General features: G+C 64.1%; 158 protein-coding genes, 5 tRNA genes and 2 rRNA genes (2 of these 165 running past the window's edge). 105 read left to right on the plus strand and 60 right to left on the minus strand.

What is annotated here, in order from left to right; genetic code table 11:
• Both HA399_RS02065 and HA399_RS02070 read left to right on the plus strand, forming a co-directional pair.
• Positions 1 to 1,152 carry the 3' portion of a CmpA/NrtA family ABC transporter substrate-binding protein gene (locus tag HA399_RS02065; protein WP_404325885.1) on the plus strand. 57 nt of this gene lie to the left of the window's left edge, so only the last 1,152 of its 1,209 coding nucleotides appear in the window; its start codon lies off the left edge, out of view; the stop codon is at positions 1,150 to 1,152.
• 167 nt (positions 1,153 to 1,319) lie between these two features.
• A complete protein-coding gene (locus tag HA399_RS02070) occupies positions 1,320 to 1,940 on the plus strand; it encodes a TetR family transcriptional regulator C-terminal domain-containing protein (RefSeq protein WP_404325886.1) in 621 nt (206 codons plus the stop codon).
• A 160-nt stretch (positions 1,941 to 2,100) separates the two neighbouring features.
• Here HA399_RS02070 and preA read toward each other — a convergent pair whose 3' ends face one another.
• From preA to HA399_RS02090, 4 genes are all read right to left on the minus strand, one after another.
• Positions 2,101 to 3,453 carry an NAD-dependent dihydropyrimidine dehydrogenase subunit PreA gene (gene preA / locus HA399_RS02075; protein WP_404325888.1) on the minus strand — a complete coding sequence of 451 codons (1,353 nt, stop codon included), beginning with the start codon at positions 3,451 to 3,453 and terminating at the stop codon, positions 2,101 to 2,103.
• On the minus strand, positions 3,453 to 4,853 hold the full coding sequence (locus HA399_RS02080) for an NAD(P)-dependent oxidoreductase (protein WP_404325890.1): 1,401 nt from the start codon (positions 4,851 to 4,853) through the stop codon (positions 3,453 to 3,455). Before HA399_RS02080 ends, preA begins: the two co-directional genes overlap by 1 nt.
• A 206-nt stretch (positions 4,854 to 5,059) precedes the next feature.
• On the minus strand, positions 5,060 to 6,502 hold the full coding sequence (gene hydA / locus HA399_RS02085) for a dihydropyrimidinase (protein ID WP_043333732.1): 1,443 nt from the start codon (positions 6,500 to 6,502) through the stop codon (positions 5,060 to 5,062).
• Positions 6,503 to 6,586: 84 nt separating this feature from the next.
• On the minus strand, positions 6,587 to 7,423 hold the full coding sequence (locus tag HA399_RS02090; protein ID WP_043333765.1) for a nitrilase-related carbon-nitrogen hydrolase: 837 nt from the start codon (positions 7,421 to 7,423) through the stop codon (positions 6,587 to 6,589).
• 553 nt (positions 7,424 to 7,976) lie between these two features.
• On the opposite strand from HA399_RS02090, the gene HA399_RS02095 reads away from it, so the two are divergent.
• Positions 7,977 to 8,372, plus strand: a complete 396-nt coding sequence (locus HA399_RS02095) for a hypothetical protein (RefSeq protein WP_404325891.1) — start codon at positions 7,977 to 7,979, stop codon at positions 8,370 to 8,372.
• Positions 8,329 to 9,855: an NCS1 family nucleobase:cation symporter-1 gene (locus HA399_RS02100; protein ID WP_043333733.1), complete on the plus strand. Its 1,527-nt coding sequence runs from the start codon at positions 8,329 to 8,331 to the stop codon at positions 9,853 to 9,855. The genes HA399_RS02095 and HA399_RS02100 overlap by 44 nt, the downstream gene beginning before the upstream one ends.
• A 153-nt stretch (positions 9,856 to 10,008) precedes the next feature.
• Here the strand turns inward: HA399_RS02100 and HA399_RS02105 are convergent, their stop codons facing one another.
• A complete protein-coding gene (locus HA399_RS02105) occupies positions 10,009 to 10,902 on the minus strand; it encodes a LysR family transcriptional regulator (RefSeq protein ID WP_404325892.1) in 894 nt (297 codons plus the stop codon).
• 285 nt (positions 10,903 to 11,187) lie between these two features.
• On the opposite strand from HA399_RS02105, the gene HA399_RS02110 reads away from it, so the two are divergent.
• The 10 genes from HA399_RS02110 (at position 11,188) to HA399_RS02155 (ending at position 25,164) form a co-directional block, all read left to right on the plus strand.
• The gene (locus tag HA399_RS02110) at positions 11,188 to 12,297 is read left to right on the plus strand and encodes an S-(hydroxymethyl)glutathione dehydrogenase/class III alcohol dehydrogenase (protein ID WP_248379962.1); all 1,110 of its coding nucleotides are present in this window, start codon (positions 11,188 to 11,190) and stop codon (positions 12,295 to 12,297) included.
• Between the two features lie 121 nt (positions 12,298 to 12,418).
• The gene (gene fghA, locus HA399_RS02115; protein ID WP_404325894.1) at positions 12,419 to 13,282 is read left to right on the plus strand and encodes an S-formylglutathione hydrolase; all 864 of its coding nucleotides are present in this window, start codon (positions 12,419 to 12,421) and stop codon (positions 13,280 to 13,282) included.
• Positions 13,283 to 13,970: 688 nt separating this feature from the next.
• Positions 13,971 to 15,152: a GlxA family transcriptional regulator gene (locus HA399_RS02120; protein WP_043333766.1), complete on the plus strand. Its 1,182-nt coding sequence runs from the start codon at positions 13,971 to 13,973 to the stop codon at positions 15,150 to 15,152.
• Positions 15,153 to 15,437: 285 nt separating this feature from the next.
• Entirely contained in the window at positions 15,438 to 16,199 is a 762-nt protein-coding gene (gene mtgA / locus HA399_RS02125; protein WP_286174019.1) for a monofunctional biosynthetic peptidoglycan transglycosylase, read from the plus strand.
• Between the two features lie 248 nt (positions 16,200 to 16,447).
• On the plus strand, positions 16,448 to 17,458 hold the full coding sequence (locus HA399_RS02130; protein ID WP_404325896.1) for a dipeptidase: 1,011 nt from the start codon (positions 16,448 to 16,450) through the stop codon (positions 17,456 to 17,458).
• A gap of 99 nt (positions 17,459 to 17,557) precedes the next feature.
• The gene (locus HA399_RS02135; RefSeq protein WP_107335564.1) at positions 17,558 to 18,094 is read left to right on the plus strand and encodes a DUF5943 domain-containing protein; all 537 of its coding nucleotides are present in this window, start codon (positions 17,558 to 17,560) and stop codon (positions 18,092 to 18,094) included.
• 272 nt (positions 18,095 to 18,366) lie between these two features.
• Positions 18,367 to 20,445: a dimethylglycine demethylation protein DgcA gene (gene dgcA / locus HA399_RS02140; protein WP_043333738.1), complete on the plus strand. Its 2,079-nt coding sequence runs from the start codon at positions 18,367 to 18,369 to the stop codon at positions 20,443 to 20,445.
• A gap of 89 nt (positions 20,446 to 20,534) precedes the next feature.
• Positions 20,535 to 22,736 carry a (Fe-S)-binding protein gene (locus HA399_RS02145; RefSeq protein ID WP_404325897.1) on the plus strand — a complete coding sequence of 734 codons (2,202 nt, stop codon included), beginning with the start codon at positions 20,535 to 20,537 and terminating at the stop codon, positions 22,734 to 22,736.
• Positions 22,733 to 24,187, plus strand: coding sequence for an electron transfer flavoprotein subunit alpha/FixB family protein (locus HA399_RS02150; RefSeq protein ID WP_404325898.1), 1,455 nt, complete (start codon positions 22,733 to 22,735; stop codon positions 24,185 to 24,187). Before HA399_RS02145 ends, HA399_RS02150 begins: the two co-directional genes overlap by 4 nt.
• 32 nt (positions 24,188 to 24,219) lie before the next feature.
• Entirely contained in the window at positions 24,220 to 25,164 is a 945-nt protein-coding gene (locus HA399_RS02155) for an electron transfer flavoprotein subunit beta (protein ID WP_404325900.1), read from the plus strand.
• A gap of 120 nt (positions 25,165 to 25,284) precedes the next feature.
• Here the strand turns inward: HA399_RS02155 and HA399_RS02160 are convergent, their stop codons facing one another.
• Positions 25,285 to 25,920 (minus strand): DUF4174 domain-containing protein, encoded by a 636-nt coding sequence (locus HA399_RS02160; protein ID WP_404325902.1) that lies wholly within the window; start codon positions 25,918 to 25,920, stop codon positions 25,285 to 25,287.
• 653 nt (positions 25,921 to 26,573) lie between these two features.
• On the opposite strand from HA399_RS02160, the gene HA399_RS02165 reads away from it, so the two are divergent.
• Positions 26,574 to 26,966 carry a DUF4168 domain-containing protein gene (locus tag HA399_RS02165; RefSeq protein ID WP_043333741.1) on the plus strand — a complete coding sequence of 131 codons (393 nt, stop codon included), beginning with the start codon at positions 26,574 to 26,576 and terminating at the stop codon, positions 26,964 to 26,966.
• Between the two features lie 167 nt (positions 26,967 to 27,133).
• Here HA399_RS02165 and HA399_RS02170 read toward each other — a convergent pair whose 3' ends face one another.
• Entirely contained in the window at positions 27,134 to 28,723 is a 1,590-nt protein-coding gene (locus HA399_RS02170; RefSeq protein WP_043333742.1) for a BCCT family transporter, read from the minus strand.
• A 421-nt stretch (positions 28,724 to 29,144) separates the two neighbouring features.
• Between HA399_RS02170 and HA399_RS02175 the strand changes: the two genes are divergently transcribed.
• From HA399_RS02175 to HA399_RS02185, 3 genes are all read left to right on the plus strand, one after another.
• Positions 29,145 to 30,908 (plus strand): NADH-ubiquinone oxidoreductase-F iron-sulfur binding region domain-containing protein, encoded by a 1,764-nt coding sequence (locus tag HA399_RS02175; RefSeq protein WP_404325904.1) that lies wholly within the window; start codon positions 29,145 to 29,147, stop codon positions 30,906 to 30,908.
• Positions 30,905 to 33,931: a molybdopterin-dependent oxidoreductase gene (locus HA399_RS02180; RefSeq protein ID WP_404325905.1), complete on the plus strand. Its 3,027-nt coding sequence runs from the start codon at positions 30,905 to 30,907 to the stop codon at positions 33,929 to 33,931. Before HA399_RS02175 ends, HA399_RS02180 begins: the two co-directional genes overlap by 4 nt.
• A 261-nt stretch (positions 33,932 to 34,192) precedes the next feature.
• Positions 34,193 to 34,432, plus strand: coding sequence for a hypothetical protein (locus HA399_RS02185; RefSeq protein WP_043333148.1), 240 nt, complete (start codon positions 34,193 to 34,195; stop codon positions 34,430 to 34,432).
• Positions 34,433 to 34,559: 127 nt separating this feature from the next.
• Here the strand turns inward: HA399_RS02185 and HA399_RS02190 are convergent, their stop codons facing one another.
• Both HA399_RS02190 and HA399_RS02195 read right to left on the minus strand, forming a co-directional pair.
• Positions 34,560 to 36,140, minus strand: a complete 1,581-nt coding sequence (locus HA399_RS02190; protein ID WP_404325906.1) for a BCCT family transporter — start codon at positions 36,138 to 36,140, stop codon at positions 34,560 to 34,562.
• 232 nt (positions 36,141 to 36,372) lie between these two features.
• A complete protein-coding gene (locus HA399_RS02195) occupies positions 36,373 to 37,002 on the minus strand; it encodes a flavin reductase family protein (protein WP_404325907.1) in 630 nt (209 codons plus the stop codon).
• A 1,479-nt stretch (positions 37,003 to 38,481) separates the two neighbouring features.
• Between HA399_RS02195 and cyoA the strand changes: the two genes are divergently transcribed.
• From cyoA to cyoE, 5 genes are read left to right on the plus strand one after another with little or no spacing between them, the layout of a single operon-like run.
• Entirely contained in the window at positions 38,482 to 39,450 is a 969-nt protein-coding gene (gene cyoA, locus HA399_RS02200; RefSeq protein ID WP_082388205.1) for a ubiquinol oxidase subunit II, read from the plus strand.
• Between the two features lie 3 nt (positions 39,451 to 39,453).
• Complete coding sequence (gene cyoB / locus HA399_RS02205) at positions 39,454 to 41,463, plus strand: cytochrome o ubiquinol oxidase subunit I (protein WP_248379986.1); 2,010 nt, start codon at positions 39,454 to 39,456, stop codon at positions 41,461 to 41,463.
• Between the two features lie 2 nt (positions 41,464 to 41,465).
• Positions 41,466 to 42,092, plus strand: a complete 627-nt coding sequence (gene cyoC / locus HA399_RS02210; RefSeq protein WP_054555336.1) for a cytochrome o ubiquinol oxidase subunit III — start codon at positions 41,466 to 41,468, stop codon at positions 42,090 to 42,092.
• Positions 42,089 to 42,418 carry a cytochrome o ubiquinol oxidase subunit IV gene (cyoD, locus tag HA399_RS02215; protein WP_248379988.1) on the plus strand — a complete coding sequence of 110 codons (330 nt, stop codon included), beginning with the start codon at positions 42,089 to 42,091 and terminating at the stop codon, positions 42,416 to 42,418. Before cyoC ends, cyoD begins: the two co-directional genes overlap by 4 nt.
• A gap of 13 nt (positions 42,419 to 42,431) precedes the next feature.
• Positions 42,432 to 43,286, plus strand: a complete 855-nt coding sequence (cyoE, locus tag HA399_RS02220; protein ID WP_043333143.1) for a heme o synthase — start codon at positions 42,432 to 42,434, stop codon at positions 43,284 to 43,286.
• Between the two features lie 139 nt (positions 43,287 to 43,425).
• Here cyoE and HA399_RS02225 read toward each other — a convergent pair whose 3' ends face one another.
• On the minus strand, positions 43,426 to 44,709 hold the full coding sequence (locus HA399_RS02225; protein WP_404325908.1) for an aromatic ring-hydroxylating dioxygenase subunit alpha: 1,284 nt from the start codon (positions 44,707 to 44,709) through the stop codon (positions 43,426 to 43,428).
• A 619-nt stretch (positions 44,710 to 45,328) separates the two neighbouring features.
• On the opposite strand from HA399_RS02225, the gene HA399_RS02230 reads away from it, so the two are divergent.
• Both HA399_RS02230 and nhaC read left to right on the plus strand, forming a co-directional pair.
• Positions 45,329 to 46,438, plus strand: coding sequence for a hybrid-cluster NAD(P)-dependent oxidoreductase (locus HA399_RS02230; RefSeq protein ID WP_213113475.1), 1,110 nt, complete (start codon positions 45,329 to 45,331; stop codon positions 46,436 to 46,438).
• A 198-nt stretch (positions 46,439 to 46,636) separates the two neighbouring features.
• The gene (gene nhaC / locus HA399_RS02235; RefSeq protein ID WP_404325909.1) at positions 46,637 to 48,169 is read left to right on the plus strand and encodes a Na+/H+ antiporter NhaC; all 1,533 of its coding nucleotides are present in this window, start codon (positions 46,637 to 46,639) and stop codon (positions 48,167 to 48,169) included.
• A 559-nt stretch (positions 48,170 to 48,728) separates the two neighbouring features.
• Here the strand turns inward: nhaC and HA399_RS02240 are convergent.
• Positions 48,729 to 49,619 (minus strand): AEC family transporter, encoded by an 891-nt coding sequence (locus tag HA399_RS02240; protein ID WP_054555340.1) that lies wholly within the window; start codon positions 49,617 to 49,619, stop codon positions 48,729 to 48,731.
• A 372-nt stretch (positions 49,620 to 49,991) separates the two neighbouring features.
• Here HA399_RS02240 and glyA point away from each other — a divergent pair, with 372 nt between their 5' ends.
• From glyA to purU, 6 genes are all read left to right on the plus strand, one after another.
• On the plus strand, positions 49,992 to 51,302 hold the full coding sequence (gene glyA / locus HA399_RS02245; protein ID WP_404325910.1) for a serine hydroxymethyltransferase: 1,311 nt from the start codon (positions 49,992 to 49,994) through the stop codon (positions 51,300 to 51,302).
• Positions 51,303 to 51,443: 141 nt separating this feature from the next.
• Positions 51,444 to 52,694 carry a sarcosine oxidase subunit beta family protein gene (locus HA399_RS02250; RefSeq protein ID WP_279835334.1) on the plus strand — a complete coding sequence of 417 codons (1,251 nt, stop codon included), beginning with the start codon at positions 51,444 to 51,446 and terminating at the stop codon, positions 52,692 to 52,694.
• A 25-nt stretch (positions 52,695 to 52,719) separates the two neighbouring features.
• Entirely contained in the window at positions 52,720 to 53,046 is a 327-nt protein-coding gene (locus tag HA399_RS02255; RefSeq protein WP_043333138.1) for a sarcosine oxidase subunit delta, read from the plus strand.
• A complete protein-coding gene (locus HA399_RS02260) occupies positions 53,043 to 56,150 on the plus strand; it encodes a sarcosine oxidase subunit alpha family protein (protein WP_404325911.1) in 3,108 nt (1,035 codons plus the stop codon). Before HA399_RS02255 ends, HA399_RS02260 begins: the two co-directional genes overlap by 4 nt.
• Positions 56,143 to 56,844, plus strand: a complete 702-nt coding sequence (locus HA399_RS02265; protein ID WP_235506931.1) for a sarcosine oxidase subunit gamma — start codon at positions 56,143 to 56,145, stop codon at positions 56,842 to 56,844. Before HA399_RS02260 ends, HA399_RS02265 begins: the two co-directional genes overlap by 8 nt.
• 249 nt (positions 56,845 to 57,093) lie before the next feature.
• A complete protein-coding gene (gene purU, locus HA399_RS02270; protein WP_107335546.1) occupies positions 57,094 to 57,969 on the plus strand; it encodes a formyltetrahydrofolate deformylase in 876 nt (291 codons plus the stop codon).
• Between the two features lie 115 nt (positions 57,970 to 58,084).
• Here purU and fhuB read toward each other — a convergent pair whose 3' ends face one another.
• The 9 genes from fhuB to HA399_RS02315 all read right to left on the minus strand — a co-directional run bounded on the left by fhuB (position 58,085) and on the right by HA399_RS02315 (position 72,609).
• A complete protein-coding gene (gene fhuB, locus HA399_RS02275; RefSeq protein ID WP_404325913.1) occupies positions 58,085 to 60,205 on the minus strand; it encodes a Fe(3+)-hydroxamate ABC transporter permease FhuB in 2,121 nt (706 codons plus the stop codon).
• On the minus strand, positions 60,192 to 61,181 hold the full coding sequence (locus HA399_RS02280) for an ABC transporter substrate-binding protein (RefSeq protein WP_404325915.1): 990 nt from the start codon (positions 61,179 to 61,181) through the stop codon (positions 60,192 to 60,194). The genes fhuB and HA399_RS02280 overlap by 14 nt, the downstream gene beginning before the upstream one ends.
• Before the next feature lie 8 nt (positions 61,182 to 61,189).
• Complete coding sequence (locus HA399_RS02285) at positions 61,190 to 61,957, minus strand: ABC transporter ATP-binding protein (protein WP_404325916.1); 768 nt, start codon at positions 61,955 to 61,957, stop codon at positions 61,190 to 61,192.
• A gap of 99 nt (positions 61,958 to 62,056) precedes the next feature.
• Positions 62,057 to 62,824 carry an RNA polymerase sigma factor gene (locus HA399_RS02290; RefSeq protein WP_324691466.1) on the minus strand — a complete coding sequence of 256 codons (768 nt, stop codon included), beginning with the start codon at positions 62,822 to 62,824 and terminating at the stop codon, positions 62,057 to 62,059.
• A gap of 243 nt (positions 62,825 to 63,067) precedes the next feature.
• On the minus strand, positions 63,068 to 65,785 hold the full coding sequence (locus HA399_RS02295) for a GNAT family N-acetyltransferase (RefSeq protein ID WP_404325919.1): 2,718 nt from the start codon (positions 65,783 to 65,785) through the stop codon (positions 63,068 to 63,070).
• Positions 65,782 to 67,383 (minus strand): lysine N(6)-hydroxylase/L-ornithine N(5)-oxygenase family protein, encoded by a 1,602-nt coding sequence (locus HA399_RS02300; protein WP_404325920.1) that lies wholly within the window; start codon positions 67,381 to 67,383, stop codon positions 65,782 to 65,784. Before HA399_RS02300 ends, HA399_RS02295 begins: the two co-directional genes overlap by 4 nt.
• Positions 67,376 to 69,064 carry a pyridoxal phosphate-dependent decarboxylase family protein gene (locus HA399_RS02305; RefSeq protein ID WP_404325921.1) on the minus strand — a complete coding sequence of 563 codons (1,689 nt, stop codon included), beginning with the start codon at positions 69,062 to 69,064 and terminating at the stop codon, positions 67,376 to 67,378. Before HA399_RS02305 ends, HA399_RS02300 begins: the two co-directional genes overlap by 8 nt.
• 398 nt (positions 69,065 to 69,462) lie before the next feature.
• Entirely contained in the window at positions 69,463 to 71,595 is a 2,133-nt protein-coding gene (locus HA399_RS02310) for a TonB-dependent siderophore receptor (RefSeq protein ID WP_279839519.1), read from the minus strand.
• A gap of 309 nt (positions 71,596 to 71,904) precedes the next feature.
• Positions 71,905 to 72,609, minus strand: a complete 705-nt coding sequence (locus HA399_RS02315; protein WP_404325922.1) for a hypothetical protein — start codon at positions 72,607 to 72,609, stop codon at positions 71,905 to 71,907.
• A gap of 251 nt (positions 72,610 to 72,860) precedes the next feature.
• Between HA399_RS02315 and HA399_RS02320 the strand changes: the two genes are divergently transcribed.
• Positions 72,861 to 72,937: transfer RNA gene (locus HA399_RS02320), tRNA-Ile, on the plus strand.
• Positions 72,938 to 73,195: 258 nt separating this feature from the next.
• Here the strand turns inward: HA399_RS02320 and HA399_RS02325 are convergent.
• Positions 73,196 to 73,753 carry a PRC-barrel domain-containing protein gene (locus HA399_RS02325; RefSeq protein WP_052384472.1) on the minus strand — a complete coding sequence of 186 codons (558 nt, stop codon included), beginning with the start codon at positions 73,751 to 73,753 and terminating at the stop codon, positions 73,196 to 73,198.
• A 723-nt stretch (positions 73,754 to 74,476) separates the two neighbouring features.
• Here HA399_RS02325 and HA399_RS02330 point away from each other — a divergent pair.
• From HA399_RS02330 to HA399_RS02340, 3 genes are all read left to right on the plus strand, one after another.
• Positions 74,477 to 74,836 (plus strand): hypothetical protein, encoded by a 360-nt coding sequence (locus HA399_RS02330; RefSeq protein WP_107335540.1) that lies wholly within the window; start codon positions 74,477 to 74,479, stop codon positions 74,834 to 74,836.
• A gap of 642 nt (positions 74,837 to 75,478) precedes the next feature.
• Positions 75,479 to 75,793 carry a hypothetical protein gene (locus HA399_RS02335; protein WP_043333132.1) on the plus strand — a complete coding sequence of 105 codons (315 nt, stop codon included), beginning with the start codon at positions 75,479 to 75,481 and terminating at the stop codon, positions 75,791 to 75,793.
• A 236-nt stretch (positions 75,794 to 76,029) separates the two neighbouring features.
• Positions 76,030 to 76,257: a hypothetical protein gene (locus HA399_RS02340; RefSeq protein WP_054555349.1), complete on the plus strand. Its 228-nt coding sequence runs from the start codon at positions 76,030 to 76,032 to the stop codon at positions 76,255 to 76,257.
• A gap of 130 nt (positions 76,258 to 76,387) precedes the next feature.
• Here the strand turns inward: HA399_RS02340 and HA399_RS02345 are convergent, their stop codons facing one another.
• Positions 76,388 to 78,001: a peptidoglycan DD-metalloendopeptidase family protein gene (locus HA399_RS02345; RefSeq protein WP_248380012.1), complete on the minus strand. Its 1,614-nt coding sequence runs from the start codon at positions 77,999 to 78,001 to the stop codon at positions 76,388 to 76,390.
• Between the two features lie 509 nt (positions 78,002 to 78,510).
• Here HA399_RS02345 and HA399_RS02350 point away from each other — a divergent pair.
• Together HA399_RS02350 and HA399_RS02355 are read left to right on the plus strand one after the other, a co-directional pair.
• A complete protein-coding gene (locus tag HA399_RS02350) occupies positions 78,511 to 79,416 on the plus strand; it encodes a LysR family transcriptional regulator (protein WP_404325925.1) in 906 nt (301 codons plus the stop codon).
• A gap of 148 nt (positions 79,417 to 79,564) precedes the next feature.
• Positions 79,565 to 80,575: a glutathione S-transferase family protein gene (locus tag HA399_RS02355; RefSeq protein WP_404325926.1), complete on the plus strand. Its 1,011-nt coding sequence runs from the start codon at positions 79,565 to 79,567 to the stop codon at positions 80,573 to 80,575.
• A 71-nt stretch (positions 80,576 to 80,646) separates the two neighbouring features.
• Here HA399_RS02355 and HA399_RS02360 read toward each other — a convergent pair whose 3' ends face one another.
• Positions 80,647 to 81,168 (minus strand): YaiI/YqxD family protein, encoded by a 522-nt coding sequence (locus tag HA399_RS02360; protein WP_084589335.1) that lies wholly within the window; start codon positions 81,166 to 81,168, stop codon positions 80,647 to 80,649.
• A gap of 591 nt (positions 81,169 to 81,759) precedes the next feature.
• Here HA399_RS02360 and HA399_RS02365 point away from each other — a divergent pair.
• From HA399_RS02365 to HA399_RS02375, 3 genes are all read left to right on the plus strand, one after another.
• On the plus strand, positions 81,760 to 83,466 hold the full coding sequence (locus tag HA399_RS02365; protein WP_043333127.1) for a DEAD/DEAH box helicase: 1,707 nt from the start codon (positions 81,760 to 81,762) through the stop codon (positions 83,464 to 83,466).
• A gap of 187 nt (positions 83,467 to 83,653) precedes the next feature.
• Positions 83,654 to 84,226 carry a hypothetical protein gene (locus tag HA399_RS02370; protein ID WP_404325927.1) on the plus strand — a complete coding sequence of 191 codons (573 nt, stop codon included), beginning with the start codon at positions 83,654 to 83,656 and terminating at the stop codon, positions 84,224 to 84,226.
• A 53-nt stretch (positions 84,227 to 84,279) separates the two neighbouring features.
• A complete protein-coding gene (locus HA399_RS02375) occupies positions 84,280 to 85,029 on the plus strand; it encodes an endonuclease V (protein WP_404325928.1) in 750 nt (249 codons plus the stop codon).
• 27 nt (positions 85,030 to 85,056) lie between these two features.
• On the opposite strand, the gene HA399_RS02380 is transcribed toward HA399_RS02375, so the two are convergent.
• On the minus strand, positions 85,057 to 88,614 hold the full coding sequence (locus HA399_RS02380) for an AAA family ATPase (protein ID WP_404325929.1): 3,558 nt from the start codon (positions 88,612 to 88,614) through the stop codon (positions 85,057 to 85,059).
• Positions 88,611 to 90,029 carry an exonuclease SbcCD subunit D C-terminal domain-containing protein gene (locus HA399_RS02385; protein ID WP_404325931.1) on the minus strand — a complete coding sequence of 473 codons (1,419 nt, stop codon included), beginning with the start codon at positions 90,027 to 90,029 and terminating at the stop codon, positions 88,611 to 88,613. The genes HA399_RS02380 and HA399_RS02385 overlap by 4 nt, the downstream gene beginning before the upstream one ends.
• A 409-nt stretch (positions 90,030 to 90,438) precedes the next feature.
• Between HA399_RS02385 and HA399_RS02390 the strand changes: the two genes are divergently transcribed.
• The 8 genes from HA399_RS02390 to HA399_RS02425 all read left to right on the plus strand — a co-directional run bounded on the left by HA399_RS02390 (position 90,439) and on the right by HA399_RS02425 (position 107,871).
• A complete protein-coding gene (locus tag HA399_RS02390) occupies positions 90,439 to 90,858 on the plus strand; it encodes a DUF1499 domain-containing protein (protein ID WP_043333122.1) in 420 nt (139 codons plus the stop codon).
• Between the two features lie 615 nt (positions 90,859 to 91,473).
• The gene (locus HA399_RS02395) at positions 91,474 to 92,811 is read left to right on the plus strand and encodes an MFS transporter (RefSeq protein WP_404325933.1); all 1,338 of its coding nucleotides are present in this window, start codon (positions 91,474 to 91,476) and stop codon (positions 92,809 to 92,811) included.
• 205 nt (positions 92,812 to 93,016) lie between these two features.
• Entirely contained in the window at positions 93,017 to 97,084 is a 4,068-nt protein-coding gene (locus tag HA399_RS02400; protein ID WP_404325934.1) for an exodeoxyribonuclease V subunit gamma, read from the plus strand.
• The gene (recB, locus tag HA399_RS02405) at positions 97,081 to 101,328 is read left to right on the plus strand and encodes an exodeoxyribonuclease V subunit beta (protein ID WP_404325936.1); all 4,248 of its coding nucleotides are present in this window, start codon (positions 97,081 to 97,083) and stop codon (positions 101,326 to 101,328) included. The genes HA399_RS02400 and recB overlap by 4 nt, the downstream gene beginning before the upstream one ends.
• A gap of 4 nt (positions 101,329 to 101,332) precedes the next feature.
• Positions 101,333 to 103,465, plus strand: coding sequence for an exodeoxyribonuclease V subunit alpha (gene recD / locus HA399_RS02410; RefSeq protein ID WP_404325938.1), 2,133 nt, complete (start codon positions 101,333 to 101,335; stop codon positions 103,463 to 103,465).
• A gap of 112 nt (positions 103,466 to 103,577) precedes the next feature.
• Entirely contained in the window at positions 103,578 to 104,768 is a 1,191-nt protein-coding gene (nosP, locus tag HA399_RS02415; RefSeq protein ID WP_404326887.1) for a nitric oxide-sensing protein NosP, read from the plus strand.
• Positions 104,758 to 106,266, plus strand: a complete 1,509-nt coding sequence (locus tag HA399_RS02420) for a hybrid sensor histidine kinase/response regulator (protein ID WP_404325939.1) — start codon at positions 104,758 to 104,760, stop codon at positions 106,264 to 106,266. The genes nosP and HA399_RS02420 overlap by 11 nt, the downstream gene beginning before the upstream one ends.
• A gap of 288 nt (positions 106,267 to 106,554) precedes the next feature.
• A complete protein-coding gene (locus HA399_RS02425) occupies positions 106,555 to 107,871 on the plus strand; it encodes an Nramp family divalent metal transporter (protein ID WP_404325940.1) in 1,317 nt (438 codons plus the stop codon).
• Between the two features lie 97 nt (positions 107,872 to 107,968).
• Here HA399_RS02425 and HA399_RS02430 read toward each other — a convergent pair whose 3' ends face one another.
• Positions 107,969 to 108,772: a response regulator gene (locus HA399_RS02430; protein WP_404325941.1), complete on the minus strand. Its 804-nt coding sequence runs from the start codon at positions 108,770 to 108,772 to the stop codon at positions 107,969 to 107,971.
• A gap of 414 nt (positions 108,773 to 109,186) precedes the next feature.
• On the opposite strand from HA399_RS02430, the gene HA399_RS02435 reads away from it, so the two are divergent.
• Together HA399_RS02435 and adhP are read left to right on the plus strand one after the other, a co-directional pair.
• Positions 109,187 to 110,707: an aldehyde dehydrogenase family protein gene (locus tag HA399_RS02435; protein WP_054555359.1), complete on the plus strand. Its 1,521-nt coding sequence runs from the start codon at positions 109,187 to 109,189 to the stop codon at positions 110,705 to 110,707.
• 360 nt (positions 110,708 to 111,067) lie between these two features.
• Entirely contained in the window at positions 111,068 to 112,096 is a 1,029-nt protein-coding gene (gene adhP / locus HA399_RS02440; protein ID WP_172978611.1) for an alcohol dehydrogenase AdhP, read from the plus strand.
• Positions 112,097 to 112,270: 174 nt separating this feature from the next.
• Here adhP and HA399_RS02445 read toward each other — a convergent pair whose 3' ends face one another.
• From HA399_RS02445 to HA399_RS02460, 4 genes are all read right to left on the minus strand, one after another.
• Positions 112,271 to 112,762, minus strand: a complete 492-nt coding sequence (locus HA399_RS02445; protein ID WP_404325944.1) for a pyridoxamine 5'-phosphate oxidase family protein — start codon at positions 112,760 to 112,762, stop codon at positions 112,271 to 112,273.
• A 191-nt stretch (positions 112,763 to 112,953) separates the two neighbouring features.
• Positions 112,954 to 113,445, minus strand: a complete 492-nt coding sequence (locus HA399_RS02450) for a CreA family protein (RefSeq protein ID WP_043333118.1) — start codon at positions 113,443 to 113,445, stop codon at positions 112,954 to 112,956.
• Between the two features lie 114 nt (positions 113,446 to 113,559).
• A complete protein-coding gene (locus HA399_RS02455) occupies positions 113,560 to 113,901 on the minus strand; it encodes a DOPA 4,5-dioxygenase family protein (RefSeq protein ID WP_404325946.1) in 342 nt (113 codons plus the stop codon).
• 115 nt (positions 113,902 to 114,016) lie between these two features.
• Complete coding sequence (locus tag HA399_RS02460; RefSeq protein ID WP_234368262.1) at positions 114,017 to 114,787, minus strand: sulfite exporter TauE/SafE family protein; 771 nt, start codon at positions 114,785 to 114,787, stop codon at positions 114,017 to 114,019.
• 233 nt (positions 114,788 to 115,020) lie between these two features.
• On the opposite strand from HA399_RS02460, the gene HA399_RS02465 reads away from it, so the two are divergent.
• Positions 115,021 to 116,046, plus strand: coding sequence for a succinylglutamate desuccinylase/aspartoacylase family protein (locus HA399_RS02465; protein WP_054555362.1), 1,026 nt, complete (start codon positions 115,021 to 115,023; stop codon positions 116,044 to 116,046).
• Between the two features lie 128 nt (positions 116,047 to 116,174).
• On the opposite strand, the gene HA399_RS02470 is transcribed toward HA399_RS02465, so the two are convergent.
• The 3 genes from HA399_RS02470 to HA399_RS02480 form a co-directional block, all read right to left on the minus strand.
• Positions 116,175 to 117,572 carry a peptide MFS transporter gene (locus HA399_RS02470; RefSeq protein ID WP_216060073.1) on the minus strand — a complete coding sequence of 466 codons (1,398 nt, stop codon included), beginning with the start codon at positions 117,570 to 117,572 and terminating at the stop codon, positions 116,175 to 116,177.
• Positions 117,573 to 118,029: 457 nt separating this feature from the next.
• A complete protein-coding gene (gene dusA, locus HA399_RS02475; RefSeq protein WP_052384479.1) occupies positions 118,030 to 119,037 on the minus strand; it encodes a tRNA dihydrouridine(20/20a) synthase DusA in 1,008 nt (335 codons plus the stop codon).
• A 148-nt stretch (positions 119,038 to 119,185) separates the two neighbouring features.
• Positions 119,186 to 119,803, minus strand: a complete 618-nt coding sequence (locus HA399_RS02480) for a TetR/AcrR family transcriptional regulator (RefSeq protein WP_404325947.1) — start codon at positions 119,801 to 119,803, stop codon at positions 119,186 to 119,188.
• Positions 119,804 to 120,100: 297 nt separating this feature from the next.
• Between HA399_RS02480 and HA399_RS02485 the strand changes: the two genes are divergently transcribed.
• From HA399_RS02485 to HA399_RS02495, 3 genes are all read left to right on the plus strand, one after another.
• The gene (locus tag HA399_RS02485) at positions 120,101 to 120,655 is read left to right on the plus strand and encodes a carboxymuconolactone decarboxylase family protein (RefSeq protein ID WP_043333113.1); all 555 of its coding nucleotides are present in this window, start codon (positions 120,101 to 120,103) and stop codon (positions 120,653 to 120,655) included.
• Between the two features lie 964 nt (positions 120,656 to 121,619).
• Positions 121,620 to 122,681, plus strand: coding sequence for a magnesium/cobalt transporter CorA (gene corA, locus HA399_RS02490; protein WP_084589333.1), 1,062 nt, complete (start codon positions 121,620 to 121,622; stop codon positions 122,679 to 122,681).
• Between the two features lie 441 nt (positions 122,682 to 123,122).
• On the plus strand, positions 123,123 to 124,022 hold the full coding sequence (locus HA399_RS02495) for a LysR family transcriptional regulator (RefSeq protein WP_043333112.1): 900 nt from the start codon (positions 123,123 to 123,125) through the stop codon (positions 124,020 to 124,022).
• Between the two features lie 20 nt (positions 124,023 to 124,042).
• Here HA399_RS02495 and HA399_RS02500 read toward each other — a convergent pair whose 3' ends face one another.
• The 3 genes from HA399_RS02500 to cydD are packed head-to-tail and all read right to left on the minus strand — an operon-like array spanning position 124,043 to position 128,593.
• A complete protein-coding gene (locus tag HA399_RS02500; protein ID WP_404325948.1) occupies positions 124,043 to 124,855 on the minus strand; it encodes an SDR family NAD(P)-dependent oxidoreductase in 813 nt (270 codons plus the stop codon).
• Positions 124,856 to 124,892: 37 nt separating this feature from the next.
• Positions 124,893 to 126,758, minus strand: coding sequence for a thiol reductant ABC exporter subunit CydC (gene cydC, locus HA399_RS02505; RefSeq protein ID WP_404325949.1), 1,866 nt, complete (start codon positions 126,756 to 126,758; stop codon positions 124,893 to 124,895).
• On the minus strand, positions 126,755 to 128,593 hold the full coding sequence (gene cydD, locus HA399_RS02510; RefSeq protein ID WP_404325951.1) for a thiol reductant ABC exporter subunit CydD: 1,839 nt from the start codon (positions 128,591 to 128,593) through the stop codon (positions 126,755 to 126,757). Before cydD ends, cydC begins: the two co-directional genes overlap by 4 nt.
• Before the next feature lie 257 nt (positions 128,594 to 128,850).
• On the opposite strand from cydD, the gene gltX reads away from it, so the two are divergent.
• From gltX to HA399_RS02525, 3 genes are all read left to right on the plus strand, one after another.
• On the plus strand, positions 128,851 to 130,326 hold the full coding sequence (gltX, locus tag HA399_RS02515) for a glutamate--tRNA ligase (protein ID WP_043333111.1): 1,476 nt from the start codon (positions 128,851 to 128,853) through the stop codon (positions 130,324 to 130,326).
• A 215-nt stretch (positions 130,327 to 130,541) separates the two neighbouring features.
• A tRNA-Ala gene (locus HA399_RS02520) sits at positions 130,542 to 130,617 on the plus strand.
• Between the two features lie 18 nt (positions 130,618 to 130,635).
• A tRNA-Glu gene (locus HA399_RS02525) sits at positions 130,636 to 130,711 on the plus strand.
• A gap of 526 nt (positions 130,712 to 131,237) precedes the next feature.
• Here the strand turns inward: HA399_RS02525 and HA399_RS02530 are convergent.
• Complete coding sequence (locus HA399_RS02530; RefSeq protein ID WP_404325953.1) at positions 131,238 to 132,125, minus strand: NAD(P)-dependent oxidoreductase; 888 nt, start codon at positions 132,123 to 132,125, stop codon at positions 131,238 to 131,240.
• A gap of 254 nt (positions 132,126 to 132,379) precedes the next feature.
• A complete protein-coding gene (gltA, locus tag HA399_RS02535; RefSeq protein WP_043333109.1) occupies positions 132,380 to 133,666 on the minus strand; it encodes a citrate synthase in 1,287 nt (428 codons plus the stop codon).
• A gap of 391 nt (positions 133,667 to 134,057) precedes the next feature.
• On the opposite strand from gltA, the gene sdhC reads away from it, so the two are divergent.
• The 10 genes from sdhC (at position 134,058) to HA399_RS02585 (ending at position 146,651) form a co-directional block, all read left to right on the plus strand.
• Complete coding sequence (sdhC, locus tag HA399_RS02540) at positions 134,058 to 134,435, plus strand: succinate dehydrogenase, cytochrome b556 subunit (protein ID WP_043333108.1); 378 nt, start codon at positions 134,058 to 134,060, stop codon at positions 134,433 to 134,435.
• A complete protein-coding gene (sdhD, locus tag HA399_RS02545) occupies positions 134,429 to 134,776 on the plus strand; it encodes a succinate dehydrogenase, hydrophobic membrane anchor protein (RefSeq protein WP_043333107.1) in 348 nt (115 codons plus the stop codon). The genes sdhC and sdhD overlap by 7 nt, the downstream gene beginning before the upstream one ends.
• Positions 134,777 to 134,779: 3 nt before the next feature.
• Entirely contained in the window at positions 134,780 to 136,552 is a 1,773-nt protein-coding gene (gene sdhA, locus HA399_RS02550; RefSeq protein WP_404325955.1) for a succinate dehydrogenase flavoprotein subunit, read from the plus strand.
• Positions 136,553 to 136,711: 159 nt separating this feature from the next.
• The gene (locus HA399_RS02555) at positions 136,712 to 137,416 is read left to right on the plus strand and encodes a succinate dehydrogenase iron-sulfur subunit (protein WP_043333105.1); all 705 of its coding nucleotides are present in this window, start codon (positions 136,712 to 136,714) and stop codon (positions 137,414 to 137,416) included.
• A gap of 227 nt (positions 137,417 to 137,643) precedes the next feature.
• On the plus strand, positions 137,644 to 140,478 hold the full coding sequence (locus tag HA399_RS02560; RefSeq protein ID WP_215823838.1) for a 2-oxoglutarate dehydrogenase E1 component: 2,835 nt from the start codon (positions 137,644 to 137,646) through the stop codon (positions 140,476 to 140,478).
• A 51-nt stretch (positions 140,479 to 140,529) separates the two neighbouring features.
• Complete coding sequence (gene odhB / locus HA399_RS02565) at positions 140,530 to 142,110, plus strand: 2-oxoglutarate dehydrogenase complex dihydrolipoyllysine-residue succinyltransferase (RefSeq protein ID WP_192838556.1); 1,581 nt, start codon at positions 140,530 to 140,532, stop codon at positions 142,108 to 142,110.
• A gap of 113 nt (positions 142,111 to 142,223) precedes the next feature.
• On the plus strand, positions 142,224 to 143,663 hold the full coding sequence (lpdA, locus tag HA399_RS02570) for a dihydrolipoyl dehydrogenase (protein ID WP_043334000.1): 1,440 nt from the start codon (positions 142,224 to 142,226) through the stop codon (positions 143,661 to 143,663).
• A 108-nt stretch (positions 143,664 to 143,771) separates the two neighbouring features.
• Positions 143,772 to 144,938 carry an ADP-forming succinate--CoA ligase subunit beta gene (sucC, locus tag HA399_RS02575; protein ID WP_279835391.1) on the plus strand — a complete coding sequence of 389 codons (1,167 nt, stop codon included), beginning with the start codon at positions 143,772 to 143,774 and terminating at the stop codon, positions 144,936 to 144,938.
• A complete protein-coding gene (gene sucD, locus HA399_RS02580; protein WP_043333998.1) occupies positions 144,938 to 145,810 on the plus strand; it encodes a succinate--CoA ligase subunit alpha in 873 nt (290 codons plus the stop codon). Before sucC ends, sucD begins: the two co-directional genes overlap by 1 nt.
• Positions 145,811 to 146,108: 298 nt before the next feature.
• Positions 146,109 to 146,651, plus strand: a complete 543-nt coding sequence (locus HA399_RS02585) for a DUF302 domain-containing protein (protein ID WP_404325957.1) — start codon at positions 146,109 to 146,111, stop codon at positions 146,649 to 146,651.
• Between the two features lie 158 nt (positions 146,652 to 146,809).
• On the opposite strand, the gene glpQ is transcribed toward HA399_RS02585, so the two are convergent.
• The 7 genes from glpQ to HA399_RS02620 form a co-directional block, all read right to left on the minus strand.
• Positions 146,810 to 147,970, minus strand: a complete 1,161-nt coding sequence (gene glpQ / locus HA399_RS02590) for a glycerophosphodiester phosphodiesterase (protein ID WP_404325958.1) — start codon at positions 147,968 to 147,970, stop codon at positions 146,810 to 146,812.
• 134 nt (positions 147,971 to 148,104) lie between these two features.
• Entirely contained in the window at positions 148,105 to 149,109 is a 1,005-nt protein-coding gene (locus tag HA399_RS02595; protein ID WP_054555375.1) for a lysylphosphatidylglycerol synthase transmembrane domain-containing protein, read from the minus strand.
• Between the two features lie 63 nt (positions 149,110 to 149,172).
• Positions 149,173 to 150,015, minus strand: a complete 843-nt coding sequence (locus HA399_RS02600; protein WP_404325959.1) for a DUF2334 domain-containing protein — start codon at positions 150,013 to 150,015, stop codon at positions 149,173 to 149,175.
• On the minus strand, positions 150,008 to 151,132 hold the full coding sequence (locus HA399_RS02605; RefSeq protein WP_043333996.1) for a glycosyltransferase family 1 protein: 1,125 nt from the start codon (positions 151,130 to 151,132) through the stop codon (positions 150,008 to 150,010). The genes HA399_RS02600 and HA399_RS02605 overlap by 8 nt, the downstream gene beginning before the upstream one ends.
• Positions 151,133 to 151,854: 722 nt before the next feature.
• On the minus strand, positions 151,855 to 152,232 hold the full coding sequence (locus HA399_RS02610) for a hypothetical protein (RefSeq protein WP_043333995.1): 378 nt from the start codon (positions 152,230 to 152,232) through the stop codon (positions 151,855 to 151,857).
• 291 nt (positions 152,233 to 152,523) lie between these two features.
• Entirely contained in the window at positions 152,524 to 154,470 is a 1,947-nt protein-coding gene (locus HA399_RS02615; protein ID WP_153635098.1) for an exoribonuclease II, read from the minus strand.
• A gap of 184 nt (positions 154,471 to 154,654) precedes the next feature.
• Positions 154,655 to 155,320, minus strand: coding sequence for an NAD(P)-binding oxidoreductase (locus HA399_RS02620; RefSeq protein WP_404325960.1), 666 nt, complete (start codon positions 155,318 to 155,320; stop codon positions 154,655 to 154,657).
• Between the two features lie 283 nt (positions 155,321 to 155,603).
• On the opposite strand from HA399_RS02620, the gene HA399_RS02625 reads away from it, so the two are divergent.
• Positions 155,604 to 156,755 (plus strand): oxidoreductase, encoded by a 1,152-nt coding sequence (locus HA399_RS02625; protein WP_404325961.1) that lies wholly within the window; start codon positions 155,604 to 155,606, stop codon positions 156,753 to 156,755.
• Between the two features lie 115 nt (positions 156,756 to 156,870).
• On the opposite strand, the gene HA399_RS02630 is transcribed toward HA399_RS02625, so the two are convergent.
• From HA399_RS02630 to HA399_RS02660, 7 genes are all read right to left on the minus strand, one after another.
• Positions 156,871 to 158,070, minus strand: coding sequence for a TIGR01620 family protein (locus HA399_RS02630; protein WP_404325962.1), 1,200 nt, complete (start codon positions 158,068 to 158,070; stop codon positions 156,871 to 156,873).
• Positions 158,067 to 159,554, minus strand: coding sequence for a YcjX family protein (locus tag HA399_RS02635; RefSeq protein WP_404325964.1), 1,488 nt, complete (start codon positions 159,552 to 159,554; stop codon positions 158,067 to 158,069). Before HA399_RS02635 ends, HA399_RS02630 begins: the two co-directional genes overlap by 4 nt.
• A 151-nt stretch (positions 159,555 to 159,705) precedes the next feature.
• Entirely contained in the window at positions 159,706 to 160,911 is a 1,206-nt protein-coding gene (locus tag HA399_RS02640; RefSeq protein ID WP_404326889.1) for an MFS transporter, read from the minus strand.
• 144 nt (positions 160,912 to 161,055) lie between these two features.
• Entirely contained in the window at positions 161,056 to 161,943 is an 888-nt protein-coding gene (locus HA399_RS02645) for a DUF2927 domain-containing protein (protein ID WP_404325965.1), read from the minus strand.
• A gap of 132 nt (positions 161,944 to 162,075) precedes the next feature.
• Entirely contained in the window at positions 162,076 to 163,668 is a 1,593-nt protein-coding gene (locus HA399_RS02650; RefSeq protein ID WP_404325967.1) for a solute:sodium symporter family transporter, read from the minus strand.
• Between the two features lie 515 nt (positions 163,669 to 164,183).
• On the minus strand, positions 164,184 to 165,779 hold the full coding sequence (locus tag HA399_RS02655) for a solute:sodium symporter family transporter (protein ID WP_054555382.1): 1,596 nt from the start codon (positions 165,777 to 165,779) through the stop codon (positions 164,184 to 164,186).
• 402 nt (positions 165,780 to 166,181) lie between these two features.
• On the minus strand, positions 166,182 to 167,918 hold the full coding sequence (locus tag HA399_RS02660; protein ID WP_404325968.1) for an alkaline phosphatase D family protein: 1,737 nt from the start codon (positions 167,916 to 167,918) through the stop codon (positions 166,182 to 166,184).
• A 266-nt stretch (positions 167,919 to 168,184) separates the two neighbouring features.
• Here HA399_RS02660 and HA399_RS02665 point away from each other — a divergent pair, with 266 nt between their 5' ends.
• From HA399_RS02665 to HA399_RS02680, 4 genes are all read left to right on the plus strand, one after another.
• Entirely contained in the window at positions 168,185 to 168,790 is a 606-nt protein-coding gene (locus tag HA399_RS02665; protein WP_404325969.1) for a DUF924 family protein, read from the plus strand.
• Positions 168,791 to 168,888: 98 nt separating this feature from the next.
• The gene (locus tag HA399_RS02670) at positions 168,889 to 169,134 is read left to right on the plus strand and encodes a GlsB/YeaQ/YmgE family stress response membrane protein (RefSeq protein WP_043333988.1); all 246 of its coding nucleotides are present in this window, start codon (positions 168,889 to 168,891) and stop codon (positions 169,132 to 169,134) included.
• Between the two features lie 374 nt (positions 169,135 to 169,508).
• Complete coding sequence (katE, locus tag HA399_RS02675) at positions 169,509 to 171,755, plus strand: catalase HPII (protein WP_131431298.1); 2,247 nt, start codon at positions 169,509 to 169,511, stop codon at positions 171,753 to 171,755.
• Between the two features lie 450 nt (positions 171,756 to 172,205).
• Entirely contained in the window at positions 172,206 to 173,732 is a 1,527-nt protein-coding gene (locus tag HA399_RS02680) for a catalase (protein WP_404325970.1), read from the plus strand.
• A gap of 163 nt (positions 173,733 to 173,895) precedes the next feature.
• Here the strand turns inward: HA399_RS02680 and HA399_RS02685 are convergent, their stop codons facing one another.
• On the minus strand, positions 173,896 to 176,016 hold the full coding sequence (locus HA399_RS02685; RefSeq protein WP_404325971.1) for a S9 family peptidase: 2,121 nt from the start codon (positions 176,014 to 176,016) through the stop codon (positions 173,896 to 173,898).
• Positions 176,017 to 176,283: 267 nt separating this feature from the next.
• Between HA399_RS02685 and HA399_RS02690 the strand changes: the two genes are divergently transcribed.
• From HA399_RS02690 to HA399_RS02700, 3 genes are read left to right on the plus strand one after another with little or no spacing between them, the layout of a single operon-like run.
• A complete protein-coding gene (locus HA399_RS02690; RefSeq protein WP_052384613.1) occupies positions 176,284 to 176,808 on the plus strand; it encodes a hypothetical protein in 525 nt (174 codons plus the stop codon).
• A 60-nt stretch (positions 176,809 to 176,868) separates the two neighbouring features.
• Entirely contained in the window at positions 176,869 to 179,016 is a 2,148-nt protein-coding gene (locus tag HA399_RS02695) for a VWA domain-containing protein (RefSeq protein WP_404325972.1), read from the plus strand.
• Entirely contained in the window at positions 179,009 to 179,902 is an 894-nt protein-coding gene (locus HA399_RS02700) for a class II glutamine amidotransferase (protein WP_107335499.1), read from the plus strand. Before HA399_RS02695 ends, HA399_RS02700 begins: the two co-directional genes overlap by 8 nt.
• 135 nt (positions 179,903 to 180,037) lie before the next feature.
• On the opposite strand, the gene cysK is transcribed toward HA399_RS02700, so the two are convergent.
• Entirely contained in the window at positions 180,038 to 181,003 is a 966-nt protein-coding gene (gene cysK / locus HA399_RS02705; protein ID WP_404325973.1) for a cysteine synthase A, read from the minus strand.
• Positions 181,004 to 181,523: 520 nt separating this feature from the next.
• Here cysK and HA399_RS02710 point away from each other — a divergent pair.
• From HA399_RS02710 to HA399_RS02735, 6 genes are all read left to right on the plus strand, one after another.
• Positions 181,524 to 183,284 carry an AMP-binding protein gene (locus HA399_RS02710; protein ID WP_404325974.1) on the plus strand — a complete coding sequence of 587 codons (1,761 nt, stop codon included), beginning with the start codon at positions 181,524 to 181,526 and terminating at the stop codon, positions 183,282 to 183,284.
• Positions 183,285 to 183,516: 232 nt separating this feature from the next.
• Complete coding sequence (gene hrpA / locus HA399_RS02715) at positions 183,517 to 187,683, plus strand: ATP-dependent RNA helicase HrpA (RefSeq protein WP_404325976.1); 4,167 nt, start codon at positions 183,517 to 183,519, stop codon at positions 187,681 to 187,683.
• 398 nt (positions 187,684 to 188,081) lie between these two features.
• Positions 188,082 to 189,266 (plus strand): beta-ketoacyl-ACP synthase III, encoded by a 1,185-nt coding sequence (locus HA399_RS02720; protein ID WP_404326891.1) that lies wholly within the window; start codon positions 188,082 to 188,084, stop codon positions 189,264 to 189,266.
• 135 nt (positions 189,267 to 189,401) lie between these two features.
• Complete coding sequence (locus HA399_RS02725) at positions 189,402 to 190,163, plus strand: VacJ family lipoprotein (RefSeq protein WP_043333983.1); 762 nt, start codon at positions 189,402 to 189,404, stop codon at positions 190,161 to 190,163.
• A 115-nt stretch (positions 190,164 to 190,278) separates the two neighbouring features.
• Entirely contained in the window at positions 190,279 to 191,430 is a 1,152-nt protein-coding gene (locus HA399_RS02730; protein WP_043333982.1) for a PP2C family protein-serine/threonine phosphatase, read from the plus strand.
• A complete protein-coding gene (locus HA399_RS02735) occupies positions 191,423 to 191,977 on the plus strand; it encodes an STAS domain-containing protein (RefSeq protein ID WP_043333981.1) in 555 nt (184 codons plus the stop codon). The genes HA399_RS02730 and HA399_RS02735 overlap by 8 nt, the downstream gene beginning before the upstream one ends.
• Before the next feature lie 176 nt (positions 191,978 to 192,153).
• Here the strand turns inward: HA399_RS02735 and tal are convergent, their stop codons facing one another.
• Entirely contained in the window at positions 192,154 to 193,092 is a 939-nt protein-coding gene (tal, locus tag HA399_RS02740; protein WP_043333980.1) for a transaldolase, read from the minus strand.
• A 324-nt stretch (positions 193,093 to 193,416) separates the two neighbouring features.
• Between tal and HA399_RS02745 the strand changes: the two genes are divergently transcribed.
• The 5 genes from HA399_RS02745 to pstB all read left to right on the plus strand — a co-directional run bounded on the left by HA399_RS02745 (position 193,417) and on the right by pstB (position 199,253).
• Complete coding sequence (locus HA399_RS02745; protein WP_404325978.1) at positions 193,417 to 194,634, plus strand: Bcr/CflA family multidrug efflux MFS transporter; 1,218 nt, start codon at positions 193,417 to 193,419, stop codon at positions 194,632 to 194,634.
• A 112-nt stretch (positions 194,635 to 194,746) separates the two neighbouring features.
• Positions 194,747 to 195,763 carry a substrate-binding domain-containing protein gene (locus tag HA399_RS02750; protein WP_043333978.1) on the plus strand — a complete coding sequence of 339 codons (1,017 nt, stop codon included), beginning with the start codon at positions 194,747 to 194,749 and terminating at the stop codon, positions 195,761 to 195,763.
• 128 nt (positions 195,764 to 195,891) lie between these two features.
• Entirely contained in the window at positions 195,892 to 197,148 is a 1,257-nt protein-coding gene (gene pstC / locus HA399_RS02755) for a phosphate ABC transporter permease subunit PstC (RefSeq protein WP_043333977.1), read from the plus strand.
• Between the two features lie 14 nt (positions 197,149 to 197,162).
• Complete coding sequence (pstA, locus tag HA399_RS02760; RefSeq protein ID WP_043333976.1) at positions 197,163 to 198,329, plus strand: phosphate ABC transporter permease PstA; 1,167 nt, start codon at positions 197,163 to 197,165, stop codon at positions 198,327 to 198,329.
• 81 nt (positions 198,330 to 198,410) lie between these two features.
• Entirely contained in the window at positions 198,411 to 199,253 is an 843-nt protein-coding gene (gene pstB / locus HA399_RS02765; RefSeq protein WP_084589459.1) for a phosphate ABC transporter ATP-binding protein PstB, read from the plus strand.
• Between the two features lie 146 nt (positions 199,254 to 199,399).
• Here the strand turns inward: pstB and HA399_RS02770 are convergent, their stop codons facing one another.
• Positions 199,400 to 200,620, minus strand: coding sequence for an acetyl-CoA C-acyltransferase (locus HA399_RS02770; RefSeq protein WP_404325981.1), 1,221 nt, complete (start codon positions 200,618 to 200,620; stop codon positions 199,400 to 199,402).
• A 117-nt stretch (positions 200,621 to 200,737) separates the two neighbouring features.
• Here HA399_RS02770 and HA399_RS02775 point away from each other — a divergent pair, with 117 nt between their 5' ends.
• The 5 genes from HA399_RS02775 to HA399_RS02795 all read left to right on the plus strand — a co-directional run bounded on the left by HA399_RS02775 (position 200,738) and on the right by HA399_RS02795 (position 208,037).
• Entirely contained in the window at positions 200,738 to 201,355 is a 618-nt protein-coding gene (locus HA399_RS02775; RefSeq protein WP_248380128.1) for a TetR/AcrR family transcriptional regulator, read from the plus strand.
• A 278-nt stretch (positions 201,356 to 201,633) separates the two neighbouring features.
• Positions 201,634 to 203,304, plus strand: coding sequence for an AMP-binding protein (locus tag HA399_RS02780; protein WP_404325982.1), 1,671 nt, complete (start codon positions 201,634 to 201,636; stop codon positions 203,302 to 203,304).
• A 113-nt stretch (positions 203,305 to 203,417) separates the two neighbouring features.
• The gene (locus HA399_RS02785) at positions 203,418 to 204,182 is read left to right on the plus strand and encodes an SDR family NAD(P)-dependent oxidoreductase (protein ID WP_404325983.1); all 765 of its coding nucleotides are present in this window, start codon (positions 203,418 to 203,420) and stop codon (positions 204,180 to 204,182) included.
• Between the two features lie 440 nt (positions 204,183 to 204,622).
• Complete coding sequence (locus tag HA399_RS02790; protein WP_404325985.1) at positions 204,623 to 206,434, plus strand: acyl-CoA dehydrogenase C-terminal domain-containing protein; 1,812 nt, start codon at positions 204,623 to 204,625, stop codon at positions 206,432 to 206,434.
• A 382-nt stretch (positions 206,435 to 206,816) separates the two neighbouring features.
• Positions 206,817 to 208,037 carry an AI-2E family transporter gene (locus HA399_RS02795; RefSeq protein WP_225347551.1) on the plus strand — a complete coding sequence of 407 codons (1,221 nt, stop codon included), beginning with the start codon at positions 206,817 to 206,819 and terminating at the stop codon, positions 208,035 to 208,037.
• Between the two features lie 134 nt (positions 208,038 to 208,171).
• On the opposite strand, the gene trxA is transcribed toward HA399_RS02795, so the two are convergent.
• Positions 208,172 to 208,495, minus strand: coding sequence for a thioredoxin (trxA, locus tag HA399_RS02800; RefSeq protein WP_043333971.1), 324 nt, complete (start codon positions 208,493 to 208,495; stop codon positions 208,172 to 208,174).
• Between the two features lie 250 nt (positions 208,496 to 208,745).
• Positions 208,746 to 209,522, minus strand: coding sequence for a sulfite exporter TauE/SafE family protein (locus tag HA399_RS02805; RefSeq protein ID WP_043333970.1), 777 nt, complete (start codon positions 209,520 to 209,522; stop codon positions 208,746 to 208,748).
• Between the two features lie 176 nt (positions 209,523 to 209,698).
• Here HA399_RS02805 and cysB point away from each other — a divergent pair, with 176 nt between their 5' ends.
• Entirely contained in the window at positions 209,699 to 210,670 is a 972-nt protein-coding gene (cysB, locus tag HA399_RS02810; RefSeq protein ID WP_043333969.1) for an HTH-type transcriptional regulator CysB, read from the plus strand.
• Positions 210,671 to 210,791: 121 nt separating this feature from the next.
• Here the strand turns inward: cysB and HA399_RS02815 are convergent, their stop codons facing one another.
• A complete protein-coding gene (locus HA399_RS02815) occupies positions 210,792 to 211,418 on the minus strand; it encodes a phosphoadenosine phosphosulfate reductase family protein (protein WP_054555396.1) in 627 nt (208 codons plus the stop codon).
• A 215-nt stretch (positions 211,419 to 211,633) separates the two neighbouring features.
• A complete protein-coding gene (gene pabB, locus HA399_RS02820; RefSeq protein ID WP_404325987.1) occupies positions 211,634 to 213,085 on the minus strand; it encodes an aminodeoxychorismate synthase component I in 1,452 nt (483 codons plus the stop codon).
• A gap of 243 nt (positions 213,086 to 213,328) precedes the next feature.
• Here pabB and HA399_RS02825 point away from each other — a divergent pair, with 243 nt between their 5' ends.
• The 13 genes from HA399_RS02825 to HA399_RS02885 form a co-directional block, all read left to right on the plus strand.
• Positions 213,329 to 214,201, plus strand: a complete 873-nt coding sequence (locus HA399_RS02825) for an alpha/beta fold hydrolase (RefSeq protein WP_404325988.1) — start codon at positions 213,329 to 213,331, stop codon at positions 214,199 to 214,201.
• A 370-nt stretch (positions 214,202 to 214,571) separates the two neighbouring features.
• Positions 214,572 to 215,351, plus strand: a complete 780-nt coding sequence (locus tag HA399_RS02830) for a GntR family transcriptional regulator (protein WP_107335487.1) — start codon at positions 214,572 to 214,574, stop codon at positions 215,349 to 215,351.
• A gap of 73 nt (positions 215,352 to 215,424) precedes the next feature.
• Positions 215,425 to 216,336, plus strand: coding sequence for a methylisocitrate lyase (gene prpB / locus HA399_RS02835; protein WP_404325989.1), 912 nt, complete (start codon positions 215,425 to 215,427; stop codon positions 216,334 to 216,336).
• 182 nt (positions 216,337 to 216,518) lie between these two features.
• Entirely contained in the window at positions 216,519 to 217,661 is a 1,143-nt protein-coding gene (gene prpC, locus HA399_RS02840; RefSeq protein WP_404325991.1) for a 2-methylcitrate synthase, read from the plus strand.
• Positions 217,662 to 217,728: 67 nt separating this feature from the next.
• Complete coding sequence (acnD, locus tag HA399_RS02845; protein ID WP_404326893.1) at positions 217,729 to 220,431, plus strand: Fe/S-dependent 2-methylisocitrate dehydratase AcnD; 2,703 nt, start codon at positions 217,729 to 217,731, stop codon at positions 220,429 to 220,431.
• Positions 220,428 to 221,696 (plus strand): 2-methylaconitate cis-trans isomerase PrpF, encoded by a 1,269-nt coding sequence (gene prpF / locus HA399_RS02850; RefSeq protein WP_404325993.1) that lies wholly within the window; start codon positions 220,428 to 220,430, stop codon positions 221,694 to 221,696. Before acnD ends, prpF begins: the two co-directional genes overlap by 4 nt.
• A gap of 205 nt (positions 221,697 to 221,901) precedes the next feature.
• Entirely contained in the window at positions 221,902 to 223,596 is a 1,695-nt protein-coding gene (locus tag HA399_RS02855; protein ID WP_404325995.1) for a bifunctional 2-methylcitrate dehydratase/aconitate hydratase, read from the plus strand.
• 187 nt (positions 223,597 to 223,783) lie between these two features.
• Entirely contained in the window at positions 223,784 to 224,377 is a 594-nt protein-coding gene (locus HA399_RS02860; protein WP_054555402.1) for a LemA family protein, read from the plus strand.
• Between the two features lie 70 nt (positions 224,378 to 224,447).
• On the plus strand, positions 224,448 to 226,352 hold the full coding sequence (locus HA399_RS02865) for a M48 family metallopeptidase (RefSeq protein WP_404325996.1): 1,905 nt from the start codon (positions 224,448 to 224,450) through the stop codon (positions 226,350 to 226,352).
• 481 nt (positions 226,353 to 226,833) lie between these two features.
• Positions 226,834 to 228,374 (plus strand): 16S ribosomal RNA (locus tag HA399_RS02870).
• Positions 228,375 to 228,450: 76 nt separating this feature from the next.
• Positions 228,451 to 228,527 (plus strand) — tRNA-Ile (locus HA399_RS02875).
• A 39-nt stretch (positions 228,528 to 228,566) separates the two neighbouring features.
• Positions 228,567 to 228,642: transfer RNA gene (locus HA399_RS02880), tRNA-Ala, on the plus strand.
• A 232-nt stretch (positions 228,643 to 228,874) separates the two neighbouring features.
• Positions 228,875 to 230,686, plus strand: a 23S ribosomal RNA gene (locus tag HA399_RS02885) (it continues 1,074 nt past the right edge of the window).
• Together the 16S and 23S rRNA genes with 2 tRNA genes alongside form the textbook arrangement of a ribosomal RNA operon.

Genomic DNA, 230,686 nt, shown 5'->3' on the forward strand with positions numbered 1-230,686 from the left:
AATGATGCCGCGCCCTTCGTGGTCGCTGAGCAGTTGGGGCTTTTCCGCGAGGAGGGGCTGGCGGTGACACTCAAGTGGCAACCCTCGTGGGCGGCGTTGCGTGATGACCTGCAGACCGGTGTGCTGCAGGGGGCGCAGATGCTGGCGCTGATGCCGCTGACCTCGACCCTGGGCCTGGATGGCCGCGCCACGCCGGTGATCAGTGCCATGACGCTCAACCTGGGCGGCAACTCCATCACGCTGTCGCGCGCGCTGATGGCCACCCTCGGCGAGGACGGCCACGACCTCTCCAGTCCGTTGCAGGTCGCGAAGGCGCTGGCGGCGCATGTGCACGAGCGCAAGCAGCGTGGCGAGCCACTGCTCAAGCTGGCCAGCGTGCATCCGTTCTCTTCGCATCGTTATCTGTTGCGCTACTGGCTGGCGGCTGGCGGCATCAATCCGGATCGCGACGTCGAGATGCGCGCCGTGGCGCCGCCGCTGATGGCGGCACAGTTGGCTAGCGGTGCGCTGGATGGCTTCTGTGTCGGTGAACCCTGGAACAGTCTGGCGGCGGCGCAGGGCATGGGGCAGGTGGTGGCGGGCAGTCACGATATCTGGCGCTTCGGGCAGGAAAAGGTGCTGGGCGTGCGCGAGGACTGGGCGGAGCAGCATCCGCTGGCGCATCAGGCGCTGATTCGCGCGCTGCTCAATGCCTGCGCCTGGCTGGACCGCCCCGGCAATCGGGACAGGGCCGCCGAGTGGCTGCACGAAGAGGGCATGCCGGAGGTGCCGATGAGCGTGGTGACACGCGGGCTGGAAGACGTCGATGTCGAGCAGTCGGTGGACGACTTCCAGCAGCACAATCCCGGCTGGACCATCTTCCATCGCTATGCGGCCAACTTCCCGTGGCGTTCCCAGACGCGCTGGTACATCGCCCAGATGCAGCGCTGGGGGCATCTGCAGGGCTTCAATGACGAGGATCTCGAGGCGACGCTGACACGTTGTGTGCGCCCGGATCTCTACCGCACGGCGGCCCGCAGGCTGGGCATGGTGGTACCGGTGGCGGATGAGCGCAGTGAAGGCACGCATCCGGCGCCCTGGTGGCTGAGCGGTGAGGCGGGCCAGGTGCCGATGCCGGCGGATGGCTTCATCGACGGCGCGGTCTTCGAGTGATGTCACGGGCGCGGTTCTTGCCGATCCGCGCTGGCGCGGGATTGCACAGCACTTGCAGAGAAGTCGTCGCCCTTGCCGGATGACAGGGCAAACCTGACGGCTCAGACATGTTGGCAGTGCGGTTGTGATATTCTCATCGCACTGCCAGCACCGCGTCAGGGGATCGCATGACCACTCGCAAGTCTCAGATTCGCAAGGATAATGTCGGCCGCATCCTGCTCGCCGCCGAAAAGATCTTCGCTCTCAAGGGCTATGTCGGCGCCAGCATGGTCGATATTGCCGCCGAGGTAGAGCTGCCCAAGTCCAATCTGCATTACTACTTCAGCACCAAGGAAGCGCTGTATCGCGCGGTGCTCGATGGCCTGCTGGCGCTGTGGAAGGAAGATGCGCTGTGCTTCGAGGCCTACGACGACCCGCAGCTGGTGCTCTCCACCTACATACGCGCCAAGATGATGCACTCGCGCCAGCGCCCCTATGGCTCCAAGGTGTGGGCCAGCGAGATCATGCAGGGTGCGCCGGTGCTGGGCGAAGAGCTGACGGTGTGGCTCGAGGAGTGGGCCGAGATGAAGAAGTCACGTCTGCGCCAGTGGATCGGCGAGGGCCGCATCGACAACGTCGATGCCTCTGCCTACCTGTACATGATCTGGGCCAGCACCCAGCATTACGCCGACTTCGATCATCAGATCGCGGTGCTCAATCAGGGCAAGGCGCTGAGTGATCGGGAATTCGAGCAGGCGGTGCAGAACGTGACGCGGGTGCTGCTGAAGGGTGTCGGATTGTCCGCCTGAGATGGCGGGTAACTTCATGGTTATATTATCATGAAGCTAATCACGATCATCATTGCTGGATCATCAAGCCAATCAAGAAGGGGCTGCCATTGCTGGCAGCCCCTTTTTTGGTTCCCATCTATTGCTAGCTGCGCCCCGCGATCAGAGGAGCATCAGGCGATCAGGCCGCGCGATGCGGATTGCGCGGGTCCTCCATCCAGTTCATGTACGGCTTGCCGGTGTCCTGCACTTCCATGCTGATGCAGTCCTCGACCGGGCAGGTGATCTCGCACAGGTTGCAGCCCACGCAGTCGGCGTCCTTCACCTCATAGCGGGCGGTGCCGTTGTCCTTGGCCAGATGCATGATGGCCTGGTGCGAGGTGTCCTCGCAGGCGATGTAGCAGCGTCCGCAGCCGATGCACTTGTCCTGGTCGATGCGGGCGATCACCTGATAGTTCATGTCCAGCTGCTTCCAGTCGGTGGTGTTGGGCACCGCCGCGCGGGAGAACTCGTCGATACGCTGATAGCCCTTGCTGTCCATCCAGCGCCCCAGGCCGTCCTTCATCTCCTCGACGATACGGAAGCCGTGCAGCATTGCCGCCGTGCACACCTGCACGCTGCCCGCGCCGAGGGCGATGAATTCCGCGGCATCCTCCCAGTTGGAGATGCCGCCGATGCCGGAGATCGGCAGGTTGGCGGTTTCCGGCGTGCGCGCTATCTCGGCCACCATGTTCAGTGCGATGGGCTTCACGGCGCTGCCGCAATAGCCGCCGTGGGTGCTGCGGTCACCGACGATGGGATGCGCGACCATGCGGTCGAGATCCAGATGGGTGATGGAGTTGATGGTGTTGATCAGCGAGACGGCATCGGCGCCGCCACGCCAGGCGGCCTTGGCCGGTTCACGCACGTCGGTGATGTTGGGGGTCAGTTTGACGATTACCGGCAGCGAGCTGTAGGTCTTGCACCAGCGCGTGACCTGCTCGACATACTCCGGCACCTGGCCCACCGCCGCGCCCATGCCGCGTTCCGGCATGCCATGGGGGCAGCCGAAGTTGAGTTCGATGCCGTCACAGCCGGTGGCCTCGACCTGCGGCAGGATGGTCTTCCAGGCCTCTTCCTCGCACGGCACCATCAGCGAGACGATCAGCGCGCGGTCCGGCCAGTCCTTCTTGACCTGGGTGATCTCGCGCAGGTTGATCTCCAGCGAGCGGTCGGTGATCAGCTCGATGTTGTTGAAGCCGCTGACCTCGCCATTCGGGCCATAGTGCGCCGAGTAGCGGGAGGAGACATTCACCGCGGCCGGGTCTTCACCCAGCGTCTTCCAGACCACGCCACCCCAGCCGGCCTCGAAGGCGCGTACCACGTTGTAGGCCTTGTCGGTGGGCGGGGCGCTGGCCAGCCAGAAGGGGTTGGGGGCGCGGATGCCGGCGAAGTTGACCGACAGATCGGCCTTGTAGCTGGCGACGTGATCGCCGCTTGATCCAGCACCTGCCGGGCGGGCGTTGTCGTCATTGAGCGGGGTATGAATGGTCATCAGGCGGCCTCCACCTTGAGCATCAGATCGTGATGGATGGCCTCGGCGGCCAGCTTGCCGTGGGCGACGGCTTGAACGGTCAGGTCCTGCCCGCGGGCGATGCAGTCACCGCCGGCATAGACGCCGGGCAGACTGGTGCGCAGCATCTCGTCCACCTCTATCCTGGCCCCCTCGCGGGCCAGCCCTGCGGCATGGGCGTCGCTCAGGCTCGCGTCATCGAAGCCCTGACCGATGGCGGTGAAGGCCCCATCGCAGGCCAGCGTGAAGGTCTCGCCGGTATCGACGAGGCGACCATCCTCGACCCGCGTGCGCGCGAACTGCATCGCGCTGAGCGCGGCGTCATCACCTTCTTCGCTTCTACCACTATCGTCTGCCACATCGATCGCCAGCGGGCGCGCCCAGGTGTGGATCATCACGCCATTGGCGCGCGCGATTTCCTGCTCGTGATGGGTGGCGGACATCTGCTCCTCGCCACGCCGATAGACCAGGTCCACTGTCTGCGCGCCGAGGCGCCTGGCCTGCACCGCGATATCGATGGCGGTGTTGCCGGCGCCGATCACCACGGCGTGTCTGGGCACCGCCAGGGCGTTCAGTTCGCCACTCTGACGCAGCACCTTGATGAAGTCGGTGGCCGCCATCAGGCCGCTGGCATCCTCGCCGGTCAGGCCGAGGGCATGGCTGGTGCCAAGGCCGAGGCCCAGGAAGACGCTGTCGAATTCGCGTGTCAGGGAGGCCAGCGCCAGGTTGTCGCCGAGGCGCTGGCCGTGGCGGATCTCGATGCCGCCGATCTCGAGCAGGAACTCGACCTCGCGGGCGGCGAAGTCATCGGTCAGCTTGTAGCGGGCGATGCCGTATTCGTTGAGGCCGCCGGCCTTTTCCTCGGCCTCGAAGATCACCACGTCGTGGCCGAAACGCGCCAGGCGATGGGCGCAGGAAAGCCCGGCTGGCCCGGCGCCGACCACCGCGATACGCCGACCGGTGCTGGCGCCACGCGTGAACGGATGGGCTTCGAACTGGGCGTTGTCCAGCGCATGTCGCTGCAGCAGGCCGATCAGCACCGGCTGGCACTCATCGCCCTGATTGCGCACGCAGGACTGCTCGCAAAGGATCTCGGTGGGGCAGACGCGGGCGCAGCTGCCACCGAGGATATTGGCATCGAGAATCTCGCTGGCGGCGCCTTCGAGATTGTCATCGTGGATACGGCGAATGAAGGTCGGGATGTCGATGCTGGTCGGGCAGGCCTTGATGCAGGGGGCATCGTAGCAGTACAGACAGCGCGAGCTCTCGATGAAGGCCTGGCGCTTGCTGAGCGCTGGATGCAGGTCTGTGAAACGCGCACTCAGCGCCTCTTCCGCGAGCCCGCTCGGGGCCCAGTGGGAAGGAGTGGAGGATGTGGTCACGGTGTGGCTCCTGCCCGCGCTCAGGCGCGGGGTCGTTGTTGTTGGTCTTGCAGGCGAGTCGGGTTGCGCGCCTTGGTTGGCAGCGGCTTGTTTGGAAGTGCTAAGGGACTGGCAGCGCGTCAGGTGCGCCGCCAGGCCGTCGTTCAGTCGTGTCGTGCTTGTCTCAGCCGTTTCGTACTGGCCTCAGGTGGGTCGTTCGCCGACCGTCAGCTGCGATCCACGGCGCTGACGACGTTGCTCTCGGCGCGGGCCTTGAGCTGGTCGAACACGCTGGGGTAGGCCGGACGCTCGACATACTGGCCGTGGCCGCGCTTGGCATGCAGTTCGCCATCGCGCCATGCCCAGTCGCCGCGGCTGATGGTGTGGCGTGGAATGCCCTTGACGGTGCGGCCTTCGAAGATGTTGAAGTCGATGTTCTGGTGGTGGGTCTTGGCCGAGATGGTGCGCTCGGCGTTGGGGTCCCAGACCACGATGTCGGCGTCGCTGCCGACGCGGATCGCGCCCTTGCGCGGATACAGATTGAAGATCTTGGCGGCATTGGTGGAGGTCAGGCCGACGAAGTCCTCGGCGGAGAAGCGTCCGGTGTTGACGCCTTCGTGCCACAGCATCGCCATGCGGTCCTCGACCCCGGCGGTGCCGTTGGGAATCTTCGAGAAGTCGTCCTTGCCCATCTCCTTCTGCTCGGCGCAGAAGCAGCAGTGATCGGTGGCGGTGGTCTGCAGGTCTCCGGACTGGATGCCGCCCCACAGTGCCTGACGGTGCTCCAGCGAGCGGAACGGTGGGCTCATCACGTGGCCGGCCGCGAATTCCCAGCTCTTGTTCTGATAGACCTCTTCATCGATCAGCAGATGGCCTGCCAGCACCTCGCCGTAGACCGGCTGACCGTGCTCGCGGGCGTAGCGGATCTCCTCCAGCGCATCGGCGGTGGAGACGTGGACCAGATACACCGGCGTGCCCAGGGTGCCGGCGATGCGGATGGCGCGGCTGGCGGCTTCGCCCTCGACCTGCGGTGGGCGCGACAGCGGATGCGCCTCCGGGCCGGTGATGCCGTCGGCCAGCAGCTTCTGCTGCAGGTGGTAGACCAGCTCGCCGTTCTCGGCATGCACGGTGGGAATCGCGCCCAGCTCCAGACAGCGCGCGAAGCTAGAGACGAGGGTGTCGTCCGGCGCCATGATGGCGTTCTTGTAGGCCATGAAGTGCTTGAAGCTGTTGACGCCGTAATCGGCGACCAGCGTCGCCATGTCCTGGCTGACGCTCTCGTCCCACCAGGTGACGGCGACGTGGAAGCTGTAGTCGCAGCACGACTTCTCGGCCCATTCGCGCCAGGTGTGATAGGCCTCCATCAGCGGCTGCTGCGGGGAGGGGATCACGAAATCGATGATCATGGTGGTGCCACCGGCCAGCGCCGCGGCGGTGCCGGTCTGGAAGTCCTCGCTGGCCACGGTGCCCATGAAGGGCAGCTGCATGTGGGTGTGCGGGTCGATGCCGCCGGGCATCACCAGACAGCCGCTGGCGTCGATCACTTCGCAGTCGTCCGGGACGTCCAGGTCGGTGCCGATGGCGGTGATGGTCTCGCCGTCACACAGCACATCGGCGGTGTAGCGCTCTTCGTGGGTCTGGATGCTGCCGCCCTTGATCAGGATTGCCATGAGTCTCTCCCGGCCGCATCGCGCGGCCTTGTCCGGCATTGAGTGTCAGGTCGTCTTGTTGTTGTCGTGCTGGTCGTCAGTCCGTCACTCGCCGTCGGTGAGGCGGGTATAGGCGTCCGGGCGACGGTCGCGGAAGAACTGCCAGTTGTTGCGCACCTCGCGCACCATCGCCATGTCGAGGTCGTGGATCAGCAGCTCATCCTCGGTGGCGCTGGCCTGGGCTTCGATCTGGCCGCGCGGATTCACGAAGTAGGAGGAGCCGTAGAACTCGCCGATATCCCAGGGCTGTTCATGGCCGACGCGGTTGATGGCGGCGATGTAGCAGCCATTGGCGGCGGCGGAGGCGGGTTGCTCCAGCTCCCACAGATATTGGGAGAGGCCCGCGACGGTGGCGGAGGGGTTGAAGATGATCTCGGCGCCATTGAGCGCCAGCGCACGCCAGCCTTCCGGGAAGTGGCGGTCGTAGCAGATGTAGACGCCGATGCGCCCGTAGGCGGTGTCGAAGACCGGCCAGTCGGACTTGCCCGGCTTGAAGAAGAATTTCTCCCAGAAGCCCGCCACCTGCGGGATGTGGGTCTTGTGATACTTGCCCAGATAGCTGCCGTCGGCATCGATGACGGCGGCGGTGTTGTAGTACACCCCCGGCTGCACTTCCTCGTAGATGGGCACGATGATCACCATCTGATGCTTCTTCGCGTACTGCTGCATCAGGGTGACGGTGGGGCCGTCGGGCACGCGCTCGGCGGCGGCATACCACTTGGCATCCTGGCTCGGGCAGAAATAGGGCTGATTGAAGACTTCCTGGAAGCACAGGATCTTGACGCCTGCCTCACCGGCCTGGTCGATCAGCGGCAGGTGGGCCTCGTTCATGGCATCACGGATCTGCGCGGGCTCGAGGTCGGTGGAGACGTTGAGTCCCATCTGGATGACGGCGCAGCGCAGCTTGCCGGCATCCTCGGTATAGGAGATGCGGGAATCGTTCGACATGTCTTCCTCATCGGGCGCTTGGCGCCGGTTGTTGTTGTCTTCAATGAGTGCTGGTGGGCTGAACGGGTGAGCAGGGATAGCGCGAAATGGCCCCAGGAAAAACACGCCGCCTGCCTGGCAAGCCTGCATGCCGTTGGCAGGCGTCATGGGTCAGGAAAGGTCCGATTTAAATCCTGTCTCACCAGTCAGCTTAATGAACATTAGACAGTGTTCCCGCGTTCGGCAAGATGAAGTGTCAAATAAAGTCTTGTGGATTTATCTTGTTGTTATCAAAGAGTTTTTATCCCAGAAAAGGCCATATTTCACCATTGTGGTGCCTGGGGAATCAGCATGGCTCACGCGATTTTCAAAGGAAAAGACGATGCACAACAGTGGGTTGTGATCGTTTGCGGGGGCATTGCGCAAGACCGCCTTGCACCAGCTTGGAACCTGACCATACTGACAGTTGGCGCGAACACGGCTTGTCGCCACCTGACAGGCGTCATGCATGAAAATACGCGCCAATGCATCTCAAGTTGTCTTGCAAGACAGGTTTGATTTGTCGGCAATAATCCGGCCGGCGGCATGCGATTTGCCACAGGGTTTTGCACATGAACTGCGCAAGGTGTTTCTTCTACACGGCCTGCCACAGATTCGTCTGCCGCAGAATCTTCTGCATCAGAATCTTCTGCATGCAGTGCCGAATGAAGTGAGCCTGATGAAGTGTGCCGAACGGGGAGGAGCGAAGAGGAGTCAGGAAAGCGACGGAGAAGGTGAGGAAGACAGGAAACGACAAGTGACACAAGGCAAGCGCAGTGCATCACCCTCAACAATAACAACAGCTGAACAGGTGAGGACTCATGGCCCCGACACAGACGCGCTCGCACATGGTGCGCAGCAATGAGGAAATGATCGAGCTGGTGGTGGCACAGGATGTTGCCCGCAGCCCGCGTTACAACGAGGATATCGCGCCGACCAGGAGTGCCGAGCGCACCTGGTCGCGCTGGAACATCGCCGCACTGTGGGTCGGCATGTCGATCTGCGTGCCGACCTATACCCTGGGTGGCGTCCTGACCGCCTACTTCGGTCTGAGCGTCGGCGAGGCGCTGTTCACGATTCTGGTCGCCAACCTGGTGGTACTGATTCCGCTGACCCTCAACGCCTTCCCCGGTACGCGCTTCGGGATTCCCTTCCCGGTGGTGCTGCGCTCCTCCTTCGGTATCATCGGCTCCAACGTGCCATGCATGATTCGCGCGGTGGTCGCCTGTGGCTGGTTCGGTATCCAGACGATGTTCGGCGGGCTGGCGATCCACCTGCTGCTGTCGAGCCTTTCGGCCGACTGGAAGGCGCTGGGCGGGGTAGGCGAGGTCATCGGCTTCTTCGTGTTCTGGGCGCTCAACCTGTTCGTGGTGATTCGCGGCGCGGAATCCATCAAGTGGCTGGAGACGCTCTCCGCGCCCTTGCTGCTGGCGGTGGGTGTCGGCCTGATGGTGTGGGCGCTGCCGCATACCTCGATCAGCGAGCTGCTGGCTCAGCCGCCGAATCGTCCCGAAGGCGATGGCGTGGCCAGCTACTTCATGGCGGGCCTGACCGCGATGGTCGGCTTCTGGGCGACGCTGTCGCTGAACATCCCTGACTTCAGCCGTTACGCGAAGAGCCAGAAGGATCAGATCGTCGGTCAGATCATCGGTCTGCCGCTGACGATGTTCTTCTTCGCTGCGCTCGGCGTGGTGCTGACCGCGGCGTCCAGCTCGCTGGTGGGCGAGACCATCTCCGACCCGGTCAATCTGATCGGTCGCATCGACAGCCCCGGGTGGGTCGCCATCGCCATGGTGCTGATCATCATCGCGACGCTCTCCACCAATACCGCGGCCAACATCGTCTCGCCGACCAATGACTTCCAGAACATCGCGCCGAAGCTGATCAACCAGACGCGCGGCGTGCTGCTGACCGGGCTGGTCGGGGTGCTGCTGATGGGCTTCGAGCTGATCAAGAAGATGGGCTGGATCGTCTCGGACGTGAGTCTCGAGAGCCTCTATTCCAACTGGCTGCTGGGCTATTCGAGTCTGCTGGGGCCGATCGCGGGGATCATGATCGTCGACTACTTCGTGATCCGTCGTCAGTCCTTTGATCTGCCGGCACTCTATCTGGATGGCAGCACCTATCCGGCCTTCAATCCGGCGGGCTTCATCGCCTTCTTCGTGCCGGTGGGGCTGACGGTGATCAGCTTCTCGCAGCCCGGACTGTCCTGGTTCTACGACTACGGCTGGTTCACCGGCTCGCTGCTGGGGGCGCTGGTCTATTTCGTGGCCAGCAAGTTGCTGGTCAAGGCGCCGCCGGTGCATCTGCCCGAGGCGGTGCCGGGCAGCGGCGCGCAGCGCGCCTGACGCCGTTGATGAGCATGGTGAGTGCAATGACAGACGGGCTGCCGATTGGCAGCCCGTCTGTCGTTCGTCGGCTCATCAACTCATCCGCTCATCAACTTATTCGCTCATCAACTTATTCGCTCATCAACTCAGCAGCTCATCCGCGGCGGCGCGTCATGCGTCAAGGCCGGGGATGCCGCCCTCGAAGCGCTCGACCATGAAGTCGACGAACTGGCGCACCTTGGGCGAGAGGTGGCGGTGGCGGGGATAGACGATCCATACCCCGGTATCGCGCACCTGGTACTCATCCAGCACCGAGATCAGCTTGCCGCTGGCCAGATGGGGCGCGACGTAATAGTCGGGAATCTGGGCAAGGCCGAGGCCCTTGAGCGTGGCGTCCAACAGCGCCGGACCAGAGTTGGCCTGCCAGCTGCCGGTGATGCGCACCTCGCGGCGCTGGCCCTCGACCTCGAACAGCCACTCGCGCTTGGAGCCGGCCAGACAGCGATGACTGGAGAGCTCGGCCAGGGTGTGCGGGCGCGGCGCCTGCTGGAAGTAGTCATGCGAGGCGACGACGAATTCGCGGCGGTCCACCAGCCGCCTTGCGATCAGCGAGGAATCCTTGAGCACGCCCATGCGGATGGCGACGTCGAAGCCCTCGTCGATCAGTTCCACCGCACGGTTGGTGAAGTGCATCTGCACTTCCAGTTGCGGGTGCAGCAGCTGGAAGTCGTTGACCAGCGGCGCGACGTAGCGCTCGCCGAAGGTGGTGGCGCTGGTCAGCTTGAGCACGCCGCTGGGGCGGGCGTGGAAGTCACCGATGGCCTGTTCGGCGGCGCGGAAGCCATCGAAGAGGTGATGGCAGTGCTCGAAATACACCTGTCCGGCATCGGTGAGACGCGTCTGACGGGTGGTGCGGTAGAGCAATTGGGTATCGAGCTGGGCTTCCAACTGGCTGATCAGACGACTGACATGTGAGCTGGACACCCCGAGATGACGGGCGGCACCGGAAAATGAGCCGATTCTGACGACTTCCACGAAGGCTTCGATACGGTCCCAGCGCTGCATGCTGGCTCCTCTTTCATTGTTGTTGAGTGGCAATAATCATCTGAGTGCCGACGGCTTAATCCCACCCGCATGACTGCGTAGACTGTGCTCCATGCCAAGCCCGCAAGGATGAACCGCAAGGACGAGCCCAGTGCCTGTCGCGTGGGGAGTCCCTCGGGCGACTCATCCATGCAACCTGTCAGGTGCTGCTACCTTTCAGGGTGGCCTCCGTGGTGATCGTCACCACACCAGGGGCATGAGATTGGCAGCCAGTTTACCGCTATTGATGCTCACTAGGAGAGATTCATGAAATCACGTGCTGCGATTGCGCTGGAAGCCGGCAAGCCGCTGGAACTGGTCGAGATCGATGTCGAAGGGCCGAAGGCCGGTGAGGTGCTGGTACGCATCGTCAATACCGCCGTCTGTCACACCGATGCGTTCACCCTGTCCGGCGCAGACCCGGAAGGCCTGTTCCCGTCCGTGCTGGGCCACGAAGGCGCCGGTATCGTCGAGGAAGTGGGCGAGGGCGTGACTGGCCTGGTGCCGGGCGACCACGTCATTCCGCTCTATACCGCCGAATGCGGCAAGTGCAAGTTCTGCCTCTCCGGCAAGACCAACCTGTGCAGCGCCGTGCGTGCCACCCAGGGTCGTGGCCTGATGCCGGACGGCACCTCGCGCTTCTCTCTCGATGGCAAGATGCTGCACCACTACATGGGCACCTCCACCTTCTCCGAATACACCGTGGTGCCGGAAGTCTCGCTGGCCAAGGTGTCCAAGGAAGCCCCGCTGGACAAGATCTGCCTGCTGGGCTGTGGCGTCACCACCGGTATCGGCGCGGTGATGAACACCGCCAAGGTCGAGCCGGGCTCTACCGTTGCCATCTTCGGCCTCGGTGCCATCGGTCTGGCCGCCATCCAGGGCGCGGTGATGGCCAAGGCGTCGCGCATCATCGCCATCGACATCAATGAAGACAAGTTCGACCTGGCCCGCAAGTTCGGCGCCACCGACTTCGTCAACCCGAGCAAGCTGTCCGTGCCGGTCCAGGAAGCCATCGTCGACATGACCGACGGCGGCGTCGACTACTCCTTCGAGTGCATCGGCAACGTCAATGTCATGCGTGCGGCGCTTGAGTGCGCGCACAAGGGCTGGGGCGAATCCATCATCATCGGCGTCGCCGGTGCCGGTGAAGAGATCTCCACCCGTCCGTTCCAGCTGGTGACCGGGCGCGTCTGGAAAGGCTCCGCCTTCGGTGGCGTCAAGGGCCGTACCGAACTGCCGGGCTACGTCGAGCGTTACATGGACGGCGCGATCAATCTGGACGACTTCATCACTCACCAGATGCCGTTCGAGAAGATCAACGAATCCTTCGATCTGCTGCACGAAGGCAAGTCGATCCGTACCGTGCTGAGCTTCTGATCCGGGGCTGAACTGCCGCCGGGCAACACGGAAACACCTGTTGCCCGGTGAGGTCTGGAACGCGAAACGGCGTCGGCTTGCCGACGCCGTTTTCATGGGCGATATCACAAGGGAGAGCATGATGACCGCGACCGAACAACTCGAGCTGGTCAGCGCCAACAAGGTGCATGGCGGCTGGCTCAAGCGTTACCGTCACCGCAGCGGCAGCCTGGATTGCGACATGGTGTTCGCCATCTATCTGCCGCCCCAGGCCGAACAGGGCCCGGTGCCGATGCTGTGGTGGCTGTCGGGGCTGACCTGCACCGACGAGAACTTCATGCAGAAGGCCGGCGCGCAGAAGAAGGCGGCGGAGCTGGGCATCGCCCTGATCTGCCCGGACACCAGTCCGCGCGGCGTCAATCTGGACGGCGAAGACGACAGCTACGACTTCGGCAGTGGCGCAGGCTTCTACGTCAATGCCACCCGCGAGCCGTGGGCGCGTCATTACCGCATGTATGACTACGTCACCGAGGAGCTGCCGGCGCTCGTCAAGCGGCACTTCCCGGTGGATGGCGAGCGTGAGTCGATCTCCGGTCACTCCATGGGCGGTCACGGCGCCCTGATCTGCGCGCTGAAGAATCCGGGCCGCTATCGTTCGGTCTCGGCCTTCGCGCCGATCGTCAATCCGATGGCCTGCCCGTGGGGCGAGAAAGCCTTCAGCGGCTATCTCGGCGATGACCGCACCCAGTGGGCGCAGTGGGACACCTGCGAGCTGGTCAAGCAGGCGAGCAAGGGCGGTGCCGCGCGCCAGGAGCTGTTCGTCGAGCAGGGCGAGAGTGATCAGTTCCTCGAGGAGCAGCTCAAGCCGGAGCGCCTGGAGGCGGTCTGCGCCGAGCTGGATCACCCGCTGGTCCTGCGTCGTCAGCCCGGCTACGACCACAGCTACTTCTTCATGGCCAGCTTCATCGATGAGCATCTTGCCTACCACGCGAAACACCTCCTTTGAGGTGTGAGTGTGGTCGCCGGTAGAAATGAAAAGGCACGCGAAACACCTGCTTTGAGGTGAGCCTCAGGCGTTGAGGTATGAAAGTGCCAGTCGCAGCTGATCGCTCGCCGAGCAGAGACACTGCGTGAAAGACAGAAACGACAGTCCCGCTATCGATTGATGGATAGCGGGACTGTCGTTTTTTCGTCATGAGAAGCAGAGTTTTTCAGAACCTCAAGGCATGAAAGCCCGTTTTGGTGGCGTTTGCTTATGTTGCGTCAGTGGTAGCCAACTCAGGCGTTATTCTGTGCCGTACGGCAACGATGATTTGCTGCACAGCGGCGATAAAGTCACTGCGCCATGCAGGCGCGATGGTTTACTGTCGAGAGGTGGACAACGCACGACGTCCAGGCAGTGAATCACGACATCCCTGACGCTATCGGAATTGCAGAGGTCGCTTATTGACCTTCCCCTGAGGGGGCCGATCGCCGATGTCGTCGCTGCTGGAGCTGACCCCTCAAGGTTCGCTCCCTGCTGAGACCCAATAACGATAATACTGCGGACCCCCGCCGGCCTCATCAGGCCACGGGAGAGGGCACCACGAGGCCCCGGTCTGCCACTCAAGCAGATATAGAGAAGGACTCCCCTCATGGCATTGACCAGTGGCCGTTTCGCCCGCCCGTACGAAGCTCACTCATCCGCTGCAGGAATGGCCGGCGAGACGCGCCAGCCGCAGACCATCGGCTTCCTGCTGCTCGACAGCTTCACGCTCATCTCGCTGGCCTCGGCGGTGGAACCGCTGCGCATGGCCAATCAGCTGGCCGGACGCGAGCTGTACCGCTGGTATACCGTGACGCTGGAAGGCGCCCCCGTGCGCGCCAGCGATGGTCTGCAGGTCACGCCCGATACCTCCACCGAGGCCTGCCCGCCGCTGGATATCGTCATCGTGTGCGGCGGCGTCGGCATCCAGCGCTCCGTGCATCGCCCGCATGTCAGCTGGCTGCAGGCCCAGGCGCGTGCCGGCCGCAAGCTGGGCGCCGTCTGCACCGGTAGCTGGGCGCTGGCCCAGGCGGGGCTGCTCGAAGGCCATGAGACCAGCATCCACTGGGAGTGTCTGGCCGCGATGCAGGAAGCCTTCCCGCGCGTGCCACTAACCACACGACTGTTCTCCATCGATCAGGACCGCGCCACGGCCTCCGGCGGTACCGCGCCGATGGACATGATGCTGACCATGATCGGTCGCGAGCATGGCCGCGAGCTGGCGGCGGGCATCTCAGAGATGTTCATCTGCGATCGCGTACGTGGCGAGCAGGACCAGCAGCGCGTGCCGCTCAAGCATGTGCTGGGCACCACCCAGCCCAAGCTGCTGGAAATCGTCGCGCTGATGGAGGCCAATCTGGAAGAGCCCATCGGCCTGGACGAGCTGGCGCACTATGTCGATGTCTCGCGTCGTCAGTTGGAGCGGCTGTTCCAGCGGTATCTGCACTGCTCGCCGTCGCGCTACTACCTCAAGCTGCGCCTGACCCGCGCGCGTCAGCTGCTCAAGCAGACGGCGCTGTCGATCATCGAGGTGGCCTCGGCCTGTGGCTTCGTGTCCACGCCGCACTTCTCCAAGTGCTACCGCGAGTACTTCGGCATGCCGCCGCGTGATGAGCGCATCGGTGGCGAGCGCAGTGTCAGCGTGCTGGAGGTGCCGTGTCGCGCCGATGGCGATCATCAGCTGACCGGTGTCGCCAGCCTGGAAGGGCTGCTGCACCAGTCGATCGGCCAGAGCATGGTCGGCAATGCGCCCCTGCAACCGGCCAGCGAGTCCCCCGTCTCCTCGGCGATTCTGGCACTGGCCAATGCGCGCGGTGAGCCGACCTACGCCAGCGTGCGTCTGCAGGGCTGACGCCTGCCGACTGACGCCAGCTTCCCGCAACATCCAACGCCTCTGCCGCTCCGGCAGGGGCGTTGTCGTTTTCACAGGAGCCATCGGCACGCTCTGGTACACTCGAAGGCACCAGGAAGCAGTGGCTGACACGACAATGGCTCGGCGGCGAGCCACGACACGCACGACAGGGGACGGCAAGGGATGGCACGAGGACAGCAACGCAGGCAGGAAGGCACGGAGCGTGTGGCGGGTGTGCGGCGCGGGGCGACACGCCGCCCGGCGCCGCGTGCCGGCATGCGCCCGATGGAGCGTCTGCGCTGGCTGGTGGTGTGGGCGTTCAAGGTCGTCGCCTGCTGGATGGTGGCCTGCATCGGCCTGGTGGTATTGCTGCGCTTCGTGCCGCTGCCGGTGTCGATGGTGATGCTGGAAAAGTGGGGCTATGGCCTGGTCACCGGCGAGCCGATGGCACTGCAGCATGACTGGGTGCCGATGGAGCAGATTTCCAACAATGCCCGTCTGGCGGTGATCGCCTCGGAAGACCAGAAATTCCCCGATCACTACGGCTTCGATGTCGATCAGATCGTCAAGGCCATCGATGCACGGCTGGCCGGTGAGCGCCTGCGTGGCGCCAGCACCATCAGCCAGCAGACCGCCAAGAATGTCTTCCTGTGGAACGGGCGCAGCTGGGTGCGCAAGGGGCTGGAGGTCTGGTTCACCATCCTGATCGAGATGATCTGGCCCAAGGAGCGCATTCTCGAGGTCTACCTGAATGTCGCCGAATGGGGGCCGGGTGTCTTCGGCGTCGAGGCCGCGGCCGAGCATCACTTCAATACCGATGCCGCCAGCCTTTCCGCCTATCAGGCCAGTCTGCTGGCGGCGGTATTGCCCAACCCGATCCGCTTCAATGCCGGCAAGCCCTCGGCCTATATCCAGCGCCGCGCCAGCTGGACGCGCCGTCAGATGAACAATCTCGGCATGGGCTACTTGAAGCGTCTGGAACAGCCGCGTGGCTGGCTGAGCTGGGACCTGCTGCCTTCGCTCAAGGAGCTGTCCCCCGCGCATTGACCGGCCTGACGCTGCACCATCGGCTGTCCCACGACGCCCCGGCTCTCTCGAGTCGGGGCGTCGTCGTTTCAGAAACGACAGCCCTGACGCGATTCGATAGCCACGGGTCGCATCTGGCGTCAGAGGGGAAAGAGGGCAGGACTATGCTGGCACAGCCTGCTGGAGATCGTGTTCCGGCAGGCCCTGTCCGCCGGGTACGGGCAGTGACCTGACTTCCAGAGCCGCCTGCCCAGCGCCGGAGCGACATGATGTCCGAATTCTCCTCCTCCTTCGGTGGGTCCGATGCGGCCCGCGCCCTGCACGATGACAGCATCGTCATCGATGGTCTGGTGATCGCCAAGTGGCAGCGCGACCTGTTCGAGGACATGCGCAAGGGCGGTCTGACCGCTGCCAACTGCACTGTCTCGGTCTGGGAAGGCTTCCAGGCGACCGTCAACAACATCGTCAAGAGCAACCAGCTGATCGCCGAGAGCAGTGATCTGGTCTGCGTGGCGCGCACGGCCGCCGACATCCGCGCCGCCAAGGCCGCCGGCAAGACCGGCATCATCTACGGCTTCCAGAATGCCAACGCCTATGAAGACCAGATCGGCTATGTCGATGTCTTCAAGCAGCTCGGCGTGGGCATCGTGCAGATGTGCTACAACACCCAGAATCTGGTCGGCACCGGCTGCTACGAGCGCGACGGCGGCCTGTCCGGCTTCGGCCGCGAGATGGTCGCCGAGATGAACCGCGTCGGCGTGATGTGTGATCTCTCCCACGTCGGCTCGAAGACCTCCGAGGAAGTCATCCTCGAGTCCAAGGTACCTGTCTGCTATTCCCACTGCGCGCCGGCCGGTCTCAAGGACCACCCGCGCAACAAGTCCGATGCCGAGCTGCGCTTCATCGCCGAACACGGCGGCTTCGTCGGCGTCACCATGTTCACCCCCTTCCTCAAGGCCGGCGTCAACGCCACCGTCGACGACTACGTCGAGGCCATCGAATACGTGATGAACCTGGTCGGCGAGGATGCCATCGGCATCGGCACCGACTTCACCCAGGGTCACGGCCAGGATTTCTTCGAGTGGTTGACCCACGACAAGGGCTACGCCCGTCGTCTCACCAACTTCGGCAAGATCGTCAATCCGGAAGGCATCCGCACCATCGGCGAGTTCCCCAATCTGACCGAGGCGCTGCTGCGTCGCGGCATGAGCGAGCATCAGGTGCGCAAGATCATGGGCGAGAACTGGCTGCGCACGCTGGAAAATGTCTGGGGCGGCTGAGTCTGGCTGCCTGTGCCCTTTATTGATCGCTTTTACTTGATCTCTCTTTCCTGAGCTCTCTTTTGCAATTCCCTCAAGCCCCCTTTGGAGGACACCGACATGAGCAAGATGGCCCCTGAACTGCCGATCGAAGTGGATAGCGAGACTGGTGTATGGACGTCCGATGCGCTGCCGATGCTGTACGTGCCGCGCCACTTCTTCATCAACAACCATGTCGCGGTGGAAGAGGCGCTGGGCGTGGAGAAATACGCCGAGATTCTCTATCACGCCGGCTACAAGAGCGCCTGGCACTGGTGCGAGAAGGAAGCCGAGCTGCATGGCCTGGTCGGCGTGGAAGTCTTCGAGCACTACATGAAGCGCCTGTCGCAGCGTGGCTGGGGTCTGTTCATCACCGAGGAGATCGATCTGGAGCGCGGTACCTGCAAGGTGCGCCTGGAACACTCCTGCTTCGTCTATCAGCAGGGCAAGACCGGCACCAGGCTCGAGTACATGTTCACCGGCTGGTTCGCCGGCGCGATGGACCAGATTCTGGCTGCGCGTGGCAGCGAGCTGCGCACCGTCGCCGTGCAGACCCAGAGCGGCGGTGAGGAAGGCTGTGACGTGGGGTATTTCGAGGTCGCTCCCGGAACAGTGTGACGTTTTCGGATCCGCCACTCTCTATTCCATGGCTCGGGTCAAGGCCCAGGCCCGGCCCAGGCAAAAGGCAACAGCACAAGCCGGCTGCCCGAGCATCTCTCTGTCACGACACTCACCACCCACAACAACGACAACGCAACGCCTGAGCGCCGCCTTTCCTGACATGCAAGACGCCTGACGCCGACCCCGCCGCCACCAGCAACGACTCGTGGCGGCGGGCAGGCCAGGCCAGCGTGACGAGGCGGCGCTCTCCCCGGCGAGGAGCTCTCACCATGGCATTCGACGCACTCTTCCAGCCGATCGAGATCGGCAAGCTGACCATCCGCAACCGCGTCGTCAGTACCGCCCACGCCGAGGTGTATGCCACCGATGGCGGCATGACCACCGAGCGCTACGTGCGCTACTACGAAGAGAAGGCCAAGGGCGGGTGTGGCCTGTGCATCTGTGGTGGCTCCTCGGTGGTCTCCATCGACAGCCCGCAGGGCTGGTGGAGCTCCGTCAATCTGTCGACCGACCGCATCATCCCGCATTTCCAGAATCTGGCCGATGCCGTGCACAAGCATGGCGGCAAGATCATGATCCAGATTACCCACATGGGCCGTCGCTCGCGCTGGGACGGCTTCGACTGGACCTCGCTGATGTCACCGTCCGGCATCCGCGAGCCGGTGCACCGCTCCACCTGCAAGACCATCGAGGTGGAGGAGATTCAGCGCATCATCGCTGATTTCGCCCAGGCGGCGCGGCGTGCCAAGGAAGGCGGCCTGGACGGCGTCGAGCTGTCCGCCGTGCACCAGCACCTGATCGACCAGTTCTGGAGCCCGCGCGTCAACAAGCGCACCGATGAGTGGGGCGGCAGCTTCGAGGGCCGCATGAAGTTCGGCCTCGAGGTGCTCAAGGCGGTGCGCGCCGAGGTCGGCGACGACTTCGTGGTCGGCATGCGCATCTGTGGCGATGAATTCCATCCCGATGGCCTGTCACACGACGACATGAAGCAGATCGCGGCCTATTACGACGCCACCGGCCTGCTCGACTTCTTCGGCGTGATCGGCTCCGGCTGTGATACCCACAACAGCCTCGCCAACGTCATTCCCAACATGTCCTACCCGCCGGAACCCTTCCTGCACCTGGCGTCCGGCATCAAGGAAGTCGTCTCGATTCCGGTGATCCACGCCCAGAACATCAAGGACCCCAACCAGGCCGAGCGCATTCTGGAAGGCGGCTATGTCGACATGGTCGGCATGACCCGCGCCCACATCGCCGACCCGCACATCATCGCCAAGATCAAGATGGGCCAGCTCGACCAGATCAAGCAGTGCGTCGGCGCCAACTACTGCATCGACCGCCAGTATCAGGGCCTCGACGTGCTGTGCATCCAGAATGCCGCCACCTCGCGCGAATACATGGGCCTGCCGCATCAGATCGAGAAGACCAGCGGCCCGGTGCGCAAGGTCGTCATCGTCGGCGGTGGTCCGGCCGGCATGGAGGCAGCCCGCGTATGCGCCGAACGCGGCCACGACGTGACGCTGTTCGAGGCCCGTGATGAGCTGGGCGGCCAGATCACCATCGCGGCCAAGGCGCCGCAGCGCGATCAGATCGCCGGCATCACGCGCTGGTATCAGCTGGAGCTTGCGCGCCTGAAGGTTGACCTGCGCCTGGGCACGCGGGCCGATGAGGCCACCATCCGTGACCTGCGCGGCGATGTGGTGATCCTTGCGGTGGGCGGTCGTCCGTTCATGGACCAGTTCGCCTCCTGGGGCTACGACGAAGACCCGGCCAAGAGCCTGATCGTCTCTTCATGGGATGTGCTGGATGGGCGCGTCGCACCGGGCAGCAACGTGCTGATCTACGACAGCATCTGCGAGTTCTCCGGGGTCTCGGTAGCCGACTATCTGGCCGACAAGGGCGCCAGGGTCGAGATCGTCACCGACGACATCAAGCCCGGTGCGGCGGTCGGCGGCACCACCTTCCCGACCTACTACCGCAGCCTGTATGCCAAGGAAGTCGTGATGACCTCCGACATGGTGCTGCATGAGGTCTACCGCGAAGGCGAGGGGCTGGTGGCGGTGCTCGAGAACGAATACACCGGCACGCTGGAAGAGCGCGTCGTCGATCAGATCGTGGTCGAGAACGGCGTGCGCCCGGATGAGGCGCTCTACTACGCCTTCAAGGACGGCTCGCTCAACAAGGGCCAGATCGACGTCGAGTCGCTCTACGCCATCAAGCCGCAGCCGTGCCTGAGCCAGGCCACCGAGGGCAATGATTACCTGCTGTTCCGCCTCGGTGACTGCAACGCACCGCGCAACACCCACGCCGCCATCTATGACGCCCTGCGTCTGTGCAAGGACTTCTGATGACGTGATCTGCCGAGCCGGCCGCGCCCATGCCGCCGGCTCGGCAGTCGTCCGGTCGACAGCGGGCTTGAAGAAAGAGGGTGAGCAGCATGAATGACACGATCTTGTCGGTATTGATCTTCACCGCGCTGGCGCTGGCTGCCATCGGCGCGGTCAAGCGCATCGGCCTGTGGCGCCAGGGGCGGGCGGACGCCACGTCCATGAGCATGGGAGAGCTGATCGCGAGCCTTGCCAAGGTGCCGCGCCGCTACGGGGTGGACCTGCACCACGTGGTCGCGCGGGACCGCTACATGGCCAACACCCACGTCGCCACAGGGGGCGGCTTCGTGGCCGCTGCGCTGCTGATGGTGGTGGTCTACGGCTTCGGCATCGACTCCGCCTGGCTGGGCGTCTTGCTGCTGCTGGCCAGTGGCGCGATGTTCGGTGGCGCGCTGTTCGTGCGTCGTCGTCGCCTCGACCCGCCGGCGCGCCTGTCGCGTGGCCCGTGGATGCGTCTGCCCAAGAGCCTGCTGGTGTTCTCCGCAAGCCTGTTCGTGATGAGTCTGTCACTGGTGCTGCCGGAAGGCGTCGGCGGCATGATCTCCGGCGGTATCCTCGGGCTGGTGCTGGTGGCGGGCATCGCCTGGGGGCTGCTGGAGATGATCGTCGGCATGACCGGCGGCGGCTCGCGCATCACCGGGCCGATGAAGCATGCCTTCGCCGGTGCGCTGCATCTGGCCTTCCATCGGCGTCCGGCACGTTTCAGCACCCGTGACAGTGCCGGCATCCGCGACAGCGCATTGCTGCCGCTGGATCTGACCAACCCCGAAGCACCGCTGGGTGTCGGCAAGCCGTCCGATTTCAACTGGCGTCAGCTGCTGGGCTTCGATGCCTGTGTGCAATGCGGGCGCTGTGAAGCGGTGTGTCCGGCGTTCGCAGCCGGTCAGCCGCTCAATCCCAAGAAGCTGATCCAGGACATGGTGGTTGGCATGGCCGGTGGCAGCGATGCCGCCTACGCCGGTTCGCCCTATCCGGGCGATGAGCCCAGGCGCGCGCCCGGCCAGCATGGCGGCGGCCCGCAGCAGGCCATCGTCGGGGCTTCTCCGCATGCTCGCCCGGCAGCTCAGGCCGTTGACTCTGATAGCCAGACCGTTGCCTCTGGACCGATCCAGATCAAGGCGGCACCGGGTGAGGCGACAGATGGCGACAAGCTGATCCACGAATTCAAGGTACTGGTCGAGCCGGAAACCCTGTGGGCCTGCACCACCTGTCGCGCCTGCGTCGAGGAGTGCCCGATGATGATCGAGCACGTCGATGCCATCGTCGACATGCGCCGTCACATGACGCTGGAGCAGGGCGCGACGCCGGGCAAGGGCGTCGAGGTGCTCGACAACCTGATCGCCACCGACAATCCGGGCGGCTTCGCGCTCGAAGCGCGTCTGCATTGGGCGGCGGATCTCGACCTGCCGCGCATCGCCGAGCTGCAGGCCGCCCGCGAGGCGGCGCGTGATCCGCGTCCGGTGGAAGCGCTGCTGTGGCTGGGCGATGGCGCCTTCGACATGCGCAATCAGCGCACGCTGCGCGCCTTCGTGCAGGTACTGCGCGCCGCCAGGGTCGATTTCGCGATCCTCGGTGCGGAAGAACGTGACAGTGGCGACGTGGCGCGTCGCCTGGGGGATGAGGCGACCTTCCAGTCGCTGGCCACCCGCAATATCGCCACCCTGTCGAAGTATCGCTTCGCGCGCATCATCACCTGCGATCCGCACAGCTTCCATGTGCTGGGACGCGAATACGCCGCCTTCGGTGGCGACTACCTCGTCAACCACCACACCAGCTACATGAACGAGCTGCTGGCGGCCGGTCGCCTGAGCCTCGATGCCACCAGACTGGCGACGCTCGGCGCGGTCACCTGGCACGACCCCTGCTATCTGGGGCGCTACAACGGTGAATTCGAGGCGCCGCGTAGCTTGTTGGCGGCGCTGGGACTGGAAGTGCGCGAGATGCAGCGCTCCGGTTTCCGCTCGCGCTGTTGCGGCGGCGGTGGCGGCGCGCCGGTGACGGACATCCCCGGCAAGCAGCGTATCCCCGACATGCGCATGGGCGATGTGCGCGAGACCGGCGCCGAGGTCGTGGCGGTCGGCTGCCCGCAGTGCACCGCGATGCTGGAAGGCGTGGTGGCTCCGGCCGGTGAAGCCGAACCCCAGGTGCTGGATCTGGCGGAACTGATGGCGCGGGCGCTGGTACTGGAAGCGTCCACGCAAGGCTTGGCGGCGTCGACCACGCAGCCCACTGACGCGGAGGTGGCGGCATGACGATTCCCGTCGATCCACAAGCAACCGAGCGTGAGTCACTGCCACGCCGTGACCCGCGCCTGGAGCAGCAGGCACGCAATCGCCTGCACCCGCAGCATCTCATCGCGCTGCAGGCGCTGGGCCGCGGCGCGGCAGCCCCTCAGGAACGCTGGATGGGCCCGAAGGGCGTGATGCGTCGCGACCCGCATGTCGGGCACTTCATCGCCGCCAACGGCCGCAAACGCATCGACCGCAGTGGCCGCTCCGGGCCTGCCGCGGCGGGTGCTGGCCAGCCCGCGGTCGTGGCCAAGGCGCGCGTGCTGCCGCTGGTCGAGATCGCATCACCCGCCTTCCTGATCGCGGTGGTGCTGGACATGACCGGTGGGCGACTCTCGAGTCACGACCGCGATGTGCTGGGGCTGGCGCGTCAGATCGCCGATGCCGACCCCGCCCATCAGGGCGCGGTGCTGGCCGTCACCTTCGGCACCTTGCGTGAGGATGGTGACGCCGCCGACAGTGTCGGACTCGGCGCGGCGGGTGCCGATCGCTGGCTGCACTTTGCCGATACCCTCCACGATGGTTATGCGCCGCTGGCCCAGCTGGCGGAGCTTGAGGCCATCGACACGCGCCTGGCCCCACGGCTGTGGTTGCTGCCGGAATCCCGCACTGGCGGCGGCGAACGCGGCCGACGTCTCGGTGCACGCCTGCTGTGCCAGGGCGATGCACTGGCGCGGCCCAGCGGCAATGCCTATCAGCTCGACGGCGAGCTTGCCGCCATCGGGCGTGGCGAGCTTGCCGAGGTGAGCGTCACCGGGCGCAGCGGCAATGGTCAGCAGGACCTGACCCGCCCGCTGACTCGTATCGTGCTGTGCGAGGCGGAATGCGCCGAGCCGGTGGAAGATGTGCGCCACGCCGCGCTGCCGCTCGAGTGGGAGGCGGCCAGCACCGCGCACGCCGTGCCAGACGTGATCGAAGATCTTGGCCCGGTGGCCGTCGATCCCTCCGCGATCGCGCTGGGCGAGGCCGAATTCATTCTCTCGGCGGGCAACGGCATCCGCGACTGGGATGGCTTCCACCGCGCTGCCAGCCTGCTGGGGGCCACCGAAGGCGCCTCGCGGGTGGCGGTGGATGACGGCTTCATGCCGCGTGCCCGTCAGGTCGGTGCCACCGGTACCTGGGTGACGGCGCGGGTCTATGTCGCGGTGGGCATCTCGGGGGCCATCCAGCATCTGCAGGGCATCCAGCGCTGCGACAAGGTGGTGGCCATCAACACCGATGGCGGCTGTGACATGGTCAAGCGTGCCGATCTTTCGGTGATCGGTGACGCCGGGGCGATTCTCGCCAGTCTCTGTCAGCAGCTCGAGGCCGAACGCAGTGTCGGCGGTGATGCCTCGGTGGCGGGTCAGGTGCCTGCCGCGACCGCTACGTCACCCAGTACGTCATCCGCCACGCTTGCCGCCGACGCGGCCTGAACTCGCGCCTGCGACAGGGGAAGGAGAAGAACATGAAGGCAGATCGTTCGTCCGTTGCGCAGCAGGCCTCGGCGCCGCTTGAGGTCGTGAGTCTGGTGTCGCTGGGGCAGCACCCGGTTTCGGGGCGTCTGCGGCGCGCCGAGCAGGACGCCCGCGCCCTGGAGCTGTGTCTGGCGCTGGAGCATCAGTCGGCGCCCGGTGCCGTAAGTCTCAGCGCCTGGCACGCCAGTGGCAGTGAGATCGCTCCCGGCAGCGAGCAGGATCAGGCGCTGCGCGGCTATCTGGGCATGGGGCTGGAGTCGTTGACGCTGGTGACGCCCGATTCCCTGCAAGCGGAACCGCTCAAGGCTGTTGATTCGCTCAAGGCTGACAATTCGTCGCTCATGGCTGACGATTCGCTCAAGGCTGCTGATCAACCGGTCGTTGATGTCTGGCCGCTGCTGGTCACGCGCCTCAAGCAGGCGGCACCGCAGCTGGTGGTGTGTGGCGGCCAGGGCGAGACCGGCGAGGGCAGTGGCCTGCTGCCGCATCTGCTGGCGGAGAGCCTCGGCTGGCCGCTGGTGGAGGGTATCGTCGCGATCGAGAGCTGCGATGGCGCGCATCTCACCGCCTTGCAGGCGCTGCCGCGTGGCCAGCGGCGACGGTTGCGCGTGAAGCTGCCGGCACTTGTCAGCGTCGATTCCGCGGCGCCGGCGGCGCGTCAGTCGGCCTTCGCACAGGCGCGGCGCGGTGAGCTGTCCACACTGGCCAGCGGCGAGCTGGTGCATGATGCGCAGGCCGAGGCCTTCGGCGTGGCCCCGGCTCGCAAGCGTCCCAAGCGCTTGAAGCGCATCAAGGCGACCAGCGCGCGGGACCGCTTCAAGGCCGCGGCCGCCAAGGCTGAAGGGGGTGGTGGCAAGCGGCTGGAAGGCGTGAGCGCCGAGGAGGGCGCGGCGAAAATCCTCAAGCTGCTGCGTGAGGAAGGCGTGCTGCGCTGAAGCCGCGCAGACGGTAAAAAGCCCCTGTCAGCTCGGCTGGCAGGGGCTTTTTCATGCATCACAGAAGGTCGTTTCTCACAGAAGGTCGCTCCTCACAAAAGGTCGCTCCTAACAGAAAGGTCACTCCTCCCACTGCCAGTCCACATCGTTCAAGGGGTCGGGCGAGGTGTGCTCGTCGGTGCCCTGGGGGGCCTTGCGCGCTGCCTGACTGGCTTCGCGCTGGCGCATCGGCATGTTGTCGATCACCTGATAGATCTGGTCGGGGGAGACGAAGCCTTCCTGCTGCATCTTCTTGCCGCCGTCCTTGCCCATCAGGATGACGGTGAAGGGCGCGCCCTCGCGCAGTTGCATGGCATCACGCAGGGCACGCACCTCCTCGAAGCTCATCGGCACGCCATCGTGGATGCCGCGCGTGCCCATCAGCGTATAGAGCGTCATGTCGCGTTGCTGCATCTCGCCACGCGTGGCGCGCAGTTCCTCGCGCTGACGCTCGAGGTCCCGGTCCTGTTCATCCGGCGCGATCAGCACCAGCGAGCGTCGGTTCCAGGTCTCGCCCAACAGCGGATTGGCGGCGGGGTCGACATTGGCGGCGGTCATGGTGGTCTCCGCGGTGTCCGGCGAGGTCGGGGGCGGTGGTGCGCCCGTGGATGTCTCGGCGGGCGCGTTCAGGTCGGCGTCCGAATCCAGCAGGCTGATGGCATGCACCGGCGAGCTCAGCAGCAGGGCGGGCAGCAGGGCCAGCAACAAGAGGCTCATCAGGCCCGGCGTCAGCCTGTGATGCGAGAGCCGTCGAGGCAGCGCGGGCGGTATCTGTGTGGACAGTATCTGCTTGGACAGTCTCTGCGTGGACGGTATGTGCGTGGACATGGCAGTCCTCCGGCAACGAATGTTATGAGCTGGGCTAGCCAGCCTGGGCTGCAGAAGCAGGTTGCACAGGAGAATGGCACACCCCGGATGACAGCCTCTCCTTCAAGACTAAGACAGTCGCCGAGAGTTTGCTGCCCGTTGGCGCGCGATTTATGTGGTACTTCACGACATGCCGCCCTCATTCAGCCTGTGAAAAGGCCAATGGCGACATGCCGATAGCGACGGCAACAGGTGGCATGCCGTCTAGAGCGCGTAGCGAGCGCAGAGGCACGTCTGTATCGAGGGCGGGTCGAGTGCGTGGCGTGCAGACTTCACGCGGCTTGCTGCAGATATTTTCACGATCGTGGTGCAAGCTGTATGCGCGTCCAGCCGTCATGACGCCCGCCATGCGCGGCCCCGCGGTTTTTACGTTGCTGATCTGCGACTCATGTAACTCTGGCGATACAGAATGTTTTCAAAGAGTTGCATGAAAAAATGAACATCCTGTCGTCAGGCCCGTCTGAGTTAGGGCAAACACTTATTGATCACTGCTGGAGGCTGCAATGAAACGGATGACTGCATACATGACGGCTGCCCTGATTTCCGCGGGCATGATGTCGGCACCGGCGTTCGCTGCTGACGCACCGGCCCAGGGTCAGTCTACTGCCCAGGCGGCACAGGCTCAGGCTGGCGATTTCACTGACGCTCAGCTGGAACAGTTCGCTGCGGCCTCTCAGGACATCGCACGCATCTCTCAGGAATTCGCCGGCAAGCTGCAGAAAGCCGACGACGAGACTGCCAAGCAGAGCGTGCGTCAGGAAGCCAACGACGAGATGGTCAGCGCTGTCGAAGACTCCGGTCTGGAAGTCGCTACCTTCAACTCCATCGGTCAAGCGGTCCAGAACGACCCGGACCTGATGAAGAAGGTGCAGAAGCTGGCTCAGGAAAACTCCTGATCTCGCCTGGATGACGTTCGGGTCATCCAATGAAAACGCCGCCCCCGGTTGCCGGGGGCGGCGTTTTTTGTGCCCATGTCTTGCGGCCTGTCAGTCAGTACCGCCTTGGTCAGTAAGGCTTTGGTCAGTAAAGCTTTGGTCAGTAAAGCTTTGGTCAGCGCCGCATGTCAGGCGCCGGCGACCGGACGAATGAGCATGTCCTGTGCCTTCTTTTCCTGCATCAGACCACGGAACAGCGAATAGCACATCACCAGCAGTACCAGCGTGAACGGCAGACCCGTGGCGATGGCACCCGCCTGCAGCGAGCCCAGTGCAGCGCTTCCGCCGCCATAGAGCAGGGCACCGGCGATCAGGCCTTCCATCGCTGCCCAGAACATGCGCTGGCTGATCGGTGCATCCACCTTGCCGCCGGCGGTGATCGAATCGATCACCAGCGAACCGGAATCCGAGGAGGTCACGAAGAACACCAGTACCAACAGGATGGCGATGAAGGACGCCACACCGGACAGCGGCAGGTTGTCGAGCATCTGGAACATGGCCAGCGACACGGAATCGATGCCATTGGCCAGCGCGCCTACGCCATTGATGGCCTGTTCCAGTGCGGTACCGCCGAAGACTGACATCCACACGATGGTGACGAGTGTCGGCACCAGCAGCACGGCGGTGACGAATTCGCGTACGGTACGGCCGCGCGAGACACGTGCGATGAACATGCCGACGAACGGTGACCAGGAAATCCACCACGCCCAGTAGAAGACGGTCCAGCCGTGGAACCAGCTTTCATCGGGGCGGCCGATCCAGTTGGACAGCGGCAGCAGATATTCCACATAGCTGAGGGTGGTGGTGCCCAGGCCCATGAGAATGGCGAGTGTCGGCCCGAAGATGAGGATGAAGATGATCAGGACAGCGGCGATGATCATGTTGATGTTGGAAAGCAGCTTCACGCCGCCATCCAGGCCGCGACTGACCGAGTAGATGGCCACCAGCGTCACCAGGATGATGATCGCGATCTGGGTCGGCAGGCCATCGCCGACGCCGAACAGGTAGTCCAGCCCCGATGCTGCCTGAGCGGAGCCCAGCCCCAGCGAAGTTGCCAGACCGAAGATGGTCGCCAGCACGGCGAGGATATCGACGATATGCCCCATCCAGCCCCAGGTGCGCTCACCGAGTATCGGGTAGAACGCCGAGCGGATGGTCAGCGGCAGGCCCTTGTTGTAGGTGAAGAAGGCCAGCGACAGCCCGACCACGGCGTAGATGGCCCAGGGATGCAGGCCCCAGTGATACATGGTGGCGCCCAGCGCGGCGCGTGCTCCTTCCGGCGTCCCGGCGGGTGCGTTCAGTGGCGTGCCGTACCAGTCGGTGTAGTAGGCCACCGGTTCGGCGACGCTCCAGAACATCAACCCGATGCCCATGCCAGCGGCGAACAGCATCGCGAACCAGGAGCGTGTCGAGAACTCGGGCTTCGCCTTCTGACCGCCCAGGCGCAGCTTGCCCACCGGGTGCACGATCAGCAGCAGGCAGAACAGCACGAAGAGGTTGCCGGCCAGCATGAACAGCCAGTCGCCATGTGCGATGGACCAGGCCTTGGCGCCGCCCAGGGCACTTTCCGCGCCCGCTGGGAAGAGGATGGCAAACAGGATGAAGCTGACGATCAGCACGGCGCTGATCGCGAAGACGGGGTTGTGAACATCGAGACCCATGACCTGGACATTGTCCTGGCCGATCTCGTAGTCCGTGTCATACGGATTCGATGACATGTGGTGACCTCATGTTGTTATTGGTGTCGCCAGCCGGGCAGGGCAGCTGGCGTGAAGCGAGGTGTTGTCGTGGGTGTCTCCCGAGGCTGCGATGTGGGAAGGGGGTGGAATGGCAATCCGGAGCGCGGTGGCGAGTCTGACTGCGAGGCAGGTCGCCACCGGACCTCGGTGATTGTGTGAGGGCTGGGCGAGAGCGAGTTAGCTGGATACGACGCCGGCATATGCGTGACTGACATAGGGGGCGATTCAGCGCTCAGAGCGGTTGTCGCAGGTGTGCCCGCTTTGTAGATTGCGATCTACAGTGAAGGAAAGTGGTGCGTACTCCCTGACCGCGCACCACTTTCGCGCTCGAGACTTCACTCCTCGCGCGATACGCCAGTCCTTGCCTGCTCCTGCCCAATAACAACACCGTGGTGCCGCCATGACGCCTGAGACCCTGACCGAGCCGACACCTGTCGCTCGCCGCCGTTCGCGCAGCCAATTGCGCGGCCGTCCGCTGGATGCCGAGGCCTGGGCCGAGGTACAGCGCCTGCTGGGCGATGCCCCGGCGCAGCGTGACCTTCTGCTCGAATATCTACATGTGCTCAATGATGAGGTCGGCTACCTGACACTGGCCCATCTGCGCGCGCTGGCCGAGTGGATGCGCCTGCCGATGGCCGAGGTCTACGAGACGGCCACCTTCTATGCCCATTTCACCGTGGTTCGCGATGGCGAGACGCCGCCCGCGGCGCTGACCGTGCGCGTCTGTGATTCGCTGTCCTGTCAGCTGGCCGGCTCCGAGGCCTTGCGCGCCGGCCTCGCCTCGGGGCTGGACCCCGAACAGGTGCGCGTGCTGCGTGCGCCCTGCATGGGGCGCTGCGACAGTGCGCCGGTGGCGGAGGTCGGGCATTACCATCTCGGCCACGCCAGCGTGGAGGGCGTCACGGCGGCGCTTGCCGAAGGCCATGTGCATGCCGCGCCGGCTGCGAGTCTCGACTATCCGCGGCTGGCGGAATATCGCGCCAGTGGCGGCTATGGGCTGCTCGCCGCGCTGGATGGCGGTGAGGTCAGCATCGATGACCTGGCGCAGATGATCGAACAGGCTGGTCTGCGTGGCCTGGGCGGGGCGGGTTTCCCGACGTTTCGCAAGTGGGGCTTCGTGCGTGCAGAGGCGGGGCCGCGCTATTGCGTGATCAACGCCGATGAAGGCGAACCCGGCACCTTCAAGGACCGCTGCTATCTGGAGCGTGAGCCGCACACCTTCCTCGAGGGCGCGCTGGCCAGTGCGCATGCCATCGAGGCCGAGGCGCTCTACCTCTATCTGCGCGACGAATACCCGACCCTGAATGAGGTGCTGCGCGAGTGCATCGCGGAGCTGGAAGCCGCAGGCCTCGTCGCGCCGGGCTATATCCAGCTGCGGCGTGGCGCCGGCGCCTATATCTGTGGCGAGGAATCGGCGCTGATCGAGTCGCTGGAAGGCAAGCCCGGCAAGCCGCGTCAGCGTCCGCCCTTCGTGGCCCAGTGCGGGCTGTTCGGTCGCCCGACCCTGGTCAACAACGTCGAGACGGTCTATTGGATCGCGCGGCTCCATCGCGAAGGCCATGACCACTACGTCGCGGCCGGGCGTCAGGGGCGTCAGGGGCTGCGCAGCTTCTCGCTCTCCGGGCGCGTCAGACGCCCGGGCATGTATCTGGCACCGGCTGGCATCACGCTCAGCGAGCTGGTCGAGGAATATGGCGGCGGCATGGCCGACGGCCATCGCCTGCGTGCCTATCTGCCCGGCGGGGCCTCCGGCGGCATTCTGCCGGCCAGCAAGGCGGACCTGCCGCTGGACTTTGACACCCTGCAGGCCCACGGCTGCTTCATCGGCTCGGCCGCGGTGGTGGTGCTGTCGGATAAGGACGACCTGGCGGCGGTGGCGCGTAATCTGATGAGCTTCTTCATGGACGAGTCCTGCGGTCAGTGCACGCCGTGTCGTGTCGGCACGCGCCAGATGCTGGCGGCGCTCAGCGGCGATGAGTGGGATGAGACGCTGCTGACGCGCTTGTCGCAGGTGATGATGGACGCCTCTATCTGCGGGCTTGGTCAGGCTGCGCCCAATCCGGTGCTCGGCCTGCTCAAGGACTTCCGGGAGACCCTTGCCAGCAGCGGGGTGCGCTTGATCGCCACGAGCCATGCGGCTGACGCCACGGGAGGTGAGGCATGAATGCGCTGACAGGGTTGGGCAACTCGTCCTCGGATGATCAGCCGCTGCGTGAGGATGGCTTCACCATCACGCTGGATGGTGCCGAGGTGACGGCCTATCCCGGCGAGACGCTATGGAAGATCGCCAAGCGTGCCGGCGAGACGATCCCCCATCTCTGCTACAGCGAAGCGCCGGATTATCGCGGCGATGGCAACTGTCGCGCCTGCATGGTCGAGATCGATGGCGAGCGCACTCTTGCTGCCAGCTGTATCCGCGAGGCGCGGGCGGGCATGGTGGTGCGCAGTGCCAGTTCACGGCGTGCCGGCGAGGCGCGCGCGATGGTGGTGGAGCTGCTCGCCGCCGACATGCCCGCCGAGGCGCACAACCCTGATGTCAGCAGCCACTTCATGGCGATGGCCGAGCTGCTGGCGGTGGATGTCGGGCACGCTCGCGAGACCCTGGGCGGCGCCCGCGAGACGGTCCGCGAGTGGCTGGGGGGGACGGTGGAGGAGTGGTTGCCGACGCAGGCCAGCGCTCTCGATCACTCCCATACCGCGATGGCGGTCAATCATGATGCCTGCATCAGCTGCGGTCTGTGCGTGCGCGCCTGTCGCGAGGTGCAGGTCAATGACGTGATCGGGCTGGCGGGGCGCGGCAGCAATACGCGCATCGTGTTCGATCTCGAGGACCCGATGGGCGACAGCACCTGCGTCGCCTGTGGCGAGTGCGTGCAGGCCTGCCCGACCGGCGCCCTGATGCCCGCCGCCCAGGTGGATGAGCAGGGCTTCGGCGACAGCGCCGCCGTCGATGAGCGCGTCGCCTCCATCTGCCCGTACTGCGGCGTGGGCTGTCAGCTGGAGTATCAGGTCAGCCGTGGCAGCGGCGAGGCGTTGAGTGTCGAGGGTCAGCCGGTCGCGACCCTGGCGGATGCCCAGCAGGGCATGGCGGGCGCTGCCCCCCATCAGTCTGATCGGCGCCGACAGCGCGTTGCGGATACGCGGCTGGACAACATCATCGCGGTCAGTGGCCGCGATGGGCCCTCCAACCATGGCCGGCTGTGCGTGAAGGGGCGCTTCGGCTTCGATTATCCGCGCCATCCGGAGCGTCTGATCCGCCCCCTGATTCGCCGTGACGGTGTGGCCAAGGGGCTGGATGCGAACTTTGACCCCGCCCATCCGCTGACCCACTTCCGTGAGGCCAGCTGGGACGAGGCCCTCGAGGTCGCGGCCGAGGGGCTCATGCGCCTCAAGCGCGCGCATGGCCCCGACAGCCTGGCGGGCTTCGGCAGCGCCAAGTGTACCAACGAGGAGGCGTGGCTGTTCCAGAAGCTGGTGCGCACCGGTTTCGGCTCCAACCATGTCGATCACTGCACGCGGCTGTGTCATGCAAGCTCGGTGGCGGCGCTGATGGAAGGCGTCGGCTCGGGCGGCGTGAGCGCCTCCTTCATGCAGGCCGAGCAGTCCGATCTGATCGTGCTGACCGGCTGCAACCCGGGCGTCAATCATCCGGTGGCGGCGACCTTCTTCAAGCGCGCCGCCAAGCGTGGCACACGCATCGTGGTGATCGACCCGCGTGCGCTGGCGCTGCGTCGTCAGGCGCATCGCTCGATCCAGTTCACGCCGGGGGCGGACGTGGCGCTGTTCAATGCCATGCTCAACGTCATCATCAGCGAGGGGCTGGCCAATCAGGCCTATATCGAGGCACACACCGAGGACTTTGCCGCGCTGGCGGAGCATGTTGCGGCGCTGACGCCGGAGGCGATGTCGCCGCTGTGTGGCGTGGCGGCAGAAGAGATTCGCGCCGTGGCCCGCGAGTATGCGACCGCCAGGCGCGCGATGATCTTCTGGGGCATGGGCATCTCGCAGCACACCCACGGCACCGACAATGCGCGTTGCCTGATCGCGCTGGCGCTGGTGTGTGGTCATGTCGGGCGTGAAGGCACCGGCCTGCACCCGCTGCGCGGCCAGAACAACGTTCAGGGCGCCTCGGATGCCGGGATGATTCCGATGGTGTTCCCCGACTATCAGCCGGTGGGTGACACGGCGGCGCGCGAGCGTCTGGAAGCGCTGTGGCAGACCCCGCTCTCGGCGACGCCGGGCCTGACGGTGGTGGAGATCATGCACGCCATCCACGCCGATCAGATCCGCGGCATGTACATTCTCGGTGAGAATCCGGCGATGTCGGACCCGGATCTAGAGCATGCACGCAGTGCGCTGGCGCATCTGGAACACCTGGTGGTGCAGGACATCTTCGTCACCGAGACGGCGCAGTTCGCCGATGTGGTGCTGCCTTCGTACGCCTGGCCGGAGAAGGACGGCAGCGTCACCAATACCAACCGGCAGGTGCAGCGCGGACGGGCGGCACTGCGCGCCCCGGGAGAGGCGAAGCCGGACTGGTGGATCACCCAGCAGCTGGCGCGGCGCATGGGGCTTGACTGGGATTACGCCGGGCCGGAGGAGATCTACGCCGAGATGCAAAAAGGCATGGATTCTCTCGACAACATCGATTGGGCGCGGCTGTCCGAGGAGAACTCGGTGACCTATCCGTGCCTGACGCCGGGAGGCGAGGGCGAGGATGTGGTATTCGGCGAGGGCTTCCCGCGCGCCAGTGGTCGTGCCCGCTTCGTGCCGACCTGGCCCACGCCGCCGGATGAGACGCTGGATGACGACTATCCGACGGTGTTGACCACCGGCCGTCAGCTGGAGCACTGGCATACCGGCTCGATGACGCGCCGCGCGGCGGTACTCGACAATCTCGAGCCGGCCGCCGTGGCCACGCTCAATCCGGTGGAGCTGGAGCGCCTGGGCATCACGCCGGGCGAGCCGCTCTCGATCACCACGCGACGTGGCCAGATCACTCTTGCCACCCGCGCCGATCCGCTGACGCCGGCCGGCATGGTCTTCGTGCCATTCTGCTACGCCGAAGCCGCCGCCAACCTGTTGACCAATCCGGCGCTCGATCCGGTGGGCAAGATTCCCGAGTTCAAGTACGCCGCCTGCCGTCTGGCCAGAGCCGAACCCGCCTCGGCGGGTGTGGAGAGCTGAAGCAGACATGTGAGGCGGACATGGCAAGCGGGCTGGACCGAGCGGATAGATCGAGGCAATAGACCGCAACCGAGCCAGGCGCGCCTGACGCAAATGCCTACGCCAGTGGCGTGGGCAGGCACGCAGAGGGCGCCCCGGTCTGACCAGAATGTCGGAGACAGCCCGTCGTGCATTTCGGCTATCCTCAGAAAGGCTATGCTCAGAACAGAGTGGGTCAATACCAATGACAATGCCCGCCGTCAGCGAGCAAGGAGAATGACGATGATGATCGTGGAGCTGATTGATCACGAAGACTTTCGTGAGCGGCTGGTGGCGCTGGGCGTGCAGATTTCCGAGCATGCCTGCGCGGATACCTGCGCGCGCATGGCACTCAGAAAGCATGCCGAGGTGGGCGTGCCGGGCCTGCAGGAACTGGTGCGCGAGCTGGTGATGCACTCCGATATCCTGCTGCCGTCGGTGCGCCAGGCGCTGGACAAGTATCTGCTGCCGGGACTGCGCTAGGCGCGGCACTCCTGAAAGATTGCGCGCCGCGCACTGATACCGTCTGCCAGATGAACAAAAGGGCCTGTCGACTGACAGGCCCTTTTGCGTGGGGGCTCACTCGCCTCTTTTCACTGCGCGCAGTGGCTCAGGTCGCTGCGTTGGCGCGATCGTATTCGCGCTTCTCCCAGCGCAGACCGCGGAACAGCGAGAAGCACATCACCAGCAGTACCACCGTGAAGGGCAGTCCCGTGGAGATGGCGCCCGCCTGCAGCGCACTCAGTGCGGTGCTGCCACCGCCATACAGCAGGGCACAGGCGATCAGACCGCCGGCCGCTGCCCAGAAGATGCGCTGGCGCGTCGGAGCATCCTGCTTGCCACCGGCGGTGATGGAATCGATCACCAGCGAGCCGGAGTCGGAGGAGGTCACGAAGAACACCAGCACCAGCACGATGGCGACGCAGGAGGTGATGGAGGACAGCGGCAGGCTGTCGAACATCTGGAACATGGCCATCGAGGGAGTGTCGATGCCCTGGGCCAGCTCGCTGCCGGCGGCTCGCGCCTCTTCCAGTGCGGTGCCACCGAAGACGGTCATCCACACGATGGTGACCAGGGTCGGTACCACCAGCACGGCGGTGACGAATTCGCGCACGCTGCGTCCGCGCGAGATACGCGCGATGAACATGCCGACGAACGGCGACCAGGAAATCCACCAGGCCCAGTAGAAGATGGTCCAGCTATGGAACCAGCCTTCGTCGGGGCGATCGATCCAGTTGGAGAGCGGCAGCAGATATTCCAGATAGCCGACGCTGGTGGTGCCGAGCCCGGTGATGATGTCCATGGTCGGGCCGACGATGAACAGGAACACCACCAGCAACGCGGCCAGTATCATGTTGAGATTGGAGAGGCGTTTGACGCCGCCATCCAGACCGCGACTCACCGAGTAGATGGCCGCGAGCGTGACGGCCACGATCACGCCGATCTGACTGACCAGCCCATCGCCGATGCCGAACAGATGGTCCAGCCCCGAGGCCGCCTGTGCCGCGCCCAGCCCCAGAGAGGTGGCAAGGCCGAACAGGGTGGCCAGCACCGCGACGATATCGATGATATGGCCGCTCCAGCCCCATACACGCTCACCCAGCAAGGGGTAGAACACCGAGCGCAGCGTCAGCGGCAGGCCCTTGTTGTAGGCGAAGAAGGCCAACGACAGGCCGATCACGGCATACATGGCCCAGGGGTGAAGCCCGTAGTGGAAGACGGTGGCCGAGAGTGCCGCCGTTGCGCCTTCCGGCGTACGCGGTGGCGCGTTCAATGGCGTGCCGGACCAGTCGGTGTAGTACGCCACTGGCTCGGCGACCCCCCAGAACATCAGGCCGGTGCCCATGCCGGCCGCGAACAGCATCGCGAACCAGGCCATCCGGCTGAATTCCGGCTTGGCGTCGCGTCCGCCCAGACGCAGGCGGCTGACCGGGTGCAGGACCAGCAGCAGGCAGAACAGGATGAAGAAGTTGCTGGAGAGCATGAACAGCCAATCACCATGGGTGATGGACCATGCCTTGGCGCCGCCCAGTGCCGACTCGGCCGACTCGGGCATCAGCAGCGTGAACAGGATGAAGCCCACGATCAGCAGCGCACTGATGGTGAAGACCGGCTTGTGGACATCCAGCCCGAGTCGCTGAACATTGTCCTGACCGATCTGGTAATCCGTCACATACGGATTCGATGACATGGAGTTACCTCGTATGTTTTCTTTCGATAGCCGCTCCTGTGGGCATCTCGAGTCAGAATGAGGGACCTTGTCCCGCCTGGTGGAAGCGTTCAGACCTTGGTCTGAAGCCTTGTGCAACATGCGCCTTTCTGCCAGTTGCAGGTGGTGGCGTCAAACCTTGAGCCATCCTTGTCGTGCGCTGAAAGACATTGATTGTATTAAGGTTTATGGATTTCCTGTCCGTGCCGGAAAGTCATTCGGGGCGCTGTAGGCTGAACAGGCTGTCCGTGCGTGCATAGTCACTGCCGGCCATGCGCCCGATGGTACGCAGCACCTCATTGTCGACATGCCGCCCATCCCAGACCGCTGCGTCGGCATGCATCACCACCACCTCGGCCAGCACCAGTGAACCGGCCAGCGGCTGATCACCGAACGAGATGATGTCGCGCAGTCGACAGCCGAAGGCGATCGGGGCGCCCTCCACGCGCGGGACCGCAAGCGGCGGCATGGCCGCCTTGTTCAGGCCTGCGTGGGTGAACTCATCCTCGTCGGCGGCGAGACTGGCGCTGGTGAGATTGAGCGCCTCGCTCATCGCCTCGCCACCGATGTGAATGACGCACTCCGCGACCTGTCCGAGGTTGTTGAGGGTGTCCTTGGTCTTGCCTTCGCCATTGCGCAGCGGGCTGAAGGCGAGCACCGGTGGATTGATGCTGGCGATGGTGAAGAACGAGAAGGGCGCGAGGTTGGTGTTGCCTGCCGCGTCGATGGTCGAGACCCAGGCGATCGGCCGGGGCGCGATGCTGCCCGAGAACAGGCGATAGAGGATGCCTGCGGGAAGCTGGTCGGCGGCGATGAGGGAATGCGTGGTCGAGGAGGCAGTCATGGTAGGGCTCTCGTTGCAGGGCTGTTGTTGTAGAGCTGTCATTGCAGAGCTGTAGCTGTAGAGCTGTCATCGCAGAGCGGGCGTTGCAGGGCATGGCTCTCGACCCGCTCAGGCAACATGTCGCACGGCCCTGACATTGGAGAGAGTGAGAGCCCGCCAGGCCCAGAGCCCGATAAGCCAAGAGGCCCTGCAAGCCAAGAGACCCGGCAAGCCAAGAGGCCGCTAGGCCGAGAGCTTAAGAATCTGGCCGTCGCGGCGAGTGGCGGCTGCGAATCATCGCTGATGGAGAACGCGAATCGCGCCTGACCACAGGCCGGTGGTGCTGATGAAGAGTGGCCTGTGTGGCCGCTGGGTGTGGAAAAGGCCCCGGGAAATTCTCCCAGATCATTGTCCCTATTTTTGGTGTGGTCAATTGTCGCAGGTCTTGACCTTTTTCGAGGATGTTGTTCCTGACGCCGCGGTCGAGTTCATTGCTTGTCTGACTCAAGTCACACAATGGGGGCGGGAAACCGGATTTTTGTGCAAAATTGGTAACCATATGGTTTCTGTAGTGTGTTTATTTGTGTGTTTTTTATGATGCCGGGCCGGGCGTCATCTGGCAGAAAGGTGGTGATTCCGCGTAAATGAATGGCGGAAAATGACAGTCATCAGGCCATTTGGTTCGGCATTGATCATGAGAATGGCATGCCAAGGTTGCGAAAAAGCGTCCCCTGTTGATCGGGAATGCCAGCATCATGTGAGACGCATCATGGTGCATTTACCTGTCAGGTCATGATCGATAATGATGCATGTTTTCTCGTCAATGAACGCCGGCCTCATACAAGTATCATGTCGGGAAAATGCCTCTCTCGCCCGGGTTGGGGGAGTACTTCAGCAACTTTTGAAAGGCTCAGTGGCACAATTTCTGGTATTTAATTTCGATTTTAGGCAATTTATTGGTTTTTTATTGCGCGGTATCGTGCAGTGGTAGTGGTTGCTTCGACGCTGCCTGGTGCGCCGATGGCGAGGACATCTGCGGGGATGCACTGAATTGTGGCGCGACAAGGTCGTGATTCTCACGGGCATCATCAAGCAGGGCAGGGGGGCTGGCATCGCGGAGAAGGCTGGCGATTGACGAGCTGTCTGGCCCTGCAAGGCATGCACTGTCGCGACATCATCGCCGTGAGTGTCGGCTTCGCCACCCGATCCCGCTGCCTTAACCTTCCTCGAGCGTGAGGGAACTCATGCCGCTCAAGGCATGATTGGCGCGCACCGGATGGCCGAAGTCATCCGCATGTGGCCCCTGGTGCGTCATCCTGCCCCGTAGTCAGCCCCCCTGTCTTTTCTCTATCCTGTGCCCGCCTGCGGGAAATCTTCTGATTTCGTTCGAAAGATCGACGGCTTCCTGTTGGTCATTTCTTCGAACGCTGTGTTCCACATGTGGGCTCGTCATGACGCCATGGCGTGTTCCAACGAGGTCGTGAGATGAGAAAAAGCCTAATGCGGGGGGCTCTGCGGGGACTCCCTATCCTCGCGGGATTATTGATGCTGTCCGGCTGTGACGCCGTACTCTTCGATCCCAAGGGGCCTATCGGTGAATCCGAAAAGTCGCTGATCCTGACTGCTACCTACCTGATGCTCGTGGTTGTTATCCCGGTCATCTTCATGACGCTGTGGTTCGCCTGGCGCTATCGCGATACCAAGCAGAGCAAGGCGACCTACACGCCCAACTGGGCGCATTCCACCAAGATCGAGATCGTGGTCTGGGGCATTCCGTGCCTGATCATCCTCGCTCTGGGCATCCTGACCTGGAAGAGCACGCATGAGCTGGACCCGCGTGCCGAGATCGTCGACGGCGGTGAGCCGATCGAGGTGCAGGTCGTGTCCATGGACTGGAAGTGGTTGTTCATCTATCCGGAGCAGGGGATCGCGACGGTCAATGAACTGGCCATGCCGGTGGATCGTCAGGTTCGCTTCCACATCACATCCGACACGGTGATGAACTCGTTCTTCGTCCCGCAGCTCGGTAGCCAGATCTATGCAATGGCGGGGATGGAAAACCGTCTGCACCTGATCGGCAGTGAAGTGGGTACCTACGACGGTATCTCTGCCAGCTATAGCGGCGCCGGCTTCGCCGACATGCATTTCAAGGCGCATGTCATGAGCGAAGGCGACTTCGACGCCTGGATCGAGAAGGCACGCGGCAGCAGCAAGGTGCTGGATGACGCTGGTCTTGCCGCTCTCAAGGAGCCGAGCGAGGACGTTGCCCCGACCTTCTATGGTCAGGTCAAGCCGAACCTGTATGAGCAGATCATGGCGCCCTACATGGACGGCATGGAGCTGGGCATGAGCGATGATCAGATGCGCCACATGAAGAAGGGTGGAATGCATCACGACAGCGCCGAACACGGCATGTCCGATCATGACGCTTCTGGTCACGCTGAATCTGCGATGGCAACCGAGGAATAAGCAATGCTTGGAAAACTCACATTAGAGGCGATTCCGTATCACGACCCGATCATTGTGATCGTGCTCGCGGCGGTAATCCTCGGTGGTGCAGCCCTGTTCGGCTTCATCACGGTAAAGAAAAAGTGGGCCTACCTGTGGAATGAGTGGTTCACCTCTGTCGATCACAAGAAGATCGGCATGATGTACATCATCGTCGCGTTGGTGATGCTGATCCGTGGTTTCTCCGATGCGATCATGATGCGTTCCCAGCAGATGCTTGCCTCCTCCGGCGGGCACGGCTATCTGCCCCCGGATCACTACGACCAGATCTTCACTGCCCACGGCGTGATCATGATCTTCTTCGTGGCGATGCCGCTGGTCATCGGTCTGATCAACGTTGTCGTGCCGCTGCAGATCGGCGCACGTGACGTGGCCTTCCCGTTCCTGAACTCGCTCAGCTTCTGGCTGTTCGTGGTCGGCGCGCTGCTGGTCAACATCTCTCTGGGTCTGGGTGAGTTCGCCAAGACTGGCTGGCTGGCCTATCCGCCGTTGTCGGGGGCCAATTACAGTCCCGGAGTCGGGGTGGATTACTGGATCTGGTCATTGCAGATCTCCGGTGTCGGTACCCTGCTGACAGGTGTCAACTTCATCGCCACCATCCTCAAGATGCGTGCGCCGGGCATGTCCCTGATGAAGATGCCGGTCTTCACCTGGACCGCACTGTGTGCCAACGTCCTGATCGTCGCGGCCTTCCCGATTCTGACCGCTACCATCGCGATGCTGACGCTCGATCGCTACCTCGACTTCCACTTCTTCACCAATGACCTTGGTGGAAACATGATGATGTACGTCAACCTCATCTGGGCCTGGGGCCATCCTGAGGTGTACATCCTGGTGCTGCCGGTCTTCGGTGTGTTCTCCGAAGTTATCTCCACCTTCTCCAAGAAGAAGCTGTTCGGTTACACCTCGCTGGTGTGGGCGACTCTCGTCATCACCGTCCTGTCGTTCATCGTCTGGCTGCACCACTTCTTCACCATGGGTGCCGGCGCTGACGTGAACGCCTTCTTCGGTATCGCGACGATGATCATCTCGATCCCGACAGGTGTGAAGATCTTCAACTGGCTGTTCACCATGTACCGCGGTCGCGTCGAAATGACCTCTCCGGTGCTGTGGACCCTGGGCTTCATCGTCACCTTCACCATCGGTGGCATGACCGGCGTTCTGCTGGCCGTTCCGGGCGCCAACTACGTACTGCACAACTCGCTGTTCCTGATCGCTCACTTCCACAACGTCATCATCGGCGGCGTGGTCTTCGGTGCGATGGCCGGTATCACCTACTGGTTCCCGAAAGCGACCGGCTTCATGCTGTGCGAGAAGTGGGGCAAGCGTTCCTTCTGGTTCTGGATCACTGGCTTCTACCTCGCCTTCATGCCGCTGTACATCCTCGGCTTCATGGGCATGACCCGTCGTCTGCAGCACGTCGACAACCCGCTGTGGGTACCGTACCTGGTCGTCGCCTTCATCGGTGCTGTCCTGATCCTGATCGGTATCGCGTGCACCGTGATCCAGATCGCGGTCAGCATCAAGAACCGCAAGCAGCTGCAGGACACCACCGGCGATATCTGGGGCGGTCGTACCCTGGAGTGGAGCACCACTTCACCGGCACCGTTCTACAACTTCGCTCACGAGCCGCAGGTTTCCGAGCTCGACGAGTTCTGGGAAATGAAGGAACGTGGCATCGAGCAGGAGGCCAAGAAGCCTTATGCGCCGATCCACATGCCGCGCAACGCCGCTGCTGGCGTCATCATCTCCGCCTTCAGCCTGGTGTTCGGTTTCGCACTGATCTGGCACATCTGGTGGATGGCCGTGGTCGGGCTGGTCGGCATGATCGCCACCTTCATCGTGCGCTCCTTCAACTACGACATCGACTACTACGTGTCCGTCGAGGAAGTGGAGCGTGTCGAGCGTGAGGGTCGCGAGCGTCGCGCCCTGCCCAGCGCCCGCACACCTAACGACACAGTGGTTCAGGGGTAATCATGGCGAATAATGCAATGACATCTCACGATGGGGCGCATGACGCCCATGACGATCACGAGCATCACGATACCAACGGCCTGAAGGTCTTCGGTTTCTGGCTCTATCTGCTGAGCGACTGCATCCTGTTCGCGATGCTGTTCGCGGGCTACGTGGTACTGAGCCAGGCCTATGCCGGTGGCCCGACGGGTGCCGAGATCTTCGAGCTGGACTTCGTGCTGGTCGAGACCGCGCTGCTGCTGGCCTCGAGCTTCACCTACGGCCTGGCGATGCTGGGCATGAACCGCGGAGACAGCTCCGCGGTGATCAAGTGGCTGATGATCACCTTCGCCTGTGGCGCAGGCTTCATCGCGATGGAAATCTATGAGTTCCACCACCTGATCGTGAACGGCCATGGTCCGGACAAGTCCGCGTTCCTGTCTGCCTTCTTCACCCTGGTCGGCACCCACGGTCTGCACGTGACCGTCGGTCTGATCTGGATGGCGCTGCTGATCTTCCAGGTCAAGCAGAAAGGCCTGACGGAAGTGCATCGCGGTCGTCTGATGATGCTCAGCCTGTTCTGGCACTTCCTGGACGTCATCTGGATCTGCGTCTTCACCGTCGTCTATCTCACAGGAGTGATGCTATGAGCCATTCCAACAACGACCACAACGACAATCACGGCAGCGTCAAGCAGTACGTGACCGGTCTGATTCTCTCCATCATCCTGACCATCATCCCGTTCGGGATGGTGATGATGATGGACGATCCGGGTGTCGGCGTGATCTGGGCCATCTACGGTTTCGCCATCGCTCAGGTCTTCGTGCAGCTGTACTTCTTCCTGCACCTGGACGGCTCCAAGGAGCAGAGCTGGAATGTCATGGCCATGCTGTTCACCGTGGTGATCGTGGCAATCGTCGTTGGTGGTTCCATGTGGATCATGATCGAGCTGAATCAGAACATGATGCCCATCTGATAGCGTGAGCCTGATGATCAAGGACTACCTGCGTACCACCAAGCCGGGCATTATCTTCGGCAACCTGATCACCGTCAGCGGCGGCTTCTTTCTCGCTTCCGGTGGTGAGGTGGATTGGGCGCTGTTCATCGCCACCCTGGTCGGGGTGGCGTTGATCGTGGCCTCAGGCTGTGTGTTCAACAACTGCATCGATCGCGATATCGACCGCCACATGGCACGTACTCAGGGCCGTGCTCTGGTGCAGGGCGACATCTCGCTGAAGGGGGCCTTCGTCTTCGGCAGCGTGCTGGGCCTTGCAGGCTTCTGGCTTCTGGCCGCGATGACCAATCTCATGGCGATGATCGCCGTGGGGCTGGGCTTCGTGATCTACGTCGGGGCCTACAGCATGTGGCTCAAGCGTGGCTCGGTGTATGGCACCCTCATCGGCTCACTGTCCGGCGCTGCGCCGCCAGTGGTCGGCTACCTGGCCGTCACCGGTCAGGCGGACATGGGGGCGCTGCTGCTGTTGATCATCTTCAGCATGTGGCAGATGCCGCATTCCTATGCGATTGCCATGTTTCGTGTCGATGACTATCGGGCCGCCAATATTCCGGTACTCCCGGTAGCGCGAGGCATGGAGCATGCCAAGCGTGTAGTGACGGGGTACATTGCCGGCTTCATCCCGGTGTCGCTGTTGCTGACACTGTGGGGATATACCGGCATCTGGTATCTGGTAGTCGCGACCGTCACGGGTGGCTGGTGGCTGTATCTGGCCGCCTGGCGCCTCAAGGATCAGCCTGATGCCTCCTGGGCACGCAAGCTGTTCGGCTTCTCCATCATCATCGTCATGGCGCTCAGCCTGATGATGAGCCTGGACACGCAGCTGTAATCCAGCCGTAGTACCTCTCGGGTGACCCGCCTTCGGCGTGTTGCCCGGGTGAAAGCCAAAAAAACCCGCCACCGGCTTGCCGGTGGCGGGTTTTTTCTTGCCTGACTTTCAGAGTCTCAGGTTTCGAGGACTCAAGCCCTCAGGCCAGCTGCAGACGCGGCTCCTGCTGTTCCTTGAGCGCTTCCTGCATGCGCTCGGCATACCAGTCGACGAAGTCGACGACACCGAACTCGAAGGTCGCCGAATAGGGGCCGGGCTGATAGGCACTGGAGTTGACGCCGCGCTGGTTCTCTTCCACCAGCTGACGGTCCTGATCATTGGTGGCGTCCCACACCTTGCGCAGCTTCGCCAGGTCGTAGTCGACACCTTCCACCGCGTCCTTGTGCACCAGCCATTTGGTGGTCACGCGGGTCTTGAGGGGACCGATCGGGTCGACCTGGAAGACCACGGCGTGATCGCCCATGAAGTGGTTCCAGGAATTGGGCAGGTTGAGGATGCGCAGCGAGCCCATGTCGGGGCTTTGCAGGCGACCCAACAGCTTCTTGCATGCCGGAGTGCCGTCCGTGGTCATCGAGACGGTGCCTTCCAGCAGCGGCGTGCGCGTCATGCGATTGCGGCGACCGAAGCGCACCAGCTGATAGGGCACCTTCTCGGCATCCCAGTCGGCCTGCTTCTTGGCGACCAGCGCCTTGTAGGCATCGGTGGCACGCGGGTCATCGGTGTCATCGAATTCCTGCAAGGTGTTGAGCAGCTCCGGGTGGGAGCCATCGCAGTGATAGCACTCGCGATTGTTCTCGATCACCAGCTTCCAGTTGCCTTCCTCGATGATGGAGGAGCTGGTCGCGACCTTGACGTTCTCCATGTCGTAGGGCTTGAGGTAGAACTCCAGCGTCTTGAAGAACGGCTCGCAGTTCTCGGGCTGCTCGGCGAGGTTGATGAACAGCATGCCACCGGCTGAGCGCACGTGGACGGGGTGCAGGCCGTATTCACTGGTGTCGAAGGTGGTGCCCATGTCGGAACCGGCGAACAGCAGGCGGCCATCCAGTTCATAGGTCCACTTGTGATAGCCGCACACCAGCTTGGCGACCTTGCCGCGCTCGGTGCTGCACAGGCGGGACCCGCGATGGCGACAGACGTTATGGAAGGCATGGATGGCCCCGTTGTCACCGCGCACGATGATGATCGGGCTGTTGCCCACGTCCATGGTCATGAAGTTGCCCTTGAGCGGGATCTCGCTGCTGAGGCCGGCAAACAGCCACTCGCGCTCGAAGATCTCCTTCATGTCGAGATCGAACAGGCGCTGATCATTGTAGAAGGGCTGGGGCAGGGTGTAGCCGGGACTGCGGGCCTCTAGAAGCCGCGCGGCGGCCTCGCGTACCGCCTGACGCTGCTGATCCTGAGCGTGTTCCAGTAAGTCGCTCATCGCGGTGTCCTCGCACGGTCGGTAGGCGCCGGGAGCAGGGTCGCCTTGGGTTGAGTGAGTGTGCTGATCATTGTTGTTGTGAAGCCGGGACAGAGGGAACGAGTGAACAGACCATTGCCGGGCAGCACCGCTGGGCGACATCGGGGCCCCATGAGGGAGTGCCGATGCATCGCGCGGTGCGTCATCCCGTCCTGGTCGGTTCGGGTGTCGAGGGCGGCGCAGGCAGAGTGCCGCTCGCTCGACAGGATAGTCAGCGTGGAAGTTCAGGCAGCCCGCATGACGTCTGAGTGGCATTGCCACGCATGGAGCGCAGTGTGGCTGAGGTCAAGTCGCGACTTATGTCTGATGGCGACGCTCAATGATGTATTTCCGACGCCGGTCGTCTGCGCAGGGGCTTTGAGGCACAGGCAGGCGTAGCGATGAGGCGGGGGCAGGGCGCTGCGGGGGCGGGATTGGAGCGATCGGGCATGTTTCTGTCGTGCACGGATAAATGCTTGCCGGGCGCTGACTCGACAATCCTGAGCATGTCCCACCGTTGGCCGCGCACGCAGCGCAGGGTGGCCTGACACTGTCTCTTCACGAACATGTCTCCAAGAACAACATGCCCAGCGAGGCCTTCATGAGCACCACTCTCAGCAACTTCAATCCGGTTACGACGCAGACCTGGACCAACGGTCGACATAGCGTGCGCTGCGTGAAGGTCATTCAGGAAACCTGGGACGTTCGCACCTTCTGTTTCATGGCCGAACAGCCGGTGATGTTCTTCTTCAAGCCGGGGCAGTTCGTGACCCTGGAGCTCGAGATCGATGCCCAGCAGATCATGCGCTCCTACACCATCTCCAGTTCACCGTCGGTGCCCTACAGCTTCTCGATCACCGTCAAGCGCGTGCCGGGCGGGCTGGTCTCCAACTGGCTGCACGACAACCTCAATGAAGGCGACGTGCTGGCGGTGCACGGCCCGGTCGGCAACTTCAACTGCATCGACTACCCGGCGGAGCGCATTCTGATGCTGTCCGGTGGCGTGGGCATCACGCCCTTGATGTCGATGGCGCGCTGGTACTTCGATACCAATGCCAACGTGGACATCTCCTTCGTGCACAGTGCGCGCAGCCCGCGCGACATCATCTTCTGGCGTCAGCTCGAGTTCATGGATTCCCGCGTGCCGGAGTTCAACATGCACGTCATCTGCGAGCGCTTCGAGACCGGCCAGACCTGGTCCGGCTATCGCGGCTATCTCACCGATGCGATGCTCGAGATGATCGCGCCGGACTTCATGGAGCGCGAGATCTTCTGCTGCGGCCCCACGCCCTACATGAATGCGGTCAAGCATCTGCTGCGCAGCCACGGCTTCGACATGAGCCGCTATCACGAGGAATCCTTCGGTGCCACGCCGGTCGATGTCGAGGAAGAGGCCATCGAGCAGGCCGAACAGGCCGAGGTGCTGGCCGATGAGCTGGACCGCTCCGATCTCACGCGGGTCGAGTTCTCCACCACCGGCAAGTCGGTGCAGATCGCCCCGGGCGAGACCGTCCACGCCGCCGCCGCCAAGCTCGGTCTGCATATTCCCAAGGCCTGCGGCATGGGCATCTGCGGCACCTGCCGGGTGCAGAAGGTCTCGGGCGAGGTCGAGATGGAACACAACGGCGGCATCACCGATGAAGACGTCGCCGAAGGCTTCATCCTGTCCTGCTGCAGTGTGCCCAATGGCGATGTGGTGATCGATTACTGATCCACAACCTGGCCTCCCGCCCTGCTGGCTATCGCGAGCGATATTCACGGGCGGGCGCAGGCACTGGATAAATGCGCTGGATAAATGAGAGGACATGTCGCATTCGCGCGGTTGGATGACGCAGTCAGTCAGCCGCGACTTCCCGGGGCCCATTAGCGTTAGGGGTACAAAAAGTACAACTAACTAATGGAGCAAGACATGACTCGGGACGTGAAGACCCCACTACGGCCATCGCTCAAGATGGCCTGCCTGCCTATCGTGGCCACCCTGGCCGTTCTTGCATTGCAACTGTTCGTGTTCGGCGAGTTCACTCCGCATGTGCCGCTGGTATGCGGTGTCGCCATCACGGCGCTGATCGGCTGGAAGCTGGGCCACGGCTGGTCGGCGATGGAAGAGGGCATGATGCGTATCGTGCGTGTCGGCCTGCCTTCCATCGCGATCCTGATTCTGGTCGGCATGACGGTCGGGGTATGGATCGCCTCCGGCAGCGTGCCGATGATCATCTACTACGGACTCAAGCTGGTCTCGCCGGAATACTTCCTGGCGGCGGCCATGCTGCTGTGCGCGGTTGTCTCGGTGGCGCTGGGTACCAGCTGGGGCACGGTGGGCACGGTGGGGCTTGCGCTGATGGGCATCGGGGCTGGCTTCGGAATTCCGCCGTGGTGGACCGCCGGTGCGGTGGTGTCCGGCGCCTTCTTCGGTGACAAGGTCTCGCCGCTGTCGGATACCACCAACCTTGCGCCTGCCGTCACCGGCGTGAGTCTGTTTGCGCACATCCGCAACATGATGCCGACCACCATTCCCGCCATGCTGATCGCGCTGGTGATCTACCTGATCGCCGGCAACCTGCTCGCCGCTGGCCAGTCGCTGGATCTCGAGCGAATTACTGCCATCACTGCTGGGCTGTCAGGTGCCTTCGAATTCAATCTCTGGGTGCTGGTGCCGCCGCTGCTGGTCATGGCGCTGGCGATCGCGCGCATGCCGGCACTCCCGGCGCTGTTCGTCGGGGTGCTGGCGGGCGCCGTGGTGGCCTATGGTGTCCAGGGCGAGGCCATCAAGGCACTGTTCGGTTATATGCAGAGTGGTTACACCCTGAACACCGGGGTGAGCGAGATCGACAGCCTGCTCAATCGCGGTGGCCTGATGTCGATGGCCTGGGTCATCCTGCTGGTGATGATCGCACTGGCCTTCGGGGGGATGCTGGAGGTGATCGGCTGTCTGGAGGTGCTGTGCGCCGCGGTGCTGGTCAAGGTGCGCGGTATCTTCGGGCTGCAGGTCGCGGCCAGTTCCACGGCGGCGCTGACCAATGTCATCGCGGGCGACCCCTACCTCTCCATTGCTCTGCCGGGGCGCATGTACGCGCCGGTATTCCGCGGAGAAGGCTACTCGACGCTCAATCTGTCACGCTCACTGGAAGAGGGCGGCACGCTGATCTCGCCGCTGGTGCCCTGGAATGCGAGTGGTGCGGTGGTGATCAGTTCGCTGGGGCTGATGGCCGGTGGCGCGGGCATGGAGGGGCTGCTTTACATTCCGCTGGCCTTCGCCTGCTGGCTGTCACCGTTGCTGGGGCTGCTCTACACCCTGCTTGGACGCTTCATCATCCGGGCCGATGATGATGAGCGCGCCGAATGGCAAGCCAGGGGACATGCCGTGACAACGCTGGCCCAGCTGCGTCAGCAGCAGGCCGAGGGCCTGGCGGGACTGCCAGCCGCCACGCCCGAGGTGCGCTGACAGTCTGCTCGGCATGAGTGCTCTAAGACTTCATGCTCAGGTTCATGAGCAAGTCGACTCGCGCAGGAAGACGGCACAAACCATCTGGAGGTGCAGACGACTTCGGGGCTACCCTTCAGATGTTGCCACGTGAATGAGCGCATGCATTGCAGGGGGCTCTGCGGGAAGTCCCGCCAGGCCATGCCAGGGTTCGCCCTGGTGCCATAAGCACAAGGCCCCGTTGGGCTGCATGCCCTCTTCAGCTGCGGGTCGAGAGCGGAGAGCGTTCACGTCAGGTCCACGACTGCCACTCCAGTCACGGGTTTGGTCAAAAGGGCAATGATGACACAGGGGAACGGTGCGCCACCTCCAGGCCGGGAGCGGGTGCCAGCAGGACTACAAGGCTGATCGTCGCAACAGGAAGCGCCGTGCTGCTCAATATCGGGATGGTGCAATACCGTCTTCTTCACGGCACGGCAGTTTCCGCAGGAAGGTGTCACACGACCACGCAAGCTCAGGCTCGCGTGGTTTTTTTGTGCCTGTCATTCACTGCGGGAAGGCTCGGGCCGCTTCCGTCGGGTCAGCCCAGTGTCGCCCCCATCGCCGCCAGCAGCATGGGCAGATAGAGGAAGGCGGCGAGCGTCGAGCAGAACACCAACGTGGCCACGTACTCCGGCTCACGCCCGGCCTTCTGGGCGAACATGTAGTTGTAGACCGCCACCGGCATGGCCATCTGCATGGTCAACACATGCAGCGCCAGCGGGGGCAGGTCCAACAGGGTGCCGATCCCCCAGGCACACAGGGCGGCAAAGGGAATGCGCAGGACACTGAAGCCCACGCCCGCGGCCAGATTCTTGACGCGAATGCTGGCCAGCGACACGCCCAGGGTGATCAGCATCAGCGGCACGGTGAAGCCGGAGATCAGCTCCAGGCTGTTGGCGACGAAGCGCGGCATGTGCACATCGCAGAGCAGCATGAGGGTGGCGACGATGCTGGCCCAGATGGTCGGCGAGCGCACCACGCTGCGCAGCGGGTTGCCGCTGGTGCTGGCAAGCCAGGCGCCGAGGGTGAACTGCAGCAGCGACATGGTGACCATGATGGTGATGGCGTAGGCGAAGCCGGCCTGGCCGAAGGCGTAGAGCGAGACGGGCAGGCCCATGTTGCCGACGTTGGAGAACAGCAACGGCGCCACCGCGACCTTCCAGGGCTTGCCGATCAGGCGCGCGAAGGGCCAGCTCAGCGCCAGCAGCAGGGCCATCACGGACAGCGTCGCCAGGCCCGTGCGCAAAAAGCTCGAGTTGTCGATCTCGGCGCTGCCCAGCGCATTGAGGATCAGCGCCGGCGTGCCGATGTAGAGCACCAGCCGGGTGACGAAGGCCATCGGGTAGTCGTTGCCCAGCCTGACCCAGAAGAAGCCGATGGCGGCACCACACAGTACCGGTGCCATCACCGCCAGCAATTCCATCAGCATATTCTCAACTCCCTTCCTCAGGCGCGCGCTTGCATGGATCAGTCGTCATCCGGCGCCTGATCGCACGATATCGGTGTCTAGCATACCTGCCCGCAGGGGCTTCGGTGTAGCGCCAGTGGCGGGCAGCCACTATTCGCAGCAGCTCTGTGCGGGCCATCGAGATGTCGCTTTTGCCTGCCGATGTCGCATTCGCGCTGCGGGGTGACGCTGACAAGCAGTTTGCCGCAGGGGGGCAGGGCTAGTATCGGGTCAAGACAGCCACTCAAGGCCTTGGCGCCGGCTGGCTCGACAGGATTTGAGCGAACAGACGATCACTGATCACCCTTCATCGAACCATTCCAACAACAACGATCCGCTTACCGGAGGCGCGCAATGTCTCAGCAACATGGCTACACCCGTGATGACCGACTGGCCAGACTCGACCCTGCACTGGCCGAGGCCATCCTCGAAGAGACAGCGCGTCAGGAAGCGCATATCGAGCTGATCGCCTCCGAGAACTATGCAAGCCCGCTGGTGATGGAAGCCCAGGGCAGCCAGCTGACCAACAAGTACGCCGAAGGCTATCCGGGCAAGCGCTACTACGGCGGCTGCGAATTCGTCGACAAGGTCGAGACGCTGGCCATCGAGCGCGCCTGTGCGCTGTTCGGCTGTGACTACGCCAACGTGCAGCCGCACTCCGGCGCCCAGGCCAACGCGGCTGTGTTCATGGCTCTCGTCTCGCCGGGTGACACCATCCTCGGCATGAGCCTGGCGCATGGCGGCCACCTGACCCACGGCGCGGCACCCAACTTCTCCGGCAAGCACTACAACGCCATCCAGTACGGCCTGACCGAAAGCGGCGAGCTGGACTACGAGGAAATGGAGCGTATGGCACGTGAGCACAAGCCGAAGATGATCATCGCCGGCTTCTCCGCCTACTCGCGCGTGGTCAACTGGCGTCGCTTCCGCGATATCGCCGACGAGATCGGCGCCTGGCTGATGGTCGACATGGCCCACGTGGCCGGTCTGGTCGCGGCGGGTCACTACCCGAGCCCGCTGCCCTACGCCCATGTCGTCACCACTACCACCCACAAGACGCTGCGCGGCCCGCGCGGTGGCCTGATTCTCTCCGCCACCGGTGATGAAGCGCTGCACAAGAAGCTCAATGGCGCCGTCTTCCCCGGCCAGCAGGGCGGCCCGCTGATGCACGTCATCGCCGCCAAGGCCGCGGCCTTCAAGGAAGCGATGAGCCAGGACTTCGTCAGCTATCAGGCCCGCGTGATCGCCAATGCCCGCGTGATGGCCGAGGTCTTCATGGCGCGCGGCTATGACGTGGTCTCCGGCGGCACCGATGACCACCTGTTCCTCGTCTCGCTGATCCGCCAGGGCGTGACCGGCAAGGACGCGGACGCCTCACTGGGCCGCGCCCATATCACCGTCAACAAGAACAGCGTGCCGAATGACCCGCAGAGCCCCTTCGTGACATCCGGGCTGCGCATCGGCACCCCGGCTGCCACCACGCGCGGCTTCGGCGAGGCGGAATGCGAGGCACTGGCCGGCTGGATCTGTGATCTGCTCGACGCGCTGTCCACCGGCGAGAGCGCCAAGGTGGAAGCCGAGGTGTGCGGCAAGGTCGAGGAAGTCTGTGCACGCTTCCCGGTCTACGCATCGAACAGCGTGACCGACCCCGCCGCGCTTGCCTGAACAAGGCGCTGGCGAGAGACAACGATAACAACGACACATGCCGCAAGCGCAGAGACATCACTCGGGTGACAACAACAGACAGCACTCGGGCGAGAGCACCGGACAGCGCTTGCGGTGGCAAAGATGTGAGGAGGGTGGCAAATGCAGCGTTACTCGGGATTCGGGCTGGTCAAGCATGCGCTCAGCCACCATGAGAACTGGCAGAAGGTCTGGCGTAGCCCAGAACCCAAGAAGGAATACGACGTCGTCATCGTCGGTGGCGGCGGGCATGGTCTGGCCACGGCCTACTACCTGGCCAAGGAGCACGGCATCACCAATGTCGCGGTGATCGAGAAGGGCTGGTTGGGCGGCGGCAACACCGCGCGCAACACCACCCTGGTGCGCTCCAACTATCTGTGGGACGAGGCGGCGGCGCTCTACGAGCATTCCATGAAGCTGTGGGAAGGCCTGTCCCAGGATCTCAACTACAACGTGATGTTCTCCCAGCGTGGCGTGCTCAACCTGGGCCACACCCTGCAGGACATGCGTGACATCCAGCGCCGCGTGAATGCCAACCGTCTGCAGGGCATCGATGGCGAGGTGCTGGACGCCCAGCAGGTGCAGGAACTGGTGCCGGCGATGGACTGCTCGAGCCGCGCACGTTACCCGATTCTCGGCGCCTCCTGGCAGCCGCGCGGTGGCGTGGCGCGTCATGACGCCGTGGCCTGGGGCTTCGCGCGTGGTGCCGACAGCCTCGGCGTCGACCTGCTCCAGCAGACCGAGGTCACCGGCTTCCGCAAGCAGGATGGCGCCATCGTCGGGGTGGAAACCTCACGCGGCTTCATCGGTGCCAAGCGTGTCGGCGTGGTCACCGCCGGCAACTCCGGGGTGATGGCCGAGAAGGCCGGCTTCCGTCTGCCGCTGGAATCCCACCCGCTGCAGGCGCTGGTCTCCGAGCCGCTCAAGCCGATTCTCGACACCGTGGTGATGTCCAACCACGTCCACGGCTATGTCAGCCAGTCGGACAAGGGCGACCTGGTCATCGGTGCCGGCATCGACGGCTACGTGGGCTACGGCCAGCGTGGCAGCTATCCGACCATCGAGCACACCCTGCAGGCCATCGTCGAGATGTTCCCGATCTTCTCGCGGGTACGCATGAACCGTCAGTGGGGCGGCATCGTCGACACCTGTCCGGACGCCTGCCCGATCATTTCCAAGACGCCCGTGAAGGGGCTCTATTTCAACTGCGGTTGGGGTACCGGTGGCTTCAAGGCCACGCCGGGTTCCGGCAATGTCTTTGCCTGGACACTGGCCAAGGGGCGCACCCATCCGCTGGCAGAACCCTTCTCCTATGACCGTTTCAACACGGGCAAGCTGATCGACGAACATGGCGCCGCTGGCGTCGCGCACTGAACCTGCCGTCAGGAGACGACCGACCATGATGCATATCTTCTGTCCCTACTGCGGCGAGCTGCGCGAGGAAGAGGAATTTCACGTCAAGGGCCAGGCGCATATCGAGCGCCCGAAGGACCCCGAAGCCTGCTCCGATGCCGAGTGGGGGGATTATCTGTTCTTCCGCAACAACCCGCGTGGCGTCCACCACGAGCTGTGGATTCACGCCGTGGGCTGTCGCAAGTATTTCAACATCACCCGCCACACCGTGACCTACGAGATTCTCGAGACCTATCGCATGGGCGAGCAGCCCACCATCACCGGTGAGACGAAAGCCGATCCGACCACGCAAGCCAAGGGGGTGAGCGCATGAGCCAGCAAGACAACCAGACCGCCGCTGCCCCGCGCCGTCTCGCCTCGGGTGGACGCATCGACCGCGCCACGCCGCTGACCTTCACCTTCAATGGCAAGCGCTATCAGGGCCTGGCAGGCGATACCCTCGCCTCGGCACTGATGGCCAACGGCCTCGACGTGCTCAACGCCAGCTTCAAGTATGCGCGTCCGCGCGGCCTGGTCGCCGCCGGTGCCGAAGAGCCCAACGCCATCCTGCAGCTGGGCAGCACCGAAGCGGGCCAGGTGCCCAACGTGCGTGCCACCCAGCAGGCGCTTTACGACGGCCTGGAAGCCCACGCCGTCAGCGGCTGGGTCAAGGCCCAGAAGGACCTGATGAGCCGCTTCCTGCCGCAGGTCGGCAAGCTGGGCGGCAAGTTCATGCCGCCGGGCTTCTACTACAAGACCTTCATGGCGCCGGCCTCGCTGTGGATGACCTACGAGAAGTACATCCGCAAGGCCGCCGGTCTCGGGCGTTCTCCGCTCGAGGAGGACTCGGACATCTATGATCACCTGCATCAGCACACCGATGTGCTGGTGATCGGCTCTGGCCCGGCGGGCCTGATGGCGGCGCTGGTCGCGGCCCGCAGTGGCGCGCGCGTCATCCTGTGTGACGAGCAGGAAGAGCTGGGCGGCTCGCTGCTCTCCATGTCGGCGGACTGCCTCGATCAGACTCTGGACGGCAAGCCTGCCATCGAATGGCGTGACGCGGTGCTGGCGGAACTCGAAGCCTGTGAGGATGTGCAGCTGCTGCCGCGCACCACCGCCAATGGCTACCACGATCACAACTTCGTGACCCTGCACGAGCGCCGTACCGAGCATCAGGCCGATCTCGCGCCCTTGAATGCCCGCGGTGCCCAGCAGGCTCGCTCCCGCCTGCACCGCGTGCGCGCTCATCGCGTCGTCATGGCCACCGGCGCCCACGAGCGGCCGCTGGTCTACAGCCACAACGATGTGCCGGGCAACCTGCTGGCCGGTGCCGTCACCACCTATCTGACCCGTTACGGCGTCGCCGCCGGCGACAAGCTGGTGCTGTCGGTCAACAACGACCACGCCTATCGCGCGGCGCTTGCCTGGGCGGCGGCCGGTCGTGAAGTGGTCGCGATCGCCGATGCGCGTCCGGCGCCCTCCGGCGTGATGGTCGAGGCGGCGCGTGCCGCGGGCATCCGCATCATCGCCGGCGCCGCCGTGATCGAGGCCAAGGGCGAACGCCGCGTGACAGGCGCGCGCATCGCGGCCATCGATATCGATGCCTTCAGCGTGACGGGGGCGGTGGAAGAGCTCGCCTGCGACACCATCGCAAGCTCCGGCGGCTACAGCCCGGTGGTTCACCTGGCGGCGCACACCGGTGCGCGTCCGGTATGGAGCGACGAGATCCACGGCTTCCTGCCCGCGCTGGGCGCACCGATGCTCAAGGGTTTCGATGCCTGCGGCGCCGCCAATGGCAGCTTCGCGCTGGAAGATGTGCTGGTCGCGGCCTACGCCAGCGGTGTCGCCGCGGTGGAAGCCTGCGAGTTCGAGACCGCCCAGGCCGAGGTGCCTGCGGTCTCTGAACTTGCGGAAGCCCCGATGCTACCGCTCTATCAGGTGCCGCATGACAAGCCCACCGCACGTGCGCCCAAGCAGTTCGTCGATCTGCAGAACGACGTCACCGCCGCCGGTATCGAGCTCGCCACCCGCGAAGGCTTCGAGTCCATCGAGCACGTCAAGCGCTACACCGCGATGGGCTTCGGCACCGATCAGGGCAAGCTGGGCAACATCAACGGCATGGCGGTCGCCGCGCGCTGTCTGGGGCAGACCATCCCCGACACCGGCACCACCGTGTTCCGCCCCAACTACACGCCGGTGACCTTCGGCGCCATCGTCGGCCGTCACTGCGGCGAGCTGTTCGACCCGATCCGCTACACCGCGATGCACGAATGGCACGTAGCGCAGGGCGCCAAGTTCGAGGATGTCGGCCAGTGGAAGCGCCCCTGGTACTACCCGCAGGGCAGTGAGGACATGCATGCCGCGGTCGAGCGCGAGTGTCTGGCGGTGCGCGAGAAGGTCGGCGTGCTGGACGCCTCGACCCTGGGCAAGATCGACATCACCGGTCGCGATGCGCGCGAATTCCTCAACCGCATCTACACCAATGCCTGGGCCAAGCTGGGCGTCGGCAAGGCGCGCTACGGCCTGATGTGTCACGACGACGGCATGGTGATGGACGACGGTGTCACCACCTGTCTGGCCGAAGACCACTTCCTGATGACCACCACCACCGGTGGCGCGGCCTCGATCCTGGAATGGCTGGAGCTGTGGCACCAGACCGAATGGCCGGAACTGGACGTGCAGATGACCAGCGTCACCGATCACTGGGCGACCCTGACCGTCACCGGCCCCGAGGCGCGTGCGCTGGTCGGCGAACTGACTGACATCGACCTCGATCGCGACAGCTTCAAGTTCATGGAAGTGCGTGAAGGGCTGATCGCCGACATTCCCGGGCGCATCTTCCGCATCTCCTTCACCGGCGAGCTGTCCTACGAGCTCAACGTGCCGGCCAACTACGGGCTGCATGTCTGGAAGCGCCTGTTCGAATGTGGCAAGAAGTACGGCCTCACGCCCTACGGCACCGAGACCATGCACGTGCTGCGCGCCGAGAAGGGCTTCATCATCGTCGGTCAGGACACCGATGGCTCGATCACCCCGGAAGATCTCGGCATGCAGTGGTGTGTCGGTTACAACAAGCCGTATTCCTGGATCGGCAAGCGTGCGCTGTCGCGTCCGGATACCCGCCGCGATGACCGCAAGCAGATGGTCGGCCTGATTCCGACGCGCAAGAAGGCCGGCGATGAGCGCATCGTGCTGCCGGAAGGCTCGCAGATCGTCTTCGACCCCGAGCACGCCATCCCGATGCCGATGGTCGGCCACGTGACCTCCAGCTACTACAGCCCGACGCTGGGACATGGCTTCGCGCTGGCAGTGGTCAAGGGCGGTGCCAAGCGCATCGGCGAGACGGTGTTCCTGCCGCAGGCCGATGGCACGACGCTGGAAGCCGAAATCACCTCACCGGTGTTCTACGACAAGAAAGGGGAGCGCCAGCATGTCTGATGCCACCACACTCGACCCGCAAGCGGGTGCCGCCGTCGATGCGCAGCCGCAGGACATGACTAGTTCTCAGACGTCGGTGATCGACCAGCGCCCGACGCCCGAGGTCCACGCTCAGTGCGCCCGTTCACCACTGGCGCATCTGTTCACGGCCCGCGATGACGGCGATGCCGGCGTCGTGCTGCAGGAGAAGGCGTTTCTCGGTCACCTGACGCTGCGCGGTGACCCCGCGCAGCCGGGCTTCGCCGAGGGTGTCGAGGCGGCGCTGGGTCTGGCGCTGCCGTTGACGCCGGCGACCCTCCACCAGAATGAGGGCGGTCGCTCGATCCAGTGGCTGTCACCGGATGAGTGGCTGATCCTGGTGCCCGGCGAGGAAGCCTTCACTGTCGAGAAGGCGCTGCATGAGGCGTTGGCCGGCCGCTATCAGGTGGTCAACGTCAGCGGTGGTCAGACCGTCATCTCGCTGAGTGGCGACCAGGCGCGTCAGGTGCTGATGAAGTCGACGCCCACCGATGTGCACCCGCGTGCCTTCCCGGTCGGACGTGGCGTGCCGGCGGTGTTCGCCAAGGCGACACTGGTGCTGCGCCGCGTCAGCGAGAGCGAATTCGAGCTGGTGGTGCGCAGAAGCTTCGCCGATTACCTCGGCCGCTGGCTGCTGGATGCCAGCGAGGAATTCGGGGTCTGCATCAAGGCCTGATATCTGAGGCCTGAGGTCTGCGTCTGGAGAGATCTGCGTCTGGAGAGATCTGCGTCTGGAGAGAGGTCTGTCGCAGGCGCACGCAATGACCTGAATCGACTGCCAGGGGCCTTGCCCGGGCCAGGAGGCGGGCTTCAGAAATACTGAAGCCCGCCTCAATAATATTGGTTTGTCGCGCAGGGCCTCGGATGCAACCCTGACGTTGCTGCTTCCAACAATAGATAATCCTTACATGACAGGCACCTACGTATGCGTGATACCTGGATTCTGACCGCCCAATGTCCCAGCCGCATCGGCACGGTGGACGTCGTGACACGCTACCTGCGCGAGCAGGGCTGCTATATCACCGAGCTCAATTCCTTCGATGACCGCCTGTCGGGGCGCTTCTTCATCCGGGCCGAATTTCGTCCACAGACCGAGGCCGGTGCCCTCGATGACGGCTTCGATGCCGCGAGTTTCGAGCAGGGCCTGGGCACGCGTGCCGCCGACTTCGAGATGGATGTCAGCCTGAGTGCGCCGGATGAGCGCATGAAGGTGGTCATCATGGTCTCGCGCTCGGACCACTGCCTGAACGACCTGCTCTATCGCCATCGCATCGGCCAGCTGCCGATGGACATCACCGCCGTCATCTCCAACCATCCGGACATGGCACCGCTGGCCGAGTGGCATGGCCTGCCGTATCACCACCTGCCGATCACCGCCGAGACCAAGGCCGAGCAGGAAGCCAGGGTATGGCAGATCGTGCAAGATACCGGGGCTGAGCTGGTGATTCTGGCGCGCTACATGCAGGTGCTGTCGAGCGACATGTGCGAGAAGCTCTCGGGGCGGGCGATCAACATCCACCACTCGCTGCTGCCGGGCTTCAAGGGCGCGCGCCCCTATCACCAGGCCTACGAGAAGGGCGTCAAGCTGGTCGGCGCCACCGCGCACTACATCAATGATGATCTCGATGAAGGGCCGATCATCACCCAGGGCGTCGAGACGGTGGATCATGCCCACTATCCCGAAGACCTGATCGCCAAGGGCCGTGATATCGAGTGTCTGACGCTGTCGCGAGGTGTGCGTTATCACCTCGAGCGTCGCGTCTTCCTGCATGACAAGCGCACGGTGGTGTTCGGCAACTGAGCCCGGGCTGCGTCCGCCAGCTCACTCTGTTCATGAACCTCACAGACTCCACAAACGACGAAGCCCGCGACCTTTCGGTGGCGGGCTTCGTCGTTTGTGCGTGTGCGGATGCGCGTCAGCTTCTGCGCAGGCTCCACAGGAAGTAGCTGCCGCCGATCAGCGAGGCCATCAGGCCGGCGGGGATCTCGTAGGGCGACAGCAGTTGGCGGCCCAGCCAGTCGGCCAGCACCATCAACAGCGCGCCGCACAGCACCGCGCCGAGCATGTGCTCGCGAGCGCGGCTCAGCCCTAGCAGGCGCGCCAGATGCGGGGCCAGCAGACCGACGAAGGACAGCGGGCCGACGATCAGGGTCGCCAGCGCGGTGAGCACCGCCACCGCGCCCAGCAGCACCAGGCGGGCGCGGGTCACGCCGATGCCCAGCGCACTGGCGCTCGCCATGCCCAGTGGCAGGATATCCAGCCAGCGCGCCAGCGGACGCACCAGCAGGACCGCGATGATCGCCAGCGCGAGCACGCCGACTGCCGCGGAGAGGCCCACGTAATAGGTGGAGCCGGACAGCCAGGCCAGAATCTGCTGACCGCGCGGGTCGCCATCGGCAAGTATGATGCCGCGCACCGCATCGTAGAGTGCCGTGATCGCCACCCCGCACAGCAGCACGCGTTCGGGAATGAAACCACTGCGATGATTGAGCACCACCAGCAGCGCCAGACAGGCCAGCGCCCCGCAGATGCCTGCGCCCAGCAGGGTCAGCTGCCCCGGCGACGGGACCAGCAGCAGCGTCAGCATCAGGGCGATGGCGGTACCGCCGCTGATGCCGAGAATCTCGGGGCTGGCCATCGGGTTGCTGGTCAGGCGCTGCAACAGGGTGCCGGCCAGGGCCAGCAGTACGCCGGCGCCTGCCGCCGCCAGTACCCGTGGCAGGCGGAAGTCCAGCACGCTGGTCTGGCCGGCCATCAGCTGTTGGAGCATGTCACTGCCCAGGGTCCAGCCATCGGCGCCATTGCCGACCAGCAGGGCCAGCATCAGGGCCACGCAGACCCCGGCCAGCAGCCAGCCGAGCAGGCGGTCGGGATGGGGATGACGATGCGTCAGTGACATGCCGTGATGACTGGCGGGGCCAGCACCCTGCGCCATCTTGAGGCGCGGAATCAGCCACAGCAGCAGCGGCGCGCCGAGGGCCGCCGTCATCGCGCCGGTCGGGATCAGGTTGGGCAGCAGGCCATCGAGACTGGCGACCACCTGGTCCGTCACCGCCAGCAGCAACGCCCCGAACAATGGCGCCCACAGCAGGCGCTGGCCCAGGCGGCGCGCGCCCATCAGACGCACGCAGGCTGGCGCGGCCAGACCGATGAAGCCGATGATGCCCAGTACGCTGACCACGCAGGCGCTCAGAAATACCGCCAGTCCCAGACTCATCAGGCGCAGCTTGCGCAGCGAGACGCCCAGGCTTCTGGCATTGGCCTCGTCGAGATCCAGCACCGCCAGCGGGCGCATCAGCACCAGCGCCAGCAACATGCCCGGCAGCAGGCGGGTGAGCAGCGTGATCACGCCATCCCAGCTGTTCTGGGCCAGCGAACCTGCGCCCCATACCAGGGTGCCGTGCAGGGCTTCCTGATTGAACAGCAACAGCACCATGCCCAGCGCGCCGATATAGAGGTTGACCACCAGCCCCGCCAGCACCACCACGGTCGGTGACATGCCGCGCGCCCAGGCCAGCGCGAACACCAGCCCCATGGCGGCCAGGCCACCAGCCAGCGCGACCCATTCACGGCCCAGCTGGAAGCCGTCGCCCCCAAGACCCGTGCCGGCCATCAGTGCCGGGGCGAACAGCGTCGCCAGCATCATCGCCAGACTCGCGCCACTGGCGACGCCGAGAGTGGTGGGCGCGGCCAGTGGATTGCGCAGCACCTGCTGCATCAGCACGCCGGCCATGCCCAGCGCGCCACCGGCCAGCAGCGCGCAGACCAGGCGCGGCCACCAGCTGACATGCGCCACCAGCTGCGCGGAGAGCAGTGCACTGTCTGCCTGGCCGAGACTGGCCGCAGCGCTGAAGTCGGGCGATGCCCACAGTGCGGTCAGACCCTGCATCAGGCTCAGGCCTTCACGGTTGAGCGCGAGGCTGCCCAGCACCACCAGGGCCAGGGCCAACAGGCTGCAGGCCCGGCCCGGCGTGAGGTGCAGCGGGCGACGGCCTGATGCGGGGCGAGCGCTCATGGCCTGCTCAGTGGTTGCCATCGGTGGTCTCCCCCTCAAGTGTCGCCTCATCGTCAATCAGATGGCTGGCAAGCAGCTCGGCGAAACGATTGGCCGAGGGCAGGGCGCCGAAGCTCCAGACCGGCGGCAGGAACAGCGGCGCCGAGGCCTGGCTGTTCTCGCGCACGCCGGGCATTGCCTGCCAGAGACCGTTATGCGCCAGTGCCTGGTGTCCGCCGGGCGGCAATGGTTCTACCACCACCATGCGGCCCTTCAGCGTCACCAGCTTCTCGAGGCTGACGGTGGCGAAGCCCCAGGCGTTGGTGTCCCCTTGCCAGGCGTTGTCGATGCCCATGCGCTCGATCACGGCCTGGAACAGGCTGTTGTCGCCGAAGATGCGCACATGGCGGTCATCCATGAATTGCACCATCAACAGTGGCAGGGGCGATTGGCCCTTGCGTGCCGCCTGCTGGCGCAGCGCGGCGTTGTAACCGGCGAGGCGAGCGGTGCTCAGGCGAATCAGCTGTTCGGCCTGGGGCTCGCGCTGCGTCAGCTTGCCCAGCTGGCGGGTCGCCTTGACCAGTGTCTGCCAGGTGTCGGCGTCCGGGGTATAGATGGCGATGCTGGTGACCGGCGCAATGGCCGACAGGCGCGGCGCGAGGCTGGACAGCATCGGGCTGATCAGGATGTCGGCGGGGGCGAGAGCGGCCAGCTGCTCCAGGTTCGGCTGGGTGCGCAGGCCGAGATCCCGCGTGCCCTGCGGCAGCGCCGGTTGGGCCACCCAGCTTGCGTAGGTCGCGACCTGACCCACGCCCATGGCGCGTACCCCGATTCCGGTCAGGGTCTCGGCGAGGGTCCAGTCCAGTGCCACGATGGGGCGATCGACGAAGCCGGCCGGTGGCCGGGCTGTCTGTTTCATCGCAGCCACGTCCGCCGCTGCCTCGTCTGCCACTGCCTCCTCCGTTGCGGCAGCGCTGGCGGACCCCACCGCCAGCAGGCTCAGACTGATCAGTGCCAACAGCCACTTCATAGCGGCACCGCGATCTGCTGCTGGCTCTGTGGCGGGGTGATCACCTGCATCTCGACGCCGTAGATATCCTTGAGGGTGACGGGGTTCATCATCGCGTCGGGCGCGCCTTCAGCCAGCACCTGGCCGCCGTGCAGCGCCACCAGGCGATCGCAGTAACGCGCCGCCAGATTGATGTCGTGCAGCACGATGATGATGCCCAGCCCCAGGGTGTGGCTCAGGTGCGAGATCAGCTCCATCACCTCGATCTGATGGGCGATATCCAGCGCCGCCAGCGGTTCATCCAGCAGCAGATAGCGACTGCCCTGGGCCAGCAGCATGGCCAGCCACACGCGCTGACGTTCGCCACCGGAAAGGGTATCGACCTGCTGTTCGGCGAAGGCTTCGGTGTGGGTCAGCGCGATGGCGCGCTCGATGGCTTCTTCATCCTTGGGGCCGGGACGGCCGAGCAGACCGTGCCACGGATAACGGCCGAAGGCGACCAGCTCGCGGCCGGTCAGCGCTTCGGCCGCCGGCAGATGTTGCGGCAGGTAGGCCACCGCCCGCGCGAATTCCCGACTGCCGAACTGCGAGAGCGGGCGATCGTCCAGCGCCAGCTTGCCACTGGTCGGCGTGTTCTGACGCGCCAGCAGCTTGAGCAGTGTCGACTTGCCGGAGCCATTGTGGCCGATCAGGCCATGCACCTGGCCGGGGGCGAAATCGAGAGACTGCGTCTTGAGCAGGCAGCGCTCGCCGAGGTCAAAGCGCAGGTGGTCGAGAGTGAACATGAAAGCATCGTCATCCGTGGTCAGGGCGTCAGGCTAGGGGCGATTCATTCTGGGCGACATGACGCGGAGACGTTCGCCCATCCGTGCTCCGCGGGGCCATCAGTGCTGATCGCCTCTTGTTGTCGGGATGTCATCACGCCGGCTTCGTCGTCGCGCCTTGCCGGGCGCGGCTGACGTTTGGCGCACGGCTGGCGGCGAATCCGCGGTGTCCTGTTGGCTGGCGGCGCAGTCGCGGCTGACTTCATTGCGATAACAGCCCGCCGCGGCCAGCCGCATTTCGCAGTGCTGCTGCGCCTGGGTGACGTAGCGGCCTGCCATGCGCTCGGACACGCCGAGTCGCTCGCCGATCTCGCGCTTGGTCAGGCCCTCGAGGCGATACCAGGTCAGGGCGAGGCGAAAATGGCCCGCCAGCTCGGAGAGTGCCGCATCGACGACCTGCAGCTTCTGGCGGCGCGCCAGGCTCCTCTCCGGGTCCAGATGGGCGGCCGCCACGCGCTCATCGCCCTCGGACACCGATTCGAATTCCGGTGCGCGGGACTGGTGACGGTGGTGGTCGATGATCAGGTTGCGAGCGATGCGAAACAGCCAGGCGCGCGGGTTGGCGGGCCAGTCTCCGGTCAGGCGCAGACGCAGATAGACCTCATGGCTGATGTCTTCCGCCAGCTCATGCGAGCCCAGCTGGCGCACGAGAAAGCCGGTCAGTTCGTGACGATGCTCGGCAAACAGCTGGTCCAGCGAGTGACGGTATTGCTGTGCAGCACAAGCCTGCAGCTCAGCGGGCGTTTCAGCTTCTGGCCCGTGTGCGTCAGGCGTTCGCTCATCCGTGTCGCGATGAGGCCGAACTGGGGGCTTGGCGTGAGAGGACATCCACGGCTCGCAATGAGATCTGTCGTGATGGGAGGGTAATGGTATTGTTGTTACGAATCATTATCAATGATTGAGTGTCAGACACGCCAAGGACCGCCCCCGTGCATGACGAGGGCGGTCCCGGTGCTGCTTGGTCGTAGTTAGCTGGTCGTAGTTAGCTGGTCGTAGTTAGCTGGTCTTGGCTGACGGGTCATGGCGATCACCAGGTCATCGCGACCTGATGATCGCCAGATGTGTCACCGCCTAGCGGCGGGCGAAGGCCGCGATGGGGTTATCCAGCTCGCCCTTGAGCTGCAGGGCGCCGGACGGATCGGTGAGATCGACCATCTGCTGGTTGTTGCGCAGCTGCAGGCGGTTGAGGCACGACAGCGTGAAGCGCGGCGCGAACAGGTCATGGCGCGCGAACTTGTCGGCCATCTCCGGGTGGGCATCCTGATAGTCATGGATGCAGGCCGCGACGCGAGACCAGAAGGCCTCCTCCGTCATCACCTGCTCGCGCACCAGCAGCGGCACCGCGAAGCGGAAGATGCAGTCGAAGACATCGGTGAGCAGCGACAGGATGCGGATCGGTTCCGGCACCTCGACCACCAGACGCTCGACCCCTTCCGGCAGTTCGAGTGTACGGGTCTCCTCGGTGGCGAACAGCGCCGCTTCCTCGGCGATATCCTTCATCAGCGCACCGCACGGCACGCCATCGCGCAGACGCATGATCAGGTTCTCGCCGTGCGGCATGAACACCAGGTCGTGCTTGAAGTAGCAGTGCAGCAGCGGCGTCATGTAAGCCGTCAGCCACTTGTCGATCCACGCTTCGGCGCCGATGCCGGAGCGCTCGATCAGCGCCGGCAGCAAGGCCTTCTCATCGTTGTCGACATGCAGCAGCGCGGCCATGGTCATCAGGCGCTCGCCCTCGTCCTTGACGTCTTCCGGGCTCTCGCGCCACAGGCTAGCCAGCATCTTGCGATAGCCGACGGCCGCCGGGTCCGCGTCTTCCAGCACATCATCGCGATAACCGATGGCCGCGACTTCACGCAGCAGGCGGAAGCCCCACTTCTCGAAGGACGGGTCCGAATCGATCAGGCCCTGCAGCCACTGATTGATGACCGGAGTGGCACGCATGTAATAGGGCGACAGGCCGCGCATGAAGCCCATGTTGAGGATCGACAGCGCCACCTTCACATAGCGACGGTTCGGCTGATTGCGGTTGTAGAGCGTGCGGATCGACTGCTGGGCCTGATAGCGGTCCTCCCCCAGCCCGAGACAGACGATGTGCTGACTGGCGATCTCGGCGGCGAAGGTGATCGCCAGCTTGTGGCTCCACTGCCACGGATGCACCGGCATCATCAGGTAGTCGGAGGGCGCAAGGCCCTTCTCGGTCAGCTGCTGTTCCAGGCGTGCCAGCTCGGCTTCGCCCAGCTCTTCCTCGAGCAGACGGCGCGGATCGAGACCATCCACCGCCGAGTAATGGGCGTTGTCGCGATGCACGGCGATCCACACCAGCGAGAACGGCTGCGCGGCTTCCGGCGCGTAGGCGCGATAGTCCAGCGCATCGAAGCCCATGCGGCCATTGTTGGCGACGAAGCACGGATGGCCTTCACTCATCGCCGATTCCAGGGTCTGGAAGGAGGCGCCCGCCAGCACGCGGGCGGACTGATTCTCGCGCACGGCGCGCTGCATCTTCCAGGCGCTGGAGGCAAGCGTGGCGCTGACCTCCTCGAGATAGACCGGCAGCAGACGCGGCGGAATCTCCAGCACGTCATTGAGTTCCAGAATCAGCTCACGCGCGTCCAGCGGCAGGGAGTTGCCGTCGGCATCCAGACGCTGGATGGAGGCGGCATCGATCAGCCAGTGATCGAGCTGGAAACGGCGCGCCACGAAGCGATATTCCGCTGCGCGGCGGCTGACCGGCGGCGTGTCGCTGACCTGCGCTGCCAGCGGCAGGCGGAAGTGATGCCAGTTGTCATGGCTCTGGCAGGCGGTGCGGGTGCCGCAGTCATCGGCGCATTGCGGGTGGATCAGACGCTCGTGGCTGAACTCGGCCAGCGCCTTGCGCACCAGCAGGCGATTGGCCTGCTGCCAGTCCGGGCCGGTGAGATGCTGGCTGGCCACGGCCGGGTTGGCGGTCACGCCGCGGTCCAGACGCGGGCTGCGGCTGGCCAGGGCGGCGCGGAAGTCCTGCGGGGTGCAGAAGCACAGGCGCGCCGGCTTGCCGTCGAGATCCAGCGGGCCATGATCGACGAAGCCCACCGCGGCATTCAGCGGATGAATGGCGCGATTGCGGCTGTCCGGCTCCACCACCACACGGGTCACGGGACGGACTGCATCTTTCCCTTCATCGGCATGCTCATCGCGGAACTGGCCGGCGAAGATCATCGCCATGATCGATTCGATCACCGCCCGCGAGAAGCCGCTGATGGGGACCTGGTCCTCGCTGCGCGGCGCGACGAGGAAGTGCATGCCGAAGTCGCCGGGCTGCACACTGTAATGCTTGCCGAGCGGGTCGTGCGCCGGGTCATAGAGCTCGACCAGAAAAGCTGGCTGGTCATTGTAGAAACCGATCCAGCCCTGGGCGTGCTGGCTGTCTTCCAGGCCCTGGTAGAAGTCGTACTTGGTGGTGATGAGGTCATCACTCATGCCCCAGAAGCTGGCGCGTTCACCGCTGGTCCACTCATCCACCATCGCCATGTCGGCGGCAAGGTCGAGCGGGCGCAGCGCGAATTCGGCGCGCTCGCTCGTGCTGTCGTCCTGCGGCTTGCGCAGGCGTGCCTGGGCTTGCTCCAGCTCCACCGCGCGGCGGGTGAAGCGCGTTCCCGGTGCCGGGCTGAGCAGATTGATCGTTGCGGGCGCGGCGAGTGAGGTCGTCCCGAACAGCTGCTGTGACGGGGTCGCTGCACTGTGAGAACTTGCCGCGCTGCTGGACTGTTCGGCGCTTGCGGCGCTGGTGATGTCGACTGGCATGTTCATGCGGTGGTCTCCCGGTGTTGCGGTGCAGCGGTGTGAGTCGTATTGGCCTGGGTGTCAGAGGCGGTGCCGGCAGAAGAGCTGACGGCAGAGGATGGGCCGGTAGAAGAGCTTTCGGTAGAGGATGGGCCGGCGTGAATATCCGTCTCGCCGTAGGGCAGGTGTGCGGCGGGCAGCGGTGTGAAGCCATTGCCACAGCCCTTTTCAGAGCCGGGCGCGCCGAAGCTCTGGAAGGCGATGCGGCGCTCGATGGTATAGACCTCACGACCGGTGATGGCGCGCAGGATGCAGCTGTTGCGATAGCAGGCCATGCCCAGGTCTGGTGCAGCCAGCGAGTGGGTATGCAGCTCGGCATTCTGGACGAAGATCTCGCCGGCGAACGGTGATTGATCGCCCTCGTTGCCGTCGGCATCCGCGGTGCTTTGCGTGTCGACGGCGTAGAAGCGACCGACAGCGTAGCGGCCTTCCTCGTCACGACGAATGCGTGACTCGATGCTGCGCAGGAAGGGCGGCGCCACGTAGTGATAGCCCGTGGCCAGCACCACGGCGCTGGTGTCATGACGCCAGGCCTGCTGCTGTTCGCGCTGATAGAGCCCCAGCGTGAAGTCGCCGTCGGTCTCTTGCTTGTTCAGCGAGGTCAGTTCGGTATTGGTCATCAGGGTGGTGGGCACCACGCCTTGCAGCTGCTTGGCGTAGAGGGTGTCGTAGATCTCGTCGATCAGCTCGAGATTGATGCCCTTGTAGAGGCCCTTCTGGGTCGCCAGCAGGGTGTTGCGCTGCTCACGCGGCAGGGCGTGGAAGTAATCGATGTAATCCGGCGAGGTCATCTCCAGCGTCAGCTTGCCGTATTCCAGCGGGAAGAAGCGCGGCGAGCGCGTGATCCAGTTGAGCTGGTAGCTGTGCTGGTCGATCTCGCGCAGCAGGTCGAGATAGATCTCGGCGGCGCTCTGGCCGGAGCCGATGATGGTGATGGCCGGCTGGGAGGTCAGTTCCTCCTTGCGCGCCAGATAGTGGGCGTTGTGGCACACGCGGCTGCCCGCGACCGGCACCACGTCACGCACGGCGTCGGCGGCTTTCGGCAGGTAGGGCTGGGTGCCGGTGCCCAGCACCAGCTTGCGTGCGCGATAGGCGAAGGCTTCGCCGGTGCTGGGGCGAGTGCCGCGCACGACATAGATGTCGCCGACATGCTGGATGTCCTGGACGTCGTGATCGAAGCGCAGGCAGCTCAGCTCGCGCGCCGCCCACTGGCAGTACTGGTTGTACTCACGACGCAGCAGGAAGAAGTCTTCGCGGATGTAGAAGTTGTAGAGCTTGTCATGCAGCTTCAGATAGTTGAGGAAGCTGAAGTGGCTGGTCGGGTCGGCCAGCGAGACCATGTCCGCCATGAAGGGCGTCTGCATGCTGGCATCTTCCAGCAGCATGCCCGGGTGCCAGTCGAACGCGGCCTTGCGCTCGAGGAAGACGCCCTGGACGTCTTCCAGCGGCTCGCTCAGGCAGGCAAGGCTGAGGTTGAAGGGGCCGATGCCGATGGCAACGAAATCCAGCACATCATCGCGCGCTTCCAGAGTGTCTGTGACGTGAGGGTTCGAGGTGTCATGCATGACGGCTTTCCTTGGCTTCTGTGGTGTGACTGCGACGGCTGGCGGCCGGAATGTCGGCCAGTGGTGCGCCATGGTTCGGTTGGGCGGTGGTGCTGACGGCCAGCTGATGCGCCTTGACCAGCGCCTGGCCGTGCTGACGGATCAACTCGACCACGGCGGCCAGGTCTTCCTGGCGCGTTTCCGGGTTCAGGAGAGTGAACTTCAGGTACTGACGGCCCGAGACCTTGGTGGCGGCGACGATGGCCTCACCGCTGCGTGACAGGCGCTTGCGGATCTCGCGGTTCAAGGCGTCCCACTGCTCGGCGCTGAGGGTCTCTTCGTTGGCGTCATGGAAGCGAAATACCAGGGTGCTGAGCTCCGGTGCCTGGACGACATCGATGTCCGGTGCCGCCTCGAGCAGCTGGTAGCCCTCGCGGGTGAGGTCGATCACGCAATCGAGCATGTCGCCGAGGGCATCGGCGCCCATCAGACGCAGTGTCATCCACAGTTTCAGGGCGTCGAAACGCCGCGTGGTCTGCAGACTCTTGTTGACCTGATCCGGCGTGCCTTCGCGGGCCTGAAGCTCCGGGTTGAGGTAGTCGGCGTGATAGGTGACGTGGCGCAGCTGGGTGCGATCACGTACCACGCAGGCACTGCAGCTGACCGGCTGGAAGAAGGTCTTGTGGTAATCGATGGTGACGGAGTCCGCCATCTCGGTGCCCTTGAGCCAGTGACCGTGGCGGCGAGAAGTGATCAGACCGCCGCCATAGGCGCCATCGACATGGAACCAGATACCGCGGGCGTGACACTCACGGCCGATGGCCTGCAACGGGTCGATGCTGCCGAAGTCGGTGGTACCGGCAGTGGCGACCACGGCCATCGGGATCAGGCCTTCGGCGCGGGCATTGTCGAGGGCGACACGCAGGGCCACGGGGTCCATGCGGCGGCGCTCATCCACGGCGACAGGGATGACGGCGTTGTGGCCGAGGCCGAGCAGGGCACAGGCCTTCTGCAGACTGAAATGGCTGATGCCGGAGGCGAAGACGCGCAGGCGTCCGGCTTCCGGCGGCAGGCCGTGGGTCTGGTTGCCGGGGTGGTTGGGCAGCTTCTCGCAGACCGCATCACGCGCCAGCAGCAGCGCCATCAGATTGGATTGGGTGCCGCCGCTGGTGAAGATGCCATCGGCGGTCGGACCCAGGCCCAGGCGCTCGGTGGTCCAGTCGATCAGGCGCTGCTCGATCAGGGTGCCGCCGGCGCTCTGGTCCCAGGTGTCGAGTGAGGAATTGATCGCGCCCAGCAGGCTCTCGGCCCATACACCGGGCAGCACGACCGGGCAGTTGAGGTGCGCGATGTAGCGGGGATGATGGAAGTAGACGGCATCCTTCAGGTAAAGCGACTTGAGCTCCTCCAGACCGGCTTCGAGGTTCTCGAGGGGCGTCTCGAGATCGAGGTCGGCAAAGGCCGGACGCAGGGCCTCCGGGGTGATGCCACTGAACGGCTTTTGAACACTGTCGAGCTGTTCGGCCACCAGCTGGCTGATGCGGTCCATGCCTGTCTGCCAGGCATCCATGTTGGCAGGCGAGAACAAGGCGGCGCGCGGCGAGCTGGACAGTGAGCGCGCACAGGCGTCGGTCTGGGCGTCAGACACGGAGGATCCTGCGGCAGCGCCGTAGGTGGCGGCGGAATCTTGAAGGCTGTGCATTACATAACCTCATGCGAATGTTCGCAGATAAAGACTTGGAAGAGACTCGCAGCCAGCTGGGACAGTTGGCTCAGGTGCGAGGACCAGTCAGGACATTCATCAAGTGCCGCGTTTGCGGTCGTTGTTGTTGGTGAAGCTGTTGGTGAAGCTGTGGGTCAAGCCATTGGCTAAGACGTCGGCGTGGTCAGTCACGTCTGCCGTGGGCATCGGCAGAGTGAGTCGTCACCGAGTGCCCCTGTATCGGGCAAATACGGTGGCCGGCATCCCCGGTGCCATGTGCTGGGTACGCCAGGGCTATCAGACGATGAGTGGTTCAGGGCGATGGTGCCGGCGACATCCTTGCCGCCGGCGGGTCGTGCGGGTCGATTCAGAATCGACGGACTGCGGAGTTTTCGAAATCAGAAATCATAGGTCAGTGTCGCGGTCATGCTGCGCTCGGCACCGTAGTAGCAGAAGCTGGTGTTGTAGCAGGACGCGATGTATTCCTTGTCGAACAGGTTGCTGACGTTGAGCTGCACGCTGGTGCCGCTCCAGCCGATTTGGCTCAGGTCGTAGCCGACCAGGGCATCGACCAGCGCGTAGTTCGGCACCTTCTCGGTGTTCTCGGAATCCGCCCACATGTCGGCGTAGTAGCGCACGCCGAGGCCGGCATTCAGCCCCGTGAGCGGGCCTTCATTGAAGGCGTAGTCACCCCAGACGCTGACCTGGTGCTTGGGCACCTGGTTGGCATCGTTGCCTTCGGTGCCATCTTCCGCCTTGGCATAGGTCACGTCGGTGTAGCTGTAACCGGCCTGCAGCGCGAAGTCGCGGGTCACCTGAGTGCGGGCTTCCAGCTCCAGGCCCTGGGACTCGATCTCGCCGTAGGCGGTGTAGTAGCTGTCTTCCGGGTCCTTGGAGGCGACGTTTTCCTGATTGATGCGGAACAGCGAGACGCTGTACTGATCACGCGTGCCGTTAGGCTGGTACTTCATGCCGACCTCGACCTGCTTGCCGGTGGTCGGGTCGAGCAGGTCGCCGTCTTCATCGGTGTAGGAGTTCGGCGAGAAGGACGTGGAGTAGCTGACATAGGGCGAGATGCCGTTGTCGAAGCCGTAGATCAGGCCGATGCGACCGCTCATCTCGTTGTCGTTCAGCTCGCTGGTGGTGTTGTAGTCACGATCGGTGTTCTTGATGTTGACCCAGTCCTGACGCAGGCCGGCGGCCAGGTTCCAGCGACCCCAGCTGATCTGGTCCTGCAGGTAGACACCAGTCTGGTCCAGTTCACGCTTCTGGTTCTCGGTGGCATAGATGGAGACATCGGCATCGCTGCTGCTGGAGACATCCAGCGTGCTGGCGGTGCCGTATTCCCAGTCCACGTCATTGGTGCGCGTCTGATAGTCGGCACCGAACAGCAGGGTGTGATCGAAGGCGCCGGTGGAGAAGCGGCTCTCCAGCTGGTTGTCGACGGTCCAGGCGCGCAGGCTTTCTTCGCCGCCGGAGTAGTAGCGGGTCAGCTCGGTGTCCGAGGCCCAGCCATAGGCGTAGACCTGCTCGAGGTCCACATCGGAGCGCAGATAGCGGAATTTCTGGCGTGCAGTCACATCGTCGTTGAAGCGGTGCTCGAAATCGTAACCAAGCATGCGTTCGGTGCGATCGAACTCTTCGTAGTCCTCGTCACCTTCGTAGAAATCGTTGCCGAGCTTGGTGCCGTTGTAGCTGACCACCGTGCCTTCATAGGGCAGACCGGAGTGGTAACCGCCTTCCGGGTCCTTCTGGAAGTAGCCCATCAGAGTGACGGTGGTGTCGTCGGTGACGTCCATGGTGATCTGCGGCGAGAAGGCGTAACGCTCTTCCTCGACGGAGTCGACCTGGGTGTCCTCGGCACTGGCGAGGCCGGTCAGGCGATAGGCGATGCGCTGCTCGTCATCCAGCGGGCCGGTGAGGTCGAAGGCCGCGCTGCGTTCGTTGTCGTCGCCGACGGTGAAGCGGACCTGGCCGGAGTCCTGGAACTCGGGGCGCTTGGACTGCATCGCGACCAGACCCCCCGGGGAGGAGCGACCGTAGAGGACGGAAGACGGCCCTTTCACCACCTCGATGCTGTCGAGGAAGTAGGGGTCGATGGTCATCGAGCTGTAGGAGCCCGAGTCACCCATCAGCTTCAGGCCATCCAGAAAGGTGTTGCTGACACTGCCATCGGAGAAGCCACGCAGCACCAGATAGTCATAGCGGTTGGAGGCACCGATCTGGTTGGTGAAGACGCCCGGCGTGTAGTCCGCGGCACGCTGGACTGTCTCGGCTGCGCGCTTGTCGATATCGTCACGCGTGATGGTGGAGACGGCCTGTGGGGTTTCCAGGTAGCCGGTGTCGGTCTTGGTAGCCGCTGTGGTGGTCACCGTCATGGTGTCGAGGGTCTCGTCCTGAGACTCACGGTGGTCGGCCGCCATGGCCTGACCGGCGAAGGGCAGGCCAAGGCCAATCGCCAGTGCCAGAGGGTGCCTGGGCAGGGTCATCAGCAGGGAGCGAGTGGCTTTATGTGCGGCGGAGTCTTTCATGAGCGCGGTGTTCCATCCGGAATGATTTATATAGGAATGATTCTTGTTCGTCGTTCTCTCCTGTGGGTAGACGTTCAGATGACAGCTTTCTGAACCATGAATGAGAATTATTTTTATCATTCTCTTATGTCGTGGTGTCATGAGGGCTGACCATCGCCGTCATGCGCGCTCTCGCTGGCTGGCGCAGGCTTCATCCTCGGCTGCTACCGACACAAAAAAACCGCCCCGTGGGGCGGTTCTGATGACGCGATGAACGTGCTCGCGACGGGATCGCCGCGCTTGTCTGGCGGCGTCGCGCTGTGCTGAAGGTTACTGGTCGACCATCTCGCCCTGCAGCGTGACGGGAATGTCGCCTATCAGCTTGCCGTAGCCCAGCAGGTTGAGCAGGGTGCTGCCGACCTGATTCCTGGCGACTTCTGCACTGTCCAGTGAGATGGGGTCGGCGTTGATGAAGGTCAGGTGGGTGGCATCCTGACGGGTGACCTCAAGCGGCAGGGTCTCGCGGTGGGTGCGGTTGCCATCGGTGGCCGAGAAGGGCACCTGCATGCGCGTCGTCTGACCGGGCTCCAGCGCCGCGATGGCCAACGGGTCAAGATTCAGGGTCAGCGTGGCCAGGCGCATCTGACTGACGCCGGACAGCCACGGCGGCAGCTCGCCGACCTTGTCGAGCAGGTCGGTCTGGCCGACGCTCAAGGGAATGCTCATCTTGCCGTCATCTCCCACGGTGCCGCTCAGGCCATTGAGATGATGCACGTGCTCCACATTGCCCTGGCTGCCCTGCGCGGTCAGCGTCGCGGTGGCGCCGCTGCTGTCGGGCACCAGCTGCCAGGCGGCCTGTGTCGGCAGGCTGACACCGATGCCACTCATGGCGAAGGCCAGTGCCGCGGCCTTGATCGGGGCACCGAAGCGGCTTTTGGCGGCTGTGGCGGTGAGGCGGCTGGCGGGTTTGCCGGTCGAGCGACGCGCAAGCGTGCGACTCAGGGCGCGGGTCCAGCGAGAGAAAGGCAATGACATGTCATGACTCCTGATGGCCAGGGGCTTGATCGGGCGAGGCCCGCCATGAGCGCCTGGAAAAGATTCGATGCTGCAGATGGGACATTGGACAGGCGGCGGCTCCAAGGGTTCGCGACACTCGTCGCAGCCGCAGGCTGACGGGGATGATCAACGCACATCTCGCGTCGCCGCCGGGAGGGGGAAATCGCTATGTTGTTGAGTTTTCGGGCTTTCCCGAGGCTCATGCTTTCGCTATCATATGCGCGCTGCATGGGCCCATAGCTCAGTTGGTTAGAGCACTCGACTCATAATCGATTGGTCGCAGGTTCAAGTCCTGCTGGGCCCACCATGCATGCCTTCCAGTGGGGTTACATTCAGCTGATGCTCAAAAGCTCCAGTGCCCCGACAAGTCGCCAATGGCGGCTTTTTTTGTGCCTGTCACTTCGGCCTCTCTTGCTGTTCTTTCCCTTCTTTCCCCCACCAGTGCATCAATGGCGTGATTTCTCGTGGTCCTGAACCACGAACGCCCCATGCCGTGGGGCATGAGGCGTTTTCCTCTGCATTGGCGCGGATCATCCGGTTCGGGTGATCGCTTGCAGGGTCGCTATCACTGAGTCTCTTCTTCCATTTCCTGCTCAGTGTCATTGGCGGCACCGCTGATGGCGTTGCCGGCGGTGGTCAGCGCATTGGCGGTCGCCTGACGAGTGTCCTGCCAGGCGCTGGCAGCGGTGTTCTTGGTTTCATCCCAGGCCGCTGCGGCGCTCTTGCGCGTGTCCTGCCACCAGTCAGTGGTGTAGTTCGGCTGCTGCTCGAACTCGCTCACATCCATGTCGAGGTGGATGCGGTATTCCAGGGCATCCAGATCATCGCCCTGTTCGGTCTCGAGGGTGAACTTGCCCGTTTCCACGACGTACTGGTTCTCGTCCAGCCCCATGGAGTCATCGCTTTCGACGACCAGAGCGGCGACCTGCATGTTGTCGTCGAGCAGGATGTCCTCGACTTCACCGATCACGTTGTTGTCATCGTTCTGCAGGTAGACATCGGCATCCATCAGCTCATCTGCGGAGTAGAGCCCCTGCGGACTGGCCATGGCCATGCTGGTAGTGGACAGCAGCGTGGTCGCGGTGATCGCACCCAGAATCTGTTTGCGGTTCATATTGCTCATGCCGTACTCCTTGCGTGTTGAATCGGTACTTCTGGTCCGGTCCCTCAAGCGCTTCCTTCTCGCTCGTGGCGCTAATGATTCGCCAGAACCATGACCCTACCCATTGAGATCCTGACGAGACCGACAAGTTTCAAGGGGGTGAAAGAAAAACTTGTACGAGAATTCCTCTGTCTGTCACATGCAAGGTGTAAAGGGGCAATGTCGTCGTGCCAAGAGAGTGAGCTTTCTGGTGCTCCGTACCTGTCGCGAACAAGCCGCCCGCAAGCGCTCTGTCAGCAGGGGCCTGACGAAGGGGCGAGTAGAGGGGGCGAGCAGGGAGGTGAGGTTCTGAAGGATTGCATGGATACCAAGGCCCGCGCCGTTCAAGGCAAGAAGTCGAGACAAGGCACGCGGATATGTCGCAATCAGTGCGCGTTCAAGGCTTTTTCTGCTCTCTGATTGGCTGCCTGGCGAGTGGAACAAGCTGTTTTTGCACGTCATAAGAGGCTTTTTTGTAGCGAAATGTTACACGGCTCTGGCGGGGCGCTCTCGTGCTACAGCGGGCGCATGGGGAGAGGTAAACGCTTGATCAGCGCACACGAAAACGCCTGCCAATGCGTCTACATTAGCTATACAGATACGTTCTGATACGCGTTAAAACTTGTACAAGGTTTTGGAAGTGTCTAACTTTGCAACTGTCGAAGCACGGCGGGGCAGGCAGGAGATCACCCTGATACAACATTGATGGAGCCGCAGAGCCGCTTTTTCAATCCCTTGTCAGGTTGCCGCAAGTTTTCACATCGTCATGCCGCCCGCTCCACCGGTTTCGAGCACAAGGTTTTCATCATGGATCCAATGGAGGGCATCGAGATGAACACAGTACGTAAGGTTCCCATGGAGTGTTCACGCTGTGGCAGCAACCGGGTTCACCTCGAAGATTCCCCGGCAGATGATGACATCGTCAGCTGTGCAGAATGTGATGAGTTTCTGGGTGTCTGGTTCATGTTGCGTGATCGCCTTGAAGTCAGTGCCCGCAAGCGAGCTGCGATAGACCCGGCCCTGATGGCGCAGAAGGTGGTCCAGCAGCTGGACGCCTCGGCCTGAAGCAAGCGCTTGTAAGGTCCAGTGTTCGCCAGTGCGTGTGAGGGCGCACAAGAATTTTTACCTCAGTGCCAGTCGGATTCGCTGTTTCGCCCTGGTCGCGGCTTGTTGCCCAAGGCAACGAAACTGAATATCTGGCACTGCAGGTGGAGTCGAGATTTCCGTGATACCGCTGACGACTGTTCAGCGTCCTGGTCGACCTGCGGCGAGCCGCGTTGCTTCCGCGATAGGTCCTGTTCTGCCTGAGAGTGTTTTCCCGGCCTTTGGTCGGGATTTTTTTGGCTTCAAGCCCATTAATACCCGTCTGACGCCCGTCTGAAGAACGGTGCGGCGGATACCCCCTGATCTGGTATGCGTTTGATCTGCGTCATTCGCGAGGTGTTATCAGACTGTAAGATAGTGCTGTCAGACTCTTGCCGGTCGCGCTGCCATGAAGTGTGTTCCGCGCTCTGCGCGATACCTTCCGCAGCCGTGAGCGCAGAGACTGACCAGCGATAAAATTGTGGCATCTAACCGAAAGTGCAATGGAGTCTGTCGCTATCTGTCTCCATCATGCGCACGCAAACCGAGCCACGTCTTGATGTTTTCTGTACTGAGAATCTGGTCATGACATCGTCATCTTTTGCGTCGAAAAGGAGTTCGCGCATGTTTACCCCATCAGTCCCGACCCGTAATGGCCCTCAGTGTCCCGAATGCAACGAAGCGCTGGATTGGCCTGCCCGTGATCTGCCGGATGATCACATCCTCAAGTGCCCGAACGGCCATGCGTTGTGTTCGATGGGCGATTTTCGCCTGGCGGCACGTGAGATGGCGCTGCAGGAAGAGTTTCGCCTGACGCGTGATGGCGCCAGGTCACACGGCCAGCACCGTGTACCGGAGCGCCCCGTCGCGCGCATGTCCAACACCGCAAGCCACGGCACCAGCCATGAGTCGCTTGCCGGCAGCATCAGCGCCGCCTGACATCTGTCTGTTCGCGCCTGCCTCTCAAGCCCCGGCCACCGTGCCGGGGCTTTGCGTCTGAGCGTAGTGCCGGGCAGTGCCTGGGCGAGGTATCTCGGTGAGGTAGCTCGAGCCGAATGACGAGCGACTCCCCGTCAGCGGGGTTGCATGCCGTGTGAGTGGCCCCATGTCTTGGGGAGACGCCAATCGACCAGCCTCAAGGCGAGCGGCCCAGACACCGAACAGGAGAATGCTTCATGTCAGATCTTTCCGAGGAACTGCGTATTCCCAAGCCGTGCCCGGACTGTGGCAGCCAGCGAGTCCGCGTCTCGCAGGTCCACAATCCCGACGACAAGGTCTTCTGTGCATCCTGCGGCACCTACGTCTGTCTGTATGCCGATGTGGCCAAGATGCGAGAGGAAGGCGCGAGCAGCGAAGCGGAAGAGCTGCTGGAGCAGGCGTCCAACAAGGGCATGAAGAAGTGACCTGATCTCTGGCCGAGACACCGACAAAAGAAAAGGCCCCCCACCGTGAGGTGAGGGGCCTTTTCTTTTATCGGGCACATTTCATGTCAGGCGCAGGCCCTATGCTTGCGGGCCCGCGCCTGGGTTCGCGTTAGCTCTCGTCACCCTGGCTTGGGGTGGAGGCCTTGGCGATGGCGCCAGTGTTGTCGGCGGCTTCCAGCTTGGCCAGCATGTTCTCTGACTGACGCTTGAAGTTGGCGAGCGCCTTGCCGGACAGAGACTTGTTGTTCGGCAGCTGAACGCGCATGGCATCGACCTGGCGGTTGTTGACCATCACCTCATAGTGCAGGTGCGGGCCGGTGGAGCGGCCGGTGTTGCCTGACAGGGCGATCTTCTCACCCATGGTCACGCGCTCGCCTTTCTTGACCAGCGGGCGTGACAGGTGCAGATAACGGGTCTTGTAGCCGTTGTCCATGCGCAGCACCAGATAGCGACCGGCCAGCGGGTGATTGCCGACCAGCTCGACGACGCCATCTGCGGTGGAAAGCACCGGTGTGCCGATACGCACCGCGAAGTCAGTGCCCTTGTGCGGGCTGATGCGTCCGGTCACCGGATGGCGACGGCTGAGGTTGAACGGCGAGCTGATGCGCGCCTTGTGCGCCAGCGGATAGCGATTGAAGGCCGGGTCGAGGCCCTTGCCGTCGGGGGTGTAGTAGCGGCCGTCGCTGCTGTTGCGCACCACGGTCAGTGACTTGCGAGACCCTTCATAGCGTGCGGCGAGGATGCGGGAATCCATGCTGGTGCCGTCGATCATGTCGGACTCGACCAGCACCTGGAACTTGTCACCCTTGCGCGTATCGCGACGGAAATCGATCTTCTTGCCCAGCACCTGGGTCAGCTGGCTGACTTCCGCGACGCCCAGGCCAGTGGCTTCCGCTGACAGGGAGAAGCTGCCACTGACCGTACCGGCGAACATGCGCTGAGTGGCCTGGGTCGCCTTCTCGATCTTGGCGACATTGAAGCTTTCACCGCCGGCCTCACGCTTGACCATGAAGCCGCGACGCGCATCCTTCATGATGCGCAACGCCAGCAGGTTGCCGTCTTCATCCAGCTTGTAATCGAAGCTGTCGCCGATGCGCCAATGCGTCAGCACGCGCTTGTCAGGCAGCGCCTTGAGGATGCGCGTGGTTTCGCTGTAGCCAAGGCCCAGCGAGCGCTCCGCCATCACGGCGAAGGTGTCGCCGGCCTGCACGGTATAGGTCTGCCACTCGGGCACATAGACTTCCTCGGCCGCCAGCTCGGTCTGCAGCGTCGGGCTTTCGCCGAGCTCGACCGGGTCGACGGAGAGGTCGTCATAGGAGGTGCCGCCGGCCTGTTCGTCGGTCGCGGTGCCGATGACGGCTTCCGCGGTCTTCACTGCCGCCGGCGCCAGTGCCACGATCGGGCCTGCCGTCTGGCTGTCGGGATGATAGTTGGCATCCGTCAGTAGCGTCGGCATGTCGAAATCGATGGCGACGATCTCGCTGGGCGTCAGCGCTGCCAGCGGAATGTCACCGGAGGCCGAGCTGGCCGCCGTCTGATTGGCGAGCTGCGCCGGGCTCAGGGGAGACTGAGCGTCATCGGCGGCAGCAATCGCCAGCGGCAGCTTGGCCGGGGTGCTGGAATTTGCACTGGCCAGGTCGATGGCGATGGACTGTGAGGCCGTAGAAACATCAGGAGCATCGAATGTTTCGAGAAGCTTGTGAGCACCCAGCACGGTAACCATGGTGGCAACAGGTAAAAGAAGATACTTGTGCGCGCGAGGGAGCGAATGAAGGATTCGCAGCATATGTGACCGATAAAGTTATGTGAAATGAAAAGATGGCAACAATGAGGCATTCGAACCTTAACCAAGGTTCCCATCGTTCGATAGGCTGGACGCATGTCCAGTATGAGTAATTCAACCCTGTTTAGATCATTGACGGCGCAATTGGCGGTACCGGCAACATGAGGTCTGGCGAAAATAGCGCCATTTTTGCTTAGGAAACGCTGTTCAGGCAGTAAATCCTGCTTGGTGTTAAATTTTGTAAAGTTACGCAAAATAGCGTATTTGGCCTCCTGCATTTCAGAGGATGCCGTCCTGATGTCCGAGGATTGCGACCAGATGTCGGGAGTCTGACAGCACAGAATGCTCTTTTGCTCCCGTCGGGTTGCAGTATCAGGTGTCTGGTTTTTTGCGCCTGGCATGTCAGGATTGCCCCGTGCACTCCCGTACGTTCTGCAAGAGGAATCCCGATGTCGTCACGCGTGACACTGGCTCAGTGGCAGATGCTGGCCGCCGTGGTGGACCATGGCAGCTTCGCGCGCGCGGCGACCGCGATCCACAAGAGCCCCTCGACCCTGAATCACGCCGTGCATCGCCTCGAGGCCTTGCTGGGCGTGCAGGTGCTGGAGCCGGTCGGGCGCAATGTCCGGCTGACCGAGGCGGGTGAATTGCTGCTGCGCCGGGCGCGTCAGCTGATCGAGAATGCGCGGGCACTCGAGGATGTGGCCGATGCGTTGTCGGCAGGCATGGAGAGCGAGATCGCCATCGCGGTGGATCAGCTGTTTCCGCCGGATGTGCTGGCACGGGCGCTGGAAGCCTTCTCGACGGTCTACCCTCAGGTGCGTGTCCAGCTGCACGAGACGACGCTGACCGGCGGGCGCGAGCTGTTCGAGGAGAAGGAAGCGGACCTGTTGATCAGCGGTCTGATGCTGGATGGCCATCTCGGCACCCCGTTGCTGCGTGAAACCTTCATCGCCGTGGCGGCGCCGGGGCACCCGCTGCATGCTCTCGGACGGCCGCTGGATCTGCGTGATCTCGTGCAGCATCGCCAGCTGGTGGTGCGCGACAGCAGCCGTTCCAGCGGCATGGATGCCGGCTGGCTCAAGGCCGAGGCGCGCTGGACGGTGAGCCACCTGGCCACGTCAGTCGATCTTGCCGAACGCGGACTGGGCTTCGCCTGGTTGCCCCGCACCCGCATGAGCGAGGCTCTGGACCGGGGGCGGCTGCTGCCACTGCCGCTGGCCAATGGCGGCGAGCACGAAGTGTCGCTGATGCTCTATCTGCCGGACGATGATCGCGCGGGTCCTGCCGTCCGCGCGATGAAGGCGCAGCTGCACGCTGCCGTCGAGCGCGATGCCAGCGAGCGGCGTTCCTGAAAAGCGTGCAGAGCTTGAGAAAGCACAGGGATCGCACAACGTGATCGTTCGAGAAACTCGATCGTTGCCACGCAGTGAATTCGCTTGCGCTGTCGCGCTCGACTCTTAGGCTGGGGGCATCCCTCAGCCATATTAAGGAGCGTGCAAGATGGGCTTACTGGTCGACGGCAAGTGGCAGGATCGCTGGTATGACACCGACAGCACCGGCGGTGAATTCAAGCGCGAGAGCGCGCGACTCAGGGATTGGGTCGTGGCGCCCGATGCCCCGCTCGAGGGGCCGCAGGGACAAGCGGCCGTGCCCGCCAGTGCAGACCGCTTCCATCTCTACGTCTCGCTGGCCTGCCCGTGGGCGCACCGCGCGCTGATCATGCGCTCTCTCAAGGGACTCAAGCCGCTGGTCGGCATGTCCTACACCAGCCCATTGATGCTCGAACATGGCTGGAGCTATCTCGAGGAAGAAGGCTCCAGCGGTGACCCGATCAATGGCGTGCGCTACCACCACCAGCTCTACACTCTGACCGACCCGCACTACACCGGCCGTGTCACCGTGCCGGCGCTCTGGGACAAGCAGACAGGTCGCATCGTCAACAACGAGTCGGCGGAATTGGTGCGCATCTTCAATGGCGCCTTCGATTCGCTGACCGGCAATGATCTGGACTTCTATCCCGAAGACCTGCGCGGCGAGATCGATGCCATCAATGCCGAGGTCTATGACAAGGTCAACAATGGCGTCTACAAGACCGGCTTCGCCACGCGGCAGGAGGTCTACGAGCGTCATTTCACGGCGCTGTTCGAGTGCCTGGATTCACTGGAGCGCCGGCTGGCCGACTCGCGCTATCTCACCGGTGAATGGCTGACCGAAGCCGACATCCGCCTGTTCACCACCCTGATCCGCTTCGATGCCGTCTACTTTGGGCACTTCAAGTGCAATCAGCGCCGTATCGCCGACTATCCCAACCTCTCGCACTATCTGCGCGAGCTGTATCAGTGGCCGGGCATCGCCGAGACCTGCGATCTTGCGCATATCAAGATCCACTATTACGCCAGTCAGCAGACCATAAATCCCACCGCTATCGTGCCGGTTGGCCCGAGTCTGGCGCTCGACGCTCCCCATGACCGCGAGCGTCTGCCGGGCCAGGGCATTCGCCGTCACGCCTGAGGTTTTGAAGTCTGAGTTGATGGCGCCCGAGTCGATGGCGCCCGAGTTGATGGCGAGCAGCGGCGGTTGGGTCAGGCGCGCGGTGTCGGGCGTCTGATCTTGGCCAGCCAGCGGTCCAGTGCATTGCCGAAGTCGCGTTGCTCGCGCTGGCCATAGGCGGAGGGGCCGCCGGTGTGCTCGCCGCTGGAGCGCATGCTCTCCATGAAGTCGCGCATCTGCACCTTGGCGCGAATGTTGTTGCTGTCCAGCGCTTCGCCGCGGGTCGTCATCACCAGCGCGCCTTTCTCGATCGCCTCCAGCGCCAGCGGCAGGTCGGAGGTGATCACCATGTCGCCGGGGTGGGCGCGCTCGACGATCAACTGATCGGCAGCATCGGCCCCTTGTGGGACCGACAGCGCCTTGACGTGCATCGAGCGCGGCAGCGGCACCTGATGATTGGCGACGAACCAGGTAGGGGTCGCGGTGCGTTCCGCCGCGCGCACCAGGATGTCGCGCGCGGCGCGCGGACAGGCATCGGCGTCGACCCACAGCGTGGTGACATGCTCGGCGGGATGTTGTGGGGAGGGGGCGTCATGGTCTTGCGCGTCAGTCATGCAGGCTCCTGTCAGGCGGCTGTTCAGCGAGTCGTGATGGCGAGGCGCATGCCTGCCCGAGGGCAGTCGGCCTGCGACCAAGGTCAAAAGAAAGGATGCAGAATGCGTGAGAGGCTGCTAGAATGCCAGCTCCTCGCATGTAGTGACCCACCATCCTGAGTAGCCGAGCCCGACGTGATCGCCGTTTCTTGTGGCCATCAGCCGGTATTTCGCGCCTCCCGGACCGCGTGGCGTAGCTTGCCCCAGCCATCCGTGACCCCTCGATTCGATCGATGTCCGGCCGCCGCGATGCAAGACCCGTCCCTGTCCACAGTGTGCATGATGGAGCGCCCCGAGACTCTGAGTAGAAGAGCCTCTGGTTGCTGTACGGTCGCCGCAGCGTTGTGCCTGAAAGTGGAATTGCGTCCACCTTCAGAGCAACCCGGGCCCGTCCATGCCAAGACGTCCAGCACTCGTACGTTTTTTCTGATGATGCCAGCGCCTCGTGCCTGACTGCATCGCCAGACGGAGCCCTTACGCTTCGTGTCGGTTCAACCCGACCCATTCTTCAGCTGCAAGCCTTACTTGTAGCCATTTAGGTGTGAGATATACATGACCACGACTTCCGTCGTCGATCGCTTCAGCGATCTTGCCCTGCTGCCTGCCGTCCTGACCTCTCTCGAGAAGCTGGGCTACGAAACTCCGTCCCCGATCCAGGCTCAGACCATCCCGAGTCTGCTCGAAGGCCGTGACATGATCGGCCAGGCACAGACGGGTACCGGCAAGACCGCTGCCTTTGCACTCCCGCTGTTGACCCGTCTGGACCTCGACCGCCGTGAACCGCAGGTTCTCGTGCTGGCCCCGACCCGTGAGCTGGCCCAACAGGTCGCCGTCAACTTCACACGTTACGGTCAGTTCATGCGTGGCCTGGAAGTGGCCACTCTCTGCGGTGGTCAGGACTACCGCGAGCAGATGCGTAGCCTCAAGAGCGGCGCGCAGATCGTCGTCGGCACCCCGGGTCGTGTCATCGACCACCTGGACCGCAAGAGCCTGAACCTGAACGGCCTGAAAGCCCTCGTCCTGGATGAAGCCGATGAGATGCTGCGCATGGGCTTCATCGATGACGTCAAGCGCGTCGTCGCCGATACCCCGAAGGAAGCGCAGCGCGTCTTCTTCTCCGCAACGCTGCCGACCGAGATCGAGCGTATCGTCAACCGCTACCTGGTTGATCCGGTCAAGGTTGCCATCAAGTCCGAATCGCGTACCGCTTCCACCATCGAACAGATGATGGTGCGTGTCGAAGGCGGCGCCAAGCTGGAAGCGCTGTCCCGTCTGCTGGAAGTCGAGACCGTCGATGCGGCCATCGTCTTCGTGCGCACTCGTGCCGCCTGTACCACTGTCGTTGAACAGCTGATCGCTCGCGGTATCTCCGCGGCAGCGCTGTCCGGTGATCTGGACCAGTCCCTGCGCGAGCGCACCGTGACTCGCCTGAAGCGTGGCAAGGTCGACGTGCTGGTCGCGACCGACGTCGCCGCTCGTGGTCTGGACGTGGCGCGTATCACCCACGTCTTCAACTACGACCTGCCGGGTGACAGCGAATCCTTCGTCCACCGTACTGGCCGTACTGGCCGTGCCGGTCGTGAAGGTCGCGCCATCACCTTCGTCAGCGGTCGCGAAATGCGCAAGGTTCGCTGGATGGAGCAGGCCCTGGGCCAGCGCATCACCGAACGCCAGCTGCCGAGCGAAGAAGAGATCCGTGGCCACCGTGACGCCGCCTTCCGTGCTCGCGTCGTCGAAGCCCTGGGCAGCAGCTCCAACGGTCACCGCGCTCTGGTCCAGAGCCTGGTCGAAGAAGGTCACGATCCGGTCGAGCTGGCCGCTGTCTTCGTCAAGATGGCTCGCGCCGAAGAGACGCCGATCCAGTCTCTGCCGAAGCCGGGTGCGCGTCGCAACGAGCGTTCCGAGCGCGGTGAGCGCACTGAGCGTCCGGAACGCGGTGAGCGTCGCAACTCCGCGCCGGTCGCACGTGAAGGCATGAAGCTCTACCGTGTGGCCGTCGGCCACCGTGACGGCGTCAAGCCGGGCCAGCTGGTTGGCGCTCTCGCCAACGAAGGCGGCATCGAAGGTTCACGCATCGGTCGCATCGACATCCGCAACACGCATAGTGTCGTGGAACTGCCGAGCGGTCTGCCGACCAGCATCGTGTCCAAGATGGCGCGTGCTCGCGTCGCTGGCCGTCCGCTGGAACTGGCAGAAGACGGTGCGGGCGCTCGTCCGCAGCGCCGTGAAGGTGGCAACGACGACCGTCGTCGCGCCTGATCAGGCCTGAGTCGGGCCGGCACTGATCGCAGTGCTGGCCACGGCTTCTGAAAAAACCGGTACCTCTCACGAGGTACCGGTTTTTTTGTGCCTGGACGAAAGGCGTCACTGGGGCTGGTATCCTGTGCTGGCATAGGTCCACGGCTCATCATAGGTCTACCGCTCATCATTTCCCGAGGATGCCCACATGATCTCTTCACTCGATGCCTTGCGCCGTGGCCTGCAGGCCACGCCTGCCCGCCAGCTGATGCTGTGCGCTCTGCTGGCGACCCCCTGGCTGTCGCTCAGTGCGGCCCACGCCGAGTCCGGCATGCCCGCCAGCAGCGCCACGCCGGAGATTCGCGTCCCGCTGGTCTCGCTGGAGGCCCTGCGTCTGGCGCCGGTGGTCTCACCGCAGGGCGAGGCGCTGGGCAAGGTCGAGGATGTGCTCAGTGACACCCGTGGTCAGATCCATCGCCTGCTGATTCGCCCTGACGGCGGTGACAAGGCGGCCAGCATCGACTTCGCGCGCTTCACTCGTGAGGCGGTCAGTGACCCGCTGGCAGCCGAGGCCCCCGGCGACATCCGTTACCGTCTGGTGCTCGACATGACGCCGGAGCAGCTGACGTCCCGCGCGGACCAGCCGCTTTCCAATCGCCTGTCACGCCAGCTGGAACGCAGCATGGGGGAGGTCGGCAACGGGCTGGACACCTTCCGCAATCAGGCGGCGGAGGTGCTGCGTTCACTGGGCAAGCAGCTTGAAGGTGAGGGCGATCGATAGCATCTGAGGGGGAGAGACCCGCAACCACCGTGAGGGAATGCATGAGTGAGTGGATGACTGCACTGCACGATTGGAATCTCGACCCTGCCGCCGCCGTTGCCAAGCAACGCGAAATGGCCACTCGACTGACGCTGACGCCGCCCTGGGGAGCAAGCCCCGGCGAGTGGCCAGCGACCATCACGGGGGTCGATATCGGCTTCGAGGATGGGGGCGAGGTGACACGCGCGGCGGTGGTGACGCTGGATCTGGCGTCGCTGGAGCCCCTCGAGCAGCAGCTGATCCGTCAGCCGACACGCATGCCGTATATTCCGGGCTTGCTGTCGTTTCGGGAGTTGCCCGCCGCCATCGCCGCCCTCGAATCGCTGGAGCGTGCGCCCGAATGCCTGATGGTGGACGGCCATGGCATCGCGCACCCGCGCCGTCTGGGCGTGGCGGCGCATCTCGGCCTGTGGTGTGGCCTGCCATCCTTCGGCGTGGCCAAGAAGCGCCTTTGCGGAAAGCATGGCGAACCGGGCGATGAGCGCGGCGACTGGGTCGCGCTGACCGATCGCGTGCGTGAGGCGGATGACGAGCTCGGCATCATCGAGAATACCGAGCTGCCCAAACGCGAACAGCGCAGCCAGCTGGGCGCCGTGCTGCGCTCACGCGCGAAGGTCAAGCCGGTGTTCGTCTCGCCGGGCCAGCGCATGAACCTGGACACAGCGCTGGCGATGACCCTGCATTGCCTGGGCAAGACCAAGCTGCCCGAGCCGACCCGACTGGCGGATCAGCTCGCCAGCCGGCGCCTCAAGCGGCTTCGCTGAACCTGGCTTCGTGACGCCTGGCCGCCGCTAGCCTTCGATCTCCAGTCGGCTCTGGCCGTTGCCCGAGGGGCGCACCGCGATACGCACCGGAATGCGTTCATGCATCTCGGCCACATGCGAGATGACCCCGACGCGCCGGCCGCTGGCCTGCAGGCCATCCAACGCCTCCATCGCCAGGGCCAGCGAATCCGGGTCGAGGCTGCCGAAGCCTTCATCGATGAACAGCGATTCGATGCGCAGCTCACCGGAGGCCATGCCCGCCAGGCCCAGCGCCAGCGCCAGCGAGACCAGGAAGGTCTCGCCGCCGGACAGCGAGTGTACGCTGCGCAGCTCGTCACCCATCTCGGTATCCACCACCACCAGCCCAAGCGGGCTGGCGCCGCGTGCCAGACGATAGCGACGAACCAGATTGGCCAGATGCAGATTGGCATGCTCGATCAGGCGCTCGAGGTTGAAAGCCTGGGCGATGGTGCGGAACTTGGCACCACTGGCACTGCCGATCAGCTCCGACAGCGCGCCCCAGCGTTCATGGACTGCGCGGGCGCGGGCCAGCTGCTCGCCAAGTTCGGCGCTGCCGCTGCGGCGCTGATCATCATTGAGTATCGCCGCCTGCGCCGATTGATGGGCCTCGCGCACGGCAGTGAGCGGTGTCTTGAGCGCCGCGCTCAGAGTGGCCAACGCCTCGCCAAGCGCGTGGGTGTCTTCCTCGGGCTGTGGCTGCGCATCCTCCGGCGCACCAGCGGCATCTTCCTGTGGGGGTTGCACATGAGCCTGCAAGCGAGCATGTAGCGCCAGTGTCTGCTGGGCCTGAGCGCGGATGACGCCCATCTCTTCAGTTCCCGCCGTGCCTTCTCCTGCCACACCTTCTCCCGCCGGACCTTCTCCAGCGGTACCTGCTCCTGACGTCTCCACGGTGGGCGCTGCCAGCTGCTCGAGTACCGTCTGCCAGCTGGAGGTTCGAGCGGTCTGCCAGTGTTTGAGCTGGCGCGCATTGCGCTCCTCACGCAGGGCATCCGCGCGTGCGACGCGCTCGTGGGCACTGCGCAGTTGCTGGCGCAGTGCCTGCAGCTCGTGATCCTCGACGGCCAGCAACTCCGCGATACGCGCGTCATCCAGGCCGGGATTCGCTGTCTGCCAATGCACGCGTTCGCGGTCGAGCGAGTCTTGCTCTTCGCGCAGCTCCGTCTGGCGTTGCTGCAGGTTGGCCTGCTGCTGCGTCAGCTGCTGTTGCTGGTCGCTCAATTCCTGCAGTGCCTGCCGCGCATCCTCTTGCTCGTTGCGCATCCGGGTGGTCAGCGACTCGATCCAGTCAGACCAGTCGCTCACGCTGGCATGCTGTCGCTTGGGGTCTGCGCTCAGCTGCTGGGCAAGCGTGGCGCTGAGTTGTTCGATCTCGCGCGCCAGCGCAGTGATCTGCGTCTCACACTGTTGAAGCTGCGCCTCGCCATGCTGGCATTGCGTCGTCAGCGTGGCGTGACGTGTTGCCAGTGCCTGGCGTTGCTCACGCAGCGGTGTCAGCTGACGCAGTGTCGACACCAGCGTGTTCTGGCGGGCGTCCAGTTCCCCAAGGCGCTGCTCGATCAGTTGCAGTGCGTGGGCAGCCGGCAGCTGCGGCAAGGGGGCAAGCTGGGGCTGCTCCGACAGCGAGTGCCGGGCCAGAAGCTCGGTCAGGTTCGTCTGGCAGCTCTGCGCCTGCTGCTGCAGGCGTTGCAGCTCCGTGTGCAGCTGGGTCTGTTCCTGCTGCAGATAGCCGAGCTGCTGCTCGAGGCGGGCATGCTCGTGACTGGCCGTCTCCATGGCTTGCTGTGCGGTGGCCGTGGCCTGGCGGCGCTGGTCAAGACGCTCGCGAGCCTGCTGCTCCAGCTGAGCGATCAGCGCCTCGGCCGGTGCGGCCTGGCCGGCGGCGGGGTGCTCGTGGCTGCCGCACACCGGGCACTCCTCGCCCTGGACCAGCCCACGGCGCAGCGCCATCACGTTGTCGCTGCGCGCCAGACGCTCCTGCTCCTGCTGGCGGCGCTCGGCGTCTTCCTCGTGGCGCGTCTGGTCGCGGGCCTGCAATGCCTGCGCCTGCCGGGCAGCCACATCCCGCAACGCCTGTTGCTGTCGGGGCAGTTGCTGCTCCAGCTCGACAAGACGCTGCTGCACCTCATCACGGCGGGCCAGGCCACTGATCTGCTCGCTGAGTACGGGCTTGAGCTCCAGTAGTGCAGCGCGCTGACGTTGCAGCTGGTCACGATAGTCTTCGGCATCGCGCAGCGGCTGGCCTGACTCGTCGACCAGCGTCGCCTGCAGCTGCTGAAGTTGCTGCTCCAGCTGCTGGCGCTGGCGATCCTGTGCCTCCAGCTCCTGCTGATGTTGGCCGAGCGTGTCGCGCAGGCGGTGCTGTTCACTCTGCTGGCTGGCGTGTGCTTCGCGTTGTTGCGAAAGGCGCGAGGCCACCTGACGTGCCTCTTCAAGCTTCGGCAGTTGCTCGCCGCGCCAGGTATCACAGCGCTGCATGCGTTCATCGGCGGTGTGCCTGGCGGCTCTGGCCTGCTCAACCCTAGGCGACAGAGTGCCGAGCTGCTGCTCCAGCTGGGCCAGTTGCGTGACCAGCTGCGCATGCTGCGGCGCGATCGCCGTGAGGCGCAGCAGGGCAGGGCGAATCGGTGCGAGGGCCTCCAGGGCGCTGAGTTGTTCGCGCTGACGGGAAAGCCCATCGCTGGCGGCGTGGGCCTCGGTCTGCTCCTGTTGCGCCTGACGCAGTGCCTGTTCGAGCTCGCCCGCCGTGGTGGTCCACTGGTGATAGGCCGTCAGCGCATCATGCTGTTCGCTGAGCCGGGTCATGGCCGTCTGGCGCAGGCGGACCTCCTCCTCGAGCGCCTGACGCTCCTGCGGGCTGGCCGGCAGCTGGCCTTCCAGCTTGCGTTCCAGTTCATTGACGGCCTCGCGGGCGGCGCGCTCGCGCTCATGGGCGGCCATCGAGATCTCGGAGTAATGGCCGGTATCGGTCAGCTTTTCCAGCAACTCCGAGCGTTCATTGTCATTGGCACGCAGGAAGGCGCTGAACTCGCTCTGCGCCAGCAGTACGGCGCGGGTGAACTGCTCGAAATTGAGCCCCAGCCTGTCGATGATCAACGCCTTGGCGTCATTGCTGGTGGTGTTGAGGGTCTGAGCCGGCTGGGTGTCATCGCCGGTGGGCAGCAACTGGAGATGTTGCTTGGCATTCTGCAGGCGCCCACCGGGCTTGCCGTGCGCGCGGCTGACCGTCCAGCTGGCGCGATAGCGCAGGCCATCGCGGCCGATGAAATCCACCTCGGCCTTGCCTTCGCCGCAGCCACGCCGCAGCAGGCTGCGCGGGTCCTTGAGCGTCAACTGATGCTCGCCGACATCCTCCAGCTGGCCGCCACTCGGCGTCTGGCGCAGGCGCGGCGTGGTGCCATAGAGCGCCAGACACAGGGCATCGAGCAGCGTGCTCTTGCCGGCCCCGGTGGGGCCGGTGATGGCGAACAGGCCGGCATCGGACAGCGGCGCCTTCTCGAAGTCGACTTCATGCGTGCCGGCAAGCGACGCCAGGTTGTCGAGGCGCAGGGCGAGAATCTTCATGCCTGACCTCCCTTGGCCTTGTCTGCCGAGGCTGTCTTGTCTATCGAAGCCGCCTTGTCGGCCTTGCGAGCGGGTCGGGTGGCCGGCTCGCCTTCGAGACGCGTCGCGCGTGCGGCCTCGACTTCCTCGAGCAGCTGGGCGAAATCCTCGACCAGCGTCGGGTCCGGCTCACTGTCATAGGTGGCGCGATAGTGACGCTCGAACAGCCCCATCGGCCCCAGCTCATCGAGCTTCACGCCTTTCGGCGCGCGATGCTCGGCACTGGGCGCCGGGTAGCGGGTGACCAGCTTGATCAGACGCAGCGGCGCGCCTTCCAGCAGTGCCTCGATGCGGGCGCGCAGGTCGATGAGCGGGGCTTCCAGCTGCACGGTCACTTCCAGCCACGGCCAGCGTGTCGGCTCGAGATCCGCCTGCGCTTCGGCGACCAGCGCCGTGAGCTGGGTGGTGATCTCGGCCAGTGGCGCAGGCCCGACGCGCGTGAGCGCGACATGGCAGGGCACGCGATGCTCCTCGACCCTCTCCAGGCTCTCATTGCTGAGCGTGACATCGAGGATGCGGTGACCGTAGTCGACCTCGGAGAAGTCCATCGCCAGCGGCGTGCCGCAATAGCGGATGCGCTCCTCGCCACCCACGCGCTGCGGGCGATGCAGGTGGCCCAGCGCCACATAGGCGATGTCGTCGGGGAACAGGCTGGTCGAGAGCGCCTCTTCGCCACCCATCAGGATCGGGCGCTCGCTGTTCTCGGACACCTCGCCGTCACGCATGTGGGCATGGCCCATGGCGATCAGCGCCTCGCCGGGCTGGCGGGCGGCGCGCGCAGCACTGACCAGCTGCTGGTGCACGCGGGCCACGCCGTCGCGGTAGGCCTCGCTGCGGCTGCGTTCGGCCTTGCCTGCTGCTTGCCCTTCCTGCTCGGCTTGCTCGCCGCTGCTCAGGCCAGTGACCTCGGCCGGGCGCAGGAAGGGCACCGCCAGACACAGGGCGCGGCGCTTGCCGTCACGATCATGCAGGGGCACCAGCAGATGCTGGCAGTCGAGACTGTGGGCATCGCCGCCGTCGGCGGAGTCATCCACCCAGCGCACGCGACCCAGCGCATGGGTCTTGAGTCGTGCCAGCAGCGCGGCCGGCAGCTCGATGCGGGAGCCGGAATCGTGATTGCCGGCGATCATCACGATCTCCAGCGCCGCGTCCTGCTCGTGGGCGCGCACGATGAAGTCGTAGAGCAGCTCCTGGGCGGCCAGGCTCGGGTTGACCACATCGAACAGGTCTCCGGCGATCAGCAGCGCATCCGGCGCTAGAGTCTTGAGCTGCCCGAGCAGCCAGTCGAGAAAGGCAGCATGCTCGACGTGTCGGCTCTGGCCGTGAAAGCTCTGGCCGAGATGCCAGTCGGAAGTGTGCAGAAAGCGGAAGCTCACGATGGGGTCCTTGCGAAGTCGTCTGGCCGGCGGCTGGGGCTGGGGCAAGCCGGGCCGGGTGAAATGCTGCCCAGTGTACGGTCTGGCTTCGCTGGGGCGGAAGAGGGCACGGCCTCAAGCCGCTCAAGGTGCGGCGCATTATCAGGCAGATGATCTGGATCAAGGCCTTCCACGGGCAAAATCGACAAAAGTCGCTACGCTGAAAGTCGAGGCCCTTGTCATTCACCGACAAGCCCACGCGATGGCAGCGTGTGGGAGTTGCCTCAAGCGAATCACATCAGCGGAGAAGCCCGCATGGGGTTTTCTTGCGCACAGTCTTCGCAAAGTCTTCAAGCTGACTTGGATAACAATCAGGCTGGTGACAGAGGATGCTGTTACCGACGCCCAGAGATGACAGGAAGGATTCGAAATGCGCCAAGGTCTTTTTGCTTCACCTCGTCCCGACAATCTCGGCCTGCATGATGGCATGCTGGCTCCGGCCCCCAGCACCCCCAACGGGGTCAGTTCCCAGGCCACTGACAGCAAGCATTATGTCGCGCCACTCCCGATGCCGCAGGATTGCTGCGTCAGTGCGATGGAGAAGTTGCACGGCATCATAGAATCGATGGGTCATGCTGAAATCGTCAGCGAAGATGGCGGCTATCTGCACGCCGAGTTCCACACCCCCGTGCTGGGCTTCGTCGATGATGTGGAAATCGTCTGCAATGAAGAGGAGGGTGTTTGTCATGTGCGCAGTGTCTCGCGCAGAGGGCATTCCGATCTCGGCAAGAACCGCCAGCGGGTCGAGGACATTCGCCAGCGCCTGGAAGGCTGGGGCTACTGCAGCTGACGCTTGCCGATGAACCTGGGCCTGAGCCTCGGGCGTCGCCCGGCAGGCGAGGGAAGATGACTCACCGCATGACGCCCACCACGTCCCTCATTGGTTGAACTGCACAGGATGACGTCCACCACCCCGGTCCGCCTTGTCGAGGCACCGGGGTTTTTCATGCCAACTCTTGGCAAGGTCGGCGTGATTTCCCGCAAGACCCCTGCCAAACAGTGAGCGAACGCTACCCAGCCAAGGTCGCCTTTGCTACTCTGGACGCGATACATGAGACGCATGATTGCATCGATCTGTATTGTGTTTTTTGCAATACAGTGATGCGTCGTACGCTGGCAGGATTCCGCATGATCGCCACGCCTCCGGGGCAACCCCGGTGCTTTCAGTCATCATCAGCACGACCTCCGCTCCGTGATCGATGATGTCTCTCGGTTGGATGATGTCTTTCGATTCGAAGATGTCTTTCGATTCGAAGATGTCTTTCGATTCGATGATGTCTCTCGACAGGATGATGTCTCTCGATTCGATGATGTCTCCCCGACTGAAAGCCTCCAAGACAAGATGTGCGACGCGTGAATCACCCTTGACCATCGCTGGACACCAGCCCCCGCTAAACAGAGATCCATGAACGATTCCGTCCCCGCAGCGGGCTCCGCCCCCGCTGCACACGATTTGCCCAACGAAAATTCGCTCAAGCGTGGTGACATCAAGGTACTCGGTCTGTCCGCTCTCGGCGGCGCCCTCGAGTTCTATGATTTCGTCATCTTCGTGTTCTTCGCCACTGTCGTCGGCCAGCTGTTCTTCCCGCCCGACATTCCCGAGTGGCTGCGTCAGGTGCAGACCTTCGGCATCTTCGCCGCCGGTTATCTGGCGCGCCCGCTGGGTGGCATCATCATGGCCCACTTCGGCGATACGCTCGGCCGCAAGAAGATGTTCACGCTGTCCATCTTCATGATGTCGCTGCCGACCCTGCTGATGGGCATGCTGCCGACCTATGCCGTCATCGGCATGTGGGCGCCGCTGCTGCTGATCATCCTGCGTCTGTTCCAGGGCGCGGCGGTCGGCGGTGAGGTGCCGGGTGCCTGGGTGTTCGTCAGCGAGCACGTCGCACCGCGTCACAATGGCCTGGCCTGCGGCACGCTTTCGATGGGGCTGGTGGGTGGCATCCTGCTCGGCTCGCTGATGGCCAGCGCCATCAACAGTGTCTACACCCCGCAAGAAGTCAGTGATTTCGCCTGGCGGATTCCGTTCATCATCGGTGGCGTGTTCGGGCTGTTCTCGGTCTATCTGCGTCGCTGGTTGCACGAGACGCCGGTATTCGCCGAGATGCAGCAGAAGAAGGCGCTGGCCGCCGAGCTGCCCTTGAAGATGATCCTGCGGGAACAGCGTCCGGCGATTGCCGTGGCGATGGCGGTCACCTGGATTCTGACTGCTGCCATCGTGGTCGTGATCCTGATGACGCCGAGCCTGATCGCGGGCCTCGAGGGCCTGAGCCGTGCCGCGGCCTTCTCCGCCAACAATCTGGCGATCGTGGCGGTGTGCGTCGGCTGCATCGTCTCCGGTTACATGGTCGATCGCATCGGCGCCGGCGTCACCCTGGTGCTGTGGAGCGCCTTGCTGGGCATCACCTACTGGGTCTTCCTCGCCACCATGCACTCAGACCCCAGCCTGCTGGTGCCGCTCTACTGCCTGACCGGCTTCAGCGTCGGCATCGTCGGCGCGGTGCCGAGCATCGCGATCCGCGGCTTCCCGCCGGCGGTGCGTTTCACTGGCCTGTCGTTCTCCTACAATGTCGCCTACGCCATCTTCGGTGGCTTCACGCCGATTCTGGTCTCGCTGATGATGACCGTCTCGCCGCTATCGCCGACCTGGTACGTGGCGGCGCTGTCGCTGATGGGCGTGGTGCTCGGCCTGTGGCTGGCGATCAGCCCGCGCGGCCGTGAACTGATGCGCATCGTCTGATCAGCGTATCTGCTATCGCAGGATGAGAGGCAGGCCCTTGTGGCCTGCCTCTGCCTGAAAACGCGCATCACCCTCTGGGTGGTGCGCGCTTTTCGTTTGGGCCGGCGCCACGGCGACGCTAGGATAGAGCCATTCATTGTCTCTTCCGCGTAGCGGCTTGCCACGGCCACGATGGCCGGGTTGTCACTCCCAGCAGGATGCCCGCATGTTTACCGTTCTTCACGCCAATCACCTCGAGGACCTGCGCGATCTGGCCCTCAAGGTGATCAAGGCCGCGCCTCAGCCTCCGCTGGTGCCGGAAACCTTCCTCGTCCAGTCCAACGGCATGGCCCAGTGGCTGAGATTGTCATTGGCCGAGGCCGATGGCATCGCCGCCTCGGTGGATTTTCCACTGCCCTCAAGCTTCGTGTGGCGTGCCTATCGCGGGGTATTGGGCGGCGTGCTGGGCGACGAGATTCCGGAGCTGTCGCCCTTCGACAAGGGCCCGCTTGCCTGGCGTCTGCTGCGCCTGCTGCCGGGGCTGCTGGCCGATGAATCCCAGGCCGAATGCTATGCGCCGCTCAGGGATTACCTGTGTCGCGACGAGCGTGGCCAGTTGATCGAGGCGGTCGGTGAGGACGCATTGCCAGCGTTGCCCGAAGGCCCGGAGGCCGAACGTCAGCAGTGGCAGCTGGCCTGCCAGCTGGCGGACCTGTTCGATCAGTACCTCAACTATCGCCCCGAGTGGGTGCGCAGTTGGGAGAGCGGGCTGGAAGACGACAACTTCCGGGATGCCTTCGCGCGCCAGCAGGCCGCAAGCGAGCTGCCGGCCAATCTGCTGCCCGACAACCTGCCGGACAGCCAGCAGTGGCAGCCGGCACTGTGGCGCGCGGTACTGGCCGATGCGCCATCCAGCAGCCGCCAGCATCACCGCGCCGCCCTGCATGGTCGCTTCGTCGCGGCGGCGCGCGCGCTGGAGACACTGCCCTCGACCCGCCGTCATCCACTGCCGCCACGCCTGTTCGTGTTCGGTATCTCGGCGTTGCCGGGCCAGACGCTGGATGCGCTGCATGCGCTATCCGGGGTGATGGACATCTACCTGATGATCACCAATCCCTGTCGCCATTACTGGGGCGATATCGTCTCCGACCGCGAAGCCGTGCGGCGCAGTTCGCGAGCAGACAGCCAGCGCATGGACAGCGAGCGCCTCGCGCAACAGCGTGCCCGTCACCCCGAGGCGCCGGCGCTGATCGGGCTGGCGGAGGAGGAGTTGCACCTCAAGGCCAACCCGCTGCTGGCAGGGCTTGGCGCACAGGGGCGTGACTTCATCGTCAGCCTGTATGAATTCGAGAGTGCGCTGTCGGGGCGCGACAGCGGCTTCGATCTCGAGCTGGACGTCTTCGTGCCGCGCATCAGCGAGGACACGCCACCCGAGCAGGCGCCGCTGCTGCAGCAGATCCAGGACGAGATACTCGAACTGGTCCACCCTGGCGAGCGTGCGCTGGCCGAGGGCAGTCCGCGGGTGCTCGCGGCCGATGACGACTCCATCAGTCTGGTCAGCGCCCACTCGGCGCTGCGCGAGGTCGAAATCTTACACGACCGCCTGCTGGCGGCCTTCGAGCGGGCCCATGACGCCGAGAAACGTGGTGAGGGCGAGCCGCTGCGGCCGCGCGACATCCTGGTGATGGTGCCCGACATCGACCGATATGCCCCCTATATCGAGGCGGTCTTCGGTCAGCTGCCGCCGGGCAATCCACGCCATATTCCCTTCACCATCGCCGACCGCGTGGCCAGTCAGGCCAACCCGCTGCTCGGGCTGGTGCTGATGCTGCTGGAACTGCCGGAGCGTCGCCTCGGCGTCAGCGAGGTGCTGGATGCGCTGGATGTCGCCGCCTTCCGGCGTCGTTTCGCCATCGAGGAGGGCGAGCTCGAGCGTCTGCGGCGCTGGCTGGCCGACAGCGGCGTGCGCTGGGGACTTTCCGGCGAGCACCGTGATCAGCTCGGCTTCATGCCCCTCGATGAGAACAGCTGGCGCTTCGGGCTCGAGCGCATGCTGCTGGGCTACGCCACCGGCGCCCCGACGCAGGGGGTAGTTGGCGATGAGCAGAACGCCGACCTGGTGGACGGCCAGATGGACGATCTGATGGACGATCTGATGGACGATCTGATGGACGGCCTTGTCGACATGAACGGCCTGAGCTTCGACGGCGTGGTGCCCTTCGATGAAGTGGCCGGTCTCGAGGCCGAGCTGGCAGGCAAGGTCGGCGAGCTGATCGAGAGTCTGGATCGCTGGCGGCGCTGGCTGGATACCTCGCGTACGCCAGCGGACTGGGCCACCACGCTGCAGCGGCTGTGGGAGGAGAGCCTCAGCCCGGGCAGCGCCGAGGAATTCGACATTCTGGCGCGTCTGCAGGCGGCGCTTTCGCGTCTCGACAAGGGCTGGCAGCAGGCCGGTTTCGAGGGCTGTCTGTCGCTCAAGGTGGTGCGCGAGGCGCTGCGCGGCGAGCTGGACAGCGGCGGTCTCGCCCAGCGCTTCCTCGCCGGGCGCGTCAACTTCGCCACCCTGATGCCGATGCGTGCGATTCCCTTCCGCGAAGTGCACTTGCTGGGCATGAACGATGGCGACTACCCGCGGGTGCGCATGCCGCAGGATTTCGACCTGATGGCCAGCCGCCCGCAGGCGGGCGACCGCTCGCGGCGCGACGATGATCGCTATCTGTTCCTGGAGGCGCTGCTGGCGGCGCGGGATCGCCTGTCGATCTCGTGGGTCGGGCGTGACCAGCGCGACAACGGCGAGCGGCCGCCTTCGGTGCTGGTCGGTGAACTGCTCGACTACATCGAGCTGGGCTGGGAGCCCGAGCAGCCGCACTCCGCCAAGCGTTCGCGGGAGGCAGCGCTGCGTGAACGCCTGATCACCGAGCACCCACTGCAGCCGTTCTCGCGACGCTATTTCCATGCCTCCCAGGCAGCGGCCGTCGATCTGTTCAGCTACGACGCCAGCTGGTCGAGCCTGTATCGCGCGGCGGGTCAGGCTCAAGTGACTGAAAAAATTCAGGAAAACCCAAGCAATGCCAGTCAGGTAAAAGCGGCGGCAGCGACTGCCTTGAGGCAGCTGGTGGAGCAGGCGCCGGAGTCCCATCTGCGCCTCGGCGCCGATTCGCTGGCGCGCTTCCTGCGCCGCCCTTGGCAGCTGGGGCTGGACCGCGTCGGCGTGCGCTTCCGCGATGCCGAGGTGCCGGATGAAGACAACGAACCCTTCGCCCCCGACGGGCTGGAGAACTTCACCCTGACCCGCGAGCTGCTGGACGCCGCGCTTGCCGGGCAGTCACTGCCGCTGGCCGCCGAACGTCTGCGCCGGGCCGGGCGGCTGCCGGCACTGGGCTTTGCCGATGCCTTGATCGAACCGCGCCTCAAGCGTCTCGACCAGCAGTTGGCCAGCTGGCGTGACCAGCTCAGCGATGCCCTCTCGCTGCCGCCGCGCACCCTCGAGGTACCGCTGATCATGCAGGATGAAGGCGGCGAGATGCTGCGCGTGACCCTCACCACGCGTCTGATCAGCCGTCAGCAGCTGCGCGATGACGCCGAGGGCGAAAGCCGCCTGCTGGCCACGCTGGAGGCGACCCACTTCGGCACCCTCAAGCCCGGCAAGGAAGGGCGCTACAAGAAGCTCGGCAAGCCGCATCGTCTGCTGGCCGGCTACCTCGACTGGCTGATGGCCAATGCGCGTCCCGGCCTCGGGGAAGTGGCAGGTGATCACGGCGCAAGCCGTGAAGGCTATCAGTGGCTTGCGGTGTTCGAGGACCGCTGGCTGCTGTTCCCCGCGCTGCGCATCGAGCAGGCCGAGGCCGCGCTGCGCCATCTCGTCAAGGCGTATGCCCAGGGCTGGCAGGCGCCGCTGGCGGCCGCGCTGGAACTGGCGACCACGCTCTGGGAGGTGGTGGGCGAGGAGGATCGCAATGCCCTGTTCGGTGCGCTCAAGGCGCAGACCGCGGACGGCAGCGCAAACCTTGAGACGGCGCTGGCCGCCATTCACAAGCCCTGGCTTGCTGACAGCCTGACGCGCGCCATGGAAACCCGCTTCAGCGAAGACATCTTCAAGGGCCCCCAGGCGCTCAGACGTCAGGAAGGCGCGCTGGGCGAGCTGTGGCCGGAGTTCGAGGCCTTTGCACAGGCCGGCGGCGTGCTCAACAGCGTGCAGCTCTATCAGCCACTGATCGAGAGCATGATCGGTGTGCGGCAGGGCATTCTCGGCGAACGCGCGGTGGAGCTTGCCACCGGGAAGGCGACGTCATGAGCGATACCGGAGTGAAAGACATGCGCGGTGTGGAGAGTGGCGTGAGGAGTGGCATCGCTCGGGACAAGGAAGCGGCAATGTGTGACGAGATGGATCAGAGCCAGCAGGGCCAGGCCCTCGATATTCCGACGCTGCCGCTGCTCGGTCAGCATCTGATCGAGGCGAGTGCCGGCACCGGCAAGACCTTCACCCTCGCCGCGCTCTACGTGCGGCTGGTGCTCGGGCCCTTGCCTGGCCAGGACGCGGGCGTCTGCTATCCGCGCCCGCTGACGCCGCCGGAGATACTGGTGGTGACCTTCACCGAAGCCGCCACCGCCGAGCTGCGTGACCGCATTCGGGCACGCCTCAAGCAGGCGCGTGAGGCGCTGCTGGAGCGTGCCAGTCCTGATCCGGTGCTGGCCGAGTTGCTCGCGCCGCTGCTGACACCATCACCCGCCGAGGACGCAGCGCGCCTCAAGGCTGCCGCGGCACGGCGCCTCGATCAGGCCGCGCGCCTGATGGATGACGCCGCCATCTTCACCATCCACGGCTTCTGCCAGCGCATGCTCAGCCGGCATGCCTTCGATGCCGGCGGGCGCTTCGGCGCCGAGCTGTTGCAGGACGGCCAGTCGCTGTTGGCGCGCTGCGTCGAGGATTACTGGCGCTGCGAGTTCTATCCGCTGGCCCGCGAATGGCAGGCGTTGATCCGTGGGCGCTGGGCCGGGCCCGACGCGTTGGGAGAAGAGCTGCGTGGCCTGCTGCGGGATGGCACGCCACGCCCGCTGTACCGCGACGGCGAATGTCTTGAGGCCCCGCATGACCTGAGCGAGCTGCTCGGCAATGCCGAACAGTGGCGTCAGCAGCAGGAGGCCGCGCGGCGCGCCGTCGAGGAAAGTTTCGATGAGCCGGCCATCCGCGCGGTGATGGGCGAGGCCTTCGCCAGCAAGGCGCTCAACGGCAACAGCTACAAGGAGGCCGAACTCGAGCCTCGCCTGGCGGCGACGGCCGCCTGGCTGGCCAGCGGCGAACACGACTTCGCCGCCGACATGCTCGACAGCAAGAAGCTGTGCTGGCTGAGTCAGGCCAAGCTCGAGAAGGGCACCAAGAAGAACTGCCAGACGCCGCGTCATCCCTTCTTCGCGGCGCTGGACATGCTGGCCGAGGTGCCCGCCCCGGACGCCGTACTGCTGGATCAGGTCGCCGTGCACGCGCGTGACAGCGTCGCCCGTGCCCTGATCTGCGAGAAGCGCCGCCTCGGGCTGTGGGAATTCTCGGACCTGCTCAATGATCTCGATCACGCGCTGGACCCGTCGCTCAATGGCGAGGCCAGCCAGCGTCTGGCGCGCCAGATCCGTCAGGAGCTGCCGGTGGCGATGATCGACGAATTCCAAGACACCGATCCGGTCCAGTACCGCATCTTCCGGCGCATCTATCCGCAGACGGCGGGAGATGCTCCGTCCGACGACGATGCCATCGGCAACGATGCCGTCAATGGCAATGCTGGCGAGGCACCCAGCACGCTGTTGATGATCGGTGACCCCAAGCAGGCCATCTATGCCTTCCGCGGCGCCGATATCGACACCTATCTGGCGGCGCGCAAGGTCACCAGCTCGCGCTTCACCCTGCCGCGCAACTTCCGCTCCAGCGCCGCGATGGTGTCCGCGGTGAATGCCCTGTTCGCCCAGCATCAGGCGCCCTTCGGCAGTGAGGACATTCCCTTCCAGCCGGTCGAGGCCCAGGGCACGCGCACCCGGCTGGTACTGCGTCATCCGGATGGCCGCGAAGAGGCCGCCTGCGCGCTGAATCTGTGGTGGGCCAGCGGTGAGCGCCTGAGCGCCGATGATCACCGCCGCGCCATGAGTGGTGCCTGTCGCGCCCAGATCCAGGCCTTGCTGGAAGGACAGCAGCGTCTGGCGGCGGGCGAGCAGGGGCTGGTGTTCATGGACGAAGGGGATGCGACGCCACGTGGCGTGGCCGCCAGCGATATCGCCGTGCTGGTGCGCAATGGGCGCGAGGCTGCAGCGGTGCGTGGCGCGCTGGCTGAAGGCGGCATCCGCAGCGTCTATCTGAGCGAGAAGAGCTCGGTATTCGACACGCCGGAGGCCTTCGAGCTGCTGCAGCTGTTCGAGGCCGTGGCCCATCCGCGTGATGACCGCCGTCTGCGCGCGGCGCTGGCGACGCGACTGCTGGCCGAGGATCTCTCGCTGGTCGAACGCCTCGCGGTGGATGAGCTGGCCTGGGAGCGTGAGGTCGAGCGCTTCGATGGCTATCACCGCGACTGGCAGCGGCGTGGCGTGCTGCCGATGCTGCGCGGCGTGATGCGCGACTTCCGGGTCGGTGAGCGGTTGGCGGCGCGCGCCGGGGGCGAGCGCGCCCTGACGGATGTGCTGCACCTTGGCGAGCTGGCCCAGAATGCCGCCCAGCGCCTCGATGGCGAGCAGGCGTTGCTGCGCTGGTGGCATCAGGCGCTGGAATCCGGCCATGAAGCGCTGGATAGCGACAGCCTCAGTCAGCGACTGGAAAGTGATGAGGGGCTGGTGCGTGTCGTCACCATCCACAAGTCCAAGGGGCTCGAGTATCCCATCGTGCTGCTGCCGTTCATGGCCAGCTTCCGCGCGGCCGAGCCGGACAGGAATTTCGGCCTGCTGACCCTCAAGCAGCGCTGGCTGGCCACGGCTGACGTGGAAGGTGATGACGAGGGAGGCGCTGACGAGGAAGACGATAACGAGGAAGTGCCTGCTCACAGAGTCGATCAGGAGGATGACGCTCTCGATGACAGCATCCTGGTCAAGAAGCCCTCCAGGGAGGCCATCGCGGCGGCCGATCATGCACGGCTGATGGAAGATGTGCGTCTGCTCTACGTGGCGCTGACGCGTCCCAAGTTCGCCTGCTGGCTGGGGCTGGCGCCCATCGGCAAGGGCGGTTTCAGCAAGCAGCTCAGTCTGCCGTCCACCGCCGTTGGCTACCTGCTCGGCCTGAGTGACACCTCGGACATCGAGGCCAGCGCCATCGAGGCCGCGCTGCACGGCTGGTGTGATCAGCAGTCTGCCGGCCTGGCGCGCGTTTCCGGCCTGCCCACGCCAGTAGGCCATGAATATCAGCCCCCGGCGGAGCGCGATCAGCACTTCCACGGCGCGCGCCACTTCGCGGGTGGTATCGAGGATGACTGGTGGATCGCCTCCTACACCGCCTTGCTCACCGATGCCCGTCAGGTGACGGCGGCGCTGGAAGACACCGCCGATGCCGCGGATGACCGCGTGCCCGAGGGCGCCACCGAGATCGCGCTGGAAGAGGGCGAGCAGGGCCTGACGCGTCCGGACCGCGAGGTGGCCGGGCAGTCCGGCCCGCTGCTGGCCGGCGGCCTGCCGATGACGGTGGGCGAGATCCATCTGCATGATTTCCCGCGCGGACCGCGCCCGGGAACCTTCCTGCACGGCCTGCTGGAGGCGGTGGATCTCGATCGCCTCGGCGCGGATGACTATCGCGGCGAGCTTGAGCGGCTGGTGGGCTCGCGGCTGCATTTCGGTGGCTTCGATGCCAGCTGGCAGCCGCGCCTCACCGACTGGCTGGAGCAGGCGCTGACCCGCCCGCTGCAGGGCTTCGAGGGCGAGCCTATCCTGCTCAACCGGCTGGAGGCCTGGCTGCCGGAGCTGGAATTCTGGCTACCGGCCGTGCACGCACGCAGTCTGCCGCTGGATGCCGTGGTCACTGCGCTGGAACCGTTGCCACGCTCGCGGCCCAGGCTCGCGCCACGTCGCATGCACGGCATGCTCAAGGGCTTCATCGATCTGACCTTCCAGTCCGGCGGCCGCTGGTACGTGCTGGACTGGAAATCCAACTATCTGGGCGAGCGCCCCGAGGATTATCTTGGCGAGTCACTGGCCCGCGCCATGGTCGAGCACCGCTACGACCTGCAATACGTGCTCTACACCCTCGCGCTGCATCGTCTGCTCAAGGCGCGCCTCGGTGAGGACTACGATTACGAGCGCTGCATGGGCGGGGTGCTGTATGTCTTCCTGCGCGGCCTGGATGCCGGCGGTGGCTCACCCGCGCTTGCGGTGGATGAGACTGAAGTGACGCCCGGCCGGCCTTTTGAAGGGACAGCGACGCCCGGCGTCTTCCAGCGCCGGCCATCACAGGAGCTGATCGAGGCGCTGGATCTCTGGCTGGGCGGCGACAGCTCCGCATTGGATAGCCTGCTCCTCAACACCACCGACACCTCGCCACTCACGCAAAGCGGCCAGCAGGGGGCCTTCGATGTCTGACACCATGTCTGTGCCAACGCAGCAGCTCAGCGCTGCCCCTGACGCCCCGACTGCCGACACCCTGCTCGCCACGCTCGGCCTGTGGGTGGAGCTGGGCTGGCTTAGGCGCGTCGATGCCCATCTGGTGCGCTTCATGGCGCGCCATGTGCCGGAGGCCCCGGCCAGCGTACTGCTGGCGGCCGCGCTGGCCAGCCACCAGCTGGGGCGCGGGCATGTGTGCCTGTCGCTGTCGCGGGCGCTGGCCGAGCCACGCGCGACCCTGTCGCTGCCGCCGCTGGAGCAGTCCGAGGCGCATCTGGCCGAGGTCAGCGTGGCCCTGCCGGAAGCCTTCCTGGCGGATCTCGATGCCGGGCGCTGGGCCGAGCAACTGGCGGCATCACGGCTGGTCAGCGTGCTTGCGCAGGCCGATTCCCCGGCAGGCCATCTGCCGCTGCGCCCGCTGGTGCTGGTGGGCGAGCGCCTCTACCTGCGCCGTTACTGGCAGGCCGAGCGTGAGGTCGCGGCGGGGTTGCGTGCGCGGATGGGGCCGAGCGAGGAGGGCGAGACGCGGGTCAGCGATGCGCTGGGCGAACGTCTGCGCGAGCTGTTCGCCAGCAATCAGCCGGACCCGCACGGCGAGCCGGACTGGCAGAAGCTGGCCTGCGCCCTGGCGTTGCGTCAGCGCCTGACGGTGATCTCCGGCGGCCCCGGCACCGGCAAGACCACCACCGTCACGCGCCTGTTGGCGCTGTTGCAGGCTCAGGCGCTGGCGGGTGGCGCTGACGATGCAGAGGGCGAGCTGGAGAGCGAAGAGACAGCCCAATCGCACGAGCGGCGGGCGCTGGATATCCGCCTGGTCGCCCCGACCGGCAAGGCGGCGGCGCGGCTGTCGGAGTCGATCCGCGGCGCGGTGGCGAAGCTCGAGGTGCCAGACGCGGTACGCGCCGCCATCCCGCGCGAGGCAAGCACCGTGCACCGCCTGCTGGGTGCTCGCCCGGATTCGCGCCATTTCCGCCATCACGCCGGCAACCTGCTGGCGCTGGATCTGCTGGTGGTGGATGAAGCCTCGATGGTCGATCTCGACCTGATGGCGGCGCTGCTCGGCGCGCTGCCCGCCCACGCCCGCCTGATTCTGCTCGGCGACAAGGACCAGCTGGCCTCGGTGGAAGCCGGCGCCGTGCTGGGCGATCTCTGCGAGCATGCGCTGCCGCCGCGCTATTCACCGGCGCTGTGTGCCGACTTGAGCCGCCTGACCGGCGAAACGCTGGAGCAGGCCATCGCCGTGCCTGATGGCCAGGACTTGGAGGAAACATCAGCGACGCGCGGCCGACTCGCCGATCACGTGGTGGTGCTGCAGAAGAGCTATCGCTTCTCCGCCGACAGTGGCATCGGCGCCCTGGCACGCGCCAGCAACGCCGGTGATCGTCAGGCGCTGCGCGATGTCTGGAAGGCCGGTTATCGCGATATCGCCTGGCTCAAGCTCAGTGGCCCGGAGGACCGCGATCTCGAGAAGCTGGTGGTCAACGGCTACCGCCCGGCGCTGGAGGCCGTACGTGAGCGGCGTCCGGCGCGTGAGGTGATCGACCTGCTGCTCGAGTTCCAGCTGCTGTGCGCGCTGCGCCGTGGCCCCTACGGCGTCGATGGCCTCAATCAGCGCGTGGCGCGGGTGCTGATGCGGCGCGGGCTGATCGCCGACGAGCGCGGCTGGTACGCCGGTCGCCCGGTGATGGTGACGCGCAACGACCGCGCGCTGGGGCTCTACAACGGCGATGTCGGCATCACCCTGCCGGACCCCGCTGCCGGCGGGCGCCTGCGCGTGTTCTTCCCGGTCGAGGAGGAGGCGACGCCAGACACCGAGCGTGATGGGCAGGACACCGACATCCAGCGCTTCCACCGTGGCGTGCGCGCGGTATTGCCGTCACGCCTCGAGGCGGTGGAGACCGTCTTCGCGATGACGGTCCACAAGTCGCAGGGTTCCGAGTTCCGCCATGTGTTATTCGTGTTGCCTGAGGGCGCCAATCCGATTCTGACCCGTGAGCTGGTCTACACCGGCATCACGCGGGCCAAGTCGCGGGTCACGCTGGCGGGAACCCGCCGCGAGACGCTGGAAGGCGCCATTGAACGACGCGTGGTGAGAGCCAGCGGGCTGGTGCTCTAGGCCGGACACCGACGGATGATCGTCATCTCCGGCTCCGCCACGTTCGACGGGAGGAGGGGACATGACGGACGTCAGCAGTCGCGTGAAGGAAAGGGCGCAGCCACAGAGCGAGATGCATGCCGTGGCGCTGGCCACGGCGGCCAGCCAGCTCAAGGACCCGCAGGCGGCGGTGGCCGAGCTTGCCCGAACGCTTGATCTGGCGCTGGGAAGTCGTGAGCGGCTCGGCGGGGTGCTGTTCTTCTGCTCGGCGGATTATCCGCTGGCGGCACTGGGCCAGGCGCTGGCCGCCACCTTCGGCGAGGTGCCGGTGAGCGGCTGCACCACCGCCGGTGAGATCACGCCCGCGGGCTATGCGCGCGGCTCCATCACCGCCATCGGCCTTGCGCGCAGTGACTTCGCGCTGGCCCAGGTGCTGATCGATGACCTGAGCGGTTTCGATCTTCCGCGGGCCCAGGCGCTGAGTGACGAGCTGCTGGCACGCTGTCGCGAGCAGGCCGTGGCGCCGGTGATGGGCAACAGCTTCGCGCTGACGCTGCTCGATGGGCTCTCGAGCAGCGAGGAGCAGGTGCTGGCGACGCTGGATGCGGCGCTGGGCAGCATTCCCGCCTTCGGTGGCTCCGCCGGGGATGACAATCGCCTGTCGCACACCTATGTCTACGCCGATGGCGTCTTCCATGATCAGGCGGCGGTCGTGGTGGTGGTCAATACGCGGCTGCCGTTCGAGGTCATCAGCACCCATCACCTCACGCCGCTGGCCGACAAGCTGGTGGTGACGGCGGTGGATCGCGATTCGCGCCGCGTGCTGGAGCTGAATGCCGAACCCGCCGCCGAGGAGTACGCGCGGCTGGCCGGCGTCGCGCCCGAGGCGCTGGAGGAGGCGGTCTTCGCGCGTTGTCCGCTGGCGGTGCGCATCGGCGAGGCGCATTACGTGCGCTCCATCCAGCGCGTGAATGACGATGCCAGCCTGAGTTTCTACTGCGCGGTGGAGACCGGCATCGTGCTCACCGCCATGCAGGCCACGCCGATTCTCGAGCAGCTCGAGCAGCACCTGGCCGAGGTGGAGGCGCGTCTGGGATCGCCCGCGCTGACCATCGGCTGCGACTGCTTCCTGCGGCGCATGGAGATCGAGGCGCTGGCACTGGAGGATGAGGCCTCGCGCATGCTCAGGCGGCACCGGGTGATCGGCTTCAATACCTACGGTGAGCAGCACCACGGCATGCACATCAACCAGACCTTCACCGGCGTGGTGATCGGCCAGCGCCGCTCGGTTGCCGACGGCACGGGAGGAGAGGATGTCGCCTGATACGCCGCTGACCGAGCAGGGCTTGCTGATCAGGACAGGCCCCCTGGCCGAGACGTACGCTCAGACCGAGACGGACGCTCTGACTGAGACGGACGCTCAAAGCGCCGAACTCGCCGCCCTCAAGGCGCGCAATCGCCAGCTGGAGAAGATCAACGCCGCCCTGATCGAACGGGTCGAATCCAGCAGTCCTTCACCGAGCGCGCCCTACGCCGCCTTCGAGCATGCGGTACTGCTGGCGGATCAGGTGCGCGAGCGCACCGATGCCCTGCATCGCACCCTCGATGAGCTGGGGGCACTCAATCGACGTCTCACCGCCGCCAAGGCCGCCGCCGAGGCGGCCAACCAGTCCAAGACCCGCTTTCTCGCCGCCATCAGCCATGACCTGCTGCAACCCCTGAATGCCGCTCGGCTGTTCGCCAGCGCCCTGGAAGAGCAACTGGCGCGGCTGGCACTGGATGATTCCGTGCCGGGCGACGCCATTTCTGACGTCACGCCGGGCGAGCTGGTGGCGCGGCTGGGGCGCTCGCTGGCAGATGTCGAGAGTCTGCTGGGCACGCTGGTCGATATCTCGCGGCTGGATGCCGGCGTGCTGACGGCGGATGTCGCCGTCTTTCCGGTGCGTGAACTGCTGGATGTGCTCGCCGAGGAATATCGTCAGCTGGGCGCTGCCCGTGGGCTCGAGCTGCATTACGTGGCCAGTCATCTGAGTATCGAGTCGGACCTGCAATTGCTGGCGCGAGTGGTGCGCAACTTCCTGAGCAATGCGCTGCGCCATGTGCCGGATGGCTCGACGCGAGGGCGGGTGCTGCTGGGGTGCCGGCGTCGCGGTGACTGGCTGGAGATCACCGTGGCCGACAACGGCCCCGGCATCGCCGAGCATCAGCGCGAGGTGGTCTTCCAGGAATTCCGACGTCTGGCGCCGCGCCAGGACAACGAGCAGCGTGGCCTCGGGCTGGGGCTGGCGATCGTCAAGCGCATCACCGGCCTGCTGGAGCACCCCCTGTCGCTGACCAGCACGCCGGGGCGCGGCGCCGCCTTCGCGGTCCGCGTGCCGATTCGTCAGCCTGCCAGTGTGGTGAGCCCGGCGGCTGACGCCTCTTCTACTGGCCAGCCTTGCGCATCACCGCTCGCGCAGCCGCTGCTCGATACCGTTATCTGGGTGGTCGAGGATGATCGGGAGGTGTGTGCCGGCATGCAGTCATTGCTCGGGGGCTGGGGCGCGAGTGTCCACTGCGCCGATGATGCCGAGGTGCTGTTGCAGCAGGCCGTGGCCGCGCCGCAGGTCTTGATCGTCGATCATCAGCTTGGGGAAGGGCAGCCCGATGGCCTCAAACAGGCGCAACGCCTGCGGCAACGCTGGCCGGGCTTGCCGGTGGTAGTGATCAGCGCGGACCACTCGGCGCCGCTCAAGGCCAGGGCGCGTGCGCTCGGTTTCGGTTTTCTGCTCAAGCCGGTCAAGCCGCTGCGCCTGCGCCAGTTGCTGGTCAATCGTCGCTAGCCGCGCGCAGAAGTGCTGGAAGTGATGCTGCGCGGGGGGAGGGAAAAGGAGCTGGGAAAGGGAGCTGGGAAAGGGCCTCAAGAAGAGACTGGAAAGGGGAGAAGGCAAAGGCAGTGGCAAATAGGCGTCCGCCACGGGGGTGATTGAAGGAGCCTATCGGGCACCACGCTTATTTTTAATGAGAATCAATAGCATTTGTCGTGTATGCTGACCACATAGCCTCCCGCATATTTCTTTATCTGTTCGCGGGTCATTGATCTGGCAGGTTTTCCCCCCATGCTGAATGTCATGTCCGATAAATCCGTACGTCATGCCGCAAGCATGTCACTGGGCAGCGAAGGCGACGCCTCTGCTGCCGGTGGTGCGCACACAGCTTCCCCTGTCCGTCTCGCTGGCCGCCTGCGCCACGCCTTGCCATTCCTCGGCCCGGCGATGATCGCCGCCGTCGCCTATATCGACCCGGGCAACTTCGCGACCAACATCGAGGCTGGCTCCCGCTATGGCTACACCCTGCTGTGGGTGGTGCTGTGGGCCAACCTGATGGCGATGTTGATCCAGACCCTGTCCGCGCGGCTGGGGCTGGCGACCGGCAAGAATCTGGCCGAGGTCATCCGTGAACGCTTCCCGCGTCCGGTGGTGTGGGCCTTCTGGGTGCAGGCGGAGATCGTCGCCATCGCGACCGATCTGGCCGAATTCCTGGGGGCGGCGCTGGCCTTCAATCTGCTGTTCGGGCTCAGCATGCTGGAAGGGGCGCTGCTGACCGGCGCCATCACCTATGCGGTGCTGGTGATGCAGCGTTTCGGCTTCCGCATGATGGAAATGATCATCGGCGCGATGATACTGGCAGTCTCGGCGGGCTTCCTGCTCGAGATCATTCTCAGTCGCCCGCCGGTGGAGCCGATCATCTACGGTCTGCTGTCGCCGAACTTCCCGGATAGCCACGCCATCTTCCTGGCGGCGGGCATCCTCGGTGCCACCGTGATGCCCCACGTCATCTACCTGCACTCCGCGCTGTCCCAGAATCGCATCCGGGTGCGTGACAGCGGTCAGCGCCGTCGCGTGATGGGCTACTACCGGCTGGATGTCATCATCGGCATGGCGCTGGCAGGGCTGATCAACATGGCGATGCTGGTACTGGCCGCCAAGGTCTTCCACGGCAACGGCGAGACTGGCGTGGCCTCCATCACCGAGAGCTACAAGCTGCTGTCGCCGCTGATGGGGCAGGATGCGGCGAGTCTCATCTTCGGCTTCACGCTGCTGCTGGCGGGGCTGTCCTCGTCCATCGTCGGCACCCTGTCCGGTCAGGTGGTGATGCAGGGCTTCGTCAACTTCCGCATTCCGATGTGGCTGCGCCGCGTGATCACCATGGCGCCGGCCATCGCCATCATCCTGATGGAGCTGCCGGAGCAGCAGGTGCTGGTCGCAAGCCAGGTGGTACTCAGCTTCGGGATTCCCTTCGCGCTGGTGCCGCTGTTGATGTTCACCGCCAACCGCCGCCTGATGGGCGACCTGGTCAATCGTCACTGGGTGACGGCCATCGGGGTGCTGGTCGCGGCGATCATCATCCTGCTCAATGGCTATGTGCTGGTCGGCGAGCTGATGTAGGCCCCGCACCCTCTGTTCTATGCTCCAGGCCCTATGGCCTTGGTGAGTTCCAAAAGGCCTGCTGGTGGCAGGCCCTCGCAACGCCCCGCTGTGTGCCTCATTCGTGAGCGTCCCGGCGGGGCGTTGCGCGTTGTGGGGCGGCAGGGGGCGCGCTCGCGCCAGACACGGCAGGCAGGGCGTGGCTGGCCAGCAGGATCGCCTGTACCCGGCTGGCGACCCCCAGCTTGTGCAGGATGGCGGAGACATGCGACTTGACGGTGGTCTCCGCCACGCCCAGCTGCCAGGCGATCATCTTGTTGGATTCGCCCAGCACCATGCGCTCCAGCACGCCGCGCTGCTTGGTGGTGAGGGTCTGCCAGCGCTGCGCGAATTCCGCCTCGCTGAGGCTCGGCGCAAGTTGAGGGGCTGGCGGTGGCACTGGTGCTGAGGCCGATACTGAGGCTGAGGAGGAAGCCGCCTGGCTCGCCAGCGCCGGGCGCGGGGCGGCGCGCATCAGCCGGGCGGGTACATAGACCTCACCGGCCAGCATGCGCGCAAGCGCCTCGCGCAATACCTCCGCCGAGCTCGACTTGGAGAGATAGCCCACCGCGCCGAGTGCCAGCGCCTCCAGCACCGTCTCGCGCGCCTCGTGGGCGGAGAGGATCGCCACCGGTAGCCAGTCTGCCTCCTGGCGCAAACGCGTCAGGCCTTCCAGGCCGTGGCTGTCGGGCAGGTCGAGATCCAGCAGCAGCAGGTCGAGGCTATCGACGTGCACGTCGATGAGGCTGAGCGTCTCGGCGAGACTGGCGGCCTGCAGCAGCTCGTAGGGCGGCGTGGGGTCATCGGCGACGTTCAGACTCAGGGTACGACTGATGGCATCACGGAACAGCGGATGGTCATCCGCGATCAACAGACGGTACATGGAGGCTCCTGGCCGGTGGCGGGCGATATCCTGAGCATAACGTCATGGCGTGGTGTCGTGCCTTGCGGCCTTCGCGGTATGGCGGCGTTCGTTTCTCCTTCCTTTTCTCCTCCCAAGGGATGAGACGGTCTCCGCCCATGGGGGCATGTCGCGATTGGCGTTGGTGGTCAAGACTGTGAGAGTCGCCTGATCAAGAGGCTCTTGATAGAGCGGGCAGCGAGTCAGCGCCAACGGCGCCACTGCAGTAGAGCCAACCCAGGCGTTTCGCTGACACGACAACGACTTTTCAGCAACGACAACGACTTTTCAGCAACGACAACGACTTTTCAGTAACGACAACGACTGTGCAGCAACGACAACAACAGGCCGTCGATCACGAGCGCCACTCGTGAATCCGGCCAACAGGAGTTCGCCATGATCTACGCCTCCCCGGGCAGCGCCGATGCGCTGGTCACGTTCAAGGATATCTACGGCAACTATATCGGCGGTCGCTTCGTCGAGCCGGTGAAGGGTGAGTACTTCGACAATGTCAGCCCGGTGACGGGCGAGGCCTTCTGCCGTATCCCGCGTTCGAGTGCAGAGGATATCGACCTCGCGCTGGACGCCGCCCACAAGGCAGCCGCTGCCTGGGGCAAGACCTCGGTGCAGGAGCGCTCCAACATCCTGCTCAAGATCGCGGATCGCATCGAGCAGAATCTCGAGATGCTGGCCGTCGCCGAGACCTGGGACAACGGCAAGGCGGTGCGCGAGACGCTGAACGCCGATATCCCGCTGGCGGCGGACCACTTCCGTTACTTCGCCGGTTGCCTGCGTTCCCAGGAAGGCACCGCGGCGGACATCGATGCCAATACCGTTTCCTACCACTTCCATGAGCCGCTGGGCGTGGTCGGGCAGATTATCCCGTGGAACTTCCCGATCCTGATGGCGGCCTGGAAGCTCGGCCCGGCGCTGGCGGCCGGCAACTGCGTGGTGCTCAAGCCGGCGGAACAGACCCCGGCCTCGATTCTGGTGCTCGCGGAGCTGGTCGGCGACCTGCTGCCGGCGGGCGTGCTCAACATCGTCAACGGCTACGGGGCCGAGGCCGGCCAGGCGCTGGCCACCAGCAAGCGCATCGCCAAGATCGCCTTCACCGGCTCCACTCCCGTGGGCTCGCACATTCTCAAGTGCGCCGCCGACAGCATCATCCCCTCCACGGTGGAGCTGGGCGGCAAGTCGCCCAACATCTACTTCGCCGACATCATGAATGCCGAACCCGAGTTCATCGACAAGGCCGCCGAAGGCCTGGTGCTGGCGTTCTTCAATCAGGGCGAGGTGTGCACCTGCCCGTCACGCGCCCTGATCCAGGAAAGCATCTACGACGACTTCATGGCCCGGGTGATGGAGCGCGTGAAGACCATCAAGCGCGGCAACCCGCTGGACACCGACGTGCAGGTCGGCGCCCAGGCCTCCCGCGAGCAGTTCGACAAGATCATGTCCTACATGGATGTCGCCCGCGAGGAAGGCGCCGAGGTGCTCACCGGCGGCAGCAGCGAGCAGCTGGAGAACGAGCTGGCCAACGGCTATTACATCCAGCCGACCCTGCTCAAGGGCAACAACTCGATGCGTGTCTTCCAGGAGGAGATCTTCGGGCCGGTGGTGGCCGTCACCACCTTCCGTGACGAGGCCGAGGCGCTGGCCATCGCCAATGACACCGAATTCGGTCTCGGCGCCGGCGTCTGGAGCCGCGACATGAACGTCGCCTTCCGCATGGGGCGTGGGATCCAGGCCGGTCGCGTGTGGACCAACTGCTACCACCAGTATCCCGCCCATGCCGCCTTCGGTGGCTACAAGAAATCCGGTGTCGGTCGCGAGACCCACAAGATGGCACTGGAGCACTACCAGCAGACCAAGAACCTGCTGGTCAGCTACGACATCAATCCGCTCGGCTTCTTCTAGGCCTGTCAGGCAGCGCCACCGCGACTGGTGGCGCTGCACGCCTCCCGCGATTCTTGCTTGAGAATATGACATCGATCCCGCGCCAGATCCGATTGCTTGATCTGGCGCAGGGCAGGGAGCGCTGCGTCTGGTTTCAATGGAGAGGCAAGCTTTGCACTGGCTCGGGCGCAGGCTCGGGCGCTGGAGAAACGCAGGCCTGGGTGCTGGAGAAACGCAGGCCTGGGTGCTGGAAAAAACGCAGGCATGGGCGCTGGCGCATGCAGGCGCAAGCCCACACTCTCCAGCGCAACGCTCCGCCGCAACTCTGCTGGTTCGTCTTTCTTGAATGTTCGTCAGTCTTCAATGGATGAGGAGTACGTCATGGATAACAGCATGAAAGCCGCCGTGGTACGTGAATTTGGTGCACCGCTGGTGATCGAGGAGGTAGCGGTGCCGCGTCCGGGGCGTGGCGAGATTCTGGTCGAGGTCGCCGCCTCCGGGGTCTGTCATACCGACCTGCACGCCGCGCATGGCGACTGGCCGGTGAAACCCAATCCGCCGTTCATTCCCGGCCATGAAGGCGTCGGCACCATCGCCGCGGTGGGCGAGGGCGTCACCCACGTCAAGGAAGGCGATCGTGTCGGGGTGCCCTGGCTCTACTCGGCCTGCGGCCACTGCGAGCATTGTCTGGGTGGTTGGGAGACGCTGTGCGAGAGCCAGCAGAATACCGGCTACTCGGTGAATGGCGGCTTTGCCCAGTTCACGCTGGCGGACGCCGGCTACGTCGGGCGCCTGCCGGACAGCGTGGGCTTCGTGGAGATCGCGCCGGTGCTGTGCGCCGGGGTCACGGTCTACAAGGGACTCAAGATGACCGACACCCGCCCCGGCCAGTGGGTGGTGATCTCGGGCATCGGTGGGCTGGGACACATGGCGGTGCAGTATGCACGCGCCATGGGCCTGAACGTGGCGGCGGTGGATGTGGATGATGCCAAGCTGGAACTGGCCCGTCGTCTGGGCGCGACCGTAACCGTCAATGCCATGAAGGAAGACCCGGCGAGCGTCATCAAGCGCGAGATCGGTGGCGCGCATGGCGCGCTGGTGACGGCGGTGTCGCCCAAGGCCTTCGATCAGGCCCAGAACATGCTGCGCCGTGGCGGCACCCTGGTGCTCAACGGCCTGCCGCCGGGCGATTTCCCGCTGCCGATCTTCTCCACCGTGCTCAATGGCATCACGGTGCGTGGCTCCATCGTCGGCACGCGCCAGGACTTGCAGGAGGCGCTGGACTTCGCCGCGGAAGGCAAGGTCGCCGCCACCGTGCAGACCGGCAAGCTCGAGGACATCAACGACATCTTCGGACGCATGATCGACGGCAAGATCGAAGGGCGCATCGTGCTCGACATGAAGGCCTGAGGTGTTCGCTGACCTGAATCCTCACCACCGATGACAGGCCTGCTGGAAACGGCAGGCTGCCAGACACGACAACGCCAGCCCGAGGGCTGGCGTTGTCGTGTCTGGCATGGTCGTGCGCGTTGACTCTCACGCGGGCACTGCAAAGAGCTCTCCATGACGAGCTCGGGCTTTAGCTTACACCGTGCCGAATTTCTCGTTCTCGCCCATGTCCGGGGTGTGGTCCTTGTCGAGGTTGGCGCGCGCCACCTCGTAGAGCTGATAGGCCTTGCTCTCCTTGGCCTTCCAGTGCTCGCCGGATTGCACCGAGATCTCCAGCAGGGTGACGTCGGGGTCATCCTTGCCTTCCGGGAACCAGGCGGCCACGAACGGGTTCCAGAACTTGTCGATCAGGCCCTGATCACGGTGCAGATTGGCATGACCGCTCAGCGACACGTAGACGCCATCATCCTGATCGGAAAAGCTCAGGCAGACCTCGCTGTCCTTCTTGGCCTCAAACACCTTCTCGGCGCTGGCGCGGGTGAAGAACCACAGGGTGCCGTCGTAGTCATCCTGCACCAGATGCATCGGGCGGGCGTGGGGCATGCTGTCGCCTTGCGTCACCAACATGCCGACCTTCACATCCTTGATCAGCTTCCAGATCTTCTGCTTGTGCTCCGGGCTCGACATCGTGTGTCACTCCTTTGCGTCATGCGAATGAAAATCCGGCTGGCTAGCCGTTGCACAAGACCTTGGAGCGACAGCCCACAACTTCAAGGGATGATGGTGAAGCTTTCGCTTGATGAGCCATTCCTTGATAAACCTGGGTTTGATGAGTAAGAACTTGATGTATCAGTGCTTGATTCAGGCGCCGAGGCGACTCACTGCGCTGCCGGTGCCTGCCAGGCGTCGCTGCCCCACAGCGGCACGCTGCTCAGTGCATGCTTGAAGCTGCCGCTGGTTTCCTTGGTGCTGTAGGCGATATAGAGCAGGCTCTGGGAGTCGCGATCCAGAATGCGACGAATCTTGAGGCTCTTGAGCAGCACGCTCTTGGACTTGCGATAGACCTCCTCGCCACTCTTGGAGGTGTCGATGTCGGCGATCATCTCCGCCGTGATCGGACCGGTCTGGCGGCAGGCGATGCTCATGTCGGAGGGATCGGAGAAGTCGAGGTCCGCCTCGATGTTGCTCAGATGGCAGGTCACGCCCGGCACCTTGGGGTCGATCAGGCTCTCGATCTTGATGTCCTTGGTGGTGAACAGGCCCAGTGAGACATCCCCGACCTCATTGTCATCACAGCCGGCCAGCAGCAGGCCTGAGGCGATCACACCCAGCAGGGCAGCACGAGGGGAAAGGCGGCGCAGTCGCGTCATGGGGGCATCCTTGAGTCAGTGGTGTCAGGCGATGATAGCGTGTCAGACCCGCGGTGGGCGTCAACCATCGCCCTGGCATCAATGCTTGCTGCGGCCTCAATGCTTGCCGCGGCCTCACTCGCTGGCGAAGGCAGCGAGATTCAGCCTATGCGAGTTGCCCAGCCACATCACGCCCTGGGTGTGATCGAAGAGGTCATCGCCGGTGCCGGCGTGCACGAAGATGTCCAGCGAGCCGCGGTTGAGTGCCAGCCACGGGATGATGCGCCCGAATTCCTCAGGCAGGAAGGACAGCTGACAGCTCCACAGCGGGTGCGGGCCGACCGGCTGCTGGTGGAAGCGGCCGACGCGCAGCGTGAAGCGTTGCTCGGCCTGAGCCGCCAGTTCGCGAGCGGCGGCCAGGCTCTGCTCATCGGTGTAGTAGAGATGGACGTGGTAGTAGCTGATGTGGTGTGTCATGGCGTTGTCTCGATCGTTCTCAATGGGTCTTCCGGCGCTCGGCCCCAAGGGCCGTGGCGGGAGTTTTCAATGGCTGGCGGCAGTGGCCGTCAGGGCGTGATGGGCCTTGTGGCCCTCAGCCCCAGGCCTTGTAGATCAACTGCACACCCACCAGCGCCATCGCGATGATGATCAGGCGGAAGAACAGCTTCTCGTTGACGCGGGATTGCAGCCACAGGCCGCTTCTGACCCCCGCCCAGGCCACCGGCACCAGCAGCAGCGAGGTGGAGAGGCTGGTGAGGTTGATCTCACCCAGCGCCACATAGGGGCCCAGTTTCATCAGGTTCATGCCAGCGAAGATGATCACCGTGGTGGCGATGAAGGTCTCCTTGGGGTGCTGGCGCGGAATCATGTACAGGTTGTAGGGCGGGGCGCCGGCGTGGGCGAAGAAGCTGGTGAAGCCGGCGGTGGCCCCGGCAGGAATGGCCAGCCAGCGGGGCAGCGGTTTCCTGGCTGTCGGTTTGAACAGCATATAGGCGGCGAACAGCAGCGAGATGACGCCCAGCAGGCCGCGAATCATGTTCTCGTCCAGCTCATCGAACAGCACCACGCCCACCGCGATGCCGATGGCGGCGCTGGGCAGGATGATGCGCACCTCCGACCACAGCTGCTTGCCCCACCAGGCGCGGGAGCTCAGGAAGTCCATCACCAGCAACAGCGGCAGCAGGATACCGGCGGCTTCCAGCGGCCCGATGGCCAGCGCCATCAGCGGCACCGAGAGCGAGCCGAAGCCACCGGCGAAGCCGCCCTTGGAGATGCCGGTCAGGTAGGTCGAGAAGATGATCGCGCTCCAGGCCAGCGCAGAGTAATCGGGCAGTGTCAGCAGGGCATCGAGAGAATCGGTCACGGGCATCTCATGTCGAGAGGGCGGGCAAGGTGAGTCGTGAAGGCCCATTGTTGAACAATTCTGCCCGCGCTTCATCCCGACACGCTGCAATGAAGTCTTTCCCTTGGCGCACCAATGCGCTAAAAGGCGCATGTCGCACAGTGTTTTCTTTCGAGACACTGGGCGAGTAGCCTGATCTGGCGGGCATGTCGCAGTGCCTGCCGCTCGTTGGTCGAACAATCTCTGAGGTGGCGATGTCACGCGCTCCATTTGAAATAAGCGGTACCCGCATCGCGCCGGGAACGCGGGCCCAGGTCGATGTGCCTGTCGCCAAGCTCTACACCCATGCGCCGCTGCACATCCCCGTCGAGGTGGTGCATGGCCGTCAGCCCGGCCCGGTGCTGCTGGTGTGCGGTGCCATCCACGGTGACGAGATCAACGGCGTCGAGATCGTGCGGCGGCTGCTCAAGAGTTCCAGCCTTTCGCGGCTGCGCGGCACCCTGATCGCGGTGCCCATCGTCAACGTGTTCGGTTTCGTGCAGCACACGCGCTACCTGCCGGACCGCCGTGACCTCAACCGCTGCTTCCCGGGCAGCGAGAGCGGCTCGCTGGGCTCGCGGGTGGCGGCGCTGTTCCGTGAGCAGATCGCCGATCAGGCCACCCACATCATCGACCTGCACACCGGCGCGATTCATCGCACCAACCTGCCGCAGATCCGCGCCACCATGACGGGCAGTGATGCCACGCGTCAGATGGCGGATGCCTTCGGCGCGCCGGTGCTGCTGAATGCCGAGCTGCGCGAGGGCAGTCTGCGCGCCTATGCCAGCGAGCGCGGCGTACCGGTCATCACCTATGAGGCCGGCGAGGCGCTGCGCTTCGATGAGTGGGCGATTCGCCCGGGGGTCAGCGGCGTGAAGCGCGTGATGCGCTCCATCGGCATGCTGGCCAAGGACCGCGACCGCAAGCCCAGCTCGCGTGCGGTGGAGATGTCCAACGGCTCCAGCTGGGCGCGGGCCTCCATCGATGGCATCGTCCAGAGCCGCGTGGGCCTGGGGGACCGCGTCGAGAAGCATCAGGTGCTGGGCATCGTCGCCGACCCCTTCGGCAACAGCGAAAGCGAGGTGCTGTCACCCGCGGATGGCATCATCATCGGCATGGCCAACCTGCCGCTGGCCAACGAGGGCGAGGCGCTCTATCACGTGGCGCGCTTCCATGCGATCGACGATGCCGAGAGCGCCGTCGACAACTTCCAGCAGCTGTTCGTGCCGGACTCCATCTAGGCGCTTCACGCCCCTTTACGGCCCTGTTGCTGGCAGTGATAACGCAAACGCCCCGCTCAATGAGCGGGGCGTTTGCGTTGCAGCAGTCTGTCGTCTGGTCGAAAGCGATAGTCACAGATACAGAGCACTCAGCCGTGGCTGGTCTGGGTCTCGAGCGGGCCGTCATGACGCGCTTCCGCGCCGTGCATCCAGTCCACCAGCTTGCCGGCGAACACCAGCAGCAGCAGGCCGCCGAGCACGCCGGTGATGGCGATGCCACCGAACACGCTCATGGCACCGGCTTCGCCGACCAGCGAGCCGATCATGCCGGCCAGATAGTTGGCCAGCGCCACGAAGGCGAACCAGGCACCCATCATCAGCGCGCCCATGCGCACCGGTGACAGCTTGGTGACCATCGACAGCCCCACCGGCGACAGGCACAGCTCGCCGAGAGTGTGGAAGAAGAAGGCGCCGACCAGCCAGATCATCGAGGCGCTGCCCGCCGCTTTCTGCTCCAGCACCGCGCCGATCATGCACACGAAGCCGATGCCGAGGGCGATCAGGCCGAAGGCGAACTTGACCGGCGAGCTGGGCTCGCGGTTGTCCATGCGCGTCCACAGACCCGCCAGCAGCGGCGAGAGCAGGATGATGAACAGCGGATTGAGCGACTGGAACCAGGCCGCCGGCACTTCAAAGCCCATCAACATGCGGTCGGTGTAGTCCTGCGCATACAGCGCCATCAGGCCGCCGCCCTGCTCGAAACCGGCCCAGAACAGGATGGTGAACAGGCCCAGCACCATGATGACCTTGATGCGGTCACGCTCTTCGCGGCTCAGCGGTGTCTTGCGGTTGCTGCTCTTGCTCAGGCGTGCCTCACGGCGGGCGCTGGGTTCGACCCCCAGGTCACCCAGATGGCGCGGCGCGAAGATGAGCTGGATGGCGACCGCCAGCAGCATGCCGATACCAGCCACCAGGAAGCCGGCGTTCCAGCCATAGCCTTCGGCCATGGAGCCCGCGACGATCCCCGACAGCAGCGCACCGATGTTGATGCCCATGTAGAAGATGGTGAAGGCACCATCACGGCGGTGATCGCCCTGTTGATAGAGGTCGCCGACCATCGTGGAGATGTTGGGCTTGAACAGGCCGTTGCCGACGATCAGCAGGCCGAGACCGACATACAGCAGCATCTCGGGGTCGAGGCCGCTCATGGCCGGCGGCACGGCGAGCACGAATTGCCCGGCCGCCATGATCAGGCCCCCGATCAGGATCGCACGGCGGGCACCTAGCCAGTTGTCGGCCAGCGCTCCGCCGAACATCGGCGTGATGTACACCAGGCCCGTGAAGATGCCGTACAGCTGCAGGGCGTCGCCCTGATTCCAGCCCAGGCCGCCACTGGTGACGGCATCGGTGAGATAGAGCACCAGCAGGGCACGCATGGCGTAGTAGGAGAAGCGTTCCCACAGTTCCGTGGAGAACAGCAGATAGAGTCCGGCCGGATGCCCGAACAGCTCACGGCTGTTGGCTCCGGTAGGGGAGTGTGTGGACATGGAACCTCGAAGGAAGTGTCAGCAGAAGCAGCGCAGCCCGGATGACGGGACTGCATGGACCGGCCCACAGGTCTGCAGAAGAGGACTGTGGAGGAATCGCCGATGACGGAGCAGTTGTGTGGCTGACATCACGCGAGCATGGCGTGACGATGTCGAGACCTGTTGTTGTCCGTATGGTCAGCCATTTTGCGTGAGATATCTTTGTCAGACAATCAAACGAAAGTCATGCATGTTGTTGGTATTTAAGGGGTTATTAGCTTAGATGGTGACGCAGGGTTGCGTCAGATGTCACGCCTGCCAGTGCAGTGTCGTCACTTTGCTGACTGCCGAGACGACGACACCCGGCGCGAGGGCCGGGTGTCGGGGGACTGTCTCTTGAAAGCGCTGCTCTCAAAAGAGAGGGCATAAGAGAGAGGGAAGAAGAGGCAGCAGAAGCGGCGCGAACAGGCCAGCTCGATCAGGCCTGTTCGACCTGTGCTTCGGGCCGGTGCTCCGGCACGCGCGCCATGGCGTCATCGATGACCTCGATGCCCGCACCCGGCTTGTGGGCGTTCTCGGAGACATGACGGCGGAACTGGCGACCGCCCGGCTGACCCTGGAACAGCCCCAGCAGATGGCGGCTGATGTGGTTGAGGCGCACGCCCTCGGCGAGACGCTTCTCGATGTAGGGGCGGAAGGCACGCAGCGCATCGTGGCGGCTGGTGTGCGGATTCTCGGCCTCGCCGTACAGCTCGCTGTCCACCGTCGCCAGCAACCAGGGGTTGTGGTACGCCTCACGGCCGACCATCACGCTGTCGACGTGCTCCAGCTGCTCGTGCAGCTCGTCCATCAGCTTCAGGCCGCCGTTGATGCCGATATGCAATGACGGGTGCGCCTGCTTGAGGCGGTGCACGCGGCCGTAGTTCAGCGGCGGCACATCGCGGTTCTCCTTCGGCGACAGGCCCTGCAGCCACGCCTTGCGCGCATGCACGCTGAAGGTGTCGCAGCCGGCATCGGCCACGGTGGTGATGAAGCGCTCGAGATCGGCGTCCTCATCCTGATCATCGATCCCGATGCGGCACTTCACCGTCACCGGAATCTTCACCTGCGCCTGCATCGCCGCCACGCACTTGGCCACCAGCTCCGGATGGCCCATCAGACAGGCACCGATCATGTTGTTCTGCACACGGTCACTCGGGCAGCCGACATTCAGGTTCACCTCGTCATAGCCCCAGCTCTCGGCGATCGCCGCACACTCAGCCAGCGCCTGCGGATCACTGCCACCCAGCTGCAACGCCAGCGGATGCTCCGTTTCGTCGTGACCGAGGAAGCGCTCGCGGTCCGGATTGAACAGCAATGCCCCGGTGGTCACCATCTCCGTGTACAGCAGCGTACGACGGCTCAACACGCGCGCGAAGGCGCGGTAGTCACGGGTCGTCCATTCCATCATCGGCGCAACGGAAAAGGTGCGGTCAATCGGTGTCATCGGCATGGCAGTCATATCGGCTGGTGTGGGAGCAGGGATCGGAGCATCAGGTGCAGGCGCTGTCGAGACAAGCGGGCGGTGATTCTAGCAGCTCGTGAGGCGAAGCGCCGAGTCAGAGAGAGCCGCGAGCCAATGTGCCGCTCATGGCTCAATGCGTGTTGTTGACCTTCAGCGCTTCGATGTCCTGGGCGATGTCTTCGGCGAGCTGGCGGACGGCTTCGCTTTCGCCTTCACGCTGGGCATAGGCGCGCAGGCCCATGACTTCGGCTTGCAGGCGGCGGCCGAGGCGTTCCGGCTGGTGCGCGGGGCGCTCGGGGTCGATGAGTTCACCGGCGTCGCGGGCGTCTGCGAAGGCCTGGCGGAAGCGGGCTTCCATGTTGGCGAGCAGCATCTCGACCTTGTCGCGGGCGGCCTGTTCACGCTCGCCGAGTTCCAGCAGGCTCTTGGCCAGCATGCAGGCGCGGGACGGCACCTCGCAGTCGCGCAGTCCGCCGAGCTTGCGGATATAGGTGGCGAGGGCGGTCAATGGCGAGTCGTGGCTGGTCATCAGGCTTTCCATCTCGCGCAGGCTGCGCGCGGAGTAGCAGTCCAGCGCTTCCTGGAAGAGGCCATCCTTGCTGCCGAAGGTGGCGTAGATGCTGCCGGGACGCATGTCGAGCGCGTGCTCGATATCCTTCAGCGAAGTGGCATGAAAGCCCTTCTGCCAGAAGAGATTGAGCGCCCGTTCGAGGGAATCCTGGCGGTTGTGCAAGGTCGCGCGTGGCATGGCTGTCCTGACGATGGGGCTCGCGAGTGACGCCTGTCTTCACGCAGTATGGCGAAGCGGGCGGTCTGCAAGGAGCAAGGTATTGAGTGAGTACTCAAGTTTAACTTGAATGATCGCTCAAATCCAGCTAGTGTGTTCCCCGACAACGCAGTGCAGCGGATGGTCAGGCGTTATTTTGAGCGTTTGCTCATGTCTTGCCCTGCATCCCCAGGGGCGCTGCTCAAGGCTTCATGCCACTGACTGGCAGCCCGCCCCTGAGGCTCCGCGCATCTCGCTCATCATTCCGAAGGAGTCCTCATGACAGATTTCACGCTGTACACCGCCGACAATGCCCCGCAGGACAGCAAGCCGCTGCTCGGCAAGTCCGTCGAAGCCTTCGGCATGGTGCCGGGCCTGCACGCCGTGATGGCCGAAGCCCCGGGCCTGCTGGAAGGCTACCAGGTGCTGCACCAGCTGTTCCTCGACAGCAGCTTCGATGATGAAGAGACCACCGTCGTCTGGCAGACCATCAACGTCGAGCACAACTGCCACTACTGTGTGCCGGCGCATACTGGTATCGCCAAGTCGATGAAGGTGGATGACGCCATCATCGAGGCGCTGCGCAACGAGACGCCGCTGCCGACCGAGCGCTTGGAAGCCCTGCGCACCTTCACGCTGGCCGTGGTGCGTGAGCGTGGCTTCGTCGATGACGCCACCGTGCAGACCTTCCTCGATGCCGGTTACACCAAGCGCAATGTGCTGGAAGTGATTCTGGGCCTGTCCCAGAAGGTGATGAGCAACTACACCAATCACCTGGCCGAGACGCCGATCGACGAGCCGTTCAAGAAGTTCGAGTGGCACAAGCAGGGCTGAAACTGAGGCGAGAGGGCACGGCAAGTGCCTGACTCTCCAATGCTAATGAAAATATTTCTCATTAGTGTTGACGTCTGAGCCCGCGGGTCATATTCTGGGGTCATCGCTTCCCCGCCATGGGTAGCGGTGTCCCGGCCAGCGGAGTCAGGCCCCTGTCCGGGAGGCTTCTCATCAGACAGTTTTACGGTCCTTGCCAGCGGCTCATCCTACGGGGTGGGCCGCTTTTTTATGCGCAAAAAAAGACGCCTCCTTCGCTTGCACGAGGGAGGCGTCCGGAAGCGCTTCTCGATTCACTCGCTTTCCGTCTGCCAATGACAGGGAGGAAGGCTTGTGAGCCGAGCGGTGCTTCGTGCTCACCAGATTTGGATGTCAGGTCCCTGGCAAGCGTCTCATCAGGCCAGTCACGACCTTGATATTCTGGCGCCATGATACGTCAGCCGGTGAGGGGAGGCCAGCGGCGCGTGAGATAAACGCTGACTCAATGTTAATGAAAATATTTCTCATTAGTATTGACGGCGTCTGCCGGAGAGCATAATCTGGATTCATCGCTTCCCGCCATGGAATGCGGTAGCCAGAACAGCGGAGTCAGGCCCCTGTTCGGGTTTCTCCTCATCAAGCTAGTCACGGTCTTAGGGCGACTCTCACGGGTCGCCTTTTTTTCGTGTCTGGCCGTCAGGCGCTGCTCTTACGCGCTATCTCCCTCACTCGCTCGCTCTCTCGCACGATCACTCGCTCAATCACTCCTGCGGGCGATCTCTCGCTCACGGCCTCGTGCTCACGCCTGATCCACCCCATCGCTCGGCCTCCGCTGGCGCGCCATCTCGTTTAGAATGACGACATCCTATTCGCACGCCGCCAAGGCGCCCGGGTTTCGCTGCCTTTTCAGCCGGTTGGCCATTGCGGCCAGACACTGTCATCAGTCAGTGCACAGGCGCGACCCGCGGGGCTTTTCGAGGAAGTCATCATGATCACACTCTATCGACTGCACGATGATGGCCGCCTGCGCGGCGAACATATCGTGTTGCCCGACCCGCAGCCCGGCCAGCCCGATGCGCCGCCGCGCCTGGCGGACAGCGCTGAAGAAGCGGCTGCCCTGCATGCCGGGTTGCTGGCCGATGACGAGCTGGCGCCGCCGATTCTGGTGCGTAGCGATGTGCTGTGGATCGATCTCTGTGAGCCGGATGAGCAGGAAAAACGCTGGGTGAGCGAACAGTTCACGGTGGAGCTGCCTGATGTCGAGGAGCTGGAAGAAATCGAGTCGTCGTCGCGCTTCTACCTGGAAGGCGATGGCATCCACGTCGTCTCGCTGTTTCCGCATCGCAAGGGGCGCGAGCCACAGACGGCCAACGTTGCCTTCCATCTGCATGGGCGCCAGCTGATCAGCATGCGCCACGAGGATATCGGCCTGCTGAGGCTGTTCCGCAATCACCTGCGTCGTCAGCGACTGAGTCCGGAGGATGGCTGGGAGGTGCTGCTGGCGCTGCTGGCGATGAAGGTCGATTACCTGGCCGATGAGATCGAGGATATCTACCGGGCGCTGGAGGCGCTGGGCAAGCAGGCGGTGCACCCCGAGGCGCTGGAAGACACCCTGCACGGCATCCTGTTGCAGGAGCGCTACAACGACAAGGTGCGCCAGTCGCTGCTGGACAGTCAGCGCCTGCTGCGTCAGCTGACGCGCCACCTGCCTTCGGCGCCACGCCAGAAGTCGCGACGCCAGGAGATTCGCGACATGCTGCGCGACATCGACTCGCTCAATCCGCACACCACCTTCATCTTCGACAAGGTCAACTTCCTGCTCGATGCCTCGATCGGTTTCACCAACCTCGATCAGAGCCGCATCATCAAGATCTTCTCGGTGGCGGCGGTAGTCTTCATGCCGCCGACATTGATCGCCAGCATCTACGGCATGAACTTCCACTGGATGCCGGAGCTGGACGAGGACTGGGGCTATCCCTTCGCGCTGTGCCTGATGGGGGTATCGGCGCTCTCGACCTATCTGTTCTTCAAGTGGAAGAAGTGGCTGTAAGTCGCTGAAGACAGGCATAAAAAAAGCGCCTGGCGTCGTGAGACGGCCAGGCGCACAAGAAACTTGCATTACAACACTGAAGATCGCCACCGAGGCCCGGGATGGGCCGACAGCGAAACCGCGCGTGGGGGCGTCGCCATGCAGACCAGTCACCGGGAATCGGTGGGATGAGCAGTGCAACTACCTGAGCGCGAACCTGGACGGTCGGGCTGCGCCACGCAGGCCCGGCCGTCGTCGGTCTAGTCCGGAAGCAGGCGGCCGATGCCGCGGCGCGCCTGCTCCCGCATGTTCGTGGCGCACAGTATAGGGTGCCGCGCTTTGGAGAATAAGCGCGTACAATCGAAAACTAGGGTTTCCAATATGGAAACCTGGAAGATTGATGGGATGTCTGGCCGTGTTCAGAGGGCCATGGTGGTTGCACAGCGAGGGTGAGGGAGACACATGGCGACACTTGATGCATTGCGCGTATTCGTCGAGGTCGTGCGCGCGGCCAGTTTCACGGCGGCGGCACGGCGACTGGGAATTTCCAAGTCGCTGGCGTCCAAGCGGGTGGCGGCACTGGAAGAGCAGCTGGGCGTCAGCCTGATCAATCGCTCGACCCGCAAGCTGCATCTCACCGAGGCGGGGCGCATCTACTACGAGCACGGCCTGCGCATCCGCGAGGAGCTGGAGTCCGCCGAGGCCCGCGTGCAGTCCGTCACCTCGCAGCCGATGGGCCAGCTCAAGGTGTCGGCGCAGGTGTCGTTCGGCTTCATGTATCTGGCCGCGCCGACTACCGCCTTCATGCGTCGCTACCCGGATGTCAGCGTCGAGATTCTGCTCGAGGATCAGCGCTTCGAGCCCATCGATGAATCGGTGGATCTGGCGATTCGCATGGGGCCGCTGCCGGATTCCTCGATGGTCTCGCGCCCGCTGTGCAAGGTGGTCTATGGCCTGTATGCGGCGCCGGACTATCTGGCGCGCGTCAATGCGCCGCCGGTGCAGCCCCAGGACATCCGCGCCTTCGATACCATCTTCTACGGCAATTACGACCTGGGGGCCCATTGGCGCTTCACGCTCAATGGCCAGCCCTTCGATGTGGAGCCGGAGTCGCGGTTGGTGATCAACAATCTGCTCGGAGTGGTGGAGGCGGCCAAGGCCGGCTTCGGTCTCGCCTATCTGCCGACCTTCTCGGCCCGCGCGGCAGTGGAAAGTGGTGAGCTGGTGCCGCTGCTGCAGCCCTACTGGAACGAGCATGGCTCGATGGTGGTGCTGTTCCGTTCACGCAAGTACCTGCCCGACAAGACCCGCGCCTACCTCGATTTCATCACCGAGTGGTTCCAGGAGCATCTGCAGCTCTGAGGTCGCCTCTACCGAGAGGGTTACCACTCGATGGCCTGGCCGGCCCAGTCGTAGAAGCCGCCGCTGGCGGTGGGCGGGAGTTCGCAGGCGACGCGCAGCAGGCGGCGCGCCACGAAGCCCGTCGTGAACAGTTTGCCCTCGGGCACGCGGGCCTGGAAGGGCGTCGACAGGCCGGTGTCGGTGGTGCCGGGATGCAACGCGACCAGCAGCGCCTCGGGGTTGCGCCGCGCGATCTCGATGGCGGCGGTCTTGAGCAGCATGTTATGGCTGGCCTTGCTGGCGCGATAGGCATACCAGCCGCCGCTGCGGTTGTCGGAGATCGAGCCGACCCGCGCCGACAGCGAGGCGAAGATCACCGGCGTGCGTCGGCGCAGGCGTGGCGCCAGCATTGCCAGCAGCAGGGCCGGGGCGAAGGCGTTGACCTGATGCAGGCGCGTCAGGGCCGCCAGACTCAAATCCTCCAGGCGCTTCTCCGGCCATAGCTGCTCGCGCTCGTCATGCAACATGCCCAGCGCATTGAGTATCAGCGCCGGTGGCTGCCCCGTCTCGCTCCCCCCATCCAGTTGCTGTGCCAGCCACTCCTCGAGGCGCGCGGTGCCTTGCTCGGTGGTCAGGTCGGCTTCCAGCGTCTCGAGCTCGGGATGTGCCGCCAGGCATGAGACATCGCGACTCACCGCCAGCACTTTTCCACAGTGGGGATGGGCGAGTAGCTCAGCGATCAGCGCCCGCCCGATCCCGCCGCTGGCACCGGTGACCAGTGCGCAGAAGCCCTGTGGCAGGCGCGCGAAGGTGTCCGCCGCCAATGGCTGATCTTCCAGTGTGCTATCTGCCATGCATGTCTCCCTCTGTAGTGGCCGAATGTGACTGTCGTCAGGCAGTGCGCTCCATCAGCCTGGCGAGACGGGAATCGCGGCTCAGCGTGGTCGGGGTGGCGTCTTCCTGCAGGCGGCCCGCTTCCAGCAGCGCCAGGCGCGCAAAGCGCTCCAGCCCCAGCGGCTGGTGGGTGATCATGATCAGGCTGCGGCCCTCGCAGGCGGCGAGAATCGCGCTCATCACCTGCTCGGCGCTGGTGCGGTCCAGCCCTTCGCAGGGCTCATCGAGCAGCACGATCGGCGCCGGTGACAGCAGCGCACGTGCCACACCGAAACGGCGCAGCTGGCCACCGGACAATGAACGTCCCCCTTCATCCGGGAAGCCGGCCAGTCCCTGTGGCTGGCGGGTCAGCCAGTCGCCGAGGCCAAGGCTTTCCAGCATGCGGGTCAGTGCCTCATCGCTGGCCTCGGGAGCGGCCAGGCGCAGGTTGTCGGCGTAGCTGGCACAGAACAGATGCGTGTCCTGCGGGCAGACCGCGAAGCTTGCGCGCAGCGTGGCCTCGTCGAGCGCGTCCAGCGCCACGCCGCCCAGCGTGATGCGTCCGGCGCTGGGAATATGGAAGCGACTGAGCACGTCCAGCAGGGTGCTCTTGCCGCTGCCGGACGGGCCGAGCAGTGCCAGATGCTCGCCGGCAGCCAGTGTCAGGGACAGCTCTTCAAGCACCGGCGTGTCGCCGTGGGTGACGCTCAGCTGCTCGATCTCCAAGGCGTGACCCACCGGCGTGGCAGCCTCGGAGTCACTGGGGAACTGGGCCGCCGGCGTATTGGCCTGCACGCTGTTGAGACGCGCGGCCGCCGCCAGGCAGCGGCCGAGCCCCTGCCAGGCCAGCGGCAGTGGCGCCAGTGCCTCGAAGGCGCCGAGCACCGCCAGCAGGAACAGTGCCAGCAGGCGACCATCGAACAGCTCACCGACATGGGTGCTCACCTCACCGGCAGCCGTCTGAGGCGCCATCTGCATGACACCGAGCAGGGCGACCCCGGCCAGCGTCAGCCCCAGCAGACTGTGGCTCAGCCAGCTGGCCAGTGCCTGACGGCGTGCCTGGGCGCGCTCGATGCTATCCCGCTCGGCCTGTTGATCGGCGAGGCGTTCAAGCTCCTCATTCCAGCGACCATAGATCACCAGCTCGCCCAGTCCCTGCAGGCGCTCCAGCAGGCGCGCGCGCAGGCGGCTCGCCGAGGACTGATGCCGCATGGCGTCACGGCTGCCACGCCACCACGCCAGCCACGGCACCAGTCCGCCGGTCAGCACCAGTCCGATCACTGCGACCAGCGCCAGTGTCGGCGCGAAGATGCCGATCAGCGTGCCGGCGGCGAGGATGGCGCAGACCGCCACCAGCGAGGGAATCAATACGCGCACGTAGAGGCTGTCGAGGGCGTCGACATCCGCGCCCAGGCGGGTCATCAACTCTCCCTGGCCGGCATGCTGCAGGGCAGCGGGGGAGAGCGGCTCGATGGCCTCGAACAGGCGACGGCGCAGGCTCGCCAGCAGACGCAGCGTGCCTTCGTGGGTGGTGACGCGCTCGCCATAGCGTCCGGCGGTGCGTGCCAGCGCCAGCCCGCGCACGCCTGCCGCCGGCGTGAAGAAGTTGAAGGCCTGGGTGGCGGCGACGCTCAAGCCGGCCACGGCAGTCGCGGAGAGGAACCAGCCCGACAGCGCCAGCAGGCCGGTGGCGGCCAGCAGGGTGATCAGCGCCAGCAGTGCACCGATGCCCAGCCAGCCGCGATGCTCGCGCATCAGGGCCAGATAGGGCGTCAACTCGCGCAGACGTGGGCGCTGTTCGGCGTGCGGCTCGGCCAGTGCTGGCTCGCTGGCCGTGACAGCTGCGGGCGTGTCAGGCGCGGGCTTGCGGATGGCGCGGCTCATGCGTCACCTCGCGGCGTCCGGTGGGGGAGCGGGCGGTCCTGCACCAGCTGGCCATCGTCCAGGTGAATCAGGCGCTGGCACAGCGTCAGCAGCTCGGGTCGGTGGGTCAGCAGCAGCAGGGTGCGGCCCTCGCCGAGACGCTTGAGCGCGGCGATCACGCGCGCTTCGCTATCGGCGTCCAGGCTGGCGGTGGGTTCATCCAGCAGCACCAGCGGCGCGTCATGCAAAAAGGCGCGGGCCAGTGACAGGCGGCGTGCCTGGCCGCCGGACAGCGCCTGACCGCCCTCGCCAAGGCGCGTCTCGAGCCCACGCGGCAGGTGCTGGTACCAGTCAAGCAGGTCGGCATTGCCCAGCGCCGCTTCGAGCTGTGCGTCGCTGGCCTGAGGGCTGGCCAGACGCAGGTTATCGGCCAGCGTGCCGGACAGGACCACCGTCTCCTGACCGACCCAGGTCGCCATGCCCGGCGGCAGGCCGTGGCTCAGCGGATGGCCGTTGAGATACAGCAGGCCGTCGCTGGCCTCGACGAAGCCGAGCAGCAGATTGAGCAGCGTCGACTTGCCGGAGCCGGAGGCGCCGGTCAGCGCGACACGTTCGCCCTGGGTGATCCGCAGGGTCAGCGGGCCGAGTGCCGGCGGAGTCAGCGTGCTGGTCTGGCCGCTCCAATGACCGGGGTAGCGCACACAGACCTCTTCCAGCATCAGCGAGTGCAACTTGCGGGTCTGAGGGCGCGCCGCGGGCAGGTCGCTGATGGCATTGTGCGCCTGTGCGCCAGCCTCGGCCTCTTGCGTGAAGGGGGCACTGCCGACGATGGGGGCGAGGTCACTGGCGGCAGCCTCGGCCTCGGCCTTGGCGTGATAGTGCACGCCCAGCTCGCGCAGCGGCTGATAGAACTCGGGCGCCAGCACCAGAATGAAGAGTGCGGTCTGCAGGGTCAGCGGTGAGTCGCCCCAGGTGCCGAATTGCAGATGGCCGAGGAAATGGAAGCCGAGGTAGACCGCCAGCAGCGCGATGGACACCGCGGTGAAGAATTCCAGCACCGTGGAGGACAGGAAGGCCAGACGCAACACGCGCATGGTGCGCTTGCGAAAGGCATGGCTGACCGCCTCGACCTGGGGGCCGCGTCTGGCGCTGCCGAACAGCTTCAGGGTCTTGAGGCCGGTGAGCAGGTCCATGAAGTGGCGGCCCATGCGGTCCATCTCCCGGAACTGCTCCTGCGAGCGCTTGCGCGCCGCGATGCCGACCAGAATCATGAAGATCGGCACCAGCGGTGCGGTGGTGGCCAGAATCAGGCCGGCCGCCCAGTTGAGCGGAAACACCACGCACAGCAGCATCAGCGGAATCAGCCCCGCGAGGCGTGTCTGGGGGCGGAAGTCGGCGTAGTAGCCGTGCAGTGACTCGACCTGGTCCCAGACGCGGTTGGCGAGACTGGCACGATGCTGGCGACGCACCCACAGCGGGCCGAGTTCGGCGAAGCGCTGCAGCAGGCGCTCGCGCAGGCGACGGCGGATCTGTTGACTGGCGCGGGTGCCGGCATAGCCACGCAGGCCTGTGAGCGCGCCGCGCAGCGAGAGACTGGCGGCGAGCACCGCGATGGCCGGCCACAGTGTCGCCAGGCCTTCGCGGTCGATCGCCACGCCCTGGGCCAGACGGGCGATGGCCCAGGCCTGGGCGAGCAGCACCAGCGTCGAGAGCAGGGCGCACAGGATGGCGAGCTGGGGCCAGCGGCCACCGGCACGTGCCAGTGTCTCCAGCCAGCGGCGTGGCACGAATTCTGCCGATGCAGTGGCATCGGTGGGGGAGGGTGAAACATCGGGTGCAGCGGCAGTTCGGGGCATTCATGCTCCTGCCGGTGGTGGCAGAGATAGTTGCAGGGAGGCGCTGGCGTCACGTCTCAAGGCAGAGAATGACGCATCTGGCGCAAGCTTACCGCCGAGAGAGCGTTGGTACACGGCGACGCACTGTCGCACATCTTCACCATGCGTATAATATGCCCCAGCACTTGCTGCTGAGACAGCAGCGTGATTTCACGCCCCGGCAGTCAGTCATTGCCGAGACGCTTGTTGCCCTCTCTTCTCGAACTACTGGACTCCACATGACCGTTCGTACGCGCATCGCACCGTCGCCGACTGGTGATCCCCACGTCGGCACCGCCTACATCGCCCTGTTCAACCAGTGCTTCGCTCGTCAGCACGGTGGCGAGTTCATTCTGCGTATCGAGGATACCGATCAGACGCGTTCCACCGGCGAATCCGAGCAGATGATCCTCGACTCGCTGCGCTGGCTGGGCATCGAATGGGCCGAAGGCCCGGATGTCGGCGGTCCGCATGGCCCGTACCGTCAGAGTGAGCGTGGCGACATCTACGCCAGGCACTGCCAGCAGCTGATCGATGCCGGCCATGCCTTCAAGTGCTATCGCACCAGTGAAGAGCTGGACGAGCTGCGCGAGTCGCGCAAGGCCGAAGGTCTGCACATGGCGCTCAAGCCGTCCGATCTCGCGCTGCCGGCAGAGGAAGTGGCACGTCGTGAAGCGGCGGGCGCGCCCTTCGTCATCCGCATGAACGTGCCGGAAAGTGGTACCTGTGTGGTCAAGGACATGCTGCGCGGCGAGATCGAGGTCGAGTGGGCCCAGGTCGATGCGCAGATCCTGCTCAAGTCCGACGGCATGCCGACCTACCACCTGGCCAACGTGGTGGATGATCACCTGATGGAGATCACCCACGTGCTGCGTGGCGAGGAGTGGATCAACTCGGCGCCCAAGCATCAGCTGCTGTATGAATACTTCGGCTGGCAGATGCCGGAACTGTGCCACATGCCGCTGCTGCGCAACCCGGACAAGACCAAGCTGTCCAAGCGCAAGAACCCGACGTCGATCCTCTACTACCGTCGCATGGGTTACCTGCCGGCGGCGGTGATCAACTATCTCGGTCGTCTCGGCTGGTCCATGCCGGACGAGCGCGAGAAGTTCACCCTGAGCGAGATGCAGGAGCACTTCGATATCCAGCGTGTCTCGCTGGGTGGCCCGGTATTCGATGTCGAAAAGCTCAGCTGGCTGAACGGTCTCTACATCCGCGATCTGTCCGAGGACGAGCTGCTGAGCGAGCTGCGTCAGTGGGCCTTCAACGAGTCCTACGTCAAGCAGATCCTGCCGGAAGTGAAGCCGCGCATCGAGACGCTGTCCGAGGCGATTCCGCTGGCCGGCCACTTCTTCTCCGGTCTGCCGGCCATCACGCCGGACGACTTCGCCAAGGCGAAGCTGGAAGGCGAAGACCTGGTGCGTCAGATGCAGTTCCTGACCTGGAAGCTTGAAGCCGTGAGCCGCTGGGACAAGGAGCATCTGCTGGCGGAAGTGAAGCTGCTCTCCGAGCACTTCGGGCTCAAGATGAAGGACTTCCTGGCACCGGTGTTCGTGGCGGTGACCGGCTCGGCGACCTCCACCTCGGTGATGGACGCGATGGTCATTCTGGGCTCCGACATGACGCGCGCGCGTCTGCGTCACGCCGTGGCCGTGCTGGGCGGCGTCTCCAAGAAGGCCGCCAAGCGCTTCGAGAAGGAATATCGCGACCTGTAAGAATATCGCGACCTGCAAGAATATCGCCACCTGCAAGGGTGTCTGCGATGTGCAGATGATGGCCCCCGTGACGTATGTCGTCATGGGGGCCATGTCTTGCAGCAGGGCGCTGAACAGCGCTTTCAGTGGTGATCAGCAGCACGATGAGAATTGTGTGAAAAAGAAGTTGACGACCCCGAGGGTTATCAGTAAGATACGCCTCGTTCTTGAGAGACGGGGCCTTAGCTCAGCTGGGAGAGCGCAACACTGGCAGTGTTGAGGTCAGCGGTTCGATCCCGCTAGGCTCCACCAAGTTTCTCAAGCGACTGCGTCCCATTCGTCTAGTGGTCCAGGACACCGCCCTTTCACGGCGGTAACAGGGGTTCGAACCCCCTATGGGACGCCACTCTTCAGACATCTCGAGTCACCTTTCAGGTCTCGTGAAATCAACAAAAAAGCACACCTTGCGGGGTGTGTTTTTTTTGTCCCTGATTCTGGCTTATGCACAGCCTGTGTGTCGGCAGAAAAGCATGTTATCCCCAAGTCGCCCTTGACAGACCCCGTGTCTTGTCCACTGTTCGCGCGCTGTCACATCTCCCCCTGCATCTCTTCCCAAAGTGCGGCCCCTGCGGCTGGCGCTTACGTCGTGTTACGAAAAATTTCTTTTATATCAATGGTTTATGCGCTGGTTAAATTTTGTGCAATCTGTTGGTAAGCCCGCTGTCATGCTGGTTCGCCGCGCTTGTCTAGGGGTTATCAACGAGGTTATCCACAGATAGTGTGGAAAAACCTGCCGAGCGCCGCTGCTGTCTGGGATGTTGCGCTGCGGCACGAAAAAACGCCTCATTCCCGCGTCCATATGGCGTTGGAATGAGGCGTTTTCAGTGCGAGGCCGTGTGATGCGATTCAGCTCGCATGTATTCAGACCCGCTTCATCTGGAGAGGCGCTTGAGCAGCGAGGAGGTGTCCCAGCGATTGCCGCCCATGGCCTGCACGTCGGCATAGAACTGATCGACCAGCGCGGTCACCGGCAGGCTGGCATCGATGCGGCGTGCTTCCGCCAGACAGATGTCGAGGTCCTTGCGCATCCAGTCGACGGCAAAGCCGTGATCGTACTCGTCCTTGATCATGGTGGCGTGACGATTTTCCATCTGCCAGGAGCCGGCGGCGCCCTTGGAGATCACCTCGATCACCGCCTCGCGATCCAGCCCCGCCTGCTCGGCGAAGTGCAGGCCCTCGGAAAGTGCCTGCACCAGCCCGGCAATGCAGATCTGATTGACCATCTTGGTGGTCTGGCCGGCACCGGTCTCGCCGATGCGCTTCACCATGCGACCGTAGTGCGTCAGCACCGGCTCGGTACGCGCGTAATCCGCTTCGCTGCCGCCACACATGATGGTCAGCACGCCATTCACGGCGCCTTGCTGGCCGCCGGAGACCGGTGCGTCGACGAAGCCGATGTCGGCCTCGCCCGCGGCGGCGGCCAGCTCGCGTGCCAGGTCGGCACTGGCGGTGGTGTGGTCCACCAGCAGGCTGCCGCTCGCCATGCCGGCCAGCACGCCGTCGTCGCCGTAGGTGACGCTGCGCACGTCATCATCATTGCCCACGCACATCAGCACGATATCGGCGCCTTCGGCGGCTTCTCGCGGGGTGGCGTGATGGCTGCCGCCGTACTCCTCGCTCCACTGCTCGGCGCGTGCACGTGTGCGGTTGTAGACCCGCACCTCCAGGCCTGCGCGTTTCAGATGGCCGGCCATGGGGTAACCCATGACGCCGAGTCCGATGAAGGCGGCGGTACGTGGCGTTGTGTGTGTGTCTGACATGCTGGGGGCTCCTTGCCATCAATCAGGAATGAGGCTGCGCCGCTCGCGATGGGGCGCATGGCGTGCCGGCGCGCACAGGACGTGAAGAGGCCGGTACATCAGCACGCTAGCACGTCCGGGGCGGGGATGGGGCGGCTTTGTGGCTTGCTGTCAGGCAGGGGCTACGCGCATGAGAGGCAACAGGCCAAAAAAAACCGCCTCCGAAGAGGCGGTCTGTCCTGCAGGCGAATGACCCGATGTTGCCTGGTGCTGGGTTACTTGGCCGGATAGTCGCGCTGCGGGTGGCCGGTGTAGAGCTGACGCGGACGGCCGATACGGTGGCCGCCGGCGATCATCTCGTTCCAGTGGGAGATCCAGCCGATGGTGCGCGACATGGCGAAGATGACCGTGAACATGTTGGTCGGGATGCCGATCGCCTTGAGGATGATGCCGGAATAGAAGTCGACATTCGGGTACAGCTTGCGCTCGATGAAGTACTCGTCTTCCAGCGCGATCTGTTCCAGACGCTTGGCGATCTTGAGCTGCGGGTCGTCCGCCATGCCCAGCTGCTCCAGCACTTCGTCGCAGGTCTCTTTCATGACCTTGGCGCGCGGATCGAAGTTGCGATAGACGCGGTGACCGAAGCCCATCAGCTTGAACGGGTCTTCCTTGTCCTTGGCCTTGTCGATGAAGCGCTGGATGTTCTCCTCGGACTCTTCGCCGATCTCGTCGAGCATGGCCAGCACGGCTTCGTTGGCGCCGCCGTGTGCCGGGCCCCACAGTGCCGCGATACCGGCGCTGATGCAGGCGAACGGGTTGGCACCGGTGGAGCCGGCCAGACGCACGGTAGAGGTCGAGGCGTTCTGCTCGTGGTCGGCGTGCAGCATGAAGATGGTGTCCATCGCCTTGGCGAACACCGGGTTGATCTTGTACTCCTCGCACGGGTTACCGAACATCATGTACAGGAAGTTCTCGCCGTAGGAGAGGTCATTGCGCGGGTACATGAACGGCTGACCGATGTTGTACTTGTGGCACATGGCCGCCAGGGTCGGCATCTTGGCGATCAGGCGCACGGCGCTGACGTAGCGTTCCTTCTCGTTGGTGATGTTCAGGTTGTCGTGATAGAAGGCGGCCAGGCCACCGACCACGCCGCACAGGATCGCCATCGGGTGGGCGTCGCGACGGAAGCCCTTGAAGAAGTTGACGATCTGCTCATGCACCATGGTGTGGTTGCTGATCAGCTGGGCGAACTTGTCGTATTCCTCGTCGCTCGGCAGCTCTCCGAACAGCAGCAGGTAGCACAGCTCGATGTAGTTGGAGCTCTTGGCCAGCTGGTCGATGGGGTAGCCGCGATGCAGCAGCACGCCTTTCTGGCCATCGATGAAGGTGATGGATGATTCGCAGGCGGCAGTGGAGACGAAGCCCGGGTCGTAGGTGAACATGCCTTCGGCGGTCAGGCCGCGAACGTCGATGACGTCCTGGCCGAGCGTGCCGGAATAGACCGGGAACTCGATGCTCTTGTCGATACCGTCTACTGTCAATGTCGCTTTCTTGTCAGTCATGCCGACCTCCTCATTATTCGCGTAACTCTTTGACTTGCTTGCCATGCCGGGCTTGCATCAATCCCGCCCACTATAGAAGCCCGCGAAAGATTGTCAATTCGCCACACGGCGTAGAGACGCGCGCCATGCTGCTGTGCGTCAGTTCCCCGACGTTTACGTATCCCGTGGCGTCAGGTCGCGTCCTGTTCACTGCATTTTGTGCAATCCGTGGTTGCGGCCCTGCGACGTCATGCCATTTGTCATGCCAATGGCCAACCCCTATAATCCACCGTCGCGCGACTGGCGGGAAATTCGGCTCGGTACCGTGGATGGCCTGCGCCCGAGACCCTTCCTCAAACCACCGCCCCTGCGGGCTTGCGTCCGTGTTGGGCCAAGAGAGTGTGTAAGAGCCGTGAATAGCAAACGACCCGTAAATCTCGATCTGACGACGATAAAGTTCCCTCTCCCTGCGCTGACTTCAATCACCCACCGTATTACCGGCGTGATTCTGTTCGTGGGCCTGGTATTTGCGCTGTGGGCACTCGATGCCTCGCTGTCCTCCCCGGAAGGGTTCGAGGCAGTGCGCGACACCCTGGCGACCAACTTCCTGGCCAAGATCGTGGCCTGGGGCCTGCTGTCTGCCCTCGGTTTCCACTTCGTGGCTGGCATCAAGCACCTGCTGATGGACATGGATATTGGTGTCGAACTGGAAAGTGCTAATCGCAAGGCGCAGGTCACTGTCGTGATCAGTGCTGTTCTCGTGGTCCTGGCGGGAGTCTGGGTATGGTAAACAACATCACCAATTTCAGCCGCAGCGGTCTGTCCGACTGGGTGCTGCAGCGTGTTTCTGCCGTGATTCTGGCAGTCTATTCCGTGTTCATGGTCGGCTACCTGCTGCTCCATCCGAACCTCGACTACACCACCTGGAGTGGTCTGTTCGAGAACACGGCGATGCGCATCTTCTCTCTGATGGCATTCATCTCGATTGCCGCACACGCCTGGATCGGTCTGTGGACCGTGGCGACCGATTACATGAAGCCGACCGCACTGCGTTTCGGTTTCCAGGTCTTCGTCATCCTTGCGTTGTTCATCTTCTTGGTCTGGGGCGTTCAAGTCCTGTGGGGAGCCTGATACATGTCCACCATGCGTAGCCTGACATTCGACGCGATCATCATCGGCGGCGGCGGCGCTGGCCTGCGTGCCGGTCTCGAACTGTCCCAGTCCGGCAAGAAGACCGCCGTGCTGTCCAAGGTCTTCCCGACCCGCTCGCATACTGTCTCTGCCCAGGGCGGTATCACCTGTGCCATCGCTTCTGCTGATCCGAATGATGATTGGCGCTGGCACATGTATGACACCGTCAAGGGTGGCGATTACATCGCTGATCAGGACGCTGCGGAATATATGTGTACCGAAGGCCCGAAAGCGGTCTTCGAGCTTGAGCACATGGGTCTGCCGTTCTCCCGTTTCGACAACGGCCGCATCTATCAGCGTCCGTTCGGTGGCCAGTCCAAGGACTTCGGCAAGGGCGGCCAGGCGGCTCGTACCTGCGCCGCGGCTGACCGTACCGGTCACGCCCTGCTGCACACTCTGTATCAGGCCAACCTGAAGAACGGCACCGTCTTCCTCGACGAGTGGTACGCCATCGATCTGGTCAAGAATGCCAACGGCGATATCGTCGGCGTGATTGCCCTGTGCATCGAGACCGGCGAGACCGTGGTCGTGAAGTCCAAGGCCACCGTTCTGGCCACTGGCGGTGCGGGCCGTATCTACGCCTCCACCACCAATGCCCTGATCAACACCGGCGACGGTATCGGCATGGCACTGCGTGCCGGCCTGCCGGTCCAGGACATGGAAATGTGGCAGTTCCACCCGACCGGGATTCACGGTGCGGGCGTGCTGGTCACCGAAGGTTGCCGCGGTGAAGGTGGCTACCTGGTCAACAAGGACGGCGAGCGCTTCATGGAGCGTTATGCGCCGAACGCCAAGGACCTCGCGGGTCGTGACGTCGTCGCGCGCTCCATGGTGCTGGAAATCCTCGAAGGCCGTGGCTGTGGCGAGAATGGCGACCACGTCTTCCTGAAGCTGGATCACCTGGGCGAGGAAGTGCTGAACAAGCGCCTGCCGGGTATCTCCGAGCTGTCCAAGACCTTCGCGCACGTCGACCCGACCAACGCGCCGATCCCGGTCGTGCCGACCTGCCACTACATGATGGGCGGCATCGCCACCAACGTGCACGGTCAGGCCATCGCACAGAACGAAGACGGCAGCGACCGCATCGTCAACGGCCTCTATGCCGTGGGTGAAGTGGCCTGTGTGTCCGTTCACGGCGCCAACCGTCTGGGCGGCAACTCGCTGCTGGATCTGGTCGTCTTCGGCCGCGCCGCGGGCAAGTACATCGAAAGCGCGCTCAACGAAGGTGTCGAGTACCTCGAGCCGACGCAGAGCGACATCGATACAGCCCTGGTGCGCCTGAACCGCTGGAACGAGTCCGAAAGCGGCGAGTCCGTGCCGGAACTCAAGCGCGAACTGCAGCAGATCATGCAGAACTCCTTCGGTGTCTTCCGTCAGGAAGACAAGATGGAAGAGGGCGTCAAGCAGCTGTCCGATCTGCGTGAGCGTATCGCCAAGGCGGGTCTGTCCGACAAGTCTCAGGTCTTCAATACCGCGCGTATCGAAGCTCTCGAGCTGGACAACCTGATGGAAGTGGCGGAAGCCACTGCCATTGCGGCCCTGACCCGCAAGGAAAGCCGTGGTGCTCACTCCCGTTACGACTTCCCGGATCGTGATGACGAGAACTGGCTCAAGCATTCTCTGTTCTTCCCGAACGAGAAGCGTGTCGGCAAGCGTGATGTGAACTTCGCGCCGAAGACCGTCGAGCGTTTCGAGCCGAAGATTCGTACCTACTGAGTCTGAACCCTAGGCGCGCGTCGCGACCCGCTCGGGACGCCGCGCCTTGCTTCAGACCAAGTTCGCACTCGCTCGAGTTCACTCTCGCTTGAGTTCGCCGTGATCGAGGTGCGTGCAGGTCACCGCACGCACCTGACCCGTTTGCCCGGAGGGGAAACCATGCTTCAGGTATCCATATACCGCTACAACCCTGAAACCGATACTGCGCCGTACATGCAGGAGTTTCAGGTCGACACCCAGGGTCGTGACCTGATGGTGTTGAACGTGATGGAAATGCTCAAGGAACAGGACAGCTCGCTGGCCTATCGTCGCAGCTGCCGTGAAGGCGTCTGTGGTTCGGACGGCATGAACATGAACGGCAAGAACGGCCTGACCTGTGTCACCGCGCTGTCCGAAGTCGTCAAGGACAACAAGCTGGTGCTGCGTCCGCTGCCGGGCCTGCCGGTCGTGCGTGACCTGGTCGTCGACATGAGCATCTTCTACAAGCAGTACGAGCGCATCCAGCCGTACCTGCTCAACGACACGCCGGCGCCGGCCATCGAGCGTCTGCAGTCGCCGGAAGACCGTGACAAGCTCGACGGGCTCTACGAGTGCATCCTGTGTGCCTGCTGCTCGACTGCCTGCCCGTCCTTCTGGTGGAACCCGGACAAGTTCGTCGGTCCGAGCGGTCTGCTGCAGGCCTATCGCTTCCTGGCGGACTCGCGTGACACCGCCACCAAGGAGCGTTTGAGCGAGCTGGACGACCCGTTTGCCGTATTCCGTTGTCGCGGAATCATGAATTGTGTCGCGGTTTGCCCCAAGGGTCTGAACCCGACACGTGCCATCGGCAAGATTCGTGAGCTTTTGCTGGCAAACGCCACTTAAAAGCCGCGCCTTAGCTTGCTATGATGCACGTCAGCTGCGGCAGGGTGTCACACCTTGTCGCAGCGCACAGCTTGCTGAAGCCGGTGCCTTGTGCACCGGCTTTTGACGATAAAAGAAGACTCAGATGGTGAAGGCCTCCATGGTTTCGCCATACAGGGCATAATCGAGTGACGCCGACAGCGCTTGTCAGGCGCCTACCCCACCCCATCAGTCAGGGTGACCGAGAGATGCAAGAAGGCACAATGGAGTTGATGTGGCGCACTTCCCATATGAGCGGGGGGAATGTCCACTACGTAGAAGATCTCTACGAGCGTTATCTTGTCGACCCGAATGAGGTTCCCGACGAGTGGCGCAACTACTTTGATACTCTGCCGCGTCATGACGGCAGCCCCTCCCAGGATGTTCCGCTAGCGCCGATCCGTGATCAGTTCTACGAGATGGGTCGCAACAGTCGCCGCCCGGTGGCTGTCTCTGCGGGCGAAAGCAGCGAGAACAAGAAGCAGGTTCGTGTTCTCCAGCTGATCAACGCCTACCGCTTCCGTGGCCACCAGAAGGCGGATATCGATCCCCTCGGTCTGCGCAAGCCGGCACCGGTACCGGACCTCGAACTGTCCTTCCATCAGCTGTCCGCCGCTGACATGGACGTCGAGTTCCAGACCGGCTCGCTGTTCCTCGGCAAGGATGTTGCACCGCTCAAGGAAATCCACGCCGCGCTGGAGCAGACCTACTGCCGCAGCATCGGCGCCGAGTTCATGCACATCGTCAACACGGAAGAGAAGCGCTGGCTGCAGCAGCGTTTCGAGTCCGTACGTTCCAAGCCGAACTTCTCACGCGATGTCCGTCATCACGTGCTGGAACGTCTGACCGCCGCCGAAGGCCTCGAGAGCTATCTCGCCAGCAAGTACCCGGGCACCAAGCGCTTTGGTCTGGAAGGCGGCGAATCCTTCATTCCGATGATGGATGAGCTGATCCAGCGCAGCGGCAAGTACGGTACCAAGGAAGTCGTGATCGGCATGGCCCACCGTGGCCGTCTCAACCTGCTGGTCAACCTGCTGGGCAAGAGCCCGTCAGAGCTGATCGAGGAATTCGATGGCAAGAAGCAGATTGCCAAGGGTTCCGGCGACGTGAAGTACCACCAGGGCTTCAGCTCGAATGTCATGACCCCGGGCGGCGAAGTCCACCTGGCGCTGGCGTTCAACCCGTCGCACCTGGAAATCGTCTCTCCGGTGGTGGAAGGCTCCGTGCGTGCCCGTCAGGACCGTCGCGAAGACAGCGAAGGCGACAGCGTACTGCCGATCTCCATCCACGGTGATGCGGCATTCGCCGGTCAGGGCGTGGTCATGGAAACCTTCCAGATGTCGCAGACCCGTGCCTACAAGACGGGCGGTACCGTGCATGTCGTCATCAACAACCAGGTGGGCTTCACCACCTCGCGTGCCGATGACGCTCGCTCGACCGAATACTGCACCGACATCGCCAAGATGGTTCAGGCGCCGATCATCCACGTCAATGGAGATGATCCGGACGCCGTGCTGCACGCCGCTCAGGTCGCCATCGACTACCGTCAGCAGTTCAAGCGTGACGTCGTGCTCGACCTCGTGTGTTACCGCAAGCGCGGTCACAACGAAGCCGACGAGCCGTCCGGTACCCAGCCGCTGATGTACGCCAAGATCAAGTCCCAGAAGACTGCCCGCGAGAAGTATGCGGACCGTCTGGTCGAGGAAGGCGTGCTCAGCGCGGAAGAGACCAAGCACCTGGTCGACCAGTACCGTGCTGACCTGGATGCCGGCAACCACGTTGCCAATGCGCTGGTGAAGCAGCCCAACACCGGTCTGTTCGTCGATTGGACGCCGTACCTGGGCCACGAGTGGACCGGCGTTGCCGATACCTCGATGGACATGAAGCAGCTGCAGGCCCTCGCCAACAAGATGTGCGAAGTGCCGGACGGCGTCTCGGTCCAGCGTCAGGTCAACAAGATCTACGAAGACCGTCGCAAGATGGCCGCTGGTGGCATGCCGCTGAACTGGGGCTTCGCCGAGACACTGGCCTACGCCACCCTGGTCGATGCCGACCATCCGGTACGTATCACCGGTCAGGATGTGGGTCGCGGTACCTTCTCCCACCGTCACGCGGTGGTGCACAACCAGAAGGATGGCGACACCTACGTGCCGCTGCAGCACATCAAGGATGGTCAGGCGACCTTCACCATCCATGACTCCTACCTCTCCGAGGAAGCGGTGCTGGCCTTTGAATATGGCTATGCCACCACCATGCCCAAGGCATTGGTCGTGTGGGAAGCCCAGTTTGGTGACTTCGCCAACGGCGCCCAGGTGGTGATGGACCAGTTCATCTCCTCCGGCGAGAGCAAGTGGGGCCGCCTGTGCGGTCTGACCATGCTGCTGCCGCACGGCTACGAGGGCCAGGGCCCGGAGCACAGCTCCGCACGCCTCGAGCGTTACCTCCAGCTGTGTGCCGAGCACAACATGCAGGTATGCATGCCGACCACACCGGCGCAGATCTATCATCTGCTGCGTCGTCAGGTCATCCGCTCGCTGCGCAAGCCGCTGGTCGTGCTGTCACCCAAGTCTCTGCTGCGTCACAAGGAAGCGACTTCCACCCTCGACGAACTGGCCGATGGCCGCTTCGAGATGGTGCTGTCCGACAAGGGCAACCTGGAAGCTTCCAAGGTCAAGCGCGTCGTGCTGTGTGCGGGCAAGGTCTACTATGACCTGGCCGCCTATCGCGCCGAGCAGGGCCGTGAAGATGTTGCCGTCATCCGTGTCGAGCAGCTCTACCCCTTCCCGAAGGAAGATCTCCAGGCCGCCATCGCCGACTACGAGAATCTCGAGCAGGTGATGTGGTGCCAGGAAGAGCCGCTCAACCAGGGTGCCTGGTATCAGAGTCAGCACCATATGCGTCAGGTCGCTGAGCAGCACCGTCAGGGGCTTGGCATGAGCCTGGACTTCGCCGGACGCCCGGCCTCTGCGGCACCTGCCGCGGGCTACATGTCCGTTCATAACGAGCAGCAGCGCCAGCTGGTCGACGACGCCTTCAACAAGTAAAGGCTCGCGACCCGCAAGGGCACCGAGAGAGAATTGAGTTAAGGAACTCCAATGGCTATCGATATCAAAGCGCCGTCTTTTCCGGAATCCGTCGCCGAAGGCACTGTGGCGACCTGGCACAAGCAGCCCGGCGACAGCGTCGAGCGTGACGAGCTGATCGTCGAGATCGAGACCGACAAGGTCGTGCTGGAAGTCGTCGCACCGCAGGACGGCACCCTGGGCGAGATCAAGGTTCAGGAAGGCGACACCTGCGAGTCCGAGCAAGTGCTGGGCTCCATCGGTGATGCAGACGCCGCTGCGTCTTCTGACGCCAAGGACGACTCCGCCGCTGAAGAGAGCAAGGACGACGCCAAGGCCGAAAGCAAGCCGGCCGCCGGTGGCGAAGGCAAGACGCTGGAAGTCAAGGCGCCGAGCTTCCCGGAATCCGTTGCCGAAGGCACCGTCGCCACCTGGCACAAGAAGGTCGGTGAAGCCTGCGAGCGCGACGAGCTGATCGTCGAGATCGAGACCGACAAGGTCGTGCTGGAAGTCGTGGCTCCGGCCGACGGCGCCCTGAGCGAGATCAAGGTCGAGGAAGGCGATACCTGCGAGACCGAAGCCGTGCTGGCACTGTTCAGCGCTGGTGCTTCCGGTGGCGCCGCGCCGGCCGCTGAGGCAAGCGACGACAAGTCCGGCTCTGACGAAGGTCAGGACGAGAAGGTCGGCGACAAGATCCTCGCCCCGGCAGCACGCAAGATGGTGGCCGAGCACGATCTGGACGTCAGCAAGCTGGTCGGTACCGGCAAGGGCGGTCGCGTGCTGAAGGAAGACGTGGCCAAGGCCGTCAAGGAAGGCACTGCGGCCAAGTCCGCTGCCAAGCCGGCTGCCAAGTCCGGCGCTTCCAAGTCTGATGCCAAGGCCGCGCCGAAATCTGCACCGACCTTCGAGGGCGAGCGTCCCGAGAAGCGCGTGCCGATGAGCCGCATGCGTCAGACCATCGCCAAGCGTCTGGTCAATGCCCAGCAGACTGCCGCCATGCTCACCACTTACAACGAAGTGGACATGAGCGCGGTGATGGAACTGCGCAAGCAGTACAAGGACACCTTCCAGAAGGTGCACGACACCAAGCTCGGCTTCATGGGCTTCTTCGTCAAGGCGGCCACCGAAGCGCTCAAGCGCTTCCCGGACGTCAATGCCTCCATCGACGGCACCGACATCGTCTACCACGGTTACCAGGACATCGGTGTGGCCGTGTCTTCCGACCGCGGTCTGGTCGTGCCGGTGCTGCGTGATACCGACAGCATGAAGCTCGCCGATGTCGAAAAGACCATCGTCGACTTCGGTCAGCGTGCCCGCGCCGGCAAGCTGGGCATCGATGAGATGCAGGGCGGTACCTTCACGATCACCAACGGCGGCATCTTCGGTTCCCTGATGTCCACCCCGATCCTGAATCCGCCGCAGACCGCCATCCTAGGCATGCACAAGATCCAGGAGCGTCCGATGGCCGTGAACGGTCAGGTCGTCATCCGTCCGATGATGTATCTGGCACTGTCCTACGATCACCGCATGATCGATGGCAAGGATGCAGTCCAGTTCCTCGTCGCCATCAAGGACCTGCTGGAAGATCCGGCTCGTTTCCTGCTCGACGTCTGAGACCGCAATGTCTCACGCCCTTGAGGATCTCGAGGGCGTGAGCGGCCCCGGTGGGTGGCACTGAGACTCGCCGGGTTGCCAACCCGAATCGAACTGCACCAACAGGAAGAGACATGGCCGATAAATTTGATGTGATCGTCATTGGCGCTGGCCCTGGTGGCTATGTTGCCGCTATCCGCGCTGCTCAGCTGGGTCTGAAGACCGCCTGCGTCGAGAAGTGGGTCAACAAGGAAGGCAAGGTCGTTCACGGCGGTACCTGCCTGAACGTCGGCTGCATTCCGTCCAAGGCATTGCTAGAAACCTCGCACAAGTACGTCGAAGCGCGTGATGAATTCGCCGAACTGGGTATCAAGGCCGACGGCGTCGAGATCGACGTGGCCAAGATGATCGAGCGCAAGGCGCAGATCGTGAAGAACCTGACCGGCGGTATCTCCGGTCTGTTCAAGGCCAACGGTGTCACCGCGCTGGAAGGTACCGGCAAGGTGCTGCCGAACAAGCAGGTCGAAGTGACCGATCACGACGGTGGCAAGGCGACCTACGAAGCCGAGAACATCGTCATCGCGTCCGGTTCCGTGCCGGTCGAGATTCCGCCGACGCCGCTGACCGAAGGTCTGATCGTCGATTCCACCGGCGCGCTCGAGTTCGACGAAGCGCCGAAGCGTCTGGGTGTCATCGGTGCCGGTGTCATCGGTCTCGAGCTCGGTAGCGTCTGGAGCCGTTGCGGTTCTGAAGTCACCGTGCTGGAAGCGGTCGACAGCTTCCTGCCGATGGTCGATGCGGCCGTCGCCAAGGAAGCCCAGAAGCTGCTCAAGAAGCAGGGTCTGGACATCAAGCTCGGCGCCCGTGTGACCGGTTCCGACATCAAGGACAGCGAAGTCGTCGTCAAGTACACCGACGCCAACGGCGAACAGGAACAGACCTTCGACAAGATCATCGTCGCGGTCGGCCGTCGTCCGTACACCCAGAGCCTGCTCGACAGCGATGTGGGCATCAATCTGGACGAGCGTGGCTTCATCCACGTCGACGACCAGTGCGCGACCAGCGTGCCGGGCGTCTACGCCATCGGCGACGTGGTGCGTGGCCCGATGCTGGCGCACAAGGCCTCTGAAGAGGGCGTGATGGTTGCCGACATCATCGCCGGCCACAAGGCCGAGATGAACTACGACGCCATCCCGAGCATCATCTACACCTTCCCGGAAGTGGCGTGGGTCGGCAAGACCGAACAGCAAGCCAAGTCCGAAGGCATCGAAGTCAAGACCGGCAGCTTCCCGTTCGCGGCAAGCGGTCGTGCCATGGCCAACAATGCCACTGAAGGTCTGGCCAAGATCATTGCCGACGCTGAGACTGATCGCGTCCTGGGCGTTCACATCATCGGCCAGCATGCCGGTGAGCTGATCGCACAGGGTGTGACTGCCCTCGAGTTCGGCGCAAGCGCCGAAGACCTCGCACTGATCTGCACGGCTCACCCGACACTGTCGGAAGCCGTGCACGAAGCCGCGCTGGCCGTTGACGGGCATGCGATTCATATCGCAAACCGCAAGAAGCGCAAGTAAGCGTCCTTCCGAACAAGAGGCGCGTCGCCCCGGCCAGGCCGGGGCGAACGGTGGCAGTGGCATCTTGCGACTGCCGTTCGAGTCTAATGCAACCAATGGCATGACACGATGAACCTTCACGAATATCAGGCAAAACAACTTTTTGCCGACTATGGCCTGCCGGTGTCCAAGGGCTTTGCCGTTGACACCCCGGAAGACGCTGCTGAAGCGTGCAAGAAGATTGGCGGCGACAAGTGGGTCGTCAAGGCACAGGTCCACGCAGGTGGCCGCGGCAAGGCTGGCGGCGTCAAGCTGGTCGACAGCGCACAAGCCGCTTCCGACTTCGCGACCCAGTGGCTGGGCAAGAACCTGGTGACCTACCAGACCGACGAAAACGGTCAGCCGGTCACCAAGATTCTCGTCGAGAACTGCACCGACATCGCCGAAGAGCTGTACCTGGGCGCCGTCGTTGACCGCACCACTCGTCGTATCGTCTTCATGGCTTCCACCGAAGGCGGCGTGGAAATCGAGAAGGTTGCTGAAGAGACGCCGGAAAAGATCCTGAAAGCCGAGATCGATCCGCTGGTCGGCGCACAGCCGTACCAGGCGCGTGAACTGGCCTTCAAGCTGGGTCTGAACCCGACCCAGATCAAGCAGTTCACCAAGATCTTCCTGGGGCTGGCGAAGATGTTCGCCGACAAGGATTTCGCGCTGCTGGAAATCAACCCGCTGGTCATCACCGACGAAGGCAACCTCCACTGCCTCGATGGCAAGATCAACATCGACGCCAACGCCGTCTACCGTCACCCGGACCTGCAGGCGATGCACGATCCGTCTCAGGAAGACGAGCGTGAAGCGCATGCTGCCAAGTTCGAACTGAACTACGTTGCCCTCGACGGCAACATCGGCTGCATGGTCAACGGCGCAGGCCTGGCGATGGGCACCATGGACATCGTCAACCTGAACGGCGGCAAGCCGGCCAACTTCCTCGACGTGGGTGGCGGTGCTACCAAGGAACGCGTTGCAGAAGCATTCAAGATCATCCTGTCCGACGACAACGTCAAAGCTGTTCTGGTGAACATCTTCGGCGGCATCGTGCGTTGTGACATGATCGCCGAAGGCATCATCGGTGCCGTCGAGCAGGTCGGTGTCAACGTGCCGGTCGTGGTGCGTCTGGAAGGTAACAACGCTGAACTCGGCGCCAAGAAGCTGGCCGAAAGCGGTCTGAACATCATCGCTGCTACCAGCCTGACTGACGCGGCGCAGCAGGTTGTCAAAGCTGCGGAGGGCAAGTAATGAGCATTTTGATCGACAAGAACACCAAGGTGATCTGCCAGGGCTTCACTGGCGGCCAGGGTACCTTCCACTCTGAACAAGCCATCGCCTACGGCACCAAGATGGTTGGTGGCGTGACGCCGGGCAAGGGTGGTCAGACTCACCTGGGCCTGCCGGTGTTCAACACCGTCGCCGAAGCCGTTGCCGAGACTGGCGCTGAAGCGTCCGTCATCTACGTGCCGGCACCGTTCTGCAAGGATTCCATCCTTGAAGCGGCCAATGCAGGCATCAAGCTGATCGTCTGCATCACCGAAGGCGTGCCGACTCTCGACATGCTGGAAGTCAAGGTCAAGTGCGACGAGCTGGGCGCGCGCGTCATCGGTCCGAACTGCCCGGGTGTCATCACTCCGGGTGAGTGCAAGATCGGTATCATGCCGGGTCACATCCACCAGCCGGGCAAGGTCGGTATCGTGTCTCGTTCCGGCACCCTGACCTACGAAGCCGTCAAGCAGACCACTGACCACGGTTTCGGTCAGTCCAGCTGTGTCGGCATCGGCGGCGACCCGATCCCGGGTTCCAACTTCATCGACATCCTCGAGATGTTCGAGAAGGACCCGAAGACCGAAGCCATCGTCATGATCGGCGAGATCGGCGGTTCTGCTGAAGAAGAAGCCGCTGCCTACATCAAGGCGAACGTCACCAAGCCGGTCGTCTCCTACATCGCTGGTGTGACTGCGCCTCCGGGCAAGCGCATGGGCCATGCAGGCGCCATCATCTCCGGCGGCAAGGGTACTGCCGACGAGAAGTTCGCGGCTCTGGAAGCAGCTGGCGTCAAGACTGTGCGTTCACTCGCGCAGATCGGCGATGCCATCAAGGAAGTCACTGGCTGGTAAGCCATTGATCTCCTGACAGCGATTGGCGCCAAGCGGATCGCATGTCACCGAAAGGGCAGGCCCACAGGGCCTGCCCTTTTTTCGTTTCTGGCCCTCACCAGTCTCTCTCTAGTGCATGTCGGCGGGGCTACCTGCGGCCGGTGGCGCAGGCGAGGGGAGAGGTGTTTCGGCTGATGCAGGCGGGGCAGGTGCGTTCATATCAAGCAGTTGCTAATCTGATGACTGTTCATTGGCACCTGACCAAGCGACACGTGCAGATGCCCCACGGCGCAACACGACTCACTGATAAGGATGTTCCATGCTCAAGTCATTCCCCGCCCTTACGCGCTCCGCGCGCCTGCTGGCGCTGCTGTCCCTGCCGTTGGCTGCTGGCATGCCGCTGTCTGCCAGTGCAGATTCCGGCGCGGCGGCAGCCTCCGCCCCTGAAGCTTCAGCGAGCATGCAGGTGCCTGCCAAGGGCATCGAGTCGGTGACCAGTCGTGATGATGTCGCCTCCGTCCAGGCGCGTCTCGAGACGGCGCTCAAGGCCAAGGGACTGACGCTGTTCAGCGTCATCGATCATGAGGCGGGAGCCGAGAAGGTCGGCATGGAGCTGCCCGCGACGCATACCGTCATCTTCGGCAATCCCAAGGTGGGGACCCTGTTGATGCAGTGCAACGGGGCGGCCGCCCTGGACCTGCCGCAGAAGATGCTGATTCGCGCCGTGGAGGGCGGCAGCGTGATCGAGTGGAATGAGCCGCAGTACATGGCCAATCGTCATGATCTGGGCGACTGCAAGCTGCCGCTGGACAAGATCGCCGGGCTGCTCAAGGGGCTGGCCGCCGAAGCGGCGGGTCAATGAAGGCAGCGCTCATCACGTGTCGATGCTGATACCGTGAACTGACAGCGAGCGCTGACGATCGAGCGCTGACGATCAGGCAGGACGAAAAAGCCGGACTCCTCACGGAGTCCGGCTTTTTGGTGTTCCCCTGCCAAGAACTGCCTGTCTTGAAGGGCTGCTTACAGAGCATCACCGTGCTGCTTCAGCCACTGTACGGCGCGGTCCGGGTAGTCAGTGAAGACACCATCGACCCTGGCGTCGACGAAGAAGGCGCGCAGCATGTCGTCGTAATCGCTGGCCCAGTCGGGGATGCGCCCTTCATCGAGGCGGAAGGTGTAGGGCATCACGATCAGGCCCTGCGCATGGGCTTCCTCGACCAGTGGCGTGACCTTGATGTCGTCCCGGGTCGAGCTGTCCTCGATCACCATCGGCTTCCACGGCCCGATGCCATCGGCGTAGGTGGCGATGCGCTGTATGCCGCCCTCCTGATACATCCAGTCATAGTCATAGGGCTCAAGCTTGCCCTCCGCATCTGGCTGGAAGGTCATGTCCCAGCGGGTCTCGCCCATCAGCTGCACCAGACGCAGGTCCATCTCCAGTTCGGGCTGCAGCGTGTCGTGGATGCGCTTGAGGCCATTGGGATCGAAGACCTGCACGACGGCATTGTCATCGTGCGCGACGTAGCCGTAGTGCTTGAGGGTCTCGAGCACGGCTCGCGAGACCTGCTTGCCTTCCGACTGGTGGAACCAGGGCGCCTTGATCTCCACATACAGGCCGACATCGCGTCCGGTGGAGTGATTCAGGCCCTGGATCATCTCGATCTCTTCGCTCAGGGTGTGCAGGCCGAAGTGCGACTTGCCCAGCGGGAAGCGCTCAGGGTAGTCGGCGACCTGCTCGCCATCCTTGACGGTGAAGCCCTCGCTGAACGACAGCTGGCGCAGCTCGTCCAGCGTGAAGTCGATGGCGTAGTAGCGGCCATCATCACGCGCACGCTCGGGGAAGACTTCGGCGACATTGGTCACGCGGTCCAGGAAGCGGTCGTGCAGCACCACCAGCTGGTCATCCTTGCTCATCACCACATCCTGCTCGAGGAAGTCGGCGCCCTGGGCGTAGGCCATCGCCTTGGCCGCGAGGGTGTGCTCCGGCAGGTAGCCAGAGGCCCCCCGGTGGGCGACCACGACCTTGTCGGTGCCATGGCCGGGGTCGATGCTGCGCAGGGGCCTGTCATCAGCGAGTGCCGCTGAGGTCGAGGTGGCCAGCAGCGAGCCGACCACGCCCATCATGGCCAGCGGACGGCGAATGCGGGCGGAAGTCGGGTGACGCTGGGAAGGATGCGGCATGTGAGATCACCTTGAGCTGTGGTTATTGTATGGCCGTTCAATAAAGCCGCCTGCCAACATGACAAAGTCTTATTCATATGGCGATGATCAAGTGTTTTTCATGATGAAGCCTGCAGCACTGCTCGGTCATCCTGTCATGTGGCTGCCGAGCGACGCTTGAGCAAGCTTCCCAGCATGCTGCGTCCCGCCATCACGAAGAACACCGGGGCGCCGGCGATCAGGTAGAAATAGAAGGTCACCGCACGCCAGATCACCACTGCCGCCGCGGCACTGGCGGCGCCGATCATCGGGCTGAGCAGGGCAGTGGAGGACAGCTCCGCGCCTCCGGCACCGCCGGGCAGCAGCGTCAGCTGGCCCGCTGCCAGCGAGAGCATCTGCACGATGAAGGTCCAGCTCCAGTCGATGTCCTGCCCCAGTCCGGAAACGGCCAGATAGAGGATCGAGTAGCGCAGCAGCCAATGGGCACAGCAGAGCAGGAAGATCAGGCTCAGCGTCAGGCGCGGCAGGGCGAGCGTCTCGACCAGCGCATGGCGGAAGTGGATCAGGCCCCGCGCCAGCTTGATGCGTGAGCGATGGCGTACCTTGAGCCAGCGCAGCAGGCGTCCGCTGGTCTTGAGCAGGCGCCGATGATGCTTGCCCAGCGCGGCCAGCAGGCCAAAGCCGATGATCAGCAACAGCGCCGGCACGGCCAGCATCCACCCCAGGCGCAGGTCGATGGTATGCGAGAGGGCATAGAGCCCGATGCTGGCCAGCGCCGAGAGGAAGAACAGCATGTCGGTGATCTGATCGACCGCGAATACCGCCGTGGCCTGCGCCGGGCGCACCCCCTGACGTGACAGCAGCCCCATCAGGGTAAGCGGACCGCCACTGCCGCCGGGGGTGGCGCTGATGGCGAACTCGGTCGCCATCACCATGCCGACGGCGCGGCGTTGCCCCAGGTGACCGCCACGCCCGGCCAGCAGCAGACGCAACCGGCCGGCGTTCAGGTTCCAGCACATCACGATCATGCCCAGCATCAAGAGGAAGGTGTCGAGGGGGAACTGGCGCAACTGGCCACCCAGTCCGCTGCCACCCAGCACCAGCGGTATCGCGATGACCATCACAAGGCCAGCACCCAGTAACCAGAGGGCACGATTCATGGCAGATTCCCGCAGCGGGTTGTCACAAGGCCCATACGACGGGACTCATCCGGTGGGTGGGTCTCAGGCAGCACTGTGGGCCGCCTGGTGCGAGTTCAGTTGCGTCGTGTCAGACGTGGCGGGGGTGAGCAGCCCCTGCTGGGTCAGCCAGCCGATCTTGGTCATCGGCTGGCGCCCTTCATCGAGCAGGCGCTCGACCAGCGTCAGCCAATACTGGCGTGAGCGTGCATGGCGCATGTCGACTGGATGCAGGCCCAGACGCAACACCGGCGCCAGTTGCTCGCGGCTCAGCTTGCGCTGCGTCACCCACTGCGACATCAGGCGGCGTGGCGCGGAGCGTGCGCTCCACACGAGTCCGGGCGCATCGATGGCCGTGAAGTCAGGCAGTCGATAGAGATGCTGGGGGTCGCTGGTGTAGCGGAAGTCGAGGGACTTCAGGGCCTTGCGAGTGCCGTCACTCATCAGCCAGGCAGGGGCCACGAAGCCGTCCAATGGCCAGCCGAGACGCTTGAAGAGTGCGGTGCCTTCCCGCAGGCGTCGTCTGGCTTCGGCCTCATCGAGGGGGTAGAACTCGCCTTCCCAGGTCAGCACGCGGCGCATCAGGTAATCGCGCGGGGTGCGGGGGGCTGGTGCGTCATCGCAGTGATGGAAGCCATGCAGGGCAAGCTCGTCCCCCTGTTGGCGGCGAGAGTCCAGCAGGGCGATGAATTCCGGAGCGTCTTCCAGGGCGCTGCGATGATGGAAGTCGGGCACCACCAGCCAGGTGATCGGGCAGGGGTGGTTCAGGCGCGCCTGGCAGAGGGCATCCACCTCGGCGACGAAGTCCCGGTAGTCGGACCAGGTCTCGGGCGCGACATCATGCAGGACCAGCAGAAAGTGCTGCTTGGCAGCTGGCGACTCAGCCATGGGTCACCTCCTCGAGTACCGGTTGCATGCGAGTCCCGGTGACCGCGTGATAATGCCCGAGCAAGCCATCCACGACACGGTCCCAGGCATGGTGCTTCTCGACATGCCGCCGCGCCTGACGACCCAGTGCGGCGGGGTCATTGGCGAAGACTTCCTGCACGGCACGCGCCATGGCATGCGGCGAGTGCGGGTTGCAGAGCTGACCGCAGCCCAGTGGCACATTCTCGGCCAGCGCGCCGGCGCGTGCCGCCACCACCGGCGTGCCGCAGGCCATGGCTTCCAGTACCACCAGACCGAAGGTTTCCTGGGTGCCGGCATGCAGCAGCACATCCACCGAGGCCACCAGACGCGCCACTTCGGTGCTGCTGCAGAAATGCCCGGTCACGCTGACATTGTCGGGCAGATGTCGCGGCATGCCCGAGCCGATCAACAGCAGATGGTAGTCGGGGCCGAGCAGGCGAGCGGCCTCCAGCAGCTCATCCAGATTCTTCTCGCGTGACCCGCGGCCGGCGAAGGCCAGCAGGCGCACGTGGTCTTCCAGGCCAAGCTCGCGGCGCAGGCTCTCATCGCGGCAGTCAGGGTGGAAGGTGGAAAGATCGACACCCAGTGGCTGGATATGGACATTGTCGACGCCGAGCCGGTCGAGCCGGTCGGCCATCACCTGGCTGGGGGCCAGCACGCGATCGAAATGGCGATAGAGGCGTTTGACGTAGCGATCGACGTTGGCCCCTGACCACTCGCCCAGGCGATTGGTGATCAGGCGCGGCAGGTCCGAGTGATAGAAGCCCAGCACCGGGACATCGAGCTTGCGACCGGCATCGAGTGCCGCCCACGCCGTGACGTAGGGGTCGCCGGCCTCGATGACATCCGGCTGCAGTGCCAGCAGCGTGCTGACCCAGCCGCCCCGGCGCAGGGGGAAGCGATAGCCGTTGCCGAAGGGAATGGGCGGTGCCGGCACGCTGTAGAGGTCATCACTGACACTGGTGGTCTCGCCGGGGACCAGCAGGCTGTGACGAACATCGGGCCGCGTCCGCAGACGTCGTCGCTTGGCTTCCAGGTAGGTTCTGACCCCGCCACTGGAGGGGGCATGGAACATGGTCATGTCAGCGATATGCACACGGACTCCTCAAGACCGCTTTACCGGTCGTGCGCGATGAAGATGAATCCCGACGTCACTGCCCGCCATGGCTGCCTTGTCGTGCTTCAGGGTGCTCCCGGGTGCTTGAGAAAGACGCAATCGAGCACGCAGATTCCAGCAAGCCAGTGGCAATGACGAACGAGCCTCTGGTCAAGTCATGGGGGGAACCCGACGTGAAACCAAGGGCACGAGGCATGACATGCGGTGTCGCGCGTGACGAGACGCCTCGCCAAGCGATGTTCCACACTGCGGCTGGCAATGACGTTACATCATGAGATGACTGGTCTGTGTGACAACAGGGAACAATGTTGGTGCGATGCGCTCCCGCTCTCGGACATTTGTCATCACGCCCCTGGCATCAGGCTCTTGGCATCCGGTCCCTGGCATCAGGTTCACTGCCAGGGGAGGAGAGAAGTCACGCCCTGCTGGCGTGCTCCAGCAGGGAGTGCGGCAGCTGGCCTCTGGTCAGTGCTGCGCAAGAGAAGCCATACGACAGGCAAAAAAAGACCCTGTCCGGAGCCACCGGACAGGGCAAGTGCGTGCACTACAGGAATACAGGGGGCGACAGGGGGGGAGGGTCGCCGGAGCGGGCATTGCAGGGTCTAGCAGAGGATCGACTCAGTCATGTCTGGCATCCGTGCCTGGTGTTGCATGGGGTCCTGGCATCGTTATCTGTCCTGATGGAGGGAGATCGGGCGTCATCACGCCAGTCCATGCTGGGACAGGTGCAGGGCGCTGGGCATGGCCTGGCCAAGCTCCTGCGAGAAGGCGGCTTCCGGCTCGGCTGGGCGCTGGCTGGCGAGCAGCACAAGGCTCAGCAGCAGGCCGGCGGCCAGCAGCAGGCGGTTGCGGGTCCGGCGGCGATCACGTTCCAGCAGCATCGCGACATGTTCCATCGCTTCACGTTGAATCTCACGCTGGCGCTCCGGAGAGGTGGAGCTGCCCTCCGAGCTTCTGCCTGAGCTGCTGTCTGCTCCGGCGTCGACACGGGCATAGCTCATGGCCGGGTGACGAACGATGGCGGCATGCTCGGCCAGGTGACGCAGTGAAGTAGCTGCAGTGGAGCGATGAGTTTTCATTTCCGGGTCCTCGCATGGACGAACTTCATCAGGGACAGGCTTCAGTCATTCGCGCTTGGGTCAATCCAGTAACGCTGCAGCAGTGAAAGCAGATGTCGTGTGTCGATGTGAGGAGTATAGCGTGAGCTTCTGTTTCACAAAATTACAATTTTTCACGCTTGGCACACGATGCGTATACGTAATGCACAAGAACGAAAAACGCCCCGGGCGCAGAGCGATCCGGGGCGTAGATGGCCGTGGCAATTGCCCGTGATGACAAGGCAGTTACATACGGCAGTGGTGGGTCGCGGCTTATTCGGCCGGACGACCTACCAGTGAACGACGCTCTTCACGGGCTTCGGTCAAGGAGACCTTGATGATGTCGCCCAGCGAGTAACGCAGCTCGTCTTCGATGCGCACGCGGCCTTCCTTGTCATCGATCGCGACCTTCTTGCGATCGCTGTGGATCAGCGGTGCCGGAATGAAGACGCTGGCGCCATTCTCTTCCAGACGCACACGCATGCCGCCACGACGGATGTCGATGATCTCGCCAGTGAAGATCTGCTGTTCTTCGGCGGCCTTGGTCAGGTAGCGCACGTAGAGCCAGTCCTTCACATCGCGCTCGGCCATGCGGTTGAGACGACGACGTTCGCTGAGGTGCTCGGTCAGCTGCTCGGTGGCTTCCGCCGGCACGTCCTGGCCGAGAATCACGCGCTTGATCAAGCGGTGGTTGACCATGTCGCCGTACTTGCGGATCGGCGAGGTCCAGGTCGCGTAGGCTTCCAGCCCCAGGCCGAAGTGCGGTCCCGGCTGAGCGGACATCACGGTGTAACCCTGGAAGCGACGCATGCGCACGTCCAGCCAGGTGTCTTCGCGGCTGTCCAGCTCCTGACGGATCAGGCGGTAGCCTTCCAGGCTGCCCAGCTGTTCCGGCGTGGCGGTGATGTTCTGGCCAGCCAGGAACTCGATGGTGTCGTCGTACTTCTCCGGCGCGAAGCCCTGGTGCACGTTGAAGATACCGTGACCGATGTGCTTGGAGAGCAGACGTGCGCAGCTCAGGTTCGCGGTGATCATGGATTCTTCGATCATGCGATTGCTGATGCGGCGGTGGTCGGCACGTACGTTGAGCACGTTGCCTTCCTCATCCAGCTCGAACTCGAAGTCCGGACGCTCGCGGAAGACCTGGGAGTTGCGTGCACGCCAGGCGATACGCGCCTGAGTGAAGGCTTCCAGCTGACGCAGACCTTCGGCCAGCTCTTCGGTTTCCGGCTTCCAGCTGCCTTCCTGGCCTTCGATCCAGTCGGAGACGTTGTCGTAGGTCAGGCGGTGGTGGGAGCGCATGGTGGCCGCGAAGAACTTCGGCTCGCCGATCACGCCATCGGTATCGATGTCGACGATGCACATCAGCGTCGGACGGTCTTCACCTTCCTTCAGCGAGCACAGGTCGTCGGCCAGGATTTCCGGCAGCATGGTGACGTTCTGGCTCGGCAGGTAGACGGTGAAGGAGCGCGTGCGCGCCTCTTCGTCGACACGGCTGCCTTCCGGCACGTAGGCGGTCGGGTCCGCGATGGCGATGCTCAGGGTCCAGCCGCCTTCCGGGCGCTCGACGATGTGCAGGGCGTCATCCATGTCACGGGTCTTCTCACCATCGATGGTGAAGAAGGGCACGTGGGTCATGTCTTCGCGAGTCAGGCCTTCCTCGAGCAGCGGCCAGTCAGTGCCGCCCTCCGGAGAGGCCTGTTCCAGCGCGTGACGCGCCAGGGTGACGCGCCACGGCACACGCGGGTTGTCCACGGTGGCGATGACTTCCTCGATCTGGGCGAAGAAGCTGCGGTCGTCCTTGCGCATCGGGTGACGCAGCAGACGTGCCACGACCCAGTCGCCATCATTGAGGGCTTCCTCATTGATGCCACGCTTCACGCGCGCTTTCATGCGCGTGTTGATGGAGGGATGATCCGGCATCACGTTCAGGCGGCCATCACGCTTGCCGACACGAGCGACGAAGCGATCGACACCCGTCTCAATCAGCACTTCCGGCTGTACGGACTTCTTCTCACCTTCCACCTTGACGGTCGCTTCGACGGTATCGCCGTGCAGTACCTGCTTCATGGCGGGTGGCGGCACGAAGTAAGACTCGCCGTCCTCGCATTCGAGGAAGCCGAAGCCCTTGTCGGTGCCTTTGATCACCCCCGTGACACGGGGAATTTCCTGGCGGATTTGATCTTTCAGCTGCGCCAGCAGCGAATTGTTCTGCAGCATTTCGGAAGTTCTGTTGGCGGGGTCAGTGGCTCACTATACGGACATGGAGCATGGGGGGAAAGCTACCAGATGGCCCAACGCCCGCGCGGGCTGCGCGCAGGCGTGGATGAGCGGCAGGTCAAGTGTGGGCAAGCCTGGCGAAAGCGACCTGCCGGTGCGCTTTGCCACAGGCTCAGGCGCGCACTCAGTCGGCGGTCGGCGTGGCTTTCAGCAGACCCGAAACCGGCGTATCACCATCGAACAGGGTGAAGATGGGCGCCTTGCGATGACGGCCACCGATCTCGCGGGCCTTGATCAAGCCGAGCAGGAACTCGGCGACATTGGCGCGCGAGACCTGCATCTCGTCGGAGTCATCGGCATTCTGGGTCAGCTTGCCGCTGCCGATCTCGTTGGTGAGACGGCCGGGCTTGACGATGACGTGACGCAGGCCACTCTCGGCGAGACACAGGTCAGCGGCCTTCTTGGCCGCGAAGTAGGGGCGCATCGCCGCCGGACCGGCCAGCGGAGTCTCGGAGCGGATCGAGCTGACCTGGATCACGCGCGACAGCCCGAATTCGGCAGCCAGCTCAGCGGTGCGCATCGCACCATGCAGGTCGATGGTCAATGTCTTGTCCGGGCCGGTATTCGGGCCGGAGCCCGCGACGAACACCGCCTGATCGCAGCCATAGAAGGCCTGGCGCATCTCGCCTTCCAGATCGCCCAGAACCGTCGGGATGCTGCGTTCATGGAACCAGCTCTGCTGCTCGGTCGAGCGGATCATCGCGACGACGGGTTCGCCGGCGGCCTGAGCCTTCTCGCAGAGTTGACGACCGATCTTGCCGTTGGCACCGATGATGAGCGTCTTGCGCATGCTGTCTGCTCCTTCGCGAATCAAATGGCGAGGCGGCTGGCGAGTGACCTTCCCACTCACAACCACGCCCCTCCTGGTACAGCAAGGTCTGCGGGCTGAGCCTTGAGACTTCAAGGGGACCGTTCAATCGCGGGCATTACGCGGCGACTCGCTCGCGGGATGAAGTCTGCGATGGACAAGCATTAAAGGCGGCTGTCATCTCTGTCTGTGGCACGGGAGCCTTGCTAGGATGGCGCTGCCAGGCACGACTCCCTCAAGATTGCGCCAACGACAAGGATGCCCGATGAGCCGCATAGCCCACCCCGCCACTGATGATCACAGCGACACCGCCGCATGGCACGGCGCCGCCTTCCCCTCCGAGAGCGCGATCCGGGTCGGGCTGATCGGTTATGGCATGGCGGTGCGCACCTTCCACGCGCCCTTGATCGAGGCCACGGACGGGCTGGCGTTGGTGGCGCTGTCCACCTCGCGGCCCGAGGTCGTCAGGGCCGAGCGCCCGCAGCTGGAGGTGGAGGCCACCCCGGAGGCCTTGCTTGCGCGTGACGACATCGACCTGATCATCATCGCGACGCCCAACGACACCCACGCCCCGCTGGCCTCTGCAGCGCTGGCGGCAGGCAAGCATGTGGTCGTCGACAAGCCCTTCACGGTGACGCTTGAAGAAGGCGAGGCCCTGACCCGCCAGGCCGAGCAGGCCGGACGGGTGCTGGCGGTATTTCACAATCGGCGCTTCGATGCCGACTTCCTGACGCTGGCGGAATTGATCAACGACGGCACGTTGGGGCGCATCGCGCATCTGGAATCCCACTTCGACCGCTTCCGCCCGACGGTGCCGAACCGCTGGCGTGAGCAGGCACTGCCCGGCAGCGGCCTGTGGTATGACCTCGGCCCGCACCTGCTGGATCAGGCGCTGTGCCTGTTCGGCGAACCAGCCGCCATCCAGCTCACGCGTCGCGCCCAGCGCGAAGGCGCGGTGACCGATGATTTCTTCCACGCCGTGCTCGATTACGCCCACCATCCAAGGCACCCCGGTCTGGTGGTGGAGCTGCACGCCAGTGCATTGACGGCGGCGCCGACGGCACGCTTCGCCGTGCACGGCACCCGTGGCAGCTATGTGGTGTTCGGGCTCGACCCTCAGGAGGATTGTCTCAAGGCCGGTGACTGGCCCTCGCGTGACCCGCAGGAGCGCCAGGCGCGCCAGTGGGGGCGGGATGCGCGTCCGGGAATGTTGACCGTGCTGGAGGCCGACCCGGACGGCGCCGAAGGCGAGCAGGTGCTGGTAGGCGGCACCCATCAGGGCCGCGATGGCGACTATCCGGCCTGGTATGCGGGGCTGCGCGACTGCATTCGCGGCCAGGGCGGCAATCCGACCTCGCCTCATGAGGCACTGCGCGTGATGAAGTGGCTGGAGGCCGGCATCGCCAGCGAAGGCTGAAACCATCGAAGGTGAGATGACTCACGAAAGACGCGCGCCCTGAAGGCCCGAATGGCCAGCTATCAGAGGCGCGCGTCTTGTTTTTCAAGGCAGTGGCAGCGGAGGCGCGGCCTGCTCAGGCTGCGTCGTCCTCGCCCTTGTCGGCCTTGCGCATGCGCGAGAACAGCTCCGCGCGCAGCTCACCGATGCGCGGCACCTCCTCGGCATGGAAGGGGATGGGGCGCAGCAGGCGCATGGCTCGCAGGCCGAGACGTGCGTTCATCAGGCCACTGCCCAGCCCCTGACCGGCCTTGGTGGAGAGGCGGCCGGCCAGATTCATCGACAGCAGGTCCATGCTGGCCTCGGCGGCCAGTTCGCTGGCACCGGCGAAGGCCATCGAGGCCAGTACCTCCTTGAACAGCCGCAGGCGGCTGGCATAGCCCAGCTCCAGCCCGTAGAGGCGCGACAGGCGCTCCATCATGCGCAGCCCGCGCCAGGCCACCAGACTCATGTCGACCCAGGTCAGCGGCGAGACCGCTACCATCACCGCTGTCTCGCCACTCATGCGCGAGATGAGACGCCGCGCCTCACGGTCCCGCGGCCCCAGCACGTGGAAGGCGAACAGCTCGCGGCGCTCCGACGGGGAGCGATGCGCTTCACAGGCGGCGCGCCAGGCGCGCACGCCGGCATCATCATCGCCGAGCTTCATCTGACGACGCAGCTGTTCGAGCAGGTCTTCCTGCTGGCTGTCGGCTTTGCCGCCTGCCTTGCCCGAGTCCTCGTCAGGCGTGGACAGCGCATCACCGCGCTGGCCAAAGCTTTTCTGGCCAAAGCTCTCCTGACCAAAGTCATCCTGCTGATGTTCTTCCAGCTCGGCGCGCAGCGCGACGTGCTTGCGCAGGTGACGCAGCCTGAAGAGCTCCTTGCCCAGCGCGCGAGCGCCGAGCCCGATGGCGCCAAGGCCCAGCAGGCCCCAGGCGCCGGCGATCAGATCACCGCCCATGGCCGCCTGATAGAGCGCATGACCGGCTTCGACACCCCCGAGTGTCAGGGTGCCGAGCAGCAGCCATTTGAGGCCGCGATGACGTGGCCGGGCGCTCAGCGTCGCATCGAGTCCCGGCGTGGCGGGTTCCGGCTCGGCCGCCGCCAATGGCTGGCTTTCCATCTCCGGCGAGAAGTGACGCGCACCGCGCAGGGCCTCTGCCGCGCTCTCTGATGCGCTCTCGGTGGGGCGCTCGGCATAGGTGGTCGAGGCGGCATCGGCCTGCGCCGAATCGGCCGAATCGGGGCTCGTGAAGCGTTTGCCCGGGCGCGGATGGCGGGATTCAGTGGTCATTTCAGGTGGTCTCCCAGCAGCCAGTCGAGCACGGCGTCCATGCGAATGTGAGGTGGCGCATTGCCGTCGATCTTCGGCGGCGCGAAGTGGGGGAAGTCGAAGCGGCTTTCGGCCCAGAAATTCGGATCGGGCAGCCGTGAGGGCACCTCGCCCGGGAACAGCAGCACGGACTCGCGGCCAGCGCCTTGCGTGTCCAAGTCGCTCGCCCCTTCGTGCTCGCCGAGGAGTTGTCCCGCCAGCGCCGGATGACGTTGGCCGTTCTCGACCACCTCACGCGCCTCGCTGGCACGGATGGCGGCGATGGTGAAGGCCTTGAGCGGCACATCACGATAGCGCAGGCGCTTGAGCGGGTCCGCCAGCAGCTGTTCGAGCAGGTCGCGCATCGCGCCATGCTGCTCTGGCGTGACGTGGTCGGCCTTGGTGGCGGCGATGGCCAGGCGGTCGATGCGGCGGTCCATCAGGCGCGCCAGCAGATGACGACGGCCATAGGCGAAGCTGTCGAACAGCTTGTCCAGCGCACGGCTCAGGTCGCGGAAAGGCGCCGGGCCGGCATTCAGCGCGCCCAGCACGTCGATCAGCACGATCTGGCGGTCAAAGCGCCGGAAGTGGTCATGATAGAAGGGGCGCACCACGCGGCGGCGATAGTGATCGAAGCGGCGTGCGAGGGTGCGATACAGGCTGGCTTCCGGCAGGGCGGCCAGCGCGTCGGGTGTCCAGTCACCAAGCCCCGGCAGCGGGAAGAACTGCAGCACTGGCGCTTCGTCCAGCTCGCCGGGCAGCAGGAAACGGCCTGGTGTCAGGTCGACGAAGCCACCCTTGCGACGTGCGGCGTGCAGATAGTCGGTATAGAGGCTCGCGATCTCGGCGAGGCGGTCTTCATCCACCTCACTGTCCGGTGTCAGGCCCTCGATGGCTGCCATCCAGTCATGCGCCCAGTCGCCACGCCCGTCGGCCAGCTGGGTCTCGCACTCGCTGCTCCAGCCACTGAAGTCCTGCTCCAGCATCGGCAGGTCCAGCAGCCATTCGCCGGGATAGTCGATCAGGTCCAGCGTCAGGGTGGCGCGCTGGCTGTCGAGCATGCGCGCGGCGCGCGAGGTGGGGCGAAAGCCGATCTTGAGACGCAGCTCGCTGATGCTGCGGGTCGGCGTCGGCCATTCGGGGCCGTGCGGCGAATGCTGGCCGGACAGCGAGCGCAAGCCGGCTTCCAGCGGAAAGCGCGGGATGGAGAGGTCCGGCTGGCTGACGCGTTCCGCGCCGAGCAGGCGACCATCGCGTGCGGCAGGCAGCAGTTCCAGGCGCGCGCCGAGCCCGGCATGGCGCAGCTGCTCGATCAGAGAGACGAGAAAGGCGGTCTTGCCGGCACCGGACAGGCCCGTGACGGCGAGCCGCAGCTGGCGGTCGAGACCGCGCTCCAGCAGGTCATGTGCTTCGCGGCCCACATCGCGGGCAAGCTGGCGGGCGTTGCGGGTCATGGTGTTGAACATCAGGCATTCCCTGTCAGTGGGGGCGAGGCGGCGGCGCGACGTGATGGCTTCCTGGCAGCTGATGATGAGCCGAGTGGGCGGTGGCTCGATGTCGATGAGCTTAATGTCGGTGATGGCCGGCACTTGTCAGCGCGCGCCGCACGGCTCGCCATCATCCCTCTATCTGCGGGCGATCGGCGCGCAAGGCAAGCTGACGCCACGCCAGCAGGGCGACGGGCAGCAGGCAGGCGGGGATCAGCAGCAGGTTGAGCAGCGCCCAGCCCAGCGTACTGACCAGGGGGCCGGCCAGCAGCGCCGTCACCGCCCCGGTGGTGAAGACGAGGAACTCATTGGCGGCCTGGGTGCGGGCCTTCTCGTTGGGACGATGGCAGCGGGGCAGCAACGTGGTGGCGGGCAGGAAGGTGAAGTTCCAGCCGATGCCGAGCAGGATGAGGCCGAGGAAGAACCCCTGGGTTCCCGTCAGGTAGTCGGCGGCCAGCAGCTGTGCGGTGGCAAGGCTTGCCAGCAGAAAGCCGCAGCCGGTCACGATCATGGTGCCCGCCCCGAAGCGGGCGACCAGCCGCCCGGTGAAGAAGGACGGCAGGAACATGGCGACCACGTGCCATTGAATGGTGGTGGCGACATGATCGAAGCCGTGTCCGGCATGGGCCATGGCCAGCGGTGTGGCCGTCATCGCCAGATTCATCACCCCATAGCCGACCATCGCGCTGAGCACGGCCAGCAGGAAGGTCGGTTGACGCAGGATCACGCCCAATGGGCGTGCCGGCGCCACTGCATCATCGTCGGCTAACTGGGCGTTGCCGTCACGGGGCAGGCGGATGAAGGCCAGCAGTAACAGCGCCAGCAGATAGAGCGCCCCTAGTCCGATGAAGCTGCCCAGGAAGGGCGTGTCGGCCAATGCATGACTGGTGCGTGCAAGCCAGGGTCCGAAGAAGGCCGCCAGCACGCCCCCTCCCATCACCAGCCCGATGGCGCGTTCGCGCTGTTCCTCCGGGGCGGCCTCCATCGCGGCGAAGCGATACAGCTGGCCGAAGCCGATACCGATGCCCACCAGCCAGGTGGCAAGCAGGAACAGCCCGAAATGCTGCAGATGCAGCGCCATCACGGCCAGCCCCGCACCAGCCAGCCCGCACAGATTGCCGAGCACGAAGCCGCGCCGCCGCCCGAGACGGGCGGTGATCAACGAGGCAGGAATGGTGGCGCACATCAGGCCCAGCCACTGGGTGGCGACCGGCGCGGTCGACCAGCTGCTCGAGGCCAGCTGGGCACCGATCAGCGGCGAGACCGCGATCAGCAGGATGTTGCCGCTGACCAGCAAGGCCTGACACAGCGACAGCAGCGTGACGGCCAAGGGCAGGCGTGCCCGGTCGGCAGCGGGAGAAGATAGTGGCATGAAGGCGCAGCTCCGTCGGATGTCGGCGCCCGGCGCGCCTGACCTGATTATGCCTGTGCTCCGCTCAGGCGTTCCAACTCCGTGTTCAGGATTGCGCTCTCGGTGAGCCTAGTCTCCCGCCCATTCCCGCAGGCTGCCCTGGCGCACGCGGCGGATGGCGTGTGACAGCTCGCCCTGCTCGGCAAGGCGCTGGATGACCGCGGGCAGCGCAGCGCGGACTTGCGCGGCTGACATGCCGGGGGAAAGTTCCGGGGCATACAGCATCTTGAGCAGCACGTAATCCAGCGGGCTCAGCCAGGTATCCACCGTGACGTCACTGAAGATGGAGGGGAAAACTTTATCCGAATCATTGGGCAGCCCCATCAACTGGGCGCTCTCCTCGACGACGCAGTCCACCAGACGCGCCTTCTGGCGGGCATAGTCCGCGGGGATCAGGATCAGGCCGCTGGTGATGGCGTGATCCGGCCCGGTCTTGAACAGCGTCAGGCACACGCCTTCACGCAGTGCCTTGCGCATGCCCGGGGTGGCGGCCTGCTGCTTGCCGACGTAGGCGGTGGCCTCGCGCGTCATGTGGCCCCGGGCGATGAAGGCGATGCGCAGGTTGGCCTCTCCGGCGGAGGACACGAAACTCAGCGGCTGGCCGGTGATGGCGGCCAGATGACGAAACTGGACCTCGCTCATCTGGCGCTGCATGCGCGAATTGCCCAGCTGTGAATCGACCCGCACCTTGATGGGCGCCTGCCAGCGCACCAGCGAGGCGCTGCTGCCGGGTTGGTATTCACGCTTGAGTGCCACTTCCATGAAGCTGTCCGTCAACACATCGGCCCGCTGCCAGCGCTCGGCGGCCTGGCTCGGGCTGGCAGTGGCCAGACTGGAAAGCAGCAGGGCGATGCCCAGCACCTTGAGCGCCCAAGGCGCCCTGAGCGAGGAAAAGAAAGGAGCCCTCAGCGAAGAGGAGAGCAGCCCCGTGAGCTGGCGATGGGATAAGCAGGGCATGGGCGACCTCTTCAGGGAACATGCAGTCCAGCATGCCTGAAATGCACACGCCCCGCGTGTCCGAGAGGGCAACGCGGGGCGTGATACTCATTTGATGACGATTCGTCGTTTTGAAGCGGCGGCTTTCAGGCGTCAGATGAAGGCCAGATAGATGGCGATCACCAGCACGACCAACAGCAGCGCGCAGACCTTGGCGCCTTTCCAGGGCGTCATGTCGATGGCGCCGACATCCTGCTGGATCCACGGCTCGTCACGCGGCGCCAGCTTGCCGATGATCAGCATCATCGCGATCAGCAGCACGAACACCAGACCGACGAAGTGGAACTCGTGGATCACGTCGAGCACGCCGGAGAAGGCCGGCACGAAGTAGACCACCCCGATCACGCTGCAACCGATCAGCAGTGCCAGGTTGGCGGCGATGGTCGGCACGCGACGCGTCAGCAGCCCCATCAGCACCACGGCGAAGATCGGGATGAAGTAGATGGCATTCATCTTCTGCAGGTAGCCGAACAGACTTTCCTGACCGGCCAGCAGCGGCGCGAGGGTCATGGAGGAGATCGCCAGCACCCAGCCGAAGCCCTTGGAGACCTTGACCACTTCCTCGTCGCTGGCCTCACGACGCAGATGCGCCTTGTAGATGCCGGTGGAGAACAGCGTGGTGGTGGCGTTCAGCGCCGAGTTGAAGGACGACAGGATCGCGCCGACCATCGCCGCGGCGAAGAAACCGGTCAGCGGCGCGGGCAGCACATCGAAGACCAGCTGGCCGTAGGCGCTGTCGGCCTTGACGCCGGAAGAGGCATAGAGGTGATAGGCGATGATGCCGGGAATCACCAGATACAGCGGGCCCAGCAGCTTGAGGGCACCGGTCAGCAGTACGCCTTTCTGGCCCTCGGCGAGGGTCTTGGCGGCGAAGGTGCGCTGGATGATCTGCTGGTTGGTACACCAGTAGAAGAAGTTGATGATCATCACACCGGTGAACAGGGTCGAGAAGGGCACCGACTGGTCTTCACCGCCCATGGAGTTGAATTTCTCCGGATTGGCGGCGGTCAGCGTGTCCCAGCCGGCCATCACGCCCTGGCCATCACTCACCGCATCGAGGCCGAAATAGACGATCAGCATGCCGCCGATCAACAGGCCCACGCCGTTCAGGGTGTCGGAGATGGCGATGGAGCGCATGCCGCCGAACAGGGCATAGATGGCACCGATGATGCCGACCACCCAGATGGTCATCCACAGCAGCGCATTGGGCGAGCTGATGCCGGTCAGCGACGGCAGATCCAGCATGCCCTGCAGGCCGATGGCACCGGAGTAGAGGATGATCGGCAGCAGGATCACCGCGTAGGCGAACAGGAAGATCAGGTTGGTGATCAGCTCGGTGCTGCGGCCATAGCGCAGGGCCAGCAGCTCGGGCAGGGTGGTGATGCCGCTCTTGAGGAAGCGTGGCAGGAAGAACATCGCCATCACCACCATGGCCAGTACCGCCATGACTTCCCAGGCCATCACCGACAGGCCATCGGTGAAGGCGGCGCCATTCAGGCCGACCATCTGTTCGGTGGACAGATTGGTCATCAACAGGGAACCCGCGATCAGCGGGAAGGTCAGGCTGCGTCCGGCGAGGAAATAACCGGTGGAATGCGAGGTGTCATCGCGGTGTGTCCACCACCAGGTCAAGGCAGCGACCAGGCCGGTAAAGAACACGAAAGAAACAAGTGTCAGGGCATGCATGGGGGAGGATTCCTTTAGGCGTGCGGCGGCGAATCATGAGGCGGTGGGCAGGTGACCCGGGTGGCGATTCGACGCCGATCCAGCCGTGGCGATGCAATGCACACAGCAAGCTGTGTCATCGTCCGTGAAGAGACTCACCGGTAACATTCACGGCAAGACTGGCGCTAGTGTAGGTATCTCCCGATTTCTCGCTATCCGCCATTTGTAGAACATACGTAGGTTTCGGGGTGTGCTTGTCGTCGATTGAGCGTTGAGAATGAACAGGCGGTCATTGCTTCTCAGTCTCTGGTATCAGGTCTTGATCGCAGTGTCGTAAAAAGACGCATGTCGCGGCTTTCACCACGCATTGCGGGTCATCTTTGATGCTCAATCAGAGACGCCAGCGCCCCGCCATCGGTGAAGATGACGGGGCGCTGGCGTGCTCATGTCGTGCGCTCATGTCATACGCTCATGTCGTGAGGTCATGGCGATGACGATGACATGTGGCGTGCGAACGCGCTGGGCGAATGGGGCGATCAGCCGGCGAAGGCCAGATAGATCGCCATCACCAGTACCAGCAGAATGATGCTGGCGATACGCGTGCCGGCCCAGGGGGTCATGTCGATGGCACCGACGTCCTGCTGGATCCAGGGTTCGGCACGCGGTGACAGCTTGCCGATCACCAGCATCATGGCGATCAACAGCACCAGCACGATGGCGATGAAGTGGAAGTTGTGCACCCGATCGACCAGCTCGGAAAGCGTCGGCACGAAGTAGAACAGGCCGATGACCGCGCAGCCGAGCACCAGCGCCAGGTTGGCGGCGATGGCCGGCACGCGCTTGGACATCAGTCCCACCACGATCACCGCCAGCAGCGGGATGTAGTAGATGGAGTTCACCTTCTGCACGTAGACGAACAAGCTTTCCTGGGTCGCCAGCAGCGGCGCGATGGCCATCGCGGCGGCGGCCATGATCCAGCCGGCCCACTTGGAGGCCTTGACCACCTCTTCATCGCTGGCCTGCGGCTTGAGGCGTGCCTTGTAGACATCGAGGCTGAACAGGGTGGCGGTGGAGTTGAGCGCCGAGTTGAAGGACGACAGGATCGCGCCGACCATCGCCGCGGCGAAGAAGCCGGTCAGCGGCGCAGGCAGCACATCGAAGACCAGCCGGCCATAGGCGGCGTCGGCCTTGATGCCGTCACCGGCGTAGAGCTGGAAGGCGATGATGCCCGGCAGCACCAGATACAGCGGCCCCAGTAGCTTGAGGGCACCGGTCAGCAGCACGCCCTTCTGGCCCTCGGCGAGGGTCTTGGCGGCGAAGGTGCGCTGAATGATCTGCTGGTTGGTACACCAGTAGAACATGTTGAGCAGCAGCACCCCGGTGAACAGGGTCGAGACCGGTACTGACTGGTCATCCCCGCCCAGCGAATTGAGCTTCTCCGGGTGGGTCTCCTTGAGCGTCTCCCAGCCGGCGAGAATGCCATTGCCGTCGCCGACACGGTCCAGCCCGTAGTAGACGATGATCATGCCGCCGATCAGCAGGCCGATGCCGTTCAGGGTGTCGGAAATGGCGATGGAGCGCAGGCCACCGAAGAGGGCATAGATGGCGCCGGCGATGCCGACGGCGATCACGGTGCCGGTCAGCAGCACCATCTGCGAGTCGATGCCGGTCAGGGCGCGCAGGTCGAGCACGCCCATCAGGCCGAGGGCGCCGGAGTAGAGAATGCTGGGCAGCAGGATGATGGCGTAGGCCAGCATGAAGATCAGGTTGGCCAGCAGCTGGGTGGTGCGATCGAAGCGCAGTGCCAGCAGTTCCGGCAGGGTGGTGATGCCGCTCTTGAGGAAGCGTGGCAGGAAGAACATGGCCATCGCGACCAGCGAGACCACGGCCACCACTTCCCAGGCCATCACGGAAAGGCCGTCGGTGAAGGCGGCGCCGTTGAGGCCCACCATCTGCTCGGTGGACAGATTGGTCATCAGCAGGGAGCCTGCGATGATCGGGAAGGTCAGACTGCGTCCGGCGAGGAAATAGCCGGTGGAATGTTGATGGTCGTCACGACGGGTCAGCCACCAGGTGATCACGGCGACCAGCCCCGTGAAGAACACGAAGGAGCTCAGGGTGAGGGCGTTCATGGCATTATCCTTGTTGAACAACAGGGCTCGGAGGCCTGCTTGCTCAGCTGCCCATCGTCTGCAGAACATGCCTCACCGTTGGCGCGCGGTACCACGAGACATGCTGTCAGCGACCGACATCTAGCGTGCCGATCAGTGTCAAAGAAATGCCTGACCCTCACCATTGACAATTTGTCTGACATTTTTCTGCAATTGTCTGATTCGTGCAGACATAGCCCGCCAGCGGCTGTCGAGCTGTCGCCATGACCAGAACGCCCCGCCTCTTGCGTGTCGATTGACAGCAGGAGGCGGGGCGTTGTCGTTGTCAGAAGTCGGTATCGGAAGTCGGTGTCAGAAGCCGATAGTCAGCAGCGAGTGCCACATGCCGACATCAGAAGCGAGTGCCAGAAACAGACATCGCTGTCAGGCGCTGGCGTCGGCGGGGGTCAGCACCTGCTGGTAAAGCGAGGCACCGTGGATGTCCTTCAGCGTCACGGTCAGCGCTTCGCTCTCGGGGTCGAGATCCACCTGGCCGAAGAACTGGAAACCCTCGCTGGGCGACATGTTGGCCCGCCCCTCGGGCGGTGCCTTCACGAATTCGAGTCTCGGCCCGAAGGTGTTGTCCAGCTCACCGGGACCGAAGGTGCCGGCGTGGATCGGGCCGCTGACGAATTCCCAGAACGGCGTGAAGTCCTTGAAGACGGCGCGCTCGGGCGAGTAGTGATGTGCGGCGGTGTAATGCACATCGGCGGTCAGCCAGACCAGATTCTGGATGTCGTGATCGCGCACGAACTTGAGCAGTTCGGCAATCTCCTGCTCGCGTCCCAGCGCCTCGCCATCGCCGTTGGCGCCGTTCTCGAAATTGTCGCCGTCACGCACCAGCAGCCCGATCGGCATGTCGGAGGCGATGACCTTCCAGGTAGCCGTGCTGGCCTTGAGTGACTGCTTGAGCCATGCCAGCTGATCGCGCCCCAGGAAGTCGGTCTGTGGACCACGTCCCGTCTGGCGGTTGGCGGAATTGGCACCGCGGAAGCTGCGCATGTCGAGCATGAACATCTCGAGCCCCGGCCCGAAGCTGAAGTTGCGGTGGATGCGCTCCGGCGCGGCTGGGCCGGTGCGCAGCGGCATGTTCTCGAGGAAGGCGCGACGCGCATTGGCGGACAGCACGTCGAGATTCTTCTCGGTGTAGCGATCATCCTCGAGAATCTCGCCCGGGTACCAGTTGTTGGTGGTCTCGTGGTCGTCCCACTGGGCGAACATCGGCACTTCGGCATTGAAGCGACGCAGGTTCTCGTCCATCAGGTTGTAGGCGTACTGGCCACGATACTCGTCCAGCGTTTCTGCCACCTTGGACTTGGCGGGCGTGACGATATTGCGCCACAGGCTGCCGTCGTGCTGGGTGACGCTCTCCTCGAGCGGGCCATCGGCGTAGATGGTATCGCCGGAATGCAGGAAGAAGTCCGGCTTGACCTGACGCATGGTCTCGTAGAGGCGCAGGCCACCGAAGTCCGGGTTGATGCCCCAGCCCTGGCCGACGGTGTCACCGGACCACACGAAGCGCAGCGCACGCGGTGTCTGGGCGCTCGGCGGCAATACCAGGCGACCGGCAGTGGCCTCGCTGATGGCGCGGTGATCATCCAGCGCCGCGTAGCGCACCCGGTAGAAGACCTCGCCGCTGGCGTTGGCGCGAGTGCCGATGCGGGTCAGGTCGAGCTTGCTGGTCAGGCCGTCCGCCGGCAGGGCCACCGGGCCACGCATCTGGAAGGCGCCGCGCATCTCGGGATTGTCGGCCAGTTCGATCAGCATGCGTGCCGGCTTGTCGCTCTGGCTCCACAGCATGGCGCGGCTGGCGGTCACGTCGCCGCTCATCACGCCGGAGGGCATGCGCGGGCGCCGTCCTTCGGCCATCACGATCGCGGGAGCGCCGAGCAGGCCCGTGGTCGCCAGCAGCCCGACCCCGGCACCTTGCAGGCCACGCCCCAGCAGCTGGCGGCGGTCCATTCGTGACGGGGCGCCGGCGGGGGTGACTGGCGCAGCGCCATTGTCGGCTGGTGCAGTGCTTGGCGAGACGGGGGAGGTGTGGGAGGTGGGGGAAACGTGAGCGGCGTGGGACTTGCGAGAGGAGCGCAAAGGCAGCAGATCAGACAGACGGCGGGACATGACGGGCTTCCTTGTAACGGTCTGGCGTCAGGTTGGGATAGAGAGTGGCAACAGAAGTGACATCAATGCACCAGCCAGCGCGGGGCATGCCGCAAAGGCTGACAGCGCTGATGGGAGAGGCTACTTTCCACGCTCAAGATGAAGATCCGGTGTCAGAACCATGATCGCCCCGCGCCGCTCAGGCCCGGCACTCGCAGTGAAAGATGTCGCGCTCAGCCAGGCCTGTCTCGCGGCTTGCTTCCCGACTCCACCCAAGGACACCTTCGATGCCCCCCTCAAGCCCCTCGGAATCCCCGCAATCTGACGCCGCCACGCTGATCGCGGATAGCCATCCCCAGGCACGGCAGGTGCTCGATTACTGGTTCACCCAGCTGACGCCCAAGGACTGGTTTCGCAAGAGCGATGCCCTCGATGGCCAGCTGCGTGAGCGATTCGCCGCGCGCCTCGAGCAGGCGCTCGCCTGTGAGCTGTGGGAGTGGCGAGCGAGCGTCGGTGGGCGGCTGGCGGAAATCCTGCTGCTGGACCAGTTCGCGCGCAATATCCATCGCGATACCCCGCGCGCCTTCAGTGGTGACAATCTGGCACTCGCGCTCTCCCAGCAGGCCGTCGCGCTGGGCGACCTGGACCGCCTTCCGCTGGCCTGGCAGCCCTTCGCGATCATGCCGTGGATGCACAGCGAATCGTTGCGCATCCATGAACATGCCGAACAATTGTTCGCACGCCCCGGTCTCGAACACACCTTGCGCTACGAGCATCTGCATGCGGACATCGTGCGTAGATTCGGCCGCTACCCGCATCGCAATGCGATTCTCGGTCGCGAGTCCACGCCGGAAGAGATCGCCTTCCTGGGCCAGCCCGGCTCCTCATTCTGACAAATGAAAGATCGCCCCCTTTTAATTGTGTGACGTCGTCTCCAAGACTTGTACAGCGGCGCCAAGCGCCTGTACATCAGCAAGGAAGGAGACAGCAGATGGGTATCATTCTCGGGTTGATCATCGGTGGTCTGGCCGGCTGGATCGCAGGCAACATCATGCGCGGCGGCAGCTTCGGCATTCTTGGCAACATCGTCGTCGGTGTCGTCGGCGGCTTGCTGGGCAGCGTCATCTTCAAGCTGCTGGGGCTGGCCTCCACCGGCATCATCGGCTCGCTGGTCGTCTCGGTCGTGGGGGCGGTGGTGTTGCTGTGGATCGTCTCGAAGGTCAAGTCCAAGGCCTGACGGCGCGGTGTCGAGCCCCGTCAGGCGGCTGTCAGCAAGTGCAAGCAGCAAACGCAAGTAGCAAGTGCAAGCAGCAAGTGCAGTCGTCAACAGCAAGTGAAGTCCCCTGCGGGTGTCTGGATGGATTCGATGTAGACACCCGCCGCAGCAACGCCTCTTGTCATCCGGGGCACCTGACTGCCCGGTGATCTGTCACGGCGCCGAGAGGTGCCTTGCTCGAGAAGTGCTTTGACAACAAGCACTTTCACGACAAGTGCTTTGAGAAGAAGCACTTGGACAAGAAGTACGCCGGCAAGAGGCGGCAAGGCCGAATCATCCTTCAGCGCCACAGTAGTGGCGCGTTGCGGATCTAGCGAAAACAGGAGCGTTTGAGCATGGCGAGCAATGAGCACGATTCAGCACCTTCTTCCCAGTCGAATGCCGACAGCGCGAAGTGCCCCTATCACGAGGGCCAGAATCGCTCGGCAGAGGGAGAGAACCCCTATACCCACCCCAACCGCAATGGGCCGCACGACACCAAGCCCAATGCCGGTGATGGCCATGCCAAGGACGAGGCGCTGGAGACCTATCGCGCCGACGCCGAAGGGCATGACCTGCGCACCAACCAGGGGCTGCGCATCGCGGACAACCACAACTCGCTGAAGGCGGGGGAACGCGGTCCGACCCTGATGGAAGATTTCATCTTCCGCGAGAAGATGAACCACTTCGACAATGAACGAATTCCTGAGCGTATCGTTCACGCGCGTGGCGCGGCCGCGCACGGGTATTTTCAGGCCTACGACAATGCCGCCAGGTATTCCAAGGCCGGCGTGTTCAGCGACCCGTCCAAGAAGACGCCGGTGTTCGTGCGCTTCTCGACCGTGCAGGGCTCGCGTGGCTCCAACGACACGGTACGTGACGTGCGTGGCTTCGCGACCAAGTTCTACACTGATGACGGCAACTGGGATCTGGTCGGCAATGACATCCCGGTGTTCTTCATCCAGGACGCGATGAAGTTTCCTGACTTCGTGCACGCCGTGAAGCCGGAGCCGCACAACGAGATTCCCCAAGGCCAGTCAGCCCACGATACCTTCTGGGACTTCGTGTCACTGATGCCGGAAACCACTCACACCGTGCTGTGGACCATGTCGGACCGCGCCTTCCCGCGCCATTACCGCAACATGGAAGGCTTCGGTGTGCATACCTTCCGTCTGATCGACCGTGAAGGCGTGTCGCGCTTCGTCAAGTTCCACTGGAAGCCGGTGGCCGGTACCTGCTCGCTGATCTGGGATGAAGCCCAGAAGCTGTGGGGACGTGACCCGGACTTCAACCGCCGCATGATGTGGGATGACATCAAGAGCGGCGCGCCGCTGGAGTGGGAGCTGGGCATCCAGGTGGTCGAGGAGAAGGACGAGCACAGCTTCGACTTCGATATCCTCGATCCGACCAAGCTGATCCCGGAATCGCTGGTACCGGTGGTGCCGATCGGCAAGATGGTGCTGGACCGCAATCCGGACAACTACTTCGCCGAGACCGAGCAGGTCGCCTTCAATCCGGCCAATATCGTGCCGGGGATCGACTTCTCCAATGACCCGCTGCTGCAGGGGCGTCTGTTCTCCTACCTGGATACCCAGATGCTGCGTCTTGGTGGGCCGAACTTCCACGAGATTCCCATCAACCAGCCGGTGTGCCCGTTCCACAACAACCAGCGCGATGCCCAGCATCGTCAGACCATCAACACGGGGCAGGCGTCCTACGAGCCGAACTCTATCGATGGTGGCTGGCCGGCCGAGACACCGCCGTCCCAGGACGCCCATGGCGGTTTCGAGCCGTATCATGAGCGCATCGAGGCGCACAAGGTGCGTGCGCGCAGCGCCTCCTTCGGGGATCACTATTCCCAGGCCACCCTGTTCTGGAACAGCCAGACTGACGTGGAGAAGGAACACATCATCGCGGCCTACACCTTCGAGCTTTCCAAGGTCGAGCGTCCGTGGATCCGTGAGCGGGTGATCACCGAGATCCTGCCCAACATCGATCTGGAGCTGGCACGTCGCGTCGGTGAGAATCACGGCATCGAGACACCGACCAGCAAGCCCGCGCCGGACGGTGAACTGGGCACCAGCCAGGTCGACAGCGACCCGGCACTGAGCCTGATGGCGCGCCTGCCGGACTCCATCGCCACCCGCAAGGTCGCGATCCTGGCCGCCGATGGCGTCGCCATGGAAGATGTTCGCTCGATCAAGGAGCAGCTGGCCGCCGAGGGTGCCGAAGGGCTGTTGATCGCCCCGAGCATGGCGCCGATCAAGGCCGGAGACGGCACCATGCTGTCGCCGGATGCGATGCTCAATGGCTTGCCGTCCGTGACGGTGGATGCCGTCGTCGTCGCTGGCGGCGTGGGCAGCGTCGAGGCGCTGAGCGGCTCGGGCCTGGGACTCTATTATGTCCAGGAAGCCTACAAGCACCTGAAGCCCATCGTGGCGATCTGCGAAGGCAAGGAGCTGCTGGCCGCCGCCCGCGTGCCGGTCGAGGAGGGCGTCATCCTGGTGGATGATGTGCTCGCCGCCAGCCTGCCGCTGCGTGATGCCCTGATGGCTCACCGTGTGTGGTCGCGTGATGCGCGTGCCAACCAGATGCCGGCATGAGGCGCTGACGCCCCACAAGGTATGATGTGACCCATATAGCCCCCTGACCTGCGAAGGTCAGGGGGCTTATTCATGGTCATGATGCGGTCATTTCCGGACGTGAAGATGTGATGGCGGAGAAAGGTGAAAACAGGGTTGGTGACACCTCCGGGTTGAGAGCCGTCCTGCGGTTCTCGCCGCTGAGGGTGGCTGATAGGCTCAGTGATAGAGGCTGATTATCGAAGGCATGCTGGTAATTGATTATCGCTAGAAGCACCAGGTGCGTAAGGTAAGCAGGCATCAAGGGGCCACAAGCCAGCACATGCCGGGCAGGCATCGGCCCCGACCCGATTCGACAATGGGCTGCAGGCCTTCACATCAAGCAGCGCATGAAAATGTGACATCAGCAGCATCTGGCCTTGCCAGTCGAGTTTGATAGCGCTTTTTTCTACCTGACAGGAGAACGTCTACATGTCCCAGACTCCACGCTATACCACAGGTAACGGCGCCCCGGTGCCTCACGATGACATCAGCCAGGCAGCGGGCCCGAATGGTTCACTGACCTTCGACAACTGGCGTCTGTTCGAGAAGCTGGCGCACTTCAACCGTGAGCGCATTCCGGAGCGTGTCGTCCACGCCCGTGGCGTCGCCGCCTACGGCACCTTCACCCTGACCCGTGACCTGTCTGACCTGACCATCGCCCGCTTCCTGCAGGGCGTCGGCAAGCAGACCCCGTTGCTGGCGCGTTTCTCCACCGTGGCCGGTGGCCAGGACAGCGGCGACAACACTCGCGACGTGCGCGGCTTCTCCTTGAAGTTTTACACCGAGGATGGCAACTGGGACATGGTCGGCAACAACACGCCGGTGTTCTTCATCCGCGAGCCGTCCAAGTTCCCTGACTTCATCCACACCCAGAAGAAAGACCCGCGCACCAACATGGTCGACTGGCAGAATCGTTGGGAATTCTGGGCCAACCATCCGCAGGCGCTGCATCAGGTCACCATCCTGATGTCCGACCGCGGTATCCCGAAGTCGCTGACCACCATGAACGGCTACAGCTCACACACGCTGAGCCTGTGGAACGACAAGGGCGAGCGTGTCTGGGTCAAGTGGCACTTCAAGACCGACCAGGGCCACGAGACGCTGACCGACGATCAGGCGGCGCAGGTCGCACCGGACTTCCACCAGCACGACATGTTCACCCGCCTCGAGCGTGGCGAGCGTCCGAGCTGGACCGTCAACCTGCAGGTGATGACCGAAGCCCAGGCACGTGACTACCACATCAACCCGTTCGATCTGACCAAGGTGTGGCCGCACGGTGACTTCCCGCTGATGGAAGTCGGCAAGATGGAGCTCAACCGCAACCCGGAGAACTACTTCGCGGAAGTCGAGCAGTCCGTCTTCTCGCCGTCCAACTTCGTGCCGGGTATCGGCGCCTCCCCGGACCGCGTGCTGCAGGCTCGTCTGTGGGCCTACGCCGATGCACACCGCTACCGTGTCGGTGCCAACGCCGAGCAGCTGCCGGTCAACCGTCCGGTCTGCCCGGTCAACCACTACCAGCGTGATGGCGTGATGGCGGGCATGTGCCCGGTCACCGGTCACGGTGGCGGCCCGCTGGGCGGCCAGGTCGGTCAGGGTGTACCGGGAGAAACGAAGGAAGGTGGCCAGTACTCACGCACCAACTTCTACCCCAACGAGCGTGCCGATCAGGGCGCCCCGGTGCCGGACGCTACCGTCGCCGAGCCGGCGATGCCGCTGGAGCAGAACGCCTGGATGGGCTATCACGACAACAGCGATGAGGATAACTACAGCCAGGCCGGCAACCTCTATCGTCTGTTCGATGAAGGCCAGAAGACGCGCATCACCGACGTCATCGCCGGCACCATGGTAGGCGTCAGCCACGTGGTCCAGGACAAGATGATCGCGCACTTCCGTCAGGCGGATGCCGATTATGGTGATCGTATCGCCACCAAACTGGCCAAGCTCGATCCGCGCTGAGTCAGTCATGTTGCACCCTTCGTCAGGTCAGTAGTGCTCCCTTGAGCTGACGAAAACATCAAGGCCCCCGCCGGGTAACCGGCGGGGGCCTTGTCGTATGCGGCTGTCAGGGTGCTATCCGACAGTCACAGCGCTGTGCGAAAGACACGCAAGCACAGGCACCTCAGTCGTCGTCGCGCGTGGCCTCATTGCCGTCGGCTTTCTCGCATACGCCCAGCGCCCACAGCAGGAAGGCGTCCTGACGCGCATTGTCACGCCACGCCTTGAAGCGACCCGAGGCGCCGCCGTGGCCGGAGCTCATGTCGGTGCGCAACAGGACAGGATGCGGCGTGCAGTCCATCTGGCGCAGGCGCGCATAGAGCTTGGCCGGCTCCCAGTAGGGCACGCGGGTGTCATGCCAGCTGCCCTGCAGGAACAGCGGCGGATAGGGCGCGGCACTCAGGTTGTCCAGCGGCGAATAGGCGCGGATGCGACGCCGCGCCTCGTTCTCGTGCGGGTTGCCCCACTCGGTGTATTCCGCGGTGGTCAGCGGCAGCTCCGGATTTTCCATGGTGCGCAGCACATCGACGAAGGGCACATCGAGCACCGCGGCGCAGAAGGCCTCGGGACGCTTGTTGAGGCTGGCGCCGACCAGCAGGCCACCGGCGCTGGCACCGTAGGCGGCAATGCGATCCGCGGCCCCGACGCCTTGCTCGACCAGCGCATCACGCGCGGCGAGGAAGTCATTGAAGCTGTTTTCCTTGTGCTCCAGCTTGCCGGCCAGATACCAGGGCTCGCCACGGTCCCCGCCGCCACGCACGTGGGCGACCGCGAAGGCGACGCCGCGCGTCAGCAGTTCCAGGCGGGCGATCGAGAACCAGGGGTCCAGCGTCTCGCCGTAGGCGCCATAGCCGTAGAGCAATACCGGCAGTGGAGCGTGGGGGCGGCCAGCGTCATCACACAGGTCGCTCCGCATGACCACCGAGACCGGCACCTGCTCACCATCGTCAGAGGTTGCCCATAGACGTCGGCTGATCAGCTGCTCGGGCGCGAGATCGCCATGCACGGTCTGACGCTTGAGCAGGCGGCGCTCACCCGTGTTGAGGTCCAGCTCGATCCAGCTCGGCGGCGTGGTGAAGCTCTCCTCGCGGATGCGCAGGCGGCGAGCGTCGAAATGCGGGCAGTCGCCCAGCCCCTGGCTCAGCGGTTGCTCCGGCATCGCCAGGCGCTCGTCGCGGCAGATCGTCTGTGTCGGCGCCGTGCCCTCGAATTCGATCACCCGCAGCCAGGCCTGGGCCTGACGGTGATCGCGTTCATCGACCATCAGCCCCCAGCTGAAGGCCTCGACGCCTTCCAGCGTCACCTCATCGCGGGTGGCGATCAGCGGCTGCCAGTCGCCGGGCGCATGCTCGGAGGCGATATCGAGCTGGAAGTGCGGCGCTTGCCTGTTGTGCAGCACATAGAAGTGGCCGGGGCGGTGATCGACGCCGTACTCGACACCGGTCTCGCGGGCGCGCACCAGGCGCGTCTCACCCAGCGGGGCATCGGCCTTGAGCAACCAGGTCTCGCTGGTGTCCTTGGAGGCGGTCTCCAGAACCAGCCAGGCGCGTGAGCGGGTCTTGCCCATGCCGACCCAGAATTCGCTGTCTTCCTCGCGGTAGAGCAGCGTCTCGGCGCGGCTCGCGACATTCAGACACCAGATCTCGAAGGGGCGCTGGGTGCTGTCATAGCGCGTGAACAGCAGGTGCTGGCCGTCCTCGGCCCACACCAGGTCCGGCCCGATATCCTCCAGCAGACACTCGTCATCGTGGCCGGCGTTGCGTGAGTCGCCATTCGCCGCGTTCAGTGTTGCAAGACGCAGGCTGAACACCTCGTCGCCGCTGGTGTCCAGAGTCCATGCCAGTTGCTGTTCATCCGGGGAGATGGCCATATCGCCCAGCTCGACGAAATCGTGATGGCGCGACAGGCTCTGCAGGTCCAGCAGGCATTCGTGCTGGCGGGTATCGGCGGGGTCGGCGCCGATCGCATGGCGCCACCAGACCGGATAGTCGGCGTTGGCTGCGGTCTCGCTCCAATAGACGTAGTGATCCAGTGCCTCGGCCAGGCTTGAGACGGCCAGTTCACGGCGCGCAAGATGGCCGTGATAGAGGGCGTCGCTCAGTGGTGCGAGCGGGGCGAACCAGCGATCACTCTCGGCGTTGGCCGCCGTGAGAAAGGTGGTGACCTCTGGCGTGTCGCGTTCTTCAAGCCAGTGCCATTCGGGGTCATCGGCACGATAATGGCGCTGGACGGGGCTATCGGGCATGGCTACCTCTTGAAAGTGGGGTGCTCGAGTGTGTCGGGCGGGCATGGAGTGTAACATTGAGCCTGTCCCACAGCGTGCGCAAGCCCTTGCCTCATGGGAGGCATCGCCGCCGTGAGAGATGAATGCGCAGCCTCTGGTGCCACGCAACGTGTGGCCCCGATGATGGGATGACTCGATGGCTGAACTGAGGTGCCGGCTGCTTCTGCACAGGACAGGCACCCCTCAGAATGTCAGTCTCGACAGGATGTTATGACAGGAGTGAAGGGCATGATGATTTCCGATTCGCTGCCGCAGATGTGGCTGATCTATTTTGGCCTGGCAGCGGTAGTGCTGTTTACCGGCTATATGGCGGTGCGAATACTGCCGCGTTTTCTGCGCTGGATCCTGGTCGGCGGCATCGCCGGCATGATCGCCGTGCCGACCAGTTTTCACGTCACGGCCAGCGTCGCGGAAGATGCCTATACCGGCCTTGCGCCGGCCATCGTGGCCTTTGCCGTCAGCGTGGTACAGAAGGATGGTGGTGGCATGGCCTCGGCCTTCGGCATGCTGGTACTGGGCATCGGGGCCGGCGTGGTGTTGGGGCTGGTGATCTGGTGGCTGGGACGCGGACGTGAACAGCGTCGCCGCGCCGCCCAGCAGCGCCGCGAGCCTCATGGCCACGAGCAGGAGGATGAGGAAGTGCGCGAGGGCCACGCCGCTGGCGCCAGCTTGCGTAGCGAGAAACGTGGCACCCCGGCTCGTGCGTCGGCGCGTACCCGCGCAGGCCGTGACCGTCAGGAACCGTCGCTCTGATCGAGCGTCGTTCTATCAGCGCCAGCCGTGCATTGTCCGAGCGTGGACTAAGGATCTGTCATGCCCCGTGATGTAGCTGTCACTTCGTCTCTTGAGCCAGTCCGTTCACCAGGGCTTGCGTCCGGCTCTTCATCCGGCCCTCTAGCGAAGGGCGCGGGGGCGCGCTGGCTGGCGGCCCTGATGCTGGCGGGCATCAGCCTCGCGTCGCCCTCGGCCTTCGCCGAGCAGGCATCGTCAGCGGCCAACGCTTCGGCAAGTGAGCCGATGAGCGAGTCGGTGAGTGAGCCGGTAGATGAGTCGTCAAGCGAACAGGCTGAGCAGATGCCGTTCGTGGCCCGGGATGTCGCGAGTGACGTGAATGCAGCCAGTGGCTCGGCACGCGACATTGCGCCTGACCTGCGCATGGCGATCGATGTCTCCGGCAGCATGAAGCACAACGACCCGGCCAATCTGCGCGCCAGTGCGCTCGACCTGCTGGTCACCTTGCTGCCGGAGCGCTCGCGTGCGGGGCTGTGGGGCTTCGGTGAGCAGGTGCAGCCCCTGCTGGCACTGGGCGCGGTCGATGCGGGCTGGAAACAGGCTGCCCGCGGGCTGGAAGGGCGGCTGGACGATTACGAGCAGTACACCGACCTCGAGGCGGGCCTGCGTGCCGCCGCCGAAGGCGCCGATGCGAGCATCGATGGCCAGGGGCCGCGTCAGGTCATTCTGCTCTCCGATGGCATGGTCGACCTGCGTGAGCCGAGCAGCGAGAAGGCCGCCTCGGACAGCGCCTCGCGTCAGCGCATCACCGATGAGCTGACGCCGCAGCTGGCGGCGCACAACATCACGGTGCATACGGTCGCGCTGTCGCGCAATGCCGATATCGATCTGCTGCAGCAGGTCGCCGATGGCACCGGCGGGCTGGCGACGGTCGCCGAGACCCCGGAAGACCTGCTGCGTGCCTTCCTCGGGGCGCTCGACCGTATCGTGCCAGGCGAGCTGGTGCCGCTCGAGGACAAGCGCTTCACCATCGATGGCAGCGTCGAGGAATTCACGGCGCTGGTCTTCCATGGCCCCGATGACAGCGCGCCGGTATTGATCGCGCCGGATGGTCAGCGCTATTCGCTGGCCGACAAGGCGTCGTTGCCCGAAGGCGTGCGCTGGGAACATCAGCCGCGCTATGACCTGATCACCGTGACCGACCCCGAGGCCGGGCAGTGGCGTATCGAAGGGCAGGTGGGCGTCGATAGCCGCATCACCGTGGTGTCAGACCTGGCGCTGGTGTCGCGCCCGCTACCGGCCACGCTGTATCGCGGCTTTGGCTATTCCCTCTCAGCCTCGCTGGTCGACGGCGCACGTGATGTCGACGAGCAGGACTTCCTGGCGACGCTGGACGGCAATGCGCGTCTGGTGCCGGAAGACGAGGGCGGCATGTCAGCAGAAACGGCAGCCGTGACCAGCGCCCAGCAGCGCGGTCTTGAGCGTGACGGTGCGCAGTTCAGCGTCAACATGCCGCCGCCGCAGCAACCGGGTGGCGCTCGCCTGACGCTGACCATCGAGGGCCAGCGCGATGGCGCGCCCTTTGCACGTCAGTTGAGCCAGCGCACCAGCGTAGTCGACCCGCTGCTGGTCGAGCCGATCGGTGGCAATGCGCAGAATGCGACGCCGCCGAGCGCGCTGGAGGTCAGCGCGCGTCATCCGTTGCTCAACACCGCCAACACCCAGCTGGACGCGACGCTGCAGGGCGAGCCGTTGAGCGTGGCGGAAGCGGGCGAGAGTCGCTGGCGTATCGAACTGCCGCCGCTGGAGCGTGACGTCAGTGCCGATGTGCAGATCAGTGCGCGCATCGCACTGGGCGGGAGCTCGCGGGTGATCGATCTGGCGCCCTATACCCTCAACGAGAATGCGGCGCGGCGTGCCGCCAATCTGGACCGCTCGCCCATCGAGGGTGAGTCCTTCGGTGAGATTCAGGGCCTGGATCAGGCGGTAGAGGAGAAGGAAGACCTCAATGATCTGCTGATGAAGGGCCGTCTGCCCATCGACAAGGTGCCTGCGTTGATCAGTCAGTGGTTCGAAGGAGCTTCGGACTTTGCCCAGCGTGAGGCAGAATCACCGCAAAGCCGCATGATCGCTTACGCCGTGGCCGGTGTGATCGGCCTGCTGGTAGTGATCATGTTGGTGCGTCGCATGACGCGCAAGCCGACTCAGCGGGAGGAACCCCATGTGTGAACTGCTCGGCATGAGTGCCAATGTGCCGACCGATATCTGCTTCAGCTTCGCCGGTTTTCTGCAGCGAGGCGGGGGTACTGGTCCGCACCGCGATGGTTGGGGAATCGCCTTCTATGAAGAGGGCGGTTATCGCGAATTCCGCGACCCGCATCCGTCGGTGGATTCACCCATCGCGCGCATGATTCTCGACTATCCGATCAAGTCGCAGATGGTCATCAGCCATATCCGTCAGGCCAACGTCGGCCAGGTGACGCTGGCCAACACCCATCCGTTCACGCGCGAGCTGTGGGGCCGGCAGTGGTGCTATGCCCACAATGGTCAGCTGGCGGACTGGCAGGCACTGCCCCTGCCGTACTATCGCCCGGTGGGCAGTACGGACAGCGAGCACGCTGCCTGCTTCCTGCTCGGCGAGATCCGGCGCGCCTTCCCGAATCCGCCGGCGCGGTGCGAAGACCTGTGGCGACATCTGCACGCCCAGTGCGAGCGTCTGCGCGGGCTTGGCGTCTTCAATCTGCTGCTCTCCGACGGCGTGCATCTCTACGCCTACTGCTCCACCAAGCTGGCGCACATCACGCGCCGTGCGCCCTTCGGGCAGGCGAGCCTCACCGACTTCGAGATGAGCGTCGACTTCCAGCAGCACACCACCGATGCCGATGTGGTCTCGGTGATCGCCACCGATCCGCTCACTGACAACGAGCAATGGCAGCGCCTGCTGCCGGGGCAACTGGTGGTGTTCCGCGAAGGCGAGCTGGTCGCCAGTCTCGGTGGCGAGTTGCCGCTGAGCCAGGAAGAGTCAGGGCAGGAGCAGGCCGAGAGCGGGGCGGTCGATCGTACCGCCACCGCGCGCCGCAAGCCGGATTGGCTGGCTTCTGACTTGAGCTGCTGACGTTTGGCTGAGTCGCTGACGTTTGGCTGAGTCGCTGACGCTGAGCGACGCAGAAAGAGCGTGAATGCCAGACACACGAAGGGCCGCAATTGCGGCCCTTCGTGTTTGCGGCTTTGCCTGGTCAACGCGTGAGGCTCAGCCTTCGACGTCGTCGAACATGCCGGCGAACATCGGCGAGGACAGGTAGCGCTCGCCGCTGTCCGGCAGGATGACGACGATGGACTTGTCGGCGTAGGCGGGGTCTTCCGCCAGACGCAGCGCCGCGGTCATCGCCGCACCGCAGGAGATGCCGCACATGATGCCTTCTTCCTGCATGATGCGACGCGCCATGGCCATGGCGTCTTCACTGGCGACCGGCTCGACGCGGCCGATCAGCGCCAGGTCCAGGTTGTCGGGAATGAAGTTGGCACCGATGCCCTGGATCTTGTGCGGGGCCGGCGTGATCGACTCGCCCTGCATGCGCTGGGTGATGATGGCGGATTCCGCCGGCTCCACCGCCACGGCTTCGAGTGACTGGCCGCGCACCGTCTTGAAGTAGCGGGCGATGCCGCTGATGGTGCCGCCGGTCCCGACGCCCGCCACCAGCACGTCCATCTCGCCATCCAGCGCGTCCCACAGCTCCGGACCGGTGGTTTCTTCGTGGATGCGCGGGTTGGCCGGGTTGGAGAACTGCTGCGGCAGGAAGTAGCGTTCCGGCTCGGCCTTCTGCAGCTCGCAGGCCTTGTCGATGGCGCCCTGCATGCCCTTGGCCGGGTCGGTCAGCACCAGGTTGGCGCCGAGGGATTTCAGCACCTTGCGGCGTTCCATGCTCATGGAGGAGGGCATGGTCAGGGTGACGGGGTAGCCACGCGCCGCGCCGACGAAGGCCAGCGCGATACCGGTATTGCCGGAGGTCGGCTCGATGATTTCCATGCCCGGCTTGAGCACGCCGCGTTCCTCGGCGTCCCACACCATGCTGGCACCGATACGGCACTTGACCGAGAACGCCGGGTTGCGGGCTTCCACCTTGGCGTACAGGCGTGGATGGCTGCTGAGGCGGTTGATCTTGACCAGCGGCGTATTGCCGATGGCTTGCGAGTTGTCCTGATAGATCTTGGCCATGCGAGGTCCTCTGGGTATCTGGCGGCTAGACAGCGAGCATGCCCGCTGCTTGAGTGAAGTGATGATGCTCAGCAACGGCTGTCGCGACTGTATGAGCATAAGGTTAAGGGCTAGCCGAGCGCGACTCAAAGGCCTGAAGCGCATAACGACATGGCAAGGTTGGCAGTCGCGGCTAGTCTCTGACCAAGGTCGTACAAGAGTAGTTATCTGATTTAATGAGACTTTTTCAGATGTGAACGATGGTTTCAATCGGTCGTTTTACATCATTGGCCTGACTGGTTAAGGTGAAGCGCGGCGGCCCTGTAGGTTCTTGCCGGGGTGTCGTCGGTGCGTTGCCGGCACCTGCGCGCGCGCTGTCGCGCCGTCCTTTTCCCCATCACGCCGTCATTCATGTCATTGTTCACATGTGGGCGTGACGCCCTGATAACAACAAGTGCTGAATTCTCGCCTGTGGCTGCCAGTGAAAGACTCCGCGCCCGGCCACGATCCAGCAGACGAATGCAGTCATGGAGCCCAAGCCATGCATGATGCCAATCCTGCCAACGCCTCGGCAGACCCGGAAGCCGACAAGGCGTCTGATCACGCTGGCCCCGTGACCGGGGACGCCAACCTGATCGTCAGCGGTGAGCCGTTGTCCGGTCTCGAGGATTACCCCTCGATTCTCGAGGTCTTCGAGGCCAGCTGCGCCAACTATGCCGAGCGTCCGGCCTTCAGCTGCATGGACAAGACGCTCAGCTACGCCGATGTGGACCGTCTGTCGCGCAATTTCGCCGCCTGGCTGGAACACGAGACCGGCCTTGAGCCCGGTGATCGCATCGCCATCCAGCTGCCGAATCTGCTGCAGTTCCCGGTGGCGGTATTCGGCGCGCTGCGCGCCGGTCTGGTGGTGGTCAACACCAACCCGCTCTACACCGAGCGCGAGATGCAGCACCAGTTCCATGACTCCGGCGCCCGCGCCATCGTGATTCTGGCCAACATGGCGGACAAGCTCGAGAAGGTGCTCAAGCGCACCGACATCGAGGAGGTCATCATCACCGAGATCGGTGATCTGCATGACTTCCCCAAGCGTCCGCTGATCAATCTGGCGGTGCGCTACGTCAAGAAGATGGTCCCGAAGTACCACCTGCCCGAGGCACACGGCCTGCGTGACGTGCTCAAGCGCGGGGCGGGGCTCTCGCACACGCGTGTCACGCGCCAGCCCGAGGACATCGCCGCGCTGCAGTACACCGGCGGTACCACCGGGGTCGCCAAGGGCACCATGCTGACCCACCGCAATCTGGTCGCCAACATGCTGCAGGCGCGCGGCGTGATCAGTGATGTGCTCAATGAAGGTCAGGAGGTGCTGATCGCGCCGCTGCCGGTCTATCACATCTATACCTTCACGGTGAATTGCCTCTACAGCATGGAGAGCGGCAACCACAGCGTGCTGATCACCAATCCGCGCGATATCGATGGCTTCATCAAGACGCTGGCCAGGACACCGTTCACCGCCTTCGTCGGCCTCAATACGCTGTTCTCGGCGCTATGTCAGCGTGATGACTTCAAGGCGCTGGACTTCTCGAGTCTCAAGCTGACCATCTCCGGCGGCATGGCGCTGACGCGCAGCGCGGCCGAGCGCTGGGAAGCCGTCACCGGCTGCCCGATCGCCGAGGGCTACGGCATGACCGAGACCTCGCCCATCGTCAGCTTCAATCCGCCGCGCGAGCTGCAGCTGGGCACCATCGGCAAGCCGGTGCCGGGCACCGAGCTCAAGGTGGTGGACGCCGATGGCGTGACGCTGGGGCGTGATGCGCCGGGCGAACTGTGCGTGCGCGGCCCGCAGGTGATGAAGGGTTACTGGCAGCGTGACGATGCCACGCGTGAGGCAATGGATGACGAGGGCTTCATCCGCACCGGCGATATCGCGGTCATCCAGCAAGATGACTTCGTGCGCATCGTCGATCGCAAGAAGGACATGATCATCGTCTCCGGCTTCAATGTGTTCCCCAACGAGATCGAGGACGTGGTCAGCGGCCATCCGGATATCGTCGAGGCGGCGGCAGTGGGCGTGCCGGACGAGCAGAGCGGCGAGGCGATCAAGCTGTTCGTGGTCTCCAGCAACCCGGACCTGGATCGCGACAGCCTGCGCAGCTGGTGCAAGGAGCAGCTGACCGGCTACAAGGTGCCGCGCTTCGTCGAATTCCGCGATGAACTGCCCAAGACCAATGTCGGCAAGGTGCTGCGCCGTGAGCTGCGCGACAGCGAAGAGAGCGGTGGCAATACGCCGCTACGCGAGCACTGAGGACAGTACTGAGGGCAGCGCTGAGCCGGCGGCGTGGCAGGGAACAAGCGCCGCCAAGGTTGGGCGCGGCTACGCGCAGGGCTACAATGGACGGCCCGTCACTTGTTGACGGGCCGTTTTGTCATTCAGATGTCATGGCTTGCTGCCTCGTGCAGGCGAGCGTGAAGCTGAATTCCCGAGAGTTTCCGGCTGCGCGCGTGGCGTGTGGTCGCTGGTTGAGAAGAGGCAGTCCTTGAGCGACACCGCTACCGCACCGTCCGAACATGCGCGTCTTGAAGCCCTCGCGGCTCGCCTTGAACGCGCCCTGAGCCGTGATCAGCGCGAGCTGGGCAAGCGCCTGGCTGGCCTGCGGCGGCGTCTCAAGGAAGGCAAGCCGGTCGATCGTGCCATCAACGACATCGAGAGCCGCCTGGAGGCGAGCATCGCCCAGCGCGCCGCCCGCGAGACGGCACTGGCACGCTGGCAGACCCCCGCCGCGCTCAACTATCCGCCGGAACTGCCGGTGGTGGAGCGTCGCGAAGACATCCTCGCCGCGCTTGCCGAGCATCAGATCGTGGTGGTCGCCGGTGAGACCGGCTCGGGCAAGACCACCCAGCTGCCCAAGCTGTGTCTGGAGATGGGGCTGGGGCGCAATGGCCTGATCGGTCACACCCAGCCACGTCGTCTGGCGGCGCGCTCGGTGGCGGCGCGTCTGGCCGAGGAGCTCGAGACGACGCTCGGCGAGACGGTCGGGTATCAGGTGCGCTTCAACGACACCACCGGCCCGTCGACGCTGATCAAGCTGATGACCGACGGTATCCTCCTGGCGGAAACCCAGCATGACCCGGACCTGAGCCGCTACGAGGCGATCATCATCGATGAGGCCCACGAGCGCAGTCTGAACATCGACTTCCTGCTCGGTTACCTCAAGCGTCTCACCGCGCGCCGCCCGGACCTCAAGATCATCATCACCTCGGCGACCATCGACGTGGAGCGCTTCAGTCAGCACTTCGCGGCCCAGGATGGCACGCCGGCGCCCATCGTCTCGGTCAGCGGGCGCAACTTCCCGGTCGAGACCCAGTACCTGCCGCTGGTGCGCGATGCCGAGGATGAGGAAGACCTCAGCCTGCAGGAGGGTATCCTGCGCGCGGTGGAAGAGCTGTCGGTGATCGAGCGCGAGAAGGGCTGGATGCAGGGCCCGCGTGACGTGCTGATCTTCCTGCCCGGCGAGCGCGAGATCCGTGCCACCGCGGACACCCTGCGTCGCGCCCAGCTGCGTGATACCGAGGTGCTGCCGCTGTACGCACGACTCTCGAACGAAGAGCAGAACCGCGTCTTCCAGCCGCATCGTGGTCGCCGCATCGTGCTGGCCACCAATGTCGCCGAGACCTCGCTGACCGTGCCGGGCATCCGCTACGTGATCGACCCGGGCCTGGTGCGCATCAGCCGCTACAGCTATCGCTCCAAGATCCAGCGTCTGCCGGTGGAGCCGATCAGCCAGGCCAGCGCCAACCAGCGCAAGGGCCGCTGCGGGCGTATCGCCGAAGGCCTGTGCATCCGCCTCTACAGCGAGGAGGACTTCCTCGCGCGCCCGGAATATACCGAGCCGGAAATCCAGCGCACCAACCTGGCCTCGGTGATCCTGTCGATGCTGTCGCTCAAGCTGGGCGATATCGAGAAGTTTCCCTTCGTCGATGCGCCGGACTCGCGCTTCGTCACCGATGGCTTCCGCCTGCTGCGCGAACTGGGCGCGGTGGATGAACACAACCGTCTGAGCCGTGATGGCCGCACCCTGGCGCGTCTGCCCATCGACCCGCGTCTGGCGCGCATGGTGCTTGAGGGCGCCTCGCGCGGCTGCCTGCGTGAAGTGCTGATCATCGTCAGCGCGCTGTCGATCCAGGACCCGCGCGAGCGCCCTGCCGACAAGCGCCAGCAGGCCGATCAGATCCACCATGAGTGGGATGACGACAACTCCGACTTCGTCAGCTGGCTGAATCTGTGGGAAGGCTTCGAACTGGCGCGTGACGCCTTGGGTGCCAACCCGCTGCGCCGCTGGTGCAAGGCGCGCTTCCTCAACTATCTGCGCCTGCGCGAGTGGCATGACACCTTCCGTCAGCTCAAGCAGCTGACGCGCGACCTGGGGCTGGAGATGACCAGCGCCCAGCACGAGCGCGACGCCGAGGCGCAGGCCGAGGTCACCGCGCGGGTACTGGCCTCACCGGGACAGGGCCGCCGCCCGTCGGTGGCCATCGATCACGAATCACTGCATCGCGCGCTGTTGACCGGGCTGCTCTCCAATCTCGGCCTCAAGCAGGAAAATCGCGAGTATCTCGGCGCGCGTAACCGACGCTTCTTCGTCCACCCGGGCTCCGGTGTGGCCAAGAAGTCGCCCAAGTGGGTGATGGCGGCCGAGATGGTCGAGACCACCAAGCTCTACGCGCGCCAGGTCGCGGCGATCAAGCCCGAGTGGGTCGAGCCGCTGGCCGAGCATCTGGTCAAGCGCAGCTACAGCGAGCCGCACTGGGAGATGAAGCGTGCCCAGGTGGTCGCCAGTGAGCAGGTGACCCTGTTCGGGCTGCCCATCGTCACCGCGCGCAAGGTGCATTATGGCCCGCTGGCGCCGGAAGAGTCTCGCGAGCTGTTCATCCGCCGTGCGCTGGTCGAGGGCGAATTCCAGACCCGTGCGCCGTTCTTCGCCCACAATCGCGGCCTGATGGATGAGGTCGGTGAGCTTGAGGACCGTGCGCGCAAGCGGGACATCCTCGTCGACGAAGAGACGCTGTTCGCCTTCTATGCCGAGCGCATTCCGGAAGGCATCTACAACGGGCGCAGCTTCGACAAGTGGCGCAAGGAGGCCGAGCGCGACAACCCCGATGTCCTGCACCTGAATCTCGACGACCTGATGGCGCGCGACGCCGAGGAAGTCACCGTCGCGCGCTACCCCGAACAGCTGCATCACAACAGCGTCGCCTACCCGCTGAGCTATCACTTCGCGCCCGGTGCGGTGGATGACGGCGTGACGATGATCGTGCCGGCGGCGATGCTCTCGCAGCTGCCGCGCTATCGCATCGAATGGCTGGTGCCGGGGCTGTTGCGCGACAAGGCCATCGCGCTGATGAAGTCGCTGCCCAAGCAGTACCGCAAGCAGGTGGTGCCGATTCCCAACTGGGTCGATGCCGCACTTGAGGCGCTGACCCCGGACGACGTGCCGCTGACCGATGCGCTGGCCGAGTTCATGCGCGTCAAGACCGGCCTGCGCCTGCCGCAGGATGCCTGGGCGCCCGAAACGCTGGAACCGCACCTGAAGATGAACCTGCGTATCGTCGATCAGGACGGCAAGGTGCTGGGCGAAGGGCGTGATCTCGAGGCGCTGGAAGCACGCTTCAAGGACTCGGCCGCGGCCGCCGCGCGGGCGATGGCCAGTCGCAGCCGTGAAGCCGACAGCGAAGTGCTGGAGGATCTGCCGGAGGCGCCGATCGCCACCTCGCACAGCACCACCCAGGCGGGCATCCGCGTCGAGGCCTATCCGGCGCTGGTGGTGAAGGCGGCGGCCCCCGCCGACAGCGGCATGAGCGCCAAGCAGCGCAAGCTGGCGCGCAAGACCGGCAAGAACAGCGCGCCGTCCAGTCATGCACCTGCCAGCGCGACGGCTCAGGTCGAGCAGAATCTGAGCGTGGAGCTGTTCGATCATCCGGCCAAGGCCGCCGCCGCGCACCGTGATGGCATCACGCGCCTGGCGATGGCACGCCTGCCGGACCAGGTGCGCTATCTGGACCGTGACCTCAAGGCGCTGGAGCGCTGTGCGCTGCTGTTCGCCAAGGTCGGCACGCGTCGCCAGCTGGCGGATGACTTCATCTACAGCGTCTTCGAGCAGGTGATGGCCGTCGAGCCGCTGCCGCGTTCGCGCAGCGAGTTGCAGGCGCGTCTCGATGACAGGCGGGCCGAGCTGGTGCCGCACGCCGAGGCGCTGCTCAAGCCGCTGGAAGCCGCACTCAAGCAGCATCTGGAGCTTTCCAAGCGCCTCAAGGGCAAGATCGACTTCTCGATGGCGCTGGTGGTGGCTGATCTCAAGGCCCAGCAGGCGCGCCTGATCACGCCGGGCTTCATCCAGGCCTCCGGTGAATGGCTGCATCAGCTGCCGCGCTATGTGGAGGCGATGCTGATCCGTCTCGACAAGGCGCCGCGGGAGCGCATGCGCGACCAGCGTGACATGGAAGAGGTCAAGGGCTTCGAATCACGCCTTGATGCCCGCCTGAGCAAGGCGCGCGAGCAGGGGCTGCCGGATGCGGAGCTGGAAGAGTTCGGCTGGTGGCTGCAGGAACTGCGCGTCTCGCTGTTTGCCCAGCAGCTCGGCACCCTGGAGACCGTCTCCGCCAAGCGCCTCGAGAAGCGCTGGCAGGAGCTGATGGCGCGCCGCTGATGTCTTGAGGCTGGGCTCTGTCCTGGCTGAAGCTCTGCCTTGTGAAGCTCTGTCCTGGCTGAAGCTCTGCCTTGTCTGGGGCCATTCCAGGGCGCTGTGCGTGGCATCAGGGGCTTGCGTGACCGGTACGTGGAGGCGTGCCGCGGCGGGATGGCCCAAGCTGCAGACAGGAATTGCTGTTTAAGCATTCACTGTGATCGCCCGACAAATGCTGTCTCGGGCGTCTGGAATCGCCGAGACAGCGTACACTGAACATGGGGCATGACGACGCGGCGCCGGGTCGTGCCCCGCTCAATTCTGGTGATATCCCGCGGGATAGCACTGTCAGGAGTGGATGCATGCCAAACAATGACAATGATCACGCTGCCGATACGCAACACGCCAACGCCGGTCAGTCCATGAGCGCCAGCGGCAATCATCGCGTACTGATCACCGGCAGTGGGCTCTATACGCCGCCCAATGCCATCAGCAACGAGGCTTTGGTGGCGTCCTTCAATGCCTGGGTGGCGGAAGACAATGCCGCCAATACCGACGCCATCGCGCGTGGTGAGCGAGAGGCGCGCACCGAGTCCAGCGCCGAATTCATCGTCAAGGCCTCGGGTATCCACAGCCGCTACGTGCTGGATGCCGAGGGCATTCTCGACCCGGAGCGCATGCGCCCACGCCTGCCGGCGCGCGCCAATGACCAGCCCTCGGTGCAGTGCGAGATGGGTGTGGCGGCCGCGCGTGAAGCGCTGGCGGCGGCGGGCGTCAACGCCGCGGACCTGGATCTGGTCATCGTGGCCTGTTCCAACCTCGAGCGCCCCTATCCGGCGGTGGCGGTGGAACTGCAGGCCGCGCTCGAGGCCGGTGGCTATGCCTTCGACATGAACGTGGCGTGCAGCTCCGCCACCTTCGGCATCGAGACCGCCGCCAACGCGATTCGCAGCGGCAGTGCCAAACGTGTGCTGATGGTCAATCCGGAGATCTGCAGTGCGCATCTCAACTTCCGCGACCGTGACAGCCACTTCATCTTCGGGGATGCTTGCACGGCCGTGGTGCTGGAGGCGGCGGATGTCGCCACGCGCACCGATGGCTTCGAGGTGCTCGGCACGCGCCTGGTGACGCGCTTCTCCAATGCGATACGCAACAATTTCGGCTTCCTCAATCGCACGGCGGTGCTTGAGGACGACGTGGCATCCGCGATGACACTCGACAGCGCAAGCCATCGTGAACAGGCCGATGACAAGCTGTTCATACAGGAAGGGCGGCGCGTCTTCCGCGAGGTCTGCCCGATGGTGGCCGAGCTGATCACCACCCATCTGGGCGAGATCGAGGCAGACGGCGGTGATCTTGATCGCATGTGGCTGCACCAGGCCAACCGCCACATGAACGACATGATCGCGCGTCGCGTGCTCGGGCGTGATCCGTCGAGCGAGGAAGCGCCGATCATTCTCGATCGCTACGCCAATACCAGCTCCGCGGGCTCGGTGATCGCCTTCCACCTCCATCACGCTGATCTGGCGCCGGGGAGCCTCGGGGTATTGTGTTCTTTCGGGGCAGGCTACAGTGCCGGCAGCGTGCTGCTGAAACGCTGCGGTTGAAGCAGGACATTGCGCGAATCCACGTGGCCTGTGCTGGCTCTTGGCGGGCGCGGAACGTATAAAGAAGACCGGACCTGACAGCCAGGGATGTGGCAAGGACCGCTGCAGGAATCCAATAGACTTACAGGTGACGAGATGCACACGATCAAGACTTCCCTGCCGGCACTGCTGGCCATGTCCCTGCTGGCGGGTTGCGCCAGCACCGGAGACAGCGAGCCGAACCCTCAGGACCCCTGGGAGGGCTTCAACCGTAACGTCTATACCTTCAATGACACCCTGGATCGCTATGCCCTCAAGCCGGTCGCGCAGGGCTATGACTATGTGACGCCGGAGCTGGTACAGGATGGCGTGGGCAACTTCTTCTCCAATCTGGGAGAGGTCAGCACCATGTTCAACTCGGTGCTGCAGTGGAAGTGGGCCAATGCCGGTGTCTCCACCGGCCGTCTGCTGCTCAACTCCACCGTCGGCATCGGCGGCCTGTTCGATCCGGCCAGCGAGCTTGGCTGGACAGTGGACGAGGAAGACTTCGGTCAGACCCTCGCCGTCTGGGGCGCAGGGCAGGGGCCGTATCTCGTGCTGCCGCTGTTCGGTCCGAGTACCGTGCGTGATACCGCGGGCATGCCGGTGGATTACTTCGCTGATCCCGTCAACTACGTCGAAGACGACAAGGTGCGTTACGGCCTGAAGGCGCTGGATCTGGTCGATACCCGTGCTGGGCTGCTCGAGCAGGAGAAGCTGATCCAGGGCGATCGCTACAGCTTCATTCGTGATGCCTACCTGCAGCGCCGCAACTTCGAGATCAACGATGGCAAGCTGGGCGATGATCCCTTCGCCAGCGACAGCTTCGATGATGCCGATCTCGACGGTGCCTTCGCACCGGAAGACGACAGCCAGTAACGCGTCACCCGCAGCAGGCGACCGGTACCGTGAATGGTCAGTGGTGCCGGTCGCGAGGGCAAGCAGCATCAAGACTGCGAGTGGATGGCAGTAAGGACGGGAATGAGGGGTTGGCATGGCGGATGAGCAAGGCAAGCGTCTGTTGATCGGTCTGATTGATCTTCCCGGCTCGCGGCGTGATGCGCTGGCGAACCTGTTGACGGATGAACGCTGTGCGGTGGCGGCCTGTGATGGCATCGCGACACTGCCCAGCGGAGTGGCGGTGGTGGTAGCGCATGTCGAGGCCGTTTCCAGTCATGAGTGGGCGCGTCTGGCCGAGCGCCTGCCGACGGTGGTGGTGGCCGAGAGCCGTGGCGATGAGTGCCTGCTGCCGGCGGTGGAGGCCGGGTTGGTCGATTACCTCATCTCGCCGCGCGAGCATGGCTCGGTATTGCGCAGTCTGCTCAAGCGGGCGGCGGAGCATCACCAGCTGGCCCATGAGCACGCCAAGGCACGCGCGCGCCTCGAGGAGCTCAACGAGCACCTGGAGACGCATCTGGCGCTGCTGCGTCAGGACCAGCAGGCCGGTGGCCAGATCCAGCAGCGTCTGCTGCCCCAGAGCGGGCAGCACATCAATGGCGTCAGTTATGAGTACTGCCTGTCGCCGTCGCTGTATCTGTCGGGTGACTTCCTCGAGTATCAGGCGATCGACGAACGCTTCAGCCTGTTCTACTTTGCGGATGTCTCCGGGCATGGCGCATCGTCGGCCTTCGTGACCGTGTTGCTCAAGCTGTTGTTCGCACGCGCGATCCGCCACTGGGAGGAACATACGCCGGAAACCTTCGGCCCCGAGTGGCTGGCACTGCTCAACCGTGAACTGATCGACAGTGGTATCGGCAAGCATGCCACGGTGATGTGTGGTGTGATGGACCGTGACACGCGCACGCTGCATTACACCCTGGGCGCCCAGCTGCCGATGCCGGTACTGGTCACGCCCGATGGCGAACTGCGTGAGCTGGAAGGCAGCGGTCGGCCGGTGGGGCTCTTCCCAGACACCCGCTATCCAGCGTATCGTGTGGCGCTTCCTGAGCGCTTCCGTCTGTGGCTGGCCAGTGATGGTGTACTGGAATGCCTGCCGGGCGAGGCGCTGGAGGACAGGACTCGAGCACTGCATCAACGGATTCTGAGCAGTGAGGATGTGCAAGGATTGCGTCGTGGACTGGCGCTGGATGGCGAGCTGCCGGATGACCTTACCTTGATGACGCTGACAGGATTCCATGATGGATGAAGGACGTATCCAGGCCGTGTTCGAAGACGGCCTGTTCGTGCTCAAGCTATCCGGTGATGTACGCCTGACGCTGTGTGCCACGCTGGATCAGCAGGTACAGCGGGTGGCTGCGGTTGAGGGACTGGAAAGCGTGATCATCGATCTGCGCGAAGCGACCAATGTCGATTCCACCGCACTGGGCTTTCTGGCCAAGCTGGCGCTGGCGGTCCGCGACCGGCTGGTGATGCCGGCGCAGGTGGTGGCTGCCCATCCCGACGTGCTGACCATGCTCAAGGTGATGGGGTTCGACGAGGTGGCCAGTGTCGTGGACGCCGGCAGCCTGCCGGAGGCGGACCAGGCCGATCTGGACGGGGCTTCCTGCTGCAACGCGCCAGCGCTGAACGAGTCTCAGGATGACGCCGATGCCTCGCCCCAGCAGGAACAGGAGCTGCGCGGGCGCATCCTCGAGGCTCACCGGCTGTTGATGTGCCTGAATGGCCACAACCGCCTGGAGTTCCAGCCGCTGATCGAGCTGCTGGAAAGCGAGGAGCATCGCCAGCCGCACTGAAGGCGCGCTGGGGCTTTTCCTGACAGCACGAACTTGACAGCGCGATTCAGATAGCACGCCGCTGAAAGCACAAAAAAGCGCCTGCCGTTATATACGGCAGGCGCTTTTTGTTGCCTTGGCCATTCAATGAGCTCTTGCTTAACAAGAGCTCATCATCGGCGCTATGCTCCTCAGGCTCAGTGGCTGCGCAGTTCGGCCAGCAGAGTCTCGAGCTTGCGCTGATCGGCCATGAACTTGCGGATACCTTCGCCCATCTTCTCGGTGGCCATGGCGTCTTCGTTCATGTCCCAGCGGAAGTTGGACTCGGTCAGCACTTCCGGCACGTTCTGCTCGGCATCGGCGGCCAGCAGGCGACGTTCCAGCGGGCCGGTGCTCTCGGCCAGCTCACCCAGCAGTGCCGGCGAGATGGTCAGGCGGTCACAGCCGGCCAGCGCTTCGATCTCGCCGGTGTTGCGGAAGCTGGCGCCCATCACGATGGTCTTGTAGCCGTGACCCTTGTAGTGCTCGTAGATGGCCTTGACCGACTTCACGCCCGGGTCGTTGTCGCCGCTGAAGTCGGCGTCCGGCTGATTGGCCTTGTGCCAGTCGAGGATACGACCGACGAAGGGCGAGATCAGCGTCACGCCGGCATCGGCACAGGCCTGGGCCTGGGCGAAGCTGAACAGCAGCGTCAGATTGGTGCGGATGCCTTCGCGCTCGAGCTTCTCGGCGGCGCGAATGCCTTCCCAGGTGGAGGCGGTCTTGATCAGGATGCGTTCCTGACCGACGCCATTGGCGGCGTAGCGCTCGATGATGCGATGCGCGCGACGGATGGTCTCGTCGGCATCGAAGGACAGACGGGCGCTGACCTCGGTGGAGACATAACCCGGCACCAGGCCGGCGATCTCGGTACCGATATCCACGGCCACGGCATCGACGGCATCATCGATGTCGGTGGCCTTGCGCGCGACTTCGGTCAGGCGCTCGCGACGTGACGGGTCCTGAGCGGCCTGCAGGATCAGTGACGGGTTGGTGGTAGCATCAGTGGGCGCGAAGCGACGAATGGCCTCGAGGTCACCGGTGTCGGCGACGACGGTGGTCATTTCCTTGAGTTGGGAGAGCTTGTCCTGTGCCATGCAAGAGTTTCCTGTACTGAGCGTGAGCCACCCGAAGGGGGGAGTGGCCCTCATGAATAAGGCAAGAGGTGAAGGGCAGGGGCCGCCGGAGCGAGCGCTGCCACCGAGTGTGCACCCACGCCTGCCGGCTGTGAAGGCATCTCGGGCCGATCGCCCCAAGTGGATGATCCGCGGGGATTTCATCAGCGTGATGTGACATTCGTCACCTGTGTAGGTCAACTGTATCAATTGTGCGGCGGCGCGCCCACTGTCGTCATCTGACGGCAAGGGCGTGGCGTTTTCGGCACGTGGACATACCATCGACAAACGATTGCAGGAGGGGATGTGGACAAGCGTCAAACCCGTCAGCTGGCCTTGCTGGTCGCGGCCAATACGGCCCTGGCTCCATTGGCCATCGATGCCTATCTGCCGGCATTGCCGGCCATGGCGGAAGACCTGGCGACCACGGTGCACCATACGGAGCTGTCGCTGTCGGTCTTCCTGCTCGGCTTCTCGCTGGGGCAGTTGATCTTCGGCCCGCTGTCAGACCGTATCGGGCGCAAGCCGGTCCTGCTGTCAGGCATCTTCGTCTTCCTGCTGGCGAGTCTGGCCATCACCCAGGTCGAGAGCCTCGAGGGGCTCTATGCGCTGCGCTTCCTGCAGGCGCTGGGCGGCGGCGCCTCGGTGGTCAATTCCTCGGCGATCGTGCGCGACTGCTTCAGTGGCCGCGAGGCGGCCAAGGTGCTGTCCACCGTCGCGGTGATCATGATGCTGGCGCCCTTGATCGCGCCTGCCATCGGCAGTCTGCTGCTGGGCATGGCGGGCTGGTGGCTGATCTTCGCCTTCCTGGCCGCCTATGCCGCCTTCCTGTTGATAGTGCTGCCGCTGCGCTTGCCCGAGACCCGACGCAAGCGCGAGGCGGACGAGCCGCCGGCCAGTCTCCTGCAGGTCGCGCGTGACTATGCCAGCGTACTGCGCCACGGGCCGGCGATGGGCTATGCGCTGACGCAGGCGATGGGCTTCGGTGGCATGTTCGCCTTCATCACCGCGTCGCCCTACGTTTATATGCAGCATTTCGGAGTGACGGCGGCCTGGTACCCGGTGCTGTTCGGCGCCAACATCCTGTTCATGTTCACCGCCAACCGTCTCAACGTGCGCCTGCTGTCACGCCTGTCGCCGCCGCGCCTGCTGCGCATCGGCATCGGTATCCAGCTGTCTGCCGCCATCCTGCTGGTATCGGCGCTGGCACTGGGGCTGGACCTGCTCTACGTCATCGCGCCGCTGCTGATGGTGTTCGTCGGGGCTAACGGCATGGTGGCGCCCAACGCGATCTCCTCGGCGCTGGAGTATTTCCCGCGCATCAGCGCCACGGCCAATGCGCTGATCGGCAGCATGCAGTTTGCCAGTGGCGCCGTGATCGGCATGCTGATCGCAGGTCTGGCGATGGACAGCCTGTGGCCAATGATTCTCGGCATGCTGGGCACGGCGCTGGTCAGCAATATTCTGCTGCGGGTGCTGGCAGGGCGCCGCGCCCTGGCGCGCCATGAGACGCCGCCCGAATGAGAAAGGCTTGAGCCGGCGACTGTCACACAGTTGTCATGAATGCTTGGCAAGGTACTCCCTGTAGACAAGAAGCCACCTCACTGGCTCATTCCTATCGCAAGGAGTTTCAGGCATGAAGGCGTTCCTCAAGTCCGGTCTCGCAGTGGCTGTCATCGCTGCATCAGTTGGTGCTGCAGAAGCCCGTGAACAGCTGCGCATCGTGGGTTCTTCCACGGTCTATCCGTTCTCCAGCTACGTCGCTGAAGAGCTGGGTGCCACCAGCGATTTCCCGACTCCGGTCATCGAATCCACCGGTTCCGGCGGCGGCATGAAGCTGTTCTGTGAAGGTGTCGGTGACAGCACTCCGGACATCACCAACGCCTCTCGTCGCATGAAGACGTCTGAATTCGAGCGCTGTGAAGAGAACGGCGTGACCGATATCACTGAAGCCATGATCGGCTTCGACGGTATCGCCTTTGCCCAGTCTGTCCGCGATGGCAGCATCGACCTGACCCGTGAGCAGATCACCCTGGCGGTCGCCGCTCAGGTGCCGGTCGACGGCAAGCTCGTCGACAACCCCTACACCAAGTGGTCCGAGATCGACTCCTCCCTGCCGGACCGCAAGATCACCGTCTACGGGCCGCCTTCCACTTCCGGTACCCGTGACGCCTTCGAAGAGCTGGTGATGGAAGTCTCCACCGAAGAGATGGAAGGCTACGGCGGTGAGGGTTACACCAACATCCGTCAGGACGGTCACTACATCGCTGCCGGCGAGAATGACAACCTGATCATCCAGAAGCTGGTCGAGAACACCGAAGCCTTCGGTATCTTCGGCTACTCCTTCCTCGAAGAGAATGCTGACAAGGTCGTCGGTGCTTCCATCGATGGCGTGCAGCCGGAAGCCGATGCCATCTCCTCTGGCGAGTACCCGGTCTCCCGCTCCCTGTTCTACTACGTGAAGAACCAGCACAAGGATGACGTGCCGGCTCAGCAGGCCTACAACGACCTGTTCATGAGCGAGAAGATGATCGGTGAGCTGGGCTACCTGAAGGGCATCGGTCTGATCCCGCTGCCGAAGGAAGAGCGCGCCACGCTTCGCGAGCAGGTCGCTGAGCGCACCAAGCTGACTCTGGCCGATCTCCAGAAGTAAGCAACGCAGCTGACCCTCTGACGCGGCCGGTTGCCCTTGGCAGCCGGCCCGTTTGCTTGACTGGTCGCAGGGTTTCGCAAGGCATGAAGCCTTCCCCCTGTGAACAACGCGACTCCGGGACCCGAAAGATGCAGACTCAGCAGATCTTTCTCTTCTTCATAGGCATCGTGGCGCTGGCTGGCCTGGTGGCCTTCTTCAGCGGCCGCAGCAAGGCACAGCGTGTGCGTGCCAGCGGTGCTGAAATGTATGCCCAGCCGGATCAGTACGGCTGGTTCACGGCAATCTCCAGCGCAGGGCCTGCTCTGCTGGTCGGTCTGGCAGCCGTCGTTGCGATTGCCACCGCAGATATCGATATCGAAGGCATGCAGCTGCTGATCGCCAGTCTGGTCGTCGCAGCCGTCGGCCTGGTCATCGGCCTCGCCCTGGTGAAGCCTGATTTCCATGCGCGCAATGCCATCGAGACCCTCATTCGTTATGTGTTGATCGGCGCGGCGATGATCTCCATCGTCACGACGTTCGGCATTCTGGTCTCGATCATCTTCGAGGCCATCCGCTTCTTCCAGATGGAAAGCTTCTGGACCTTCATCACCGGCACCACCTGGGATCCGGGCAACAGCTTCCAGATGGCCGCCGGCCGTGGTGAAGGCGTCGAGAGCACCGCCAACTTCGGTGCCGTACCGCTGTTCGCCGGTACCTTCATGATCACCCTGATCGCGATGCTGGTGGCCATTCCCATCGGTCTGCTCGCCGCGGTCTACATGGCGGAGTTCGCCCCCGAGAGCGTGCGTACCGTAGCCAAGCCGGTGCTGGAAGTGCTCGCCGGTATCCCGACCGTGGTCTACGGCTTCTTCGCCGCCATCACCGTCGCGCCGCTGATCGTCGACATCTTCTCGCCGCTGGGCATCGAGGCGTCCTACAACAACGCGCTGGCGCCGGGTCTGGTCATGGGCATCATGATCATTCCGTTCATCTCCTCACTGTCCGATGACGTCATCACCTCCGTGCCGGACACCATGCGTCAGGGCTCTCTGGCGCTGGGCATGACCCACGGCGAGACCATCCGCAACGTCATCCTGCCGGCCGCGCTGCCGGGCATCATCTCCGCGTCTCTGCTGGCCATGTCACGCGCCCTCGGCGAGACGATGATCGTGGTGATGGCGGCGGGCATGCGTCCGAACCTGACCGCCAACCCGCTGGAAGACATGACCACCGTCACGGTGCGCATCGTTGCCGCGTTGACCGGCGACCAGGAATTCGCGAGTGCCGAGACTCTGTCGGCCTTCGCGCTGGGTCTGGTGCTGTTCGTTGTCACTCTGCTGCTGAACATGGTCTCGGTGGTCCTGATCCGCCGCTTCCGTGAGAAGTACAGCGCCAACAACCTCTGAGGCCGAGACTAGACATGAGCCATTCATTCGACGATATCTCGGCCCAGCTGAAGGGCCGTCATCGCCGCACCAAGCGCCTGAAATTCATGTCCATGGGCGCACTCGCCCTGGCCGCCACCTTCCTGGTGGTCTTCATCGGCGACATGGTCATGCGCGGCTATCCGGCCTTCCAGCAGGCAGAACTGCACGTGCCGGTCACCTACAGCGAGCAGTCGCAGGAAATCCCGCTGGCAGCGGTGGAAGAAGACGTGCGTGATCTGGTCAGCCGCGGCTGGCTGCGCCAGCTGCCGCGCGACATGGCCGCTGACGCCAGCCTGATGGGTCAGACGATCGACCGTTGGGTGATCGCCGATGACCAGGTCGATCAGTACCTCAAGGGCCACAAGTCACACCTGAAGCCCAAGCAGACCGCCGTGCTGGACCGCATGATCGAGAACGGCACGGCCGAGCTCAAGTTCAACATCAACTTCTTCACCACCGGTGATTCGAAGTTGCCGGAATACGCCGGTATCTGGTCGGCCGCGATGGGCACGATCCTGACGCTGCTGGTCACGCTGGCCTTCGCCTTCCCGGTCGGCGTGCTGACGGCGGTCTATCTGGAGGAGTTCGCTCCGGACAACCGCTTCACCCAGGCCATCGAGATCAACATCAACAACCTGGCCGCGGTGCCGTCGATCCTGTTCGGTCTGCTGGGTCTGGCGATCTTCATCAACTTCTTCGGCATGCCGCGTTCCTCCCCGCTGGTCGGTGGTCTGACGCTGGGTCTGATGACCTTGCCGGTGATCATCATCACCACGCGCTCGGCGCTGCGCAGCGTACCGGACACCATTCGTCAGGCCGCCTTCGGCGTCGGCTGCTCCCGCTGGCAGGTGGTGCGTGACCACGTGCTGCCGCTGTCACTGCCGGGGATCCTGACCGGTTCCATCATCGGCCTGGCACAGGCGATGGGCGAGACCGCGCCGTTGATCATCGTCGGCATGGTGGCCTTCATTCCGGATGCGCCGACTGCCATCACCCAGGCTGCCACCGTGCTGCCGGCCCAGATATTCACCTGGGCGGGCGAGCCGGAGCAGGCCTATGTTGAACGTACTGCGGCGGGCATCCTGGTGCTGCTGTCAGTGCTGATCCTACTCAATGCCGCAGCCGTGATGCTGCGCAAGAAATTCGAGCGTCGCTGGTAGGCAGCTGCGAGGCGGCCCGCCGATTGGCCGGTCGCCTTCCACCCTTAGCCCTGGCCCACGACTCATCAAGGAATACGAGACATGAACAGCACCGTCGCCACTCCCGCCAAGCCTGCCGCCGCCACTCGTCCCGGTAGCCCGGTCGTCATCAACGAAGATGCCAACCACGAGCTGGCCATTCGCGTGGAAGACCTCAACCTGTGGTACGGCGAGAAGAAGGCGTTGAAGAACATCAACATCGATGTCTTCCAGAAGAACGTCACCGCCCTGATCGGCCCGTCCGGTTGTGGCAAGTCGACCTTCCTGCGCTGCCTGAACCGCATGAATGACCTGATCCGCAGCGTGCGCATCGAAGGTCTGGTCGAGATGGATGGCCGTGATGTCAACGCGCGCAACATGGATGAAGTGGCATTGCGTCGTCGCGTCGGCATGGTGTTCCAGAAGCCGAACCCGTTCCCCAAGTCCATCTACGACAACATCGCCTACGCGCCGACCATGCACGACCTGGTCAGCCGTCGCGCCGACAAGGATGATCTGGTCGAGAGCGCGCTGCGTGATGCGGGTCTGTGGGAAGAAGTGAAGGACATTCTCGACCAGCCGGGCACCTCGCTGTCCGGTGGTCAGCAGCAGCGTCTGTGCATCGCGCGTGCCATCGCGGTCAAGCCGGACGTCATCCTGATGGATGAGCCGACCTCGGCACTCGACCCGATCTCCACCGCGACCATCGAAGACCTGATGGACAAGCTGAAGACCCAGTTCTCCATCGTCACCGTGACGCACAACATGCAGCAGGCGGCACGTGTCGCCGATTACACCGCCTTCTTCCACATGGGTGAGCTGGTGGAGTACAACGACACCAAGACCATGTTCTCCAACCCGAATACCAAGAAGGCCGAGGACTACATCACCGGTCGCTATGGCTAAGCGGCGCCAGTGTCAGGGCTCGGAAGGCTGAGCCCCTGATCACTTTCTGAGAGCATCGCAGGCCGCACGACGACACGAGGCCCGGATCAATGATCCGGGCCTCGTGTCGTTTCAAGCATCAGGTTGGCTCAGTGTCTGCTGGTGGATCAGCCTTCCAGTTCGACGGCGATCGCGGTGGCCTCACCGCCGCCGATGCACAGCGCCGCGATGCCGCGCTTCTTGCCGCGGCGTTCCAGCGCGTTGATCAGGGTGACGATGATGCGCGAGCCGGTGGAGCCCACCGGATGCCCCTGGGCGCAGGCGCCACCGAAGACATTGACCTTGTCATGCGGGATGTCATGGGCGTCCATCGCCAGCAGGGTGACCACCGCGAAGGCCTCGTTGATCTCGAACAGGTCGACGTCTTCTGTGGTCCACTCCAGGCGCTTCATCAGCGTGTCGATGGCGCCGATGGGCGCCAGCGTGAATTCGCTGGGGTGCTGGGAGTGGGTGTTGTGACCGAGGATACGCGCCTTGACGGCCAGCCCGCGTCGTTCGGCTTCATCACGGCGCGTCAGCACCAGCGCCGAGGCGCCGTCGGAGATGGAGCTGGCATTGGCGGCGGTGATGGTGCCGTCCTTGGCGAAGGCCGGGCGCAGGGTGGGAATCTTGTCGAGATTGGCCTGGAAGGGCTGCTCATCCTGCTCGACCACGCTCTCGCCCCTGCGGCTCTTGACCGTGACGGCAGCGATTTCCGGCGCGATATCACCCGACTCGGTCGCCGTCATGGCGCGCCTGAGCGATTCAATGGCGAAGTCGTCCATGCGCTGGCGGTCATAGCCGCGGGCATCGGCCACTTCCTGGGCGAACACGCCCATCAGTTTGCCGGTCTCGGCGTCTTCCAGCCCATCGAAGAACATGTGGTCCTTCAGCTCGCCATGACCGAGGCGATAGCCGCCACGCGCCTGGGTGAGCAGATGCGGGGCGTTGGACATCGATTCCATCCCGCCGGCCAGCATGATGCGGTTGGTGCCCGCGCGAATCAGATCATGCGCCAGCATGGTGGCCTTCATGCCGGAACCGCACAGCTTGTTGATGGTGGTGGCGCCGATGCTGTCCGGCACGCCGGCCTGGCGCATGGCCTGCCGCGCCGGGCCCTGCTTGACGCCGGCGGGCAGCACGCAGCCGAAGATGCCCTCGTCGACATCGGCAGGCGTGAGGCCTGCGCGTTCGATGGCCGCCTTGATGGCCACGGCGGCGAGCTGTGGCGCGCTCAGCGTCGAGAGTGAGCCCTTGAGGCCACCCATCGGCGTGCGGGCACCGGCGAGAATCACGATGTCATCGGCGCTGGCGGCGGGGCTTGGCGTAGTGCGGGAAGCGGTCGTCATGACGGTCTCCTGTGTCTTGTTATTGGAAGATCGAGTCGTGCAGTCGGCGTTGTGATCACTGCGTGGCTATGCTTTGATCCATTCAATCCCATAAACCAAGCAAGCGCTAGTTATACGATGAATGTAGCCACCGCCTCACCCCGTCGCAAGGAGTTGGTCCGTATCGCTGCCCGCCTGTTCGTCGAGGAGGGTTTCGATCGCACCACCGTCCGCATGCTGGCCCAGGAAATGGGCATCAAGTCCGGCAGTCTCTTCCATCACTTTGCCGACAAGCAGGAAATTCTGTGCGCCGTGATCGAGGAGGGCATGTTCAGTGCGCTGGCCATCGCCCGTGAGCATCTAGCGCGCTGCGAGCCGTGCCAGGCAAGCGAAGTGACCGCCTCGGCGGCGTCGCAGCAGCAGGCGCGTGAGCGACTGCTGGCCCTGGCGCGTGCACATCTGGACACGCTGCTCACTGATCGCAATGCCCATGTGGTCGCGCTCTATGAGTGGCGGCGGCTGGAGGGCCCGGCGCGCGAGCATCTCGTCCAGCTGCGCGATGACTACGAAGACCTGTGGCGTGACGCCATCGCCTCCGCCGTGGCCGCAGGGCTGCTCAAGGGCGACGCCGCACTGCTGCGCCAGTTCATGCTCGGCGCGCTCAACTGGACGGTACGCTGGTATCGCCCCGATGGAGAGCGCTCCCCCGATGAGCTGGCCGAGGCGCTGGTCGACAGCCTGTGTCGCCTGCCCTGAGCCAGCGTCTGCTACACAGCGTGCGTTACACGCCGTCCGTTACACGGCCTCTGCTACGCAGCGTCTGCAACTTTTGGCCAGTCGAGCGTCACAATGCTTGCCGCCCGACAGGCTTGTCGCTAACTTGACGTTTACGTTAACTGTAGATGGCTGGCGTCCAGTCATCTCACTCCGCCCCGGAGCACCACTCAGGAGCCAGTCACGCCATGACGCCAAGCGATACAACAACAAACCGCACGTCACGCGCCGCCTCTGCTGCATCTGCGAATTCACACGCCATGCAACCCGCTGCCAGCCAGACGCTGAGCGATTATCTGGCCGCCTTCGATATCCAGGCACTGCGCGATGAATTGTTCACCACGCCGCTCGACACCGACGGCGCAGGCGAGCTCGGCAATGCCTATGAGGCATGTGTCGGGCGTCATCTGCGCGCCGGGCAGGGCGAACGCATCGCGTTGGTCCACGAAGACGAACAGGGCCGGGTGCGTGAGCTGAGTTACGCACAGCTCGATGAGCAGAGCGCGCGGATGGCGGCTGCCTTGAAGGCACAGGGCGTGGTGGCGGGGCAGCGGGTCGCCTGCATGCTGTCGCGCACGCCGGAGCTGATGATCGCGCTGGCCGCGACCTGGCGGCTGGGCGCCGTCTATCAGCCGCTGTTCACCGCCTTCGGCACCGATGCGCTCGACTATCGCCTGTCGCGCGCCGAGACGCAGATCGTGATCACCGAGACGAGCCAGCGCAGCAAGTTCACTGAGCTTGCCCGCCATCCCGTGATCATCTGCGTGCGCGGTGAGGGAGATGCGCTGGAGGCGGGCGATCTCGACTGGCAGACATTGATGCAGAGCGAACCACTGACCGAGCCGCCGGTGTGGCTTCCGGCGGAGGCGCCCTTCCTGCAGATGTTCACCTCCGGCACGGTCGGCAAGCCCAAGGGCGTGGCGGTGGCGCTGAATGCGCTGCCCGCCTTCTGGCTCTATCAACGCCTGGCGGTGGACCTGCGCCCCGGCGAGCGCTTCTGGAACATGGCCGACCCCGGCTGGGCCTACGGGCTCTATTACGCCATCACCGGCCCGCTGTTGCTGGGTGCCACCACCTACTTCATGCAGGCGCCGTTCAGTGCAGAAGGCGGGCTGGCCTTCATGGAGCGTCACCGCATCGACAATTTCGCGGCCGCGCCCACGGCCTATCGCATGCTCAAGGCCTCCGGGCTCGGTGAAGGGGCCTTCGAGCGCCTGAACCTGCGGGTCGCAAGCTCCGCCGGCGAGCCTCTCAACACCGAGGTGGTGGGCTGGGTCGCGCGGGAGCTGGGCTGTGCGGTGATGGACCATTACGGTCAGACCGAGACCGGCATGACCTGCTGCAATCATCACGCGCTGGCCCATGAGGTCGTGGTTGGCAGTGTCGGCTTCCCGCTGCCCGGCTATCGACTGGCCGTGCTCGACGCCGAGTATCGCGAGCTGCCGCCGGGCGAGCCGGGTGTGCTGGCGGTGGATATCGCCCGCTCTCCCGCGCACTTCTTCGCCGGTTACACCTGGCAGGAGAAACAGCCCTGCGTCGAGGGCTATTACCTGACTGGAGACGTGGTGGTGGCAGAGCCCGATGGCCGCTTCACCTTCGCCGGGCGTGACGACGACATCATCACCACCGCGGGCTATCGCGTCGGCCCGGCGGATGTCGAGAACGCTGTGCTGGTGCATCCGGCGGTGGCGGAATCGGCGGCGGTCGGCAAGCCGGATGCGCTGCGTGGCGAGATCATCAAGGCCTATGTGGTGCTGCGCGATGGCCATGTCGGCAGTGACGAGCTGGCGGAGGAAATTCGCGCCAGCGTGCGTCAGCGACTCTCGGCGCACAGCTATCCGCGCGAGATCGACTTCGTCGACAGCCTGCCCAAGACGCCGTCGGGCAAGATCCAGCGTTTCCTGCTGCGAGCACAGGCGCGCGCGAGCTGAACACCGAGCCATGTACGCGGCTTTCAGGCACGGCCGACTATCCGACGGCGCTTGTCTGTCATCACCTGGCTCTCATCACCTTTCCTGCCATCACCTTTCGGGAGACTCGTTTCATGAAGATCGCCGACCACTGCTTTCTGATCACCGGCGCAGCATCCGGCCTCGGGGCCGCCACGGCGTCACGTATCGTCGCGGCCGGCGGCCAGGTGGTGCTGGCGGATCTTGCCGAGGCCGCATGTGAACAGGCCGATGCGCTGGGGGAGGCGGCACGCTTCTGTCATTGCGACATCACCGACAGCGCCAGTGTCGAGGCCGCGCTGGATGTCGCGGAGCAGACCTTCGGTGCCATTCATGGGGTGATCCACTGTGCCGGTGTGGTGAGCGTCGCCAAGCTGGTGGACCGTGACGGCGAGCCTGCTCCGCTCGAGGGCTTCGAGAAGACGCTGGCGATCAATCTGAGCGGCACCTTCAACGTGGCGCGCCTGACGGCGGCACGCATGGCGCGCAATGCCGCCGAGGGCGAGGACGGTGAGCGGGGCATCATTCTCAATACCGCCTCGGTCGCGGCCTTCGATGGCCAGGTGGGACAGTGTGCCTATAGCGCCTCCAAGGCCGGGGTCGCCGGCATGACGCTGCCGATGGCGCGTGAGCTGGCACGCCATGGCATTCGCGTGATGGCGATTGCGCCCGGCGTGTTCGAGACACCGATGATGGCCGGCATTCCGGAGCCGGCCCGCGAAGCGCTGTGCGAGGCGGTGCCGTTTCCCAAGCGTCTGGGCAAGCCCGATGAGTTCGCGCGTCTGGCCGAGCACATCATCACCAACAGCATGCTCAACGGGGAAGTGATCCGCCTCGATGGCAGCATTCGCATGGCCTGAGGCTGGCGGGCAAGGCCTTTATCGTCTGGATCGGGCTCTCTGGATCGGCTCTGGGGAGAGAGCACGGTACACAAGGAATCTTGCAGGACAGGTTATCTCTGGGGGAGATATTGCTCGATCGCGGCTGCGGTCGGGCTTTTTTGTGTCTTCTTTTGTGTCTGCCGTGCGCGAGGGGCGGCCTGGAGACAGGGTTCGCCACTGATGAGACAGGGCTTGCCACCAATGTCGCAGGCCAGAAATCAAACGACCGCTTGACGGTATGGCGAAGGAGGCGTTAATTTCAAACACATGTTTGATAGTGTTGCGTCAGACCTGTTCGCCGCCAGCGACTCGCTTCTTCATTGCTCGAGTGAGTGTTGCGCCGCCTGACAAGCGTCCTGCCGCCACCTGTCGTTGTTCAGGTCAGCGCCGCCGCGTCGCGACGGCTCAAGGAGTAAAGCATGCCGGACTATCAGGCGCCGTTGCGCGACATCCGCTTCGTGATGAATGAGCTGCTCGACTATCCCGCGCACTATGCCAGCCTGCCGGGTGGCGATGAGGCCAGCGACGATATCGTGACCGCCATCCTGGAGGAGGGCGCACGCTTCGCGCACGAGGTGCTGACGCCGCTGAACCAGTCGGGCGATCGCGAGGGCTGTAGCTTCGAGGGCGGCGAGGTCAAGGCGCCGAGCGGCTTCAAGGCTGCCTATCAGCAGTATGTCGAGGGCGGCTGGCCGAGTCTGGCTGCCTCACCGGAACATGGCGGTCAGGGGCTGCCGCCGTCACTGGCGATGGTGCTCTCGGAAATGGTCGCCTCCGCCAACCTGTCGTGGGGCATGTATCCGGGCCTGTCGCATGGCGCGATGAATGCACTCGAGCATCACGGCAGCGAGGTGCTCAAGCAGACCTACCTGACCAAGCTGGTCGAAGGCAGCTGGACCGGCACCATGTGCCTGACAGAGCCGCATTGCGGCACGGACCTGGGCCTGATCAAGACCCGCGCCGTGCCGCTGGATGACAGCGATGGCAGCAAGGGCTACCGCATCAGCGGCACCAAGATCTTCATCTCGGCCGGTGAGCACGATCTGTCCGAGAACATCGTGCACCTGGTGCTGGCCAAGCTGCCGGATGCTCCGGAAGGCTCGCGTGGCATCTCGCTGTTCGTGGTGCCCAAGTTCCTGCCCGACGCCAATGGCGAGGCCGGTGAGCGCAACGGCGTCAGCTGTGGCTCCATCGAGCACAAGATGGGCATTCACGGCAACGCGACCTGCGTGATGAACTTCGATTCCGCCACAGGCTATCTGGTCGGCCCGCCGCACAAGGGGTTGGCCTGCATGTTCACCATGATGAATGCCGCGCGTCTCGGGGTGGGGATCCAGGGCGTGGCGCTGGCCGAGGCCAGTTTCCAGAATGCGCTGAGCTATGCGCGTGACCGCCTGCAGATGCGTGCCCTGTCTGGGGCCAAGGCGCCGGAGAAGGCCGCCGACCCGATCATCGTGCATCCGGACGTGCGCCGCATGCTGCTGACCCAGAAGGCCATCGCCGAGGGCGGGCGTATGCTGGTGATGTACGCCGCCCAGTTCAATGACATCGTCGAGAACGCCCCGGACAGCGAGGACAAGGCACGTGCCGATACCTTGCTCGGCCTGCTGACGCCCATCGTCAAGGCCTTCCTGACCGAGACCGGCTTCGAGGCGACCAACCACGGTGTGCAGGTCTATGGCGGCCATGGCTTCATTCAGGAGTGGGGCATGGAGCAGTTCGTGCGCGATGCGCGCATCACCCTGCTCTATGAAGGCACCACCGGTATCCAGGCGCTGGACCTGCTGGGCCGCAAGATCCTGATGAGCCAGGGCGAATCGCTCAAGGTCTTCACCAAGGAGATCCACAAGTTCTGTCAGGCCAGCGAAGGCAGCGAGTTTGCCAATCCGCTCGCCGAGCTCAACCGCGAATGGGGCGAGCTGACCATGGCGGTGGGCATGGGTGCGATGCAGGACCGCGAAGCGGTCGGCGCAGCCAGTGTCGATTACCTGATGTATGCCGGTTACGTCACGCTGGGCTACCTGTGGGCGCGGGCCGGTGAGACGGCCAGGGCCGCGCTGGCGGCCGGCGAAGGGGACGCTGCCTTCTATCAGGCCAAGCTGGATACCGCGCGCTTCTACTTCCAGCGCATCCTGCCGCGCACGCAAGGCCATGCCGCGATGATTCGTGCCGGCGGCGAGACGCTGATGGCGCCGACGGTGGAAGGCTTCGGCAGCGGCTTCGAGATCTGATGACGGTTTCAAGCCTTACAGCAGCTTCAAGGCTCAGCAGTTCGATGTATCGGCAACAGTCGTGTCTTATGCCTCCAGTCAGTGCGCTCTGACTCGGTACCCTTGGGGAGACTTCGGTCTCCCCATTTTTTGTGCGCTTGGTGTCAGGCAGGAGTTTTTCCCGACGCGAGCAATCAATCTCGTTTCAGTCTTGGCTTGTGACAGGCATGCGCCCAAGATAGGCGCATCGAAGGCTGTCCCGAGCAACCCGCGGGGCAGCGACGCGCATGTACTTATGGCATGTACTGATGGCAAGCACTGACAGGATAGGTGGCGCAGGATGCACTCGAACGATACGCCTGAGGAAAGATCGCGACACGAGGAAGTGCCGCCCGAGGCGCAGATGGCTGACGCGCAAGCGCCTGACGATAGCGTTGGCGAGCCACGCAGCGTCAGTGAGGGCACTTCCATCGAGGAGGCCGTGACACGCATGCAGGTGCCACGCGACGAGCGTCAGCAGGAGGCGCTCGAACGCTCCGGGCGTTCTCGCCACGCGCCCAACGTGCGCCGCGCGCTGGAGATTCACCCCTTGCTGGTCGGCATGGCCGCAGTGGTCATCATCATCGGCGGCCTCAAGCTGGCGGCGGACCTGGTAGTCCCGCTGCTGCTGGCGGTGTTCGTCGCCGCGGTCTGCGACGCGCCGGTGCGCTGGCTGGCCCGTCACGGCATCGGGCAACGCTTCGGGGTGCCGATCGTCATCCTGACGGTCTGCGTGCTGTTCTCGTCGCTGACGGCGCTGCTGGTCTCGCGCTTCACCCTGTTCAGCGATGAGATGCCCAAGCTTGAGGAGAGCCTGCGCGAACAGTATCAGAGCATGCTGGAATGGCTGGCGGATAGCGGCGTATCCATCGCGCCGGCCCGCTTCAGCGAGCTGGTCGACCCGGCCTCGTTGACCCAGTGGGTGCCGAACCTGCTGACCGGGCTTGGGGGGCTTCTGTCCTCGAGTGTCATCATCGTGCTGACGGCCACCTTCCTGCTCTATGAGGCGCTGTCACTGCGCGACAAGCTGGTCAGCACGCTGCGCAGCCCGCATGTCAGTCTGCGCCGCTTCACGCTGTTCTCGCTGACGCTGCGCCGCTATCTGGCGGTCAAGACCTTGATCAGCCTCGTGACCGGGGGACTGGTCGCGATCAGCTGTCTGGTGCTCGATGTGGAGTTCGCCTTCCTGTGGGCCACGCTGGCCTTCTGCCTCAACTACATCCCCAACATCGGCTCGGCGCTGGCCGCGGTGCCTGCGGTGTTGCTGACGCTGGTGATGCCGGAAGGCGGCGCGGTCAAGGCGTTGATGCTGGGCGGCTGTTATCTGGCGATCAACTTCATTCTCGGCAACTTGATCGAACCGCGCGTGATGGGGCGCACCCTGGGGCTGTCGACGCTGGCCGCCTTCCTGTCGCTGGTGGTGTGGGGCTGGGTGTTCGGGCCGGTGGGCATGCTGTTGTCAGTGCCGATCACCATGACGCTCAAGATCGCCTTCGACTCGCACCCGGGCACGCGCTGGGCGGCGCGCCTGCTGGGCCCCTCCGTGCGCCGGATACGCCGTCGTCGACGCATGGCGGAGGAATGACCCGCGGGCCAGCTCTGCGTGGATGACCTGCTGTCAGAATGCCAAAGGCCCCGTCACGCTGTGCGTGACGGGGCCTTTGGTTATCGAATCAGTGCGCGATGACTGGCGGGGCAGTCACCTGTCAGCAAGTCGACTCAGAGGTTCTGCTCGATGAACTGGCTCAGCTGACCCTTGGACTGGGCACCGACCAGAGAGGCGACCTTGGCGCCGGACTTGAACAGGATCACGGTCGGCACGCCACGCACGCCTTGCTCGGCGGCGATTTCCGGCGCGTCATCGACATTGACGTTGACGATCTTCAAGCCTTCGCCTTTCTCGTTGGCGACTTCTTCGACGACCGGCGCCATCATCTTGCACGGACCACACCACGGGGCCCAGAACTTCAGCAGGACCGGGGCTTCAGCGTTGAGAACTTCCTGTTCGAAGTTGGCGCCGGTGACATCGACGTGATTGGACATCTTGTTTCTCCAGGGGATTCGTTTCGCTGTCTGCGGCATTGCCGGACATGCAGGCTGCGTCCGATGGTAGCGCCACTTTGCATCACTGACAAATGGGCATTGTCCATCGGCTCAATAGCACGGGGTTATGATCGCTAGTGTTTTTATAGCTGTTTTATTGGTTTGAGGGAATAGCAACGGGGCAGGCAATGTGGATTGCCCGCCCCGACTTTGGTATTGCCTGTGCGAAGGATCCCGCAGCAAGGAGAGCTCAGAAGAAGGCGTAACGGATGCCCAGCCCCAGCAGCAGTGTCGTCAGCAGGCCCTGCAGCAGGCCGCTGGGCATGTGGCGTGTCAGGCGTGCGCCCAGGCTGATGGCGGGCAGTGAGCCGACCAGCAACGCGCCGAGCAACAGGAAGTCGACATTGCCCAGCCACAGGTGGCCCAGTCCCGCGACCAGTGTCAGCGGGACCGCGTGAGCGATATCGGTGCCGACGATGCGCGCGGTGCTCAACAGCGGGAACAGCATGATCAGCACGGCAGCACCGAAGGCGCCGGCACCCACGGAGGATAGGGTGACGCACACGCCGAGCACGATGCCTGACAGCACGGTCAGCGGTGCCGCGTGGCGTACGATGAAGCTTTCCGGGCTGATCAGCCCCAGCAGGCGCTTCTTGAACAGCAGCACGCCGGCGGTGAGGATCAACATCACGCCCAGCATGCCCTTGATCAGGCCCGCGTAGGCGGTGGGGTCAGTGAAGAAGGTATGCAGGACCGCAATCGTCAACAGCGCCGCCGGCAGCGAGCCGATGGCCAGGCGCCGGGCGATGGTCCAGTCCACATGGCCCTGGCGATGGTGCGCGAAGGCGCCGCCCGCCTTGGTAATGGAGGCATAGAGCAGGTCGGTGCCCACGGCGATGTGCGGCGGGAAGCCGAACATCAACAATAGGGGCGTCATCAGCGAGCCGCCGCCCACGCCAGTGACACCGACCGCGAAACCCACTCCGGCGCCTGCCAGCACGTATAGCAGCAGTTGTGTGACTTCCATCCCTACCTACCCCCTTGTCAGGTTACTGTCGCCAATCTACTCTTGAGCGTATATTCCCGAAAGGAATCATTATTCATGATTTTATCGCCCGATCATCTTAGCAAGGTGGCCGGCCATGTCCGGGCCACTGTCACGCCGCGTCGCGTCGATGGTGCTTCTCAGGAGAGTGAAGCCGCATGAAACTCCAGCAGTTGCGTTATATCTGGGAAGTCACCCGCCACAACCTGAACGTGTCCGCCACCGCGCAAAGTCTGTATACCTCCCAGCCGGGCATTTCCAAGCAGATTCGTCTGCTGGAAGATGAGCTTGGCGTCGAAATTTTCGCGCGCAGTGGCAAGCACCTGACGCGGGTGACCCCGGCCGGCGAGTCCATCGTCGAGCTGGCAAGCCAGGTGCTGCGCACGGTGGAGAACATCAAGCACGTCGCTCAGGAGCACAGTGACGACCGTCGCGGCAGCCTGTCGATCGCCACCACGCACACCCAGGCGCGTTATGCCTTGCCGCCGGTGATCGCCGATTTCACGCGCAAGTACCCGGATGTCGCGCTGCACATGCAGCAGGGCACGCCGAAGCAGATCGCCAACATGGTCAGTGAGGGGCAGGCCGACTTCGCCATCTGCACCGAGTCGCTGGAGCTGTTCAACGACCTCATCCTGCTGCCGTGCTATCGCTGGAATCGCTGTGTGCTGGTGCCCAAGGATCATCCGCTGGCCAATGGCGAGGAACTGACCCTCGAGTCGCTGGCCAGTTATGCGCTGGTCACCTACACCTATGGCTTCACCGGGCGCAGCCAGCTGGATGATGCCTTCAAGTCCCACGGCCTGGCGCCCAACGTGGTGCTGACCGCCTCAGACGCCGATGTCATCAAGACCTATGTGCGTCTCGGCATGGGCATCGGCATCGTCGCGCACATGGCGGTGGACGAGGTGGCCGATGAGGACCTGGTCGCGCTGGACGCCACGCATCTGTTCGAGAGCTCCACGACCAAGATCGGCATCCGTCGCGGCACCTTCATGCGCAGCTACATGTTCGAATTCGTCGAGCGCTTCGCGCCGCACCTGACGCGCGAGCGTGTCGAAGCGGCATTGGCCGCCGGCCCGCGCCACGAGCACGAGATCTTCCACGATATCGAGCTGCCGGTGCGCTGAGTCCCAGTGGACTGAGTGCCGCTCGCCAGATCTGTCATAGCGCAGATGAAAAAGCCCGCCTCCTGAGAGGCGGGCTTTTTGCTGGCTGGGCGGTGCGAGCGCACAGCGTCAACCATAGGGCTCAGTGTGCCAGGTGCAGGCCACACTCGCGGTTGTCTTCCGCCTTGGTCGGGTCGACGTAGTCGAACTCGTTGGGCAGGTCGTGGGCGACCAGATACTCGTGCATCTGCTTGGATGACCAGTTGAGCACCGGGGCGACCTTGATCAGGCCATCGCCGTTCAGCGAGACCGGCTGCATGCCGGCACGGAAGGCGGTGTCACTGGCGCGCACGGCGGTGAACCACATTTCGGGGTTCAGCTCGCGCAGCGCACGCTCGAACGGTTCGAGCTTCACTTCACGGGTGAAGGCTTCATGGCGCGGGTCATCGATATGCGGGGTGAGGCCATCGACGGCTTCACGGTGGGCACGCGTGCGCTGCGGCAGATAGATGATGCGGTTCAGGTTCAGCTTGCGCGTCACCTCATCGGCGAAGCGGTAGGTGGCATCGGTGTTGTAGCCGTTGTCCATCCACACGATCGGGATATCAGGGCGGAAGCGCGTCACCATGTGCAGGATCACCGCCTCGAAGGGTCGGAAGTTGGTGGTGCAGATGGCGTGCTTGTCCAGTGACAGAGCCCAGCGGGTCAGGGCTTCCGGGTCGTTGCCGAATTCGGCATTGATGCGGGCGAGATCGAAGGTATCGGACATGAGAAGTCTCCAGAACGAGGGCACGTCCGATGGAGCGGGGCGCAGGGCTGATCAATGGCCAGCAAAGACCATCAGCAGAGGCGGGTAGCGCTCAAGGAGACGTGCAGGAATGCGCCTACCCTATCAAAGGCAGGCACTGCTTCCCCAATACGAATTCGTTCGAACGTTATATGCCATCGAGTTATGGCGCTCATGACGCCTTATAACGCCGCCTGTCAGCCAAGCGCTTCCATCAGGCGCTGGATCTTGGCCAGGCTCTCGCGGTATTCGGCCTCTTCCTCGGAATCGGCGACCAGACCGCCGCCGCCCCACAGATGCACTTGGCCCTCGGCGATCACCGCCGTGCGGATCGCGATGGAGGTATCCATGTGGCCGCGGATATCCAGATAGCCGAGGCTGCCGCAATAGGCGCTGCGGCGCACCGGCTCCAGCTCCTCGATGATCTGCATGGCGCGGATCTTGGGCGCGCCGGTGATGGAGCCGCCGGGGAAGGCGGCGCCGAGCAGATCCAGCGCATCGCGTCCGTCATCTAGGGTGCTGGTGATGGTGCTGACCGAGTGATGCACGTTGGCGTAGCTCTCCAGCGCGCACAGTGATGGCACCTTGACGCTGCCGGGCGCGGAGACGCGGCCCAGGTCATTGCGCAGCAGGTCGACGATCATCACGTTCTCGGCGCGGTCCTTGGGGCTTTCCAGCAGCTCGGCAGCCAGCCGGGCGTCCTCTTCCGGCGTCGCGCCGCGTGCGCGGGTGCCCTTGATCGGCTTGGTCTCGACCGCGCGATGATTGACCTCGACGAAGCGCTCCGGCGAGACGGAGACGATCGCCATCTCCTCGCCCTTGGCGTCCTGCCAGCTCAGATAGCCGGCGTAAGGTGTCGGCGTGGCCTGACGCAGGCGCAGGTAGGCATCCCAGCTGTCGCCACTGCAGTCGGCGGAGAAGCGCTGGGTCAGGTTGATCTGATAGCAGTCACCGGCGTGCAGATACTCCATCACCTGACGGAAGCGTTCGCCGTAGCCCGCGCGATCCAGCAGCGGCGAAAAGGGGGTGTCGAGGGCGAAGTCGGCGCTGCGCGGCGCCGGTTGCTCCAGCCACTCAAGCACCTGCCGGCGCCGTTGGGGCGAGGCGATCAGCCAGCTCTGCTGGCGCTGATGGTCACTGATCAATGCCCAGTCATAGAGACCGAGACGCGCCCAGGGCAGCGCGATGTCGTCCTCGGTCGTGGCGGGCAAGTCTTCCAGCGCGCGCCCGAAGTCGTAGCTCCAGTAGCCCAGCAGGCCGGCGATGAACGGCAGGTCCTCGGCGCTCAGGTCATGCCGGGCGAGCTCTTCGCCTGCCAGCGTCTGCGGCAGCAGGGTCAGCAGCTGGCGCTGGGCCTCGATTACCGGCAGGCGGGCGAGGCGCTCCAGCGCTTCACTGAACTGGCTCAGGTCACGCATCGTCTCCGGCAGCGGGCCAGTGAGCTTGCCGCCGTGTGGACCTTGCTCCAGCACGGCCAGCGGGTCGCTGCTGATGATGTCGAAGCGGCCACCGGCCAGCGACGGCTGGCCACTGTCGAGCAGCACGGCGTCGGGGCGTGAGCGCAGGCGTGCGAAGCGCGACAGCGTGGAGGCTTCATCCTCGGCGGCGAGGGCGTAGGGCAGGGCGTTGATTTCGAGCGAGATGGTCATGACAGCTTCCGTTGGCGGACAGGGCATTCTAGGCATCCGAAGGCGTTTTGTCCGCCCATGCGTGCGGATTCCGGTGAGGGGCTGGCCTTGTTGGCTTGCCGTTCTCCCGTGCGCTGATTAAGGTGCCTGCCTCTGAACGCCCTGCGCCGTCATCGATGACTGCCATGACGCGCGTGCTGACGTTCGCCCAGCCCTCTTGCCCAGTCTCTTGCCCAGCCCCTGGCACCCCACCGGAGCCCCTGCATGCATCCCGAGTTCGAACATGGCCAACATCTGCTGTCACGTCCCGATCAGAACATTTTCTGGCAGCGTCTCAAGCGGCATGACGCCCAGGGCGGGCGTCGACTGCTGATGCTGCACGGCGCGGGCGTGGCCGGCACGCTGACCTGGGCACCGCTGGTCGGGCATCTCACGGCCCATGATGAACTGATCATCCCGGACCTGCGTGGCATGGGGCAGACGCTGGCGCCGCAGGGTGGCGAGCCTCCTTTCACTCTCGAGCAGGTGGTCGAGGACGTGATGGCGCTGATCGAGACGCAGCGCATCACGCATTTCGACCTGATCGGCTACAGCTTCGGCGGGCTGGTCGCCATGCGTCTCGTCCAGCGTCTGCGCGCCGAGCGCCCGGAGGTGAAGGTCGGCGACATCAGTCTGCTGGAGCCGGCACTGCTGGAGCGCGAATGCCACGCCACCATGCTCAAGGTGCGTGACGGCTATGCCGAGGCGGCGCGCGCCATGCGCGAAGCCTCAAGCCCCGAGGCGGGCATCACCGCCTTCCTCGACCTCATCTCGCCGCATCGTACGCGCAACCCGCGCGCCGAGCGCATGATGGTGGCGCGACTGGCGCATCGCCACTTGGGCTTCGCCAATGCGCTGGACTGTGTCACGCATGCCGTGCGCGAGATCGACCGTGAGGCACTGCTGGCCGACGTGCTGGCCTCAGGTAGCGAGGTGCGCAGCCTGGTCGGCGGCAAGAGCCCGCAGACCCTGCGCGACTATCACAGTCTGCTGGCCGAGCGTCATGCGGGTTGGCAATCGCTGGAAATCCCCGGCACCGATCACTCGCTGCCTTTCCAGAAACCCCGCCGCATCGGCGCGGAGCTCAGCTTCACATAAATCGCGTGATTGTCGACAAGCCGACCGATGAATGGTCTGGCATTGAGACTCAAGACGCCCCGTCAGCCTGTGCTGGCGGGGCGTCTTTCGTCTCGGCAGCTACTGGCTGGAGTGCCTCTGGCCTGTCGATGTTTGAAGACTGGCATGGCGGCGTCTCAGGCGGTTCGGCCTTGTTCTGGCAGCCGTTTATCCAGCGCATGCCAGCTCTCTTACGCCAAAGGTGTAGAGGATTTGGCGGATTGCATCTTGACCCACTCAGGCTCGCTGGCTAGTCTGGCAGTCATTGAATGATTGTCGACAATAGTGCTGAAAGTCCCTCATCGCCATTGTCCTGTCTCAGCCCCTTGTCCAGCCGGATTGCCTGACCGCCATGACCACCGATGCCTTTCACAATGCCACCACCGCTCGAAGCCTCGCGCGCGGCGCCACTGCCGAGCAGGCAGGCCACACCGCCTCCGCGAGTGCTCCGGCACCTGAGGTGCGCACCCTGGCCGAGCGCGTCTTCCACCAGCTGCAGGACGCCATCGTGCGCGGTGAGCTGGCACCGGGCAGCAAGATCACCGAGCCGGGGCTGGCGCAGGCCTATGGCATCTCGCGCGGCCCGCTGCGCGAGGCGATGCGTCGTCTCGAGGTCCATCGCCTGATCGAGCGCGTGCCCCACGTCGGCGCGCGGGTGGTCAAGCTCTCGATGACCGAGCTACTGGAGCTGTTCGACGTGCGTGAGGCGCTGGAGAGCATGGCTGCGCGTCTGGCGGCGCGGCACATGACGCAGGAGGAGGTCACGCGGCTGCGCAGCGTGCTCAAGACCCACGAGCAGCAGTCGGACCTCAAGACCGGTACCGCCTACTTCCAGAAGGAAGGCGATCTCGACTTCCACTATCAGATCGTCCTCGGCAGCCATAACCACATGCTGATGACGATTCTCTGCGACGACCTCTACTACCTGGTGCGCATGTATCGCACCCAGTTCAGCGCCAGTGGCTCGCGTCCGCAGAAGGCCTTCGTCGAGCACCACCGTATCGTCGATGCCATCGAGGCCGGCGACGAGGAGCTGGCGGAGCTGCTGATGCGCCGCCACGTCAGCGCCTCGCGGGAGAACGTCGCCCGCCGCTATGCCGCCACGCTCAAGGAAGAGCAGGGCGAGGAGTGAACTGCCACAGCGCTTGCGATCGGATCACCACCAACAATTCCAACCCCGTCATGGGCCCAGCCCGGGAGATGTCATGTCACGCCATCTGAGTTCCACCGCCTTGCCAAGCCCCGGCGCCCGCTTCCGCGCGGCGCTGGAAACCAATCGTCCGCTGCCCATCGTCGGCACCATCAATGCCTATACCGCCATCATGGCCGAGCGCGTCGGGCATCAGGCGATCTACCTGTCCGGTGGCGGCGTGGCCAACGCCTCCTACGGGCTGCCGGACCTGGGCATGACCAGCATGAATGACGTGCTGGAAGACGCGCGCCGCATCACCGCCGCCAGCGAGCTGCCGCTGCTGGTGGACATCGACACCGGCTGGGGCGGCGCCTTCAACATCGCGCGCACCATTCAGGAGATGGAGCGCGCCGGCGTGGCGGCCGTGCACCTGGAAGACCAGGTCGCCCAGAAGCGCTGCGGACATCGCCCCAACAAGGCCATTGTCTCCAGCCAGGAGATGGTCGATCGCATCAAGGCGGCCGCCGATGCCCGTCGTGATGACGACTTCTATCTGATCGCGCGTACCGATGCCTTCCAGAAGGAAGGGCTCGAGGCCGCCGTGGCACGCGCCAATGCCTGTGTCGAGGCCGGGGCGGACGCCATCTTCGCCGAGGCGGTGCATACCCTCGAGGACTACCGTGCCTTCTGCGAGGGCGTCGACGCGCCGATTCTGGCCAACATCACCGAATTCGGCGCCACGCCGCTGTTCAATCAGCGCGAGCTGGGCGACGTCGGCTGTCGGATGGTGCTCTATCCGCTGTCGGCCTTCCGCGCCATGAACGCCGCCGCCCTCAAGGTCTACCAGAACATCCACGACAAGGGTGACCAGAAGGACGTGGTCGACGACATGCAGACCCGCATGGAGCTCTACGACTTCCTCGATTACCACACCTTCGAGCAGAAGCTGGACACCCTGTTCGAGGCCGAAAGCCGCAAGGATTGATGCCAGACGCTCGAGACGGACGCCATGTCTCGCATCAGGAGGCCATTGGCTTCTCGGGCCGGCGCTTCCGGCCCGACCGTTTCTCCCTCGCTGGCAAACGCCTGGCCGGCGAGGGGCTTGACGCTTTATGCCCTACAAGAAAAAGAACAACTCAATGACGTCACTGCCAAGGAGATCGCGCCATGTCAGATACCACCGCTACCCCGAGCCCTAGTGCCTCCAGCGGCCTGCGCGGCCAGAGTGCCGGCGAGACCGCCCTGTGCACCGTCGGCCAGACCGGCTCCGGCCTGCGCTATCGCGGCTACGATCTGGAGGATCTCGCCGCCCACGCAAGCTTTGAAGAAGTCGCCTATCTGCTGCTCAAGGGCAAGTTGCCCAATCTTTCGGAGTTGGATGCCTACATCACGCGCCTCAAGGGCCTGCGTGGCCTGCCGGATGCCCTGAAGGCGGTACTGGAGCAGATTCCGGCCAGCGCCCACCCGATGGACGTGATGCGCACCGGTTGCTCGATGCTCGGCAATCTGGAAACCGAAGAGAGCTTCGATGAGCAGTCCGATCAGGCCGAGCGCATGCTGGCGGTGTTCCCGTCGATCATCAATTACTGGTATCGCTTCAGCCATGATGGCGTGCGCATCGACACCGAGACTGATGACGACTCCATCGGCGCGCACTTCCTGCACCTGTTGCACGGCGAGGCCCCCAGCGAGCTGCATGCCGCGGTGATGAATACCTCGCTGATCCTCTACGCCGAGCACGAATTCAATGCCTCGACCTTCACCGCGCGTGTCTGCGCCTCGACGCTCTCCGACCTGCATTCCTGTGTGACCGGGGCCATCGGCTCGCTGCGCGGACCGCTGCATGGCGGTGCCAACGAGGCGGCGATGGCGATGATCGAGCACTGGCGCTCACCGGAGGAAGCCGAGCGCGAGATTCTCGGCATGCTGGAGCGCCGCGAGAAGATCATGGGCTTCGGCCACGCCATCTACCGTGAACGTGACCCGCGCAACGCCATCATCAAGGAGTGGTCACGCAAGCTGTCCGAGGATGTGGGTGACACTCAGCTCTACGCCGTCTCCGAGCGCGTCGAAGCCGTGATGTGGCGCGAGAAGAAGCTGTTCTGCAATGCCGACTTCTTCCACGCCAGCGCCTATCACTTCATGGGCATTCCCACCAAGTTGTTCACGCCGATCTTCGTCTGTTCACGCCTGACCGGCTGGGCGGCGCATGTCTTCGAGCAACGCGCCAACAATCGCATCATCCGCCCGAGCGCCGATTATACCGGCCCGGAGCATTGCGACTGGCTGCCCATCGAGCAGCGCGACTGACCCTTTCCTCGGCCAGTCAGCGTGCTGGCCGATCGTTTTCTTGACCGCCTGATGAGTCCGGATGCCCATGAATACCGAGTATCGCAAACCCCTGCCTGGCACGGCGTCACCGGGTACCCCGGTCGACTACTTCGATGCGCGTGCCGCCGTGGAAGACATCGCCCCCGGCGCCTACGCCGGTCTGCCCTATACCTCACGCGTACTGGCCGAGAACCTGGTGCGTCGCTGCCCGCCGGATCAGTTGCGTGACAGCCTCGTGCAATTGATCGAGCGTCGGCGTGATCTCGATTTCCCCTGGTACCCCGCGCGTGTCGTGTGCCATGACATCCTCGGTCAGACCGCGCTGGTCGACCTGGCCGGCCTGCGCGATGCCATCGCCGAGCGCGGCGGAGACCCGGCCAAGGTCAATCCGGTGGTGCCGACCCAGTTGATCGTCGACCACTCGTTGGCGGTGGAGCACGCCGGCTTCGACAAGGACGCCTTCGCCAAGAACCGCGCCATCGAGGAGCGTCGCAACGAGGACCGCTTCCACTTCATCGACTGGACCCGTCAGGCCTTCGAGAACATCGACGTGATTCCGCCCGGCAACGGCATCATGCACCAGATCAATCTGGAGCGGATGTCGCCGGTGATCGAGTCGCGCGCCGATGAGAAGGGTCATCAGGTCGCCTTCCCGGATACCCTGGTGGGCACCGACAGCCACACGCCGCATGTCGATGCGCTGGGCGTGATCGCCGTCGGCGTCGGTGGGCTCGAGGCCGAGAGCGTGATGCTGGGGCGCGCCTCCTACATGCGCCTGCCGGACATCATCGGCGTGCGCCTCACCGGGCGTCCGCAGCCGAGCATCACCGCCACCGACATCGTGCTGGCGCTGACCGAATTCCTGCGCGCCGAGAAGGTCGTTTCCTCCTATCTGGAATTCTTCGGCGAAGGCGCGGCCAGCCTCACCCTGGGCGATCGCGCCACCATCTCCAACATGACGCCGGAGTACGGCGCCACGGCGGCGATGTTCTACATCGACCAGCAGACGCTGGACTATCTGACGCTGACCGGGCGTGAGCCGGAGAACATCGCGCTGGTCGAGCGCTACGCGCGTGAGACCGGCCTGTGGGCCGACGAGAGCGGCCATATCGAAGGCGCGGTGGAATATGAGCGCGAGCTGACCTTCGACCTGTCCTCGGTGGTGCGCACCCTGGCGGGCCCCTCCAACCCGCACAGTCGCGTGCCGACCAGTGAACTGGCCGCACGCGGCATCTCCGGGGTGATCGAGCATGAGCAGGATGAGGAAGGGCGCGACCTGATGCCTGATGGCGCGGTGATCATCGCCGCCATCACCAGCTGCACCAACACCTCGAATCCGCGCAATGTCATCGCCGCCGGCCTGCTGGCCAGACGCGCCAATGCGCTGGGCCTGACGCGCAAGCCGTGGGTCAAGACCTCGCTGGCGCCGGGCTCCAAGGCCGTGCAGCTGTATCTGGAAGAGGCGGAACTGCTGCCGGAACTCGAACAGCTCGGCTTCGGCATCGTCGGCTTCGCCTGCACCACCTGCAATGGCATGAGCGGTGCGCTGGACCCGGTGATCCAGCAGGAAATCGTCGAGCGTGATCTCTATTCCACCGCGGTGCTGTCCGGCAACCGCAACTTCGATGGCCGTATCCACCCCTACGCCAAGCAGGCGTTCCTGGCCTCGCCGCCGCTGGTGGTCGCCTACGCCATCGCCGGCACCATCCGCTTCGACATCGAGAAGGACGTTCTCGGGCATGCGCCGGACGGCTCGCCGATCATGCTCAAGGACCTGTGGCCGAGTGACGAGGAGATCGACGCCATCGTCGGCTCCAGCGTCAAGCCGGACCACTTCCGTCAGGTCTACATCCCGATGTTCGAGGCCCGTCAGGATCGCGACGACACGACCAGCCCGCTCTATGACTGGCGCGAGATGAGCACCTACATCCGTCGTCCGCCGTACTGGGAAGGCGGCCTGGCCAGCGCACCGACGCTCAAGGGCATGCGGGCACTGGCGGTGCTGGGGGACAACATCACCACCGATCACCTGTCGCCCTCCAATGCCATCATGGCCAGCAGTGCGGCGGGCGAGTATCTGGCCGCGATGGGCCTGCCGGAGGAGGACTTCAATTCCTACGCCACTCACCGTGGTGATCACCTCACCGCGCAGCGTGCCACCTTCGCCAACCCCAAGCTGATCAACGAGATGGCCGTGGTGGAAGGGGCGGACGGCAAGCGCGAGGTCAAGCAGGGTTCGCTCACGCGCCTGGAGCCGGAAGGCAAGGTGGTACGCATGTGGGAGGCCATCGAGGCCTACATGCAGCGCAAGCAGCCGTTGATCATCATCGCGGGCGCGGATTATGGCCAGGGCTCGTCGCGTGACTGGGCGGCCAAGGGCGTGCGGCTGGCGGGCGTCGAGGCCATCGTCGCGGAAGGTTTCGAGCGTATCCACCGCACCAATCTGGTCGGCATGGGCGTGATGCCGCTGCAGTTCGCCGCCGGTACCACGCGCAGGACGCTGGCGCTGGATGGCAGCGAGATCTACGCCGTCGAGGGCGAGCCGGCGCCGGGGGCAGAACTCACGCTGGTGATCGAGCGTACCGCCGGTGACAAGGCAGGTCAGCTCGAGCGCGTGCCGGTCACCTGCCGCCTCGATACCCGTGAGGAAGTCTCCATCTACTCGGCGGGCGGCGTGCTGCAGCGCTTCGCCGAAGACTTCCTGAGCTCCCAGGAACCGGGCGAGCCGGCGGCGGAGGTGACGGCATGAGCCAGCAGGCACAGCTCAGGATCCCCGCCACCTATCTGCGTGGCGGCACCAGCAAGGGCGTGTTCTTCCTGCGCGATGAGCTGCCGGAAGCGGCGCAGGTGCCGGGCCCGGCGCGTGATGCCCTGCTGCTGCGCGTGATCGGCAGCCCTGACCCCTACGCCAAGCAGATCGACGGCATGGGGGGCGCGACCTCCAGCACCAGCAAGTCGGTGATCATCAGTCGCAGCGAGCAGCCGGACCACGACGTCGACTATCTGTTCGGCCAGGTCTCCATCGACTCGCCCTTCGTCGACTGGAGCGGCAACTGCGGCAATCTCTCGGCGGCGGTCGGGCCCTTCGCCATCGAGAAGGGCCTGGTGCCGGCCGAGCGACTGCCGCGTGATGGCATCGCCGAGGTACGTATCTGGCAGGCCAACATCGCCAAGACCATCATTGCGCGGGTGCCGATGTGCGAAGGGCGCGTCCAGGAAACCGGCGACTTCGCCCTGGATGGCGTGACCTTCCCGGCCGCCGAAGTGGCGGTCGCCTTCCGCGACCCCGCCGCTGGCGAGGGCAGCATGTTCCCCACCGGCAATGTGGTCGATACGCTGGAAGTGCCGGAATCGGTGGTCGCGGGCGGGCGAATCCAGGCGACCCTGATCAATGCCGGCATCCCGACCATCTTCGTCGCTGCCCGCGATCTCGGCTATCAGGGCACCGAGCTGCAGGAAGCGATCAACGCGGATGGCGAGGCCCTCGCACGCCTCGAGACATTGCGCGCCCACGGCGCACTGCGCATGGGACTGATCCAGGAGCTGGGCGAGGCCGCCAGACGTCAGCACACCCCCAAGGTCGCCTTCGTGGCGCCGCCGGTGGATCACGTCGTCTCCAGTGGTCGCGAGATCAAGGCCGACGAGATCGACGTGCTGATTCGCGCCGTGTCGATGGGCAAGCTGCACCACGCCATGATGGGCACCGCGGCCGTCGCCATCGCCGCTGCGGCCGCGGTGCCCGGCACGCTGGTCAATCTTGCCGCCGCTGGCGGAGCCGATGCTGAGTCTGGGGCCGGGCAGACTGGCACCGCGCGTGACTCGGTGTGCTTCGGGCATCCCTCCGGCACGCTCAGGGTCGGCGCGAGTGCCCATCGTCAGTCACCCTCGGGGCAGGTCGGTGACGGCCAGCAAGGCGAGGGCGAATGGACCGTCAGTGAGGCCGTGATGAGTCGCAGCGCGCGTATTCTGATGGAAGGCTGGGTGCGGGTGCCGGCGGAGACCCTGATGCGCTAGCGCCGGTATTGGCAGGCGATGGTCTACTGTCAATATATCTCTCTTGATATCCCTCCTGCGGCATCCCGATGAAAGCCGGCCTGGCATACATGTGCAGAGGGCCGGCTTTCGCGTTTCTATGGTGCGGACTCGGGTATTTCGGGGGATGTGCCGGTATCGCGGGAGATGCATGCGAGCAAAGACGATCCACGACAGGAGGTCACACATGAGCACGCCATCCTCTGATCAGACGGGCGACAGCCGTCTCAGCGCCACTCAAGCCAGTACAAGTCAGGCCAGTACCAACCAGGCCAGCGCCACTCAAGCCAGTACCAATCAGGCCAGCACCAATCAAGCCAGTACCAATCAAGCCAGCGCCAACCAGCGCCCGGACTATGACCCGGAGCTGCAGCAGATCGCCGACTATGTGCTGGGGTATTGCGATGATCCTCATATCGCGAATGTGAATGCGGATACGGATACGGATGTAGATGGTCTGGCCGGCAAGAGCGAGCGCTCAGGTCCCTCGGCAGAGGCGATGGATACCGCTCGCCTGTGTCTGATGGATACCCTCGGCTGCGGCATCCTGGCGCTGCGCTTCCCGGAATGCACCAAGCATCTCGGCCCGCTGGTGGCCGAGACCGTGGTGCCGCATGGTGCACGGGTGCCCGGCACCGCCTTCAGTCTCGATCCCGTCAAGGCGGCGTGGGATATCGGCTGCACCATCCGCTGGCTGGATTACAACGACACCTGGCTGGCGGCGGAGTGGGGGCATCCCTCGGACAATCTTGGCGGCATTCTGGCGGTGGCGGATCACCTCTCGCGCCAGCGTGTCGCGCTGGGCAAGCCGCCCCTGGTGATGCGTGATGTGCTGGAGAGCATGGTGATGGCGCATGAGATCCAGGGCGTGCTGGCGCTGGACAACAGCTTCAACCGCGTCGGGCTCGACCATGTCATGCTGGTCAAGGTTGCGACCACCGCCGTGACGGCGCGCTTGATGGGGGCTAATCGCGAGCAGTTGCTGTCGGCGCTGTCGCACGCCTTCGTCGATGGCCAGAGCCTGCGCACCTATCGTCATGCGCCCAATGCGGGCTCGCGCAAGAGCTGGGCGGCGGGGGACGCCACTTCACGCGGCGTGCGGCTGTCGGACATCGCCCTGCGTGGCGAGATGGGCATCCCCGGTGCCCTCAGCGCGCCGCAGTGGGGCTTCAATGATGTCTCCTTCAGTCACGGCAACAGCGATCTCGCCCTCAAGCCTGAAGACGAACGGCACCTGACGCTGGCGCGCCCTCTGGGCAGCTATGTGATGGAGAACGTGCTCTTCAAGGTCTCCTTCCCGGCCGAATTCCATGCCCAGACCGCCGCCGAGGCGGCCATCCTGCTCCATCCCGAGGTGCGCGACCGGCTCGAGGAGATCGAGCGCATCGAGATCACCACCCATGAATCGGCGATCCGCATCATCTCCAAGCAGGGCGCGCTCGCCAATGCGGCGGACCGCGATCACTGCCTGCAATACATGGTCGCGGTGCCGCTGATCTTCGGCGAGTTGAACGCGGACCACTATGAAGATGGCTTCCATGCCGCTCACCCGGAGATCGATCAGCTGCGTGACAGGATGGTCGTCAAGGAAGAGGCGCGCTTCACCCGCGAGTATCTGGAAGCCGACAAGCGCTCGATCGCCAATGCCCTGCGGGTGGTCTTTTGCGATGGCAGTGCCACTGAGCAGGTGACGGTGGAATACCCGCTGGGACATCGTCGGCGGCGTGAAGAGTCGCTCGCCCCGCTCGAGGACAAGTGTCGGGCCAATCTGGCCACCTGCTTCCCGCCTTCGCGGTGCGACACCTTGATGGCGTTGCTGGGCGATCGCGAGCGACTCGAAGCACTGCCGGTGCACGAGTTCATGGCGCATTGGGTGCCGTGAGGTTGCCGGCCGCATGATGCCCCGTTGGCAATCAGTCATCCAATTGACTGGTGCCGTCATCCGGTATGGGTAAACTGGAAGCGGATTGCACAGGAAGATCGACAGGGGCGCTTGCAAAGACTCGCCGGAGAGCGGGACAACGCCTGCCGGGCCTTCATTGCAAAGGCATCATCACAAGGGACTCATCATGAAAACATTTCTGCTGCTGGGCGCCATCGCGCTGATCGTCATCTACGTGATCTCGATCTACAACAAGCTGGTCAGCCTCAAGGCGCGCTTCGAGAATGCCTTCGCGCAGATAGAGGTACAGCTCAAGCGGCGCTATGACCTGATTCCCAATCTGGTCGAGACGGCCAAGGGCTATCTGAGCCATGAGCGTGGCACCCTGGAAGAAGTGATCAATGCCCGCAACAAGGCGATGGCCGCCTTGAATGCCGCCGCGGCGCATCCCGGCAGCATGGACAAGCTGGCCAGCCTGGCCGGTGCCGAGCAGGGGTTGGCGGCGAGTCTGGGCAAGCTGGATGTGGTGGTCGAGGCCTATCCGGAGCTCAAGGCGGACCAGACCATGAGCGACCTGATGGAAGAGCTGACCGCCACCGAGAACCGCGTCGCCTTCGCGCGTCAGGCCTACAACGATGCCGTCACCGACTACAACGTCTATCGCCAGAGCTTCCCGCAGGTGGTGTTCGCGCCGACCTTCGGTCATCGCAGTGATGCAGGCCTGCTGGCCTTCGATGACAGCGTGAAGATCCGCCAGGCGCCGGATGTCAGTTTCTCGTGAGCCGACCGGCTGATGCTTCTCTCGCAGCGGTCTGGCGCTGTGATCCTGACTGGGTAGATGGCGAGCGCGAATGAATTTCTATCATGAGCAGGACAGTGCGCGGCGTCGTACGCGGCTATTGCTGCTGGCCTTCACGGCCATGTCGCTGGTGGTGTCTCTTGCCGCCGGCGCCGTGGTGCATGTCGCGATCAGCAGTTTCCTGGGGCGTCCGGCCGCCACGACGTTTGAATATGTCTGGCCAGTGGCGAGCATCATCTTTCTGTGCAATGCACTGGTCGCGGCGCGTGAGCTGCGGCGTCTGCAGCAGGGCGGTGCGGTCGTGGCCGCACGCCTGGGCGGCAAGCTGGTGGATGTCGAGACCCAGGACTCGAGCGAGCGGCGGGCACTGAATGTGGTGGAAGAGATGGCGATCGCCGCCAATCTGCCCACGCCGCAGCTGTTCCTGCTGCCGCATGAGGCGATGATCAATGCCTTCGCGGCGGGCTATCGGCCCCATGATGCGGCGATCGCGCTGAGTCGCGGGGCGTTGGAGCAGCTCGATCGCAACGAGCTGCAGGGCGTGGTCGCTCACGAGTTCGCCCATATCGCCAATGGCGATATTCGCCTCAACCTGCGTCTGGCAAGTGCGGTCCACGGCCTGGTGTTTCTCTCCGAGGCGGGGCGCTTCCTGATGGGGGCGGGGCGCATCGGCTTCGTGTTGGGCAGGGCGCGCTCCTCCGGTTCCGACAGGAAAGGCGGCATGCCACAGCTGATGCTGGTCGGTGTGGCGTTGTGGTTGCTCGGCAGTCTCGGCGGGCTGGGTGGCAGGCTGTTGCAGCGCGGGGTCGCGCGCTCACGCGAATATCTCGCCGATGCCAGTGCGGTGCGCCTGACGCGCTTTCCGGATGGCATCGCCTCCGCCCTCAAGCGTATCGGTGGCATGGGCTGGCAGGGGCGCATCCAGCATCCGCGCGCCATGACCTACAACCATCTCTTCTTCGTCGAAGCGCGTCCGCCATGGCTGACGGGCTGGTTCGACTCGCATCCGCCGCTGGATGAACGCATCAAGCGCCTGGAGCCCCGTTGGGACAGACAATATCTGAGCGCGCGCCAGCAACCGGTGCATACCTTCGAGCAGCAAGGGCCCATCGGGGCCGAAGTGCTTGGCGGGGTCATGGCGGGTATCGCCGGCGCGGCCGTCATGGGCGAGCTGTCGCGTTCCCGGGGTGAGCTCGAGAACCTGACGCTGTCGCGCTTTCTCTGCCCGCAGCTGGTGGTGGCGATGATCGCACCCTCGGAGCTCACCCGGCGTGGGATCTGGCTCACCGAGCTTGAGCGTCAGCATGACTGGCTGGATGGCAAGCGCGTGCGCGAGGCACGGCGCAAGCTCGAGTCCTTGCCGCGGGTCGAGTGGATCCCCTTGCTCAACCGGTTGATACCGCGCTGGCGGGAAGCGGATGAGCGCGCACATCGCATGCTCAAGGCGCAGACACCTCCGCAGGACATGTTCATCTGGTGTCTCTGGCAGTTGCTGCTGGAGTCACTGGACCCGCGGATCGATCGCAAGAGTGACTCGCTGGCCCTGCAGCAATGCCAGCCGGCCTGTCAGCATTGGCTCATGCTGATGGTCGGACTCATCGACGATGAAACGCTGCGCGAGGACATCTTCCTGGACGCCAGTGCAGAACTTGGTCTGGCGCTTGCGTATCCGCAGTCGCAGCTGGATGGGGATAACCCTGCGCTGCGCTGCCGTCATCTCACGCAGCTGGCTCACCTGCGCCCGATGGACAAACAGCGATGGTTCACGGCGCTAGCCCAGGTGGTGCATGCCGACCAGACGCTGGCCGATGAAGAGGTGGTCCTGCTGACACTGTTGGCTCGCGTCATGCAGCTGCCGGAGGCACGCCTGGAAGCAGCGCTTGAGACACAGTCGCATTCGCGTGGTGGCTGGCAGGCGCGGCCAGTGTCTCGGCCCGCGGACGGCAAGGCGGTCTGAGTGCCGAGCAGGATAGCGACTGTTTTCTGCGTCAAAGCCCTTGCCATCAAACCGATTCCTGTGTAAAGTACGCATCCGCTGCCGGGGACGCATGGCGTTACCAGCGGTGAAAGAGGTTTGCAGGTGATTGTTTTGCTTGAGGTTTTTGAAGTCCACTTCGAAATCATCGATTGACAATCCCGGGCGATTCGCTAGAATACGCCGCACTCCTTACGGAACAGGTGATCGAGCAACGCTCCTCACCGCTTGATGATGCTTAGAGGCAGTCGACTGACTCATCATCAAGTGCTTGACTTCTCAAGCGTTCCAAGTAGAATATGCCTCCTCGCTTAACAGCGACGCTCTTTAAAAATTTGATCAGGTAATTCGTGTGAGCGCTTGCCGATGAGTGGTGACAAGGTCACCAAATATCGGAGCAAGCCTCTCACGAGAAGTTTGACTCTGAACCAAGTTTGGTCTGCTTAACAGACTATCAAGCTTTCAACTGAAGAGTTTGATCATGGCTCAGATTGAACGCTGGCGGCAGGCTTAACACATGCAAGTCGAGCGGAAACGATCCTAGCTTGCTAGGAGGCGTCGAGCGGCGGACGGGTGAGTAATGCATGGGAATCTGCCCGATAGTGGGGGACAACCTGGGGAAACTCAGGCTAATACCGCATACGTCCTACGGGAGAAAGCAGGGGATCTTCGGACCTTGCGCTATCGGATGAGCCCATGTCGGATTAGCTTGTTGGTGAGGTAATGGCTCACCAAGGCGACGATCCGTAGCTGGTCTGAGAGGATGATCAGCCACACTGGGACTGAGACACGGCCCAGACTCCTACGGGAGGCAGCAGTGGGGAATATTGGACAATGGGCGAAAGCCTGATCCAGCCATGCCGCGTGTGTGAAGAAGGCCTTCGGGTTGTAAAGCACTTTCAGCGAGGAAGAACGCCTTGGGACTAATACTCCCGAGGAAAGACATCACTCGCAGAAGAAGCACCGGCTAACTCCGTGCCAGCAGCCGCGGTAATACGGAGGGTGCAAGCGTTAATCGGAATTACTGGGCGTAAAGCGCGCGTAGGTGGCTAAGTCAGCCAGGTGTGAAAGCCCCGGGCTCAACCTGGGAACGGCATCTGGAACTGCTTGGCTAGAGTGCAGGAGAGGAAGGTAGAATTCCCGGTGTAGCGGTGAAATGCGTAGAGATCGGGAGGAATACCAGTGGCGAAGGCGGCCTTCTGGACTGACACTGACACTGAGGTGCGAAAGCGTGGGTAGCAAACAGGATTAGATACCCTGGTAGTCCACGCCGTAAACGATGTCAACTAGCCGTTGGGTCCCTTGAGGACTTAGTGGCGCAGCTAACGCAATAAGTTGACCGCCTGGGGAGTACGGCCGCAAGGTTAAAACTCAAATGAATTGACGGGGGCCCGCACAAGCGGTGGAGCATGTGGTTTAATTCGATGCAACGCGAAGAACCTTACCTACCCTTGACATCCAGAGGACTTTCCAGAGATGGATTGGTGCCTTCGGGAACTCTGAGACAGGTGCTGCATGGCTGTCGTCAGCTCGTGTTGTGAAATGTTGGGTTAAGTCCCGTAACGAGCGCAACCCCTATCCTTATTTGCCAGCGAGTAATGTCGGGAACTCTAAGGAGACTGCCGGTGACAAACCGGAGGAAGGTGGGGACGACGTCAAGTCATCATGGCCCTTACGGGTAGGGCTACACACGTGCTACAATGGCAAGTACAAAGGGTTGCAATACTGCGAAGTGGAGCCAATCCCATAAAGCTTGCCTCAGTCCGGATTGGAGTCTGCAACTCGACTCCATGAAGTCGGAATCGCTAGTAATCGTGGATCAGAATGCCACGGTGAATACGTTCCCGGGCCTTGTACACACCGCCCGTCACACCATGGGAGTGGACTGCACCAGAAGTGGTTAGCCTAACCTTCGGGAGGGCGATCACCACGGTGTGGTTCATGACTGGGGTGAAGTCGTAACAAGGTAGCCCTAGGGGAACCTGGGGCTGGATCACCTCCTTATCGACACTGTCTACTGCTCGCGGCAAGTGCTCACAACGAATTACCTGATCAAGTTAGTTTATCGAGTAGTAGTGTCGGGTCTGTAGCTCAGTTGGTTAGAGCGCACCCCTGATAAGGGTGAGGTCGGCAGTTCAAATCTGCCCAGACCCACCAAAAGCTTCGTGCTTTTGTCGACACGGTTTTGCCGACTTTGGGGCCATAGCTCAGCTGGGAGAGCGCCTGCCTTGCACGCAGGAGGTCAGCGGTTCGATCCCGCTTGGCTCCACCATGAAAGTCCGGTTCAGCTTCTACTACCTGATAACGCTGCACAGTCCACAGTGACAAGCATATCGCCTTCCTCGTGAAGGTTGTGTGACTTCTCACTGTTCTCTGAACAGCCGCTCTTTAACAATGTGAATCATGCTGACGATAGATGTGTGCGCCAAGCGCATGTCTATCAAACGATATGTCGGAGAGGTCCGACAGATTCGTAATCCTTGACAGACCCCTTGGGGTTATATGGTCAAGCGATTAAGCGCATACGGTGGATGCCTTGGCAGCCAGAGGCGATGAAGGACGTGATAGCCTGCGATAAGCGTTGGCGAGGTGGCAAATACCCTGCGACCCAACGATTTCCGAATGGGGAAACCCACTCACCATCAGGTGAGTATCTATAGGCCAATACATAACCTATAGAGGCAAACCCGGGGAACTGAAACATCTAAGTACCCGGAGGAAAAGAAATCAACCGAGATTCCCCAAGTAGCGGCGAGCGAACGGGGACCAGCCCTTAAGCGTGACAACTGACAGACGAACAAGCTGGGAAGCTTGACGATACAGGGTGATAGTCCCGTAGTCGAAGTCTGAGTCACGTGAAATCGAGTAGGTCGGGGCACGAGAAACCTTGACTGAACATGGGGGGACCATCCTCCAAGGCTAAATACTCCTGGCTGACCGATAGTGAACCAGTACCGTGAGGGAAAGGCGAAAAGAACCCCGGCGAGGGGAGTGAAATAGATCCTGAAACCGTATGCGTACAAGCAGTGGGAGCACCTTCGTGGTGTGACCGCGTACCTTTTGTATAATGGGTCAGCGACTTATATTCTGTGGCGAGCTTAACCGTATAGGGGAGGCGTAGGGAAACCGAGTCTTAACTGGGCGACCAGTCGCAGGGTATAGACCCGAAACCGGGCGATCTATCCATGGCCAGGGTGAAGATTGAGTAACATCAATTGGAGGCCCGAACCCAAGTATGTTGAAAAATGCTGGGATGAGCTGTGGATCGGAGTGAAAGGCTAATCAAGCCCGGAGATAGCTGGTTCTCCTCGAAAGCTATTTAGGTAGCGCCTCACGTATCACCGCTGGGGGTAGAGCACTGTTTCGGCTAGGGGGTCATCCCGACTTACCAACCCGAGGCAAACTCCGAATACCAGTGAGTGCAGCGTGGGAGACACACAGCGGGTGCTAACGTCCGTTGTGAAAAGGGAAACAACCCAGACCGTCAGCTAAGGTCCCAAAATCCTGATTAAGTGGGAAACGATGTGGGAAGGCTCAGACAGCTAGGAGGTTGGCTTAGAAGCAGCCATCCTTTAAAGAAAGCGTAATAGCTCACTAGTCGAGTCGGCCTGCGCGGAAGATATAACGGGGCTAAATCAGGTACCGAAGCTACGGGTTCATCCTCTGGATGAGCGGTAGAGGAGCGTCGTGTAAGCCAATGAAGGTGGATTGAGAAGTCTGCTGGAGGTATCACGAGTGCGAATGCTGACATGAGTAACGATAAGGGGAGTGAAAAACTCCCCCGCCGGAAGACCAAGGTTTTCTGTTCTACGTTAATCGGAGCAGAGTGAGTCGGCCCCTAAGGCGAGGCGGAAACGCGTAGTCGATGGGAAACGGGTTAATATTCCCGTACCGGATGTGGTTGCGATGGGGGGACGAAGAAGGCTAGGTGAGCCAGGCGTTGGTTGTCCTGGTGAAAGCATGTAGGCCGAGGAATCAGGCAAATCCGGTTCCTCTGAGGTCGAGATGCGAGACGAACTGACCACGGTCAGGAAGTCATCGATGCCACGCTTCCAGGAAAAGCCTCTAAGCTTCAGATCACATGCGACCGTACCCCAAACCGACACAGGTGGTCAGGTAGAGAATACCAAGGCGCTTGAGAGAACTCGGGTGAAGGAACTAGGCAAAATGGCACCGTAACTTCGGGAGAAGGTGCACCGGTTCGAGTGAAGGACTTGCTCCGTAAGCTCTTACCGGTCGAAGATACCAGGTGGCTGCAACTGTTTATTAAAAACACAGCACTCTGCAAACGCGCAAGCGGACGTATAGGGTGTGAC

Source organism: Cobetia sp. UIB-001 (assembly GCF_044789135.1).
Lineage (GTDB): Bacteria > Pseudomonadota > Gammaproteobacteria > Pseudomonadales > Halomonadaceae > Cobetia > Cobetia amphilecti.

Coding starts and splice junctions, on each gene's coding strand:
- HA399_RS02070 (WP_404325886.1), top strand. CDS start 1,320: ATGACCACTCGCAAGTCTCAGATTCGCAAGGATAATGTCGGCCGCATC.
- preA (WP_404325888.1), bottom strand. CDS start 3,453: ATGACCATTCATACCCCGCTCAATGACGACAACGCCCGCCCGGCAGGT.
- hydA (WP_043333732.1), bottom strand. CDS start 6,502: ATGGCAATCCTGATCAAGGGCGGCAGCATCCAGACCCACGAAGAGCGC.
- HA399_RS02090 (WP_043333765.1), bottom strand. CDS start 7,423: ATGGGACTCAACGTCTCCACCGACCTCGAGCCCGCGCAGATCCGTGAT.
- HA399_RS02095 (WP_404325891.1), top strand. CDS start 7,977: ATGAAAATACGCGCCAATGCATCTCAAGTTGTCTTGCAAGACAGGTTT.
- HA399_RS02100 (WP_043333733.1), top strand. CDS start 8,329: ATGGCCCCGACACAGACGCGCTCGCACATGGTGCGCAGCAATGAGGAA.
- HA399_RS02105 (WP_404325892.1), bottom strand. CDS start 10,902: ATGCAGCGCTGGGACCGTATCGAAGCCTTCGTGGAAGTCGTCAGAATC.
- HA399_RS02110 (WP_248379962.1), top strand. CDS start 11,188: ATGAAATCACGTGCTGCGATTGCGCTGGAAGCCGGCAAGCCGCTGGAA.
- fghA (WP_404325894.1), top strand. CDS start 12,419: ATGACCGCGACCGAACAACTCGAGCTGGTCAGCGCCAACAAGGTGCAT.
- HA399_RS02120 (WP_043333766.1), top strand. CDS start 13,971: ATGGCCGGCGAGACGCGCCAGCCGCAGACCATCGGCTTCCTGCTGCTC.
- mtgA (WP_286174019.1), top strand. CDS start 15,438: ATGGAGCGTCTGCGCTGGCTGGTGGTGTGGGCGTTCAAGGTCGTCGCC.
- HA399_RS02130 (WP_404325896.1), top strand. CDS start 16,448: ATGTCCGAATTCTCCTCCTCCTTCGGTGGGTCCGATGCGGCCCGCGCC.
- HA399_RS02135 (WP_107335564.1), top strand. CDS start 17,558: ATGAGCAAGATGGCCCCTGAACTGCCGATCGAAGTGGATAGCGAGACT.
- dgcA (WP_043333738.1), top strand. CDS start 18,367: ATGGCATTCGACGCACTCTTCCAGCCGATCGAGATCGGCAAGCTGACC.
- HA399_RS02145 (WP_404325897.1), top strand. CDS start 20,535: ATGAATGACACGATCTTGTCGGTATTGATCTTCACCGCGCTGGCGCTG.
- HA399_RS02150 (WP_404325898.1), top strand. CDS start 22,733: ATGACGATTCCCGTCGATCCACAAGCAACCGAGCGTGAGTCACTGCCA.
- HA399_RS02155 (WP_404325900.1), top strand. CDS start 24,220: ATGAAGGCAGATCGTTCGTCCGTTGCGCAGCAGGCCTCGGCGCCGCTT.
- HA399_RS02160 (WP_404325902.1), bottom strand. CDS start 25,920: ATGAGCCTCTTGTTGCTGGCCCTGCTGCCCGCCCTGCTGCTGAGCTCG.
- HA399_RS02165 (WP_043333741.1), top strand. CDS start 26,574: ATGAAACGGATGACTGCATACATGACGGCTGCCCTGATTTCCGCGGGC.
- HA399_RS02170 (WP_043333742.1), bottom strand. CDS start 28,723: ATGTCATCGAATCCGTATGACACGGACTACGAGATCGGCCAGGACAAT.
- HA399_RS02175 (WP_404325904.1), top strand. CDS start 29,145: ATGACGCCTGAGACCCTGACCGAGCCGACACCTGTCGCTCGCCGCCGT.
- HA399_RS02180 (WP_404325905.1), top strand. CDS start 30,905: ATGAATGCGCTGACAGGGTTGGGCAACTCGTCCTCGGATGATCAGCCG.
- HA399_RS02185 (WP_043333148.1), top strand. CDS start 34,193: ATGATGATCGTGGAGCTGATTGATCACGAAGACTTTCGTGAGCGGCTG.
- HA399_RS02190 (WP_404325906.1), bottom strand. CDS start 36,140: ATGTCATCGAATCCGTATGTGACGGATTACCAGATCGGTCAGGACAAT.
- HA399_RS02195 (WP_404325907.1), bottom strand. CDS start 37,002: ATGACTGCCTCCTCGACCACGCATTCCCTCATCGCCGCCGACCAGCTT.
- cyoA (WP_082388205.1), top strand. CDS start 38,482: ATGCGGGGGGCTCTGCGGGGACTCCCTATCCTCGCGGGATTATTGATG.
- cyoB (WP_248379986.1), top strand. CDS start 39,454: ATGCTTGGAAAACTCACATTAGAGGCGATTCCGTATCACGACCCGATC.
- cyoC (WP_054555336.1), top strand. CDS start 41,466: ATGGCGAATAATGCAATGACATCTCACGATGGGGCGCATGACGCCCAT.
- cyoD (WP_248379988.1), top strand. CDS start 42,089: ATGAGCCATTCCAACAACGACCACAACGACAATCACGGCAGCGTCAAG.
- cyoE (WP_043333143.1), top strand. CDS start 42,432: ATGATCAAGGACTACCTGCGTACCACCAAGCCGGGCATTATCTTCGGC.
- HA399_RS02225 (WP_404325908.1), bottom strand. CDS start 44,709: ATGAGCGACTTACTGGAACACGCTCAGGATCAGCAGCGTCAGGCGGTA.
- HA399_RS02230 (WP_213113475.1), top strand. CDS start 45,329: ATGAGCACCACTCTCAGCAACTTCAATCCGGTTACGACGCAGACCTGG.
- nhaC (WP_404325909.1), top strand. CDS start 46,637: ATGACTCGGGACGTGAAGACCCCACTACGGCCATCGCTCAAGATGGCC.
- HA399_RS02240 (WP_054555340.1), bottom strand. CDS start 49,619: ATGCTGATGGAATTGCTGGCGGTGATGGCACCGGTACTGTGTGGTGCC.
- glyA (WP_404325910.1), top strand. CDS start 49,992: ATGTCTCAGCAACATGGCTACACCCGTGATGACCGACTGGCCAGACTC.
- HA399_RS02250 (WP_279835334.1), top strand. CDS start 51,444: ATGCAGCGTTACTCGGGATTCGGGCTGGTCAAGCATGCGCTCAGCCAC.
- HA399_RS02255 (WP_043333138.1), top strand. CDS start 52,720: ATGATGCATATCTTCTGTCCCTACTGCGGCGAGCTGCGCGAGGAAGAG.
- HA399_RS02260 (WP_404325911.1), top strand. CDS start 53,043: ATGAGCCAGCAAGACAACCAGACCGCCGCTGCCCCGCGCCGTCTCGCC.
- HA399_RS02265 (WP_235506931.1), top strand. CDS start 56,143: ATGTCTGATGCCACCACACTCGACCCGCAAGCGGGTGCCGCCGTCGAT.
- purU (WP_107335546.1), top strand. CDS start 57,094: ATGCGTGATACCTGGATTCTGACCGCCCAATGTCCCAGCCGCATCGGC.
- fhuB (WP_404325913.1), bottom strand. CDS start 60,205: ATGGCAACCACTGAGCAGGCCATGAGCGCTCGCCCCGCATCAGGCCGT.
- HA399_RS02285 (WP_404325916.1), bottom strand. CDS start 61,957: ATGTTCACTCTCGACCACCTGCGCTTTGACCTCGGCGAGCGCTGCCTG.
- HA399_RS02290 (WP_324691466.1), bottom strand. CDS start 62,824: ATGTCCTCTCACGCCAAGCCCCCAGTTCGGCCTCATCGCGACACGGAT.
- HA399_RS02295 (WP_404325919.1), bottom strand. CDS start 65,785: ATGAACATGCCAGTCGACATCACCAGCGCCGCAAGCGCCGAACAGTCC.
- HA399_RS02300 (WP_404325920.1), bottom strand. CDS start 67,383: ATGCATGACACCTCGAACCCTCACGTCACAGACACTCTGGAAGCGCGC.
- HA399_RS02305 (WP_404325921.1), bottom strand. CDS start 69,064: ATGCACAGCCTTCAAGATTCCGCCGCCACCTACGGCGCTGCCGCAGGA.
- HA399_RS02310 (WP_279839519.1), bottom strand. CDS start 71,595: ATGAAAGACTCCGCCGCACATAAAGCCACTCGCTCCCTGCTGATGACC.
- HA399_RS02315 (WP_404325922.1), bottom strand. CDS start 72,609: ATGTCATTGCCTTTCTCTCGCTGGACCCGCGCCCTGAGTCGCACGCTT.
- HA399_RS02325 (WP_052384472.1), bottom strand. CDS start 73,753: ATGAGCAATATGAACCGCAAACAGATTCTGGGTGCGATCACCGCGACC.
- HA399_RS02330 (WP_107335540.1), top strand. CDS start 74,477: ATGGAGCCGCAGAGCCGCTTTTTCAATCCCTTGTCAGGTTGCCGCAAG.
- HA399_RS02335 (WP_043333132.1), top strand. CDS start 75,479: ATGTTTACCCCATCAGTCCCGACCCGTAATGGCCCTCAGTGTCCCGAA.
- HA399_RS02340 (WP_054555349.1), top strand. CDS start 76,030: ATGTCAGATCTTTCCGAGGAACTGCGTATTCCCAAGCCGTGCCCGGAC.
- HA399_RS02345 (WP_248380012.1), bottom strand. CDS start 78,001: ATGGTTACCGTGCTGGGTGCTCACAAGCTTCTCGAAACATTCGATGCT.
- HA399_RS02350 (WP_404325925.1), top strand. CDS start 78,511: ATGTCGTCACGCGTGACACTGGCTCAGTGGCAGATGCTGGCCGCCGTG.
- HA399_RS02355 (WP_404325926.1), top strand. CDS start 79,565: ATGGGCTTACTGGTCGACGGCAAGTGGCAGGATCGCTGGTATGACACC.
- HA399_RS02360 (WP_084589335.1), bottom strand. CDS start 81,168: ATGACTGACGCGCAAGACCATGACGCCCCCTCCCCACAACATCCCGCC.
- HA399_RS02365 (WP_043333127.1), top strand. CDS start 81,760: ATGACCACGACTTCCGTCGTCGATCGCTTCAGCGATCTTGCCCTGCTG.
- HA399_RS02370 (WP_404325927.1), top strand. CDS start 83,654: ATGATCTCTTCACTCGATGCCTTGCGCCGTGGCCTGCAGGCCACGCCT.
- HA399_RS02375 (WP_404325928.1), top strand. CDS start 84,280: ATGACTGCACTGCACGATTGGAATCTCGACCCTGCCGCCGCCGTTGCC.
- HA399_RS02380 (WP_404325929.1), bottom strand. CDS start 88,614: ATGAAGATTCTCGCCCTGCGCCTCGACAACCTGGCGTCGCTTGCCGGC.
- HA399_RS02390 (WP_043333122.1), top strand. CDS start 90,439: ATGCGCCAAGGTCTTTTTGCTTCACCTCGTCCCGACAATCTCGGCCTG.
- HA399_RS02395 (WP_404325933.1), top strand. CDS start 91,474: ATGAACGATTCCGTCCCCGCAGCGGGCTCCGCCCCCGCTGCACACGAT.
- HA399_RS02400 (WP_404325934.1), top strand. CDS start 93,017: ATGTTTACCGTTCTTCACGCCAATCACCTCGAGGACCTGCGCGATCTG.
- recB (WP_404325936.1), top strand. CDS start 97,081: ATGAGCGATACCGGAGTGAAAGACATGCGCGGTGTGGAGAGTGGCGTG.
- recD (WP_404325938.1), top strand. CDS start 101,333: ATGTCTGTGCCAACGCAGCAGCTCAGCGCTGCCCCTGACGCCCCGACT.
- nosP (WP_404326887.1), top strand. CDS start 103,578: ATGCATGCCGTGGCGCTGGCCACGGCGGCCAGCCAGCTCAAGGACCCG.
- HA399_RS02420 (WP_404325939.1), top strand. CDS start 104,758: ATGTCGCCTGATACGCCGCTGACCGAGCAGGGCTTGCTGATCAGGACA.
- HA399_RS02425 (WP_404325940.1), top strand. CDS start 106,555: ATGTCCGATAAATCCGTACGTCATGCCGCAAGCATGTCACTGGGCAGC.
- HA399_RS02430 (WP_404325941.1), bottom strand. CDS start 108,772: ATGTACCGTCTGTTGATCGCGGATGACCATCCGCTGTTCCGTGATGCC.
- HA399_RS02435 (WP_054555359.1), top strand. CDS start 109,187: ATGATCTACGCCTCCCCGGGCAGCGCCGATGCGCTGGTCACGTTCAAG.
- adhP (WP_172978611.1), top strand. CDS start 111,068: ATGGATAACAGCATGAAAGCCGCCGTGGTACGTGAATTTGGTGCACCG.
- HA399_RS02445 (WP_404325944.1), bottom strand. CDS start 112,762: ATGTCGAGCCCGGAGCACAAGCAGAAGATCTGGAAGCTGATCAAGGAT.
- HA399_RS02450 (WP_043333118.1), bottom strand. CDS start 113,445: ATGACGCGACTGCGCCGCCTTTCCCCTCGTGCTGCCCTGCTGGGTGTG.
- HA399_RS02455 (WP_404325946.1), bottom strand. CDS start 113,901: ATGACACACCACATCAGCTACTACCACGTCCATCTCTACTACACCGAT.
- HA399_RS02465 (WP_054555362.1), top strand. CDS start 115,021: ATGTCACGCGCTCCATTTGAAATAAGCGGTACCCGCATCGCGCCGGGA.
- HA399_RS02470 (WP_216060073.1), bottom strand. CDS start 117,572: ATGTCCACACACTCCCCTACCGGAGCCAACAGCCGTGAGCTGTTCGGG.
- dusA (WP_052384479.1), bottom strand. CDS start 119,037: ATGACACCGATTGACCGCACCTTTTCCGTTGCGCCGATGATGGAATGG.
- HA399_RS02480 (WP_404325947.1), bottom strand. CDS start 119,803: ATGCCACGCGCGACCTTGCACAACCGCCAGGATTCCCTCGAACGGGCG.
- HA399_RS02485 (WP_043333113.1), top strand. CDS start 120,101: ATGACAGATTTCACGCTGTACACCGCCGACAATGCCCCGCAGGACAGC.
- corA (WP_084589333.1), top strand. CDS start 121,620: ATGATCACACTCTATCGACTGCACGATGATGGCCGCCTGCGCGGCGAA.
- HA399_RS02495 (WP_043333112.1), top strand. CDS start 123,123: ATGGCGACACTTGATGCATTGCGCGTATTCGTCGAGGTCGTGCGCGCG.
- HA399_RS02500 (WP_404325948.1), bottom strand. CDS start 124,855: ATGGCAGATAGCACACTGGAAGATCAGCCATTGGCGGCGGACACCTTC.
- cydC (WP_404325949.1), bottom strand. CDS start 126,758: ATGAGCCGCGCCATCCGCAAGCCCGCGCCTGACACGCCCGCAGCTGTC.
- cydD (WP_404325951.1), bottom strand. CDS start 128,593: ATGCCCCGAACTGCCGCTGCACCCGATGTTTCACCCTCCCCCACCGAT.
- gltX (WP_043333111.1), top strand. CDS start 128,851: ATGACCGTTCGTACGCGCATCGCACCGTCGCCGACTGGTGATCCCCAC.
- HA399_RS02530 (WP_404325953.1), bottom strand. CDS start 132,125: ATGTCAGACACACACACAACGCCACGTACCGCCGCCTTCATCGGACTC.
- gltA (WP_043333109.1), bottom strand. CDS start 133,666: ATGACTGACAAGAAAGCGACATTGACAGTAGACGGTATCGACAAGAGC.
- sdhD (WP_043333107.1), top strand. CDS start 134,429: ATGGTAAACAACATCACCAATTTCAGCCGCAGCGGTCTGTCCGACTGG.
- sdhA (WP_404325955.1), top strand. CDS start 134,780: ATGTCCACCATGCGTAGCCTGACATTCGACGCGATCATCATCGGCGGC.
- HA399_RS02555 (WP_043333105.1), top strand. CDS start 136,712: ATGCTTCAGGTATCCATATACCGCTACAACCCTGAAACCGATACTGCG.
- HA399_RS02560 (WP_215823838.1), top strand. CDS start 137,644: ATGCAAGAAGGCACAATGGAGTTGATGTGGCGCACTTCCCATATGAGC.
- odhB (WP_192838556.1), top strand. CDS start 140,530: ATGGCTATCGATATCAAAGCGCCGTCTTTTCCGGAATCCGTCGCCGAA.
- lpdA (WP_043334000.1), top strand. CDS start 142,224: ATGGCCGATAAATTTGATGTGATCGTCATTGGCGCTGGCCCTGGTGGC.
- sucC (WP_279835391.1), top strand. CDS start 143,772: ATGAACCTTCACGAATATCAGGCAAAACAACTTTTTGCCGACTATGGC.
- sucD (WP_043333998.1), top strand. CDS start 144,938: ATGAGCATTTTGATCGACAAGAACACCAAGGTGATCTGCCAGGGCTTC.
- HA399_RS02585 (WP_404325957.1), top strand. CDS start 146,109: ATGCTCAAGTCATTCCCCGCCCTTACGCGCTCCGCGCGCCTGCTGGCG.
- glpQ (WP_404325958.1), bottom strand. CDS start 147,970: ATGCCGCATCCTTCCCAGCGTCACCCGACTTCCGCCCGCATTCGCCGT.
- HA399_RS02595 (WP_054555375.1), bottom strand. CDS start 149,109: ATGAATCGTGCCCTCTGGTTACTGGGTGCTGGCCTTGTGATGGTCATC.
- HA399_RS02600 (WP_404325959.1), bottom strand. CDS start 150,015: ATGGCTGAGTCGCCAGCTGCCAAGCAGCACTTTCTGCTGGTCCTGCAT.
- HA399_RS02610 (WP_043333995.1), bottom strand. CDS start 152,232: ATGAAAACTCATCGCTCCACTGCAGCTACTTCACTGCGTCACCTGGCC.
- HA399_RS02615 (WP_153635098.1), bottom strand. CDS start 154,470: ATGCTGCAGAACAATTCGCTGCTGGCGCAGCTGAAAGATCAAATCCGC.
- HA399_RS02620 (WP_404325960.1), bottom strand. CDS start 155,320: ATGCGCAAGACGCTCATCATCGGTGCCAACGGCAAGATCGGTCGTCAA.
- HA399_RS02625 (WP_404325961.1), top strand. CDS start 155,604: ATGAGCCGCATAGCCCACCCCGCCACTGATGATCACAGCGACACCGCC.
- HA399_RS02630 (WP_404325962.1), bottom strand. CDS start 158,070: ATGACCACTGAATCCCGCCATCCGCGCCCGGGCAAACGCTTCACGAGC.
- HA399_RS02635 (WP_404325964.1), bottom strand. CDS start 159,554: ATGTTCAACACCATGACCCGCAACGCCCGCCAGCTTGCCCGCGATGTG.
- HA399_RS02645 (WP_404325965.1), bottom strand. CDS start 161,943: ATGCCCTGCTTATCCCATCGCCAGCTCACGGGGCTGCTCTCCTCTTCG.
- HA399_RS02650 (WP_404325967.1), bottom strand. CDS start 163,668: ATGCATGCCCTGACACTTGTTTCTTTCGTGTTCTTTACCGGCCTGGTC.
- HA399_RS02655 (WP_054555382.1), bottom strand. CDS start 165,779: ATGAACGCCCTCACCCTGAGCTCCTTCGTGTTCTTCACGGGGCTGGTC.
- HA399_RS02660 (WP_404325968.1), bottom strand. CDS start 167,918: ATGTCCCGCCGTCTGTCTGATCTGCTGCCTTTGCGCTCCTCTCGCAAG.
- HA399_RS02665 (WP_404325969.1), top strand. CDS start 168,185: ATGCCCCCCTCAAGCCCCTCGGAATCCCCGCAATCTGACGCCGCCACG.
- HA399_RS02670 (WP_043333988.1), top strand. CDS start 168,889: ATGGGTATCATTCTCGGGTTGATCATCGGTGGTCTGGCCGGCTGGATC.
- katE (WP_131431298.1), top strand. CDS start 169,509: ATGGCGAGCAATGAGCACGATTCAGCACCTTCTTCCCAGTCGAATGCC.
- HA399_RS02680 (WP_404325970.1), top strand. CDS start 172,206: ATGTCCCAGACTCCACGCTATACCACAGGTAACGGCGCCCCGGTGCCT.
- HA399_RS02685 (WP_404325971.1), bottom strand. CDS start 176,016: ATGCCCGATAGCCCCGTCCAGCGCCATTATCGTGCCGATGACCCCGAA.
- HA399_RS02690 (WP_052384613.1), top strand. CDS start 176,284: ATGATGATTTCCGATTCGCTGCCGCAGATGTGGCTGATCTATTTTGGC.
- HA399_RS02695 (WP_404325972.1), top strand. CDS start 176,869: ATGCCCCGTGATGTAGCTGTCACTTCGTCTCTTGAGCCAGTCCGTTCA.
- HA399_RS02700 (WP_107335499.1), top strand. CDS start 179,009: ATGTGTGAACTGCTCGGCATGAGTGCCAATGTGCCGACCGATATCTGC.
- cysK (WP_404325973.1), bottom strand. CDS start 181,003: ATGGCCAAGATCTATCAGGACAACTCGCAAGCCATCGGCAATACGCCG.
- HA399_RS02710 (WP_404325974.1), top strand. CDS start 181,524: ATGCATGATGCCAATCCTGCCAACGCCTCGGCAGACCCGGAAGCCGAC.
- HA399_RS02720 (WP_404326891.1), top strand. CDS start 188,082: ATGAGCGCCAGCGGCAATCATCGCGTACTGATCACCGGCAGTGGGCTC.
- HA399_RS02725 (WP_043333983.1), top strand. CDS start 189,402: ATGCACACGATCAAGACTTCCCTGCCGGCACTGCTGGCCATGTCCCTG.
- HA399_RS02730 (WP_043333982.1), top strand. CDS start 190,279: ATGGCGGATGAGCAAGGCAAGCGTCTGTTGATCGGTCTGATTGATCTT.
- HA399_RS02735 (WP_043333981.1), top strand. CDS start 191,423: ATGGATGAAGGACGTATCCAGGCCGTGTTCGAAGACGGCCTGTTCGTG.
- tal (WP_043333980.1), bottom strand. CDS start 193,092: ATGGCACAGGACAAGCTCTCCCAACTCAAGGAAATGACCACCGTCGTC.
- HA399_RS02750 (WP_043333978.1), top strand. CDS start 194,747: ATGAAGGCGTTCCTCAAGTCCGGTCTCGCAGTGGCTGTCATCGCTGCA.
- pstC (WP_043333977.1), top strand. CDS start 195,892: ATGCAGACTCAGCAGATCTTTCTCTTCTTCATAGGCATCGTGGCGCTG.
- pstA (WP_043333976.1), top strand. CDS start 197,163: ATGAGCCATTCATTCGACGATATCTCGGCCCAGCTGAAGGGCCGTCAT.
- pstB (WP_084589459.1), top strand. CDS start 198,411: ATGAACAGCACCGTCGCCACTCCCGCCAAGCCTGCCGCCGCCACTCGT.
- HA399_RS02770 (WP_404325981.1), bottom strand. CDS start 200,620: ATGACGACCGCTTCCCGCACTACGCCAAGCCCCGCCGCCAGCGCCGAT.
- HA399_RS02775 (WP_248380128.1), top strand. CDS start 200,738: ATGAATGTAGCCACCGCCTCACCCCGTCGCAAGGAGTTGGTCCGTATC.
- HA399_RS02780 (WP_404325982.1), top strand. CDS start 201,634: ATGCAACCCGCTGCCAGCCAGACGCTGAGCGATTATCTGGCCGCCTTC.
- HA399_RS02785 (WP_404325983.1), top strand. CDS start 203,418: ATGAAGATCGCCGACCACTGCTTTCTGATCACCGGCGCAGCATCCGGC.
- HA399_RS02790 (WP_404325985.1), top strand. CDS start 204,623: ATGCCGGACTATCAGGCGCCGTTGCGCGACATCCGCTTCGTGATGAAT.
- HA399_RS02795 (WP_225347551.1), top strand. CDS start 206,817: ATGGCTGACGCGCAAGCGCCTGACGATAGCGTTGGCGAGCCACGCAGC.
- trxA (WP_043333971.1), bottom strand. CDS start 208,495: ATGTCCAATCACGTCGATGTCACCGGCGCCAACTTCGAACAGGAAGTT.
- HA399_RS02805 (WP_043333970.1), bottom strand. CDS start 209,522: ATGGAAGTCACACAACTGCTGCTATACGTGCTGGCAGGCGCCGGAGTG.
- cysB (WP_043333969.1), top strand. CDS start 209,699: ATGAAACTCCAGCAGTTGCGTTATATCTGGGAAGTCACCCGCCACAAC.
- HA399_RS02815 (WP_054555396.1), bottom strand. CDS start 211,418: ATGTCCGATACCTTCGATCTCGCCCGCATCAATGCCGAATTCGGCAAC.
- pabB (WP_404325987.1), bottom strand. CDS start 213,085: ATGACCATCTCGCTCGAAATCAACGCCCTGCCCTACGCCCTCGCCGCC.
- HA399_RS02825 (WP_404325988.1), top strand. CDS start 213,329: ATGCATCCCGAGTTCGAACATGGCCAACATCTGCTGTCACGTCCCGAT.
- HA399_RS02830 (WP_107335487.1), top strand. CDS start 214,572: ATGACCACCGATGCCTTTCACAATGCCACCACCGCTCGAAGCCTCGCG.
- prpB (WP_404325989.1), top strand. CDS start 215,425: ATGTCACGCCATCTGAGTTCCACCGCCTTGCCAAGCCCCGGCGCCCGC.
- prpC (WP_404325991.1), top strand. CDS start 216,519: ATGTCAGATACCACCGCTACCCCGAGCCCTAGTGCCTCCAGCGGCCTG.
- acnD (WP_404326893.1), top strand. CDS start 217,729: ATGAATACCGAGTATCGCAAACCCCTGCCTGGCACGGCGTCACCGGGT.
- prpF (WP_404325993.1), top strand. CDS start 220,428: ATGAGCCAGCAGGCACAGCTCAGGATCCCCGCCACCTATCTGCGTGGC.
- HA399_RS02855 (WP_404325995.1), top strand. CDS start 221,902: ATGAGCACGCCATCCTCTGATCAGACGGGCGACAGCCGTCTCAGCGCC.
- HA399_RS02860 (WP_054555402.1), top strand. CDS start 223,784: ATGAAAACATTTCTGCTGCTGGGCGCCATCGCGCTGATCGTCATCTAC.
- HA399_RS02865 (WP_404325996.1), top strand. CDS start 224,448: ATGAATTTCTATCATGAGCAGGACAGTGCGCGGCGTCGTACGCGGCTA.